The 230,686-nt window shown below is 45.1% G+C and carries 183 protein-coding genes and 1 other RNA gene (1 of these 184 only partly in view); 75 read left to right on the top strand and 109 right to left on the bottom strand.

Annotated elements, in window-relative coordinates; translation table 11 throughout:
- From AC0J2X_RS01690 to AC0J2X_RS01675, 4 genes are all read right to left on the bottom strand, one after another.
- Positions 1-122 carry the beginning of a hypothetical protein gene (locus AC0J2X_RS01690; protein WP_014950289.1) on the bottom strand. The gene continues 346 nt to the left of window position 1, outside the view, so the window shows 122 of its 468 coding nt (coding positions 1-122); its start codon is at positions 120-122; its stop codon lies beyond the left edge, outside the window.
- A gap of 228 nt (positions 123-350) precedes the next feature.
- Positions 351-2,276 (bottom strand): GGDEF domain-containing protein, encoded by a 1,926-nt coding sequence (locus tag AC0J2X_RS01685; protein ID WP_472995706.1) that lies wholly within the window; start codon positions 2,274-2,276, stop codon positions 351-353.
- A gap of 184 nt (positions 2,277-2,460) precedes the next feature.
- Positions 2,461-3,573: a hypothetical protein gene (locus AC0J2X_RS01680; protein ID WP_239300728.1), complete on the bottom strand. Its 1,113-nt coding sequence runs from the start codon at positions 3,571-3,573 to the stop codon at positions 2,461-2,463.
- 185 nt (positions 3,574-3,758) lie between these two features.
- The gene (locus tag AC0J2X_RS01675; RefSeq protein ID WP_039228509.1) at positions 3,759-4,559 is read right to left on the bottom strand and encodes a PaaX family transcriptional regulator; all 801 of its coding nucleotides are present in this window, start codon (positions 4,557-4,559) and stop codon (positions 3,759-3,761) included.
- Positions 4,560-4,808: 249 nt separating this feature from the next.
- Here AC0J2X_RS01675 and AC0J2X_RS01670 point away from each other — a divergent pair, with 249 nt between their 5' ends.
- The gene (locus tag AC0J2X_RS01670) at positions 4,809-6,485 is read left to right on the top strand and encodes an acyl-CoA dehydrogenase family protein (protein WP_377949023.1); all 1,677 of its coding nucleotides are present in this window, start codon (positions 4,809-4,811) and stop codon (positions 6,483-6,485) included.
- Between the two features lie 120 nt (positions 6,486-6,605).
- On the opposite strand, the gene AC0J2X_RS01665 is transcribed toward AC0J2X_RS01670, so the two are convergent.
- The 3 genes from AC0J2X_RS01665 to AC0J2X_RS01655 form a co-directional block, all read right to left on the bottom strand.
- Positions 6,606-7,943: a GGDEF domain-containing protein gene (locus tag AC0J2X_RS01665; RefSeq protein WP_472995705.1), complete on the bottom strand. Its 1,338-nt coding sequence runs from the start codon at positions 7,941-7,943 to the stop codon at positions 6,606-6,608.
- Positions 7,944-8,175: 232 nt separating this feature from the next.
- Positions 8,176-8,727: a DsrE family protein gene (locus AC0J2X_RS01660; protein ID WP_014977131.1), complete on the bottom strand. Its 552-nt coding sequence runs from the start codon at positions 8,725-8,727 to the stop codon at positions 8,176-8,178.
- Between the two features lie 17 nt (positions 8,728-8,744).
- Positions 8,745-9,806, bottom strand: a complete 1,062-nt coding sequence (locus tag AC0J2X_RS01655) for an L-dopachrome tautomerase-related protein (RefSeq protein WP_472995704.1) — start codon at positions 9,804-9,806, stop codon at positions 8,745-8,747.
- Between the two features lie 252 nt (positions 9,807-10,058).
- On the opposite strand from AC0J2X_RS01655, the gene AC0J2X_RS01650 reads away from it, so the two are divergent.
- From AC0J2X_RS01650 to AC0J2X_RS01620, 7 genes are all read left to right on the top strand, one after another.
- The gene (locus AC0J2X_RS01650; RefSeq protein WP_472995733.1) at positions 10,059-10,634 is read left to right on the top strand and encodes a DUF4136 domain-containing protein; all 576 of its coding nucleotides are present in this window, start codon (positions 10,059-10,061) and stop codon (positions 10,632-10,634) included.
- A gap of 175 nt (positions 10,635-10,809) precedes the next feature.
- A complete protein-coding gene (locus tag AC0J2X_RS01645; protein ID WP_472995703.1) occupies positions 10,810-11,469 on the top strand; it encodes a hypothetical protein in 660 nt (219 codons plus the stop codon).
- A 169-nt stretch (positions 11,470-11,638) separates the two neighbouring features.
- The gene (locus tag AC0J2X_RS01640; protein WP_014977135.1) at positions 11,639-13,624 is read left to right on the top strand and encodes a class I adenylate cyclase; all 1,986 of its coding nucleotides are present in this window, start codon (positions 11,639-11,641) and stop codon (positions 13,622-13,624) included.
- Between the two features lie 162 nt (positions 13,625-13,786).
- Positions 13,787-14,179 (top strand): BlaI/MecI/CopY family transcriptional regulator, encoded by a 393-nt coding sequence (locus tag AC0J2X_RS01635; RefSeq protein ID WP_014950296.1) that lies wholly within the window; start codon positions 13,787-13,789, stop codon positions 14,177-14,179.
- Positions 14,172-15,413: a M56 family metallopeptidase gene (locus AC0J2X_RS01630; protein WP_472995702.1), complete on the top strand. Its 1,242-nt coding sequence runs from the start codon at positions 14,172-14,174 to the stop codon at positions 15,411-15,413. The genes AC0J2X_RS01635 and AC0J2X_RS01630 overlap by 8 nt, the downstream gene beginning before the upstream one ends.
- A gap of 306 nt (positions 15,414-15,719) precedes the next feature.
- On the top strand, positions 15,720-16,310 hold the full coding sequence (locus AC0J2X_RS01625; protein ID WP_472995701.1) for a DUF2780 domain-containing protein: 591 nt from the start codon (positions 15,720-15,722) through the stop codon (positions 16,308-16,310).
- A gap of 145 nt (positions 16,311-16,455) precedes the next feature.
- On the top strand, positions 16,456-19,890 hold the full coding sequence (locus AC0J2X_RS01620) for a DUF748 domain-containing protein (protein ID WP_472995700.1): 3,435 nt from the start codon (positions 16,456-16,458) through the stop codon (positions 19,888-19,890).
- Positions 19,891-20,061: 171 nt separating this feature from the next.
- Here AC0J2X_RS01620 and gloA read toward each other — a convergent pair whose 3' ends face one another.
- Together gloA and AC0J2X_RS01610 are read right to left on the bottom strand one after the other, a co-directional pair.
- A complete protein-coding gene (gloA, locus tag AC0J2X_RS01615) occupies positions 20,062-20,610 on the bottom strand; it encodes a lactoylglutathione lyase (protein ID WP_014950300.1) in 549 nt (182 codons plus the stop codon).
- Positions 20,611-20,779: 169 nt separating this feature from the next.
- Positions 20,780-21,613 (bottom strand): YehS family protein, encoded by an 834-nt coding sequence (locus tag AC0J2X_RS01610; RefSeq protein ID WP_231513097.1) that lies wholly within the window; start codon positions 21,611-21,613, stop codon positions 20,780-20,782.
- Positions 21,614-21,673: 60 nt separating this feature from the next.
- Here AC0J2X_RS01610 and AC0J2X_RS01605 point away from each other — a divergent pair, with 60 nt between their 5' ends.
- From AC0J2X_RS01605 to AC0J2X_RS01595, 3 genes are read left to right on the top strand one after another with little or no spacing between them, the layout of a single operon-like run.
- Entirely contained in the window at positions 21,674-22,183 is a 510-nt protein-coding gene (locus AC0J2X_RS01605) for a (2Fe-2S)-binding protein (protein WP_039228167.1), read from the top strand.
- Positions 22,183-23,208, top strand: a complete 1,026-nt coding sequence (locus AC0J2X_RS01600; RefSeq protein WP_049587884.1) for an FAD binding domain-containing protein — start codon at positions 22,183-22,185, stop codon at positions 23,206-23,208. Before AC0J2X_RS01605 ends, AC0J2X_RS01600 begins: the two co-directional genes overlap by 1 nt.
- Positions 23,195-25,408 carry a xanthine dehydrogenase family protein molybdopterin-binding subunit gene (locus AC0J2X_RS01595; protein ID WP_069944688.1) on the top strand — a complete coding sequence of 738 codons (2,214 nt, stop codon included), beginning with the start codon at positions 23,195-23,197 and terminating at the stop codon, positions 25,406-25,408. Before AC0J2X_RS01600 ends, AC0J2X_RS01595 begins: the two co-directional genes overlap by 14 nt.
- A gap of 38 nt (positions 25,409-25,446) precedes the next feature.
- Here the strand turns inward: AC0J2X_RS01595 and AC0J2X_RS01590 are convergent, their stop codons facing one another.
- The 3 genes from AC0J2X_RS01590 to AC0J2X_RS01580 all read right to left on the bottom strand — a co-directional run bounded on the left by AC0J2X_RS01590 (position 25,447) and on the right by AC0J2X_RS01580 (position 29,677).
- A complete protein-coding gene (locus tag AC0J2X_RS01590; protein WP_069944689.1) occupies positions 25,447-26,376 on the bottom strand; it encodes a dienelactone hydrolase family protein in 930 nt (309 codons plus the stop codon).
- 123 nt (positions 26,377-26,499) lie between these two features.
- Positions 26,500-28,308: a DUF1223 domain-containing protein gene (locus tag AC0J2X_RS01585; RefSeq protein ID WP_069944690.1), complete on the bottom strand. Its 1,809-nt coding sequence runs from the start codon at positions 28,306-28,308 to the stop codon at positions 26,500-26,502.
- Between the two features lie 10 nt (positions 28,309-28,318).
- Complete coding sequence (locus AC0J2X_RS01580) at positions 28,319-29,677, bottom strand: radical SAM protein (RefSeq protein WP_069944691.1); 1,359 nt, start codon at positions 29,675-29,677, stop codon at positions 28,319-28,321.
- Here AC0J2X_RS01580 and AC0J2X_RS01575 point away from each other — a divergent pair.
- Both AC0J2X_RS01575 and AC0J2X_RS01570 read left to right on the top strand, forming a co-directional pair.
- The gene (locus tag AC0J2X_RS01575) at positions 29,676-30,719 is read left to right on the top strand and encodes a catalase family protein (RefSeq protein ID WP_069944692.1); all 1,044 of its coding nucleotides are present in this window, start codon (positions 29,676-29,678) and stop codon (positions 30,717-30,719) included. The genes AC0J2X_RS01580 and AC0J2X_RS01575 overlap by 2 nt on opposite strands.
- Positions 30,720-30,832: 113 nt before the next feature.
- Complete coding sequence (locus AC0J2X_RS01570) at positions 30,833-31,390, top strand: PepSY domain-containing protein (RefSeq protein WP_069944693.1); 558 nt, start codon at positions 30,833-30,835, stop codon at positions 31,388-31,390.
- Here the strand turns inward: AC0J2X_RS01570 and AC0J2X_RS01565 are convergent.
- Positions 31,385-33,400, bottom strand: a complete 2,016-nt coding sequence (locus tag AC0J2X_RS01565; RefSeq protein ID WP_240491599.1) for a TonB-dependent receptor — start codon at positions 33,398-33,400, stop codon at positions 31,385-31,387. The two genes, AC0J2X_RS01570 and AC0J2X_RS01565, sit on opposite strands and share 6 nt — an antisense overlap.
- A 159-nt stretch (positions 33,401-33,559) precedes the next feature.
- Positions 33,560-36,811 (bottom strand): VPS10 domain-containing protein, encoded by a 3,252-nt coding sequence (locus AC0J2X_RS01560; RefSeq protein ID WP_069944694.1) that lies wholly within the window; start codon positions 36,809-36,811, stop codon positions 33,560-33,562.
- A gap of 516 nt (positions 36,812-37,327) precedes the next feature.
- Between AC0J2X_RS01560 and AC0J2X_RS01555 the strand changes: the two genes are divergently transcribed.
- Genes AC0J2X_RS01555 through AC0J2X_RS01540 form a run of 4 tightly spaced genes read left to right on the top strand, consistent with a single transcriptional unit; the run spans position 37,328 to position 42,058 of the window.
- Positions 37,328-38,794: an ABC transporter substrate-binding protein gene (locus tag AC0J2X_RS01555; RefSeq protein ID WP_240491600.1), complete on the top strand. Its 1,467-nt coding sequence runs from the start codon at positions 37,328-37,330 to the stop codon at positions 38,792-38,794.
- Positions 38,795-38,796: 2 nt separating this feature from the next.
- On the top strand, positions 38,797-39,780 hold the full coding sequence (locus tag AC0J2X_RS01550) for an ABC transporter permease (protein ID WP_069944696.1): 984 nt from the start codon (positions 38,797-38,799) through the stop codon (positions 39,778-39,780).
- On the top strand, positions 39,777-40,646 hold the full coding sequence (locus AC0J2X_RS01545) for an ABC transporter permease (RefSeq protein ID WP_069944697.1): 870 nt from the start codon (positions 39,777-39,779) through the stop codon (positions 40,644-40,646). The genes AC0J2X_RS01550 and AC0J2X_RS01545 overlap by 4 nt, the downstream gene beginning before the upstream one ends.
- Complete coding sequence (locus AC0J2X_RS01540; protein WP_069944698.1) at positions 40,643-42,058, top strand: ABC transporter ATP-binding protein; 1,416 nt, start codon at positions 40,643-40,645, stop codon at positions 42,056-42,058. The genes AC0J2X_RS01545 and AC0J2X_RS01540 overlap by 4 nt, the downstream gene beginning before the upstream one ends.
- A gap of 67 nt (positions 42,059-42,125) precedes the next feature.
- On the opposite strand, the gene AC0J2X_RS01535 is transcribed toward AC0J2X_RS01540, so the two are convergent.
- From AC0J2X_RS01535 to AC0J2X_RS01525, 3 genes are all read right to left on the bottom strand, one after another.
- Positions 42,126-43,013 (bottom strand): SDR family NAD(P)-dependent oxidoreductase, encoded by an 888-nt coding sequence (locus AC0J2X_RS01535; protein ID WP_069944699.1) that lies wholly within the window; start codon positions 43,011-43,013, stop codon positions 42,126-42,128.
- A 272-nt stretch (positions 43,014-43,285) separates the two neighbouring features.
- A complete protein-coding gene (locus AC0J2X_RS01530) occupies positions 43,286-43,978 on the bottom strand; it encodes an SDR family oxidoreductase (protein ID WP_069944700.1) in 693 nt (230 codons plus the stop codon).
- A 14-nt stretch (positions 43,979-43,992) separates the two neighbouring features.
- Positions 43,993-44,547, bottom strand: coding sequence for a type 1 glutamine amidotransferase domain-containing protein (locus tag AC0J2X_RS01525; protein ID WP_061486339.1), 555 nt, complete (start codon positions 44,545-44,547; stop codon positions 43,993-43,995).
- A gap of 398 nt (positions 44,548-44,945) precedes the next feature.
- Between AC0J2X_RS01525 and AC0J2X_RS01520 the strand changes: the two genes are divergently transcribed.
- Both AC0J2X_RS01520 and AC0J2X_RS01515 read left to right on the top strand, forming a co-directional pair.
- Complete coding sequence (locus tag AC0J2X_RS01520) at positions 44,946-45,899, top strand: YihY/virulence factor BrkB family protein (RefSeq protein WP_342317687.1); 954 nt, start codon at positions 44,946-44,948, stop codon at positions 45,897-45,899.
- Between the two features lie 162 nt (positions 45,900-46,061).
- Entirely contained in the window at positions 46,062-47,222 is a 1,161-nt protein-coding gene (locus tag AC0J2X_RS01515) for an MFS transporter (RefSeq protein WP_069944703.1), read from the top strand.
- 28 nt (positions 47,223-47,250) lie between these two features.
- On the opposite strand, the gene AC0J2X_RS01510 is transcribed toward AC0J2X_RS01515, so the two are convergent.
- Positions 47,251-48,693 carry a serine hydrolase domain-containing protein gene (locus AC0J2X_RS01510; protein WP_069944704.1) on the bottom strand — a complete coding sequence of 481 codons (1,443 nt, stop codon included), beginning with the start codon at positions 48,691-48,693 and terminating at the stop codon, positions 47,251-47,253.
- A gap of 200 nt (positions 48,694-48,893) precedes the next feature.
- Between AC0J2X_RS01510 and AC0J2X_RS01505 the strand changes: the two genes are divergently transcribed.
- The 4 genes from AC0J2X_RS01505 to AC0J2X_RS01490 all read left to right on the top strand — a co-directional run bounded on the left by AC0J2X_RS01505 (position 48,894) and on the right by AC0J2X_RS01490 (position 54,444).
- On the top strand, positions 48,894-50,753 hold the full coding sequence (locus AC0J2X_RS01505) for a sensor histidine kinase (protein WP_069944705.1): 1,860 nt from the start codon (positions 48,894-48,896) through the stop codon (positions 50,751-50,753).
- A complete protein-coding gene (locus tag AC0J2X_RS01500) occupies positions 50,750-51,445 on the top strand; it encodes a LytR/AlgR family response regulator transcription factor (RefSeq protein WP_240491601.1) in 696 nt (231 codons plus the stop codon). The genes AC0J2X_RS01505 and AC0J2X_RS01500 overlap by 4 nt, the downstream gene beginning before the upstream one ends.
- 203 nt (positions 51,446-51,648) lie before the next feature.
- A complete protein-coding gene (locus tag AC0J2X_RS01495; protein WP_139125434.1) occupies positions 51,649-53,823 on the top strand; it encodes a marine proteobacterial sortase target protein in 2,175 nt (724 codons plus the stop codon).
- A 51-nt stretch (positions 53,824-53,874) separates the two neighbouring features.
- Positions 53,875-54,444: a class GN sortase gene (locus tag AC0J2X_RS01490; RefSeq protein WP_069944706.1), complete on the top strand. Its 570-nt coding sequence runs from the start codon at positions 53,875-53,877 to the stop codon at positions 54,442-54,444.
- Between the two features lie 85 nt (positions 54,445-54,529).
- On the opposite strand, the gene AC0J2X_RS01485 is transcribed toward AC0J2X_RS01490, so the two are convergent.
- Both AC0J2X_RS01485 and add read right to left on the bottom strand, forming a co-directional pair.
- Entirely contained in the window at positions 54,530-55,960 is a 1,431-nt protein-coding gene (locus AC0J2X_RS01485) for a glycoside hydrolase family 28 protein (RefSeq protein ID WP_069944707.1), read from the bottom strand.
- 141 nt (positions 55,961-56,101) lie between these two features.
- A complete protein-coding gene (gene add / locus AC0J2X_RS01480) occupies positions 56,102-57,097 on the bottom strand; it encodes an adenosine deaminase (protein WP_069944708.1) in 996 nt (331 codons plus the stop codon).
- A 304-nt stretch (positions 57,098-57,401) separates the two neighbouring features.
- Between add and AC0J2X_RS01475 the strand changes: the two genes are divergently transcribed.
- Entirely contained in the window at positions 57,402-58,310 is a 909-nt protein-coding gene (locus tag AC0J2X_RS01475; RefSeq protein WP_069944709.1) for a hypothetical protein, read from the top strand.
- A 185-nt stretch (positions 58,311-58,495) separates the two neighbouring features.
- On the opposite strand, the gene AC0J2X_RS01470 is transcribed toward AC0J2X_RS01475, so the two are convergent.
- Complete coding sequence (locus AC0J2X_RS01470) at positions 58,496-59,137, bottom strand: peroxiredoxin-like family protein (RefSeq protein WP_069944710.1); 642 nt, start codon at positions 59,135-59,137, stop codon at positions 58,496-58,498.
- 256 nt (positions 59,138-59,393) lie between these two features.
- On the opposite strand from AC0J2X_RS01470, the gene AC0J2X_RS01465 reads away from it, so the two are divergent.
- From AC0J2X_RS01465 to AC0J2X_RS01455, 3 genes are all read left to right on the top strand, one after another.
- On the top strand, positions 59,394-59,942 hold the full coding sequence (locus AC0J2X_RS01465) for a YaeQ family protein (RefSeq protein WP_014950332.1): 549 nt from the start codon (positions 59,394-59,396) through the stop codon (positions 59,940-59,942).
- Positions 59,942-60,250 carry a hypothetical protein gene (locus tag AC0J2X_RS01460; RefSeq protein ID WP_069944711.1) on the top strand — a complete coding sequence of 103 codons (309 nt, stop codon included), beginning with the start codon at positions 59,942-59,944 and terminating at the stop codon, positions 60,248-60,250. The genes AC0J2X_RS01465 and AC0J2X_RS01460 overlap by 1 nt, the downstream gene beginning before the upstream one ends.
- A 265-nt stretch (positions 60,251-60,515) precedes the next feature.
- On the top strand, positions 60,516-60,926 hold the full coding sequence (locus AC0J2X_RS01455; protein ID WP_039228102.1) for a late embryogenesis abundant protein: 411 nt from the start codon (positions 60,516-60,518) through the stop codon (positions 60,924-60,926).
- 91 nt (positions 60,927-61,017) lie between these two features.
- Here AC0J2X_RS01455 and AC0J2X_RS01450 read toward each other — a convergent pair whose 3' ends face one another.
- Positions 61,018-61,476, bottom strand: coding sequence for a retropepsin-like aspartic protease (locus AC0J2X_RS01450; protein ID WP_069944712.1), 459 nt, complete (start codon positions 61,474-61,476; stop codon positions 61,018-61,020).
- Positions 61,477-61,808: 332 nt separating this feature from the next.
- Here AC0J2X_RS01450 and AC0J2X_RS01445 point away from each other — a divergent pair, with 332 nt between their 5' ends.
- The 3 genes from AC0J2X_RS01445 to AC0J2X_RS01435 all read left to right on the top strand — a co-directional run bounded on the left by AC0J2X_RS01445 (position 61,809) and on the right by AC0J2X_RS01435 (position 64,409).
- Positions 61,809-62,177, top strand: a complete 369-nt coding sequence (locus AC0J2X_RS01445; protein WP_014977175.1) for a hypothetical protein — start codon at positions 61,809-61,811, stop codon at positions 62,175-62,177.
- Positions 62,178-62,371: 194 nt separating this feature from the next.
- Entirely contained in the window at positions 62,372-63,046 is a 675-nt protein-coding gene (locus AC0J2X_RS01440) for a nitroreductase family protein (protein ID WP_014950337.1), read from the top strand.
- 190 nt (positions 63,047-63,236) lie between these two features.
- Entirely contained in the window at positions 63,237-64,409 is a 1,173-nt protein-coding gene (locus AC0J2X_RS01435; RefSeq protein WP_069944713.1) for a sugar efflux transporter, read from the top strand.
- A 40-nt stretch (positions 64,410-64,449) separates the two neighbouring features.
- On the opposite strand, the gene AC0J2X_RS01430 is transcribed toward AC0J2X_RS01435, so the two are convergent.
- The 3 genes from AC0J2X_RS01430 to AC0J2X_RS01420 form a co-directional block, all read right to left on the bottom strand.
- Entirely contained in the window at positions 64,450-65,382 is a 933-nt protein-coding gene (locus AC0J2X_RS01430) for a helix-turn-helix domain-containing GNAT family N-acetyltransferase (RefSeq protein ID WP_069944714.1), read from the bottom strand.
- Between the two features lie 94 nt (positions 65,383-65,476).
- Positions 65,477-66,298: an endonuclease VIII gene (gene nei, locus AC0J2X_RS01425; RefSeq protein WP_069944715.1), complete on the bottom strand. Its 822-nt coding sequence runs from the start codon at positions 66,296-66,298 to the stop codon at positions 65,477-65,479.
- A gap of 199 nt (positions 66,299-66,497) precedes the next feature.
- Complete coding sequence (locus AC0J2X_RS01420; RefSeq protein ID WP_061486352.1) at positions 66,498-67,619, bottom strand: zinc-binding dehydrogenase; 1,122 nt, start codon at positions 67,617-67,619, stop codon at positions 66,498-66,500.
- A 337-nt stretch (positions 67,620-67,956) separates the two neighbouring features.
- On the opposite strand from AC0J2X_RS01420, the gene AC0J2X_RS01415 reads away from it, so the two are divergent.
- From AC0J2X_RS01415 to AC0J2X_RS01390, 6 genes are all read left to right on the top strand, one after another.
- The gene (locus tag AC0J2X_RS01415) at positions 67,957-68,550 is read left to right on the top strand and encodes a hypothetical protein (RefSeq protein WP_061486353.1); all 594 of its coding nucleotides are present in this window, start codon (positions 67,957-67,959) and stop codon (positions 68,548-68,550) included.
- A gap of 161 nt (positions 68,551-68,711) precedes the next feature.
- Positions 68,712-69,437 carry a transposase gene (locus AC0J2X_RS01410; RefSeq protein ID WP_014950346.1) on the top strand — a complete coding sequence of 242 codons (726 nt, stop codon included), beginning with the start codon at positions 68,712-68,714 and terminating at the stop codon, positions 69,435-69,437.
- A gap of 140 nt (positions 69,438-69,577) precedes the next feature.
- Entirely contained in the window at positions 69,578-71,569 is a 1,992-nt protein-coding gene (locus AC0J2X_RS01405; RefSeq protein WP_061486354.1) for a RecQ family ATP-dependent DNA helicase, read from the top strand.
- 70 nt (positions 71,570-71,639) lie between these two features.
- The gene (locus AC0J2X_RS01400; RefSeq protein ID WP_061486355.1) at positions 71,640-72,485 is read left to right on the top strand and encodes an SAM-dependent methyltransferase; all 846 of its coding nucleotides are present in this window, start codon (positions 71,640-71,642) and stop codon (positions 72,483-72,485) included.
- Positions 72,486-72,498: 13 nt separating this feature from the next.
- Positions 72,499-72,705 carry a hypothetical protein gene (locus AC0J2X_RS01395; RefSeq protein WP_014977183.1) on the top strand — a complete coding sequence of 69 codons (207 nt, stop codon included), beginning with the start codon at positions 72,499-72,501 and terminating at the stop codon, positions 72,703-72,705.
- A 77-nt stretch (positions 72,706-72,782) separates the two neighbouring features.
- A complete protein-coding gene (locus tag AC0J2X_RS01390; RefSeq protein ID WP_061486996.1) occupies positions 72,783-75,950 on the top strand; it encodes a response regulator in 3,168 nt (1,055 codons plus the stop codon).
- Between the two features lie 109 nt (positions 75,951-76,059).
- On the opposite strand, the gene AC0J2X_RS01385 is transcribed toward AC0J2X_RS01390, so the two are convergent.
- From AC0J2X_RS01385 to AC0J2X_RS01375, 3 genes are all read right to left on the bottom strand, one after another.
- A complete protein-coding gene (locus tag AC0J2X_RS01385; protein ID WP_061486356.1) occupies positions 76,060-76,509 on the bottom strand; it encodes a DUF3010 family protein in 450 nt (149 codons plus the stop codon).
- A 92-nt stretch (positions 76,510-76,601) separates the two neighbouring features.
- Positions 76,602-79,256 (bottom strand): ATP-binding protein, encoded by a 2,655-nt coding sequence (locus AC0J2X_RS01380; protein ID WP_014977185.1) that lies wholly within the window; start codon positions 79,254-79,256, stop codon positions 76,602-76,604.
- 188 nt (positions 79,257-79,444) lie between these two features.
- Entirely contained in the window at positions 79,445-80,641 is a 1,197-nt protein-coding gene (locus AC0J2X_RS01375) for a PQQ-dependent sugar dehydrogenase (RefSeq protein WP_278711828.1), read from the bottom strand.
- Between the two features lie 734 nt (positions 80,642-81,375).
- Between AC0J2X_RS01375 and AC0J2X_RS01370 the strand changes: the two genes are divergently transcribed.
- Positions 81,376-82,173 carry a hypothetical protein gene (locus AC0J2X_RS01370; RefSeq protein ID WP_278345927.1) on the top strand — a complete coding sequence of 266 codons (798 nt, stop codon included), beginning with the start codon at positions 81,376-81,378 and terminating at the stop codon, positions 82,171-82,173.
- Between the two features lie 85 nt (positions 82,174-82,258).
- On the opposite strand, the gene AC0J2X_RS01365 is transcribed toward AC0J2X_RS01370, so the two are convergent.
- Complete coding sequence (locus AC0J2X_RS01365) at positions 82,259-83,191, bottom strand: hypothetical protein (protein WP_278345926.1); 933 nt, start codon at positions 83,189-83,191, stop codon at positions 82,259-82,261.
- Positions 83,192-83,205: 14 nt separating this feature from the next.
- The gene (locus AC0J2X_RS01360) at positions 83,206-85,062 is read right to left on the bottom strand and encodes a hypothetical protein (protein ID WP_171337820.1); all 1,857 of its coding nucleotides are present in this window, start codon (positions 85,060-85,062) and stop codon (positions 83,206-83,208) included.
- A 320-nt stretch (positions 85,063-85,382) separates the two neighbouring features.
- Between AC0J2X_RS01360 and AC0J2X_RS01355 the strand changes: the two genes are divergently transcribed.
- The 3 genes from AC0J2X_RS01355 to AC0J2X_RS01345 all read left to right on the top strand — a co-directional run bounded on the left by AC0J2X_RS01355 (position 85,383) and on the right by AC0J2X_RS01345 (position 91,286).
- Complete coding sequence (locus tag AC0J2X_RS01355) at positions 85,383-86,561, top strand: alpha/beta hydrolase-fold protein (protein WP_472995699.1); 1,179 nt, start codon at positions 85,383-85,385, stop codon at positions 86,559-86,561.
- A gap of 92 nt (positions 86,562-86,653) precedes the next feature.
- A complete protein-coding gene (locus tag AC0J2X_RS01350; protein ID WP_472995698.1) occupies positions 86,654-88,165 on the top strand; it encodes a serine hydrolase in 1,512 nt (503 codons plus the stop codon).
- 238 nt (positions 88,166-88,403) lie between these two features.
- Complete coding sequence (locus AC0J2X_RS01345) at positions 88,404-91,286, top strand: TrlF family AAA-like ATPase (RefSeq protein WP_472995697.1); 2,883 nt, start codon at positions 88,404-88,406, stop codon at positions 91,284-91,286.
- Between the two features lie 243 nt (positions 91,287-91,529).
- Here the strand turns inward: AC0J2X_RS01345 and gcvP are convergent, their stop codons facing one another.
- The 9 genes from gcvP to AC0J2X_RS01300 all read right to left on the bottom strand — a co-directional run bounded on the left by gcvP (position 91,530) and on the right by AC0J2X_RS01300 (position 106,321).
- Positions 91,530-94,439 (bottom strand): aminomethyl-transferring glycine dehydrogenase, encoded by a 2,910-nt coding sequence (gene gcvP / locus AC0J2X_RS01340; protein ID WP_272965227.1) that lies wholly within the window; start codon positions 94,437-94,439, stop codon positions 91,530-91,532.
- A 121-nt stretch (positions 94,440-94,560) separates the two neighbouring features.
- Complete coding sequence (gene gcvH, locus AC0J2X_RS01335) at positions 94,561-94,950, bottom strand: glycine cleavage system protein GcvH (RefSeq protein ID WP_287148952.1); 390 nt, start codon at positions 94,948-94,950, stop codon at positions 94,561-94,563.
- 51 nt (positions 94,951-95,001) lie between these two features.
- Positions 95,002-96,081: a glycine cleavage system aminomethyltransferase GcvT gene (gene gcvT, locus AC0J2X_RS01330; protein WP_472995696.1), complete on the bottom strand. Its 1,080-nt coding sequence runs from the start codon at positions 96,079-96,081 to the stop codon at positions 95,002-95,004.
- Positions 96,082-96,414: 333 nt separating this feature from the next.
- The gene (locus AC0J2X_RS01325) at positions 96,415-97,767 is read right to left on the bottom strand and encodes a sugar MFS transporter (protein ID WP_014977193.1); all 1,353 of its coding nucleotides are present in this window, start codon (positions 97,765-97,767) and stop codon (positions 96,415-96,417) included.
- A 30-nt stretch (positions 97,768-97,797) separates the two neighbouring features.
- The gene (gene nagA, locus AC0J2X_RS01320) at positions 97,798-98,949 is read right to left on the bottom strand and encodes an N-acetylglucosamine-6-phosphate deacetylase (RefSeq protein WP_472995695.1); all 1,152 of its coding nucleotides are present in this window, start codon (positions 98,947-98,949) and stop codon (positions 97,798-97,800) included.
- Positions 98,946-99,944 carry a glucosamine-6-phosphate deaminase NagB-II gene (gene nagB-II / locus AC0J2X_RS01315; protein WP_472995694.1) on the bottom strand — a complete coding sequence of 333 codons (999 nt, stop codon included), beginning with the start codon at positions 99,942-99,944 and terminating at the stop codon, positions 98,946-98,948. Before nagB-II ends, nagA begins: the two co-directional genes overlap by 4 nt.
- On the bottom strand, positions 99,941-100,846 hold the full coding sequence (locus AC0J2X_RS01310; RefSeq protein WP_472995693.1) for a glucosamine kinase nucleotide-binding domain-containing protein: 906 nt from the start codon (positions 100,844-100,846) through the stop codon (positions 99,941-99,943). The genes nagB-II and AC0J2X_RS01310 overlap by 4 nt, the downstream gene beginning before the upstream one ends.
- Positions 100,847-100,931: 85 nt before the next feature.
- Positions 100,932-103,493, bottom strand: coding sequence for a family 20 glycosylhydrolase (locus AC0J2X_RS01305; protein ID WP_472995692.1), 2,562 nt, complete (start codon positions 103,491-103,493; stop codon positions 100,932-100,934).
- A 101-nt stretch (positions 103,494-103,594) separates the two neighbouring features.
- Positions 103,595-106,321 carry a TonB-dependent receptor gene (locus AC0J2X_RS01300; RefSeq protein ID WP_039232232.1) on the bottom strand — a complete coding sequence of 909 codons (2,727 nt, stop codon included), beginning with the start codon at positions 106,319-106,321 and terminating at the stop codon, positions 103,595-103,597.
- A gap of 219 nt (positions 106,322-106,540) precedes the next feature.
- On the opposite strand from AC0J2X_RS01300, the gene AC0J2X_RS01295 reads away from it, so the two are divergent.
- The 3 genes from AC0J2X_RS01295 (at position 106,541) to AC0J2X_RS01285 (ending at position 110,035) form a co-directional block, all read left to right on the top strand.
- Positions 106,541-107,566 (top strand): LacI family DNA-binding transcriptional regulator, encoded by a 1,026-nt coding sequence (locus tag AC0J2X_RS01295; RefSeq protein ID WP_081106107.1) that lies wholly within the window; start codon positions 106,541-106,543, stop codon positions 107,564-107,566.
- The gene (locus AC0J2X_RS01290; protein ID WP_472995691.1) at positions 107,566-109,086 is read left to right on the top strand and encodes a tryptophan halogenase family protein; all 1,521 of its coding nucleotides are present in this window, start codon (positions 107,566-107,568) and stop codon (positions 109,084-109,086) included. The genes AC0J2X_RS01295 and AC0J2X_RS01290 overlap by 1 nt, the downstream gene beginning before the upstream one ends.
- A gap of 100 nt (positions 109,087-109,186) precedes the next feature.
- Entirely contained in the window at positions 109,187-110,035 is an 849-nt protein-coding gene (locus tag AC0J2X_RS01285) for a LysR family transcriptional regulator (RefSeq protein WP_014950370.1), read from the top strand.
- A 52-nt stretch (positions 110,036-110,087) separates the two neighbouring features.
- Here the strand turns inward: AC0J2X_RS01285 and AC0J2X_RS01280 are convergent, their stop codons facing one another.
- The 8 genes from AC0J2X_RS01280 to AC0J2X_RS01245 form a co-directional block, all read right to left on the bottom strand.
- Positions 110,088-111,020 carry a DHH family phosphoesterase gene (locus AC0J2X_RS01280; RefSeq protein ID WP_472995690.1) on the bottom strand — a complete coding sequence of 311 codons (933 nt, stop codon included), beginning with the start codon at positions 111,018-111,020 and terminating at the stop codon, positions 110,088-110,090.
- 84 nt (positions 111,021-111,104) lie between these two features.
- Complete coding sequence (locus AC0J2X_RS01275; RefSeq protein WP_472995689.1) at positions 111,105-112,394, bottom strand: M24 family metallopeptidase; 1,290 nt, start codon at positions 112,392-112,394, stop codon at positions 111,105-111,107.
- A 110-nt stretch (positions 112,395-112,504) separates the two neighbouring features.
- Positions 112,505-113,380, bottom strand: a complete 876-nt coding sequence (locus AC0J2X_RS01270; protein ID WP_423088513.1) for an EamA family transporter — start codon at positions 113,378-113,380, stop codon at positions 112,505-112,507.
- A 47-nt stretch (positions 113,381-113,427) separates the two neighbouring features.
- A complete protein-coding gene (locus AC0J2X_RS01265) occupies positions 113,428-114,972 on the bottom strand; it encodes a M28 family metallopeptidase (RefSeq protein ID WP_472995732.1) in 1,545 nt (514 codons plus the stop codon).
- Between the two features lie 482 nt (positions 114,973-115,454).
- A complete protein-coding gene (locus tag AC0J2X_RS01260) occupies positions 115,455-116,627 on the bottom strand; it encodes an FAD-dependent monooxygenase (RefSeq protein ID WP_472995688.1) in 1,173 nt (390 codons plus the stop codon).
- Entirely contained in the window at positions 116,614-117,960 is a 1,347-nt protein-coding gene (locus tag AC0J2X_RS01255) for an FAD-dependent monooxygenase (RefSeq protein WP_472995687.1), read from the bottom strand. Before AC0J2X_RS01255 ends, AC0J2X_RS01260 begins: the two co-directional genes overlap by 14 nt.
- 193 nt (positions 117,961-118,153) lie before the next feature.
- Positions 118,154-119,473 carry a Xaa-Pro aminopeptidase gene (gene pepP, locus AC0J2X_RS01250; protein ID WP_101565554.1) on the bottom strand — a complete coding sequence of 440 codons (1,320 nt, stop codon included), beginning with the start codon at positions 119,471-119,473 and terminating at the stop codon, positions 118,154-118,156.
- A 76-nt stretch (positions 119,474-119,549) separates the two neighbouring features.
- Positions 119,550-120,116, bottom strand: a complete 567-nt coding sequence (locus AC0J2X_RS01245; RefSeq protein WP_171337992.1) for a UPF0149 family protein — start codon at positions 120,114-120,116, stop codon at positions 119,550-119,552.
- 594 nt (positions 120,117-120,710) lie between these two features.
- On the opposite strand from AC0J2X_RS01245, the gene ssrS reads away from it, so the two are divergent.
- The 7 genes from ssrS (at position 120,711) to serA (ending at position 127,702) form a co-directional block, all read left to right on the top strand.
- Positions 120,711-120,893: non-coding RNA, 6S RNA (gene ssrS, locus AC0J2X_RS01240), on the top strand.
- Between the two features lie 21 nt (positions 120,894-120,914).
- Positions 120,915-121,811, top strand: a complete 897-nt coding sequence (locus AC0J2X_RS01235; protein WP_171337991.1) for a ribokinase — start codon at positions 120,915-120,917, stop codon at positions 121,809-121,811.
- Between the two features lie 22 nt (positions 121,812-121,833).
- A complete protein-coding gene (locus tag AC0J2X_RS01230) occupies positions 121,834-122,775 on the top strand; it encodes a nucleoside hydrolase (protein ID WP_014977204.1) in 942 nt (313 codons plus the stop codon).
- Positions 122,776-122,841: 66 nt separating this feature from the next.
- Positions 122,842-124,470, top strand: a complete 1,629-nt coding sequence (locus AC0J2X_RS01225; RefSeq protein WP_171337990.1) for a hybrid sensor histidine kinase/response regulator — start codon at positions 122,842-122,844, stop codon at positions 124,468-124,470.
- Between the two features lie 286 nt (positions 124,471-124,756).
- Positions 124,757-125,377 carry a 5-formyltetrahydrofolate cyclo-ligase gene (locus AC0J2X_RS01220; RefSeq protein WP_014977207.1) on the top strand — a complete coding sequence of 207 codons (621 nt, stop codon included), beginning with the start codon at positions 124,757-124,759 and terminating at the stop codon, positions 125,375-125,377.
- Between the two features lie 90 nt (positions 125,378-125,467).
- The gene (gene rpiA, locus AC0J2X_RS01215; RefSeq protein WP_472995686.1) at positions 125,468-126,124 is read left to right on the top strand and encodes a ribose-5-phosphate isomerase RpiA; all 657 of its coding nucleotides are present in this window, start codon (positions 125,468-125,470) and stop codon (positions 126,122-126,124) included.
- 348 nt (positions 126,125-126,472) lie between these two features.
- Positions 126,473-127,702 (top strand): phosphoglycerate dehydrogenase, encoded by a 1,230-nt coding sequence (gene serA, locus AC0J2X_RS01210; protein WP_014980012.1) that lies wholly within the window; start codon positions 126,473-126,475, stop codon positions 127,700-127,702.
- Between the two features lie 127 nt (positions 127,703-127,829).
- Here serA and AC0J2X_RS01205 read toward each other — a convergent pair whose 3' ends face one another.
- From AC0J2X_RS01205 to AC0J2X_RS01175, 7 genes are all read right to left on the bottom strand, one after another.
- A complete protein-coding gene (locus tag AC0J2X_RS01205) occupies positions 127,830-128,588 on the bottom strand; it encodes a DUF481 domain-containing protein (protein WP_014950387.1) in 759 nt (252 codons plus the stop codon).
- 213 nt (positions 128,589-128,801) lie between these two features.
- Positions 128,802-129,605: a DUF481 domain-containing protein gene (locus tag AC0J2X_RS01200; RefSeq protein WP_014950388.1), complete on the bottom strand. Its 804-nt coding sequence runs from the start codon at positions 129,603-129,605 to the stop codon at positions 128,802-128,804.
- A 133-nt stretch (positions 129,606-129,738) separates the two neighbouring features.
- Positions 129,739-130,563: an HDOD domain-containing protein gene (locus tag AC0J2X_RS01195; protein WP_252118933.1), complete on the bottom strand. Its 825-nt coding sequence runs from the start codon at positions 130,561-130,563 to the stop codon at positions 129,739-129,741.
- Positions 130,564-130,603: 40 nt separating this feature from the next.
- On the bottom strand, positions 130,604-130,894 hold the full coding sequence (locus AC0J2X_RS01190) for a DUF1289 domain-containing protein (RefSeq protein WP_039228189.1): 291 nt from the start codon (positions 130,892-130,894) through the stop codon (positions 130,604-130,606).
- 271 nt (positions 130,895-131,165) lie between these two features.
- Positions 131,166-131,876 (bottom strand): SIMPL domain-containing protein, encoded by a 711-nt coding sequence (locus tag AC0J2X_RS01185; protein WP_014950391.1) that lies wholly within the window; start codon positions 131,874-131,876, stop codon positions 131,166-131,168.
- A gap of 163 nt (positions 131,877-132,039) precedes the next feature.
- The gene (locus tag AC0J2X_RS01180; RefSeq protein ID WP_014977213.1) at positions 132,040-135,162 is read right to left on the bottom strand and encodes an efflux RND transporter permease subunit; all 3,123 of its coding nucleotides are present in this window, start codon (positions 135,160-135,162) and stop codon (positions 132,040-132,042) included.
- Entirely contained in the window at positions 135,162-136,439 is a 1,278-nt protein-coding gene (locus AC0J2X_RS01175; RefSeq protein WP_061486389.1) for an efflux RND transporter periplasmic adaptor subunit, read from the bottom strand. Before AC0J2X_RS01175 ends, AC0J2X_RS01180 begins: the two co-directional genes overlap by 1 nt.
- A 404-nt stretch (positions 136,440-136,843) precedes the next feature.
- On the opposite strand from AC0J2X_RS01175, the gene AC0J2X_RS01170 reads away from it, so the two are divergent.
- The gene (locus AC0J2X_RS01170; protein WP_342317698.1) at positions 136,844-137,926 is read left to right on the top strand and encodes a LysR family transcriptional regulator; all 1,083 of its coding nucleotides are present in this window, start codon (positions 136,844-136,846) and stop codon (positions 137,924-137,926) included.
- Positions 137,927-138,083: 157 nt separating this feature from the next.
- Here the strand turns inward: AC0J2X_RS01170 and lpdA are convergent, their stop codons facing one another.
- The 6 genes from lpdA to ampD form a co-directional block, all read right to left on the bottom strand.
- Positions 138,084-139,505 (bottom strand): dihydrolipoyl dehydrogenase, encoded by a 1,422-nt coding sequence (gene lpdA, locus AC0J2X_RS01165; RefSeq protein ID WP_014950394.1) that lies wholly within the window; start codon positions 139,503-139,505, stop codon positions 138,084-138,086.
- A 132-nt stretch (positions 139,506-139,637) separates the two neighbouring features.
- On the bottom strand, positions 139,638-141,686 hold the full coding sequence (gene aceF / locus AC0J2X_RS01160; protein ID WP_342317699.1) for a pyruvate dehydrogenase complex dihydrolipoyllysine-residue acetyltransferase: 2,049 nt from the start codon (positions 141,684-141,686) through the stop codon (positions 139,638-139,640).
- A gap of 21 nt (positions 141,687-141,707) precedes the next feature.
- Positions 141,708-144,383 carry a pyruvate dehydrogenase (acetyl-transferring), homodimeric type gene (gene aceE, locus AC0J2X_RS01155; RefSeq protein WP_039228012.1) on the bottom strand — a complete coding sequence of 892 codons (2,676 nt, stop codon included), beginning with the start codon at positions 144,381-144,383 and terminating at the stop codon, positions 141,708-141,710.
- A 211-nt stretch (positions 144,384-144,594) separates the two neighbouring features.
- Positions 144,595-145,341, bottom strand: a complete 747-nt coding sequence (gene pdhR / locus AC0J2X_RS01150) for a pyruvate dehydrogenase complex transcriptional repressor PdhR (protein ID WP_014950397.1) — start codon at positions 145,339-145,341, stop codon at positions 144,595-144,597.
- A gap of 365 nt (positions 145,342-145,706) precedes the next feature.
- Positions 145,707-146,609, bottom strand: coding sequence for a beta-lactamase regulator AmpE (gene ampE / locus AC0J2X_RS01145; RefSeq protein WP_342317700.1), 903 nt, complete (start codon positions 146,607-146,609; stop codon positions 145,707-145,709).
- 42 nt (positions 146,610-146,651) lie between these two features.
- Positions 146,652-147,191, bottom strand: coding sequence for a 1,6-anhydro-N-acetylmuramyl-L-alanine amidase AmpD (gene ampD, locus AC0J2X_RS01140; RefSeq protein WP_342317701.1), 540 nt, complete (start codon positions 147,189-147,191; stop codon positions 146,652-146,654).
- A 183-nt stretch (positions 147,192-147,374) separates the two neighbouring features.
- On the opposite strand from ampD, the gene AC0J2X_RS01135 reads away from it, so the two are divergent.
- From AC0J2X_RS01135 to AC0J2X_RS01095, 9 genes are all read left to right on the top strand, one after another.
- Complete coding sequence (locus tag AC0J2X_RS01135) at positions 147,375-147,893, top strand: retropepsin-like aspartic protease family protein (protein WP_014977216.1); 519 nt, start codon at positions 147,375-147,377, stop codon at positions 147,891-147,893.
- Positions 147,894-147,925: 32 nt separating this feature from the next.
- Positions 147,926-148,780 carry a carboxylating nicotinate-nucleotide diphosphorylase gene (nadC, locus tag AC0J2X_RS01130; protein ID WP_014950401.1) on the top strand — a complete coding sequence of 285 codons (855 nt, stop codon included), beginning with the start codon at positions 147,926-147,928 and terminating at the stop codon, positions 148,778-148,780.
- Between the two features lie 569 nt (positions 148,781-149,349).
- Positions 149,350-149,793, top strand: coding sequence for a pilin (locus AC0J2X_RS01125; RefSeq protein ID WP_069944748.1), 444 nt, complete (start codon positions 149,350-149,352; stop codon positions 149,791-149,793).
- 68 nt (positions 149,794-149,861) lie between these two features.
- The gene (locus AC0J2X_RS01120) at positions 149,862-151,070 is read left to right on the top strand and encodes a type II secretion system F family protein (RefSeq protein WP_069944749.1); all 1,209 of its coding nucleotides are present in this window, start codon (positions 149,862-149,864) and stop codon (positions 151,068-151,070) included.
- 52 nt (positions 151,071-151,122) lie between these two features.
- Complete coding sequence (locus AC0J2X_RS01115) at positions 151,123-152,016, top strand: prepilin peptidase (protein ID WP_342317702.1); 894 nt, start codon at positions 151,123-151,125, stop codon at positions 152,014-152,016.
- Between the two features lie 18 nt (positions 152,017-152,034).
- Positions 152,035-152,646, top strand: coding sequence for a dephospho-CoA kinase (gene coaE, locus AC0J2X_RS01110; RefSeq protein WP_283622374.1), 612 nt, complete (start codon positions 152,035-152,037; stop codon positions 152,644-152,646).
- Between the two features lie 243 nt (positions 152,647-152,889).
- Complete coding sequence (zapD, locus tag AC0J2X_RS01105) at positions 152,890-153,642, top strand: cell division protein ZapD (RefSeq protein WP_342317703.1); 753 nt, start codon at positions 152,890-152,892, stop codon at positions 153,640-153,642.
- A gap of 133 nt (positions 153,643-153,775) precedes the next feature.
- Positions 153,776-154,003 (top strand): DNA gyrase inhibitor YacG, encoded by a 228-nt coding sequence (gene yacG / locus AC0J2X_RS01100; RefSeq protein ID WP_061486400.1) that lies wholly within the window; start codon positions 153,776-153,778, stop codon positions 154,001-154,003.
- A gap of 219 nt (positions 154,004-154,222) precedes the next feature.
- Positions 154,223-155,095: an aspartoacylase gene (locus AC0J2X_RS01095; RefSeq protein WP_283627300.1), complete on the top strand. Its 873-nt coding sequence runs from the start codon at positions 154,223-154,225 to the stop codon at positions 155,093-155,095.
- Positions 155,096-155,182: 87 nt separating this feature from the next.
- Here the strand turns inward: AC0J2X_RS01095 and AC0J2X_RS01090 are convergent, their stop codons facing one another.
- The 32 genes from AC0J2X_RS01090 to AC0J2X_RS00935 form a co-directional block, all read right to left on the bottom strand.
- On the bottom strand, positions 155,183-156,472 hold the full coding sequence (locus AC0J2X_RS01090; protein WP_039227980.1) for a methyl-accepting chemotaxis protein: 1,290 nt from the start codon (positions 156,470-156,472) through the stop codon (positions 155,183-155,185).
- Between the two features lie 9 nt (positions 156,473-156,481).
- Positions 156,482-156,850, bottom strand: a complete 369-nt coding sequence (locus AC0J2X_RS01085; protein ID WP_014950410.1) for a response regulator — start codon at positions 156,848-156,850, stop codon at positions 156,482-156,484.
- Between the two features lie 16 nt (positions 156,851-156,866).
- Entirely contained in the window at positions 156,867-157,601 is a 735-nt protein-coding gene (locus AC0J2X_RS01080; protein WP_101565582.1) for a ParA family protein, read from the bottom strand.
- Positions 157,598-157,855, bottom strand: a complete 258-nt coding sequence (locus tag AC0J2X_RS01075; RefSeq protein ID WP_272969209.1) for a hypothetical protein — start codon at positions 157,853-157,855, stop codon at positions 157,598-157,600. Before AC0J2X_RS01075 ends, AC0J2X_RS01080 begins: the two co-directional genes overlap by 4 nt.
- The gene (locus tag AC0J2X_RS01070; RefSeq protein WP_472995685.1) at positions 157,846-160,476 is read right to left on the bottom strand and encodes a chemotaxis protein CheA; all 2,631 of its coding nucleotides are present in this window, start codon (positions 160,474-160,476) and stop codon (positions 157,846-157,848) included. Before AC0J2X_RS01070 ends, AC0J2X_RS01075 begins: the two co-directional genes overlap by 10 nt.
- A 4-nt stretch (positions 160,477-160,480) precedes the next feature.
- A complete protein-coding gene (locus AC0J2X_RS01065) occupies positions 160,481-160,846 on the bottom strand; it encodes a response regulator (RefSeq protein WP_039227970.1) in 366 nt (121 codons plus the stop codon).
- A 1-nt stretch (position 160,847) separates the two neighbouring features.
- Positions 160,848-161,702: a CheR family methyltransferase gene (locus AC0J2X_RS01060; RefSeq protein WP_039227968.1), complete on the bottom strand. Its 855-nt coding sequence runs from the start codon at positions 161,700-161,702 to the stop codon at positions 160,848-160,850.
- Positions 161,695-162,336 carry a HEAT repeat domain-containing protein gene (locus tag AC0J2X_RS01055; RefSeq protein WP_069944757.1) on the bottom strand — a complete coding sequence of 214 codons (642 nt, stop codon included), beginning with the start codon at positions 162,334-162,336 and terminating at the stop codon, positions 161,695-161,697. The genes AC0J2X_RS01060 and AC0J2X_RS01055 overlap by 8 nt, the downstream gene beginning before the upstream one ends.
- A 14-nt stretch (positions 162,337-162,350) precedes the next feature.
- The gene (gene cheB, locus AC0J2X_RS01050; RefSeq protein WP_069944758.1) at positions 162,351-163,388 is read right to left on the bottom strand and encodes a chemotaxis-specific protein-glutamate methyltransferase CheB; all 1,038 of its coding nucleotides are present in this window, start codon (positions 163,386-163,388) and stop codon (positions 162,351-162,353) included.
- Between the two features lie 19 nt (positions 163,389-163,407).
- A complete protein-coding gene (locus tag AC0J2X_RS01045; RefSeq protein ID WP_069944759.1) occupies positions 163,408-164,955 on the bottom strand; it encodes a chemotaxis protein CheW in 1,548 nt (515 codons plus the stop codon).
- 36 nt (positions 164,956-164,991) lie between these two features.
- Positions 164,992-166,899: a methyl-accepting chemotaxis protein gene (locus tag AC0J2X_RS01040; protein ID WP_039227964.1), complete on the bottom strand. Its 1,908-nt coding sequence runs from the start codon at positions 166,897-166,899 to the stop codon at positions 164,992-164,994.
- Positions 166,900-167,273: 374 nt separating this feature from the next.
- Positions 167,274-167,654 carry an 8-oxo-dGTP diphosphatase MutT gene (gene mutT / locus AC0J2X_RS01035; RefSeq protein WP_101565594.1) on the bottom strand — a complete coding sequence of 127 codons (381 nt, stop codon included), beginning with the start codon at positions 167,652-167,654 and terminating at the stop codon, positions 167,274-167,276.
- Positions 167,654-170,362 (bottom strand): preprotein translocase subunit SecA, encoded by a 2,709-nt coding sequence (gene secA / locus AC0J2X_RS01030; protein WP_014980040.1) that lies wholly within the window; start codon positions 170,360-170,362, stop codon positions 167,654-167,656. The genes mutT and secA overlap by 1 nt, the downstream gene beginning before the upstream one ends.
- Before the next feature lie 181 nt (positions 170,363-170,543).
- Entirely contained in the window at positions 170,544-171,422 is an 879-nt protein-coding gene (locus AC0J2X_RS01025) for a M23 family metallopeptidase (protein WP_014950422.1), read from the bottom strand.
- 208 nt (positions 171,423-171,630) lie between these two features.
- Complete coding sequence (lpxC, locus tag AC0J2X_RS01020; protein ID WP_394221391.1) at positions 171,631-172,542, bottom strand: UDP-3-O-acyl-N-acetylglucosamine deacetylase; 912 nt, start codon at positions 172,540-172,542, stop codon at positions 171,631-171,633.
- Positions 172,543-172,756: 214 nt separating this feature from the next.
- Complete coding sequence (ftsZ, locus tag AC0J2X_RS01015) at positions 172,757-173,923, bottom strand: cell division protein FtsZ (protein WP_014980042.1); 1,167 nt, start codon at positions 173,921-173,923, stop codon at positions 172,757-172,759.
- Between the two features lie 108 nt (positions 173,924-174,031).
- A complete protein-coding gene (ftsA, locus tag AC0J2X_RS01010) occupies positions 174,032-175,261 on the bottom strand; it encodes a cell division protein FtsA (protein ID WP_014980043.1) in 1,230 nt (409 codons plus the stop codon).
- Between the two features lie 7 nt (positions 175,262-175,268).
- Positions 175,269-176,039, bottom strand: a complete 771-nt coding sequence (locus AC0J2X_RS01005; RefSeq protein WP_014977223.1) for a cell division protein FtsQ/DivIB — start codon at positions 176,037-176,039, stop codon at positions 175,269-175,271.
- A 2-nt stretch (positions 176,040-176,041) separates the two neighbouring features.
- Entirely contained in the window at positions 176,042-177,025 is a 984-nt protein-coding gene (locus tag AC0J2X_RS01000; RefSeq protein WP_014950427.1) for a D-alanine--D-alanine ligase, read from the bottom strand.
- A 1-nt stretch (position 177,026) separates the two neighbouring features.
- Complete coding sequence (gene murC, locus AC0J2X_RS00995) at positions 177,027-178,472, bottom strand: UDP-N-acetylmuramate--L-alanine ligase (RefSeq protein WP_014950428.1); 1,446 nt, start codon at positions 178,470-178,472, stop codon at positions 177,027-177,029.
- A complete protein-coding gene (murG, locus tag AC0J2X_RS00990; RefSeq protein WP_472995684.1) occupies positions 178,472-179,614 on the bottom strand; it encodes an undecaprenyldiphospho-muramoylpentapeptide beta-N-acetylglucosaminyltransferase in 1,143 nt (380 codons plus the stop codon). Before murG ends, murC begins: the two co-directional genes overlap by 1 nt.
- Positions 179,607-181,031 (bottom strand): cell division protein FtsW, encoded by a 1,425-nt coding sequence (gene ftsW / locus AC0J2X_RS00985; protein WP_472995683.1) that lies wholly within the window; start codon positions 181,029-181,031, stop codon positions 179,607-179,609. The genes murG and ftsW overlap by 8 nt, the downstream gene beginning before the upstream one ends.
- Entirely contained in the window at positions 181,028-182,557 is a 1,530-nt protein-coding gene (gene murD, locus AC0J2X_RS00980; RefSeq protein WP_472995682.1) for a UDP-N-acetylmuramoyl-L-alanine--D-glutamate ligase, read from the bottom strand. Before murD ends, ftsW begins: the two co-directional genes overlap by 4 nt.
- A gap of 21 nt (positions 182,558-182,578) precedes the next feature.
- A complete protein-coding gene (gene mraY / locus AC0J2X_RS00975; RefSeq protein ID WP_014950432.1) occupies positions 182,579-183,661 on the bottom strand; it encodes a phospho-N-acetylmuramoyl-pentapeptide-transferase in 1,083 nt (360 codons plus the stop codon).
- Entirely contained in the window at positions 183,655-185,064 is a 1,410-nt protein-coding gene (locus tag AC0J2X_RS00970) for a UDP-N-acetylmuramoyl-tripeptide--D-alanyl-D-alanine ligase (RefSeq protein ID WP_049586053.1), read from the bottom strand. The genes mraY and AC0J2X_RS00970 overlap by 7 nt, the downstream gene beginning before the upstream one ends.
- Positions 185,061-186,626: a UDP-N-acetylmuramoyl-L-alanyl-D-glutamate--2,6-diaminopimelate ligase gene (locus tag AC0J2X_RS00965; protein ID WP_472995681.1), complete on the bottom strand. Its 1,566-nt coding sequence runs from the start codon at positions 186,624-186,626 to the stop codon at positions 185,061-185,063. The genes AC0J2X_RS00970 and AC0J2X_RS00965 overlap by 4 nt, the downstream gene beginning before the upstream one ends.
- Positions 186,616-188,391, bottom strand: a complete 1,776-nt coding sequence (locus AC0J2X_RS00960; protein WP_014977227.1) for a peptidoglycan glycosyltransferase FtsI — start codon at positions 188,389-188,391, stop codon at positions 186,616-186,618. The genes AC0J2X_RS00965 and AC0J2X_RS00960 overlap by 11 nt, the downstream gene beginning before the upstream one ends.
- Positions 188,388-188,723, bottom strand: a complete 336-nt coding sequence (ftsL, locus tag AC0J2X_RS00955; RefSeq protein ID WP_069944769.1) for a cell division protein FtsL — start codon at positions 188,721-188,723, stop codon at positions 188,388-188,390. Before ftsL ends, AC0J2X_RS00960 begins: the two co-directional genes overlap by 4 nt.
- Positions 188,720-189,661: a 16S rRNA (cytosine(1402)-N(4))-methyltransferase RsmH gene (gene rsmH / locus AC0J2X_RS00950; protein ID WP_014950437.1), complete on the bottom strand. Its 942-nt coding sequence runs from the start codon at positions 189,659-189,661 to the stop codon at positions 188,720-188,722. Before rsmH ends, ftsL begins: the two co-directional genes overlap by 4 nt.
- Positions 189,658-190,116, bottom strand: coding sequence for a division/cell wall cluster transcriptional repressor MraZ (gene mraZ / locus AC0J2X_RS00945; protein WP_012519465.1), 459 nt, complete (start codon positions 190,114-190,116; stop codon positions 189,658-189,660). The genes rsmH and mraZ overlap by 4 nt, the downstream gene beginning before the upstream one ends.
- Positions 190,117-190,607: 491 nt before the next feature.
- A complete protein-coding gene (locus AC0J2X_RS00940) occupies positions 190,608-191,432 on the bottom strand; it encodes a putative porin (RefSeq protein ID WP_061486408.1) in 825 nt (274 codons plus the stop codon).
- Positions 191,433-191,590: 158 nt separating this feature from the next.
- Positions 191,591-192,361, bottom strand: a complete 771-nt coding sequence (locus tag AC0J2X_RS00935; RefSeq protein WP_014950439.1) for a SapC family protein — start codon at positions 192,359-192,361, stop codon at positions 191,591-191,593.
- 392 nt (positions 192,362-192,753) lie between these two features.
- On the opposite strand from AC0J2X_RS00935, the gene AC0J2X_RS00930 reads away from it, so the two are divergent.
- Positions 192,754-194,016 (top strand): dipeptidase, encoded by a 1,263-nt coding sequence (locus AC0J2X_RS00930; protein WP_278347173.1) that lies wholly within the window; start codon positions 192,754-192,756, stop codon positions 194,014-194,016.
- An 85-nt stretch (positions 194,017-194,101) separates the two neighbouring features.
- Here AC0J2X_RS00930 and AC0J2X_RS00925 read toward each other — a convergent pair whose 3' ends face one another.
- From AC0J2X_RS00925 to AC0J2X_RS00895, 7 genes are all read right to left on the bottom strand, one after another.
- A complete protein-coding gene (locus tag AC0J2X_RS00925) occupies positions 194,102-197,365 on the bottom strand; it encodes an efflux RND transporter permease subunit (protein ID WP_342341198.1) in 3,264 nt (1,087 codons plus the stop codon).
- Positions 197,358-199,133, bottom strand: a complete 1,776-nt coding sequence (locus tag AC0J2X_RS00920; protein ID WP_342341199.1) for an efflux RND transporter periplasmic adaptor subunit — start codon at positions 199,131-199,133, stop codon at positions 197,358-197,360. The genes AC0J2X_RS00925 and AC0J2X_RS00920 overlap by 8 nt, the downstream gene beginning before the upstream one ends.
- A 5-nt stretch (positions 199,134-199,138) precedes the next feature.
- Positions 199,139-199,933, bottom strand: a complete 795-nt coding sequence (locus AC0J2X_RS00915) for a TolC family protein (protein WP_342341200.1) — start codon at positions 199,931-199,933, stop codon at positions 199,139-199,141.
- A complete protein-coding gene (locus AC0J2X_RS00910) occupies positions 199,915-200,538 on the bottom strand; it encodes a TolC family protein (protein WP_342341201.1) in 624 nt (207 codons plus the stop codon). Before AC0J2X_RS00910 ends, AC0J2X_RS00915 begins: the two co-directional genes overlap by 19 nt.
- A 188-nt stretch (positions 200,539-200,726) precedes the next feature.
- Positions 200,727-201,197, bottom strand: coding sequence for a hypothetical protein (locus AC0J2X_RS00905; protein ID WP_230633791.1), 471 nt, complete (start codon positions 201,195-201,197; stop codon positions 200,727-200,729).
- Positions 201,198-201,423: 226 nt separating this feature from the next.
- The gene (locus tag AC0J2X_RS00900) at positions 201,424-202,512 is read right to left on the bottom strand and encodes an alpha/beta hydrolase (RefSeq protein ID WP_170826514.1); all 1,089 of its coding nucleotides are present in this window, start codon (positions 202,510-202,512) and stop codon (positions 201,424-201,426) included.
- 84 nt (positions 202,513-202,596) lie between these two features.
- A complete protein-coding gene (locus tag AC0J2X_RS00895; protein ID WP_069944774.1) occupies positions 202,597-203,337 on the bottom strand; it encodes a glutathione peroxidase in 741 nt (246 codons plus the stop codon).
- 225 nt (positions 203,338-203,562) lie between these two features.
- Between AC0J2X_RS00895 and AC0J2X_RS00890 the strand changes: the two genes are divergently transcribed.
- The 4 genes from AC0J2X_RS00890 to AC0J2X_RS00875 all read left to right on the top strand — a co-directional run bounded on the left by AC0J2X_RS00890 (position 203,563) and on the right by AC0J2X_RS00875 (position 207,138).
- Complete coding sequence (locus AC0J2X_RS00890; RefSeq protein ID WP_014950447.1) at positions 203,563-204,258, top strand: AAA family ATPase; 696 nt, start codon at positions 203,563-203,565, stop codon at positions 204,256-204,258.
- Positions 204,218-204,541 (top strand): hypothetical protein, encoded by a 324-nt coding sequence (locus AC0J2X_RS00885; protein WP_039227929.1) that lies wholly within the window; start codon positions 204,218-204,220, stop codon positions 204,539-204,541. Before AC0J2X_RS00890 ends, AC0J2X_RS00885 begins: the two co-directional genes overlap by 41 nt.
- A gap of 128 nt (positions 204,542-204,669) precedes the next feature.
- Positions 204,670-206,802 carry a diguanylate cyclase gene (locus tag AC0J2X_RS00880; protein WP_342341202.1) on the top strand — a complete coding sequence of 711 codons (2,133 nt, stop codon included), beginning with the start codon at positions 204,670-204,672 and terminating at the stop codon, positions 206,800-206,802.
- Positions 206,803-206,820: 18 nt separating this feature from the next.
- Complete coding sequence (locus AC0J2X_RS00875) at positions 206,821-207,138, top strand: GFA family protein (protein WP_014977236.1); 318 nt, start codon at positions 206,821-206,823, stop codon at positions 207,136-207,138.
- 93 nt (positions 207,139-207,231) lie between these two features.
- Here AC0J2X_RS00875 and prsR read toward each other — a convergent pair whose 3' ends face one another.
- The 4 genes from prsR to AC0J2X_RS00855 form a co-directional block, all read right to left on the bottom strand.
- On the bottom strand, positions 207,232-208,593 hold the full coding sequence (prsR, locus tag AC0J2X_RS00870; RefSeq protein WP_014950451.1) for a PEP-CTERM-box response regulator transcription factor: 1,362 nt from the start codon (positions 208,591-208,593) through the stop codon (positions 207,232-207,234).
- Positions 208,594-208,668: 75 nt separating this feature from the next.
- Positions 208,669-210,741: an XrtA/PEP-CTERM system histidine kinase PrsK gene (prsK, locus tag AC0J2X_RS00865; RefSeq protein ID WP_278346371.1), complete on the bottom strand. Its 2,073-nt coding sequence runs from the start codon at positions 210,739-210,741 to the stop codon at positions 208,669-208,671.
- 146 nt (positions 210,742-210,887) lie between these two features.
- On the bottom strand, positions 210,888-212,012 hold the full coding sequence (locus tag AC0J2X_RS00860; protein WP_472995680.1) for a beta-ketoacyl-ACP synthase III: 1,125 nt from the start codon (positions 212,010-212,012) through the stop codon (positions 210,888-210,890).
- 407 nt (positions 212,013-212,419) lie between these two features.
- Positions 212,420-214,222, bottom strand: a complete 1,803-nt coding sequence (locus tag AC0J2X_RS00855) for a choice-of-anchor I family protein (protein WP_472995679.1) — start codon at positions 214,220-214,222, stop codon at positions 212,420-212,422.
- A gap of 502 nt (positions 214,223-214,724) precedes the next feature.
- Between AC0J2X_RS00855 and AC0J2X_RS00850 the strand changes: the two genes are divergently transcribed.
- Positions 214,725-215,522, top strand: a complete 798-nt coding sequence (locus tag AC0J2X_RS00850) for a M48 family metallopeptidase (RefSeq protein ID WP_278712012.1) — start codon at positions 214,725-214,727, stop codon at positions 215,520-215,522.
- 144 nt (positions 215,523-215,666) lie between these two features.
- Here the strand turns inward: AC0J2X_RS00850 and AC0J2X_RS00845 are convergent, their stop codons facing one another.
- Positions 215,667-216,509, bottom strand: coding sequence for a mechanosensitive ion channel family protein (locus tag AC0J2X_RS00845; protein WP_014950457.1), 843 nt, complete (start codon positions 216,507-216,509; stop codon positions 215,667-215,669).
- Between the two features lie 908 nt (positions 216,510-217,417).
- On the opposite strand from AC0J2X_RS00845, the gene AC0J2X_RS00840 reads away from it, so the two are divergent.
- From AC0J2X_RS00840 to ruvX, 4 genes are all read left to right on the top strand, one after another.
- Complete coding sequence (locus tag AC0J2X_RS00840; RefSeq protein WP_014980069.1) at positions 217,418-218,146, top strand: 16S rRNA (uracil(1498)-N(3))-methyltransferase; 729 nt, start codon at positions 217,418-217,420, stop codon at positions 218,144-218,146.
- A 138-nt stretch (positions 218,147-218,284) separates the two neighbouring features.
- Entirely contained in the window at positions 218,285-219,238 is a 954-nt protein-coding gene (gshB, locus tag AC0J2X_RS00835) for a glutathione synthase (RefSeq protein ID WP_049586041.1), read from the top strand.
- Positions 219,239-219,366: 128 nt separating this feature from the next.
- Positions 219,367-219,933: a YqgE/AlgH family protein gene (locus tag AC0J2X_RS00830; protein WP_061095728.1), complete on the top strand. Its 567-nt coding sequence runs from the start codon at positions 219,367-219,369 to the stop codon at positions 219,931-219,933.
- Complete coding sequence (gene ruvX / locus AC0J2X_RS00825) at positions 219,926-220,357, top strand: Holliday junction resolvase RuvX (RefSeq protein WP_069944777.1); 432 nt, start codon at positions 219,926-219,928, stop codon at positions 220,355-220,357. The genes AC0J2X_RS00830 and ruvX overlap by 8 nt, the downstream gene beginning before the upstream one ends.
- A 46-nt stretch (positions 220,358-220,403) precedes the next feature.
- Here the strand turns inward: ruvX and AC0J2X_RS00820 are convergent, their stop codons facing one another.
- From AC0J2X_RS00820 to AC0J2X_RS00810, 3 genes are all read right to left on the bottom strand, one after another.
- A complete protein-coding gene (locus AC0J2X_RS00820; protein ID WP_039227917.1) occupies positions 220,404-220,721 on the bottom strand; it encodes a putative signal transducing protein in 318 nt (105 codons plus the stop codon).
- A gap of 140 nt (positions 220,722-220,861) precedes the next feature.
- Complete coding sequence (locus AC0J2X_RS00815; RefSeq protein WP_014977241.1) at positions 220,862-221,974, bottom strand: PilT/PilU family type 4a pilus ATPase; 1,113 nt, start codon at positions 221,972-221,974, stop codon at positions 220,862-220,864.
- An 8-nt stretch (positions 221,975-221,982) separates the two neighbouring features.
- On the bottom strand, positions 221,983-223,026 hold the full coding sequence (locus tag AC0J2X_RS00810) for a type IV pilus twitching motility protein PilT (protein ID WP_014950464.1): 1,044 nt from the start codon (positions 223,024-223,026) through the stop codon (positions 221,983-221,985).
- A gap of 27 nt (positions 223,027-223,053) precedes the next feature.
- On the opposite strand from AC0J2X_RS00810, the gene AC0J2X_RS00805 reads away from it, so the two are divergent.
- From AC0J2X_RS00805 to AC0J2X_RS00785, 5 genes are all read left to right on the top strand, one after another.
- Positions 223,054-223,740 carry a YggS family pyridoxal phosphate-dependent enzyme gene (locus AC0J2X_RS00805; RefSeq protein WP_014977242.1) on the top strand — a complete coding sequence of 229 codons (687 nt, stop codon included), beginning with the start codon at positions 223,054-223,056 and terminating at the stop codon, positions 223,738-223,740.
- A 70-nt stretch (positions 223,741-223,810) separates the two neighbouring features.
- Positions 223,811-224,632: a pyrroline-5-carboxylate reductase gene (gene proC, locus AC0J2X_RS00800; protein ID WP_014950466.1), complete on the top strand. Its 822-nt coding sequence runs from the start codon at positions 223,811-223,813 to the stop codon at positions 224,630-224,632.
- Between the two features lie 20 nt (positions 224,633-224,652).
- Complete coding sequence (locus AC0J2X_RS00795; RefSeq protein WP_014977243.1) at positions 224,653-225,189, top strand: YggT family protein; 537 nt, start codon at positions 224,653-224,655, stop codon at positions 225,187-225,189.
- A 96-nt stretch (positions 225,190-225,285) separates the two neighbouring features.
- Entirely contained in the window at positions 225,286-225,759 is a 474-nt protein-coding gene (locus AC0J2X_RS00790) for a DUF4426 domain-containing protein (protein WP_472995678.1), read from the top strand.
- A 331-nt stretch (positions 225,760-226,090) separates the two neighbouring features.
- Positions 226,091-228,169, top strand: coding sequence for an NADPH-dependent 2,4-dienoyl-CoA reductase (locus tag AC0J2X_RS00785; protein WP_156078756.1), 2,079 nt, complete (start codon positions 226,091-226,093; stop codon positions 228,167-228,169).
- Here the strand turns inward: AC0J2X_RS00785 and AC0J2X_RS00780 are convergent.
- Together AC0J2X_RS00780 and AC0J2X_RS00775 are read right to left on the bottom strand one after the other, a co-directional pair.
- Entirely contained in the window at positions 228,166-228,501 is a 336-nt protein-coding gene (locus AC0J2X_RS00780) for a VOC family protein (RefSeq protein ID WP_156078757.1), read from the bottom strand. The two genes, AC0J2X_RS00785 and AC0J2X_RS00780, sit on opposite strands and share 4 nt — an antisense overlap.
- A 209-nt stretch (positions 228,502-228,710) precedes the next feature.
- The gene (locus AC0J2X_RS00775) at positions 228,711-230,555 is read right to left on the bottom strand and encodes a DUF885 domain-containing protein (RefSeq protein WP_131138298.1); all 1,845 of its coding nucleotides are present in this window, start codon (positions 230,553-230,555) and stop codon (positions 228,711-228,713) included.
- Between the last annotated feature and the right edge of the window lie 131 nt (positions 230,556-230,686).

The raw sequence follows: 230,686 nt of genomic DNA, 5'->3' as shown, positions 1-230,686 counted from the left end.
GCAGTTAAACATGCTTGTGTTTCGATGTTGTCGTTAATTGGCTTTAGTACGACATCTTTTGCGAAAGATTGAGTGGCAGCAACAGATAGTGTTAGAGCAATTGCGAAAGTAGACAGTTTCATTTTTGAATTCCTATTTTGTAACTAAATTAGATATCACCTGAGTGATGAATACATTATGAACAATACTTTCAAAAAATAAAGCATTTTTCGTAATTTAATTACAGAAATAGCAAAATAAACAGACAGATCACGACAAAACTGAAATTTATTTACAAAAACCAACATGTTTTATATAAAATTTTACATATAAGTCTTTTTAGTTACAGATTTCCAAAAGGTCTACTAGGGTTAAACTTCCACTATTTGAGATGGTTCATTGAAGTTAGACCGAACGACTTGATCCCTTCCACTGCGTTTCGCCTCATAAAGAGCTTGGTCAGCATCATTTAACCATTCATTAAGAGACTTAAATCGATCATCAAATGCTGATACACCTATACTTACTGACACTTTTCTTTGTCCAAGCAAAGTACAGTCCTCTAGCTCTCTAACTTTAACTCTGATCCTCTCTGCTATATCCATGGCTTGCGCGGCATTTAGGTTATTAAGTATTACCGCAAATTCTTCACCACCGTAACGACCTGCATAATCTCGCTCTCTAATACAGTCCATCACTTGCCCAGAGACCATAGAAATAACTTTGTCACCCACTGTATGACCGAAGTTATCGTTAATAGATTTGAACATATCGATGTCAATAAAAAGCAGTACTGCCTCTTCGCTTCTACGACTCTTACTCAACATGGAGAAAGTTTGCTCCAGTTTCATTTGCAAGAATCGACGGTTGAGCATTCCCGTTAATAAGTCTGTTTTGTTTGCGATTTCAAGCTTTTCGTAGGCTTTTCTCTTGCTTACAATCATTTTGACTAAAAATATCGCCATCAATGAAATGGAAACGATACAGAAAACAAGGAGTTGATTAGTTTGTTCTAGCTGACGTGCTTTGTCTCTTGAATCAAATAGTGCCTTACGCTCCTGCTCTTTCGCATTCGTTAGCTCTTCCAAGTAATTCAAACGGTCCATTGTTACGTCAAAGCGGAATCGCCTAAACTCGGCTTGAATCTGCTTTAATGCACTCGCAACGTTACCTTGTGACGATGAAAGCAGTGTGTTGGCAATTTTGAATTCTGAAGGCTCGTCTAAGCCATTAGAATTAAGTACGTTACTTAAATACTCTGACAATTGATTTGCTCGCTCTAGTTGACCAAGGGAGGCGAGTAACTCAACTTTCAAAAACTTACCTTGTAACTTCCAGCGCTCGGGTACTGAATTGTGGCCATTTTCAGCCTGCTCCAACAGTACGAGAGCTTCTTTGTTTTTGCCTAATAAAAATAATTGTTCAACTTTCTTTAGTGAGGCAAAGTAAATCTCGTTTTGATCCTCAGATGCGGTCGCGTAGGCCAAATATCGATCGGTGTAAGTGCCTACAATATTGGGGTCACCTATTTGCTTTAGAAAGTAGCTAATAACGTTGTAAAAATGAATGAAGTATTTAACGGGTATATCATGAGCTTCACAGAAGTCTATATATCGATTTAAAAGCTCAATTTTGATAGAGGGAACGTTTTCTACTACATAGGCAGCGTGTAAACCCATCATCAAATCCCCCACTCCAGAGTTATTTTCAGATAAATAGTTTACTTCCGTGCCAAGAAGCATGGCCTCTCGACTACTCCTTTCAGATAGCGCGACAAAAACAATATAGTTGAACTTGAGTGCGTCTTTTACCTGTGAAGAGAGACCGGAATAGTACCTTTTTAAATCATCACTTCCAGCGCGCTTCCCTTTGACCCTGTCCAAACGGCTGAGAATAGCGATTTCGGATAGCTTCGCAAAAGCGAGTTGGCTTTTAGACTTCGTATTCAGAGCGTTTTGTTCAATTGCCTTTACTTGCTCTAGTGCGAGTGAATATTCGTCGTAAGATATATAGTAATACATCAACAATTTACTCAACTCGAACTTTGATTGAAGCGGCGAACTCAATGCACCGAGTTTATGGAGTTTATCTTGAGAAGATGCATCTAATTTATTGGCTAACCGCTCCAATAATTTTTCAGCGCTATCGGCATAAGTCCTATCAGCATTCAATTCAGAAAAATCATTGATATTAGCTAACGCCTGTAGACTGAAAAGACAGGTGATCAATAGATAATGTTTGAGGCGCATTTGAGTTGACTTCATTTGAAGGGAATATAAGGACTGAGAATGCTTCAAGACGTGCTCCCCTATTTTAGTTATAACTTAATGTATAGCACTAAAACTTCTTTAAGGAGCAAACGCTTACCTATACTTCAGCAAAAACGTCGAAAAAGAACCAACATTTTCATCCTAGCAAACTTTTAACTAGCCTCTAGGCTCGAAGCATCAGCAAACCCTTATATTACTCTAATTCGTCAACTTAAACAATTAAGTCATGCATCCAATTTAGTGAAGGCAACTGCTGCTCTGGTTGGTAAAAGAGTCGATTTAGTCTACCTAATAAATTAACCGAACGGCTGGGATCGTGCGCTTTAACCCTATGCTCACTTTCGGTTAGCATGAACTCCCAAGGCTGAAGATTGAGTTCGTCTACTTCTTCCTGCTTAACGCCCAGTGATTGCAATGTTGACAAAATTCGCTCCGTTTTACTTTCGGCAATAGGAATGATTTCGTTGCCGTATAAATCATCGAGCGGCGCATTGATAGCTTCTAACGTGTGATTTATTGCTGCCCACACTTCATCGTGGTCAAACGCCCAGCCTCGCGGAGCATAGTACCCCTCTATTTCCCACTCAAACTCTGCGTTGCTTACAGCAATAGAGCTTTCTGCTTCAGGAGAATAAGCTAGATCAGGTTTAGCGCCAATGTTGTAGGCGTCTACACTCATGGCGACGCAAATGATCAAATCACCACAATGTTGCTTGTTTGTGTAAAGCGCTTCAAATGCTGCCCGCTTAACCCCCATCCAACCGTGTACTCTCGAGGGTTGTTCAACAAAGTGTCTTACATCATCGGGTAAGTCTTCGCCATAGGCATTGATGAGCAGAGGAAGCGGATTTTGATCTGGCGCTTCGTCTGGCATCCACACTTCGTATTCTTGTCGGTTGTCAGCTTTTCCGCGACTTTTAATTCCGAACGACAAATTCACAGGGCGGCAAATACTTCTATCTTCATCCACTTTGTGAAAATACTCAGAACGCATACGTTTAATAAATGGCGCGTCTAGCCCAGCCAACGCTGCCGTTGGGTAGCGATAGCCTATTTCACTATGCTCAACCATATGTAACGTGGGAATAGCCTGTGTCAGCTTATTCTTCAAACCCGACAACGCATGAACTTTAGGCAGTACAATGCTTCTCTCTGGTTCGATGGTAAGCCGACTCCCATCTTCGGTTACGAACTTTGGCGTTTTATGAAATTCATACCCCGTAAACCCTAAGGTATCTACAGCGGCGTTTCGATACTGAGAAAGCTCATTGAAAAGCGCTGTATGATTGCGAATATGCTTAAATAACGGTCTTGATGCGGTCATCTTCTCTCCATTTACGCTACTTCCATTAGAGCTAATTACACTTAGCGTTCTATGCGGCCAAATAATTACTTACCGTCTCATCTTTCTGACTGTTCTCACACAATACATCTATATGTGAAATTTACGCTCAACTGTGTGTAACGTATCTGTAACCCTCTTTTTGAGCTGTTTGCCTTTAATCTCGCTTAGTTTTGATTTAAAAAGCGGTGCCAAATTTGTGCGCCGGCATCATCGTACCGTTTTACTAGATTACGATAGCGCTCACGCATTGCTACATCTGCAAGTGGCGATGGCAATAAGGGGTCAAACACCAAATGGTATAACGCCCTGTCTCCTATCACATAAGATTCTTTGGTTGCTTCTTCAAGGGGTAAAGACGTTAATCGAGCAAGAGATTCCTCTATTTCGATGCATCCGTCTTTATAAAGTGCCTCTAGGTTTAGGTGGCTCCATAATCCCATCGCCCTGCTGTGTGATTTAGTGTCAAAGTCGCTGGCACTAAACACGAGCGCCTTTCTCGATAGACCAAGTGTGTAAAGTTTGTCTCTTACTTCGCCTGCTCCGCCTGAGAAATTGTTCGGTCTGAGGTAAACGTCGTTTGTCAGCTTTCTCATCCCCAAAAGCTTCAGCGCTCGTTCATTATTTCTGAGCTGCTTTTTATCACTTTTAGGAAGCGTGCTGGTTTGAGCGACAACCCAATCGTTTTGCCAGGGTACAAGCCCATCCTCATCCTCTCGCCACTGATGAATTTCCTTTGCAAAACGAATGCCTTTGTCGCCCAGCTTGTAAAAACCGCGTTCAACTAAGGTAATAAGCTGTGCAGACTGTAAACGCGTGAGCGTTACCCGAATGTTATTTTCAGAAATACCAAACAGCGCCCCTACGCGAACAGCTGCGCTGGCATTCATTTGAATATTGTCACGGGAGCCCAATAGCTTTAGCAGTAGCTTTCTTGCATTGGGCTTTTTCTGTTTTTCTAATTGCAAACTCTATTTACTTCTTTGTCTCAGATAGGACGTAATTTTAATTAAAATATAAGTTGGCTTAAGGCCAAACATATACGCATTCATCATTATATAAACACGCGCCGCGCACAAACATTACATTAAATACCAATTTACAACTATTAATGTAATGTTTTAAGGTAGTACTTGGAGATAGTGCTTTAACGTAGCCCTTTAAAGTAAAAGCCCATTTCAAGGGTACACCTTGTATATTCACCAAGTGGAAATGCCATGACTTCATCAAATCGATTTGTTACGCACGTTGTAGAAAACCAACCCACCATTTCCACGCCCTATAATTTGTGGCGTGATGACACCTTACTGCGCGTGTTAGTCGATCAGCATTTGCCATCATCCCACCAGCATGACGAAGGGTTATTAGGCCAGTATGGTCAAATCGCGGGGGATGCACTTATGGCTCACGGAGAGCTTGCAAATAAGAATAAGCCAACTCTCCACACATTCGATCGCTATGGCCGCCGCATTGACGATGTTGAGTTTCATCCCAGCTATCACGCGCTTATGGAAAGTGCGATGCAGCACAATGTACACAACTATTCGTGGAAGCATGAAGGCATTGAAGGCGCACACACCTTCAGGGCAGCGCTAATGTATATGCATTATCAGGCTGAGTCTGGCACGTCTTGCCCGCTGACTATGACCCACGCAGCTATTCCGGCCATGCGGTATGGAAAACAGCTGCCACCCGTATACCTAGAGAAAACCATTAATGGTGTTTATGATCCTCGTTCCCTGCCAGCTAGTCAGAAACATGGACTGACTATTGGTATGGGGATGACTGAGAAACAAGGTGGGTCGGATGTTAGGCGTAATACCACTACAGCGGTTAAACAGGCTGATGGAAGTTACCATATCGTAGGGCATAAATTCTTTTTCTCAGCCCCCATGTGCGACGCTCATCTTATACTTGCGCAAGCCGAAGGCGGACTAAGCTGTTTTTTGCTACCAAGGTTGTTGGAAAATGGTGCACTCAATAACGTGCGAATTCAGCGTTTGAAAGACAAGCTGGGTGACTGGAGCAATGCATCGTCTGAAGTTGAATTTCAGGAAGCCACGGCATATTTGATTGGCGAAGAAGGCCGTGGTGTGCCGGTGATCATAGATATGGTGTCGCTTACGCGGTTAGACTGTATGATTGGCTCATCAGCACTTATGCGACAATCACTGATTCACGCCTTACACCACGTAAGTCATCGCGACGCATTCGGCAAGACATTAGTCAATCAGCCTTTAATGCAAAATGTGTTGGCAGACCTCACCATTGAATGTGCAGCTGCTACTGCACTCACTATGCGCGTTGCCAAAGCGGTTGATAGTGCATCGAGCGATAATCATGAAGCTGCACTGGCAAGGCTGGCCACCGCAATTGGAAAATACTGGGTTTGTAAACGCACGCCTATGTTTGTTAACGAAGCTCAAGAGTGTTTAGGCGGTATTGGTTACGTTGAAGAAAACCCCATGCCACGATTCTATCGCCAAGCGCCTCTGAACTCCATTTGGGAAGGAAGTGGAAACGTACAATGTTTAGATGTACTGCGCGCACTCGCCAAAGAGCCCAATGTTAAAGAGGCTTTGTTTAGTGAGCTTAAAACACAAGCAGGCAAAAACAAGCACTATGATATTCATCTTAGTAAGCTATTTAACGAGCTATCAAACACGCAGAATATGGAAACGCGCAGCCGATATTTAACAGAACAAATGGCGCTAGCGCTACAAGCATGTTCACTTCTTGCTACGTCACTTAATAACGACAACGCCCTTATCGACATTGCCCACACCTTCTGTGAATCAAGGCTTGGCAATGCATGTGGTTTTGCCTTAGGTACATTACCCGACACCACACCGTTTGAGAAAATCATTGCGTTTGGGCAGGTATCTAATGACTAAGCAACATCGTACGCTTTCTTTCAGCAAAGATGGCATTAAATAAGTAACTTTCGCTTATTTTGACTTTAAGTACCCCAGAATTGCAGGGTTAGAGCTTCATAGTACGTTAGATAGAAGTGCTCATGCGATATTAACGACGTAGTTTTTATCAGTGACAAAACAGTTTCTGCCATTTTCTTTAGCCGAATAAAGATGCTTATCTGCGCGTTTCAAAGAAACCTTGAATGATTCACCAACATTAACCACTGTGTAACCTATGCTTATTGTTACATTTTGTTCATTCCCTAAAAATGAAAATTTGAGAGTTTGAATCGATTTCCTCAGTCTGGAAGCAAGGTTATGCATACCCGACTTTTCTGCGCCAGATACGATGATGGCAAATTCTTCCCCACCTATTCTGCCAATGCAATCGTTTTCTCTAAGACAGTTTTTAAGAGCCTCTGCTGCCTTAATAAGCACCTCGTCTCCAGCTTCATGCCCATAAGTATCGTTGATTTTTTTGAAATAATCTAAGTCGAGCATCATTATACCAATATCGTAAGATAACCTCCGCGCCCTCTTAATCTCTCTTTCAGCCTGTTTGAAAAATGCTAAACGATTAGCAACAGAAGTCAGGCTGTCGGTGTATGCGAGATGTTCTAGCTCTGTCTTGGCCTCTTCCAACTCTTCAGTTCGGGTGATTAAGGCTTCTGTGCGCTGCTCCACGATTGATTCAAGCTCGATATTGTGTTTTCGAAGCGACTCCCCAACGCTGTTTACCCCATTTTTAAGTTCCTCAATTTCATCATGGAGTAATTTCTTGCGCCCAAACTCTACAGGCATAAACTCTTCATCAGGCGAGTAATTTAACAACCACTTATGTATGGATATGATCCGACTTACAATTAAACTGTAGAATACTGATAGTAAGAAAGCCGAGACAATTAAAGTCTTAAATGCTTGTGATACTAGAATTATAAATGCGTCGTTTTTGAGTTCATTAAGGAGTAAGGCGTCAGAGGTTACTAGTTTTACCTCTCCAACTTTGGCGTCATTATTATCAAATTTATAATTAAGGTCGAACGTGTGTTCTACAGAGAAACCACCAAAAAAACCTGATAGTTCAGGTGATAAAAATGCTAGTTCGCCGCCTTTTCTAATAGGGTGCCCAACTTCAATCTTATCTGTCGGCTTTTTACCTAGACCCGTAACAGAAACGTAGCTTATGAAATCATACGATTGAATACCTGTAGCTATGAGTTCAACACCACTTGCGTCTAATTCAAAAACAGCTCTTGAGATAGGTTGCCCATGAACCCTTTCAATATCACGAAGAAATTGTTCCATTTCTTGTTTTCTTTCTTCATAGGACAGAGCCAACTGAAAGCAAGTTAAAATGATAGTTAAACAACCACTCACCAAAAGTATTTTCTTGAGCAATAAGAGTGACAATGGGCTTTTCAAGATACTTTTATTCATTAGAAATACTCCCTTTTTCATTCGATTATCAAAGTATCCATAGTCTAATTTGTAGCTATATCATATTTTCAGTCCTCGCAAAACGTAAACTTCTGCCGCCTAAGTGCTAATACAAGCAAGGCATTTTTAGACGCAAAACAAGCCTGAGTTCTTTGTATCCTCCAACTCCCTCTCTTTGTGTTAAACAAGCTAATGTCATAGGCTAACCCATTCCTCGCAAATTATAACCAACCTAAAAAGGGTTAACCGAATACCCTTTTTGTGCCAGGCGCGCGTGGGCTGTCATGGCTGACAAATCCATTTTCACTCCGTCTATCAACGCATTTTTTTCAACGCCATGGGCAGCGGCAGACTGCCCACACACTATTACGTCTACACCTTTCTCCATCAACGCTACAAGTAGCCTTTCGTTTCCATTAGGTAAGCCCTTACGCTCTTTGAAGTTTGCAGTTTTAAGCACTTCTTCTGTGGCAGAGCCGTGAACGACAAGCGCAAGCGAAAGATTTTCCTGCTTAACTCCGTTGGCTACGTGCATATTGATAAACCGTGCCAGCGACTCAAACTTGCGGTTTACCTCACCAGGGCTTGCCGCTTTGGCTACGTCAAACGCAACCTTGAACGTCTGATTTTCAGGAAAACTTACGCCCTCAACATGAGCATGCTTGCCGAAAGTGTCAAACACAGGGCCATAATCAAAATCTGATTTAGCTGAAGCTTGCCCGGCTACTATGAGTGCTGCTGCAAACCCCAGTGACGCGCTGCCAATCCTTTTTGTGATGCTCATCGCTAATTCCTCGAACTTTAACGCGCAGGTAGCGCTGTCTTATACACTTCAAATGTCATGTCGCTAACATCACTACCCGCATCTTGTATTTTGCTATTGGTATAGTAAAGCGCATTGTTGTAGATACTAAAGGTATCAGCCCAATTCACCACATCACCTTTCACAAGGGTGCGAAGGTCTAGACTTGGCGTAAGGTACTGTACTTCATGCTTTTCCAGGTCAGCTAAATAAACATTACCTTGATGAAAAATCATGCCATCTGGTGCGCCTGTCGTCGCTACTTTTCGCACTTTTTCTGCCAACACGTCGTTTGACGATTTCTCGATGTCTGATGTGTTGATGGCATACAGCGAATAACCAGACAATGCGTGAAAATATAGTGTGTCGTTTAACGCATCTAGCGCGATCCCGTCAGACTGAACAGGCATAGTAAAGGGTTTGCCCTGAATACTTAACGCATCGACTTCAGCTTTAGTGGTTTTATGGTTATCTAAAATTCGATAGCTGGTATTGTCATTAAGGTTATATACCACTAAACCCGCGTGAGCCGAGTCGGTCATATAAATGCGATTCGTTTTTTCGTCTACTCGCAAGTCATTAATATACGAATCAGGATGGTAAGCGTCTTCGCTAAGTATCAAGGTCCCTTCTATCTCGTTTGAGGCTAAATCAACAACAAATAAGCGAGGTGCATCCACTACACCTTTAAACTTAGGATTTCGGGTGTCCAATACATACAGCTTATCCTTGTGCGCAACCACTGACTGCACCGCTAAAAAGCAGTCTTTTCTTACTTCACTTTGTGCCACACATTCATTTGTTTGGCTATTAGGGTAAGCGACAAATTCTCCGGTGTCGGTAACCTGAGCTACGGAAAAGCGAACGCCGTCACGCCAGTTAGGCGCATTCACAAATACACGACCATCATTACTTACCGTAACACCGGTAATTTGCGTGCCCTTTATGTCGCCCACTAATTCAACATTCGCGTCTGGTGAATGTTGCGCGATTGCATTTACAGAAAAAAGTGCGGCGACACTCGTGGCAAGTACCCCTTGTTTTATACGCTTTGTATTCATGTCCTTTTACCTTTAATTAGTGGCTTAGCTTGTCAGCACACACCACAAAGCGGTGCGCATTAACAAAACTGAATGGAATAAAGCATACGGTCTTATTGTGAATGTGGAACACCTTTTAGCGGCTTATCTATGCAGGCTGACGAAAATCAAGTGGTGAAACTAGCTTTACCACTTATGAGATCCAAAACACGGTATGCTCTCGTTTAAGTTAAGAGCTAACAAACTTTACTGAAAATTATGCACAGCAGTATGATGAAAAAACGTGAAACTGGTTTAATGCAAAAGGCAAAGTATTTGAAAACAGTGCTACTTTTAACAGCATGTATGGTCGTGGTTGCCGCATGCAGTAGCAGTAAGCCTCAGGTAAATATGGATGAAACACAAAACTTTGCCGATATTAAAACGTTCTATATTCAGCCTCCTTTAAACCCAATCAACGCGACGCTGGCCAATCATCTTTCCACAGCCATTACCCAGCGGCTCATTGAGAAAGGCCTCACCCCATCTTCGGAGGAGGACGCCGATATTGCGGTGGGATACCTACCTTCCACCACCACTAAAGAGGATGGCACCACCTTGAATCTAGGGCTGGGCACCGGAAGTTACGGTCGCTCTGGCGGCATTTCATTGGGCAGCATTTTTAGCATTCCGGTTGGAGAGCAAACCACGCTTCAACAAGGGCTTCAAATTGACATGGTTAAAGACGGTACATTTGTTTACAGCGCGTCGGGAGCGGTAGAGCTGGAGTCGAAAGACAGTATCAGCATTCAAAATAAACTTGATGAACTCGTCATCAGGCTCCTTGAGCAATATCCGTCTAACAGATAGCTCACACCTGGGTCAGCAATAAGAACCGACTTCTTCGCTAGGGGCTCGCAAGAGCCCCTACTCCATAAAAACTCTTCTTAACGATGAACTTGGCGCTGATTTTGCGTATGAATGCCTATATTAGGTCCCTCACTTTTATGCCTCACGCTATGAAGTGAGCTACACAGAGTCAGAAATGGATACCACATACAGCCACTTGTCGTCTTCACCTTCACTATTCAATTACTTGGGCGACACAGCAAATGCCCAAAGCGCACTTCAAGATGTTGTAGAAAAATCCAAGCAGGCCAATGCTCTCGGAGATGCGTTCAGTGCGTTTAATGGTGAACTACAGGGCAATCAAATTGACGCATATCTTGAAAAAATAGAAAGCGGCGAGGCCTCACTCAACGGCAACACAATTGCAAACTACCTCGATTTTAATCGGCAAAAGCTTGCCTCGGAATTAAGTGATTTAGCGGCAAAGCTTGGTATTTCAGACGATACAAAGCTAACGGTGAGTAAAGGCGAGCTGGTAATTGAAAGCAGTCAGGGCGAGCAAGAGCTTGATAAAACCACGTTGCGCCTACACCAGTACCTAGAAAAGGACACCAACCTTACGTCACTTATTCAACAAACATCTCGTCTGTCTCAGTTCAAAGAATGGGGAGATGCCACGTCATTTGCATCAACACTACAAGAGAAAGGCACTGACGAAGCGACTATCCAGTCATTTTTAAAAGAAGCCCGAACGTCAGTGACGTCTGACAATACGCTGATATTCAATAAAAACGGGTTCGGCTTTTCTTCCGATGGTAAAACTGATGCGCTAATTGATGCATTTGATAAGCAGTAAGGGCAATCTTACAAAGTGAATAAGTCTCTATTCATTACCTCCCTCTTACACGAGAGCAGATAAGTACCGAATATTACAAATTAAGAATCACTTTTTCTGTGCGAAATTAGAGGAAGTCGACGCGAAATAACGCTATGCTTGGCTGCATGATGAAGTGCAGATTGACATAATGGCAGCGCAACAGCCGCTTTCCGTTCAGCAAAACCTTACTATTAGGTTATTGCGCGTATTGCGATACAACAAAGCACGTATTGAGCGTGCACTTACGCTCATGCCTGAAAAGCACAGGCCGCTTTTTCATGTGCTTCCCTTTCTTGTACATGTTAACCACGAAGCCCTTCCAGGATATGTGGCCCCACTCACCTCGGGTGAAACCGTTCCATTTGGTATCAACAATTACTCGTTTAGACCTGATGTAGAACAAGCTTTGCAGCGCTGTTTTCCTGCACAGAGTCACTTGTTTTCAGACATTAAGCAAATTTGGCCAAGACAGCGGGCGGTTGATGCACTGGTTTTAATGGGTAGCGTGGGGACTATTGCTCAGACTGACGACTCAGACTTTGATTTTTGGGTGTGTATTGACGGTAAACGTTTTTCGACTACTGAGCTGACTTTACTTCAACAAAAGCTAACAGCCATTGAAAAATGGGCGGATAACACCTTTGGTATTGAAGTGCATTTCTTTTTATCTGAGATAGATAAAGTTAAGCAAAACGATTTTGGCGTCGCTGAAGGTGAAAGCGCGGGCTCGGCGCAAGCCCTGTTTCTAAAAGCTGAGTTTTACAACACCAATATAGTAGTAGCAGGCAAAGCGCCGTTTTGGTGGCTTACTCCAGAGAAAACAACAGAGAAGCAGTATCAGGCTATTTACAATAGTTTGGAAAAAGGCGGCTCACCAGACGTAGACTGGTTCATGGACTTGGGTCACCTAGAGCGACTAGACGCAAGCGAACTTTTTGGCGCCGCCATCTGGCAATTAGGCAAAGCCATGGACTCGCCATTCAAATCCGTATTAAAAATGGCAAAGCTTGAAGTATACCTTGCCAATATCTCTCACGGACAACCACTGTGCAACCTTTTGAAAAAGCATGTACACCGCGGTGCTGAAGCTCCAGGGCATGTTGCTGATATCGATCCCTACGCACTCATGTTTGACGAACTCATCGCTCACTACAAAGCCAATGGTCAGGCGGAAGATATTGCTGTATTGCAGCAGTGTTTATATTTGAAATGTGGGTGTACATTGAGCCACCCGCTTGTAGAAGGTGAGCAAGCGAATTTCAAACGCAAAATTATGGCCTCGTATGCAAAACAGTGGGGGTGGAGCCGCAAACTACTTGCCCACTTGGATAACCAACAAGATTGGACATTCAATGAACGTGTACAGCTGAGCCGTCGAATTCACCGCTTTTTATTAAAGTGTTATCGCCGCATCTCCAAAGAGATTAGTCACCATCAACAGGTGATGGATCAAAAAGACATGACCGTTCTGGGCCGCCGATTAAGTACCTATTACGCTAAAAAGCCGGATAAAATTGAGTTTTTGCGACGCGCTTTTGACGAAAGCCTTTACTGTGAAAAGATTACCATTGCTATGCGTCAGCTCAAAAATGGTGATGAAGTATGGTCAGCCTATGCTGGTGATTTACTGAGTAAATCGGGCATTATCGACGATTCGCAAAAAGTTACTCAAGCGGCTAGCGCCATTGCACTGATGGTCTGGCTTGTGTCGAGCAAAATAATAGATACAAACAGTAAGGTTTATCTCGATTATAATTACGGTGAAGTGAGCGAACTAGACTTGAACGATTTGCTTAAGCATTTGTGCAAGTATTTTCCTCCTGTCAAAGTGTCGTCACTACCGCGTAATGACTTGTTGGCGCCAGAACGCATAACCGCATGTTTTGCCATTGTGAACTTCCCCACCCTACGCCAAAAAGCCACGGTAGAGAATGTATCTATTCTTTATACGACGTCTTGGGGTGAAACCTTTTTGAGACACGGCAGCGACGTGCTGGATACACTGTGGTACGACTTACAAGAAGTAACCCCAAAGCCGCCGTGCTATGTAATGGTGCCACGTGGAAATCAACAAGCACGAATACTCGGCGAGTTCTTAGAAGCTAACGAGCTTAATTTCACCGTTTTATACTGATACACCCAACGTAACGCTTTCAAAGAAGCGCCAAGCGTAGTACTCCATCTCACACTATCTCTCCGTTTAAAAAATATGCAGAAAAAGCTTGCGCTTTAGAATTACAAGTGTAATCTAAAACCATGGACTACAAATGTAATCAAAATAACAGACGTCGTAATTATGAGTAAAATGTCAGACAAACCCGAAATTTCAAACGCTGAATTTGAAGTGCTGGACGTACTGTGGGACGACCATCCTGCCACGTCGAACGAGGTTATTGCGCGACTGAATGACAAAAAAGACTGGCACGAAAAAACCGTAAAAACCTTGTTAGGCCGCTTGGTAAAAAAAGAAGTGTTAGGGTTTGAAAAGCAGCAGCGCCAGTATCTTTATTATCCACTGATTGCTAAAGAAGACTATACAAAGAAAGAAACCACGAGTTTTGTTAGTCGACTGTTTAAAGGCAAGATCGCCCCTATGGTTGCTGGTTTTGCAAATCAAAACTCGTTATCTAAACAAGATGTGGACGAGCTCAAAGCGCTTATCAAGAAATGGGAAGAAAACAATGATTGATTGGATTATTGCTCAGCAGGGTATTTTGTCGCTAGCGCTTGTTTTACTCATGGTGTGCGAACACTTTTTCACTAATAAAATTGGGGCTTCGCTTACCTATAAGCTATGGGCGCTGATACCAGCTTGCCTCATAGTCAACAACCTTCCAATGTCGCTGGTTAACATTCCATCAAATAGCTTTGCTCGCTATGTGGTTGGCGTTAAGCCCACATTAAACACCGTTGAGTTTGAAACCTGGTTTACTGTATGGGCGATTGGCGTAAGCGCAATTACAGCCTATGTCTTAGCGCATCATCTTAAAATATGGGCATCGATAGGAAAGCGCCACGCTATCCACACCAATGCCTACTATTCCAGTAAAGCTACCACACCTATGCTATTTGGTTTTATCTTCCCAAAGGTGCTTATTCCCTTCTCATTTAAAAGTGCATTTTCGATTCAACAACAAGCACTGGTATTAGAGCACGAGAACGTACATCGCAAACATTACGATCACCTGTGGAACGCGTTAGCGCTGATTATCGCTATTGTATTTTGGTTCAACCCACTGATTTGGCTTGCGCTAAAATCCTTCAGAATTAATCAAGAACTGGCTTGTGATCACGCAGTACTGAAAGACAAGACAGACAACGAAAAACTTACCTATGCAAAAGCACTCGTGCAGTGTGCAGAGCATGGTTCAGACGCCCTGCACTTTACACGCGGGCTTTACCCAACCTTTGGAGAAAAAAGGACTATGATCAAACGTTTAAACGCGATAAAGCAACCTATACGTAACAATAAGGTACTAGCTGCAGGCGTACTTTCAATTGCCGCCATGCTCACCATCAACACGGCTTTAGCCAATGCGCCAATAGCAGAGACAATATCTGACGCTAAGATTAACCAGGCATCGCCGGTTAAACGCGTTCCACCAAGCTATCCAGAAAAAGCAGCGCAGCAAAATGTAGAAGGTTTCGTTGTACTCTCTTTCGATATTACTGAAACGGGCGCTACAGATAATGTAAAAGTAGTAAAATCGGTACCTGCTGGCGTGTTTGATAAAAGTGCAAAAGTTGCCCTGAAACAATGGGAATACAAGCCTCGTATTCAAGGTGGCAAAGGTGTAAGGCAGACCGGCCTTCTGGTGCAGCTAGACTATCAACTTGGTGCCTCTCTTGATACGGCGAGTGTTGAAAAGAATGCTTCCCCTGATGTAGAGCGTATAATCGTTCCACCCAAACAGAGCAAGTAAGCCCCAAAATTGTCAGAATACTAAAAGGAGCGTATCGCTCCTTTTAGTGTTTTGTCTAATTGACCTAGTTCCTGCCTGCTGCACACTACCACTCGATCACCCAAGTCTCTTATAAAATGTAAAGTGCCTTTACAATTTCTATAGAGAATTTACGACCTCACTACGTTAGAATGTGAGTATTCACACACCTGAAAACTTCTAATTTATGGAAGGTTTAAATAGTCGATAGCGCAATTGCTACGGTTATTTTCAATCATGTTACTCCAGATGGGCTTTCGCTGCTGGTGTACAAAAAGGAAATCTATAATGAATCGTATCGTTTTAGCACCTACAGTGCTTGCCCTTACTTTTTTTACTACTTGTGCTAATGCCAATATTGATCAGCTTAAAGGTCTGTTAGGCGGTAAGAAAGCGGAATCGACAGTAACTTCCAGTAGCCTAACTGAAATGGCAACCAGCGCAGCATCTAATATCGACTTGGCTAGCTTAGTGAGTTCAGTTGCAGGTAACCTTAACGTGTCTGAAAACCAATCAGAAGGTGGCATAGCGTCAATTATGAACTATGTACAAGGCAACCTTTCAGGCGCTGATTACGCCCAGTTGGCAAACAGCATTCCAGGTATTGATGCCCTGCTTGAAGATATTCCCTCTCTTAGTGGTAACTCAGCAGCAAGCTCAAGCTCTTCACTATCAGGCTTACTCAATAAGGCCTCTGAGTACAGCTCTACACTTAAATCGGTAAACGACTTAAAGCAACAATTTGAAGCGCTAGGCCTTTCAACCGATATGATTGCCAGCTTTGTCACTCAAATCAGCTCGTATCTAAATGTAAATGCAGATGAAGAAACACAGGCGTTGTTTAAATCTGGCCTAGATAATTTGCTAACCGCTCTGTAACCTGTCTAAGGCGTATTAATTCTCTTCTACAACCCAAATTAATACGCTTTAACTTTTTTGCAGGGGCTTTTAGCTTGGTGAAATAGCAACTCCTGTTTATCTTTTTACATTCAAATACACAGCCTAATCGCCTATGCAAAATGCAATGTCTCGGTTTTCTACGAAGCCCAAATGGTTTCGACTATCCACTTATCTTGTTCTCATCTACCTTACTTACGCGCTTCTTATCGGCGTAGTTACGCCTGCGGTGTTAAAGGCAAAGTTACCCAACATAGTAAAAGAAAACATTGGAAGAGATGCTGCTGTTGAAGATATTGCAATCAACCCTTTCTTGCTAAAGATAGAAGTGACTAATTTTGTTATCTATCCAAATATACACTCTTCAAATGAAAGCGAAGATAACGTCGTAATCCTGAACCAAGAAAATCATTTTTTTAGCGTAGGCAATGTTTCGCTGGACGTTGGATTCTGGCAATCACTTTTCACCTTCACTCCTGCCGTTGAATCGCTAACCATAGACGAACCTTTTGTTTCAATTGCACGTTTAAGCGAAAGTGAAGACACACAAATCTTCAACTTCTCTGACATTCTCACCCACATAGAAAAGCGCAATACGAATGTCCCCACCGAGCCTGAAGATGCTAGCGAAGGACAAATTCCCCGAATTACGTTACGTGACTTTGCGCTTAACGAAGGGCGAGTGGTTATTGAAGACAAGGTGACCAACACCCTGCTTGATTACCCAGAACTGAGCGTTGACTTGCAAGATTTGGATACTCACGCTTTGATCACTTCAAGTAGTGTTGGCAACAAAAACGCTAACCCTAAAAGCGATAAAAGTGAAAGTGATCAATCAAAAGGTAAGTTAGCGTTCAACCAATATCAATTTAACTTGCTCACCGCAGAGAAAGGTAACATCGCCATTGATGGCGAGTTTCAATTATCTCCACTAAAAGTTACGACAGACATCACGATAAACGATGTAGCGCTTACGCCGCTTTGGTCACTTTCGAAAGATTTGATAGAAGCAGATTTAGTAGACGGCAAGATTAACTTAAGCTTACATGCTGAAGTTTTTGAACAAGATACAGCCTTCCAGTTTATTCTAGAGCGTGGCGAATTTGGTGTTAACAACCTTGTGTTTAACGCTGATTCTTCGCCAGCCACAACAGGCACCGCCAAGAGTTCGCAAGAGATCATTGCCATACCCGCGTTTGCCATACACGATATAAACGTAAACGCATTAGAACAGCAAGTTAGCATTGCTGAAGTTGCTTTTGACAACGTTCGAGTGTCGGGTCTATTTGACAAGTCAGGGCTTGATTTACAGCGTCTGTTTACCCCAAAAAGCCCAGCGGCAGATGCTACATCAGCTAACGCTAACCCCAGCGCAGCGCAAAAGGGAAATAGTGAAACAGAAGATGAGGATGTTTCCAACGTAGCAACCGACAGCGCAAATGAACTAGCACATGAGACCTCGTGGTATGTTGAGCTTCACCAATTTGCATTTAATGACGGTAGCATTGATCTTTTAGAGCGTAGCGTAAGTGACGGGACCTACTACCGCATCAGCAACCTCAATATTAAAAGCGGAAAAGTCACTACTGACTTCTCTAAACCTATTTCATACACCACCAGTTTACATGTCTCTGCCGACCCACAGACGTTTAGCGACACATCCAAAGGTGCACTAAGCAGTAGCGGCAGCGTAGTTATTGCAGAACAAACTGTGCAGGGTAAAGCAGCGATTGAGCAACTGGTGCTAAGTCAGTTCCAGCAGTACGTTTCCCCCCACGCAAATGTGACCCTTGAAGAAGGGCTATTTAATTTAAACGTTGAGTTTGATGGGGCATTTATGAACGCCGCTGATAAAGAAAATATCGACTCACTAAACGTTAAGGCGAGTACTAGCATTAATAATTTAAGCGTACTGGATGACGCTAGCTCTCCCCTACTACAGTGGCAGTCCTTAAATGTAGACAACATCGAATTTGACCACGCATCGAACCAGCTACGCGTAGACAACATTCACCTACAAGCGCCATTTGCACGACTTATTATTGATGAAGCTAAACAGACCAATGTGAGTAAGCTGATTGTCGCTTCATCAGACAAGTCCGCTAACAGTGAAAGTGCCAGCGAAACTGGCAGCGCAACCACGTCGAAAGCATCAAACGCAAACGTGCCTGCGGGCACTACAGCTGAGCCTTCACAAGCCAACGAATTGGCCATTGCCGTTAACACCATATCAATAGAAAACGGCAAAGCGTACTTTGCTGACCATTCATTAACGCCCAAATTTGCATCTGCTATAGAAAGTTTAAATGGCAAAGTATTGGGAATTGACTCTCGCTCAACTTCCCCTGCCAATGTGGATATCACCGGAAAGATAGACAACTATGCTCCGGTCAAACTAGCAGGCACTATTCACCCATTAAAAGATGATATAGACCTTGATTTAGATTTTTCAGTCAAAGGCGCCGAACTGACTTCAGTTAACCCTTACTCAGGCACCTACATGGGCTATTACATTGACAAAGGCTTGCTGTCATTGGCTGTGCAATACAAACTAAACGGTAAGGCACTGGAAGGTAAAAATCATGTTGTTATTGACCAATTAACGTTGGGCAAGAAGTCGAACTCTGATCAGGCATTAAGCCTACCGCTTGGCCTTGCTATTGCGTTATTAGAAGACAGAAACGGCGTTATCGATTTGGGTTTGGATGTGTCTGGCGATATCGATAGTCCGGACTTCAGTTTCGGCTCCATTATCCTCAATGCTATTGGCAATATTATTACAAAAGCTGTTACTGCACCCTTTTCGCTACTTGCGAACCTGGTTGGCAGTGACGACGAACTCGACAACGTTGAGTTTGGGTTTGGAGAGCATTCGCTAAATGCGGACGCTCAAGAAAAACTGAATACCCTTGCCAAAGCACTTAAAAAACGTCCAGGACTTAGGGTTAATATCGAAGGTACTGTCAACGCCATGTCTGATGCAAGTGCCCTAGCCCAACGTCAGTTAAACACTACACTTTTAACAAGAAGCGGCGATGCTGATGCATCTGCTACTTCCGGCAACGCTAGTACTAACGAAAATTCTCTTGCTGGCGGTGAAAATGAAAGTTCCAACACCCCTGGCAGCGTACAGCGAGACTCAATAAGTGGCAGTAATATCCCACTGGAAGGCCCGTTAGCCGATGCGCTTTTATCCTACTATGTTGAGGTGTTTACACCTGACCTTAATCAAGAATATGACAACATGGTGGCGCAGCTTTACCCTGAACTCGCAAATTCAGACAATGAACAGAGCCAAAAGAGTGCTGATAACAATAAGGAAGTCATTAACGAAGAAAGTGTAAACCGAGCATTAAGCATTGCCCGATACAACAAACTACGTAACAACATTGATATCCCTGAAAGTGACTTAATCCTTCTGGCTGACGCGCGCAGTAAAGCGGTGAAAGGTTATTTGGCAAATGAAGCTGAGGTAGAAGCGAATCGCTTATTCTTGCTTAATACCCAGCACGACTTACATACCGAATTTAGCGGTGTGGAATTAACGTTAGAAGCGAAGTAATGAACGGGTTGGCTTGAAAATAAAACCCTATAATTTAGGGTTCCATAAGGTCACTAAACAAAAAAAGGGTAGCTTATTCAGTTAAGCTACCCTTTTTTGTAAACAGTGACTTCTGATACTACTTGCTACTTAAAACCCAGCTAGCAAATGGTACCGTAGTGCGTGCCTCGCCTACTTCTTCAAATGGGGCGCGCAAGTTGCGGATACGTTAGACGCGTTGAAAATTTCGATCCAATAGCCGTCTGGGTCTTTGATAAATGCGATCCCTTTCATAGAACCATCATTAAGCCCTTTCTGAAAAGGAACGTCTAGTGATGCAAATCGTGCACATGCAGCTTCAGCATCAGGCACATGAAAACCAATATGCCCAAAACCTTTTGGCTCTGTATTTCCGTTATGATAATCCACTGTTTCTGGTGTATCGCCCCAATTGTGGGTTAGCTCCAACATGGCCGGGCGACCAAAAGTTTGCTGAGTACGTTCGTCTACATCGTCAGAAATATCAGAGAAATCATCACCTGCCGCCAAAAAATAAAGGCTGAACTTCATTTCTTCAAAATCTAGACGCTTAATTAGCGTCATTCCCATAACTCGCGTATAGAAATCTAGCGAACGCTTGGGGTCGGCAATGCGCAGCATAGTTTGGTTGAACACAAAACCTTGTGTCGCGGCATCTTTCTCTTCATACAGGCCTTCGGCCTTATCGAAATGTCGGCTCATAATAGTCGTCCTTAGCGATATAGATAATTAAGGCAAGGCAATCTTGCTTTGCCTAAAAACGAGTGCATAGAAGTGAGGGGTAATTTTCTTTTCACAACAGCACTTAGTCTATCCTCTTACGCGCTTTACCTCAGATGCGTTTTATTCAACGCCTATTTTTACAGCGCTTTTATTTTTTAGGGAGCTTTCCCCAAACCGAACCTGCATCACTTTTTTTCACTGGCGACACTTTAGTATTGGTGTTTTTGCCAGCCGCTTCTTTTTGTTTGCTAGCGCCTTTATTAAATGAGCTTGGCTTAGTACCAGAAGTGCTTGAGCTATCTGATTTTTTATGCGAAGTTTGTCGCGTGGACTCCGGTCGATATTTTTTCACCATACCTTGCAACAAATTGCGAACCACTTGATCGCCAGCAGGTTTAAAGTTGCGATGGTCTGGCTTTCTAAAAAACGCCGACAGCTCACCTTTACTCATTCTAAAGTCTGCTAATTTAAGCACCGCTATCATATCGTCATCTTTATAACTCATCGCAATACGGATTTTGCGCAGTACTTCATTATTACTTAATCGCTCTTTTGGCCCCAGCTCTTGAGGCATTTGCCCTTCTTGACGACCACGATTTTTAATAATCAATCCATCTAGAAACAGCGCAATAATCTTATCGCGACACGGCAGATAGCCCTCTTCGCCTTCCCGCTTCATCACAGCATGTAAATAATCAATTTCCATGTCGTAGTTCACTAATTTAAAAATACTTATGGCGGCGGTATCGTTGATAGCTAATGCATAACGAAGGCGACGTAAAACATCGTTGTGGATCATGAAAATGGGCCTGAAAAGTGGAGTAGCCAATAATTGGTATGGATTACAGTGTAGCGCTACGTGCGCTTTCGCATATTTTACACTACTTGGCCATTTGCATCTATCGCTGGCTGTCGGGTGCGTAATTTCTACCAACACATAGTGAAACCAAATTAACGTACTTGGCGTAACGACATTGTACATCTGGTTTCGCTCATTTCATCGGCGTACCGAAATTGAGCTCATTGGTAGAAGGATACTTCCATGGCAACATTAAATCTCAACGGGAGAGACGTCAGTCTTCCCGATGATCCACGAACGACTTTGTTAGATTTTCTCCACCAGCATTTATCACTTTTTGGCACCAAAAAAGGTTGTGACCACGGACAATGTGGTGCTTGTACCGTTATCGCTGACGGCAAGCGTATTAATGCATGCTTAGTGTTTGCATTCCAGTTAGAAGGCGCTGAAGTCACAACTATTGAAGGCATCGGTGAAGGTGAGAGTCTTCATCCGCTGCAAAAAGCTTTTATCGAGCGTGACGCGTTTCAGTGTGGCTATTGCACATCTGGTCAAATATGTTCAGGCGTATCCCTACTTAGGGAAATGAAAAATGAAGACCCTAGCGCAGTTACTTATAGTCAAACTCGTCACAGTAAAGCTTCATTGAAAGAAGATATCAGCGAACGCATGAGCGGTAACCTATGCCGCTGCGGCGCCTACCCTAATATTGTGGATGCTATAACCGATGTCATTGCTTTGGAGAGACAATAATGCAGCCATTCACTCTTCATCATTATAACGGCGAAAAGCCGTTGAGTAGCCTGCCCCTGGACACAAGATCACGTTTTTTGGCCGGAGGTACAAACCTAATAGATTTAATGAAACTACAGGTAGAAACGCCTAAAACATTAGTAAGTCTTGCGAAATGGGATAAAGCTAACACTATCAGCGAAGATGACAATTACTATTATATTGGCGCCATGGTGACTAATTCTGACTTAGCGAAGTTCGCTCACACGCAGCCCAATGTGTCTTTACTTGCGCAAGCTTTATTAAGCGGTGCAACAGTTCAACTTAGAAATAGGGCAACCACTGCAGGCAATTTGCTACAACGCACCCGCTGTTATTATTTTTACGACACCACAAAAGCCTGTAATAAACGAGAGCCAGGCACTGGCTGTAGCGCATATAACAGCATGAATAGAATTCATGCCATATTTGGCACTAGCGAGAGCTGTATCGCCACACACCCTTCCGACATGGCCGTAGCCATGATTGCGCTTAACGCACAGGTACATACGCAGCAACCTGATGGCAACACGCGTCAAATCGCGCTACGAGATTTCTACCGTGAACCTGGCGACACGCCGCACATAGAAACCCAATTAGACGAAGATGAACTCATTACCCATGTCAGCATAAAGAAAAAAGCAAACGGTACTCAGTACTATCACAAAGTACGCGACCGTTCTTCCTATGCGTTTGCACTCGTTTCTGTTGCGGCTGGTTTGAAAATTGAAGATGGTCGTTTTAAAGACCTTTCTCTCGCCTTTGGTGGTGTGGGCACCAAGCCTTGGTATCCGCAAAAAGCAATCAGTTTTCTTGAAGGCGCGGAACCAACCCAAGAAGTCATATTGCAAGCCGCGGAAGCTGAGTTATCCAAAGCAAAAACGTTTGGCAGTAATGACTTTAAACCAGAACTATTGCGCAGGACGTTAACAAAAGTGCTTTTAGAGTTAGCAGAACATCAGGTAAAGCACCCAGGACATGAAGGAGCTTTATATGACAACGCATAATGCCAAAACTGTAGGGACGCCAGTTAATCGAGTTGATGGTTCAGCAAAGGTGTCAGGTCAAGCAAGGTACGCTGCGGAGCATATGAGCGATCGCACTCCTTTGATAGGCTGGGTTGTATCAAGTGATACTGCCGTAGGTAAAATCACATCCCTTAATACAGAGCAAGCGGAACAGGCCGAAGGCGTACATGCAGTTATCACGTATAAAAATGCAGGTACTCTTAAGCCATTTAGCAAGCCTGCAGATGAAAGCAGGTTTACTCAAAGTCGCGCCGTACTTAACGAACCTAACATTCGTCATTTCGGTGCGCCGGTCGCTCTAGTTATTGCTGATACGTTGGAGCAAGCACGCTATGCCGCAAGTCTAGTAACCTTCACCATAGACGGTGAAATACCAGATTTGCTGACAGAATTCGATGATGCAACGCAAAAACCAGCGTCGCTAGATGGTGGGTTTGAGGCAGATGCGTCTAGCGGTGATAAACCGCAGCAAAGTGATATCCAAGCAAGCATTAACGAAACTTATACTACACCCAGCCAAATCTCTGCTGCTATGGAGCCTCACGCCACGGTTGCCGACTTTAAAGATGGAAAGCTTGAGGTCTATTGTAGCGTTCAGATTATAGCGACGGCTGTTGAGGCGCTTGCGATTACGCTTGAAATGGATGAAGCAGACATCGTAGTGCAGAGCCCCTTTGTAGGTGGCGGGTTTGGCTCTAAGCTAGGTCTTCATTACGATGCAACGCTCGCTTGTATAGGGGCCAGGTATTTAGAGCGGGCTGTCAAAGTGGTGTTAAGCAGGCGTCAGGTCTTTTATAACACCCCTCATCGAGGGCACAGCATACAGAAAATCAGGCTTGCTTCTGGTGATGATCATGCACTGTTAAGCGTACAACACAAAAGCGCTATGCCAAAAGCCAAGGGCTATGAGTTTGCCGAAGCAACAGGGGCTGGCGCACGGGTTACCTATAAATCTCAGTTCATTGAAAGTACGCATAGGGTCAAAGACGTAGACCTGCCGCTTATCGACTCTACCCGTTCTCCCGGAGATGCCATTGGTTCCCTTGCTTTTGAATCGGCCATTGATGAACTTGCCCACGAAGCCGGTATCGACCCGCTTACGTTTCGCATAAAAAACCTGCCGGTAGTTCATCCTATGAAAGGCACGCGGTTTACCACCCACAACTTAGGTGAGTGCCTTCGTCAAGGCGCGCAAAACTTCAAGTGGCAGCATAAAACACAGCCCACACCGGGTAAACAAATCGGCCATGGCGTAGCGAGTGCTATGCGTATGAATGTGCTGGTGGAAAGTTCAGCTGAAGTGGAATTGAGTGCTACCGGTGAGGTAACGGTTCGCACTGATATGACAGATATTGGTACAGGCACCTACACTATTCTCACACAAATTGCCGCCGATACTTTAAATACGTCGGTAGACAATGTCACAGTAAAACTCGGTGATAGCCGCTACCCTGCTTCATGTGGTTCAGGTGGCTCATTTGGCGCAGCAAGCTCTGGTTCGGCGGTAAAAAAGGCTTGTGAAGCGCTTATTGCGAATATTAAAAGCTCACTTCCCCCAGCCCTTAGCCAAGCTGAAGTACAAATTTTAGATGGGCAAATAAAGTTAGTTTCGATTGCACAAGGTGATGATGAAGAAGTAAGTCGTCCGGTATTACTCGCCAACTTTATGTCCGACAGCGAATTCCCCATATCAGCAACCGGTAGCGTATCCGAAGATGACACCAGCGATGATGAGCAGTATTCATGTGGCGCTCATTTCGCGGAAGTAGAGGTAGATGAATACACGGGTGAAGTTAGGCTACTTCGCCAATACGGTATGTTCAGCGCGGGTCAAATCTTGAATATGAAAACAGCTGCATCTCAAATAAAAGGGGGAATGGTATGGGGTGCTGGATACGCACTTACTGAAGGGATCTATCACCATAGAGACACGGCAAGCTTTGTAAATCCAGATTTTGGTGAATATCATGTGGCAGTCAATCGGGACATTGCCGAAGTTAGCCTGGATTTCTTACAAGAGGCAGATTATGCCGCATCGCCAGTGGGCGCAAAAGGTATTGGTGAACTAGGCATTACTGGAGCAGGCGCCGCCATCGCTAACGCAATTTATGATGCATGCAAAGTGAGAGTACGAGACTTCCCCATTACCATGGATAAAATAATCGCTGGTAAAAACTAAGCAAAAAAAGCGGCCTAACAAGGCCGCTTCACATTTTACTATTTCAAATGGCTATCAAAAAAGTCTACCGTTCGACGCCACGCTAGTTCAGCATCTTTGGGACTATAACGACTTGTTGAATCGTTGTGAAAGCCATGCTGTGCTTTAGCGTAAGTAAAGGCCTCATACTCAGCAGCATTTTTTTCTAATACTACTTTGTATTCCTCCCATGTAGCATTCACTCGCTTATCGTTTTCAGCAAAGTGAATTAATAAAGGGCCTTTTACTTGGTCAACTAAGGGCTGTTTTGCTGGGGTCCCGTAGAAAGGAACAGCAGCGTCCACCTTGTCAGGTATGCTGGCTGCTAGAAAATTAGCAATATACCCACCAAAGCAAAAACCTACTACACCAAGCTTGCCTGTGGTTTTTTCGTGCTCTTTTAACCACAGTGCTGCCGCTACCATATCTTGTTCTATCTTGTCCTTATCAAGGCTCTTTTGCATAGCGCGGCCATCGTCATCATTTCCCGGGTAGCCACCTAACGGAAACAGCGCATCAGGTGCAAACGCTACATAGCCTTGCATAGCGATCCTTCTGGCTACGTCTTTTATATAAGGGTTTAACCCGCGATTTTCGTGTACCACTAAAACGCAAGGCGCAACGGCAGACTCCGGCAGACTAGTGGGCTGCACTAAATAACCGCCGCCTTCACCATGGCCTTTGGGCGAGGAAAAAACTTCGTAAGTCGCTTTAATTGCAGGGTCGTTAAACGAAACCTGTTCTGCTTTGGCATAGCCAGGGATCAGTGCTCCACCAATAGCGCTCACGGTCAAACCTGCAACTGAAAGCGAAGCAAGCCTGGTTAAAAACGTTCGACGGTCTATGTCCCCGTGGGCGTATTCATCGTACCAATCAAACGCTTCTTGAGGGATACTAAGTGATGCTTCTTGCGATAATTTTTGCGGTTTTGGGGTGTTGTTTCGCTTCATCTGTTTTAACCCTAATGTGGTAGCACAAACCCCGTGCTCCGAAAATTGTCGATAACATCTACTCTACGTGGGATAACTAAGAAAGCAAAGCGCAATTCATTTTTAAAACAATAACTATCTACGTCACATAGACTCAGTACCTTGTAACCACCAAGACGCGGCAACTTGAAGTGGCGAGGGGTCGTTGGTATCAGAGACCCAAACAACGAGGGCGTGTTTTTTGGCTTTTATATGAGTATTAGTGGGCAAAGGCAGACTAGCCACATTTTGCTGAGCATGAGCATTGCCGCCGCTGCCACTCAATAACGCGTTTTCATAATCGACTACTATAAAGTCGTGAGTGAGTTTACGCCCAGCGTTTTCTCCCCGCTTGACTGAGGTTTCTATGCCAAAGCCAAGTAACGCAGCGTGAACAACTAGCGTGTTCGATGTACTTCTGTTGATATTGTTGAAGGACACATCAATGATGTTGTTTTGAACCGAAGCATGAAGCTTACCAGCCAAAGGGGCGACTCGGTTAGGTAACGACTGCCCCTGAAACCATCCATTCCAAGCACGACCATTTAAAGCAAAACCTGGCGTGGCAATGGTGTTTGCTTTGCCTACACGCTTGTAGTCTCGCTGCCGTTTACTAAAAGTACTGTCAGCAAATGGATCCTTCCAGCCTAGATAATCCCAGTAGTCCACGTGAAAGTTAATGGGAACCAGTTCTGTCCATAATTTATCGCTCTCTACAAACCCTGAAATCCATTTTTCCGCAGGCGGGCAGCTGCTGCAACCCTGAGATGTATAAAGTTCTAAGACGGTTGTTTGGTTGGGCGTACTGGTAAGTATGAAAGGCGTGTTTGTTGATTCATTGGTTGCTATATTTGTTGCTACGTCTGTCGCTACATCTGTTGCTAGCAGCGGCGTAGATGACAGCGTAGTTAATAGCGCTGATTCTGACGCTAGTGCATGTGCTGAACCTGACGTTTTGCTCTCATTAGAATGCAGAGTAAGGGCAGCTTTAACTATGGGGTTCTTTGTGGCTTGACTTGAAGCATTATCAAGGTCGCTATTTGTAGATGTTGAAACCTTCGAGTGTTCCGGTTGCGCATTGATACGCCAGTCATAATCAATGAACCGCAGTTTATAATTCTTAGGAATAGGTTCGGCTAGATACTGGTTAATGTATTGAGGCAAGTCCTTTGCTTTACCTGAAGCGACAAAGTCTTCAGTATAAAAATCGAGGATTTCCGAAACGTACACGCGCTTGCGTTTGTCATCAAAGTAAAAGTGTTTCTTACTCCCAAAGAACTCACGAGTGGCTTGTTCAAGAGTGTCGTCTAAGGTTTCTGCATAAAACGGCGTTTGCGGTAGCCTTGGGCAATCTTTTACCATGCAGTTAAGCGCAAAGTGGGCTCTGGGCTCGTTAAGCGGTCTAATTACATCGTTTTCAAAATCATATAAATTTGTGACTTTACCGCCAATCACCACATCGCGAAACTTGAAAAAAGCTGCTCGTGAAAAGAAACTGGTAAAGCCATCGGGAATACCTTTTTCAATGACACCGTACATGGCTAACGCATTATAGCTATTGATGTAATAGGCCATTATGAATTGTGGTGAGTCAAACAATTCAGGCGTCATTTCAGGGCTAGCAAAACTAATAAAATTAATGACGTTTTCAAGGGGCACTATATCTTTAGATAACCCCTTGAAATCGGTTCGCCCCTGCTCATCTACATAGTGTTGGAGTACATATTCCCAGTCTTGCGATGCCTTTCGATAGGCTTGCTCAAGCTCTTTTATCGCTGCGGTTTCAACACTGTAATCAATTCTCTGCTTATCAGACGCCTGGCTACTGTTGGCAGCTGGTAAAATATACAACAGCAGCATGGACAAGATAATGGCTAACACATTCCCAAATTGAGGAAATCGGCGAGGCTTCATGATCTTCTCCTTACACGCTTTTGGCTGGATGGTGACGCTTGCCATTTGTACTAAGCGCATTTGCTGACAGCGAACTAGGTGTTGCTGTATCTGGGATTTCGCGAATGGGTATTACATTATTTTGTTTGTAGCGTTCTCCCAATAACTGGTACTGCTTTTTCTGCCCATGGCGGTCGGTATATGTCAGAGGCTTCAATATATGTTCATCGCGCTCGGCGTTGTGCTTGCACATAGAGATGGGACCATCTGCGGTCATAACCATGAATGAACACGCATCAATTCTGTCTTGCTGAAGGGCGTTGGCATCCATAAAGTTCTGAACAAAAAACGACAATTTGTGCACACGTCCTTTGCTTTTGAAAACGCTGCTACGCATTTCAAACAGTTTCAATGAGGTCTCTTTAGCCAGTGTCCAAATCCACTTTGGCCTAGCAAGCAGTGCTTTACTGTAATCCCATAAAATCTTTGCCATGCCGTGCTGTCGAGTTGTTTGTATGTGCTTAAAATCCTCAATGAACTGCGCAAATAAGTGTGCATCATCGACGACGGAATAAACCTGTTTATTAGCGACTAACGTTGGCATGTAGCTATGACAGTCGTTATGCCCAATACGTACTTTTTCCCACGGCAGCGCTTTGCTAATTGTTTTTTCTATAGCGGCTTTCACCGTTACGGGGTCAATTACATCAGCTCTTGCTCCCCATTCCCCTCGGCCTGTTTCTGCCTGTAGCTGAAATGAGGCGAAACTTACGGCGTCTGCATGCTGCACAAAAAAATCCACCAGCATGGGCAATTCTTTGAAATTATCGGTGTGCACGGTGGTGTTAAAAATAATCATAAGCCCCAAGCCTTTGGCCCGTTCTATGTATTCTTCGCGGATAGCATTTAGCGATGCTTCATCAGGGAAACCTTTACGTTCTTGGGTGGTATCAACGTGAAAAGCGACATCGTTTAAGCCAACTTTAGCTAAAGCTGTTAGCAGGTCACGGGAAGCCGCAATACCGTTGGTGAAAAGTGCGGTGTGCAAACCGAGCTTATTGGCATATTCGACAATTTCAATTAGCTCGCTGCGCTTTCTTAACGTAGGGTCACCACCGGTTATTTGTACACTGGTACCAGGACCATAGTGACGAAGGACATTGTCTAATCGCTTAAACACTTCTTGAATGGGAATGTCGCGAACCGCTTGCGAATGCTCAGATAAATAGCATAAGGTGCAATCAAGATTACACTTTTGCGTGATTTCAACAGCAACACAACCTATGGTGTGCGTGCGGCCCAGCAGCTGATTTGGGGTGAAATGTTCACCCATGCGTTTTTGGGTATGAAGAAGTTGTTGATTTCTAGTGATACCAGGGGAGCACGCCATGTCAATGCGCCTTTTTCGAACTACACAGTATCAACAAAGACCTATTACACATAAAAATACTTTCACGGCGTGCCGTTTTTTTGCACTAGTTTTATTGTCATGCAACGCACTCGCTTCTTCTGATACAACTGAAAAGCAATCGCTATTCACAACAACGTCGACTTCGTTCGAAGAAGTAAAAAGCCGTGTTTTTTCAGATCCCTATTCGGCGCTACCGCAATATGAAGTGTCGCGGAAACACTTCGATGCTGACGGTGAAAATCTGCTGCTAAGTCACGCTAAAAGAACCCTTTCTTCCAACGCAAATTTTATAGAATTAGGTACCAAGCATAAGCTACTTCAAGCTAATGGTATTTGCTTCGCTGGCACATGGAAAATTAATCACAGCAGCCCTTACTCCGGGCTTTTTCAAGCACGCACAAACGTGCCGGTTATTGTAAGAGCGTCAGTCAGCTTAAGCGGTACAAAGCAGCGAGATAAGCGTGCTTTTGGTATGGCAATCAAGCTTTTCCCCAATACCCAAAGTACGGTTACTGAAAACATATTTTTAATGCATTCGCTGGGTGGCACTAAAACCCAGCATGTAGCCAACTTACCTATGACCAACGAGCCCGCACTGGGCGAATTGCCGCCTTTCAGTCAATTGCTCACCGCTTATCGCTTGGAAAGCGATCTTGAAGAAGCAGATCAAGCGTTTAGCGGAAAAAATGCGAATGCGCGTTTCAGACCTGTTTCACATTTGGCAGAAGTACAGCTTCCCAACGACGAAAAAGCGAATAACGTAAGGCAAGGTCCTTACTGGCTAAAAGCGTCGTTAAAACCTGATACACCGCTAGTGAATAAAGATGACTTTAGGGATGAGTTGTCGTTGCAGCATTACCCAAATAAGACGCTATCTTGGGTTTTATCTGCTGCCATTTTTAACGATGCAGGGATAGATAAAGCACAATGGCAAGAGATAGGTGAAATGACATTGACTGAATCTGTGGCCTCCCTTACCTGCGACACGAAACTTCACTTTAGTCACCCTGCAATCAAATGACGCTAAGCAATTCCGTTTAAACGGGTAAACCTCGCGTTAGAGTGTTTTTACTGCCTATTGAGATTACCGTATAGTGAGCAATGTTTTCATTGTTTTAGTATTAGTGTTGTTTCATGTTCGGTTCCTTTCGCAAGAACAGTCGCAAATACAGCCGCAGTATTCACTTGTGGCTGTCTCTGGTTATTTTTATTCCTGTGATCATTGTTATTGCGAGCGGTTTATTATTGCAGGTTAAAAAAGAATTCGACTGGATCCAACCACCAACACAAAAAGTGCAGAATACCCAAACCAACGGGCCTACGATTTCCTTCGACGAAGTGCTACACGCTGTAAAACAAGTGCCTGAGGTTAGATTAAACAGCTGGGACGATATAGACCGATTAGACGTGCGCCCCACAAAAGGCATCATTAAAGTGCGAGGGAAGAACCATTGGGAAGTTCAACTGAATGCACAAAATGGTGATGTACTTCAGGTTGCGTACCGACGCACAGACACCATTGAAGCAATCCATGACGGTAGTTGGTTCTTTGAGGGCGCTAAGCTATGGCTGTTTTTGCCCGCTGCCCTATTGCTTTTTGTGCTGTGGGTAACTGGCCTTGTCATGCTGTACACCACCATGAAAAGTAAATATCGAAAGAACAAATTTCGTCAGCCCTTAAACAACTCATAACAGATAAGTTATCGCCAGTTGAACACTTTCGCCCTGCGCAAATGCCGCTTTGTCATCGGCACTGGTGTAATACTGTTGATTGGTTAAGTTGCGCCAGCTAGCTTGAAGCTGAATACGCTCGTTTAATTGCCAATCAGCGCCCATGTCCAGCGTAAATACCTCATCGAGCGCTCGCTCTCCGTCAGTAATATCCGTCTTGCTTGCACGATAGGCAAATACCGTAAAAAACCGCACAGCTTGCCATTGAACGCCTAAATCAAGCCTCTGACTATTTGCAGGTATGTCTGCAATGCTGTTACCCAAATCGTCTTCACCGCTAATCCACATTCCGCTAAGTCGAGCGTCTAATGCGTCATTGTGCGATTGCCAACTAAGTTGATAGCTCACCCCCTCTATCGTTGCACTGTCTAAATTAGAATATTGAAGCACATCTTCAGCAGCCATAATGCGTTCAATATAGTTATCAATTTTCTGATTAAACACCTCTATCGAGCCTTGCAATTGCTCACTGCTGTAAGCAACACTGGCTTGCATATTTAACGCTTGCTCTGTTTCAAGTTTGAGGCTGCCCAACACAGTACCGCGAGGCGTTTCGCCAGCGAAGAAACGTTCAGTTAAAGACGGATTTCGAAATGCGCTAGACACATACACACCGGCCGCCCAATGCTGAGAAAGCTGATAATTTGCGCCTAAATACCCGCTTAGATTAGTGTTAGTCTGAGCAGTGCTAGATTGGAGTGTATTGGCACCTGAATCATCAAACTGCCGCTGCCAGTCAACCCGTGCGCCAAGGGCGAGCGACAAGTTTTGCCACTGACGTGAGGCATCAGCAACCGCTGCGATAGTCATCTCGCTTGCATCGAGAGTTCGCACTTCATAGGCAAGCTCTGCTTCAAATGCATTTGTTATGAAACGGGGCGATGTGGTGTCAGGTAACGCGCTTTCCGCTGGTATTAATGTGAATTCTCTCTCATCTGCCACTACGCCGTCTCGACCAGTAACTTGCAGCTGCCAGTTCAAATCCCAGTCTTTCAGCTGCGTATCTGTGCTTATGTTAACCCCATAGTCAAACGCCTTGTTTTCGCTGTCGTTGATGCGGCTTTCTGGTCGCAACACCGAGGTGTCTAGGCTAGATTTATGCCACCAGACATTTCCAGTAAATAGATGACTTTCAAACGCTATTTTGCCAAGCCAGTGTGTGTTCTTTGGGTAGGTGGTTATTCTACTTTCTGGGAAGTCACTGCTCGACTTACCAATGTCGTTATTATCAGAATAAAGCGTCCACGCCTCTTTTATGACGCTATCTACCGGCCTGTGTCTAATAAATATCCCTGATTGTTCGAATTTATCAAACAGTGAGCCCCCGTTCGCATCTTCTCCATTGTCGGCGCTTCTGTATGAAATGTTCCAGTCTGTCTCGCTCTCTTCAGTTAGGCTGTTGCTATTGTCTGCACGGCGTATGCTGCCAGCATAACTCAGCGCCTTCATTTGTTGATTGCTGCTGTAGCCAACGCGTAGGTGAGGCTTTTGAATTTCCCCAAAATGCAAGTTCACCGCGCCACCTATCGCTCCCGAGCCTAGGTAAGTGGAAGCGGCGCCCGGTAATACAGATACTGTTGAAATAAAGTCAGGTGGAATAAAGCCTATGCTAGACCCTGCACGCCTGTCGCTCACAATCGGTACGCCGTCTAGCTGGGTTTGAATTCGCCACCGGGAATACCCTCGAATACTGATACTTTGTATTTGCCCGCCCTGCCCATTTAACGACACAGAAGGAGATTGAAGTAAGACATCATTGGTATGTAACGGCGCTACTAGGCCACTTTTATCAAACTCATATTGCGGAAAAATGCGCGAAAGCGTCTCGTCGTAATAGGGTCGTGCAGCCGTTACTGTATAACGCTCTACCTCCTTGAGCGGTGAACCTTGGGCAACGCTAAAAGATGATGTAAGCAGTAAAGGTAGTGCAGCAATAGATACCGATAAACCAGACGAGGATTTAGAAGACACTGAAAAACTTGAATCTAGCAAAAAAGAAAACAATGATGATCTCACTACGCGATACATACCTGTGAAAATAAGTGTGCACCGAAAAAGTTGGCAAAGAAAATGAAAAACGCGGCAGTAAAACTACCACCGCGTACTTAGCAAGGTGATGCTCAATTACCGCTATTTGGTGATTACAGGAAGACCCGTAGTCCACGGTCCACCAGCATTAACCACCGCTTGTTGAAGTGATGGTACAGCACGCTGCAATGTACCGATTCGTTTCACTACATCATCTAGACCATCATTGGCGTAACCGAGCTGGTCTTTATGCTGCTGCGTTGGTCCGTAAGAAGACCCTAATGCAGAACGGGCATAGCCCAATCGGCTCAACACATTTGCAGGCTTAATACCCATCTTATCGCGAGATGAAAGGCCAAACAGAACTTTGTTTACCTCGTTAATTTCATCTTGAATAGCAGCGTATTGCGCTTCAAGACTTTTCACATCACTTGGCGTGCGATCAATCGCGGTACGCAAAAGGCCCATGGTTTCTTTTAATTGCTTCAGTACAGTCGTCGATGATAATGCACGTTTTTGCGCATCGTTCACCGCATTACCATATGCTTCAATTTCAGCATACGTAGCACCTTTCAGCGCGCCGTCGTAGATAGATTCCAATACAAATGACGCTGGCTCAGAAAGCGCTGTTACCGTGGAGCCTTCTCGCTTAAATAACGTCGCGGTATAGCTGCCTGGTAGCGCCATGAGTCCATTGTTCTTGCTGTCTTTGTCAGTAAGCGGAATAGTGAGTGAATATTTCATATCCCAGGTAATACGGTGTAAGCCTTTCTTTGTGTTACCTTCTACACGCTTCACTAAGTCACCATCACTGTCGCGTACTTCGACATACACTGCTGGGGCAGCTTCTTGGTTTTCAGCTTCAACCGCTTCCCAGCTTGGATACTTAGGGTACTTTTTGTCTTCTATAAGTTTCTTTTCTGCTTCTTGGCGTTTTTCTTTTGCCGTTAGCAAACTGTCTTTCAAATAGTAGGTGAAAGTTGCACCGTGCTCGGGATTCTCGGCAACAAAGCGATCGTCACCATCAGAGTCTGTGTGATTATCATCTAACTGGAACCACTTAACCGGTCGACTTGGCGCAAACAAAATGGCGTCTTTTTGCATCGACTTCTCGGTTAATGAACGCAGCGGCGCATAATCATCAAGTATGTAAATACCGCGACCAAACGTACCTGCAACTAAGTCATTCTCGCGACGTTGAATTTTCACATCGCGGGTTGAGATGGTCGGCATACCACCGTCTAACTCAACCCAGTCTTTACCGCCATCTACCGAGAAAAACACACCGAATTCAGTACCGATAAACAATAAGTCCTTATTTACGTGGTCCTGTACAATACGCCACACTAAGTGTTTTTCAGGTAAATCATCAGCTAATGAAGTCCAGCTTTTCCCTAAGTTAGTCGACTTGATTAAATAAGGTTTGTAATCACCATATTTATGATTATCAAGGGCAACGTATACCGTATTGGGATCAAACAAGTCAGCGCGAATATCATTCACGTACGAATTGGCTGGAATCCCCTTAATGTCATCTAGCTCAATCTTTTTCCAAGATTTACCACCATTAGTGGTCACTTGGATAATACCGTCGTCGGTACCTGCCCACAGAATATTTTCATCTACCGGGCTCTCAGCAAAGTTGGCAATGGTATGAAACTCTGTCATGGCATACAGGTCCCAGCCGGCTTCTACTGACCACGTGCGCCCCATAAGTGGCGAATGCATGCGATTGCCGTTTTTAGTGAGATCACCCGACACTGCAGTCCAGCTGTCACCGCGATCATCACTTCGCCAAACCCGCTGTGAGGCAAAATAGATACGCGCAGGATCATGTGCAGACACATTAATCGGCGCATCCCAGTTAAACCGCTCTGCTGGGTCTCCTGGTAGTGGCTGAGGCTTAACATACACCCCTTCTCGGGTAGTCGTATCGACACGCACCAAATTTCCTTGCTGCCACTGCGAATACATAATGTCAGGGTTACCAGGCTCTACCGCTGGGCCGTGCCCATCACCGCCCAAGGTTAAGAACCAATCTTTGTTCTTTATCCCCTCTTCACGCATAGTGCGCGAAGGACCGCCTTGGGTGGAGTTATCCTGTGCGCCAGCGTAGATCTTATAAAATGGTTTAGAGTCATCTGGTGCTACTTTATAGAACTGGGTTAATGGAAGGTTCGCCATAAAGCGCCAATTCGCCATTCTGTCGTGAGACATATAAATACCACCATCGGATCCCATCAATACGAAATCTGGGTCGGTAGGATGGAACGCCATGGCGTGGTCGTCTACGTGCTTGCGTTTAGTGTTGATGGGCGTCCACGTTTTGCCGCCGTCATCCGACACTTTGCTGTAGTTACTGGCAATATAAACACGGTCAAATTGATGTTGGTCAGCGAATATTTCCTGATAGTAGTGAGGACCTGTGCCACCGCCTACTTCATCTGACATTTTAGTCCAGCTAGCACCTTGGTCGGCTGAACGGTAGAAGCCACCACCGCGATTATCGGTTTCAATGGTGGCATAAATCACATCTGGGTTCATGGGTGATATAGCCATACCAATTTTACCCATGTTGCCTTGTGGTAAACCTGTTTTAAGTTCAGTCCAGGTTTCGCCTCCGTCGCTGGAAGTATGGATACCTGCGCCTTCGTTCGTTCCCACATAGGCGCCAATTGAACGCTGACGCGCCCACGTTGCAGCATAAAGTTTGTCAGGGTTACGCGGGTCAATAAGTAGTGATGTTACCCCGGTCCATTCGTCAGCTGGCTTAAGCACTTGCTTCCACGTTTCACCGCCATCGGTCGTCTTATAAAGCCCACGCTCGCCGCCGCCACTCCACAATGGCCCTTGGGCAGATACCCATACAATATCTGGATTTGTAGGGTGAATAATAATGTCAGAAACGTGCTCTGACTTCTTCAGACCCATATTCTTCCAGGTTTGACCGCCATCTAACGATTTATATACACCGTCGCCAAAGCTAATGTGACGGCCACCATTATTTTCGCCCGTTCCCACCCAAATAATATTTGAGTTGCTTGGCGCAATGGTCACGTCACCAATGGAGTAAACTGGCTGGTCGTCGAAAATTGGCGTCCAGGTCGTGCCCGCGTTGGTAGTTTTCCACACGCCACCCGAACCCACCGCGGTGTACCATGTTGAGGGATTGTTCTGATCGACTGCGATATCAGCGATACGCCCAGACATGTACGCAGGCCCAATGTTTCTCAGCTCCATGGCTTTGAATGTTGAACTGCTGAAGACTTCATTCTTGTCGTTTTTGTCTGCAAAGGCGGGGGGGCACGCAAGTGCAACTGATACAGCAACTGCCGCTTTAAGAAGCTTTTTCATTATTGTTATCCAGTGTGTTTGATAGGGCTCAAAACCCTTTTTTAATTTGTAGTACTATCACTCTATAGCATTACTAATAAATGCTTAAAGTTACAATGTAACATACGACCAACTGCCCATTACAAAAGTTGAAAATATTGTGCACCGACTTAACATTACTTAATATCTTGATGGTCATTAGCCAGTGCATTTTTTCAAAAAGTAGTTTAGCCCTACCGACTCAATCTGTACATTTATTCAACAAATCGTATATTATCCAATCTGGATCTTTGTTTTACTCTTCAGGGCGTCAGCCTAAGAATACTGATACTGATTCACAGGATTCAAATAGACACGAAAAAGCTTAAAGGCTCGAAGGGAATACATAAAAATAATATGCGGATTAGACATCTAACAATTTTACTCGTCGTTGCCAGCGTTCTACTTAGTGCCTGCACACCTTCACAACCTACAAACAAAATTCTGATCAGTGGTCCTTTTGAACCAGTCAATAACGATCCGGCAAGTACCGGCTACATGTTTACACGAATGCAAATTCTGGAAACTCTCATAGACGTGGATAACCAAGGTCAGCTTATCCCAGGGCTTGCTAGCTCATGGTCAAATGATGAGGACTTTACTGTTTGGACATTTAATTTACGTCCTGATGTGTATTTTCATGACGGCACATTAATGACCGCCGACGCCGTCTACAAAAGCCTTTCGGTCGCGTTTGGTAAACCAACGCCATTTTCAAAAGATATGATCGCCAACATGGAGGTGGTATCAGAATATTCTATCAAGTTCACCTTGAACCAAAGTTACCGTCCTTTCCCTTCCCTGTTAAGTAATTATGCAACTGCGATCGTGGCACCTGCTACCTTCGGCAAGTTCAATCGAATTAAAACCTTAATAGGTACAGGCCCCTATCAGATTACGCACTTTGACCCCCCCCACAATATTACAACCACGCGCTTTGACAATTATTGGGGCGAGCCCGCTGTTATTGAAAACGTTGAGTACGTAACGGGTCACCGCTCTGAAACGCGGGCGCTTATGGTACGAACGGGGCAAGCAGATATTGTGTACAACCTCGACCCTGCCGCGGTAAGCATGTTGCGCACTGACTCTAACGTAAACGTGTTTAGCGACAGGATCCCTCGCACCACTTTAGTTAAGTTAAATAGCGGCCATCCTATCCTCTCAGATGTAAAAGTAAGGCAAGCGCTGAGTTTAGCGATTGACAGAAAAGGCATTGCATCTGGCGTAATGCGTATATCGAATATCTCTGCTGATCAGCTATTTGGCCCAAATATTCGAGACTGGCATATTCGTTCTACTACAGATAATGCTACCAATACTATTTCAATGAGTGACGCTGACAATAATCCAACAATAAATAATAGCGTTGAAAATGGCGACTTATTATTAAATAGGAAAAAAGCGGCACAGCTGCTAACCGACGCGGGATGGTTAGTGGGTGAGGATGGAGTGCGCTACAAAGATGGCTCACCTTTAACGCTGGATATGATTACCTATGCCAATCGGCCAGAACTCATTACCATTGCCACGGCAATTCAAGATCAGTGGGCTAGCATTGGAGTGAAGCTCTCTGTCCATATGGAAAATGTAAGTGCCATTCCTTCAGGGCATGCTGATGGTACATTGCAAACTGCACTTATGGCGCGTAACTTTGCTAACATCCCAGACCCTCTCGGTATAATGCTGGCTGACTTTTCTTCAAAAGAAGGCGGCGATTGGGGGCCAATGAACTGGCAAAATGAAAAAGTGTTTAGCGATTTAAAGACCTTGAGTCACACCACGGATGAACACGCTTACAAATCATTGATATCATCAATTATGCAAGAAGTTCAGCAAGACGTTCCTCTTATCCCCGTTTTGTACTATGTGCAGCAAACGGCGACATCTAGCCGACTAAGAAACTTCAGCTTCGACCCTTACGAGCGTTCTTTTCGCGTATCTCAAATGAGAATAGCCCCATAATAATGAGAAAAATCCTACTTCAACGGCTGCTTCAAGCTGTACTGATGGCGTGGAGTGTAGGCACACTCACATTTATTATAACCCGTTCACTACCTGGAGATATGGCTTACAAAATAGCGGCTGGCCGCTACGGTGACGATGCGGTAAGCACAAGTGCCGCTAACGCCGTAGCAGAAGAACTTGGTCTGCACAGAAGCGCTTTCGAACAGTACGTAAGCTGGATGACTGATTTAGCCTCACTGGAATTAGGCAATAGCTTGGTCACGGGGGCCCCCATTGTTGTTGAGCTACAAAATCAGCTTTCTTACACCCTTGTTCTCGCTGGACTCGCTATTCTGGTATCCGCATTAATTGCGTTTCCTCTGGGAATTTATAGCGGCATCAGATGCGCTCGAAAAAGTGAAAATACTCCTAAAAGCCGTGCTTCTCTTTTTGATAAAACAGCATTAGTGTTTTCCACGTTCGTGCGCTCTCAACCGGTCTTTTGCTTGGGGCTAATTCTCATCTTTATTTTTGCGCTAGAGCTCAACTGGCTACCGGTTGCGGGCTCTTCAGGCTTTGTCTATACCATATTACCTGTAATGACCTTAGGGTTAAGCCTGGCGGCTATATCAAACCGCGTAATTCGCAATAGCACTGTTAATGCGGTTCAATCGGGTTATTTCCATTTCGCCAAGATAAAAGGGTTAAGCGCTCTAGAAGCGTTTAGGTGCCATGCGCTACCTAACGTTGTAATACCTGCTCTAGCCTTCATGGGCATACAACTTATCGGGTTAATTGAAGGCGTAATTATGATTGAAAGCCTTTTTGCTTGGCCCGGCATAGGACACGGACTTTCCCATGCTGTCTTTGCCCGTGACATCACTATGTTACAAGGCACAGCTTTGCTGATGGGCACGTTATTCGTATTGGTCAACACACTAGTCGATTTAAGTCAGTATGCACTCGACCCAAGGGTGAGGGAAAATCTAGGACATAGCCAATGAAGACATTCGCTTTACCTGTTGAAAAAGTGATTGGCTTTTCACTTTTGATGCTGCTCTTATTACTTGCGTTGGGCGAGCCTGTTCTATTGGGAACAAACGGTAATCAACAAAATTTAAAGCAAGTGCTCGAAGCCCCAAGTGCGCAACATTGGTTAGGTACAGATCAGTTCGGACGCGACATGTTAGCCAGAATCTCAGAGGGTCTGCGCATATCACTCTCTCTCGCTGCACTGTGTGTACTAAGTTCATCAATCATTGGCATGCTAACGGGCGTAATTGCAGCGTGGTGTAGAGGTTGGGTAGATACGACGTTGAATTTCATTGCCAATACAATATTGGCGCTCCCCGGACTGGTACTTATTCTTCTTTTCGCGGCGCTAGTACCAGGCTCTTTCATTATGCTGTATTTAGCCATTTCCTTAGTACTGGCTGTCGAGTACTTCAGGCTGGTACGTGCTATCACTCTACCAGTAGTGACAGGCCCTGCACTGGAAAACTCTGCGCTAATGGGTTTTCCAAAACGTTATTTATTTAGTAAGCATATATGGCCCGCCATTCGACTAGACGTGTTATCACTTGCTGCTTTTGGTGCCTCATCCTCAATTATCGCCATGGCATCGGTGGGCTTCGTTTATGTTGGTTTAAAACCACCCAGCCCTGAGCTTGGGCTGATGATAGTTGAGCTTTTTCCATACTATCACGAAGCACCTTGGCTGCTCGCACAACCTATTTTCACCCTATTCGTTCTCGTACTGGGCTTTCACTTACTTTCTGCGAAGAGTGACAAAACACCTCGTTTAAATAAGTTCATTTTTGACAGCAGCAGTAGACTATCAAAGAGTAATGCATTGGAGCGCAAACTGTGAGCCAATACATTGCTATTGAACACTTATCAATTTACGCGCAAGACACCATTATTGTAGAGGATCTATCCCTTAACCTTGAACAAGGCGAGACACTGACTATATTGGGTGAAACCGGGGCAGGTAAAAGTCTGCTAGCGCAAGCAATTATGGGCGACTTACCGTCTGCACTGAAGGTTACGGGAAATGTTCTGGTAAACGGTGTTGATATGCTTCGTGCGAACCGACGTGAATGTGAACAATTGTGGGGGCGAGACATTGTTATGCTGCCGCAAGAGCCATGGCATTCTCTAAGCCCAATGATGAAAATTCGCCAGCAAGTCGCCGAAGTTTTTCGGTTTACATTAGGTAACGGTGCTCGCGAAGCACAAAAGAGTGCGAAGACACAGCTAGACAACCTGGCTCTTAAAGACGACAGTGATAAGGTCCCTTCTCAACTTTCCGGTGGAATGGCACAGCGTGTTGCTTTTGCCTGTGCATCAGCGACTAATGCACCTTTATTTCTAGCCGATGAACCCACAAAAGGGCTAGATCCCGGACGCAAACATCATATTATTGAGCAACTAAAGCAAAAAGCTAACGACGGTACGCTACTTACCATTACGCACGATGTTTCAGTGGCAGAGGCACTGGGTGGTAAATGTATGGTGCTCAAAAACGGGAAACTGGTTGAAACAGGTGATACCCGCAAGATACTGTCCTCCCCTTCATCAAATTATACCAAAGCCCTTATTGCGTCGGCTCCGCAACACTGGACGGCTACAACAAAGAAAACGCATAGGTTTGCACCGCTGGTATCGGTGAATGACCTCACAATTGTGAGAGGTAACCATACACTATTTACTGGCCTTAGTTTTTCTTTAGGGGAAGGCGAAATTGTCGGGCTTTGTGGTGATAGCGGCAGTGGAAAAACGTCTCTAGGTGATGCTCTACTTGGGCTTCTACCCTATCAAGGCAATATTGCGTTTCATACGCTTTTACACCGTTATCAAACCCTAAAGCTATATCAAGATCCCCCCAGTTCATTTGCCGATCACACTACGCTTAAATCATTGATTGATGACGTAATAAAGCTTCACAATGTGTCTAAAAAGCGTGCTGATTTGCTTTCAGCTCAACTAGGCCTTAACCAGCAATTGTTTGAGCGCAGCGCCTCTGAAGTAAGTGGAGGTGAGCTTCAACGCATTGCATTGCTGCGCGCGCTGCTACTAAGGCCCAAGCTACTTATAGCTGACGAGCCAACATCTAGGCTAGACCCCATTACAAGTAAGGCAATTACTCACTTACTTGTCGATCAATGCAGAGAAGAAAATTGCACGGTGCTCTTTATCAGCCACGACAGAACACAGCTAGAAAAAGTCTGTGACCGCGTCATTGACCTTCAGAGTCTCACAACATCAAAAGCCGTTATATAACGGCTTTTGGAAGACAAGATTCAGGGCACTTTCGTGTATTTATACGCAAACCGTAGCCGCGAATGAACTAAAAAGTCACGATTTCATCATCAATAAGATGACCTACAGACTGACTCTGCTCAGCATCGACAAATGCGCTATCAATCGCGCTAAAGCGCGCCGTAGTAACTTTTCGGTAATTCGGGTGTGTATAAATATAAGTTTGCTCTGACTGAAGCGCCTCTATCACGCGCTCAGCTAGCACAGAGGCATCGATTCCCGACTCTACAGCTTTAGTGGCTGCTTGAGCGCCTGCTTTGAGTTTCTCTTTATCAATGCGCTTTTCAGCTGCCACTGCGTACTTTTCCTGCCTGTTTCTGTAAGACTCATGGATACGGGTCTTCACAAATGCTGGACACAATACAGAAGTATGGATTCCAAAAGGTTTCAGTTCTGGTACCCAGCTTTCCGTCATAGAGACAACCGCAGCCTTTGATGCGCAATAGGCCGCCGCATATGGCATGCCCATCATTCCTGCCATCGACGCCACGTTTAGCACCCAACCTCCTTCGCCGTGCTCTTTAATAGCTGGCACGCATGCTTGTGCGCCATAGAGTACGCCCATAACGTTGACGTCCATTACCCAGCGCCAGGTCTCATGCTCCGAATCTTCAACTTTCCCCGGCGTACCGCCAACGCCAGCATTATTGATGACCATATGAACCTTGCCAAACTTCTCTTTGGCGTTAGCTACAATATCTTCCCACTGAGCGTAATCGGTAACATCAAGGGCGCAAGTCAATACATCGAAACCTTTCTCTCGTAAATCATTGCCCGACTCGTCTAATGCAGTATTATCAATATCGCCCATGACGATATTCATACCCTGCCTTGCCAATGCCTCTGCCAGCGCTAGCCCTATGCCGCCAGCGGCGCCAGAAATAATAGCGGTCTTACCCGTAAATTCGTTAGACATCTTACTCTCCTGTTATTGTTCTTGCGCCGCGGGCCCTTTGGGAAAGCCATTTCAATGAGGAGTTTGCAATCGCCTATCTCACTCAACTAGCGCTTATCTAAACACCTAGATTAGGGGTAACAGGATGGGGAAAATACTTTATTTGGCTAATTTGAATAGCTTCATGAAATTAATAAGGCAGGTTAAAAGTAAGGGCGGGGCAAACAAAAAAGGGCAGTGACTAACCCTGCCCTTTGCTTGAATAGACTATCTCTTGCCCGTGGTCAGTTCGTTTACTTCGCCGGCATAACATAAACCTCGCGAACGCAGGCTGACTCTTCTGCGCTTAGGGCAAACAATACCGATTTTGCGATATCCGCTGGCTGAAGCTTATCTTCCTTAGGTTCATCGAAAAATGGCGTATTCACCATACCAGGGCAGATAGTTGTACAGCGGCCACCCCACTCGCGCATTTCTTCTGCGAGGTTCTGACCGAAACCATAAGCAAACCACTTACTTGCCCCATATACAGAGCCTTTGAGAGCTATTCGACCGGCGACCGAAGACGTAATAATGAAGTGGCCTTGCGTATCGCGCAGGTACGGCAATCCGGCTTTTGCGGTATAAAGTAGTCCATTTACGTTTGCGCCCAGCATGCCAACCCAGTCATCTACGTCCCCCTTTTCAATGCCGGCGGCTTTCGCGCCGCGCCCTGCATTGGCGAAAATGCCGTCAATACGACCGAAATGTTCGCTTACCTGTTTAAACGCCTTATCTAACTCATTAAAGTCGCTAACGTCAGCTTTTACAGCGAACGCAACATCATTGCCAAGCTCTTCGACTAAGGCACGCAGTTTGTCCTCACTTCTTGCTAAAAGGGCAACGTTAAAACCGTTATTTACCAGTTGCTTTGCCGTTTCTTTGCCAATGCCGCTGGAAGCCCCCGTTATCGCGATAACCTTTTTATTTGTAGCTGCGGTGGACATACACTTCCTCCTTTTTACTGGGCAACCATTTCACTAATTTTGTTTACGAAAGCTGGAATATCATCTGGGTTTCTACTAGTGACTAGTTTTGAGTGGGTCACCACTTCCTCATCAACCCAGGTCGCACCAGCATTTTTGAGATCTGTTTGGATACTAGGAAACGAAGTGAGTGTTGCACCTTTCGCTAACCCAGACTCCACCAGCAACCATGGACCATGACAGATAGCACCTATAGCTTTAATACTTGCCGCGCTGTTTGCACTTTTGATGAAGGCAACAGCATCTTCATTGGTACGCAGCACATCGGGATTGATTTGACCGCCGGGTAGCACAAGGGCATCGTAATCTTCAGGGTTTACAGACGTAACTTGTTTATCAACGTTAATTTCTTTTCCCCAGTTGTCTTCGTCCCATGCTTTAATTGTTGTCTGATCATCAATAGATAGCACATCAACGTCAGCACCTTGCTCAATAAACTTGTCTCTTGGTTGAATCAACTCGCTTTGCTCAAAACCATTAGTTGCCAAAATAGCGATTTTTTTGCCTTTAAGGTTTTGGGTGTTGCTCATAATGTTCACTCCTTTTGAAAGACGAAATGTAAAACTAGTAAAAGCAGGGATCGCCACACGACGAGAATAACTGTCCGCCTACCACCTTTAGCAAATCCCATCAGGTGAACGCGTTAGTTTGTGCATGGCATAACCTAGCTCTTACTATCTAGCTAGGATGCTTTTGGAGGTGCAAATTACAAACCACCCAAACCAACAAACGTAAGCCATTGAATGAATTACAATAAATGAAAAAACAACATTTTCATCAACATTGATAGCCACGCACATATTCAGATTTTGTGAACGATTTACAGAGCTTCTTTCTCGCTCCTTTTTTAAGTCGATGTAAGCCGACAGCGAAGTTTTCATGTATCAAGCTTTAAGAGTTTTATCGTTTAGGCAAGGTATGAGGACACATGAGCAAGGAACGTTTCAACCACGCTAAATCTGCATTCGAGCTTTCTTTGAAAAGTTGGTGGAGTATTTCAAAGCGTATTTTCACTAGCCTGCAAAAAGACAACATTCCTCTTATCTCCGCTGGCGTTGCCTTTTACTGCTTGCTGGCTATCTTCCCCTTACTAGGGGCAACCATTGCCTTGTATGGCCTTGTTGTATCACCCGACGAACTACAACGCCACATGGCATTGCTGGTAAATGTAGTACCAAATGACAGTCGCTACATCATTGAAGAACAGCTTAAAAATTTAACCGAGAAGTCGAATACTGCATTAGGCTGGAGTTTTTTATTTACTCTGCTCTTATCACTGTGGAGCAGTAGCAAAGGCGCCAACGCACTGATAAAAGCATGCAACATTACCTATAGCGAGGCGGAAGGAAGAGGCTTTTTCAAAGGTATTCTAGCGCGCATTACGTGCACCATATTTATGATCCTTACCGTAATTGTGTCCCTCGCCTGCATCACCATTTTACCCGAAGCAATAAACTGGATGACGTCAAATGCCCTTAGTACCGAACAAGCCATGTGGGTGACTTGGCCAGTTATGCTGGCCCTATTTAATATTGCGCTTTCAGCCCTATATCGATATGCCCCTCACCGAAGAGAAGCCCAGTGGCGTTGGGTGACGCCGGGGTCAGTTTTTGCCACGTTATTATGGGTAGTAGCCTCATATGGCTTTTCGATATACCTCAATGAATTTGGAAGCTACAACAAAACCTACGGCTCCGTTGGGGGAATTATTATCCTGCTCATGTGGTTGTATTTAACCGCGTACATCATTCTAATTGGTGCAGAGGTGAATTCGTCGATAGAGCTCCAAACTACTGCAGACAGTACGGTGGGTGAAGACAGACCCATGGGCGAAAGAAACGCATTTGTGGCAGATCATACACCGGATGATTTAAGGCACTAATGCTTAAACTATCTGAGGCGCATGCACTATCTAGCAGCGCCTTCCTCACCATCAATTTTTAGCATCTTTACGAGCATTTCTTTTCATTTTACCTATATCAGAATTTGCCTCATATTCGCGCCGCGAAATTATCTTCTCTTTCCTCTGATGTAAGGCATTACCTTGGACAACACCTTAATTCCGCCAGCCAAAGCGCGAATCTCTGTTCCTGTTATTGCGCTGGGTATATACGCAGTTGCGTCTGGCTATTTGATGAGTCTGATCCCACTAATGCTCAGCCATTACAACCTAGACACGGCTATCGCTAGTTGGCTTGCCAGTAGCTTTTACGCAGGATTACTTGTAGGTGCCCTTAGCATTGAACCGCTGGTCACCCGCATTGGGTACAAGCACGGTTTTGCACTGTGTTTAGGCATCCTTGTACTTACTATCGCAGTAATGCCTTTGTTTGCTCACACCGCGGTTTGGCTTGTGGCTCGGTTAGTGGCTGGCGTTGCTGTAGCAGGTGTATTTGTTATCGTAGAGTCGTGGCTTTTACACGGCGACGAAGCTGATAGAGCCAAACGTTTAGGCTTATACATGGGCGCACTTTACGGGGGAAGTTCTTTAGGTCAGTTAGGTATTGGCGCTATTGGCGTAGGCGGCATGCTTCCTTTTGCTGCCATTTTCACCATGTTGATTTTAGCCATTGGTGTACTTTTGTTTGCAAAGAGCGAGCAGCCTGAAGCTTCCCACAGTACGCCACTGTCGCTAAAGCAAATATCGAAACTAAATCATGCCGCAATTATTGGTTGCATAGTGTCAGGCTTAACCCTAGGTGCCATTTACGGCTTAATGCCTCTTGAACTATTAAACCGGGGCATTGCTCATGACGATTTGGGTAGCTTAATGGCCTTAATTATTTTAGGTGCTATGGCAGTTCAACCTTTAATTCCTGCGCTATCCAAGTACTTAGGCCGCACGTTACTCATGGCACTATTTTGTTTACTAGGTGTCGCCGCCATAACATTAACCGCAGCGGTTAGCGGTATATACGCTTTGGGAGCGGGTCTGTTTCTATTAGGTATGGCAATATTTGCCCTATACCCAGTGGCAATAAATCTCGCCTGCGACAAACTCGATGCTAGCTTCATTGTATGCGCCACACAGGTCATGCTTTTCAGCTACAGCGTGGGTTCAGTAGTAGGCCCACTCATTGCCGATAACTTTTTAGTAGGCCCTCAAGGATTGATGGGCTACTTATTTGCGTGCTTACTTGCTACCAGTATTTATATGTTGATAGCCAGTGTTAAAACGAAAGGTCGTGCTATGGCAGGCGAGTAACACACTCGCCTTGTCCATCTTACTGCCCCTATTCTGGGGCAGATTCAAAATACGACACCTTATCGCTTCCCTTTCGCGACACTTTCAGCCGCTTTTTACCGCTTACTGTTTCAAGAGAAAGTCGGTTTGGATAACCTTCCACACCAAATTCTCCGTCACCAAGGTAAACAAGCTCCCCACTTTCGATATGACTCCACAGCAACAGTCTTCCTTGGTAGAAAAGCTGGTTATTCTGCTTGCTGATTTCGATGGTTTCTCCTAAGGCTGCAAGATATTTACCTTCAAAGTCATTTAACAGTTCAAGGGGAACCTGTTGCTTTACCACGGGCAAGCTTTTCTTCCAGTCGAGCTTTTCCACAACCGTTGCAATAACTGTTTCAATAACCGGAATTCGAGCAGGGTTGCCGCCGTTACCGAATATAGCGATACCTCTACCATCGCGCATTGTGCCCATGATTTGCCCTCCTGTTCCCGTGTTTGAACCACCATGAGAGAACCACTCTAGGTTGCCTTTAGCCTCAAGACGCATCCAGCCTAGTCCCCAACCACCTACAACATCAAGGGTTTCAATTTGAGTAGTATTGCGCGCCACTGCTTGCGAGATTACCTTTGTATCATCGCCATTTAGTGCTCTTTGCATTTCGATAATCAATGTTGCCATATCAAGAGCATTACTCCACATTCCCGAAGGCGCGATTTGCGGGCAAATTGGATATCCAGATTGGATCACGCTCAAATCGTCGTGATGAACGCTTGCCACATTTTGCAAAAATAGCGGGCTGTCAGGTTGATACATTGTGGTGTTAACCATGTTAAGCGGCTTAAATAGCATTTCTTCTGCTAATTCAGGCAATGTCTTTCCAGTTAGATCTTCCAGCGCAATTTGCACAATAACGTAGCCACCGCCGCTATACGACCAACTTTCACCAGGCTTAAATGCTAAGCTAATGGGCGAGTCATAACGAGGCACGTTTACTCCGTTTAGGCTATCGATAGCCGTTGGCACAGCATCTCCTTTATAAAAGTCAGCAAACCCACTTTGTGTGGTGCCCGCAGTGTGGCTGAGCAACCGACGAAAAGTAATTTCCTCTGGGTTGGGAAACTGCTCTTTTTGCAGTGTCCAACGGGTGAGATACTTAGCTACAGAGTCGTCTAAACTAAGCTTGCCTTGCTCTTCGAGCATAGCCGCTAGTAGCGCGGTAACCGGCTTGGAAATAGAAGCGGTAGAAAAGGCCGTTGACTGGTTAATAGAATCACCTGAACCGAACACCTTTTCCCCAGCTGTGGCGGAATAGACAACATTGAAGTCGTCGATTACCGCGACGCTTACGCCACTTAATTTGTATTCTTTTAAGAGCTCGTTGAGTTCTGCTTGAGACAACAGTTGGTTGTCATTTGCGTGGGCTATTTCAAGTGGCGCATACCACAATAGTAAAAGGGTAAAAGCTACTAGTTTATTAATGGGTGTCATACATTACTCTCCGTATAAATTTCAGCCAAATGTAGCGTCAATTATTCGGTTTACGGCAACCTATTTCCTGAACTGCATCAGGCATTCCCCAAGTGCATTACTTCGACTTCATTAACAGTTAAAAACTGTGTACTGTGTTAACAATAACAACACACAACACGCCCTAACTTCCCGTGCAAAAACTCAATTGGTTCTACTTAATGCTTATGACAATGCTCATTTGGGGCGTTGTACTTTTGCACGAACAGCCCACCCATTCACCGACATTTCCTTCTCAGGTCAGCATCCTCTATTCTGGGCAAGAGGAAGTACCAGCGGAGAACGACCCTCGATGGCGGGCTCATTCCCAGTCGGATATCGAACTGTCTAATGAAGTAAGGTGGCTCAAGTTCACACTTGCGTTCAACGCAACATCAAATGGGTCACAAGGTGTACAACAAACCGAGAGTGCGCCTAAAGGCTTGTTTGTTTCTATACTTGGCGCGTTTTCTGTTTATTTGAACGGCTATCACATTGGTGATAACGGCATGCCTGCAACAGCCGAGAGCAAAGAATTGCCAGGTGAGATAGACAGTATATTCATACTACCTTCACAGTACCTGAATACTGGTGATAACACGGTGATGGTAAGGCTGAGCAGCGAATTTCGTCCAGATACCGCGCAAAGTAGTGGATTTTGGGTATTTGCAGACGACTTCGAAACTCTTGCCGCCATTAATGAGTGGCGTATACGATTACCCTTAATGATGCTAAGTGGCTTGGTTCTTGTCGCCATGTATTCATTTGTGGTGTACTTTTCATCGCTCAAAGAGCCTGCATACCTGTGGTTTAGCTGCCTATGCACCATGCTGATTCTATTAATCTTGGCCGAGTCATGGCGAGGTCTATTCGGTTACAGCTACCAGTGGCACATCCTTAGAATGGAAATCGTCCTTGGCTTAACCCTTGTTATCAGCCTGGTGCTACCGCTCTTTTTCCTGTCTTTCTTCCGCTATTCAAAAACTTGGTTTATCAGTACCTTGCTTGTGTTGGTTATGGCTAGTTGTGGGGTACTGTTATATTTCGATGGTTACGATTACCGCAGCTTTTTGTTGTTCAGTGTGTCTTTGCTCATTAGCTTTATTTTTGGTGTGGCCAGTATTTATAAACGGAAGAAGTACGCGTGGTTAATGACCATGGGAATAGCGGTATTTGTTTCACCCGTTCTCATAAACCGATTTTCGTTTATGGACCAATATTTCTTTGTTTCGTTTAGTGGCTTAGCGCTTTTATTACTACTCGTGCTAAGCCAAACCCATGCTGAGAGACAGCGTGCACTTACTCAGTCAACGCTTACCACTCAGCGTCTGCAGCTTGAGCTTATAAAAAAACAGCTACAGCCTCACTTTATTCTCAATACCCTAACGGCAATTGAAGAGTGGATTGAAATCGCCCCTAAAGAAGCCATTGGGTTTATTCAGGCATTAGCATCGGAGTTTCGCCAAATGGCCAGCTTAAGCGATAGAGCCTTAATTGCTTTACAGCAGGAAGTCGCCCTTTGTGAAAGTCACCTTAAAATTATGGGATACCGCTTCGACGCCCACTTTTCACTGCAAAAGCCGGAGATGTCAGAATACAAAGGGCAGCAGCTTATTCCTCCCGGAGTATTACTCACCCTCATAGAAAATGCGTTTAGCCACAACAGATACGGCTCGGGAGAGTATCAATTTAGTCTTAGCTTTTCTGAACAGCAAGAGGATGAAGCACAGGGTGTGTCCGTAGAGAATGCCAAGCATGATAACAATAAAAGACCTTCAACTGCCTTGCTGTTTAAAGCTCAGCTTACTCAACACTATTCTTACCAGACGTCAGCATTAGAGAATAAAGAAGGAACCGGTGTTGGCACCAAGTACATTAAAGCCCGGCTCACAGAAGCGTTTGGTAATGACTGGAAGCTAGTGGAATTTATTGAAGATAAGTATTGGGTAACTAAGCTCACATTTCCAACAACGTTCGTTTCGGGTGAGCAAAGTAACGCGCACGCCGAGCAGACCGAACAAATCACCTTACAAACGCTATGATGAATATTACCCTAGTAGAAGATGAACCCATGGTTGCCAAACGACTTGCTCGTTTTATCGACCAGTGTACCGACGATAAAACCACTATTCATCGCTTTTCCAACCTCGATGATGCAGAAGAGCATTTGTCTAACCGCGACACAGACCTGCTTTTTCTAGATTTGAATTTGCATGGAAAAGACGGTTTTTCATTAATTCATCAACAGCTTGCCGCCCCTTATCACACCGTGGTGGTTTCAGCGAATACCGACAGGGCTTTAGAAGCGTTTGAGCTTGGCGTACTCGATTTTATTGGTAAGCCATTTACTCAAGAAAGAATAAGTAAAGCGATGGAACGTTTTTCTCTGCATCAATTCAAGGGCCAATGTCAGCGGTTGTCATATCGCAAAAACAATGTACTCTGTTTTCTTCAAGTTGATGATATTCAATTCATTCAAGCCGCTGGGCACTACAGTGAAATAACCACTAAAGACAATCAAACCATATTGCATGACAAGCACTTAGACAGGTTAATGCAAATTCTACCTCAAGGGTTTATGCGAGTTCATCGCTCTTATGCGTTACCTCTTGATGAAGTTAAACATATCGAACAACATTCAGGCGCGAAGTACATTGCACACCTGCACTCGGGCGCGAGTGTTCCAGTAGGAAGAACTAAATTCAATACGCTGGTTGATGCTCTGGGCCAGTAAAGCAAAAGTAAAAACTGCATACTTTTTTCGTTATTCCGATATCGCGGGACTTCAGCAACCACCTTGCTTCGACCAACAAATGACTTATTTCTAAAATCTGCTATTCGCCACCATTGCCCATGAGATTGCCATAATCTCTGTTCACAATTCGCCCTATTCAGGGTGTTAAATGTTAAGTATCGATACTAAAGCGAGCTTACCTGATGCTATTTTCCAAAACACCCAAACGGGATTACTTAACGCCTGCCAATACTCACAAACCTTTATTTAGGGAACGGCAACATGCAGCCAAGCCGCGTAATCACAGGTTGCTTATCCTTACTTCCTTCCTCTGCTTTTTGCTTGGCATAGTAGTTAGCCCGCTAAGTCGCGCTGAGTCTGGCGAATTGATGTTGCAAAGCGTGGACGGTGAGTCTTCCCCCGCTCTATTGCATTCAACTGACGTGGATTTACAGGTGAATGGCATGATTGCGCACGTTACCTATTCTCAAAAATTCACTAACACCAGTAATGAATGGAAGCATGCCGTTTACACCTTTCCGCTTAATGAAAACGCGGCGATTAACAGTATGGAAATGCTTATAGGAGACAGAATAATCCGAGGGAAAATTAAGCCGAAGGCAGAAGCGAAAGAAGCATTTGAAGCGGCCAAAAAAGCGGGAAAGAAAGCCAGTTTAACAGAGCAACAACGCCCAAATTTATTTACTCAGCAGGTCGCGAATATAGCGCCGGGTGAGGAAATAACGGTGACACTTCAGTATGTACAACAGGTAGACTACTGCGATGGTAAATTTACTTTTCACTTGCCTACTACGCTCACTCCTCGCTATTCGCCCGGCATTTCGCTAAATCAGTTTACCGAGAACATAGAGGCTGAAATATCAGGTAAAGGTTGGGGAGAACCCACAGATCAGGTACCCGATGCCAGAGCTATCACGCCTTATATGAGAGAAGGCAATGGAGGCCCGCAACTTACGTTCAACGCAACACTAAATACTGGTTTAACGCTTAATAGCGTCACTAGCAGAAATCACCGTGTGAATTGGTCAGAATCCACAGGTAATTATCTTGTCACCTTTAATCAAAGCAATATCAAAATGGACCGAGACATTTGGCTAGAGTGGCAGCCTTCGCCCTCTAGTGCACCACAAGCAGCTATTTTCACTGAATTGAAAGGTCAGCATGACTACGCCCTTGTTATGCTAATGCCGCCACAAGTTAAGAGCCAAGATTTACAGGATTTTGATCGCGATATCACCTTCGTTATCGACACGTCAGGCTCTATGGGAGGTCGGCCAATTGTCGACGCAAAAGAGAGTTTACAATTAGCGATAGACCGCTTGAGTGAGAAAGACCGATTTAATGTTGTAGCATTTAACAATGACACCACGCGTTTGTTTGAAACCTCGGTAGAGGGAACAACACGAAATAAGCAATATGCGAGGGACTTTGTAAAGGGGCTGAATGCAGGGGGCGGCACTGAAATGGCACCAGCCCTTAATGCCGCACTTAAACGCACGACAGCTGAAAACTTTATAAAACAAGTTGTCTTTATCACCGATGGAGCGGTAGGCAATGAAGCTGCATTGTTCTCGCAAATAAAGAACGAACTGGGTGATGCGCGCCTTTTTACAGTAGGCATAGGCAGCGCGCCTAATAGCTATTTTATGACCCGAGCCGCTCAATTTGGTCGCGGAAGCTATGTTTTTGTTAGCAATACTGCAGATATTAAACAGCAAATGGATAGCTTGCTTTATAAGTTAGAAAGCCCTGTGTTGAGTGATTTAAGCCTCACTCTTCCGGCTGGCTATGCACAGTCAGTAGAGATTTACCCTTCTAAGCTCCCTGATTTATACGCAGGTGTTCCTTTGCTTTTGAATGTGAAACTGCCTCATAACGCCGGTACAAGCGGAAAAATAACCCTTCAAGGCGCACTAGTAGACAAGCAGGGCACTACTCGCGAGTGGACCCGTTCGGTAGCTATATCGCCAACGTCGACAGGTTCTACTCAACACCTTGGCGTAGCGACTGCTTGGGCAAGAAAGAAAGTGGCGGCGTTAATGGATGAAAAAGCGTTAGGGCGAAATGTAGATGAAGTAAGACAGGATATACTTGCTGTAGCCCTGCCCCATAAACTGATAACAGAGTTCACCAGCTTCGTTGCTATTGAAGAAAAAATAGCAAATACACAGGGCATACCGTCTTCCACCGAAAACGTAAGAAACTTGATGCCACAGGGAACGCAATTCAGACAAATCAGTTACCCCCAAACCGCAGCGGGTGTATCTGAACATGTCGTATTAGGCATGATTGCCATGCTTTTATTGTCGCTTTTTCACAGCGTCGCCTTCTTGCGAAACAAAGGGGGACGAGGTTAGCACCTTAAGCTCATTTCTTTATTTTTTGGCTGAATATTGCTTGGACAAACAATGATTAAATACGCTTTTACCATCATCTTAGTCTTGATCGCCACAGCCAGCTTTGGCAAAGCTGGCTGGATATTATTGAAAGCTGAACTGGCGCAATATTTAATTCAATCTTCGTGGGAAGAAACGCTAGCCACTGGCGCTAACCAGAAGCCTTGGCGTTGGTCTGATACTTGGCCAGTGGGCAAGCTGGTTCATGCCAAAAGCGAAACACAGTTGTATGTACTAGAAGGCGCGCAGGGAAATGCCCTTGCATTTGGCCCTGGACACCACACCGACTCGCCCCCACTCGGACAGGGTGGTAGTGTGATTGGCGGGCATAGAGATACTCACTTCACGTTCTTAAAGAAGGTGAGAGCCAGAGATATTATGCAATTGCAGTTGCCGAACTCACAGTGGGTAACCTATCGGGTTGTATCGAAGACGATAGTCGATGCCGCCTCGGCAATGAAAGTAGATGTAAATGGGCAGCAGCTCTATTTAGTTACCTGCTACCCATTTAATGCGGTATCAACACAAAGTAATTTACGCCTTGTTGTTGAGCTGGTCGAAACTGAAAGCCAGCGAACCTAAATAGGTTCGCCCACATTTAATTAGCCGCTTGATTGGGCGAAAATAAAGGACCAATGCGAACAACCTATCGCGTTTAACCTGTTTTCTAGCGAGTAACAGATTCAATGTGCAGCGAAGAAAACGTGCCGTTCCAGATTTGCTCACCTATGGTGACATTTTCAAAGCTAATATCGTCGGCATTTTCTAGGATAAGAATTTCTTCTGCTTCCTTGATTTTAATGTCTTTAAACTTAACGTTATGCACAGGAGCTGCGTCTGGAGCGTGAATTTCCAAAACCGTTCCTACATTTTCTACCGTTAAATCTTCAATAATAATGTCGGTATAGGTAGCCGGAAAATTACCGTGTAAATTACTTGGGTAGTTTAGCTGGAACCAGAATAAGTGCTTAAACGAAGCCACTTTACTGCCTCTAATTCGAACCATTTCTACGCGCCCGCCTCTGTCTAAGTTGCTTTTAAAACGATATGCTGAGTCTCCCTCATGCAAGACATTGTTCTCGAAAAATACGCGCTTAATGCCGCCAGACATTTCCGAACCAAGACCAATGCCGTCTTCCCCGCCTAAATCATTGTTTCGTGCAACAATGTCTGTGCTAGGTATACCTATATTTCGACCGTCTGCGTCTCTGCCAGACTTAATAACGATACCGTCATCACCGGTTCTAAAGTGATTATCTTCAGCAAGCACAAACTGGCTCGACTCAATGTCTAACCCATCGTTGTTGTACAGGTGACTTTCTACCTTCACTCGTCTTACCGTAGCATGAGACGTATAAACCAGATGATTAACCCAAAACGGGGAATTCAGGGCCGTATAATCTTCAAGCAGCACTCGCTTGGCGTGGAAAAACTGAATAAGCGGAGGGCGCAAGTAATGCCCTTCGCCGAACTGACGCTTCTCTACTGGAACGCCATCAAACCCCATTTTACGAAGCGCATGCATATCTGTATTTTGTCTCTCATACCAGCCAATGAACGCCGATTGGGCATTTCCGTCGATAGTACCTTTACCTGTAATTGCCACATCTTCCACATTTAGCGCATAAATTAGCGGTGAATAGGTAAATACCTCAGTACCCTCCCAACGGGTTTTAACCACGGGCAAGTAGTGCGAAGGGTCGCCGGAAAACAGCAGAGTAGCGCCCTCCTCTAGGTGCAAGTTCACTTTGCTTTTAAGACGAATAGGACCGTCTACTTGCCATGTTCCTTTGGGCACAACAACAATACCGCCGCCGCTGGCAGAAGCCTTGTCAATTACACGTTGAATTGGCGCTCGCGCTGCGCTTAGTGAAGTATCACTCACATCAACCATAAATTTTTCATTTGGAATATTCGGCAGCTGAATCTGATTTACAATTTGCTCAGCAATTTTCCAGTCTTCGCCAGTAGATGCCGACGCATAGGAACAAGTTAGAAGGGTCACAATAAACGCCACCCATCCCAAAGCCCGGCGGTGTGTGAAACGGCTGGGGTAGCTACTCATAGAACGGTCAACATCAGGTATAAAGCGCAGCATAAAAGCTCCATTATTTAAGTCGTAACTGATTACGTTTAAGAAACAAAATATTCACATCACGATAATAATGCCACCGGTGGCATTATTAATCAAAATAATGTTACGGCCCGTTTAACCACGGCACGATTTTTATCTTTCGGATTAGTTTACTTTGCGCTTAAGTGCGGCTTTTTCGCTTTCACTTAAAAAAGCAATTGCCAGCGCATTCTCTTGCGCTTGTTTAATATGAGAAGGCATAAGGCCAGCTTGCTTAGCTGCAACGGAGAATTCGTCATCTAGCTCTACACCTTGAACTGCTGGGTCGTCGGTATTCAGGCAGGCGAGTATGCCGTGTTCCAAAAAGGTTATTAACGGGTGCTCAGTTAATGATGTGACCGTGTTCGTCAATACGTTGCTGGTTAAACAGCTTTCAATACCAATACAGTTGTCGCGCAAATAGTCCATTAGCTTAGCATCATTAACAGCATTAACGCCGTGTCCTATACGCACAGCACCTAAGTCGTTAATGGCTTGCCAAATACTCTGCGGGCCTACTGCTTCACCTGCATGAATTGTGATAGGCAGCCCTTCGCGGCGCACTTTTGTAAAGTGCTCTATGAACATGTTGCCAGGAAAGCCTTTTTCATCACCCGCCAAATCAATTGCAGTTATATGCGCTTTACAGGCCAAGATTGAATCTAGCTCATGCTGACATACTTTTGCGCCATAAGAACGTGACAAAATACCGATGAGATTAACTTTAACATCGTGATTTTTAGCTGCGCTTTTTACACCGTCTATCACGGCCTCAACCACACCTTGAGTTGGTAGCCCGTGACTTTCACCCATAAAATAAGGACTAAAACGCAGCTCTGTGTAGTCAATACCCTGCTTAGCTGCATCTTCTACATTCTCTATCGCCACCCGTTTGCAGGCGTCGAGACTGCCTAACACCTTAACGCCCCAAGTAAGCTTATCTAAAAATGACACCAAATCGGGGGCGATCTCCATTACTTGAACATGCGGTCGCAAGCCCTCTAACGAATAAGCAGGCAAACAAACGTTAAATTGCTGACCAAGCTCCAGAATGGTTTGCAGACGTACATTGCCATCTAAATGACGATGTAAATCAAGTAATGGAAAGTTTCTATTTATCATGGAAATACGATGAGTTAAGGCGTAAGCCCTACTATACCACTTGGCGCTGTAAACCTCGCACTCTTGCAGAAAATAACTTTTTTATAGTGGGACAAAACAGTGCTTTTTTTGAAGCAAAATTTGTTTTAAGTTCGCTCTTGGCATCTAACTTTACTCTATCGATGCTTTTCTTGATTACTTTTCATAATTTTTAGTAGCAACGAGCCAGTTGCTCGTTGGCGTGCGCCTTGTCAACAGGCTAAATACCACCAAAGAGCAACAGGCCTCTTCATTATCACCAAAAAATACTAACAGGAGCACAGTCATGTGCGGAAAATGTATAGAAGGCTGCTATTTAGCAGGCTGGCGTAATGGCGTGTATTCATTCGAACATATGCAAGAAGAACCCGATTTTATGGGGAAAGATGTAAAGGCAGCCCATGGCTTGGTGGAAGCGGTATGCTCATTAGGTTCTTCGCTCTATGAGCTCCACGCACTTGGATTAGCGGACTCGCCAATGATAGCTTGGGCAGGATGGATTTATTCGAGAAACGAATCGCACACCCAAATCGATTTAACACGGCATGACGACGTTCTCAAATATCAGAGGGCCTTACGTCATTCAAAAGAAAGTAAATGGGCTGAAATTAATGCCCTCTACCCGAGCATTGAGAAGTTTTTAAATAACTTAACGCTTCAAGACATTGCTAATACCCTCGATGAAACGCTTCTCGATGAAATTGAGACATGCCTTCTTGCTCTTCATGGTAACGGGTTTTACACCTTTGAATTCGTAGAGTCTATGTTCGCTGCCGAAGGGCTATTCCCCATTATTGAGCTAAGCGATACTGCGAAGCCGTCACTGTTTGTTGACCACGCACTTGAAATATTCTTACTAACCGAACATCTTTTACACTTTCGCCCATTGTCTTGGGCGCTTCGTGTGGCGTTAAGTGTTGACTTAACGTGCGATTTCGACAGCTTTCATATGGCGTGGCGTCGATACACCGCTAACCGCGTGTTAAACGCGCTTCTAATAAATCGCAATTTGAAAGGTGTGTACGCCTTAGCAAGTACACTTGAACTCAATACCGTTCACGCTATATGTCAGCGGAACGTAGCGAATAAACACTTACTTACTCAGCTATTGAGCGTCGTAAACAACTGTAAAGGCGACACTTATATTGAACCTAAACGTCTAGCCGAGCACATCACTTCATTGATCTCAGTGTAAATGCTTACTCCTTACAGTTTGAGATAAGGTGACTTGGTGAATGGTTAAGTACAGCTCGTTATAACAGTCAAATACGTGCGAATCTAACTTAATCATTATTAGACACGATGAAATGTAGTGCTCGATATCATAGAGTTCTTTTGGCATGCCTTACCAAGAACAACGCCTTGGTAAGGCTATTCGCATTACATTTCTTTTTTGAGGGTTTTCGCAACCGCTAACACTAGGTCTGCCGACGGGCGAACTTTGAAGTCTGGGTTAACATAGCTAAACAAAACCTGCCCTTTTTTATTGAGCATGAAGATGCTGGGTGCTGGCAAAACACTATTACCGCTTTCATCTTTTGTTAAGTTAATGCCATAGGTTTTGTACTTTAACTCAGTCACAGTATCTAGGTAGAATCCAACGCCGAACTCACGAATAGTGTCTAGTTTGTCGTCGGATAAAAGCGTAACCAAGAATTCTGTTTCAAGCTTTTGCTCTTGCAAGCGCGCTGGTGATTCTGGTGAAATGGCCAAAATCTGATAGCCCATATCCACCAAGTCTTTTTCAATATCTTTAAGCTGGGCAAGCTGCTCATTACAATACGGGCACCACCCGCCGCGATAAAAAAGTACAATGCTGGGCTTTTGCATGGTAAGCGCTTGTAAGCTTACCGGCGAGCCATCTGCCATTTTAAGCGTTGTTTTAGGCGCCACTTGACCATTAAGCAACGGCGTTACTGAATCTGCATCTTCTGCAATAGTGCCGCGCTCCAAAGCATACGCATTTGATGCGCCTGCTATACAGGCGAACATTAACATCGCCATAGCCACTAGTTTCTTCATTAACCCTCTCCGTTTTCATTTTTGTTTGTTTAGTTTTTGGTTATCCGCGCTTTGCGCGATGTCCAATATGACCGAGAAGCTTCACTAGAAATTTCGCGCACCAATAAATAAACCGACAAATACTTGTATTGGGCGCTACTCACCTACAGCGGAATTTGCTTTTTACTGCTACTATAGCGCCAAAACTTGCTATGCCACTTTTTTACATAGCACACGGGGTTAACTTCAAGCCTCCTAAGAACAAAGCAGGAACACCATGGCTCTTAAAGCGACCATTTTTAAAGCTGACATATCCATAACGGATATGGATCGCAATTACTATAACGACCACAACCTTACTATTGCCCGTCACCCTTCTGAAAATGACGAGCGAATGATGCTGCGCGTGGTTGCGTTTATTGTTAATGCTCATGAACGCCTACAGTTTACCAAAGGGCTGTCTGACGACGACGTTCCAGATTTATGGCAAAAGAGTTTTAGCGATGAAATAGAGCTGTGGATTGAGTTAGGCCAACCCTCTGAACAGCGCATCAAAAAGGGCTGCAATCAAAGCCAACAAATGATGATTTATTCCTACGCCGACAACAGCTTCGACGCGTGGTGGAAGAAAGAACATAACAAGCTACAAACCAAAAAGAACTTATCAGTTTTCACTTTGCCAGAGTCGCTTGCCGCTACTTTGGCCAATGCTGTTCATCGCTCTATGCAAATACAGGTTACTATTCAAGATGGGCAAATGTGGCTAACCATTGAAGGTGCAGATGTCACCGAGAGCGTTGAAGTGTCTATAGAGAAGCATTTGTAATGAAAAAACTCTCTGCCGTTCAACTCAAACAGCAAACACTGGTCTTTAGTGTAGCCGATAGCCTTGAAGCACAAGCGCTTGAAGAGTTAAATGGTATGCAACAATGTTGGTTTGACGTTCAGTATCACCAATTCCCGGGTTCCTTACTGCTTCGCTTTCAATTCGAAAATGAAGAAGCGGTGTCAAACGCTGAGCCCGAGCTAAAGAAGTGGCAGCGAAAATTAAGCGCAGCGCTGCTTAAAAAAGGCGTAGTGTTAAAAGATATGCGCCGGCACCTCGTGTTTACCACACAAGGCCCAGAAGCGTAGCCTTGTCCAAACTCGCTGTACAATATCTCAGCATTCCACATGCAGTTTTGCCAGGTAAATGTTTGGTTATAATCCTTTCATTTTTCGGTATAAAGTCTACTTACACTTTATCAGGTAAGTAGGCTAGACTGGTCTCGTCGAATATTCAGCTTGCCGAATATGACAATAAAACGGCAGGCATTTTGAACGTTTACAATGGATATTTGAACACACCATGTTGACCGGCTTTGAAACAAGCCACTATCCCAGCAAAAGGAGCTTCACAATGAAAACTAAAGCAATGGCGTTAGCACTGTTACTGTCTTTAATGGGCTGTACTGAGTCTAGCGAAGAGACGAAAAGCGAAGTAAAAAAAGAGATGGAAAAAGCGGGCGAAGCGACAGCAGACGCCTATGACAGCGCAAAAGAAAGTGCTGCAGATTCTTGGGATAAAACCAAAGACGCGAGCTCTGAAGCTTACGAAGAAGGTAAAGAAATGGCTTCTGATGCCTTTGATGACGGCAAAGAGATGGCTTCAGACGCATACGAAGATGGCAAGAAAATGGCCTCTGACGCATACGACGCAACGGCTGAGAAAGCAGGCGAATTTAAAGACGCCGCAGCGAAGAAAGCTTATGAAGCTTGCGTAAAAATGAAAGAGCAAATGGGCGGCGACGTTAGCGAGTGCGACGATTAATTTAATCTTCCAGCGAAAAACACATTTAAAAGCGAACCTTCGGGTTCGCTTTTTTATTGCTGTTTAATCAAACAAAAGTGAGTCATTCACGCTATTCACACCCGGCTAAAATCACAGCATCTGGTGTTATAGTTAAAGGTGCGACCCGCAGCAGCGTATTAATACCTAAAATATTGTTTCCTTTGGGAAGCACGGCCACTTCCACTGGGCCCACTTCGCACGTATTTCCTATACGAACCGAGTTTAATTGATACTGAGATATTTTAACGATCTTTCCATTTGCCATTCTGGCAGCAGAGGTTCTGGTGGTAAGAAGCTTTTGATCTTTTGTTAGCGCGTCGAACGTAGCTTGATTGAGGGTTAATAAGCTTGAACCCGTATCTAATAGAAACGAAGCCTTTATGTTCGATTCTAGGGTCGCTTCTAGGTACAGTGTTCCGCCTTTGCTTTGTGAAAGAGGAATATTTTGCTCTATCGCTGACACGGCAGATGTGCACGCTAACCAAAAAGTTAGCAGAAAAAATAAGGGGATTTTAAATTTTACACTCACCGCACATACACCCTTTGTCGACACTTTACATAGGTGTTGATTAACAGCAAGATAAAGACCAAAGGGTAAATGATTGATTTTACCGAAACTCTACAACACCAGACGGTGCCACAGCACCATAATAGTGCACAAAACCATTTACTCCGCACCAACGTTAAACACTCCGTTTTCAACGCAGTAGCTTCTCTTTCAACTGCTCTCCATTCTCTTGATTACTCAAATTCTTTATATCCAATCAGGTGATAGGAATCACCTATCACCAATCGTCATTGTTTAGAACTTTTTCGCTCATACAATGTAGAAAGGTAAGTATGTCAACGAGAGGACACGACATGAAATTACGCTATGTATTGGGTTCATTAATTACGGCTGTTTCACTTGGTTTTTCTGCAAACGCAGCGCAAGCTATGACATCATCAACTGATGAAACGGTTGATGTACAAGTAGTTGATTATTCAGGAAAGCCTCCATTTAAACGCAAGATCGTAAGCTTATCGGTAAACGATGTAGCGCAATTGGAATCAGTAGGGCAAGAAGCTATTGAATACGTAGAAGTGAAAGAAGTCATCATGCGCGGTAAGCCACCGTATCGCAGAGTGACAACCATGATGCCTGTGTATGACGTTGCCCAACTTGAAATGCTAGAAGAGCAAACTGACACGCAAAAACGCGGCACTCGCCCGCCGTTCAAACGCCACTAACAGCGTTTTCTACTACCAACGCATTGCACCAAAGCGATTCACTTTTGCCTGAGTGGGTCGCTTTTTTATTGTGCATACTTGTTTACGCCATTTTCTATTTCGATGTATATAACACGCCCTAGTTAGCGCGTTTTTATTTTAATAACCCGTCACTAACGATAGAGTAGTAAAAAAGCAGATAAACGAGATTATAAATGCAGCCTCACGACCATTCTCCGCTCAGTGATTTTATTGAGTACCCTGAAGAGCAAATGCTTTCCCGAAGCGAAGATTTTTTGAAAACCATGCAGCGCCGCCACAGTATTCGTCACTTTAGTGACAAGCACGTTGATAAAGCGGTAATTGAAAACTGTATTTTGACTGCTGGCACTGCACCTAGTGGAGCGAATCATCAGCCTTGGCATTTCGCCGCCATTCAGTCGCCCGAAGTAAAACAACAAATACGCGAACAGGCTGAAGCGCATGAGCGCGGTTTTTATAATGGGCGTGCGGGGCAACAGTGGCTAGATGACCTAAAACCGTTAGGCACTGACGCAAGTAAACCCTATCTGGAAACCGCGCCTTGGCTTATTGCCGTATTCAGTCAAAAGTTTGGAGAGACAGAAACGGGCGAAAAAAGCCAAAACTACTATGTGCACGAATCGGTGGGTATCGCAGTGGGTATGCTTATTACTTCACTCCACAACGCAGGTTTGGCAACCTTGACCCACACACCAAAGCCAATGAACTTTTTAACCGAAGTCTGTCAACGGCCTGATAACGAGCGTGCTTATATGCTTATTATAGCGGGCTATCCGGCGGATAACGCCACAATTCCTGCACACGCCATGCAAAAAAAGTCGCTTAGCGAAATTGCGAGCTTTCTTTAAATTTAAGAAGCGCTATTGGCCTGGGCGCATGAAGTAAACTAAGTATTTAAAACGGCATAACTAATAAAAGCTTTGTCATAGACATGAGATACGCAGCACTTATAATGCGCCCTCGTTATTAAGGGCTGCGACCTTTTCTTTACGAATTTCGGTCAACCACGTTTAACAGTTCCTCGGAGCTCGTATCCTCATGTCATCGCGTCACGCATTCTCTCCACAACTTCCTTTTTTACTGTTAAGTCTATTAACTGGCCTAACATCGTCGTTTGTTACGCCACTGATGAGCTATTTCCTCATTGATGAGATCAACGTTGAGCCTATTTATATAAGTATTTATATGGTGTCCGTTACGCTATCAGGGTTGGTGATCAGTCAGTACCTCGGGCACTTGGCAGACAAAGGTTTTAACGCAAATCGCCTTTACGGGCTAACCATGATTTGCGTGGGCATTGCCATGGTCGCCTTTATCTTTAGCAAACAGTTTTGGCACGTATTTCTCGCTGGCGTCTTGTTTATGTCGGTGGGCGCTGGAGCCGTGTCTCAAATGTTGACCGTTTCGGGATTATGGGCAAAAAACCAAGACATCGACTTAGCCGCATTTAACTCAAAAGTTCGCGCTGCCATTTCTCTCGCTTGGGTAGTAGGCCCGCCGCTAGCATTTACGCTGGTTGCCAATTTTGGCTTCGCAGCGTCCTTCTCGGTGGCCATTGCATGCGTGATTGTTGCAACGCTTTTTGTGGTGAACGTTGTGCCGCCTCAAAAAGCCAATCAACAGTCTCTCAATACAACGCTTAAAGGCTCGCTATCACTGCCGTTTTGGCTTGTGGGGTTAGCCATACTTGCCGGAATGGCAGGCAATGTCATGTATTTATCATCCATGCCTTTGTACGTAATGAATGAACTGGGGTTGCCGGAAAATTTGCCTGGGCTAATGATGGGGGTTGTGGCAGCACTTGAAATACCTACCATGCTGCTAGCAGCCAAATTAGCCCGACGGTTCCCACCTGCGGGTATCATGGCTGTGGCGTTTATTTTCGGCTGTTGCTTTTACGTTGGCGTGTACTTTTCTCAGTCAAGTTGGGAGTTATTGACCCTTCAAATATTGAACGCGCTGTTCTACGGTTTATATGCTGGTATTGGATTGACCTTACTGCAACAACAAGCGCCCGACTTAACTGGATTCACTTCTGCGTTTTATTCAAACGCCACTCGGGTGGGTATGATGCTAGGCACCATTGGCGCAGGCACCGTGGCTCAATTCTTTAGCTTCAGAGATGCCACTATTGGGTCGTTGTGCATTGCCATATTTGGCTTAAACGTGATGTTAGTGTTCATGTTTGTAAAGCACCGGGCAGATCGTTAGAATCCTGTCTTTTCATTACGCGTACTTTCGTACGCCCAGACTATTTTAACTGTAGCTCCATCTGCACATCACATCTCGCGTAAGGCGATGACGCCCCCTTAATATTCTTAAACCCTATCTTTTCGTACAAACTTACTGCGGGCTTAAGCACCGAGTTGCTCTCTAAATAAAGCCGCTTTAACCCCATAAGTTTCGCTCTTTCAACAATACTTTTACCTAACAGCAGCCCTACCCCTTTGCCTTGAGCTTTGGGAGACACCGCCATTTTGGCAAGTTCAAACGTATCGTCAGTTTGTTTAATAAGTGCACAGCAGCCTATGGGTTCGCCCTTATCTAACGCGATCAATATCACACCCGATTGATTCAAAATGTAGCCTTCAGGGTCGTCGAGCGCTTTAAAGTCGGGCTCTTCGAGCTCCCAATATTTGCTTATCCATTCAACATTGAGCGATTTAAATGCATCGCGATATTTTGGCGCATAATCAACTACCTTAATATCAGGCGAGTCACCGTCTACTCTGGCACTTATGGGGCGATATCGAAGATGCTTTTCAACTACGCTCACCGCTTCCCATAAATCGATACCCGTTTCTTCCTTTAGTTCACGCATGGCAGCGTCTATGGCATCGCACTGCTTTTCCATTTGGGGCACCATCGCTTTCGCTTTGCTGTTTAAAGCCACCAGTGTAACCCGCGAATCGTCGCTCGATTTATAACTTTCAATAAGGTCGCGTGCTTTCATTTCTTTTACGATTTTACTCACCGACACGTGAGAATGATTTATCTCTTTAGCGATATTCACGACAGAATCAGCACCTTTTGACGCGAGCACGTAAAATACTGGAAACCACTTTGGCTCTATCGCAAATCCAAATTTCGCATAAGTATTTTCCGCATCCTTTGACACCTGCGCGGCTAACTGACGTAAGGCAGTACCTAATGCAATATGCCCCAATTCATTAAATGACTTCACTTTACAAAACTCCGTAACCAGTTACGGATATAATTAATTGTAATTGGAAATAAGTCAAACAGATTATTTATTGATCATAAAAAATTGGGGTAGATTACTTCGCCTGGCACTGGCTACACCAATAAAGGCGCCGCCCGTTATACGTTTGGCGTTTTATTGTAGTGGCGCAGACTCTACAAGGCTGCTCTTCCCTGTCGAACACCATAAACCGCGTACCTTCAAAGTTAACGCCTTTTGCTTCAAGCACTTCGCGTAGTTCTGTGTACACGGTATAGCCACCGGTTTCATAGCTGCGTTTGCATATTGCTAAGGTGTGATGTGCCAAGCTGCGTAGCTGCTCATCATCTAACTGAGAGGGTTTAAGTGAGGGGTGAACACCTGCTGCAAACAATATTTCGCTGCGAAGATAGTTGCCCAGACCTGCCATAAAGCGTTGGTCCAGATATAAACCGCTTAGTGCGCGGTTATAAAAAGCTTTTGAACGTAAACGTTCTAATACCAACTCTTCTGTCACCGAATTGTTGAGTACATCGGGTCCAACTCTTTGTAAAAAAGGGTGCTCATGAATAGTTTGCGTTGGCCAAATGCTAATGTCAGACGCACTATATAAAATAGCACTGTGTGTTTCGGTATGAAGCCCTACCCTCAGCTGACGGGTAGTGTCCGGCATTTCGTTGCGTTTACAGGTATGCCACACACCATAAAGTTGGTTGTGCGAATACATAGAGAGACCATTGCTAAAATGGGTAATTAGTGCCTTGCCACGGGTTTCCATACGCAAGACTTTTTCGCCTTCTAACTGCTTAGCGTAGGGTTTAAGTTGAGCTAATCCAAACTCTACTTTTTCTAGGGGGATATCTTTTATCACCGCTTCGACTTTATCTGCAGCGCGACGAATCTCTGGGCCTTCAGGCATGTTGTCTCAAATACCTTTTATCTCGGTTACTGGTTACTTCGCATCATTTTCAGCTTCTTTGCAGCTGAATGATAATGAATACAAAAAAGGTCTGTAGCCCTTTGATGTACTTTAAACCGAAGTTTGTACATCAAAGATCAACAGACCCTATTATTAATCAAAGTTTAGCTGAAATTGCCGTATTTAAACGCTGCGCTGATTAGCCCTTGTTTGGCACAATCAGGTATTTTTCACCGGTCTTTTTAGCATTATAAAGCGCTACATTCTCAGGCTGTAATGCCTCCTCAAGACTCAGTTCTTTGGTGTAAGACGACGCAAAGGTAGTGTTAATTTCCGTAGCAACTTTTTGGTAAAGCTCGCCTACACGCTTCTTATCAAGCTTGCCTAAGAAACGCATTAATAGCCAACCACCAATGCTCCACGTCATGCCGTAAGCGCGATTCAAAATAGTAGGCGAGAAATCTAAGCCACCGTAGATATACACTTGTTTATTGCTGTCAGAGCCGTAAGTGTTGAAGCCTTTTGCATCTTTACTGCCCGACGCTTCCATCATAGTGAGGATATCGCTAACTAGCTCACCGCCGCCAATGGCGTCAAACGCTAGTGTTGCGCCCGTGCTGTCGATAGCTTGATAAAGTTCGGCTTTAAAATTCTCGCTACTTGAGTCGAGCACAATTTTCGCGCCGATCTCTTTAAGTATATCCACCTGCTTTTGGCTGCGAACAATATTTACAAGCTCTACGCCTTCCTCTAAACAAATTTTATTTAGCATTTGCCCAAGGTTTGATGCCGCTGCAGTGTGCACTAGCGCTTTGTGGCCTTCCATACGCATGGTTTCAACCATACCAAGAGCAGTAAGCGGGTTAACAAATGAAGACGCAGCTTGTTGCGGCGTGGTGCTATCTAGGTGAGGCAAGCATGCCTGCATAGGCACACAGGCATACTCAGTGTACGCTGCTCCGGTAAGAATAGACACAGTTTTTCCCATTAAAGCTTGTGCTTCTGGGCTGTCGCCCGCCTTAACAACCGTACCTGCACCTTCGTTTCCGATAGGCAGAGTCTGGTCTAAACGCGACTTAATACGATTTAACAAAGGCTTATGCACCGGCGCAACCAATGCTTTTTTGTCTGCGTCGAAGGTCGCTTTATCCAAGCTTGCCGGGCCAAACATCGGCCACATGTCTGAAGGGTTAATAGGAGATGCTTCCATACGCACAATCACTTCGTGCGGCTTCGGCTCTGGAACATCAACTTCTTTTAACGATACCTGAAGTTCACCTTCTGAGGTAATTAGCGTAAACAGTTGTTTTGATTTATTCATGTGATTATTTCGCCCTGAAAATTAAACGCTGAATGTAGTGCTAAGCTAACACGCCGCAACTATCAGCAATATTTATATTGCGAATACATATGCGTTTCGACCACTTATACACCCAAAAAAATGGGGTCAGAGTACATTTCTCGCACGCTGAAAAATGGGGTCAGAGTACATTTTTGCGAATTTTTCCGCGAAGCAACCTAACGGCTTCACCAAGTGATACCGCCTCTCTCCTAATCACACAACACGCCATGAGCTTTATCAATAAAGTACTCTGACCCCATTACTCAGATGGGTTACACTGCTAAGCCTGTATCAACTTGCTATGATGAATTAAGAAATGAAAAAGTATTGTGCGTATGTCTTACTTGGGCTTGCTGTAATAAGCAATGCTGCGCTTGCTAGAGAGGCACCGTTGGTCTCGATTCCTACTCACGATGCATTTTTTAATGCGATAAAGACCCACTGCGGTAAAGCATTTCAGGGCAAAGTTAGCAAAGACAATGTGGGTAATACGTTCGGTGATGCGAAGCTTGTTATGCACGTAAGAAAGTGCACAGACTCGGAAATTCAAATTCCTTTTCACGTAGGAGACGATGCATCCCGCACTTGGATTGTAACGAAAACTGGCGCGGGTCTTATGCTGAAGCACGATCATAGAAATGAAGATGGCAGCTTTCATTCTTCAACCATGTATGGCGGCCACACCGTAGATGAAGGGTTCCCCAAAGTGCAGTCGTTTCCTGCAGATGTATATTCAAAATCGTTATTTATAGAATCTGGAATTGCAGCATCAACGGATAACGTCTGGCAAATGATGATCTACCCAAGTCGCTTTAGCTATCGACTAATTCGCCCTGCCCGCGAAGTACAGGTAGATTTTGATCTCGAAAATCCCATAGCAACGCCAAGCGCCCCCTGGGGATACGAATAATGGGGTCAGAGTACATTTTCTAATTTAGGAGAGCCAAACAAGCCATTCATTTCATTCTTTCAGCTTGTCCATTAGACCAGTTTTGGTAGGTACAGGGTTGTAGCCTTTACTCAATTCACTCATTTTATTAGAGAGAATATAGAAAGGAATTTGGTGAAATTATGGCAAGGAAACCTCGTTTGGCTCCCGCAGGCTATCCTCAACACGTCATCCAAAGAGGTAACAATCGCTCAATATGCTTTAAGTGTGAAAACGACTACATCGCCTATATTAGCTGGCTTAAAAAGTTCTCTGCAAAATTTGATGTAGGCATACATGCTTGGGTATTGATGACCAATCATGTTCATTTACTTTGCACTCCTAAGCTTGATAACCTTGGCGTAAGCAAAATGATGCAAGCGCTTGGCCGCATGTATGTGAGGTACTTTAACCACAAATATGAGCGCTCTGGAACGTTGTGGGAAGGAAGGTTTCATTCCAGTCTGGTCTCTAACGACGAATATCTTCTCACGGTTTATAGATATATCGAGCTAAACCCTGTAAGAGCGAACATGGTCGAAAAGCCGGTTGAATATAAATGGTCAAGCTACAGAATAAATGCGTTAGGCACGTCTTCGTCACTGCACAGTCCTCATCCTGTATACCTAAATTTAGGAGCTTCAGAAAACCAACGTCTTGCCGCTTACCGCGCTCTGTTCGATGATGAACTGCCTCAAACTGACATTGATAAAATTCAAAGCGGTACTCGAAGAGGACTAGTGCTGGGAAGCGATACATTTAAACAGCAAATTGAAAGCCTGACTGGGCATCGCTTAAAACACGAAGCGTTGGGTAGGCCACCGCAAATCAGTGAGCAGTTAACCGCTGGTTGCTCGGAAATAGCTTAATGTACTCTGACCCCTTTATTTTTAAAAACATCGCGTTGGCTCAACTAGCTCAAACCTGCGAACACTTAACCACAAACTGTTTGGAAATAAGTTAATGTACTCTGACCCCATTTTTTATATCGCGACTTGGAAGCTTATTAATGTACTCTGACCCCAATATTTTGCAGCAGCTGTTTGGTTTTTCGGCGTTTCGCGAGGGACAGAAGGAGGCAGTGGAATCACTGCTTGGTGGAAATTCAACGCTAGCGATTTTTCCCACTGGCTCGGGCAAATCATTGTGCTATCAGTTTGTTGCTACGCAATTGCCACACTTGACCTTGGTTGTGTCGCCACTGTTAGCGCTGATGAAAGACCAGCTGGAGTTTCTTCATAGCAAAGGCATTGCAGCGGCCAGTATCGACTCCACGCTAACGCCCGAGCAAAACAAGCAAGTGATGAACGACGTGCGGTCAGGCCAGTGTAAAATTCTGATGGTGTCGGTGGAGCGCTTTAAGAACGAACGCTTTCGGCAGTTCATTGAGTCTGTTCAGGTAAGTATGCTAGTCGTCGATGAAGCACACTGTATCTCTGAGTGGGGCCACAACTTTCGCCCTGACTACTTAAAACTCCCCGCGTATCAGAAAGAGCTTAATATTCCGTTAGTACTTTTGCTCACAGCTACTGCCACTAAAAAAGTAAAAGAAGATATGGCAGCGCGCTTTGATATAGCGCCAGCTAATATTATCCAAACAGGGTTTTATCGACCCAACTTGAATTTGCATGTTCGCCCTGTACATGAACCATATAAAAACCAAGCCTTACTTGAAGAAATTCAAAAACAGCAAGGCGCGGGTATTGTTTATGTCACGCTTCAAAATAGCGCAGAAGAAGTAGCCAGGTTCTTACAGCAACAAGGGTTTGCTGCAAAGGCTTATCACGCTGGTCTCGACAGTAATGTAAGACAAGGTATCCAGCAAGATTTTATGCACAATAAGCTTCAAGTTGTTGTGGCTACCATTGCATTTGGCATGGGCATTGATAAGTCGGATATTCGCTTTGTTGTTCATTACGACTTACCAAAGTCTATTGAAAACTACAGCCAAGAAATTGGCCGGGGTGGACGAGACGGTAAAGCGGCAAACTGCACGGTTTTAGCTAACCTTGACGGGCTAGTCACCATAGAGAACTTCGTTTATGGCGATACACCAGATAAAAGCGCCATTCAACGCGTAATAGATGATATCAGCGCACAGGCCCCCGCTCAGATAAATTCGGCGGCGCACAATGATTCACCTACCAACGGCGAAAACAATGTTTACCAGTGGGAAACGCAAATTAATAGCTTATCGAGTGCCAGCAACATACGACAGCTTCCGCTTAAAACCCTGCTGGTACAGCTTGAACTCGCCAATGTTATTCGTCCTTTGTATGCCTATTTTGCTGAATATAAATTTCGCTTTATTTCAGAGAAAACCACCATACTCGGCCTTTTCTCAGAAGAACGGACTCGCTTTCTAGACGCCGTATTCACTCATTCAAATATGAAAAAGGTGTGGGGCATTGTAGATTTCGACAGTATTTATCAGCATTACGGCGCAGAGCGTGCCAGGGTGGTGGCCGCACTAGAGTATTTACATGAACACAATCATATTGAGCTTGCATCACGCTTAATAACTGACGTATACCGCGTGGACTACGAAAAACTGCAAAATGCCGACTTAGCTAATAATCTGGCTCACTATTTCGCTGAAAACGAGCGCAAAGAAATAGAACGTATCGCCGCGCTGGTAGGCTTCTTCGAACTTAATACTTGCTTAAGCTATAACTTATCGGCGTATTTTGACGATTCCCAAGCGCCCAATGAATGCGGGCACTGCAGTGTATGTCAGGGAAATGTGGCTAAGCTCAGCTATTCAAACCCAATTCCCACACCGAACCCAGACCAAATATCAGAGGCCATAGCAGCACTAAAAGCACATTTGAGCGGAAAATTTGATGGCCCAATCACATCATCTATTTGCTGTCGTTTTCTAACTGGCATGACCATGCCTTTGTTCACTCGATTTAAAGTGAGACAAGTAAAGGGCTTTGGTTCTTGTGAAAACTGCCGATACGCTGATGTGAAAGCAATGGTAGATGCTATAAATCAGTGAACGTAGCAAATACCCCAAATCTAATTTATAGTGTTGAGTGAATCACAATTAGCAAGTGGTAAAGGAAAATATGACGCTAATTCAGGGACAAGAACATACTCCTAAGGGATCGCTAGTTGTAGTTGGCACTGGAATCAGTGTTGCGGGTCAAATGACGATAGCGACCAAAAGCCACATCGAAAATGCTGACATTGTGTACATGGGGATCATGAACAAAATTGGTGAACACGTGGTCACCAATATAAACCCGAACAGTGTGTCTTTAGACGACCTTTATCAAGAAGGGAAATCTCGCGCTGTCACCTATGCCCAAATGGCCGACCGCATCGTGCAGTCAGTTGTTGAAGGTAAAAAAGTGTGCGTGGCTTTTTATGGTCACCCAGGCGTATTTGTTACGCCTTCTCATGAGGCTATTCGCAGAGTACGGGAACTTGGCCTAGATGCGCAAATGCTCCCCGGCGTGTCTGCAGAAGACTGCTTAATTGCGGATTTGGGAATAGATCCCTCTCGCTTTGGCTGTCAGTCTTATGAAGCAACTCAATTTTTGTTTCGCGATTACCGAATTGACCCTCACATGACGCAAATCATCTGGCAAATAGGTTTAGCCGGAGAAGCAACGCTAAGCGTGTTAGATGCTAATCACAGTGAATCTGGGCTTGCCATGCTGGCTGACATTCTAGCCGAGCACTACCCAGAAGATCACGAGCTGATTATTTACGAGGCAGCCACCCTGCCCCTTTGCGAGCCAAAAATACAAAAAGTGTTGCTTCGCGAATTACAGTTCGCCAAGCCAACATTAATTTCGACCCTAGTTGTACCCTCACTTGGCATGCCAGCATACCGTCAGGATCGTTTGGCAAAGCTAGGTTTAACTGAGCAGCAAGTTATTAACTTTAGATCTCCAAAAGTAAACTAAAAGGAAAAACGACATGGCAAAGAAAACAATTGTAGATTTCTTGGTTGAGCTGGACAGCAACAGCAAACTAATGGATGCGTATAAAAAGGACCCTGTGGGCACTGCAGAAAAGTACGGTTTATCTGGTGAAGATCTTCAGCTAATTAAAGACCAAGACTGGGACGAAGTAGCCAAACGCTTTGATGATACAAGCAAAGCTACCCGCGTAATTAGCTACTAGTCGTTATCTTTTTAAGCTAGCTGAAGTAGAAAGTGAAGCGCCGTTTGAAATGCATCTTCGCTATCGTTTGTTTTACGATGGCGCTTCCTACTTTTGCATTTTTAAAAGAACCACTTAACACCACATCATCAGTCACTACGCTAGACGAACTGAAGCAGCGTATTCAAAACAATGATGAGTCTGTAGAAACCACATTCACTGAGCTAGGCTACTTCTTCGACGCCCACCCGAACGCTTTTCAGCAAGCCCGTTTATTCAATCTAAGAGCTTATAAGCACATACTTGAGCAAGACCTTGTTGCGGGGTACGAAACTCTGTTGGAAGCCCGCAAGCTTGCGAAAAAAGGCGGCAACACCATGGCGCTGGCAGAATCTTTTCGCTTAGAAGGGCTAATTTTGGACTTGTCAGGAGAGCATGCTCGTGCACTCGAAGCGCTCAACAAATCCCTTGCTGCTTTCACTGAAGTAAATAGCGATAACGCCTTGCTTGTATATAGCGCTATGGGCAATGTGTACATGTCGCTGCAAAACTACGAAATGATGTTGCAGCTAGGTCAAAACTTCCTCGCCGCAGCCCAGCGTTTAAATGATAAAGAAAACAAAGCCATTGCTTACTTTTTCCAAGGTTACGCGCAAACGGAACTGGGGGACTATCAAGACGCTAAAATAAGCCTTCTGCTGGCAGAAGAATTGTTCAAAGAGGTGCACTACCCCTTTATTGGTATTGTTCATACCAAAATGGCTGAGCTACATATCGCCCAAGGCAATTTAACTGAAGCGCTAACCATGTTGAACCGCGCTGCGGAATCAGACCGCAAAGTTGGTTTTAAATACAACGAAGGGTCTAGACTACTGCGCTTGGTCGACATCTACATTAAACGCAATCAAATAGACTTGGCTATTAGCGAACTTGAAGGTGGATTAAAAAAAGACGCCATAAAAAACGACAAGTCAGTGGTGCTAAGCATGTTGGAAAAGCTCATTTCACTCCTTGAATCAACCAACAATTTTGAAGCCGCATTAGAATATTCAAAGCTATACACTAAGACTTATGAAGAGAGTTTTAATGAACAGCAATCAAGATTGTTAGCCCTTAACCGCGTGCGACTTTCTATTTCCGAAAAAGAAGAAACCATCAAGCTTCTAGAGAAAGACAACCAGCTAAAAGAGCAGCGTAACCTTATACAGAAAAAGCAAAACACGTTTCAGCTGTATTTCATCGGTTTCGTGATCCTTTCATTAGGCTTAGTCGTTGGCCTATGGCTTAGAACTCGCCAACAGCGTAAGGCGCTCGATGCACTTACTCAAGACCTTCAGAAAGCAACAAAAGCAAAATCTGACTTTCTTGCACGCATGAGTCACGAAATTCGCACGCCGCTTAACGCCATTATCGGCCTGACCAAGCTTTCGCAGCGGGCTGCAGAAGATAAAGATCAACAAACGAACCTTATTCAGATAGAAGGCGCGTCGCAAACCCTACTAAGTATAATTAACGACATACTCGACTTCTCGAAAATAGAAGCGGGCAAGCTTGATATTGAATCGACGCAATTCAATTTAGACGCGCTAGTAAACCAAACCATTAGACTGCATTTAGGGCGCGCTGAGGAAAAGCACATAGAGCTTATTCAGCATATATCACGTGACGTACCGTTAAACCTCATCGGCGACCCGTTACGCATACAGCAAATTCTAAGCAATTTAGTTAGCAACGCTCTTAAGTTTACCGAGGATGGACTGATTTCGGTTAGCGTTAGATGCACGCATAATGTAGAAGACATTCAGCTTGAATTTGAAGTTAAAGACACAGGGATTGGGCTAAACAGCACGCAAAAGGCATTGCTATTTCAACCATTTAACCAAGGTGATGAGTCTATATCTCGCCGATACGGCGGCACCGGCCTAGGCTTAGCAATATGTAAGCAGTTAGTCACATTAATGGGCGGAGAGATCTGGGTTGAGAGCCAGCTTGGAAAAGGCGCAAGCTTTCATTTTACCGTAACCGTTAAACAGGATGCTTCCCAACAAATTGTATCGCCGTCTAAGCAACTTTCGTTACTTAAGGTGCTTATTGCTGATGACATTGGCGTGTCGCGCGACGCTATTATCGAGTCGCTATCAGTGGCTAACATTAAAGCAGATGTTGCGACCGGCGGTAAAGAAGCCGTAGCCAAAATGCGTGCTGCTGTGGGAAACAGCGCGCCTTACGACGTACTTATTTTAGATTGGAATATGCCTGACATCGATGGATTGGAAGTCGCAGCCATCATGAAACAGGAATTTTCAATTAAGCCACCGAAGGTGATAATGCTGTATGCATTCGAGTCGCCTCATATGCGAGAGCAGGCGAACCAACTAGGTATTCGAACCTTCATTAAAAAGCCTTTTAGCACTAGTGAGCTTGTAGATAAGCTACAAGAGCTTTGCTTAAACGTGAACACAAGAACCCTACCAGCAGATGCTGCGCCTGTGCCTAATCTGCGCGGAACGAAGATCCTTTTCGCAGAAGACAATACGCTGAATCAAAAAGTAACCCTTGGTCTGTTAAACGACACCCACGCGAATATTGAAGTGGTTAGCAACGGCTTTGAAGCCATAAAAGCCTTACGTGAAGATAACAGCTATGACGTGGTATTGATGGATATTCAAATGCCCGTTATGGACGGGTTAACAGCAGCTAAAAAAATCAGAGATGAGCTGAAGTTAACGTTGCCGATTATTGCCATGACGGCTCACGCAATGCAGCAAGACATTGACAAGAGCCTGGCAGCGGGCATGGACGGACACATCAACAAACCGGTTGACCCAAACCGCTTCTTTGACGTGCTTGTTGAAGTGCTAAATAAGGGAAAGTCGACGGCGACCACTGAAGTAACCGGCGGGCCATCGGCAAACACAATACCGCTGAGCTTTATAGATAAATCTCAAGCCATGCAAGCAATGTTAAATGACGAGACTTTGTATAAAGAGTTACTTAATGACTTTGCAGCACTTAACAAAGAGCTAGATAACCTTCGAAAAGCCATTAATGAAAAAGACTATACTTCTATTGTTCGTATCGCGCATATCTACATAACTGCCCTTCGGTACATTGGCGCTTACGCCTTAGCTGAGCTAGCTGCAACGATTGAGCTAACGATAAAGCGTAATGAACATGAAAGTGTAGCTAGTTTTAGCGATCAGTTAGAAGCACTTTACACAGCATTGGTAGAGATGAATGCGAAAGTTGAGGGAATGGTGAAGTAAAGCCTTTCAGGCTGGGAGAAGGGAAATTAAGAAAAACAATGCCCGCACACTAAATGCAGGCACAATTAAATAAACTGAAAATAAACGTTGAGCCAACTGATCTCGATTATTACTCGTCTGACTCTTGCGAGGCATACTCATTTTTCATAAGCCACGCGTACGCCGTTGTAAAAGCGGTTTCTTGAAACTGTTTTAAACCTGTGTCAGAAAATGGCACTGCAAGCGGATTTCTACGTAGTGATTCTTTAATATCCGTTGGGCTAAATATTACAACTTGAAGCCCTTCAATCAATTCAATGGCAGCCTCTAGCTTGAAGCCAATTGCACTACCTGCAAATTTACCTTTGCTTTGACGCTGACGAATTATCACTGCATCAATTTTGTAGTCTTCTACAAGTTTAGCGAAGGTACTTTGGAAGCTCTTTAGCCCCTTCGCACTGGTATCGGCAAGCGTTAAACGGCGCGTACGGCAATCTGGCAAATGAAACAAGCCGTCTGCTAGCGACACCAAACTAACAATTGCTTCATTACCTTTTAAATCTACACCACAGACTTTCATATTAATTCCTAATTACGTTTGTCCGGCATTATAACGTGTTTAACAGCATTTGAGTCATTCAGTCGGTAAGCTTCAACCTCTTAACAGATGTTTTAGCTTAGTACCGACTGAATTGTGTCTTTTGACAAGGGCTTTACGAAATGCTGATCGAAGCCTGCCGCTTGGGAGTCCTCTACATATTTCTCTGAGCCCCACCCGCTTTGAGAATAAAACTTAACATTTTCTGATTCCGGCAAGGCTTTAAGCATTTTTACTAACTGATAGCCGTCTATGTCTGGCATGCCGATATCAAGAAATACAGAGTGAGGTTTAAAGGTTTTAAATGCATCAACAGCTTCTTTCGGAGAAGTAATGCCTAAAGCAGTCACACCCATAGACTCTGCCAGCAGACAATAAGCGTCAATGAGATCAGCATTGTCGTCAACGAACATGACTTTACTTCTGCTTTGTATAACAGGGTCCAGTTTTTGATTTTCAGATTGCTCGTAGGCTGTTTTAGAAATAGGCAATCTGACTTCAAAGGTACTTCCTCGATCAACACCTTCGCTCATCACAGACACTTCACCATGATGTAACGCAACAAGCTTACTCACTAAAGTTAACCCTATACCAAGACCGCCTTTAGTGTGAGTAGAGTGCGCTTCGATTTGGGTAAACATATTGAAAACATCTTTTAGCCTATCCTCGGGTATTCCCATGCCATTATCTTTAACAGCAACAACAATCATGACCCCGTCTTTTCTGATCTCTACGACTATCTTTCCTGATTCTTTCGTATACTTAGTTGCATTGTGAATGATATTAGAAAAGATTTGGCTTAAACGTGCTTTATCTCCGTATACTGTCACATCCTCTTCAAGACAGTTTACCGTTATATCATGCTTCTTCGCTTTTACTTGTTGCTCAACAATTTCAAGAGAGTCTGAAAGCACGTCTTGAATTTTCAATCTTTCAAATTCAAGTTTAACTTTCCCTCGCGTGATGCGAGACACATCCATCAAATCATTGATAAGTTTAGACATATATTCAGCTTGACGATTAATGATAGCTGTCACTCTTTTTCGCGTTTTTTCATCATCAACCGTTTCTAGAATACTTGCCCCAGACATAATAGGCCCTAACGGATTTCGAAGTTCATGGGCCAATGTAGCGAGAAATTCATTTCTGTAATTATCTTGTTTTTCAAGCTCTTGAATACTGATATGCATGCGCTCTTGCACATCAAGCGCGTAAACAAGAAACATTCTATTTAACCGGTTTGCGGTGTCGACGTCCGTCTTATCAAACGCTGTTGAGCGCCCTTTAATTGTACGGGTATGAATAGTGAAAGATGAACGGGGCTTAAGACGCTCTGCTTTTGGTGCATCTTCCGATTTCTCATCTTTAGCGCCTATCCACTTTTGATTTCGATGGGTTTCCTTCCTGAACCAAGCAGTAAAATACTGCTTCTTTTCAAACAGTGGGATGATCATAATACCCGCAATACCATGTTCTCTGGCTTCAGGGTAATCGTGATAAAGGGAATCGTTAGTGTAAGGAAAGCCGCCTTCACTACTTGCTTTAGAAAAAATGTCTTTGATGACTTCTACCGGTAAAGTAGAACCGAGGGTAATAGTCTCGTACTGTGAATAATAAACAAACCCTGAGCTATTAAGCGCGTCTAAAAAAGCGCGTTCACCGCTCTTGACTACACGGCTAATAGGATTTGCTGGACCGATTCTATCCAACATCGCATCAACCGCTTTATCAGTAACATGCTTTTTGCGTTTCGCAATTTCTTCTTCTTTCGCTAACAAATGCCAGCTGAACAGTTGACTTAAATTCTCACATTGCAGTCGTACATTTTGTGGAATATAACAAGCCTCGCGATGGTGGCAGGAAATAAGCCCATACAACTCTCCATCCGTTACTAACGAAATGGAAAATGAAGCACGTAAACCTTGATTTCTGATGTATTGAAGATGAATAGGTGAAAATGTGCGCAACAACGAACGAGTGAGGTCTAGTCGCTCTCTTTCCGATTCTTCGACAGACGGAATCAACCGAGATGCGGGTAACTCTGTGTCGGGAGTAAGCCTCACCCAATTCGTCTTATACAGCTCTCTGGCTTGTTTTGGTATATCCGACGCGGGAAAATACAAGTCTTGATAAGATTCCATGTCTTCAGACTTGGCTTCCGCTATTACCTTCCCTGAGTAGTCCTTATTAAATTTATAAAGCACTACCCTGTCCATGTTAGTCAGATACCTGATGGTTGATACCATCTCTTGAGCCATCTCTTTCAACGATGTCATCTCTTTGAAGCGTGGAGCGATAGACATTGAATAGAGCTTAACAAATTGCTCTGCACTGTAGGTGTCTCTAAATTCAGTTGCTGGCTCAAGCTCAACCACATAGTGACAACCTGAATCATAGACTACGGCTAAATAATCTATTGCCGCACCTTCCTTTAAAAGCGAAGCTTTAAGATGCAGTTTAATAGGCAGTCTTATCTTACTCTTAGAAACTCTATCAAACGTTTCTTCTAGGAAGGCGCGCTCGTCTGTATCAGAAGAGAGTATATCTAAAAAACCTTTACCTATGATCTCGTCGGCAAATATCGTGTTGCAGTTCTCACTAACAATCGAAACCTCTAAATCTTCGTAGTTGAACGCGATGAGAAAACCATAACTTTGGACACTTTCGGGAATATGTATAGGTTCATCTTCACAACGTTCAAAGTTAAAGTTCTGAGTCGATTGAGTCATAGAGTTCCTAAGGTTTGTATCAGTTAAGTCGCGCTGGCTATAATCCGCAACGTATCATATCGGTATATAGATTTGTAATGCTCGCTATGCGATTTGGGTTAATTTAATGTTCGCTTACCGGCAATTTTAGAACACAAAAAAAACCGTGTTCAAGCAACCACTGTTCCTCTTTACGCAGTTTTAAAACTCTACTCATCATTCAAAAAATCGAGCTTTATCAGCCTTCCGCCTTCTTTATCTTCAAGCACATAGATATTGCCCTTACTGTCTTGCTCAACCTCGCGTACTCGCTTGCCCCATTCATAGCGCTCTGCTTCTTCCACCTTCCAGTTGCCTTCATCGTCTTTATTAAATGCAACTCGAACCAGCGCTTTTGAAGACAAACCGCCTATAAAACCATTTCCCTTCCAGTCACTAAACTTATCGCCTTTGTAAATGATAAAACCGGCAGGACTAATGGCAGGCACCCATGCCAATTCAGGCGACTTAAAGATGGGGTAGTCTTCGTGGTTAGGAATTTTCACGCCTGAGTAATGGTCGCCCTGCGACACTGCTGGATAACCATAGTTGCGACCTCGTTCAATAATATTAAGTTCGTCGCCATGGCGCGGCCCCATTTCATGAGCCCATAAATTACCTTTCTCATCAAAATCGATGCCTAGCGGATTGCGGTGACCTAATGTCCAGATTTGTTCTGTTACGTTGCCTTGACCATAAAACGGATTATCTTCAGGCACGCTACCGTCGTCGTTTAAGCGCAGCACCTTACCTAAGTTCATCGCCATGTTTTGTGCTGGCGTGAATTTCTGGCGCTCGCCCGAGGTGATAAATAAATGGCCATCAGGTGAAAACGCCATGCGGTGAGAGTAATGCCCATTCCCCGTCACCTTCGGCGACTGACGCCAAATTAGCTCTCTATCAGTCAGCTTCGCGCCACTATCAGATAAGGTAAGCGTGGCTCGCTCTATCACCGCACCGCTAAACGCATCGTCTTTTTCATCTCGTTCAATGTACGAAATATAAATGGTGTTATTCGACGCAAAGTCAGGGTGAATAATGACATCACCTAAACCGCCTTGCCCGCGCGCAGTAACACTTGGCACATTACTAACAGCAAAACGCTTCTGCTGTTTTTCATCAAGCAGCCATAGAGTGCCAGTTTTTTCCGTTACCAAGCTGTGCCCGTCTGGCAAAAATGTCATGGCCCAGGGGTTATCGAAGGACGCCTGAACATTACCCGTTACAGTAGTGCCCTTACTGCCCTTCATTTCAATTTGTTCAGATGTGTTCGACTGAGCAAAGGTAAAAAAAGAGGTGGCAAAAAGCGCAACCAATAGTGCGGCTTTCCGACGCTTGCTGGTTTTGTGCGTGCTTGTTGTTTGCATTAAGTTCTAGCCTTTTTGAGGGTTTGCGTACTGCTGGTTGCACGTTAAGAAGTTAATTGCACGTAAACGGGCGGCGCAAAGGGTTTCAGTTAGCATTGGTTACGTAGATTTAATTAAACAGGTTTATATTATCGACTTGGTTTCGCTATTCGTGTTTGTGAGTCGTGCGCGCTTTTCCTAAACTTTCTTTAATGCAGCGACACTTTACTAAAATACCGCCTGTGTTATTTTCCAAAAAGTTTTAGCAACGAAGATAAGGAGGTGATCATATGTCTAGAGTTAAGGTATTTGAACAGGCAGCTATGAGTGAGGGTCGTTCTAGCTAACCCCTTTTACGCAATTGCTCTATAAGGCTGCCTAGTCAGCCCAGCTCGGAAAGCCGCATCACGTTGCTGATTGCGGCTTTTTTACTCCCTCTACAGAATCTAATTACACAAGGCTAAATTTCTCGTTAGTCGCGCGTCAAAACCTTTCTAATATTCATAAAAACACATTAAAAAGATGGTAAATTGATCAAATCGTAGAAGCCGCGCTTAAAAACTACGTAAATTAAACGCTGTTACCTTTCCTAATAGAGTCACAAAATAATAGTACGTTTAACACGAGACAAAGTGACGAGCGTTGAGGTTTTGCCAAGGAGTAAAAAGTTGTTCAGGGTTGGACTATTCATTTTAATAACATTAGTGAAATTTGCTCATGCAAGTTCGAGTGGCAGCAATGAGCAGAATAATGTTTTGGCGTTTCACGCAGACAATGCATTTCTTACTGAAAGGGTAAATCTGCAAGGCAATCCCTATTCTACTTCTGTCGATACGGTACAAATGCTAGTTGATGAAATAGGGTATACAGATCCCGTGCTTCATGTTCCACTTGTGCGTTCTTTTGCGTATATGCAGCATGGCGAAAACATTTGCGTACTTAATAAAATAAAAGCACCTGAACGCGAAAAAAATCACCTTTACTCATTACCGCTTAGCTTTTTCCAGACACAGCGTTTTTACCAACTGGCTTCACTGCCACCAATAGAAAAGGAATTTTTAGATGAAAAAGACCGAATACTGAGCATATCTCGCGTATTAGAAGCCTTTCCAGACTCTTTTATTGTGTTACCAGAAGAATACTCATTCGGTGAAAGGATAGACGACGATCTAAAGGAAGTTAATCGAGAGCAAATCCTTCGTATAGCAAATAATATTTATTACTCTCGCTTTATGGAAATGTTTTCAAAAGGAAAGTCTGATTTTGCACTCATTTTTCCAGCAACTTTATACAGAAGTTTTGGAGAGAACATGCCTATTAAAGTACGCAGTTACTCTATTGCAGATAACCCTGACTATGTATCAGGCCACGTTATCTGCCCCAATACTCCTCAGGGTGCAGAGCACATAAAGCGTATAAACGCTGCAATAAAACGCATCTATTTAACACCTGAGTTTATTAATGCTCATACGCGCTATTTGCCCGCTCAGGACAAACAAAACTTGCGAACTATCATCGAGCAATCTATTGAAAAGTTAATGCTTGCCAATTAATGACTTGGTTATTTTTATCAAGCTTGGGCTCCTAACACAGCTCAGATTTACTCAATGCTAGCGCCCTACCTTATTTATTGGTTATTTAGATTTCTTTAACAGTGACATCGACCGTTGTTAATTCTCCACTGTTACTCAATACAGTAACTTTAGCGTTACCGACGCTTTCTGCCTGCAACGTTATGGAATCTTTATTGGCGCTAGTACAGGTAACTGTTAGTACCGCAGGAGTAGACGAGCTGCATTTTGCTATTTCATCACCTTTATAAAGTATGATCTCACGCGAATAGAGTGTTTTGTTCGCATTAATAGATTTATTAGCCGCCAAATTCGCTTTAGGAACTTCTACTTCTATCTCTGACTCAGCCATAGCGAACTGCGCATATTTTCCCATGGCTTTCTCTAAATCTTCAACTTTAGGAATAGTGCCCAAAAGAGCGTCTCGCATAACTTTAAGAGATGCTACGGTACTGACAAACAGAACGGCGCCCTGAGGTGTTAAAGTTGAGCTAGGTATGAGTGCATTCGAACTACTTGTTGCTTGGGCTCTTGCTTGAATATACGCTGCATCTGCAGATTCTATCATTTCGAGAGTTTGGGCATAAGCTTTTGCTTTTTCACCAGCGCTGATGATGTCTGCAATATCAGGAGATAGAGCACTTAATCCTGCTAACGATGTGACAACATCAGGGTGAACACCTGTCGATGCTGAGAAGGCAGAAGCTAAAGCTGCTGTTACTACTTGAAATGTCGAGAAAGACTCTTCTCCAACTCGTCCCTGTTTTACTTTTTTCCTTAACGTATCCTTTAAATACTGAACATACCTGAACACTTTTTGATCATCGATGGTATATTTGACTTCAAACTTGTTGCTATCTAACTTGTCAATTGTTCCAATGTCAAAAGCCGGCACAGCATTAACCGAAAATATATGGCTTTCAGGCCCTTTATGAATTGTTGAACAACTGAATAAAGCTGTACTCGCAATCATGAAACAACACATTCTTGATAGTTTCATTTTCTCTTCCTTGATTAGTTAATAAATAAGACATCTGAATTTTTTTGAGTTTCACCTTCACTGGGTTTATATGGGCGCTCTATTAACGGTTCACATTTGAAGGTTTGATTAGCTGTTGGCTTTTCATAATTTGCATTTGTGATTGCCCACGTTGAGGGTAGCCAATAATCTAGGTCTCCGAAGTCACCGTGCATTACAGGAATATTGAACGATGTTTCAAGTGCTTCGATATCGTTAAATGATTTTAAAACCACGTTCCCCTTAACGCCATTGAAGGACTTAAGAATTGCAGGTAAAGAAGATCGCACATTTATTTCAGAGCCGAATGTTCGCTTCAAGTGATGCTCTGGTTCGTCGTGATACTTGTCTATCGATACCAATAGCGAGCCCGAAGGCGCAAAACCAAAAGCGTAAAACTCTGCAACTTCGGAAACTCTATTTAAAGTTAAGTTGAAGAAGTCAAATGAATTGTCAGATTTCATCAAGTCGGGAACAATAGAGAGAGTCTCTTCGGTACTAGCTGCAGCAGCCATGTAAACAACATTTTTTAAGACTCCTGATTCGGTCCAATCCGATTCATATTTTTCTAATAGATTGTTAATAGCAATTGTTCCCATGCTGTGGCCTACCAAATTTAACTGCAGGTTCAGCGTTGGATATCTTTGTTTAAGAGCGAAGAGGCTTTCAAAAAAAGAACCGAGCGAACTACCTATACCATCTTTAAACAACTCTAAATTTTCTTTTTGCAGGCGGTTATCTGCATCCCCTGTCGGGTCAAACATGTTTCTGGCTCTACGCTTCATTACTTTCCACGCGTTCCCAGCAATGGTTCCATTCCATGCGCTACCTAGAACGTACCTAAAAGGTGTAGCAGCTATGAACACGCCACTTTTCAACTTGTGCTGAAACGAGTTGCGATTGTATTCAGAGCGGTTTATCCGTATCACAGAGTCGCCTTTGAGAAAAATTTCTTTTACTGCAAACTCATTTGGCTGAGTTGTATCATTGCGATCGCATTGTAAGCTCGCAAACTGGTTATCAGACTCTATCCAAACATGTGATAATCCAATGCCACCTCTTGATGCAAGTCGATCTTTATCGTTTGTGAATTGATAGTAGACATTCATAGGGAATTCGCCCACTGAAGTAACAAGATCTTCTATCAAAATTATGGGAGAAGAAAAATATGACAAGCTGGGGGCAACTCTCCTTCCCTCTCTTAGTTCTAGCAAGTGCTCTTTGTAAGTATCCAAAGCTGAAGATGGCCAAGAAACAAAAACAGGGAATTGCCAATGCTCAGTGATAGGTAAGCTATTATCCCCGACCTTTTTATTTTGAAATTTAGTTTTTGGCAGTCCTTTCATAATCGAGCCAATCTGTGACTCCATCCTTTGGTCGGTGTGTTTATACTTGTTCAATCCCCCGTGAAAATACACTAGCAGTTTTATTGGGGTAGATTTCTCGACAAAAAATCTCTCAAAATTAGATGAGTTGATACTGTCACAGCCACCTGAGGGCTGCCCAACTGAGCAACGCGCTACCTCCTTCATAAACTGTCGAGCAGACTTTTTACACTCATTTTTTTGAGCATCAGATAACGAAACTCTGCCATTTTCGCATGCCAGCTCAAAAGCCCCTGTAAAAATATCGCTATATTTGTAAGCTGTTTCTTCAATAGTGAGATGCTTGCTAGCTGTATCTGCTAAACCGTTTTGAAGAGTGATTCCGTCTTCTATGAGGTAACCGTGGTTTGAAACCCGGAGAATGTGTTTTCTAGAATTATTTTTATATTTTTCTAGATCCTCTTTTGGCGTGTATGCACAGCCGCTGACCGCCAAAACCACAATAAAAAATAATAGTTGTCTTTTCATGTCAAAATCCCTTTCTGTACATTTTTTATACACAATAAAAATTAATTTGTACACTTTTTGTTCAATTTTAATTTATCGTGTAATCCCCGCCTTGGGTATAACCGCTAAAGTGTCCGCCACTGCAACGGCAACTAAATGAGTTGCAAAACCTCTATTTCTCGCACTCTACAAATTCATTAGGGTAAAAACCTTGGGTAATTTTTATCACGAATTGATGTAATTTTGACAACCTCTGATTTGTGTGACAGGTTTAATTTCTACTTTTTTAGTAACTTACAATTCAGTGATCCGCTCCGATTACAAAGAATAAGGAAATTCAAATGTATCAAAAGCTTGCCTGTGTTTTTATCGGCGCCTTACTTGCTTTTAGTCTTAGCTTTCACGTAAACGCAAAAGTACGTGGCGAGGCAGTGGTTACAACAATAAAGTCAGAAGTTTTGAATGAGTCGCGAGAACTGCTTATTCACCTACCTAATAACTATTCCCGCTACAAAGACACCACTTACCCAGTTTTATATTTGCTAGATGGACAGCGTAATTTTGCCCATACCGTAGGCACGCTTGATCTGCTCAATCAGTCTGGAATGGCTCAGGAAATGATTGTTATCGGTATTGCCAACACCGAGCGCACGCGAGACTTCACACCTACCTATGATGAAAGCTACAACCAGTGGGGAATATCTGGTGGTGCCGACAACTTTTTAGACTTTCTAGAAAAAGAACTAAAGCCTTACGTAGGGGCAAACTATCGCACCAATAACTACGCGATTGTTTCTGGGCATTCATTAAGCGCCCTTTTTACCTTATACGCACTGCAAGAGCGGCCTGAACTGTTTCAAGCTTACTTCGCATTTAGCCCAAGTTTGTGGTGGCACGAAGAAGTGATATTTTCAGAGGCAAAAGCGTTCTTTGCGTCAGATAGCGACCTTAACAAGTACCTTTATGTCAACATGGGTAACGAAGGTGGAAACATGCTAAGCGCATACGAACGTTACGTTGAACTACTAAATAGCAGCGAACGAAAAGGGTTTAACTTTGATACCGAGCTAGATACATCTGAAAGCCACAATACGACTGCTCTTGCAGGTATGAGCTTGGCGCTTCAAAAGCAGCTAAATTCGTTACGCCCAACAGGTGCGATAATACAAGAAGGTATTCCTGCGGTAGAGCAATACTATAAAGACCTTTCTGCAAAATACGCTTTTGAAGCAAAGCCAGAATATAAAGCCGTAAACCACGCGGGTTACGCTGCGTTGAACAAACAAGACTTTGACTCTGCCATTGCAATTTTTAAGAAAAATATAGCTCGCTTCCCCAACAAATCTGACGCTTACGACAGTCTGGCAGACGGTTATGAAGCTAACGGCGATTTAGCCATGGCACTTGAAATGCGAGAGAAAGCACTAGCAATGAGCTATAAAGAAAATGTTGAAAATGGTGCTTTTAAAACGCGGTTGGCATACTTGCGAAAGAAGATTGCGGAAGGTACAGGCGACTAGCTATCAAGTGCCTGAACTAGAAAATCGTCAGCATTGATCGAATAATAGTAGGAACGTACTCTGGTACGTTCACTCGTAATGGAATACACATAATGACATCAATCACGCTCTTCTCCTCTTTAACACTTTCGTTTTGTTTAGCGTCGTTATTGGGCTGTACAGAGCCAGAAACCTTGCCCGCCTCCCCTTCTGCTGCCGCAGAATCAAAAGAAGCCAACCTTTTAAAATCTGGGCTTACTGAACGCATTCGAATTGAAGGGCAAGAGGTTGATTACCAATCTTTAGAACAAAGACAAGCGCATTATGATGTACCTGGGGTATCTGTCGCGTTTATGAGAAATGGGCAAATAGCCTGGACCATGCAAAGCGGCGTAAAAGATTTAGCCACTGAATTGGCTATTGATGAAAACACAGTATTCCAAGCAGGCAGTATTTCTAAACCCGCATTTGCGGCAGTATTGATGAAGTACCGCGAAGATAACCCGCTAGATTTAGATGCAGATGTTAATACCTTACTCACCAGCTGGCAGTTGCCTGAACACGAATGGACTGGGCAAGACGTTGTTTCTTTACGCAGATTATTGAGTCACACGGCAGGTACCACAGTACATGGCTTTCCTGGTTACGCGGCGGGTGAACCAGTGCCTAACTTGCAGCAAGTGCTAGAAGGTGCAGTTCCCGCCAATACCGACGCTGTTGTTGTTGATATTCAACCTGGCACGCAAATGCGTTATTCCGGTGGCGGTACTACGCTTGCTCAGCTTACCTTGCAAGACGTAGCTAACGAGCCCTTGCCAACTATGTCACAACGGCTTTTGTTTAAACCTTTAGGCATGACGCGTTCTGGCTTCGAACAACCCATATCGACCAACTTATCAAACAATATGGCTACGCCGTATGACGGAGACGGTGCGCCAATTAAGGGTGGCCCGCATACTTACGCTACGCTTGCAGCAGCAGGCATGTGGAGTACACCATCAGACATGTTGAAACTGGCAAGCGGCGTGCGCAGCGCATATTTAGGGCAGAAAACCGACTGGATATCGCAAGCCACGGCACAAGAAATGTTAACCAACAATACGCCGAGTATTGAGCCACCCAATGTAGGAATAGGCTTCTTCATCAATATGGATGACAATGGGGAGACTCTAGGCTTTGGCCACGGCGGCGCAGATGCTGGGTTTATGTCGCAGCTATATATTGAACTAGATACGGGCAACGGCTACGCCATTATGACGAACGGCAATAACGGCAGGCAGTTAATAACTGAACTAGAAATACGGCTAAAAGAAAAGTTAAACGTAGGTTACTCGGAAGCTGAAGTTAGGAAGTTAGTACCCATAAGCCAAGAGGAACTAAGCCAATATGTTGGAACCTATGTGGTAACTAACCCCGTGAATGTTGATGTGGTGTTAGAAAAAACAGCCAATGGCTTTGTACTTAACGCGTTACCTTATATTGAGAATGAAGAATATTTTCATGAGGGCGGCGGCCGATTCTTTGCTAAAAATGGGAGTAGTGTGCGTTTTGAGGGTGACGACGAAAGCAGGCTGACTAAAGTGCTTGTTATGGATGGTGGTATTCGGGGTGTTAGAAAAGAATAGTTGATAGTGTGAGAACTGATACATGGGCCAAATCCTTTTTTGTGTTAGTTGCCGACGTTAATAAATTCGAAGGCAGACGGCTGCTAAGTACGTGTTGCGGACGTTGGTTCCTTCCCGCGAAAAGTAGGGAATATAGTTTTTCAGTACAAACGGATGTTGCTATGAAGTCTCAGTAATAAGCTGTTATATACCCAACTGAATACGTAGATATTTCAAGAATTTGATTTTAAGGAATGTGATGAATAGTAAAGGTTCGGAATGGAATAGATGGGACTTGCATTTTCATACTCCATCCTCGTATGACTATAAAGATAAGACAATTACCAATGTCGATATTGTCAACGAAATGAAGAGAAATTCAATAGCTGCTTTTGCTGTTACCGATCATCACGTGATTGATGTCGATAGATACAAACAGCTGAGAGAGTTGGGTGAAAAAGAAGGGATCACTGTTTTACCTGGCATAGAGTTTCTTTCAGATGCTAGAGGTAAGGACCCCGTACACTTTATCGGTATATTTCCCGAAGATTCAAATATAGAACATATTTGGGGGCAAATTAAGCACAGAACAGATATCAATAAGGTGGATTCAGAAGGCCTTAGGGAAAATCAAGTTTATTGTGATCTTAAAGACACAATAGAATTGGTAAAGGAATTAGGTGGGATTGTCACAATACATGCAGGTGAAAAGAGTGGCTCTGTAGAAAATATTACACATTCACTACCACATGGAACCGCTCAGAAAACAGAAATTGCGAAGGCCGTTGATATATATGAGCTCGGTAAGGAAAGTGACCAAGAAGGGTATAGGAAGTTTGTTTTTCCGAATATCGGTAAAACAATACCAATGATTATTTGTTCAGATAATCACAACATACGGAAATACCAAATAAAGCAGAAATTATGGCTCAAGGGTGAGCCTTCTTTCAAAGGGCTGAAGTATGCCCTGAATGAACCAGAAAGTCGGTTTTATATTGGCGATGAACCAGAAATTCTAAAGCGGGTGAGGGATAACCCTACTAAATATATCAAATCCATTAACATCAGGAGAACGGGTAAAGAAGATCCTAGTTCAATTTGGTTTGAAGACATTACCATACCAATGAATAGCGAACTGGCCACCGTTATCGGACACAAAGGAAGTGGCAAAAGCGCCCTTTCTGACATTCTTGCTATATGTTCGGATGCCGAACATTCTGATGATTATATATTTCTCCATAAGCAAAAGTTCAAAAAGAAAGGGCTTGCTGATCGGTTTACTGCTTTTATTGAGTTTGAGAGCGGAAAAAAATCCGAAGAACGATTGCTCACCCATATAATCGATGAAAGCCAAGAAAGACTTGTTAGATATTTGCCTCAGAGCTACTTTGAAAAAGTTTGTAATGAAATAGATAAAGTGGATGCTTTTCGTTCAGAGATAGAGAAGGTAGTTTTCCAGTATGTCCCTACAGAGAAAAAAATGGGACAAACTACGTTTGAAGAGCTTATTGACCTGAAGAAAAGATCTGCAGAAAAGGAAATTCACCATATCCACGAAGAGATACTCGAATTAAATGATGAAATCATAAAACTTGAAAACCAATTCGACCCAAGTTATAGAAAAAATCTACTTAGTAAAATTAAAGTTAAGGAAGACGAGCTTGCTGCTCATGACTCTTCAAAACCGAAAGCTGTAGAAGATCCGTCAAAAAATGAAGAGTCAGAAGATACAAAAGCGAAGAAAAAAACACTTGGAGAATTAGAAGCTTCGAAGTTAGAGATGGAAAAAGAGATTGAATCTATAACCAAGAAAATATCGGATAGGAATTATTTGATTGTTGAGGCGGAAAAATTAAATCGCGATTTGAAGAATAAATATAGCGAGCTTATTTCAGTTATATCTGAAGGTCACAATGTCGCTCGCAAGTGCGGATTCGATATTTCTAAAGCGATTAATATTGAGTTTGACGAAAGTGTGATTAGATCCAGAGTTCTTTTGCTGAAGGAAATAAATGAAGAAGACGCCAAACTTATCAAGGTGGATGAAGATTGGAGCCAAAAGAAATATGAATTACTTTCACCAGCTTCAAAACTCGAATATTTGAAATCTCAGATAAAAGGTATTCACTCTGAATTTACCGGTGAGCAAAAGGCATTCCAGGATTATTTAAGTGCTCTGGCAGAGTGGAAGGTAAGAAAAGGTGAAATTAAAGGGGATTCTGAAACTCCTGATAGTTTGACTTATATGAGAGAAAAGTTAGATTATCTAGACAAGAATCTTGTAACAGATATCAATGAAAAACGAGATTTAAGGATTAAGAAATCGATCGACATATTATCGAAAAAGAAAGAGATTCAAGAATTTTACGAAGAGATAAAAGAAGAAATTTCTAAAAAATTATCAAGATCTGATGTTTCCGGTCTGAGTATAGCCAGTTCTTTCTATTGCTCCAATGATTTCAAAAATACGATTCTACGAAATATAAAACAAAATAGAATTGGTTCTTTTTATGGTAGTGAAGATGGCTCAGCACTGCTTCAGGAAGACTTGGTTGCAGCAACCAACTGGAATGATGAAAAATCCGTGGAAAATTTTTTACGCCGGTTAGTTGAGTATTTAGAGTTTGATAAACGGGCTGGCTCTAAGAATGAAAAAACATTCATCGGGGAAATCACTAAAGATAGAAGAGAACTATATAGTTATGTTTTCGGGTTGAGCTTTATCGAACCATATTATGATTTGCGTCAAAAGGGTAAGAGCTTAGAACAGCTATCCCCGGGAGAAAAAGGTGCTCTTTTACTTGTCTTTTATTTAGTTCTTGACAAAGAAGATATTCCTTTGATTATCGATCAGCCAGAAGACAATTTAGATAACAATAGTGTTGCTAAAGTCCTTGTTCCCTATATAAAAGAAGCTAAAAAACTTCGTCAAATTATTATGGTTACTCACAACCCGAATTTAGCCGTAGTAGCTGATTCTGAGCAGGTAATAAAAGTTAGTATAGATAAGGAAAACGGTAACGAGTTCAGCTTTATATCAGGTGGTATAGAGCATCCAAGGATAAACGAGCAAATAGTAGAAGTTTTAGAAGGTACTATACCAGCGTTTTCCTTAAGAAAAGATAAGTACCAGATTGCGTGATGCATATAACAAGGTGTTGCACACAGATAAATTACTCGCTGGAGAGCTCCCAATTTACCGGTGAGCACGGCGTTAAACGTCCGCTCCTCGCCTTGAGCGGACGTCGAAAATTCAATTGTAGAAGTTGCACTCTGCTACATCAGCCGTTTAAATACTAAAATTGAAAAAACCAAAAAAGGCGAACCCCAAGGTTCGCCTTTCAAATCAATCAGTACCCAGCAGCAGCGCTGCTAAACCAGCACCCTACTCCTCAACATAGCTCTCAATGCTAGGGCAAGAACAGATCAGGTTTCGGTCGCCGTAAACGTCATCAATACGGTTAACTGTTGGCCAGAACTTGTTTCTGTGTACTTCTGGTGCTGGGTACGCCGCTAGCATGCGGTCGTAGCTGCGGTTCCAGTCGCTGTCACAGATGTCAGCTAGTGTGTGCGGTGCGTTGTGTAGCGGGTTGTCAGTGGCATCCCACTCGCCGCTTTCTACTTTCGCAATTTCTTGGCGAATGCTAACCATAGCGTTAATGAAACGGTCTAGTTCGTACTTCGCTTCCGACTCGGTTGGCTCAATCATAAGCGTACCCGCTACTGGGAAGCTCATGGTTGGCGCGTGGAAACCGTAGTCGTTCAGACGCTTCGCAATGTCTAGCTCGGTTACACCGCTTGCTTCTTTAAGCGGGCGAAGGTCAATAATACATTCGTGCGCTACGCGGTCGTTGTTGCCTTTGTAAAGCACTGGGAAGTGCCCTTCTAGCTTCTTAGCCACATAGTTAGCGTTAAGAATAGCGACTTCGGTTGCTTTACGTAAGCCTGCGCTACCCATCATTTTGATGTACATGTAGCTAATAGGCAGAATTGATGCACTGCCCCATGGCGCTGCCGATACCGCACCACAGTCTTTGCCCGCCGTTTCTACGTTAACAACCGTGTGGTTTGGTAGGAAAGGCGCAAGATGCGACTTAACACCAATTGGTCCCATACCTGGGCCGCCACCACCGTGTGGAATACAGAAGGTTTTGTGCAGGTTAAGGTGCGACACGTCTGAACCAATGAAGCCAGGTGATGTAATGCCCACCTGCGCGTTCATGTTCGCGCCGTCCATGTAAACCTGACCGCCGTATTGGTGAACAATGTCACAAATCTCGCGTACGGTTTCTTCATATACACCGTGGGTAGACGGGTATGTGATCATGGCGCACGATAGGTTCTCACCTACTTCTTCTGCTTTTTTGCGAAGGTCGTCAAGGTCTACGTTACCGTTAGCGTCACAAGCCACTACTACCACTTTAAGGCTAACCATTTGCGCTGATGCAGGGTTAGTACCGTGGGCCGAGCTTGGAATTAGGCACACGTTTCTGTGACCTTCGCCACGGCTTTCGTGGTAACGCTGAATAGCCAATAGGCCCGCATATTCACCTTGCGCACCTGAGTTAGGCTGCATAGAAAGCGCGTCGTAACCCGTTACGTTAATTAGCCACTCGGCTAGCTCGGCAATCATTTCTTGATAGCCTACTGCTTGGTCTAGTGGAGCAAACGGGTGAAGCTGACCGAATTCAGCCCATGTTACTGGGATCATTTCAGCCGTTGCGTTTAGCTTCATGGTGCACGAGCCCAATGAAATCATTGAGTGATTTAGTGCCAAGTCTTTGTTTTCAAGGCTCTTGATGTAACGAAGCATCTCTGTTTCAGAGTGATACTTGTTAAACACTTCGTGTGTCAGGAAGTCGCTGGTACGTACAAGACCGTCAGGGATAGACTTCACAGCTTGCGTGGTTACTTCTGCGTCTAAACCTTCTACCGTTAGGCCGTGATCTTCACCAAGCAGTACGTCGAATAGCGCAAGAATGTCTTCACGTGTCGTGGTTTCGTCTAGCGACACACCTACCGCACCTTCAAGGTCTGCACGCAGGTTCATGCCTTTTGCGTAGGCTTTCTCTAGTACGTCTTCTTTGTTGCTTACCATTACGGTTAGCGTGTCGAAGTACGTGCTATGTTTAAGAGCTACACCTTTTTCCGCACCTTTCTGGTTTAAACCAGTAGCAAGAATGTCAGCAAAGCGGTGAATGCGCTCCGCAATGGTTTTAAGGCCTTGTGGGCCGTGATATACCGCGTAGAAGCTTGCCATGTTGGCTAGCAGCACCTGCGCTGTACAAATGTTTGAGTTCGCTTTTTCACGGCGAATGTGTTGTTCACGGGTTTGTAGCGCCATGCGAAGTGCTGGGCGACCGCGGGTGTCTTTACTTACACCAATAATACGGCCAGGTAGTGAACGCTTGTAGCTGTCGCGTGTAGCAAAGAATGCCGCGTGCGGGCCACCGTAGCCCATAGGTACACCAAAGCGCTGTGCACTACCCAGTGCCACGTCTGCACCTAGCTCGCCTGGCGACTTAAGCATTACCAAGCTCATAAGGTCAGCGGCTACTGCCACAATCCCTTTTTTCGCTTGTACCGCAGAAATGATGTCGCTGATGTCTTTTACTTCGCCTGTAGAAGTTGGGTATTGAAGTAGCGCACCAAAAATATCGTGCTCAGCTGCTTCTTCTGCTTCACCTTTAATGATTTCAAAACCAAACATTTCAGCGCGGGTTTCAACCACGTCAACCGTTTGTGGGTGGACGTCGTTAGCAATAAAGAACGCATTCGCTTTCTTGTTCTTAGACACACGCTTAGCAAGGCCCATGGCTTCTGCTGCCGCTGTACCTTCATCAAGCAACGATGCCGATGCTAGCTCTAGGCCTGTTAGGTCAATGGTCACTTGTTGGAAGTTAAGAATAGCTTCCAAACGGCCTTGGGCAATTTCTGGCTGGTAAGGCGTGTATGCTGTGTACCAACCTGGGTTTTCTAGCACGTTACGAAGAATAACGTTGGGTACGTGGGTATCGTAGTAACCCATACCAATGAAAGAACGGTTAATTTTGTTCTTTTCTGCAACGGCTTTAAGTTCACTTAATGCTTCAACTTCTGTCGCCCCTTCACCACATTTTAGTGGCTCTGGTAGCGCAATACCTGCCGGTACAGTTTGCTCGATTAAATCGTCTAGTGAGCTTGCACCAATGGCAGACAGCATTTCTTCAATTTCGCCTTTACCCGGGCCAATGTGACGGCGGATAAATGTATCTTTTTGCTCTAGTTGAGCCAATGTAGGGGAAGTATTCGACATAACGTTGTTAAGCACTCGTAATGGTTGCCGCAAGGGCGCGTTAAATCTTTAAGTTAAAAAGGGGCTGAATTATCTTCATGCCCCTTTTCAAAATATGTTTCTTTTAAAACTGCGTAACGAATTACTCTTCGTCGATGCTGTTTTCGTAGCCTTCAGCGTCTAGTAGACCTTCTACTTCAGCCGCATCGTCAGCTTTAATTTTGAATAGCCAACCGTCGCCATATGGGTCAGAGTTAACTAGTTCTGGTGAATCTTCTAGGTCTTCGTTTACTTCAACCACTTCACCTGAGATTGGCGCATATACGTCAGATGCTGCTTTTACCGATTCAGCAACACATATGTCGTCACCAGTGCTTACTGTATCGCCAACATCTGGCAATTCAACGAAAACCATGTCGCCAAGTAAGCCTTGTGCGTGCTCAGAAATACCTACAGTGAAAACACCGTCACCTTCAGGGCGAACCCATTCGTGCGTAGCGGCATAGCGTAGATCAGTTGGGATGTTGCTCATAATCGTTCCTGTTATTCTCTGTTAACTTTCGGGGCCTTGAAGCTTTTGGCCTTATAAAACACTTTTTCCATTGCGAACAAAGGAGGGCTTAACCACTTTTACTGTAACCCACTTTTTGCGCATTTCCACTTCTACTGTTTCACCAACATCACTAGGTACTCGTGCCATGGCAATTGAGTGGCCTAGAGTTGGAGAGAACGTACCTGAAGTGATAACGCCTTCGCCGCTTTCTGTTTTCACTTTAAGACCATGACGCAGCACGCCTTTTTCAGTCATTACCAAGCCTACTAGCTTGTCGGTACCCGCTTCGCGCTGCGCTTCTAATGCTTTACGACCTACGAAGTCACGTTCTGCCGGTTCCCATGTAATTGTCCAGCCCATGTTGGCAGCTAGTGGTGATACAGTTTCATCCATATCTTGGCCGTATAGGTTCATGCCTGCTTCTAGGCGAAGGGTGTCGCGAGCACCCAGGCCGCATGGCTTAACGCCCGCGTCTAGTAGTGCTTGCCAAAAGTTTTCCGCTTGCTCAGCTGGCACCATAATTTCATAGCCTGCTTCACCGGTATAACCTGTGGTAGCAATGAATAAGTCTTCTGCTTGTACACCAAAGAATGGCTTCATGCCCGCTACTGCTTCTTTTTGCGCTGCGCTGAACAAGGTGGCGGCTTTTTCTTTTGCGTTAGGGCCTTGTACGGCAATCATGGCAAATTCAGGGCGCTCGGTGATGGTTACGTCAAAGCCTTCTGCTTTGCTCATTAACCAATTCATGTCTTTTTCGCGCGTTGCTGAGTTAACCACTAAACGATAGTTAGTCTCGTCGAAGTGATAAACGATAAGGTCGTCTACAACACCGCCTTCTTCGTTAAGCATGCCGCTGTATAGCGCTTTGCCTTTGTCTTTTAGTTTTGCCACGTCGTTGGCTAAAAGGTACTGGAGATACGCTTTGGCTTGTGTGCCTTTTACATCAACAATGGTCATGTGAGACACATCAAACATACCGGCGTCTTGACGCACAGCGTGATGCTCTTCAATTTGTGAACCATAGTTAATTGGCATATCCCAGCCGAAGAAATCGACCATTTTCGCACCGGCTTCTAGGTGCTTTGCGTGTAGGGCGGTGGTACTAGACATTCCACTTACTCTTTTTAATTTGAAAGGTAGAAAACGAAATTGAGTATAGTGAGCTAACGTTTATGCAACAAATTGGAAATTTTTATCAATACATTTAAAAAGCAAATGTATCAAACACTGAACATCAGAAATACAAATATTCAGTATAAGTTAAGAGTTGGTGAAGACTCGTCAAACTACTGCAGCTACTTGCCTTTTCTAATGTGGCAGCACCGACTTTAATGCGACAGCACCAGTTTTAATGCAGCAGCGCAGACCAACAAAAAGAAATGCGCTAAAAAGCGCATTTCTTTAAACAGTTGAACCGTGAGCCACACGGTAAAACACTGGCATTTACCAGCGTTGTTTTTTACAGCCCAATACGGCGTAGTAAGCAATAAAGCAGTAGCAAGGTAGCATGATCGCGTAGGCACTTTGACCACCAACTAGCTCACTAGCTCCGCCGTAAACCATGGGCAAAATAGCACCACCTGCAATCCCCATGATAAGCAGTGCCGAACCTTGTGCAGTGTATTTACCTAAATTATTTAGCGCCAGCGGCCAGATTGCAGGCCACACCATGGCATTTGCCAAGCCAAGAAGCGCAATACACGTCACGCTGTTAGGTAAGAAAGGAAGCGATTGCACGCCCGTCCATCCCCACAGCACTTCAGAGATCCCAGTATCAGTGTTTGAGCTCATTAGAATGCATGTGGTGAAAACTACGCCAAACACCGCAGAGCTTAGTAGCGCCGTTTGCTGAGAAATAAATCGAGGAATACAAATAAGGCCTACTGCGTACCCGATAACCATAGCAATCATGGTAAATGACGTAAGCGTGGTCGCGTTTTCTACGCCAATTGAAGAGCCATACAACCCAATGGTGTCGCCAGCAATAACTTCTACCCCAACGTAGAAAAACAGGCTTATTGCGCCCAATACTAAGTGTGGGAAATGCAGGATCTTTTTATCTTTATTTGAGGAAAGCGATGCTTCCACAGTTTCACCTTCAGCTTGCTCATCATTAATGGTCGGCAATGCAAGGCGCATAAATACCAGAGCCAGTACGCCCAATGCGATTGCCATTGCAACGTAAGGCTGAATAAGTGAGACAGACATATCATTAATTAGCGTGGCTTTTACGTCTTGTGGCATGGCGTTTAACGACTCTTGGTTTACGTCAGGCAAACCACTTAACACTAGACTAGTAAAAACAATAGGAGCCAGCACGCCAGCCGCTTTGTTAAGAAGGCCCATAAAGGCAATGCGAGCGGCAGCGCTTTCTTCGTTACCTAGGCGAACAATGAACGGGTTTGATGCTGTTTGAAGTATGGTCAAACCGCTACCTACCACAAATTGTGCCAGCAAAAACACGGGGAACATGGCGCTAAGTGCGGCAGGTACAAACAACAAACATCCCACGGCGATAATGCTAAGCCCTAGGCTCATGCCCTTCTGGTAGCCTGTTTTTTCGAGGATCTTTGCCATAGGTAGCGCCATGACGACATAAGCGATGTAAAAACAAAAGGCGATAAGCAACGCTTGCATTTCTGTTAGCTCGCACACCATTTGCAAAAACGGAATTAATGCCCCGTTTAACCATGTAATGAAGCCGAAAATGAAAAACAGTAAACCGATACTTAGAATAGGTACAAAGCGCCCCATTCCTGTTGCGTTGGGTACTTGCGACTGAGCTTGTGTTGTCATAGCAAAGATCTCTTATTTATTATTATGTTGTTAGTTAGCGCAAAGGCGTTTACTTCCGTTCTGCCACACTTCTAACAGAGTATTGTCGTTGTTTATCACTAAAAAGTTAGCGCGCTTTCCTACCTCTAGTTCACCTACCCTATCATGTATTTTGGTGAAGCGTGCTGGCGTTGCGCTTGCCATGGTACTGGCATGTTCTAATGCGATATTGATGTCGTTAATGCTGTTCGTTACTGCGCCGTGCATATCTAAACAGCTACCGGCTAACGTCCCGTCGGGCGTGGTTAACTTGTTACCTTGGCGCGTGATATGAGTATCGAAGAACGCGATGGTATCGTCGCTTGCGCCCACGTGGGCCATGGCGTCAGTCACTAGCATTAATTGATGCGGCCCTTTCACCTTATAAGCCAGCTCTACCGCTTTCGGGTGAATGTGATGATGGTCCACAATTATCCCGCACACGCTGTTGTTAAGTAGCGCCGCCCCCACCATTCCAGGCTCTCTGGAAGTCAGTGGCGACATGGCGTTATAAAGGTGGGTAAAGCCTGATGCCCCAGCGTCCAATGCATTCTGCACGGTTTCAAACGGTGCGTTTGAGTGCCCTAATGCAACAATAACTCCTTGCCCCACCAAATCTCGGATGATGTCGCAAGGCACGTTTTCAGGCGCAACGGTGATAAGAACTTGCCCAATATCTCTTCGGGTATAGGTTGCCAGTTCACAATCTGAAAGTGCGCGAATATAGCGTGGCAAGTGCACGCCTTTTTTCTCAACAGAAAGGTGCGGCCCTTCAAAATGAACCCCCTCAACGCTGGGATGCGCCTGTGCAATGGCCTCGCTTACTGCATCTGCCGCTTGCTCAATGGTGTCTATATCGTCGGTAATGAGCGTTGGAAACAATGTAGTAGTGCCGTATTTCAAGTGCGCTTCGGCCATCGCGTTTATGCTTTCAATCGTGGGAGTATGATTAAACATCGCGCCCCCACCACCATTTACCTGTGTGTCGATGTAGCCTGGAATAACTGCACCACGTATGCGCTCGTTGATAACTGACGTTGCGTCTTTCTTAAAATAAGAAAGAGGTGCAATGTCAACTATCACACCCTTTTCAATGCTCAGCACCTGATTATGCTGCCAGGCACCGTTCATCAGCACCTTTTCAGCCAGAATAATGGTCTTCATTGGGTTTTCGTTACCTTGTTTAATCCGGGTGGCGTATCTGGGTTCAAACCTAATTCAACGGCAATTTTCTCTATATCCAGATAGAAGCGTTGCATTAGTAAAAGTGCGTTCAGCCTTGGGTGTGAAGACGTTACTCCCCCTTGCAGATCTATGCACTCACCGCCACGGGATCTCACATCTTGCACCATGTTTTGATGAAAAGGTGCGCTCTCATCTTCTATGTTTAACGAAATAAGCTTCAGCTTTTTCTCAACTAACGTGACTGGGCCATGGATGAACTCTGCACTGCTAAACGCTTCGGCATGTATACCCAATACTTCTTTTAATTTAAGCGCTACTTCTCGCCCAACCGCATAGCCAAAGCCACGCCCTAAAACAATGGTGTTTCGCGTATTTTCTAAATGGGCTTTTGTTAGCTGAGACGGCGCATTGATCACTGCCTCTAGCTGCGAAGGCATGGCTTTTAGCGCATTAAATAGCGAGGTATTTTCGCTCCAACGGGCACACAAATGGAGAAGCGCCGACAGCGTTGCTAAAAAGCTCTTAGTAGCCGCAACCGCCTTTTCTTCCCCGGCAGATAAAGGAATAACGGCATCAGCCAGCTCGGCTAATGGCGACGTTTCATCATTCACGAAGGCAACCGTAAACGCCCCGCCGTTTTTGGCCGACTCGGTTTGCTTTAGTATGTCTGGGCTACGACCAGATTGAGAGATGATAAAAGCTACCGCCCCCTTCAAATTCAATTGGCGTTTAAATATGCCTGCAATTGAAAGGGCGGCACTGCACACTGGAATACCCATCTCGGTTTCAAATAGGTACTTTCCAAACACGCCGGCATGATCTGACGAACCGCGACCAATAATGTAAATTAAGTTAGGGTTTAATTGCTGTAACCTACCCGCTAACTGACTGATCGCTTCATCATTCTTATCTAACTGCTGCGTAATAACTGACGGAAACTCTCTGGCTTCTTTTGCCATTATAGATAAACTCATTTCTCACCTTCTTTGTGATTAAACGCGGCTTTTGCATGATAAATAGCACCTTGCTGCGGCGTTGCTTTGCAGGGTACTAAACGCGCTTTGATGGATTCTGAAAAATAGGCTGAATAAACATTGCTAAGCCCACCTATCATGGCTAAACAATGGTTGTGATTAGCAAGAAGTCGCTTTGCCATACGCTCAATGTACACGGCCCCCTCTTCAAAAAGTGCGGTAACCTTCTTTTGTTTTGTGTATAGCAAAGGCAGCATACGTTCTACCAAGGCGGCATAGTGATGGGTGTTAAATTCCGCACATTTCGCTACGATTTCTTGGGTGCATGATGATTGCAGGGCGTTACACACTTCTGCTGCAAGTTCATCCTTTTCTTCCAACTCATCTAAACACAATAGCGTGTGCTGAACGGCCTTTAAGCCTAGCCAAGCCCCACTGGCTTTGTCGCCAATAGGAAACCCGTGCCCACCAACATCTTGAAAAGATTCATCTTGCCACATAGTGCCCGATGAACCCGTACCAATAATTATCGCTGCTCCCGGGTTTCCATTGTGTGCTCCAACGCATGCGGCGTGTAAATCGCTTAACACGTGTAGCGAATGAAACGGGTGCTGCCATTGTTCAAACTGTTGCTTCGCAGACTCAATGTTTGCGCCAGCTAGACCGGCGCCTACCACGCACCGCGACAGCGAAACTTGCTCAGATGTGTTGGCGTTACCCGCATTCGAAATAGCGATATTAATCGCATCTACTATCGACGCTTTAGCTAAATCGCTATCGCGCATAATATTGGCAGGGCCACTTACGCCCTCACCTAAGACATTTCCGTCAACGTCTTCTAATCGTGCTCGGCACTTGGTGCCACCACCGTCTATGCCAATAAAAAATAAATCAGAGCTCATTTAAACATCTCAGTATAGATAAATGCATAGATGCACTTGGTAAAAACATGACAACGCTGTCATTTTAACCAATAAAAACAGGCGCTTACAGCTGCACCTGTCGACTCATTTGCTGTGTTCCCGCAATTCTAGCGCGAACAGTTACGTTCCCCTTCACTTCAACAGGAGCAGTAAAGGTTTCCCACTTATTATCTGAAGTTAAGTACTCCATCGTAAGACCAGACACTGGCTTCATATGTAACTTACCATTGTTAATTACCGCTGCTGGCGTAGGTACACGCACATTCACTCCCTGCAGCACTAGCGCGGGTGCATGGCGGTTAAATAACGCTAACTCAAACGCTTGCCAGTCGCTTACCTGCCGGTTTACTAAACCGCCTTTTTCATGAAGTGCTTTCGCGTTTTGTTGCCATGGTGCGTAGTGCCAAGCGCGTTCAGCCAAGGCCAATAGTCGGGGAAACACCATATATTCCACGGCATCTTGATTCACGGTGACTTCTGACCACAGCTGCCCCTGAATACCGATTACTGATGATGTGTCGGCCTCAGCAGAACTGCTGTAACTGTGGCCCATACGGTCGGTCCATAACTCGGCATGAAGCGGCAGCTGTTCGGGCATAAACGAAAATACTTTTTCGGTATCGGTTGCCCGTGAACCCCAGTAATAGCCAGGCTCATAAGGATTACTTTGGTAAGGAAAGTCGAAATAAAGCACGTCTGGAAACGAAAGTACTACCGGAATATTTTCCTTCGCAAAATGCGATACTGTTTTCTCTCCTCCCGCAGCAAGCAAATGCCAAACGTTGGTATACGCGCTGCTGTTATCCAGTGTATTTACGGCTTTTTCCATGCCATCGCTCCAGCCACCAATTGCTATATTGTGCTTTTGCGCAATTTTCTGCACTTCGGTAACAAAAGCCGGCAGTATTTCATCTGCCTTTTGGCCTTTCGCAGCGCATACAGGGGATTTCACCCAAGCACCGGCGGTTTCATCGGCGCCAACATGGAAGTGCGTCAACGGAACGTTGGCCTTTTCATGCAGTGATTTCACAGAAGTAAGTACGGTTTCGATAAAATGATAGCTGCTATCTAAACAGGGATTTATGGTGTTATCTGAATAGAATTGAACGCTTTCATATTGGGTTTTATCTTCTTTATCTACCAATAAGAATTCATGTGCAGCATCTGAGTTACCCTCTGCCATAAGCCGCTTGTAGCGCGCATTCATAGCAACAATTGCTGCGCGGGCATGGCCAGGCATATCAAGCGACGGAATAACTTCAATACCGCGCGCGTGCGCCATTGTTAAAATATCAATGTAATCTTGCTGCGTAAGAAAGCCGTTACCTGTAGCACTTTTAAAAGGCCCGCTTCCTAGCTGAGGCAGCAAGCACTGTGTTTCAGACAAATCGTGGCATCGAAACGCACCAATTTCGGTAAGTTCGGGCAAAGCATCGATAGATAATCTCCAGCCCTCGTCATCACTTAGGTGTAGGTGTAGCTTATTGAGCTTATAGGTGAACATTTGGCGAACAACAGATTCAATCGCTGCCTTTCCTGGAAAGTGGCGAGCAATATCTAAGTGCATTCCGCGAAATTCGAATCGTGGCGAGTCTGCGATTTCAGTTATAGGAAAGCGGCCATGCTGCGCATCAAATACTTGCATTAGCGTTAGCAAACCGTAGTTAGCACTAATGTTATCGTTGGCAATTATCGTAGCGCTTTGCTCTGTTATGCTAAGCGCATAGCCTTCTTTCGAGTTTATTGTTGCGGGTTCATTTGCAAGGGCGTTCGCATTGTTAGCGCTGCGAATAATAACCTTAAGTGGTAAGCCTGTTTTCTGGTTAGTGAGGCCAAAATAGGCCATTTGCTCAATGGCTGGAGCAAGCATGTCTTGATCAGACTTATCTATATTAATGCCAGCGGCTGCAACAAATTTATCCGAATCATCTCTTCGACCTACGTTGGGAATAACACGGTTCTGGACATCACCTAAAATTAGCGCTGAATCGCCCTTATTGTATAAATACGCGCTGTCCATAAGCGGTGTATTGTCGTTTTCAGTACGTTTGTACTGGGCTTGTTTGCTCCATAAGCCAGTGTGTTGATTGATTAGCAAATTACTTCCCGGCTCATTCACACGAGTTGTGGAGGCAACCACCACCGGTGATAAAGCAGGGTAAGTTAAGTAATAGTTCGGCATTGCGTCCGAGCGAGAGGCGTGCCAAAAGGGCGCAGATAGCGTTACCTTAACTTGCTCACTTGCGCTCACCTTATCTTCGAACGTTAGGCGGTGCAGGTCACCGTTTATATGCTCAATGCGAATTGCATTTTTTGAGTCATACCCGCGAATAGGCACAATATGACTAAAGTAAAGCGACGTAGAGGCTTCAATGGGAGTTGCCATGGTTGCTATCGTAAGCTCTGACGAAAAGCAGTCGCCTTTTGGAATATGTACCCGGCACAAACTATCGTCCACATTACTTAATACTTCGTAATGTATATCGAGGCTTTCTCCTAGCGTATTCAAGCTGGCTTGCTGTAGCGAAGGCGTTTCAGCCATTGCCGAAGCGCTACCCACTAGCAGTAACGATAAGCTCAAGCACGCTTTGACAAAATTCGTCGAATTGCGGATCACGTCGCACATCCTTAAATCACAATTTCAGAGTAAAACAAGGGTAAAGCAAACGCCCTACCCTATGCTAAGTGAAGATAGTGAACACACGAACTATCTTCACATACTAGCAACTAGAACTTCATGCTAGCGCCAATGAAGAAACGGCGTCCATTGGCACTTTGCGTTCCACCAAGTCGCTTACCGTCACTGCTTCGAACATAGTAGTTCTCCCAGATTTCGTCGGTAAGGTTAAGGGCTTCAGCTTTGAGTGTAATGGTTTCTGTCACGTTCCAGCTTACCTGCGCATCAAGCTGTGACTGTTCGTCGCGGTACTGATCGCCAATTTCAGCTTGGGCAATAAAGTACTCAGAGCGGTAGTTGTAGTTTAAGCGCGCGCTGTAAAGATCAGTTTCGTAGAACACACCTACGTTAAACGAGTCTTTTGACGTGTTCGGAAAGCTTACTGAGCGCGTTGCGATAGTAGCACCAATGATGTTGCCGTCATCGTCTGTAACGGCAACCGCTTCATCTACTTGTGCGTCGGCCACATCAGTGTAGGTGTAGTTAGCGTAGCCACCGAAACCGTTGTCGAACACATGCTGAATTTGCATTTCGATACCGTCGATAGAGGTTGAACCACCATTCTCTGGCGTTCTTAGCTGATTGATTTGCTGACCATCAATTTCACGAGATACGGTTTTGGTAAAGATAAAGTCGTTAATATCTTTCTTGAACACCGTTACCGCGGCTACCGATGATTCGCTAAAGTACCATTCTGCACCCACTTCAAATTGGTTAGCAGTTAGCGGGTTAAGCTGCGGGTTACCAGCAGAGCCAGAGCTAGTTTCAGGCGTTAAGTTTACCGCAGGTGCTAACTGAAACGGTGCTGGACGTGTAAGCACGCGTGCTGCCGCCATACGTAGTAACACATCTTCAGATAAGTCGTACGACAAGTTGATGCTTGGCAGCCATTCGTTGTAACCACCGTCAAACGCTACCGCTTCGCCTGTTGTTAGATCGTAACCGTTCGAAGTTGAATCGGTTTCAACGTAACGCATACCCACATTACCTCTGAAACCATCGCCACTAAATTTCGCCATGGCGTAAAGTGCAGTAATATCTTCTTCTATCTCAAATGAAGATTCATCTAAGAATTCATCGGTACGGCGGCAAAGTATAGTAGTGTCATCTGCACATTCGGCTACGCTATATAGCGCGTTGTACATGCTGTCTTTGTCAGGGAAGAAATAGCTGGCAGCCACACCGTTGGTGTTGTCGTGAGACACGTTAATCATGTCGCCATTCCAAAACGATGACGCTGGGCCAAGGCTACCTTCACCCACCGGCGCTAAGTTGGCCAAGTCAGTTCTGTAACGAGATTGCGCAAAGCTACGATCGCGACGCTTAATACCCGTTTTGATTTCGGTTACTGCACCCCAGTCTACTGAATGCTCGTAATCAAATTGGATATAGTTTTCTTTATCTTCCGTTGCATTTAGCTGGTCGAATATTCCTCCCAACCACATTTCATCCGTTGGGTTAGCTAGCCATGGGCTTGCCGTTGTAAAATCGATATACGGGTTGTCGCCACCTGGGTTGTAAAAATCGATGGCTGCACGCGGGTCGTTTGCGCTAGCCCAAAATTCAGTAAAGAAATCTCGGTTTTCGCCTTCACCCGTGGTTGTACCTAACTGGAAGTGCAACTTGCCATCACCCATAAGGTAGTGCCCCTCAATATCTACAATCTCGGTAGACATTTCAGAACCATCGCGGAAGATGTTGTCATACGCCATAAAGCGCGCCCACTCAGGGCGGTTATCTACGCCCATCATGCTAAGCGACTCTACTACGTTGTCGCTGCTCACCGTACCTGGGCTGGTGTCTGTACCTGTATACGCCACACCGCGAAACGGAATACCAATTAAGTTAGAGTTTACGTTGTCAGCTTTAAGCGTTGACGATAGATAGTGGACAGACACGTCGAAGTCGTCGGTAGGTGCCCATTGAGCAGTTACATCAAAACCAACGCGCTCACGGTCTTGCTTAAACAACGCTGAGCCCATTCCCCATGGAATAGCGCCTTTTTGTGAAGCGCCAACAGGTGCTTCAATAAGTGGGTCGATACGAGGAATGCTAGGGCCGAACCAGCCGAAGTCTTCGTTAGTTTCACGCTCTACCGTTCTTTCTTGATAAGAGCCTGAGAAAAGAATACCAAAGGTTTCGTCATCGTTTTTCCAGCTGTACAAACCAGATAGCGTTGGGTCGAGTGAATCGGCGATATCACCATACTGGCCTTCTACCGAGATTTGCCCAGAATTAGCGTCAAGGTCGAACGGCTTACGTGTTTTTAGAATTACCGTTCCGCCCAATGCGCCTTCATCAATGTCTGCCTGAGACGACTTGTACACTTCTAAACCCGCAATCATTTCCGACGCTAAAATTTCGAAGTTAAAGTTACGGGTTGCGTCTGATAATACAAACCACTGACCGGTTCCCACGGCTTGACCGTTCACTAGGGTCAAGTTTTGGTCTGGCTGAACACCGCGTATAGTTACGCCTTGCCCTTCACCAAAATCGCGGTCGATGGTAATACCCGGAACACGGGCAAGTGTTTCTGCCACGTTTTTGTCGGGGAACTTACCAATGTCTTCAGCAGTGATAGCGTCAACAATAGCGTTAGAAAAACGCTTGGCATTGATGTTGGCCTTTTGGCTTCCGCGGATCCCTGTGACTTCGATGATTTCAGTTTCACCTGCTTCCTGTGCTACCGCAATAGGTGCTGAAATACTTGTTAATGCGCCCATAGCTATGGCGAGGCGAACACTTCTTGTTAGTTTATGTTGTTGGTTTTTGAACATTGTATTTACCTTCTCTCAGCCAAAAATGACAACGCTGTCATTTATTGAAATAATAAAATGACAGGCGTTGTTGTGGGGTACAGCTTTTTGATGACAACGCTGTCATTGAATGTTAACTTACATGACACAATGTAAGGCTGCAATTAATTTTTTAACAAAAAAGTAATACGAGCTTCTTAATTGTTGAAAATTAAACCAATTTTTAGAGTGAGATAGAATTTGGCTGCTACCATCAAAAGTGTTGCCGAAATGGCGGGGGTTTCGATAAAGACCGTTTCGCGCGTAATTAACAAGGAAGGCACGGTAAAACCCGACACCTTGCAACGTGTTGAAGAGGCAATAAAGGCCTTAAAGTACACGCCGAACAAGGCAGCGCGAGACTTAGCGAGCAAAGGAGCATCGGTACTGGGTTACGTATACGACAACCCCAACGCCTACTACATAATCGATATGCAAAAAGGCATATTGGATGTGTGTCGCAAAAACAATTTCGAATTGTTAATTCACCCGTGCGATGCAAGCTCTAAAAACATAGCGAAAGAACTAGTGGACATGGTAGACACTGCTCAATTGGCTGGCCTTATCCTTTCGCCTCCGCTATCAGAAATGCCAGAGGTATTATCGGAACTTGATCAAAACCAAATAAGTTATGTGCGTATTTTATCTGGAGACGGCCTCTTTCCATCGCCCCTCCCCTACGTGTTGGTGAACGACTTCAAAGCGGCATACGATATAACTGAGCACCTTATTGGCCAGGGTCACAAAAACATTGCGTTTATTGCCGGTGAAGAAATTCACAAATCCACCATTGAGCGTTTGAACGGCTACAAAGCGGCGTTAGAAAAAGCGGGTATTGCAATTGATGAGTCGTTAATTATCAAAGGCACCTACTCATTTGAAACTGGGGTAAAAAGCTCCGAAACGCTGCTCGCCATGTCGCCGCCCCCTACCGCTGTGTTTGCGTGTAACGATGAGATTGCAGCGGGTACGTTGTTTGGTGCAAGAATGAAGGGGGTAGATGTTCCTCAAGAACTCGCAATTGCTGGGTTTGAGAACAGCCCCTTTTCCCGACAGACTTTTCCGCCGTTAACTACGGCATCTCAGCCAACTAATGAGATAGCGCAGCATGCTGCGGCGTCGTTAATTCAGTATTTACGAGCTAAGAAAGCCAAAGCTGCCCACGACAACCTTAACCATACTTTCATCCCGGAACTGGTAGTGCGCGCGTCAACCGAGAAACAGTAATGAACAAATTACCTCAAGAAATCGTGATTGTGGGTGGCGGAACAGCAGGCTGGATGACGGCGTGCTACTTGGCAAGAACCGCTGAGTTGATGGCCAATAACAGTAATGTACCTGCCCCCGCCCCTAAAATAACGCTTCTTGAATCTGCGGTTATCAGCACCGTTGGCGTAGGCGAAGGTTCAACGCCTTATCTGCGCCACTTTTTTGAGTTCCTCGAAATAAATGAAAGTGATTGGATGCTGAAATGCAGCGCCACGTATAAGATGGGCATTAGCTTTGAGCGTTGGACAACAACGGCTGGAACAGAAAAAACGGGCCCCGTGTTCACCGAATCTGACAGCTATTTTCACCCATTCTTCTCTTCTTTAGATATTCCCACCGCGGATATGTACTTCAGCGCGGTAAATGAATATAGAAAAGGCGCTTCGCACGACATTAACCCGTCGCACTACTTTACGGCAGCGCACTTGGTAGAAAAAGGCATTACACCCGACGCCATTTGTAGTTCTGCGAATATTGATTACGCCTATCATTTTGATGCAGGGCTGTTGGGAGATTTCTTAAAAGAATACGCGCTGAATAAAGGGGTTTCCCACCAAATTGGCACTGTGGCAAATGTAGAATGTCATGAGCACATTATTACCGCGCTAAAACTGGATGACGGAAATACATTAAGCGCAGACTTTTTTATTGATTGCTCGGGGTTTCGTGGGCTTCTTGGCAAACAAGCCCTGTCTAGAAGGTTTACAAGCTATGCCGACACCTTATTTAACGATGCTGCCGTAGCCATTGCCAGCGATGCAACAGCATCACCAGCAACGGCATTACAAACTCGCTCTATTGCGCTTAGATACGGTTGGCAGTGGCACATTCCCCTAACTAGTCGCACCGGCAACGGTTATGTATACAGTTCACAATTTTGCACTGAAGCCAAAGCAGAAGAAGAACTTAGACTTGCATTAGAACCAGACCAACCCCATCAGCAAGCCCGGCATTTGAAAATGACCGTAGGCAGACTAGAAGAACACTGGAAAGGTAATTGTTTATGCATAGGGTTGTCTCAGGGCTTTATTGAGCCATTGGAAGCCACCGCACTTATGCTGGTGCAGTACGCACTGCATCACTTTATCGATTGCTGGCAAAGTAACAATCCGCGAAGAGAGGTACGCTATAATTCTGAGATAAACCGAATGTTCGACGGCATTCGGGATTACATTGCTGCTCATTACTATTTAAACACGCGCGACGATTCTGCCTACTGGGTCGCCTGTCGCGAAGACTTAAAGGTGCCGGATACCCTTTCTTATTTGCTGAATGCGTGGGACAAAGGCGCCAGCTTTGAACAAGCGCTTAATGAAGTAGATAACAAACTGGTTTATTTGCGACCTTCTTGGTACTGCATTTTTGCGGGAATGAAGCGCTTTTCTAATAACTCAACGCCACTTGCACAGCCCAATATCCTTGCACTTCGCACTATGCAGCAATCGGTAGAGGGAGCGCATCGAGTAAGGCAACCCTAACTTGGTTAGAACGCACAAACATACAAAATTACGCCTTTCGCCCGCTTACATTTAAAAATATAATAAAAGCAGGCAAATTCATTAGAAAGTGTAATTAACTATGAAGCAGCTTTCCCTTGATACCTTACGCACCTTCGTTAGCGTTATTGAGCTTGGTGGCTACGCTAAAGCGGGCGATTTTTTGGGCCGTTCTCAACCGGCAATAAGCCTACAAATTAAAAAACTAGAGTCGCAGTTAGACCGCAAGCTGTTTACTAAAGTTGGGCAACGGCATGTGCCTAGCGCCGACGGCAATTGGCTGTACCCAAAAGCGAAAGAATTGCTAGAGCTTAACGATAACATCTTTCGCAGCTTAACCCCTGCCCCGCTAAGCGGTCGCTTGCGTCTTGGCATTCCCAATGAATTTGCTTCTACATTATTGCCGGGTCTAATTGGCGAATTTTCAAAGCGCTATCCCGATGTATCACTTGAAGTGACCTCGGCCTTAAGCCGTGATTTGCTTCACCCGTCGCAGCGCGATCATTTCGATTTGATTTTGGCGTTGGTGAATCCGGGCGAGCAGACAGAAGGCGAAGTAGTGTTAGAAGATGACGTAGTTTGGGTTGGCGACACGGCTCACCCGTTGGTTGGCAACAATATTCCTTTGGTGCTTGCTCCCGACGGTTGTATGTATCGAAGCCGCGTTATTGAACAGTTAAAGCAGCAAACCTTTGCATGGAAAATCAGCTATACCAATGCAGATTTAGGTGGATTGGTTGCCGCCATTCAACAGGGGCTAGGCGTGACAGCTCTAGCAAAATCAAGCTTACCGGCAAACCTTGTAGCGCTAAACCACCCGCACCTGCCCAAATTAGGCAAAGTGAATATTTGCCTGTTCAATCAAGATACACAACACCCCGTGATCAGTAAAACCCTGGCCGAATTCTTTAAAGTTAGGCTAACCCAATAAAAAAATGGGGTCAGAGTACTTTTTCTGCCCCACCGTTCCTATTCAATTAGCTTTAGCCATCACTCGTGATGGTTTCGATAAGCTCGCCGAGTACAGTTTCGGCTTTGCTGGTTTCAACCTGACATGTACCTGCGTTCATGTGACCACCGCCGCCATACTTCAAGCACAACTCTCCCACATTGGTTTTTGAGCTACGATTAGTAATGGATTTACCAATAGCAAATACCACGTTTTGCTTTTTCAGCCCCCACATCTTGTGAATAGAGATATTGCAGTCGGGGTACATGGCATAAATAACAAACCGGTTTGTCGCGTAAATGGTTTCTTGGTCGGTTAAATCAAGCACTACTAGGTTGTCGTATACAGTAGAACACTTGGCAATTTGCGCCTTCGCCATTTCATTGTGCTCGTGATACAAACTCACGCGCTCGGCCACGTCTTCCATTTGCAGTATTTCTTCAATGCTGTGGTCTTTGCACGCATCTATTAGCTTCATCATTAGCTGATAGTTAGAGATTTTGAAATCTCTGAAACGACCAAGCCCAGTTCGCGCATCCATAATGAAATTCATGAGCACCCAATCTGTGGGCTCAAGGATTTCTTCTTCGCTAAACTGTGCAGAGTCTCCTTTATCTACTGCATCCATCATATCTACTGAGATATTAGGAAATTTATCTGCACCACCGTAATAGTCGTAAACAACGCGCGCCGCCGACGGCGCTTTAGCGTCTATGATGTGATTATCAATATCGCCTGAGTTACGCACTGTTTCGCTTAAGTGATGGTCGAAGGCAATATGGCAACCCGCAACGTAAGGCAGGTTAGTAGTGATATCATTCTCGGTAATATCAATTTTACCGTCTTGCATGTCTTTTGGATGAACAAACAAAATATCGTCAATTAAGTCTAAATCTTTCAATAAAACCGCACATACCAGTCCATCGAAATCACTTCGCGTAACCAATCTAAATTTTCTTTCAGGCATAGTTTATCCATCATTCACTTAGGTAATAATTTTAAGTGTAACAGCTAATAAAAATTTTGAGAGACGGGTTTATTAACTTCTTATTTAGCTTTTTAAATTCAACAATTTACCCAGCGGCTTGGCCAAACTTTCTGGCGGTTCGGTAAAGTAAGCGGGGCCGGTTTCAGTCATATACAAACAGTCTTCTAAGCGCACACCAAATTCACCTGGAATATAGATACCCGGCTCATTAGAAAAGCACATGCCTTTTCTAAGTGGCGTATTTTCACCACGTACGAAGTTAACGCTCTCGTGTCCTTCCATGCCGATACCGTGACCTGTTCTGTGACTTAGCCCAGGCAATGCATAGTCTTTGCTGTACCCCTTGCTAGCATAGTATTGACGCACTGCGTCGTCCACTTTGCCTGCTGGCTCACCAATTTTAGCTGCGGCAAATGCTACGTTCTGCCCTTCCCTTACTGTATGCCATACGTCCTGAACTTTCTGAGACGCTTTGCCAAATACCAAAGTACGGCTTATGTCGCTTTGGTAACCGTGCACGCTGCAACCGCTGTCTAGCAAGATCACCGAACCTTCTTTGATAGTTTGTGCTGCATTTGTGCCATGAGGATAAGCACTTGCATCGTTAAACAATGCCAAACACCACGTACCGCTGCCGCCTAAGCGCTGCTGTGCGGTGTTCATCAAACTTTTTACATCCTGCTGACTCATGCCAAGCTTTAGGTTGCTAAAAACAAACTCGTAAGCACGTAAAGTAACTTCATTGGCCTTATGCATAAGTGCCAGTTCACCCGCAGTTTTATACATGCGACAACCCAGTGTAATTGGCTCGGCGGGAACGATATTAATGTTTGGCAGCGCTCGGCTGACTCCAGTAACTACAAAGTAGCGTACGCTGCTTTCAAAGCCAATATTGCCGCTTGTTATACCGCGCGATTTTAAAATATTGGCTACGACATCAAACGGGCTTTCATGCTCTTGCCACACTCTTACATCATCGCCTATAGCTAACGACTCAAGCACACTTGGCTTTTCGAAAAATGGCGTTACCACCGCCATGTCACCTTTTTGAGGGATAACCAGCGCGGTCAAGCGCTCACTACGCCACCATTTAATCCCCGAAAAATAATCCATAGCTGCGCCAGGCTCGACCAGAATCGCCGCAATGTCTTGGGCTTTCATAAGCGACTGCGCTTTTTCAATACGCGCTTTGCGTTCTTCTACGGTAATCGGCTTCGCATTTGCGGTGATATCACTTAGCCCGCTTAAACCGTTAATGTCTGTTGTATTGGTTTGATTAATTGCAGCCATAGAAGCCACAGGAGCAAGCGCAAAGCTAGCGCCCGCTAATTTCAAGAAATGTCGCTTATCCATGTTCCCTTCCTGTCGTTTTAATTAAGGTTGTTGAGCACTTTTTTGTTTTATGAAAATAACATTCAATTGATTTTGTACTAAAAATTTCAGTGTTTAATATTGTCAGTACTTTATGCCCACATAACGAAGATGGCGGCAAGCCCAATAAGAAGTAAGCCAGCAATTTCGCGTTTTGTGACTGCATTTTTTAGCCAGTAATGTGAGAGTACCAAGGTAAGTAACACCTCTAACTGCCCAAGCGTTTTTACTAGCGCCACATGTTGCAATGCCATAGCGGTGAACCAACAAATTGAGCCCAAACAGCTTACCGTGCTAATCGCTAGCACCTGCTTTTTAGCGTTAGTTAGCTGTCTGAACACGAAGGGTTTAGTTAGCGCAATATAACCACTTAAACTTATCGTTTGTACACATAGCACCCATAACAACACCCAAGCAGCAGCCACTGTATGCTGAACATTTAGCATATGGCTAGCCTCGCGCACCAACAGTGATGTCAGCGCAAAACAGGTACCGCAAGCAAGACCTATAACCATGGTTTTCACACTAATGCCATGGAGTCGATTGCCGCTGCTTAACACAAATACTGCTATTGCGCCTATTACTATGCCCGCCCACCCAAGGGGCGTTAAATAACTTCCGAAAAAGAGCATGCCTACAACGCCGGCCACCAAGGCCTCACTCTTCGCAAGGCCTGCGCCAATGGCAAAATTCTTCTGCTTGAACAAAATCACCATTAAAGAAGTGGCCGCTATTTGAAGTAGCGAAGCACACAGTACCACTGCAATAAAAGAGCCTGAGAACTCAGGCACTTGACTGGCGCTACTGCTGTAGAGAATGAGTAAATAAACAAGCGCTATTGGCGGAGCCAAAATAAAGCGAGATAGCGTCACCCCAGAGGTGCTAACTGCGCCGCTCAGCTTGCTCTGCAGTGCATTGCGCACGGTTTGCATAACTACCGCGCCCAACGTAAATAAAATCCAACTCATTAGCGTCGCTTTACCTTGTTATATCGCTACCTACAGTTAAGCGTGAATTACTTTGCCTCTTTCACTTCCATTGCCTGTGTGCGCTTGTCTTTAAAATCAGAGTCACGTTTCCAGTATGGCCACACATCGCCTTGGGCATAGTAGTTCAGCATCGAGCCAATTAATGACAAGTCTTGTTGCACGCCACCTAATGTCCAGCTTGGAAGGTAGTCATCATCTGCTTTATGGTAGCGTTTGGCGATAAAGCTAGGGTCGGTATCGCCTAAGCTCATGAACAAAATTGAAGGCACGCCCTGCTTAGCAAGCGCGAAGTGATCTGAGCGGAAGAACAGTCCATTTTGAGGTCGCGGATCCATTTTAACCGTTCGCCCTTGTAATGCGGCAGCTGTCGCTAAATCGTCTTCAATAGATAAATAACCTTCGCCGTACTGCAAAATGTAATCAACATCATCGTTTACATTCATGCCGTCGATGTTTAAAAAAGCCACCATGTTCGATGTTGGTACCGGCGGGTTATTTGCAAAATAATCGGCACCGAGTAGCCCTGTTTCCTCGGCGGTAAAAGCACTAAACATTAGTGTACGTGCAAAGCCCTCTTCGCGTTTTGAAAGCGCATCTGCTAACGTAAGCACACCTGCTACACCTGAAGCGTTATCTACCGCACCATTGTAAATAGTGGTTTGGCCGTTCTTCTCAACTTTGCCTAGGTGATCCCAGTGAGCGTGAAGCATTACCCATTCTTCTGGCTTATCTGTTCCTTCTAAAATGCCTGCAACATTTTGCGACTCGGCACGCTCAATAGTATTGGTGAAGCCCAATGATGCTTTTGTGTTTAGCGAGATGGGCATAAATCCGGGCTTTGAAGCTTTGTTTTTAAGCTCGCCATAGTCCAAACCCACTTTTTCAAATAGCTGTCTTGCGGCATTTAGGTGAAGCCAACCCATTACACCGACTTGTGAAGCATTATTGTTGTCGTCGACTAAACTGAATTTGGTATTGGAATTTGAGTTTTCGACTACGCCCCACCCGTAACCCGCTGGCATGGTTTCATGAATAATGAAAACCGCTTCTGCCCCCTGCCTGGCTGCTTCTTCGTACTTATATGTCCAACGACCGTAATAGGTCATTGCGTTGCCCTGAAAAAGCTCTGGATCTTTAGAAGCGAAACCTGGGTCGTTTACCAGCATTACAACGGTTTTTCCTTTTACATCCAGGCCTGCGTAATCATTCCAATTGTACTCTGGGGCATTAATGCCATAACCCACAAAAACTACATCACTATTAGCAAGTGAGTAGTCATTAACAATGCGCTGAGTACGGGCTGTAAACTCGCTGCCTGCGCTAAAATCAAGCCCGCCTATTTTTAACGATGAAATGTTCTTAGGCGTTATTTTGGCTAAAGGCACAGCTTGGGTGTAGCTATCGCCAAAGGCTGGCTTCAACCCTAGCTTTTTGTATTGGGTTACCAAGTAATCGACTGTTTTCTCTTCACCTTTCGACAAAGGCCCTCGCCCTTCAAACTCATCGCTTGCCAGTGTTTTAACGTGCTGACGATATACGTCCAAATCGATAGAGGCATTACTCAGCGTCATCTTTTTGCTTTTTGTTGTCGCCGACGATTCAACCGAAGCTAAGTTAGAAGCAGGTACTTCGGCATTCGCCGAAACAATAGATAAGGTAGAGGTGAGTACGGAAGCGGCGCATACAAAGGAAAAGGCGCGATAAGGTTTGCAAAGATAAGTAAACATAAGCCATTGGTACAAATAAAAAAGGATACCGAAGAGTATCCTGTACCGCTGACTATCTCAACGCCGAAACGACTAAACCACAAGAATGGGGTCAGAGTACATTTCTTTGCTTTTGGAGCGAGATAGATAATTAGAAAGCTCTGCCGCCTGTTTTCTATGATGTGTGAAAAATTACACTTCCAAGCTTCAATAATGGGGTCAGAGTACATTTATTCGGTTTTGTAATAGGGAAAGCCAATAATGTACTCTGACCCCACTATTCGGGGGTGGCGAAAAAGTACTCTGACCCCATTATTTAAAAGTACTCTGACCCCATTTTTTTGGATTTATAGGCCCATGGCGTGGCTGACGAAGGCGGTTTTAATGGTGCTGAGTTTGTCTGTGGCTGAAAGACCAATTCCTCTGACCAACTTTTTGAGGGGGTCGTCGCCGTCGAATAAGAATTTAAAGCCGTCCATTGCGGCAATCATTTTCGTGGCTTCTGTTTTACGGCTTCGCTCGTAGCTGCGTAAGTGCTTGTACAAACCTATGTCTTTACCCGACGCCTTTAAGCTGTTTAGGGTTTCAGCCAATGCGAGCGCATCTTGCATTCCCAAGTTAGCGCCCTGCCCTGCAAGCGGGTGAATGGTATGCGCTGCATCGCCTACCAGCACCACACCGTCTTTCGCCCACTGGCGTGCATAACGCATGGTCAACGGGAAAGCGGCGCGCTTGGTTTCAAGCGAAATAGTGCCAAGAACGCTATTACTAGCCGCAGTTAACGCATTACAGAACGCAGCGTCATCCAATGCCATTAATAAGTTCGCTTGCTCTGGCGTTTGCGACCATACAATAGAACATACATTTGGCTCAGACATAGGCAGTAGCGCGAGCGGTCCCGTGGGTGTGAACGCTTGTCTCGCCACATTACTATGCGGCTCTACCGTTTTGATATTAGCGACAATCGCCGTATGCTCGTAGTCTTTAAAAGTAATAGGCAAGCCAGCCTGCTTTCTCACAAACGAATTTGCGCCATCGGCGCCTACTAACAACCTGCAGCTTAGCACGTCATCATTATCAAGCATCAGCATGGTTTGGTTTGGGCCAGCTAATACTCTATCGATACCCGCGGTAATCATCTCCACGTTAGGCTGCGCTTCCACAGATTTAGTCAGTGCATTGACTAAAGCCTGATTCTCTACAATCACGCCAAGCGCATCACTGCCCATTTCATCGCATGAAAAGTGAATGTCGCCAAAACTGTCTTTGTCCCATACATGCATGTCGGTGTAAGGGTTGGCGCGATCTTGCTGCAAATGCGACCACACATCAAACTGTTGCAGCGCTTTAATATTGGCCTGGTTTATGGCACTCACTCTCGCCGTAGGCTTCTCATCCAGAGTCTGATAACACACCGCTTTATCGACTATTGCTATGCTCAATTCACTGTGTTTAAGCGCCGCTGCAAGGGTTAGCCCTACAATTCCGCCGCCCACTATCGCTATATCAACATGCTGCATTGTTATCTCTTTTTCTTAGTGGTGTTTCGCCATAGCCCGTCGTGTGTTTAACAAACGCTTTTTTCGCCTGGGGCATCATGCTTAATGCCAATAACGACACATTGCGCCCAATTACCGTTGGAAAATACTGGTTTGAAAAGGTGCGAACTAGCGTATCTGTCAGGGCTATCGTGTTATCCCTGTCATTCTTACGCGAATTGGCGTAATGCTGAGTAATACTAAAAGCACCTGCATCGAAATTAGCGGATGCGATTGTATCGTTTTTCTCTTCGTATGAATCCTGCTCGCCGCGCTTTTCCGCTGACGCTTGCAGCACAGACACTAAAGTACTTAAGTCGCGTAAGCCTAGATTGAAGCCTTGCCCTGCAATAGGATGTAGCGCCTGTGCCGCATTGCCTACCACCACTGTGCGATGACTAGCAACTTGCTGGGCTTTAGTAAGCGCTAACGGGTAACTTGCCAACTCACTGACTCTCAGTACTTTGCCCTGTCGATAGCCAAATGCTTCCTGTAGGGCCTTGATAAATGCGCGTTGATTTAATGCCATTAACGACTTTGCGGCGTTAGTATCTACAGTCCATACAACTGAAAAGCCGTTTCCACTAGCCTTGATATCATCGATTTCACTGTCGAAAGGCAGGAACGCTAACGGGCCATTTTGGGTGAAACGCTCGTAAGCTCTATTTTCATGAGGGAGCTGAGTGTGAACGTTAAAGACAATGGCCGTTTGATGATAATCATTGACTGTTTTTGAAATGCCAACCTGGTCAGCTAATCCTGAGCGACCGCCATCGGCCAGTACCAGCAACTTTGTGGTAAGCGATTGCCCATTATCTAGCTGCACCTCTACAAAATTGCACTGCTGCTTTACGTTCGTTACCTTGGCAGGTGCGATATATTGGTAGCTTGAGGCTGCACCTGCCGCCAATCGCGTTAGTGCGCTTAAGCTCACCACCTGGCCAAACGCGTCAATGTGGTAGTCACTGCTTTGAAGGTTTAATAGCCCCAAGTGCCCTTTGTCGCTAACCTCAATATGCTTAATTTGAGGAGGTAACTCACCGTTGTGCTGCTTAGCTACATCATCAAGGTTTAGCCCCATGTGAGACAGTTCTTCAACAGTACGTCTTGCCAAGGCAATCACTCGGGTGTCGGTAAAAGGGTTAAAGTCGACTAAGCTTTTACTGGTTTGCTCTGGGTCAGCCGCATCAATTAGGGTGACAGATAAGCCAGAGCTGTTTGCAGGAAATACTTTCTCTGCGAGTGCTTTGGCTAATACAGTACCGACAATACCACCACCAATAATTACTACATCAACCGCTGCTGCCGATTCCACTGTTTTTATATTCCTGTCGTCCAGAGGCTCTAATTATTAAAAGCGTTAATTCTGAGATTTTTTTCTTTATATTAAAGGCTAGTTTTTAGCGTAATTAAAACTGGTAGTTTAAACCGGTAACTTGAACCAAAGTTCCGTATTTCACACTTATCGCAGTTTTTCAAACCTTGGTAAACCTAGCAAATTTTGACAACTAGTCTTTGCTTTCAGCCATAAGTGCTTCAATCTCATCAATGTCTTTTGGCACATCTGCGGTAAGAATATCGACACCCGTCGCAGTAATCACCACATCATCTTCAATTCTTACACCAATGCCTTTGTATTTTTCCGGCACGTTGCTGTCTTGACTAATGTAAATGCCGGGCTCAACAGTGATCACCATGCCAGGCTTTAACGGACGGTCTTCACCGTCAATTTTGTAGTTGCCTACATCATGCACATCTAGACCTAAATAGTGCCCTAAACCATGCATGTAAAACTGACGCCACGTTTCATTTTCAAGGTTTTCTGCCACACTACCTTCAAGAACGCCAAGGTCAACTAAACCTTGAGTAATAATTTCTACGCTATGTAACATGGCTTGTGACAGGGTAACGCCGGGCGCTAACATATCTAGCACGCTTTTTTGCGCTTTTAATACAACGGTGTAAATTTCGCGCTGAGCATGCGTGAACTTTCCATTTGCAGGAAACGTTCGCGTGATATCCGCAGCATAACCTTGATATTCAGCACCTGCATCGATCAAGATCAAGTCACCGTCATTTACCTGCGCGTTATTTTGCGTGTAATGCAAAATACACGCATTGTCGCCGCTTCCAACAATAGTGCTATAAGCAGGTGAACGGGCTCCCGCCATCGCAAATTCATGGTGAATTTCAGCTTCTAGCTGGTACTCGTAACAACCAGGCGCGGCGAACTGCATAGCTCGCTTGTGCGCACGTGCGCTTATCTCACCCGCCGCTTTCATCATGGCCACTTCACATGCTGACTTGAATAAACGCATTTCGTGTAAAATAGGCTGTAAGTCGTGAATCGCCCTTGGCGCCAGTGATTCTTTAGGCGCATCGCGCAAGGTGTTTAGCGCTTCAGAAAATAACAGGTCATTGTCTTTCTTGTGACCCAACGAAAAGTACACATTGTCTTGACCTTGAATTGACGCTAACAGCGCTTCTTCAAGTTCTTGCAACTCAAACGCTTCATCTAGACTAAATCGGGCAAGTGCAGCTTCGGCTCCTAACCGTTTGCCGTGCCAAATTTCTGCACTCTTATCTTTCTCTTGTACCACCATTGCACGATAACTTTCACCGTAACGAGGGTGGTTAGACAATATCAACCAAGCATTAGGCTCTTCAAATCCTGTCAGATACCAAAAGTCGCTATCTTGCCTGAACGTATATTCGGTATCGCGACTTCGGGTTACCATACCTGCTGCTGGCACAATACACACACTATTCGGCTCGCACTGTGCAAGCAGTCGGTCCTGCCTGGCGATAAACTCTTGCGCACTAATCATAAAAGAGAAAACCCTAAAAAAATCTCGTTAAAACAAGTGGCGACTTACGGCCACTTTTAATATCTTCAGTTAATTACTAGTGTACGGATGGCGTGTCTTGTTGATCATCTAGAAGTGATTGGCCAAGTTCGCTGAAGCATAAAATTGCTGAAATTTTCACGTATTCTTCAACCTCTAACAGCGCCTTCTCAGACTCTTCGTCCGCGTCCATTGGCTCTTCCATACGTGAAATATCTGAAAAGTCTTCAAGTGCTTCTTTTACGTCTTCAGAACATTGCATAAGGTCTTGTTGGTGAAGACCAAACCCAAGCATGAAACCTTGCACCCAGTTTATTAGTGCAGCCCCGCGATCGTTGATAGGCGCTTGATCATCAGGAAGTAACAAATTGAGCGCGAATTCAGGCTCAAGAAGCTGCTGACAGGTTTGATTGAAAAGGCTATTTAAAAGGTGCTGGGTAGGGTCGCTAAACGCATCACCCTGATTAATGGTTTCACTTAACGCTTCTAGCCATTTTTGGTCGGTAAGCGACATGCCTCCGCAAAGCATACCGCACAGGATGCCATGCACTTCTGCAGCATCAACAATTACGCCTTGCTGAGACAATTTATTAGTTACGCTATCGTAATCGAGCTGTTTTTCCACGAATTGTTCTCTTTTGTTTTGAATAGTTTGAGATACAGGCGCCACTTTTATTTAGCGATTAATTACCGTCTATTTTGGCGGCGACTTACGTCACTGTCATCTCTTGATGGAGTTAATACTAGCAAAAATCAATGTGTAACGCCTCCTTTTGCCCTGCCACTGCTCTAACTTTGAACAAACAGCAAAAGTACATTCAAGGTCTAATAACACTGTGTCGTACACACTTTACACAACGGTACTTAAACGTTGTTTACTCACTGTTCAAACGATGTTTAATTTGCGGCTATTTCGCTAAATTCGTTGCCGGACGGCTAGCAACATCGTCAGAATTCATCTAAGATCGCTGGTGTTGGATACGGAATTCCTTTAGCAACAGCGTGACAACGTTCATTAGCCTTTAATGCCTGAATAGCTGATTGGTTATTATTGAGCTTCTCTTATATGCGTGTATAATTGCTGACCAATTGGTCAAGAAAAGTAATATTTTTTTACCGCTTTTATAATCACCACGCAAAATAGTTATAAAGCGCTTTAGGTGATCCTCTTCACTGGATCTCGCGTTTGTTATACCCTGTTGCGTTAATACAACAACAATGTTTCCTGGGATGTTTGCTAGTTCATTCATGTCCCTGGCCGATGCTTTAAACCAAGGAAGTTGAAACAGCTGCTATTGTGCAAGCTCGACGCGTATCGAGAAGCCTACGGCAATTGTGATACTTCCGCCCTGAACTTTTCGGTTCACGGGCGAAACATGGACAGCGGCATTCTGGGAAGCGCCCTCTTTCGACGGAAGAAGAAATGGCAATAATAAATTTTGGCTCTATAAATATTGACCACGTTTATCAGGTAGATCATTTTGTACAACCTGGTGAGACGTTGGCCTCTACCCATTATCAAACCTTATTAGGTGGTAAGGGTGCAAACCAGTCTATTGCTTTAGCGCAAGCAGGTGCAGACGTAAGACACGTCGGTAGCATTCACGAAAACGACGCCTCATTTAAACAAGCTCTTATTAAGAAGGGTGTTGATTGTCGTGGCGTAAAGTGCTCAGAAGTTCCTTCAGGTCACGCGATTATCCAAGTCACTCCTAGCGGTGAAAACGCCATTGTATTATTTGGTGGTGCTAACCAAACCATTACCGCAAAAACCGTAATGCAAGCGTTAGACGATACGCGTCCTTCAGATTGGGTACTAACCCAAAATGAAACAAGCAGCATTGAAGAAGTACTTCGCCAAGCGAAAGAAAAGCAGCTTAAAGTAGCCTTTAACCCAGCGCCTATGAGCGAGTCGGTTAAGCAGCTTCCATTAGATTGTGTAGATTTACTTATTGTAAATGAAACCGAAGCTGCTGCGATTACCGGTAAAGAAGAACTTGAAGATATTGTGACAGTGTTCAAAGAGCAATGGTCACACAGCGAAGTTATTATTACACTGGGTAAAGCGGGTGTAATGATGCTGCGCAAAAACGATGTTGTAGAAGTAAAAGCATTCTCTGTAGACGCGGTAGATACCACCGCAGCCGGTGACACCTTTATCGGTTATTTCCTGTCTGCATACAGCAACCACACCGATGCTAAACAAGCATTGCGTTGCGGGTGTGCAGCTTCAGCCATTGCGGTAACACGCGAGGGCGCAGCGCAGAGTATTCCAACACAAAAAGAAGTGGATCGTTTCTTAGCGAAACACGCCAACTAGCAAGACGCACTGAGATAAATTGATGGCACATAAGATCATATTAGATACGGATCCGGGGATTGATGATGCAATGGCGATCTTTTTCGCCTTTCAGTCTCCAGACATTGAAGTACTTGGCTTAACGACCGTTTACGGTAACGTTCCAGTAACAATGGCAGCGCAAAACGCACTAACACTTTGTGAAATTGCAGGTAAAGATATCCCTGTAACTAAAGGTGTTGGCATGCCATGGGTTGGCCCAGAGTCAACGTACGCACACTTCGTACACGGTGAGCACGGCTTCGGTCATATTAAACCTGAAGCGCCTAAAACCGAGCTTGACCCACGCAGCTCTGCGCAGTTTATCGTTGATATGGCACGTAAGTACCCTGGCGAAGTTACTATTGTTGCTATTGGCCCACTAGGTAACTTGGCCCTTGCACTTCGTCTTGAGCCAGAACTTCCTAAGTTGGTAAAAGGCGTTAGCATTATGGGCGGTGCAGCGTTTGTACCAGGTAACGTAACGCCGGTAGCTGAAGCGAACATTTGGAACGATGCACATGCAGCAGAAATCGTTTTCGCAGCAGACTGGGAGCTGACCATGTTTGGTTTGGACGTGACAAACTTCACGCCGTTCTCGCCAGCCTTTGTTGAAAAGCTTGAAGAGAAAAACAATACCCTTGGTGGATTTGTGAAAGAAAGCGCCCAGTTCTACATGGATTTCTACTCGCAAAACCGTGAAGATCGCGTGTGTTTCTTCCACGATGCATTCCCGATTGCCCACCTTCGCCACCCTGAACTATTTGAACTGACTGAAGGTCACGTGCGCGTTGGAACAGGGACACTAGATAGAGGGCAAACTGTAGTTGCGCCTAAAGGTACAACACCGAGTCCACTATGGAATGAAGCAAATACCATAAAGGTAGCGACTAAAGTTGACCACAAAAAGCTGGAACAACTATTCATAGACACCTACGCTCTATGATATGTTTAAGGGATTGTTAATACACAATCCCTTTTTTATTTACAGCTAGGTTTAAACTCAACGGTTATGAAAGCGGCGCCCCTCCCTCAAAATGAAGATGAACGTCTTGCCGAACTGCTCAGCTACGATGTACTTGATACTGAAGCTGAACAACTCTTTGATGACCTTACAGCCCTGGCCTCTCAAATTTGTGAAACCCCTATTGCGCTTATCAGCCTCATTGATCCAAACCGCCAATGGTTTAAATCAAGAGTAGGTTTAGACGCAGAAGAAACATCACGAGACATCGCGTTTTGCTCACATGCTATTTTGCAAAGCGATGTGTTTGAAATACCTAACGCTACGTTAGACCCCCGGTTTCACGATAACCCGCTGGTGACTGGCGCGCCTGATATTCGGTTTTACGCCGGCGCACCATTAATTACCCCGTCTGGCCATGCAATTGGCACGCTTTGCGCCATTGATAGCAAACCACGCAAGCTAACCGAAACACAAAAAGCCTCGCTCCAAACCTTAAGTAAATCGGTAGTAGCACATTTAGAGTTAAAGCGGAAAAACCGAGAGCTTGAGCGCACCAGTCAATTCAAGTCTGACTTTCTTTCTTACGTAAGCCACGAAATTAGAACACCGCTTAATGCCATAAATACGTTTAGTCAGTTGCTTGAAGGCGAAGCCCAAAAGTTAAATTTACCCCCGTCATTTACCACCCCGCTTTCTCATGTAAGCCAAAGCGGTGAAAGGCTTTTAGAAATAGTAAATTCTGTTTTAGATATAAAGCAGATAGAAGCGGGGAAAATGCGTGTGATGCCACGCGCGGTGAATACCAAAGACTTTTTCACCCACTTATTTTCGCTTACTAAGATCCGCGCTGAAGACAGCGGTATCGTATTTAGCACCAGTATTGATGACGCTGTGCCCGACTCGTTGTTTTTCGATGACACCAAATTTGGTCAAGTTGCGCTTAATTTGCTGTCGAATGCGATTAAGTTCACTAATCACGGCAAGTCAGTAAAAGCGCAGGTAAAATACAAAAGCGGCAAGGTAATATTTAATGTCATTGATCAAGGCATTGGTATGAGCGATGACGATCAAAAGCGGCTTTTTACACCTTTCGAGCGAATGGAAAACGCCCGTCAGATAAGTGGAACCGGCTTAGGCTTGAATATATCGAAGCGCCTTGTCGAGCTCATGGACGGGTCTATTAAAGTTAGTAGTAAGTTGAATCACGGTACCCGAATAAGTGTGACCTTGCCTGCCGACGCCCTAAGCGCAAACCAGTTCGTTGAGGCACAACCGCGTAGCTTTGTCGCCCAAGTAAACATAGATAACTCAGTAAATGTATTGGTAGTTGAAGACCACTATATAAACCAAGTTGTTATTCAAACCTTGTTTGAAAAACTGGGCGTGTCGCTTTCTGTGGTAAGCACTGGCGAGGAAGGCGTTGAATACGCCAAGTCTAATCCAGTCGACTTAGTTCTTATGGATCTTAATTTGCCAGGTATTCAAGGCGATGAAGCAACAGCGAAAATAAAGGGGTTTAAGCCAAACTTGCCCATTGTTGCATTGACGGCCGATGTCATTACCCAGCCTGAATATTTGCGAGAACAAGGTCTTGATGACGTACTCACTAAACCCATAGATAGTAGCGAATTGGTGCGTGTGCTCAATCACTATTTAGGGCATGCAGACCAATGAATCTATTCGTTTTATTTAAGTAGTTTTACCACAGTGATTTTACCTGAGTCATCTTTACCTAGCCCAACAAACCTTTTTAACAGCCGTGGTAGTATAAGCTAACTCAATTGTAAGACAGGAGAACTCCTCTACCATGTCCCCCTCATCTTCAGGAAGCGGTACTTCTAGATCGTTGGCGTCTAACAAGATTAATTCAACGGAAACGGCTTCAGCACCAGCTTTAGCAATGAAACCAACGCTGATTGCGCCGTCGCAAACCATACAAACAAGCGTTTCTAATGAAGACATGCAGGCCCGCGCTCAGCTTAGAAAAAAGCTTCGCGAGGCACGCCGAGGGTTAACTAACCAGCAACATACGGACGCCGCTAAGCGCATTGCTTCACGACTACGTACACTGCCCTTTCTTGATAACAGCACGACCATAGCCGGATATTTGGTTAACGATGGCGAGGTCAATTTAACCTATTTTATCGAGTCTATTTGGCAGTCTTCACATGATAAAAAATTCGCTCTACCTGTATTACACCCCGTATGTAAAGGACATTTGTTATTTTTGTCTTATACCCAGCACTCTCAATTGGTGAAGAATAAGTACAACATTGAAGAGCCAGTATTGTCGTGTGAAAACGTCGTTCCTGTTAGGCAATGCGACGTTATTCTTATGCCGCTTGTAGGGTTTGATGTAAACGGCAATCGCCTGGGTATGGGGGGCGGCTACTACGACCGAACTTTGAGTTTTACCCAACGCGCGCCAGATTCACATTCATTTTCGGTTAGTAAAACGCCTAAGTTAGTGGGTATTGCCCACGACATTCAAGAAGTAGATGCTCTGCCCGTTGCACCATGGGATGTCCCCCTTGATGCCATCGTGACGCCCTCGCGCACACTGCAATTCACTAAACCGTGATAGTCATTATAACAAATTGAACATACGAACTTGTGGGTTCACGTGCGCTTATAAGTTACACTTGCGAACACAATAAGTCGGAGAATGACAATGGATCAGAACGCAAAAAAACAAGCCGTAGCCAAAGCAGCCATCGAATATGTTGAAGCAGACAGCATTGTCGGTGTGGGTACAGGTTCTACCGTAAATTTCTTTATTGAAGAACTCGGTAAAATTAAACACAAAATTGAAGGTGCAGTATCAAGTTCAGAAGCCTCTACCGAGCGTTTAAAAGCCTTAGGCATTGAGGTATTCGAGTTAAACGAAGTCAGCAATCTATCGGTTTATATCGACGGTGCCGATGAAGTGACCGAACACAAGCATATGATTAAAGGCGGAGGCGCAGCACTCACTCGCGAGAAAATTGTAGCCGGTGCGGCGACCACGTTTGTGTGTATTGTTGATGAAAGCAAGCGCGTTCCTGTGTTGGGCTCGTTCCCCCTTCCCGTTGAAGTTATTCCCATGGCTCGCTCTTTCGTAGCACGAGAGCTAATAAAGCTTGGTGGCGATCCTGAATATAGACAAGGTGTTGTCACCGATAACGGCAACGTTATTTTAGATGTTCACAACCTTGAGATTCTGAATCCTCGTGAGCTAGAACAAAAAATAAATAATATTCCTGGCGTGGTCACGAACGGCATTTTCGCACTACGAGGCGCGGACATAGTGCTAAGTGCTACAGATAGTGGTGTTGAAACCTTTAAGTGATAACTGAGTAAGACGTATAGTGCGGTGAAAAGCTATACAAAATACTACTTTCAACTTAACGCGTTTTCTGTTAGTTTCCGTTTAGACGTCTAGATGTCCTTAAAAGAAGTTCACTAAGCGTCTCAACTTTTACGTTAGTTAAGGCCAATTCCTTAACAACGAAAGCAATCAACGTGATTATAAAAGCTTGGTAGCAATAACGCCCAAGCAAGGCTTTCAGAGCTGCAAAGCGATGTCGTTGTAGCCCAGGTTACACACAGCTTTGTGTTTAATACTGGCAGGTTTCTGAGAGTCTTGGATTGGCGGTGCAAGCAAACCAAAATTACATCAGTGAGAGATAGCGAGTTCATGAGCAAAGTTTCATTAGAGAAGGATAAGATCCGAATTTTGTTGTTGGAAGGTGTTCACCAAAGTGCTTTGGAGACACTAAAAAGCAATGGGTATAGCAACATTGAATTTCTCAAAACCTCTCTTCCTGAAGACGAGTTAATTGAGAAAATTAAAGACGCCCACTTTGTTGGTATTCGCTCGCGTACTCAAATTACAGAGAAGGTAGTTGAAGCAGCACAAAAGCTTGTGGCTATCGGTTGTTTCTGTATTGGCACCAACCAAGTTGATCTTGAAGCCACCCAACGCCGCGGCATTCCCGTGTTTAACGCGCCATTTTCTAACACTCGTTCGGTTGCAGAACTTGTACTTGGCCAAATTATCCTTTTACTTCGCCAGGTGCCGAGTAAAAATGCCAAGGCTCACCGCGGTGAGTGGGAAAAAACGGCAGTCGGCTCATATGAAGCCCGTGGTAAGACACTTGGTATCATTGGTTATGGTCATATAGGCACACAGCTGAGTATTCTTGCTGAACACCTAGGTATGCGCGTTCAATTTTTCGATATCGAAGACAAGCTTGTGCTAGGTAATTCTGCCCAAGTAAAATCGCTTGAAAAGCTGCTTAATACCTCTGACGTTGTTTCACTTCACGTTCCTGAAACACCACAAACTCAAGATATGATTGGTGAAAAAGAGCTGTCTCAAATGAAGAAAGGCAGCATTTTGATTAACGCGTCTCGCGGTACTGTGGTAGATATCGATGCGCTTGCGAAGGCATTGGAAAGCGGCCAACTAAACGGCGCTGCTATTGATGTATTCCCGGTTGAGCCTAAATCTAATACTGAAGAATTCGAGTCGCCGCTTCGCGCGTTCGATAATGTCATTCTGACCCCGCATGTGGGCGGCAGCACGCAAGAAGCGCAAGAAAATATTGGTATTGAAGTGGCGGGTAAACTCGCGAAGTACAGCGACAACGGTTCAACGCTGTCAGCCGTTAACTTCCCTGAAGTGTCACTGCCAGAACATACTGGTCGTTCACGCCTACTTCACGTACACAAAAACCAGCCAGGTATTCTTACTCAGATTAACCAAGCGTTTGCAGAAAAAGGCATCAACATCGAAGCCCAGTACCTACAAACTAACGCAGAAATTGGTTATGTAGTAGTTGATGTTAAAGAAGACCGTGGTTATGAGGCACTTGCAGAGCTTCAGCAAATTGATGGCACAATTAAGACACGTATTCTTCACTAAGAAGAGTTGTTTTAAGACTAAATAAAAAACGCTGCACAATGTGCAGCGTTTTTTTATGCCTGTGATTTTACTTCAATGCGTTGAAGTGCCCAGCCCTACTTCGGTGCGCTGAGCATATAAGGTTAGCTTAGAAGAAGTTGTAAACTAAGCTAACTGCAGTTTCTGTGTCTAGTTTTTCAACGTCGTCGTCAACATTGGTGTTGTGATCAAGTTTGAAAGAAAGACGCATTGAAAGGTTACCGCTGATTGTAGCTGTAAGTGCAGACTCAGCACGAGATTTCGTGTTGTCAGAACCCACTTCGGTACTCACTGTTTGCGTAAATTTAGCCGTATCAGAAATTTTCCAAGAATAAGCTGATGACGCACGAACGATTACGCTGTCAAGATCTTCGCCATCCTGAGTTTCGATGAATGAGTAACCAGGACCGATTGAATATTCAAGGGTGTGGCGCTTGTTCTCAAGTACTTTTTGGTTCCAACCCGCCGCAATAGTTGATTGGTAATTAAAGTTACTAAAGCGGTCGTCTTCATATGAAGCGAAGCCGAATAAACGGTTATCAGGATTTTCTAGTTTGTAGTTACCCTGGGCTGAACCAAAGAACTTCTGTGCAGAAGTAAACTCGATATCTTCTTGCTCGCCTGCATCATTTTCTTGTTGAACAGTTTCCTGTTTGTACAGACCTTTTAAAACGTAGTCGTTACTCCATTTTTCAAGCTCTTGGTGAGCCTGTATACCCGCACTGATTGACGTGGTTTCAGTGTTACCTGAAGTCGAAATAAAACCTAGTTCGCCTTCCATTGTAAAAGGCTTAACTTCATCGTCTTGAGCGAAAGCGGCTGGAGAAAGAGAAATTGCAACTAAAGATGCAAGCACTTGCTTTTTCATTGAACAATCCTATTGATTATCGGTCCATTCGTTGTACTCGATACCTTTTGAACTGCAAGGCGGTACAACACGAGTTTTAAAAGAGATCTGCTAGACAGTGCCGCGAGGCGGCAAGCACTACAAACAATGGTGCGCAGTGTACATTTTCAAAGCTCTCAGTCAATGCGAACACGGTAAAAAGCCAAAGATAACCCGTTAATTTACACTAATTGACTAAAAAAACTGATAGACCAGCGCCACGGAGGTCTCTGTGCTTAAGGCTGCAACATCTTCGGCGGTGTCTGTTTCATGGTTTAGTATGAAGGATAACTTCATCGCCAGTGAACCGAATACGTTGGCTGAAAGCGAAGTTTCTGACCGCGATTTCATATTTTCTTCACCCGCCTCAGTGCTAACAAACTGCCTTAACTTGGCGCCTGAGCTCCAGTGGTATTTGTATTCGGCGGACGCTCTTACAATGATGCCATCGTTGACTACGCTTTCATTATCTTCTTCAGCTTCAATAAAACTGTAGCCAGGACCAATGCTATAGCGAAACTCACTGTCTTCACTGCGCCAGAGGCGCTGAGACCAGCCCGCTGCCAGCGAAGCACGGTGATCGTAACCGGTAAATTGATCGTCTTCGTAATCACCGTACATAAAAAGACGGCGACCAGGCGTCATTAGTTTATAGTCGAACTGCGCGCTAGTGAAAAAGCGCTGGGCGCTGATGTCCCGCTCTGTTGTTGGCGTACCGCTTTCTTTATAGAGCAACTCTGCGAAGTAGATACTGCTCCAATTTTCTGTTTCATGGTCCGCATTGACCGCGGCTTTCACACTAGCAGCTGAGGTGTTTCCGGTGTTTACAAGTACACCTAGTTCACCGTCTAGCGTAAAGCGAGGAATTTCGTCATCGGTGTCGGGCGTGAAGTCTGCGTGATAGAGGGTTTGTATAAGATCCCTCGCACTTGCGTGCACACACACGCAGCAACAAACAATGCCAACAACAATGCTTGGCCGGAAGATTTTTTTGAACATAATCTGATTTACGTTGAGCTTTATAGTTTTTAGATTACGTCTTAGTACGACGCTTGTTATACCAATCCTCTGGATGAGCTTTACTACATTTTGCTAATTATCAGTAAAGTAACGGAGTTGTTGCACCGAAAGCTCAGTGAATAAGCGACACAATTTTTGCCGTTTCTTGTTCGGCGTATTCAATTGAATTACTTATCACTTCCATGTTGAGACTTACTGTATTGGCTATCTCAGGGGTAAAAAGTTCAATGTCAGCGTAACTTTCTTTATTTAACTGACTTACCGTAATTCGATTTGCTAAACACAGGACGCAGATATCTACATCAGATTTATGTTTAGCTTCATCATTCATGAACGTTACCGGATAGTACAACCCAATAGGTAAGCACCAATTTTCTAGTATGATACCGCTGCATTGAGCAAACGTAAAACCGAAATGCTCCAACTGATTAACGTGAGGCAACACGTTCGTCTCAGCATTCAGGTATGACTGGTAGCGTTTAGTTTCTTTCTTGGCCACGACCAGCTCACTTAAGTTTTGCAATATACCCATTACAAAGAAGCGTTCTGCTCCGCGCACGTTAAGTCTCATCGCAAGACTTTTGGCCACCATGCCGCAATACACTGATGCATACCAATGTTTGTCTAAATTTATTAACTTAGTATCAAAGCGTTTAAATGCTGTGCTGGCAGTTTCTGCAATTACCAAGTTATACAGGGCTTCGCCTCCAATCACACTGATTGCTTTGGCAACAGATTCTACTTGAGAAGGAAACCGAAACAGCGAGCTATTTGCCAGCCTTAGTACCTTCGCGGTAAGAGAGGGATCAGCACTAATAAGCTCGCCAATATCCTCGGCGCTGGAACGGGGATCGTCTAATGTTGAACGCAGGCGCACGCATATATCCGGTAACGTAAATGATTTCGCGGCATACGAAACATACTTATCTAACGACATCTAGAAACTCTCAGTCTACTTTTTACAAACTCAAGGCCGCTTATTCTGAACTTGGCGGATCATCAAACAGCGTGAACTGCCCAATTGATTCCCCCAGCTCTTTTTGCTGTTGCTTGCGAGCGCGCGTCAGCACCGCTTTTTTGCGCCGAGCACAGGCGCTGATTATTTTACGTTTAGTTGCATCATCAACCTTAAGCCAGTACAGGCGCTCGTCGCGACTTCGATAGCACCCTTTACAGAAACCCCTTGGACCTGACTCACACACACCAATGCATGGGCTTGGAATTTCAAAAAACTCCAGCTGTTGGGATTGTGATTTTTGTTCCGTCATGTCAGTGGCATAACCTTCAAAAGGTGAAACGAATACCACTTGGGCTGCATTTTCAAGCAAGCAACAGTGGCCACGCTTTAGCTTTATCAATATAAATTAAAACGCATACTCCAACATCTAGCCACTAGACATTAGCAGTAAGGCATTCCAATCATCTAAGCCACGCTGCTTTAAAACTAAGCAATTCGACTCGCAGGCCTTTTCGATATGACAAAGCATAGCACGAAATACGGCCTGTTGACTGCTACACCATGTTCGAAAGCCTGATGCGCTAGTCGATAAGTGTGTATTCGATAGTAGAAACCACGCGCACTTTCTTTATATGTGGATGATGACTATCGCGACTAGAAATACTGAACTGCCCTTGATTAGCGCGCTTAATTTTGCCCAACGTACTTTTTGAATCTTTGGCAAATTTTTCCGCAACCTCTCTCGCATTGAGCGTAGCTTCTTCAATCATTTCCGGCTTTACTTCGTTTAAGCGGGTAAATACATAGTCGGGCTGAGCGCGGTAGCTTTGGTCTGATAATACAATACCAGTTTTAATTAACTCCCCAATTTGCTGCATAAGCGCTCGCACCTTTTCAACATCATTTGAAAAGACAGTAACGGTTTGAATGGCACTGTAGCGAAATGGCGCTTTTTCACTACTTCCATATTGTTGTGCCAATTTGTCATTTATTTCTGGCTTTCCAATAGTAATGCTTTCTGCTGAAATGCCCTTCTCTTCTAAAAAGTTAGCTACCTGAAGGCTATTCTTTTCAATATGTTCATACAGTTGAGGTAAGTCATTGCCCGCGTCGACAAATTGAATAGGCCAAATAACCTGATCAGCAATGTATTCTCGCTCTGACAATCCTTTTACGGTTACTACTCTATCCCACGTTTGCATATCGTTCATGGCAGAAGACACCTGAACACCAAGCAAAGACACAGCAACCACCATGCCCATCGCCATTACTATCGCCGCACCTATTTTCATTCGAATCTCCATTCTGTCTGTTTTCAACAGGATACAAGCGAATATAAGCTTTTCGGTTTCACAAAACGAGATAAAAGCTGACCAATGGTGGCAAAAAAAAGGCCACTCAAATGAGTGGCCTAAAGAGCCCCTTAAGAGGGCAACGCTTGGGTAGACGGGAGAGTTAACCTTTACGCTGTATCAGGTAATAAAATACCGGAGTTAAGATAAGTCCAAATACGGTAACACCAATCATGCCTGAGAATACTGCCACACCCATGGCCTGACGCATTTCAGAGCCGGCACCGGTTGATACCGCCATTGGCAGCACACCCATGATGAAAGCAATGGATGTCATTAGTATTGGACGAAGACGTAATCGACTTGCTTCTTTAATGGCTGAAAGCGCGTCCATCCCCTTGTCTTGTAGCTCTTTTGCAAACTCGACAATAAGAATGGCGTTCTTCGTTGCAAGGCCAACCAGTACAATCAAACCTATTTGGGTAAAAATATTGTTGTCGCCGCCATAAACTTGCACACCAATAAGCGCGCTCAGCAAGGTCATGGGAACAATCAATATGATTGCCAGTGGCAAACGCAGGCTTTCGTATTGTGCAGCCAGTACTAAGAACACCAAAAGCACAACTAATGGGAATACAAACGCTGATGCATTACCCGCTAATATTTGCTGATAGGTGATCTCAGTCCACTCGTAAGTCATGCCAAGTGGTAACGTTTCAGCCAGTATTTCTTCAATTGCTGCCTTCGCTTGGTCAGACGAATAGCCTGGCGCTGCTGCACCGTTTATTTCAGCGGTGACGTATCCGTTATAGTGCATAACACGGTCAGGGCCTGCACTGTGCTCAATGTTCAAGAATGAGCCAAGCGGGATCATCTCACCTTGTGCATTACGTACTTTAAACTGCGTAATGTTCTCAATATCCTGACGGTATTGGGCATCAGCTTGTACATTTACTTGGTAAGTTCTACCGAACAAGTTGAAGTCGTTCACGTATAACGAACCTAAGTAGCCCTGCATGGTGGTAAACAAGGTATCGATGTTTACACCTTGGCTTACCGCTTTTTCACGGTCTACATCCACATCGAGCTGAGGTACAGCAACAGTGAAGCTAGTGAATGCATCGGTAAGCGCTGGGTGTGCCCACGCTTTGCCAATCACTTCTTGCGTTACGCGCTCAAGTTCTTCAAAGCCTAGGTTTCCTCTGTCTTCAACCTGTAAACGGAAACCACCAATCGTGCCTAACCCCATTACTGGTGGCGGCGGGAATATTGCCACAAAGGCACCTTTTATAGACCCAAAGTTCTGGTTAAGCTGGGCAGCAATAGCGCCACCAGATAGATCAGGCGTCGTTCTTTTATCAAAGTCAGTCAGCGTTGCAAACAACACGCCTGAGCTTGGACTATTGGTAAACCCGTTAATATTCAAGCCAGGGAATGCAATTGCATCTTCAACACCAGGGTGTTCCATAGCAATACGAGACATTTCACGGATCACTTCTTCAGTTCTGTCTAAGCTTGCTGCATTTGGCAGTTGAGCAAAGGCGACCAAATACTGCTTATCTTGCGGCGGAACATAGCCTGTTGGTGTATTGGCAAACTGGAAGTAAGTGAGCCCTAACAGACCCGCGTAAAGCACCATGATGATACTGCTCTTACGGATAAGCCCACCCACAGCACCAGTGTAGCGCTTTGAATTACGGTCAAAGAAACGGTTAAACGGTGAAAATACAAAGCGGCCAAACACTTTATCCATTAAACGGGTTAACCAGTCATTCGCTTTACCGTGAGGTTTCAACAGCAATGCAGATAACGCAGGGCTAAGCGTTAACGAGTTAATTGCAGAAATTACCGTAGAGATAGTAATTGTTAGCGCAAACTGTTTATAGAACTGTCCAGTAAGACCGCTCATGAAAGCAGTAGGTACGAATACCGCAGCAAGTACCAGTGTTGTGGCAATGATAGGACCGGTTACTTCTTTCATTGCCTGTACGGTGGCTTCAAACGGCGCTTTGCCTTCAGAGATATTACGCTCTACGTTTTCGACAACAACGATGGCGTCGTCCACAACAATACCAATTGCCAACACTAAACCAAACAGCGACAGTGCATTCAGCGAGAAGCCCATTAGCTGCATAAAGGCGAACGTTCCCACAAGTGAAATAGGCACTGCAACGAGTGGGATAATAGACGCACGCCATGTTTGTAAGAACAGTACAACAACAAGTACAACTAACAATACAGCTTCAAGAAGTGTACTAATTACCGCTTCAATCGAACCGCGAACAAATACGGTAGGGTCGTAGGCAATTTCGTATTCAAGGCCTTCAGGGAACGCCTTAGACAGTTCCGCCATTCGAGCGCGAACGTCATCTGAAATTTGGATTGCATTAGAGCCTGGTGCTTGGAAAACCGGCACCGCTGCCGCAGGGTTATTGTTAATAAGTGAACGCAGTGCATAAAACTCTGAACCTAGTTCAATACGCGCAACGTCTTTAAGACGGGTTATTTCGCCATTCTCACCCGACTTAACAATAATATTTTCAAATTCGGCTTCATCTTTTAAACGGCCGCGCACATTGATAAGCAGCTGAAATTCGCTGGTACCCGTAGGCTGTGCGCCTAGGCTACCTGCCGCCGCTTGCTGGTTTTGGTCGGCAATAGCTGCTGCCACATCGCCAGGGTTTAACTGGAGCGCAGCCAGTTTGTTAGGGTCTAACCATACTCGCATGCTGAATTCACCAGCACCGAACAGACGCACTTGCCCAACGCCATTGATTCGCGCTAGCTCGTCTTTAACAAACTGATCAGCATAGTTTGAAAGATAAAGCATGTCATAACGATTATCAGGCGACGTCAGGTGCACTACCATGGTTAAATCTGGTGAAGATTTTTCAGTTACCACACCTAAACGCTGTACTTCTTGAGGTAAACGCGGTGTCGCGCGATTTACTCGGTTTTGTACCAGCGTTGTGGCTTCATCTGGATCCGTACCAATGGCAAACGTAATTGTTAGCGTCATACGGCCATCACTGGTTGCCTGTGATGACATATACAGCATGTTTTCAACACCGTTAATTTCTTGCTCTAGCGGCGTTGCAACTGTTTCCGCGATAACCTCTGGGTTTGCACCGGGATAATTCGCAGTTACCACCACGGTAGGCGGCACTACTTCTGGGTATTCAGTGATAGGTAGTTGCCAGACAGCAATTGCACCACCTATAAAAATAAGTAGGGAAAGCACGCCCGCAAAAATCGGGCGGCTAATGAAAAACTGCGAAATGTTCATTACTTAAGACCTGCTGTTGCTGTACCTGTGGCAAATGAACCACCAGATAAAACATCCTCATACTGCGCCATGTTTTGGGTTACTTGTGTTGCATTATCAACACGTGACTGCCAGCTAGATAAGTTTGCCAAAGCATCTTCATCACCCATAGGCACTTCGTTAGCGGCAACTTGGGCACCAGGGCGAACGCGCTGTAAGCCATCAACCACAATGGTGTCGTTTTCATTCAAGCCGCTTGTGATGATGCGCATGCTGCCCACTTTGTCGCCTAGCTTAACCGCACGGTATTCCACTTTACTTTCGTCGTTTACAACCAGTACAAACTTATTATTAAGATCTGTGCCGATAGCTTTTTCTTTAATAAGAATGCCCTGTTCATCGGTGTCACCTGCCAATTTTAAGTGTGCAAATAATCCCGGAATTAAGCGACCTTCTTCATTATTGAATACGGCGCGAACGCGAAGTGTGCCGGTGCTACCGTTAACCTGGTTGTCGATAAAATCAATTTGACCCCAGTGGTTATAATCAGACTCGTTAGCAAGGCGCATCGCTACTGGCTGCTCGCTCACTGCTGTTGAAGCCGCTGATTTATCAGTTAGATAGTTTAGGTAGGTCTGCTCATCAATATCGAAATACGCATATAAACGGTCGGTTGATACGATGCGAGTCAACTCTGTTTGTCCTGCGGTAACAAAGTTACCTTCAGTGATGTTTGCTCGAGAAATACGTCCAGAAATAGGTGCTTCAACACGAGCAAAGCCGCGATTTAGGCGCGCTACTTCAAGTGCTGCTTGCGTTTGGTTTAAGCTCGCAAGCGCTTGGTTTTTCTCAGCTAAACGGGCATCAAGAACTTCTTCAGAAACCGCTTGGGTTTTACGAAGTTTAAAAGCACGGCCATAGTTTTGCTCAGCCAACTGAACACGACTTTTGGCTTCTTCAAGCTGTGCAGTCAATCGATCAACTTCTGCTTTAAACGTGCGGTTATCAATCAAGAATAGAGTTTGCCCTTGTTCGACATATTCGCCTTCATCAAATGCAACAAAGTCAATATAGCCCGACACGCGAGGGCGAAGCGCAACAATTTGCGGAGACTCTAAACGACCTGTAAAATTATCCCACTCGGTTAAACGCTGAGACACAACCGTTGCCACATCAACAGGAACACCAGCATTTGCGCCAGCGCTCATAGATTGACTTGGATCCTGCTCGTCACCACCGCATGCAGCGACAAGCGCAGTTAGGCTTACTATTGCCAATAAACGGGTAAAAGTTTTCATTGCAAGATTCTCTTAAAAATTAAACTAAAGTTTGATGCTGTGCATTATGCATCGCCACCAACAATAAAAATAATTATCTTTTTATATGCAACACATCACATGATGTTATATATTGAAGATCGGGCTGACAGAGATAACTGCTTTTAAAAATTTAGAAGAATGGTTTCGCAGAGAAAATGAGAATAACCGTATAAAAAGCGAGAGCTTAGGGAAATCAACGGTTACAGCGATATAGTGTACCAGTGTCGCTCGTCGCATTCATTTGGAAAATAAATGCTTTTAGCTATAACCTATAACTAAACTATGTCAGTTAAATTACATAGCCAAAAACGAAGTAAACGGCAGCTTTTTTCATCGTTCGATAGATGAAAGTAGATTGTCCGCAATAGACACCGGAGACAACCATGCGTCCACATGATTTAAATTTATTGATGATTTTTGATGCCATCATGACCGAGGGTGCAATTACCCGCGCAGCTGACAGGCTGTCGATGACGCAACCTGCGGTATCTAACGCACTTTCTCGAATGCGCACAGCTTGGAAAGATGAACTGTTCGTTAAAGACGGCCGCGGTATTCAACCTACCTCATTTGCTAAAAATTTATGGAGTCAGATTCAGGGCCCTTTAGGCGAGCTTGAAGTCGCCGTTAACCCAACTAACTTTAACCCTGCAACGGCTAAGCGTACCTTTCGTATAGCTGCAACTGACAGCATCGTTTCTATGGTGTGGGGGCCGCTACGCAAAGTTATTGAGAATGAAGCGCCTGGTATTAACATCCATGCCATTCCTAATTACGACATGGAAACCGATAAAATACTCAAAGATGCTGAAGCAGAGCTCACTTTCTCTAAGTATCAGGAGCCTGGCTCTGTTATTCGTGCCGAACATGTTCTCGACCCAAGCTGGGTTGTGGTTATGCGCCCCGATCATCCATTAGCAAAATCTCAATTGACTTTAGAAGACTTTGTTGCGGCTGACCACCTTCTAGTTTCTGTTACGGGTGATGTGACTGGCCCTACAGATCAGGTGCTGGCGAATTTAGGCCTTAAACGCCGCGTGGCAATGTCAGTAAACCAGTTTTATAACGCTACACCGTTATTAAAAGAGAGCAACCTTATTTGTGTAGCACCGTCTTTGGTAATGGAAAAAGAAATTTTCTCAGGGGAATTGGCGGTATTTGAAACGCCAATAGAAATTGTCAGCTCTCCGCTGTCTGTAATGTGGCACAAACGTCAGGATCAAGACGCGGGTTTACAGTGGCTTAGAGGACTCGTAGTTAGATTTATTCGCGAGCGTGTACAACGTCATGAAATGCTGCTCTCTCAATGCTGTAGAAAAGCCTATTGCGCCGAAACGGTTAAGCGCTTTATGGACCAGCGCAATATGGATTGTGAAGAGTTTACGCCTGCGCATTTGAAAACGCCCAGCAATGATGAAATGGACAAAAGACTCGACACCGTAGCGGTTGGAAAAGAAACGGCTTAATACTAGCCTGCTTAGATAACTACCCACTCGGCGAGACTTAACATGTTCGTCATCGCGTTGTGTTATCGCAGGTAAAGTGGTTCTAAAACATTCAAAGCCCTAATAAAAAAAACCGCTCAATGAGCGGTTTTTTCATAGTTCGAACAAAGAAGCTAATTTACTTCTTTTTCTTCGCTTTCGGGTTTGGCAGGTCAGTAATACTTCCTTCGAAGATTTCAGACGCAAGACCAATTGATTCGTTAAGCGTTGGGTGAGCATGGATAGTCAATGCTACGTCTTCAGCATCAGCACCCATCTCAATAGCTAGGCCGATTTCGCCAAGCATTTCGCCCGCGTTGGTACCTACCATAGCACCACCGATTACGCGGCCCGTTTCTTTTTCGAAAATCATCTTAGTCATACCGTTAGTTGCATCAGATGCAATTGCACGGCCTGAAGCAGCCCATGGGAACGTTGCTGTTTCATAGCTTACGCCCTGCTCTTTCGCTTCTTTTTCAGTTAGACCAACCCAAGCAACTTCTGGCTCAGTGTACGCTACTGAAGGAATAGCACGTGGGTCGAAGTAATGCTTCTGTCCAGCAATAACTTCTGCTGCAACGTGACCTTCGTGAACCGCTTTGTGCGCAAGCATTGGCTGACCTACAAGGTCACCAATTGCGAAGATGTGGTCAACGTTAGTACGCATTTGCTTATCAACGTTGATGAAGCCACGCTCGTCAACGTTTACGCCAGCTGCATCTGCGCCAACTAGCTTACCGTTTGGCTTACGACCAACAGCAACAAGTACTTTGTCGTAGCGCACTGGCTCAGCAGGTGCGTTCTTACCTTCAAATGTTACGTACAAGCCATCGTCTTTTGCTTCAACCGCAGTCACTTTGGTTTCAAGCATGATGTTAAACTTGTCTTTGTAGTCTTTCATGAACACTTTCATGATGTCTTTGTCAGCTGCTGGAATTAGCTGATCTAAGAATTCAACTACATCAATGTTCGAGCCAAGTGCTTCGTACACAGTACCCATTTCTAGACCGATGATACCACCGCCTAGTACTAGCATTTTCTCTGGAATGTCTTTCATTTCCAGTGCGCCAGTTGAGTCAATTACACGATCATCTTCTGGGATGAACGGTAGGCTTACTGGCTCAGAACCCGCAGCGATAATCGCTTTCTCGAAAGTAATAGTAGTAACGTCGTCACCATTTTTTACTTCTAGGGTGTTTGCGCCTGTAAATTTACCGAAGCCTTGTACATGCTTGGTTTTACGCATTTTAGACATACCGCTAAGACCATTCGTTAATTGCTTAACAACGCCGTCTTTGTATTCGCGGATTTTATCTAAATCGATGGTAGGCTCGCCAAACGATACACCGTGGCTAGCAAGGTGCTTCGCTTCTTTCATTACTTTAGCAACGTGAAGAAGGGCTTTTGAAGGGATACAGCCAACGTTAAGACAAACACCACCAAGCGTGTCGCGTGAGTCTACGATAACTGTTTCAATACCTAAGTCAGCCGCACGGAATGCTGCTGAATAACCGCCAGGGCCGCCGCCCAGTACCACCAATTGCGTTTTAATTTCGCTCATTGTGAACCTCAATCCTGTTCTTGTAGGGTCATGCTATTACTTTTGTGTAATAGCATAACCTAAATGCCACCAAATGGGCTTATAAAATCGTCGAAAATGTTACTGATATTGTAAACTTTTTCGACCTTTTATTTAAAGTATGATTCTGCGTAAGTCAGTTAGGTTTGCAGCAACCTCAGTAGAGAATCTTGCACCTACCGCACCATCGATGACTCGGTGGTCGTATGACAGGCTTAGCGGCACCATTAAGCGCGGCTCAAACTCTTTACCATTCCACTTAGGCTTCATCTCAGACTTAGACACACCTAATATGGCGACTTCTGGTGCATTTACAATAGGCGTAAACGCCGTGCCACCAATACCACCTAGACTAGAGATGGTAAACGTTCCACCCTGCATGTCGGCCGCTTTAAGCTTGCCTTCACGGGCTTTCTTAGATGTTTCAATAAGCTCTTGAGACAGCTCCTCAATACCTTTCTTATTCACGTCACGAATAACAGGTACAACAAGGCCTCCCGGTGTTTCAACCGCAATACCAATGTTGATAAACTTCTTAATGATTAAGCTCTCGCCGTCGTCAGACAGTGATGAGTTGAATACTTCGTATTTCTCAAGCGCTTTCGCTACCGCTTTCATAACGAATACTAGTGGCGTGATCTTAAGACCAGACTTAATTTTCGCGTGGTAAGCGTTTTGCTCTTTACGGAATTCTTCAACTTCAGTGATATCTGCTTCGTCGAACTGCGTAACGTGCGGGATAGTCGCCCAGTTACGGTGTAAGAACGGTCCAGAGATCTTTTGAATTCGAGAAAGCTTTTGTTCTTCAATCTCACCAAACTTGCTGTGATCAACAGGCTTAACTGGCACGATTTGAAGTACGTTGTCGCCCACAGGCGCACTGCCTGAAGCTGCTGCTGTGCGAGGTTTCGCAAGCTCAGCTTTCACGTAGGCTTGAACGTCTTCTTTCAAGATACGGTTTTTCGGGCCAGAGCCGTTAACTTGAGTCAGGTCTACACCAAACTCACGAGCAATACGGCGAACCGAAGGAGAAGCATGTGCTTTACCTGTATTCTTGGCTTCTGGCGCTGGAGGCACAGGAGAGCGACCTTGCGAGGCTTCCTGCTGTGACGCTTGTTGAGCCTCGTCTTGCTGTGAGTCTTGTTTAGTCTCTTCTTGCTTAGGCGCTTCAGCAGGCTTTTCAGCTGCACTTGAAGACGAACCACCGCTGGTCTCAAGCTTAACAACCAAGGTGCCTTGCTTAACTTTGTCGCCCGCTTTGATAAAGACTTCTTTAATCGTACCTGCATGTGTTGAAGGCACATCCATGGTCGCTTTATCAGTTTCTAGCGTAATTAGGCCGTCTTCTTTTTCAACGGTGTCGCCAGCTGATACAAGTACATCGATAACGTCAACTTCACCGTCTTCACCAATGTCTGGTACAGCAACTTCAATGGTTTCGTTACTTGCAGACGCCGCAGGCGCTGATTCTTGCTTTGAACTTTCCTGCGCAGCCGGTGCAGATGCTTCAGAAGAAGCATCGCTAGACGCCGATTCACTTGAAGACGAGCCTGAACCCGCTACTTCAAGCTTAATAACAACCGTACCTTCTTTCACTTTATCGCCAGTACTGATGAATACTTCTTTCACCGTACCTGCGTGTGTTGAAGGAACGTCCATGGTTGCTTTATCGGTTTCAAGGGTAATTAGCCCATCTTCTTTTTCAATGGTGTCGCCCACTGAAACCAATACGTCGATTACGTCTACTTCGTCGTCAGAACCGATATCCGGTACTGCAACTTCAATTACTTCGCTGCTGCCAGACGCAGCTGGCGCTGCTTCTGACTTGCTTTCGTCTTTTGGTGCTTCTTGCTTAGGTGCATCTTCTTTAGAAGATTCATCTGAAGCGTTTTCTTCAGACGCGCCTTCATCGGCACTGTCACCATTGGCAACTTTCATTTCACCAATCACATCGCCTTCTTTGATTTTATCGCCTACTGATACAGACAGGCTAACAATCTCACCTTCAAACGGTGCTGGGATGTCCATTGACGCCTTGTCACTTTCAACAGTAACAACGCCTTCATCAGCCTCAATGTTGTCGCCTACGGCAACACATAGCTCGATAACTTCAACTTCGTCACCGCCTACGTCGGGTACGATAATCTTTTGAATATCTGACATATGTAAAATACCTTATCTGGCTTACGCGTAAAGTGGGTTAAGTTTTTCAGCGTTAATTTCAAAACGCTTAATGGCTTCTGCTACCACTTTCTTCTCAACGTCACCGCGCTGAGCCAATTCGTAAAGTGATGCCACCACAATGTATGACGCATTAACTTCAAAGTGAGTACGCAAGTTTTCACGGCTATCGCTTCGACCGAAACCGTCTGTACCTAGGCAGCGGTATTCAGTTTCGATGAACGCACGTACTTGGTCTGAGTAGTTCTTCACATAGTCAGTGGCAGAAATCGCAGGACCTGCGTCTTTCGTAATTACCTGACCAATGTAAGGTACTTTTTGCTCAGCTTCTGGGTTTAGCATGTTCCAGCGTGCTACGTCTTGACCTTCACGCGCTAGCTCGTTGAACGAGGTCACTGAGTAAACGTCAGAAGATACGTTGTAGTCGTCACAAAGAATCTGTGCCGCTTTACGCACTTCGTTCAAGATAGTGCCTGAGCCCATCAACTGAACATTCAGCTTAGACTTGTCATTTTCAACACGCTCAAGCTTGTAGATACCTTTAATGATCTGTTCAGCAACATCATCACCTTCTGGCATTGCAGGATGCTGATAGTTCTCGTTCATCAATGTTAGGTAATAGAAGATATTCTCGTTATTACCGTACATGCGACGTAGACCGTCTTGAACGATAACTGCTACTTCGTAACCATACGTTGGGTCGTAAGTAATACAGTTAGGAATTAGGTTCGCTTGAACATGTGAGTGTCCGTCTTGGTGCTGTAGACCTTCACCGTTAAGTGTGGTTCTACCTGCTGTTGCGCCTAATAGGAAACCACGCGCTTGGCTATCGCCTGCCGCCCATGCCAAGTCACCAACACGTTGGAAACCAAACATTGAGTAGTAAATGTAGAACGGAATAGTGGTAGCGTTACACGTTGAGTAAGACGTACCCGACGCAACCCACGATGCCATTGCACCTAGCTCGTTAATACCTTCTTGTAATACCTGACCTTTCTTATCTTCGCGATAGTAAGCGACTTGGTCGGCATCTTGCGGTACGTATTTCTGGCCTTCATTGGCGTAAATACCTACCTGACGGAACAAGCCTTCCATACCAAATGTACGGGCTTCATCAGGAATAATTGGAACAATACGCTTACCAATTTTCTTATCTTTCAATAGCGCGTTAAGTACACGCACAAACGTCATGGTTGACGATACTTGACGGTCACCTGAACCTTTTAAGATGGCGTCGAATGCACTTAGCTCAGGAATTTCAAGCTGTTCTTCAGCCTGTTCACGGCGAGAAGGCAAGTAACCGCCTAGAGCTTCACGACGCTCGCGAAGGTACTTCATTTCTTCGCTGTCTTCGTCGAACTTGAAGTAAGGCAGGTCAGCAATTTTTTCGTCTGCTACTGGAATATTGAAACGGTCGCGGAACGCTTTAATTGAATCAACGTCCATTTTCTTAACGTTGTGCGCTACGTTTTGTGCTTCGCCTGATGCACCTAAACCGAAACCTTTAACCGTTTTAGCAAGGATTACCGTTGGACGACCTTTAGTATCAATCGCTTTTTGGTAAGCCGCGAATACTTTAACTGGGTCGTGACCACCACGGTTCAAGCGCCAGATGTCGTCGTCAGACATGTTCGCTACAAGTGCCGCTGTTTCAGGATACTTGTTGAAGAAGTTTTCACGGGTGTACTTGCCGCCTTTGGCTTTACAGTTCTGGTATTCACCGTCTACCGTTTCGCCCATAAGCTGAATTAGCTTGCCAGATTTATCACGAGCTAATAGCTCATCCCAGTAGCTACCCCAAATAACTTTCACTACTTCCCAGCCAGCGCCGCGGAACGTACCTTCAAGTTCTTGGATAATTTTGCCGTTACCACGTACCGGGCCGTCTAGGCGCTGAAGGTTACAGTTGATAACAAACGTTAGGTTGTCTAGGCCTTCACGAGAAGCAAGACCAATTGCACCCAAGCTCTCTGGTTCATCACACTCACCGTCACCCATGTAGCAGTAAACGCGCTGACCTGAACAGTCTTTGATACCACGGTTAGTTAGGTACTTAAGGAAGCGCGCTGTGTAGATAGCTTGAAGTGGACCAAGACCCATAGATACGGTTGGGAATTGCCAGTAGTCTTTCATTAAGTGAGGGTGTGGGTATGACGACAGACCATCGCCAGCACACTCTTGACGGAAGTTGTTTAACTGCTCTTCAGTTAAGTTGCCTTCCATATATGAGCGCGCATAAATACCTGGAGAAATATGGCCCTGAGCGAAAATAAAGTCGCCGCCTTGATTTTCGTTAGGCGCTTTGAAGAAGTGGTTAAAGCCAACATCGTAAAGCATAGCCGATGATGCGAAGCTACCAATGTGGCCACCAAGCTCTAGGTCTTTTTTAGATGCACGCAATACAATCATCAATGCGTTCCAACGAATCGCCGCACGGATGCGCGCTTCGATGGTCAAGTCGCCAGGCATTTTTGGCTCTTGCGCTGCTGGGATAGTATTGATGTAGGCAGTAGTTGCGTCATACGGTAGATGCGCTCCGCTGCGACGTGCTTTATCAATAAGTTTTTCGAGTAAATAATGGGCGCGTTCTACGCCTTCCTCTTCTAAAACCGACTCAAGCGCATCAATCCACTCTTTAGTTTCTTGAGGATCTACATCTTGGTGCATCATATCAGACATGGTGCCATCCTATTTTTTGCTTATATAGAAAATCCTCCCTTAGCATTGCCTTTACTCTTAAAGGCGCTAAAAGAAGGAAAACTAAATTACGTTGTACTCACAGTGACCCAATCTGGCTCACCTGCTTTTGCAGTGGCACAGGAAAAACCTGACCGGCCTCTGCGAATGAATAGCTATCTAGCCCTTATCTTATAAAAAGTCAGACTAGTAACTAAATCTCTAATCGTCGCAATGCGCGCTGTACGCGGGTATCGCGTTGATTAATGGTTAATAGCGTTTTTTCAATAAACGCCAAATGCGTATTACATGCCTGACGCGCAGCTTCAGGGTCGCGAGAAGCAATGGCTTCTACAATTTCACGACGCTGCTTAGCAATGTCTTCCACCGCTTCAGGGTGCGCTGCCAGCATGTCAAAGTTTCGTTCAATATTGTCCACCAGCATGCTTTGCATGGTGCTCATTACGTGCAACAACACCATATTGTGTGATGCTCTTGCCATAATGATATAAAACTGTCCTAGCGCCTCAGCTTGGGCACGCTTGCTTTCGTGCGCTTTAGGCGTAGGTACGTCGTTCAGCGCTTGCTTCAATGCGTTGTAATCTTCAGGTTGACCACGAAGTGCTGCATAGTACGCCGCCATCCCTTCAAGCGCATGACGAAATTCAAGCAAATCAAATTGAGTTTCAGGACGCTGGCTAACTAAGTCCATTAGGGGGTCTGTCATGGCAGAATTAAGGTTGCGATTAACAAACGTACCGCCGCCTTGCTTACGTTCTACCAACCCACGTGCCTGTAAATTACCAATGGCTTCCCTAAGCGAAGGTCGCGATACATCAAATTCAAGCGCAAGCTCTCTCTCTGGCGGTAATTTCTGACCAGCCAATAACGTACCGTCGAGTATCATTGACTCGAGTTGCTCGGTAATCACATCAGAGAGTTTTTTTCGCTGCTGCCGCATGCGCTCTACGTATCCTTTTATTTAAACCGTGCTCTATAACAATAGCGACGTTATAAGAGCGGTGAATGTAAAAAATAATCGTGGAATATTTAATCACAAACACAATTGGTAATACCATTTTACCTATCTAGTTTAAGGCAGATCGATTTCGAGGTAAATACTCACAAGCATAGCAAAGCATTTACCTTTTGCTGGGTGTTAAGCTTTATTGTTGAATTTGTTAAGAAAAATCAGTAACCGCAAACTGGTCTGATGAGGAAGGGAGAATGCAGTAATAGGGGCAAAGCGCCTGATCTACATACAATTAATAGATAGACCAAACGCCCTTCTAAGCCAAGTAGGCTAGTAAATTTTAAAAATAATGACTATGCAAGACTACCTACAAGCGTGAGCGCTGATGTTATTACAAGAAGAAAAATAACATTACGTTTTGCTAACTTTACAAGCACCTTCGGTTCTATTGCTGCATTTTCAGCCTGCAACTGCTGTTCATCAGGCGTTAGAATCTCAGCTTTCGAAGAAATTTGTGTAAGCACATCGTATGCAGATACATCGAACTGAAGTGCATACTTAATCCACTCAGGCAACGCTCGTGAGAAATGTCCCATCATCAGCATGCCAAAAGCGGTAACGCGAACAGGAATATAATCAAGCGCAAACATTAATCTGCCAGCAGCGGCTTTTAAAGGGTGATTTGCATCACACAATGCCTCGGTTGTGCTTCGACTCAAGCTATAAAACAGCGCGCCAGGTGCACCAAAAGCAATAAACCACAGCATCACAGCGGCATAGTGTTGATAGTTAAGCCAGGTAAGGTGTTGGCCAAAAGTTTTGCCTTCTGTACCTGCACTTCCGTCACTGTCTGTTTGACTTGCACAATGCCCTAATTGGTCAGTGTACATACTGCACGCCTGAAGGTCACCTCGGTCAGCAGCATTCAAAAAGCTCTTGTAGACGGCTCGCAATGCGGGGCAGCCAATACAGATGAACAAAATTATGCTTTGCTCTATAAAAGTAAGAAATGCGCCAAGTACCCAGTATTCAATTGCTCCCAGCACTACTGTGGGAAGTAAAAGATAGAAATAAAGTGCTATGGATGAGACCTTTTTACTCCCCTCCTCACCTTCATTTCCTTCTTGAAACTTAATCAACCCTTTATCTTGAAGAAAAGCACGATATTGAGCGGCATACTTTTCAATATGCCAATTAGGTGTTTTGGTTATCAACCGCTCGAGGCTGAGAACCAATAGCAAGCTCATTAACATCATAGGTATTGAGTTTCCTTTTTTCTGCAGTGCGGATTAATTAAATTATTTAAACCCAGCAACGCGTATTCTATATCTTGCCCAATCGAAAGCTGCACCAGGGTCAGTTTTTCGCCCTGGTGCTATATCATTATGGCCTACGATACGCCCTAAAGTGATCCGAGGATAGTATCTCGTAATAAAATCAGTGAGTTCGCCAAGGGCTTGGTACTGTGCATCGGTGTAAGGCAACGTATCAGTGCCTTCAAGTTCAATACCTATGGCATAGTCGTTACAGCGGCTGCGGCCTTGAAATGAAGACAGGCCCGCGTGCCATGCCCGCTGATCAAAAGGTACAAATTGTTCTATTTCACCCGTTCGATAAATTACACAATGAGCAGAGACCCGTAGCCCAGCAATTTCTCTATAAAAAGGATGTTCATCAGGATTGAGGGTTCCGGTAAACAATTGGCGAATGCCCGGCGTACCAAACTGTGAAGGAGGTAGTGAAATATTGTGAATCACTAACAGGCAAACGTCTGTGCTGTCAGGACGAGCATCATAATGCGGACTTGCTGTGTACTTTGCTTCGTTGTAAAGCACCATAGTATTTGCTTCGATAATTGATTTTCTGCGTTATAGCCTACATTGTATATGGATATAAGTGTATAGGGCTATACATTGCATTCTAACAAGCTAATCAGCACGTTAGTCCTTTGCTTAAGAGATTACGCCGAGTATTTAGCGATACGAAAAGCGGTGCACCACTATTATAAGAAAGGTAGAAGCATGAATGAACAACAAGACCCGACAGCGTCAACGGGTAAATGGATGGTTGCGCTTGCTTGGATTTGCGGTTTTGGTCTACTGGTTTTTATTTTCTCAGATCTTCTAGAAAAACAAATTAACCCAAATAGCGAACCAACATCAGAGCGTATTGGTTCACAAACCGAAGTCCGACTTAAGCAAAATCGCCAAGGTCACTATGTGACAACAGGTTATATTAATGGTGAGGAAGTCGTATTTCTTGTTGATACGGGTGCCACTGATGTGGCCGTTCCCGCCCATTTGGCTAACAAGCTTCAACTCAAAGCGGGTCGAGAAGGGTTAGCCAGCACAGCTAACGGCGTTGTAAGAGTCGCCGAATCGACCATTGAAACTTTGCGCATTGGTGAAATTGTGGTGCGCGATGTAAAAGCAAACTTAAACCCCGGTATGCAAGATGACCATATATTGCTGGGAATGAGTGTTCTTCGCCAATTAGAGTTTACTCAGCGCGGAGAATGGTTAATATTGCGTACCCTTTAAATACACAGATAGCATAGATCATAGCGATGAAGATGACATCACCAGACATGCAAGCGATTCGAGAGCAAGTATCGAACGCGCTTATTGAAGATCTTGGCGGCGAATTAAATGCTGCAAACGACATTACGGCGAACCTGATAGATGAAAGCGTTAATGCAAAAGCCACTATTATTACGCGAGAGCCTTGCGTGGTTTGTGGAATCGCATGGGCAAACCAAGCATTTGCACTAATCGACGAGTCGGTGTCGCTAACGTGGCATGTAAAAGATGGTGACAAAGTTGATGCCAACACCGTACTGGTTAGTTTGGAAGGCTCTGCTCGCGCGATATTGACGGCAGAACGTACGGCGCTTAACTTCCTACAAACCCTGTCGGCAACCGCCACTGTTACTGCCTTTTACGCTAAGTATTTAGATGGCTCCAACACTAAAATTCTCGATACCCGCAAAACGTTGCCAGGTTTGCGGCACGCACAGAAATACGCGGTGCGTTGTGGTGGTGGTCAAAACCATCGTGTGGGTTTGTTCGATGCATTCTTAATTAAGGAAAACCACATATTTTCTTGCGGAAACATCGAAAAAGCCGTAAGCCGAGCGAAAACAATGATGCCGGGCAAGCCCGTTGAAGTAGAGGTAGAGAATTTAACCGAGCTTGAACAAGCCCTTGGTGCAGGTGCCGACATTGTCATGCTGGATAATTTTTCTAACGAACAGATCCAACAGGCAGTAGCGCTCAACAAAGGTCAATGTAAACTGGAAGTATCAGGAAACATTACTGATGAACGACTGGCGTCTCTCGCTAAGCTAGGCGTAGATTACATTTCATCTGGAGCTTTAACCAAGCACGTTCAGGCCATTGATTTGTCGCTGCGCATTAATTTGTCATAGCAGAGCAAGAAAGATAAAGAGCCAAATTATAAGCTGTAAAGGTGGATTTAACATTAGGTAAGCGAATGTGTTGCTTATCCCCTTGTACTTCCACTTTTATAACGCGGCTTCTTTGTTGCACGTGTTTTATTATAAAGCTAAAGTGTTTCAGTGAAATTTACGTTATCGCAATTATCACTTCCCTATACTGTGGCTTTAATTACTGAGACCTTAATGGTTGAAGTTGCACAGTGATTTTAAATCACCGAGTAGATGTATAATTTACAATACGATTACTCGTCATTCTTTTCGGTCATTTCTCGATAATGCTTTTTGTGTATAGATAGACATACGCACTTAAGTCATTAACTTTTATACGAAAGTTCAAGTGATAAAGCCTGCCAAGGCGCGGCGAACCGTGTCATACTGAAAAAGCTAGACATAGGTATATTTGCCTATACTTGTCAGTAACAAATAAAATTCTATACTGAGTATCAAGTACCAGGGGCGTTAAATGGACGACTCGGGTATAAACGTCAATTTGAATTAGATTTAAACTTTACGTGTTATACACGTCCCGGAGAAAAACCATGATGAACATGAATACTAAAAACCAAAAAGGTTTCACCCTAATCGAACTAATGATTGTTGTTGCAATCATCGGTATCCTTGCAGCAATCGCACTTCCTGCTTACCAAAACTACACGCAAAAAGCGCGTTTTACTGAAGTATCTAATGCTACAGCAGCGGCCAAAACTGCGATTGAGGTATGTTATGCTTCGACAGCTGATCTAACGCAGTGTACTTCTGGTAACAACGGTGTTCCAGCTACAACTACAGCAGCAGACGCTACTGCAACAACTCCAGCAATCGTTGGCGTAAACACTGGCACAGCAGGTACAATTACAGCTACAGCTTACCCTGACATGAATATCCAAGGCGGCACTGGTGATGGTACATACACTTTGACAGCAACAGAAGAAACTGGACGTCTACTTTGGACTGTTAGCTGTGACCCAGCAGACCTTTGCTAATAGAAGCTGATTAAATTAATAATAAGCCCAGTGATAACTGGGCTTACTAGTTTTTAAAGGTGTAAAAAATGGCTAAAGCGGCAACTACATTTATATGGCAAGGGAAAGACCGCCACGGCCAAGCTCGTAAGGGCGAAATTTCGGCAACATCACTCTCAGAAGCCAAAAACCTTCTCCGTCGACAAGGGATCTCTGCCAACAAAGTAAAGAAACTAGCTAAACCACTTTTCGGTGGTGGACAAAAAATAACCCCAGCAGACATTTCTGTCATATCGCGTCAAATCGCCACCATGCTTGCCGCGGGCGTTACCCTTATCCAATCTTTAGAAATGATTGCACAAGGTCACGCCAAGCAATCCATGCGGAAACTTTTAGGCGAAATTACCGATGAGGTTAAATCTGGTAACCCGCTCTCGTCGGCGCTTAGAAAACACCCCCTATATTTTGACGATTTGTATTGCGACTTGGTTTACACCGGTGAGCAGTCGGGCGCACTTGAAACGATTTATGACCGCATCGCGACCTACAAAGAAAAGGCCGAAGCTCTAAAATCAAAAATCAAAAAAGCGATGTTTTACCCTATCGCGGTTTTGGTTGTTGCCTTTATTGTTACGACCATCCTTCTTATATTTGTTGTGCCGCAGTTTGAAGAGATTTTCAGCAGCTTTGGCGCAGAACTCCCTGCCTTCACCCAGTTCGTATTGGCTATTTCACGGTTCGTCCAAGACTACGGTATTTTTATCGCCATAGGTATTGGCGGTGCTGGGTTTATGTTTATGCGCACCTATAAGCGAAGCCAGAAGCTACGTGACACGGTAGACCGCAACATTTTAAAAATTCCCGTTATTGGCGAAATACTAAAGAAAGCAAGTATTGCGCGCTTTACCCGAACCCTAGCCACGACCTTTGCAGCAGGTGTGCCGCTTATTGGCGCACTTGAATCCGCCGCAGGTGCATCGGGCAACGCAGTATACCGCGAAGCCATTTTATACATGCGTAAAGAAGTGGCGGGCGGTATGCCAATGCATGTTGCGATGCGCGCTACACAAGTATTCCCTGACATGGTGACGCAGATGATTGCCATTGGTGAAGAGTCGGGCGCGGTTGATGAAATGCTCAGCAAAATTGCCACCATATATGAAGCTGAAGTCGATGATATGGTAGACGGTTTAACTAGCCTACTTGAACCTATGATCATGGCCGTACTTGGCGTGGTAATCGGCGGCTTGATTGTGGCTATGTACCTCCCTATATTCCAGATGGGTAACGTGGTATAACGTGGCTCAGCACCAAAAGAACGAAAATCAACAATCATAAGAACCACATACCATGGACGCGATAATTACGCTTAGTCAGCTTTACCCTGCTGTATTCTATTCCCTAGTCTTTTTTGTAAGCTTAATGGTTGGCAGTTTCTTGAACGTGGTGATTTACCGCTTGCCTATTATGATGGAACGCAGCTGGCAGCAAGAGTACCAAAGCTATTTTAGCGAGGGTGAGCCGACACCTCACAATAAAAACTCATCAGCGTCAGAAGAAGTATTTAACCTTGTAAAACCAAACAGCACATGCCCTAGCTGCGGCCACAAGATTCGCGCATGGGAAAATGTTCCTGTTATTAGCTACCTGTTCCTTAAAGGTAAATGCGCTAAATGCAAAGTTGGAATATCAGTTCGATACCCGCTGGTTGAATTGTTTACTGCTTTAGCCTGTACTTTTGCGGCCTATCAATTTGGTGTCACATCGCAAGCACTATGGGCCGTATTGTTTACTTACATACTCGTTGCTCTGCTGTTTATTGACTTAGATAAGATGCTATTACCTGACCAGTTGACACTGCCTCTACTGTGGTTGGGGTTACTGTTGAGCACGCAACACATTTTTGTAGGCACCACCGACGCTATTATTGGCGCAGCGGCGGGTTACTTAAGTTTATGGTCTGTTTATTGGCTATTTAAACTTGCCACTGGCAAAGAAGGCATGGGCTATGGCGATTTCAAGCTGCTCGCCGCACTTGGCGCTTATACGGGCTGGCAAGGTTTGCCCATTATTATTTTGCTCTCTTCGTTTGTTGGTGCAATTGCAGGCATACTCATAATGGTGATTCAAAACAAAGGTAAGTCGCTGGCAATTCCTTTTGGTCCCTATCTCGCAGTGGCGGGTTGGCTGACACTGCTTTTTAAAGATGCCATTATTACCACCTATCTTGATTACGTACTTTAGTTAGAAGGTGCCGGCATTATGAATAAGCAGACTCCCTTTGTAGTAGGCCTTACTGGCGGGATAGGTAGCGGTAAATCTGCTGCCACTGATATTTTTGCGTCGTTAGGCATAGACATCGTGGATGCCGACGAGGTCGCAAGAGATGTAGTTGCCGTGGGCTCACAAGGGTTACTTCAAATAGCTGAGCATTTTGGCGAGCATATTTTGCTTGAAGACGGTAGCCTTGATCGCGCCGCACTTCGAGAGAAGGTTTTTGCTAACCCAGATGAAAAAACCTGGCTGAACGGCCTTCTCCACCCGCTTATTCGTTCTCGCATGCAACAGCTAATCATGGAATCGACTTCCCCCTATTGCATCTTGTCTGTTCCACTATTGGTTGAAAACAAGCTTACTGAAATGTGTAACCACGTAGTAGTGGTTGACTGCCCTGAAGTGCTTCAGCTTGAACGCGCCTTAAAGCGAGATGGTAGCTCTGAAGCAACGATTAAAAGTATTATGGCGTCACAAGCTAGCCGTAAAGAACGGCTGAGCGCTGCAGACCATGTATTAGACAATAGCACCAGCCTAAACGCCCTCTCTTCGCAAGTTTCGGCCTTGCATGAACACTTACTTTTGCTATCTAAAGCGTGAAGTTGATAGACGAAGTTAACGCAAAAACACTTCCCTAATAACTAAATTCACTATCTAAAAGCAGGGCGTTACAGCCTTACGGATTGATTTTTGAAACTTTTTTGACCAATTAACGTCAAAGTAAAGATTTGGCGAACAAGTATACTTGGCTTAAACGCTTTGATGCTTTAGGCTTGTTGCCTTTCACTGTTCAGCTAAATTTTTAGCGACATTTCTCTAAGTCTATGTGTTTTAAGGGGTTCCATGGGTCACGCTGTTTTCGAATTTCCACTAAAGGAAAAAGTACGTAACTATTTACGTGTTGAGCAGCTGCTTGGACAACTTAAAATTACGGCTAAATCAGAACATACTCATCTGCAGCTGGTGTTTTTTGAACAGCTTTTCGAATTACTTGATCTCATTGAAAGACTGGATCTTCGCTCCGATCTTACCAAAGACCTCGAAGCCCATGAAAAGAACTTGGTTTATTGGTCTAAACACCCGAAAATTGACAGCACCGCCTTAGAGCAAGCGCTAAAAACCGTGCTTACCCTAAAACAAAAGCTAAAAACAGACCGCCGTTTTGGTAGTGCTTTGAAAGAAGATAAACTGCTAAGCGCAATCAGGCAGCGCTTTGCCATTCCAGGTGGCGCGTGCAGCTTCGATTTGCCCAATCTTCATTTTTGGTTACAACAACCCCTTGAACAACGCCTCGCTGAAATAGCGCAATGGCTTGAAACGTTAGCCTTACTCGATGATGCGATTGCTGTTAGCCTGTCGTTTATTCGCGAACGAGGTCAATTTGTCAATGTAGTTGCTGACAACGGTTTTTACCAAGGCGCTGCAGAAGATAAAAACGAGTTAATTCGCGTTAAATGTAGCGTTGATGAAGGGTATTACCCTACGCTTAGCGGCAACAAATACCGTTACGCACTCCGCTTCATGCTATTTTCTCCTCTAGAGGGCCAATCTGGCGCAGTGGAAAGCAGTATTCAGTTTCGTTTAGCGGCCTGTTAAACTTAAGACCTGCTGACGTGTGATGTACCGCAAAGATCAGCAGGCCAGAGTCTTTAATTTATTATTTACCGTCTGCGGTAGTATAAGCAAATCGCAAACTTCGCCGTTTAGACGTATTTCACTGGAGTAAATAATGGAAGTGAAATGTCCTATTTGTGCCAAGCAGGTTGTTTGGGCACCAACAAGCGAATATCGCCCTTTTTGCAGTAAAAAATGCCAACTTATCGATTTAGGTGAATGGGCCGCTGAAGACAGAAAAATAACCGGCAAGCCTGCAGAAGACGCAACGCCCAAGCATATCGATGTTGAAGAGATAGAGGCGATGCTAGCACAGCAATCAGATGACTTCTTTAAGCACTAATACGCGCTGTCTTTCCCCACAATTTGGCAAACATCAGTATTTAGGTAAATTCTACTAAGACGTATTCTCGTACAAAGCGCAGTGGTGTAGTATCGGTTTACTTGCTCTCCAAGTCGTGGGTAGATGCGCAGACAGCGAACGTATTAATTCATCACAATATTACTCAATAGCTCGCTGCGCAGCCTTCCTCATCTTCAACCTATACAAAAAGGAACATGAATGTTTAATTCTATCGCGCTTGTTGGTGGTACTCATGGAAATGAAACCAGTGGTATTCAGCTTATTCGAAACTGGCAACAGTTTGGGCTACCTTCGCGATTTAATGAGCTAAATGTTTCGTTAAGCATCGCCAATGAAGCGGCCATTGCGGCAAACGTTCGTTTCGTAGACGAAGACTTAAACCGTCAGTTTACCTTTGAACGTTTATCGAATAACAATTCTGCGAAAGAAGCTGAGCTTGCTAAGGCTCTTAACCAACAGTTAGGGCCTAAGGGTGATTCGAACACAGATTTTGTGATTGATATTCACAACACCACCAGCGAAATGGGTGCTACGCTTATCATTTTGGAAGCGGATGAATTTCATATTCAGCTAGCGCGATACGTAAAGCAACAAATGCCAGAAGCCAACATTTTGGTAGAAGACGAAAAGCCCTACCTTGAACATGGTTACTTGTGCACCACTGGTAAGAAAGGCGTAATGATAGAAGTGGGTGGGCAGCCACAGAGCGTATTAAGAGAAGATGTTTACCTTCTAACACAAACCATGGCTGAAGCAATATTGGATTTTTGTGCCGCGTATAATAAAGGGCAAATCAGTACTGACGCTTTGCCTGCCTGTGAAGCTTTTCGTTTAGGCGATAATGTGTCTTTTCCGTTAGATGCTAATGGAAAACGTACTGCCATGATCCATCATTCACTGCAAGATAACGATTTCAAACCTCTCATACCTGGGGCACCTGTATTTCGGACGTTTGACGGCAAAGATATCGTGTGGGAAAACGAAACTGAAACCTACCCGCACTTTATTAATGAAGCCGCTTATTTCAAACTGGATGTGGCATTTGCCACCGCTGAACGAATAATGCTTTAAGCGTAAGTTATCTTGTTATTTGAATTACCAGCAAAAGAATAACAAAAGCACAGTCAGAAAGGCTATTGGGCCCTGATGGGCCCTCAGCTAAAAGAGTTCTATTTTTGGCTCTCGCGCCTCTTCAAACTCATTTTTCTCTTCTGGTGAAGATTCATTGATGTCAAAATGGATTTTACGCTGATCTTCCATAACGTATTTTTCAAACATTTCTTTCGTGCTTAAATTAAAAGACTCGTCAAAATGTTCGCGATTATTGATGTAAGACGAGAATTGTCCGAACAGGCTAACAATGGCATCTTGCTCTAACTTCACGTGTTCGGTGCGCTGGCGAATAATATCTTGGAATTGAATCTTGGCTATTGCACCACTCACTTTAGACGCCACTTCTGTCGCGCTTTGTGAAAAGCATGCCAGCATTTTGGGATTGAGTTCTTCTAATACCCGATAGTGGCTCGTAATGTTTTCTAACGATTCAGAAAACCCCGTTAATAGTTCACACGTATCGTTAGCACGCGTTGAATTAAGCATTTTCTCTCCCTGATGATGCGCGGCATCAAGAGCGGACTTTATACCGGATTCTATTTTTTCAGCCGCTTCTGAAGACTGGGAAGACAATATACGTACCTGTTCTGCTACTACCGCAAATCCCCTTCCGTATTCTCCGGCTCTAGCTGCTTCGATAGCCGCATTTAGCGCTAACAAGTTGGTTTGTGAAGCAATATTTTTAACCAGTTCCGTCAGCTCTTTAAGGTTCTCAACTTCACGCATTACCCCTTGAATCGCTTCTGTATCTGCGATTTGCTGTTCCCGCTGGGTGCTTATCATGGCTTTAATACTCGATAAGCGCTTTGCAGCCAGCTCAAACTCATCGGCGCTTTTTTCTTTGCAGCTAAGCGCGTTCTTCTGCCCTAACTCAACGTTATCTATACTGTCTTGAATGCTACTTTCAATTTCGTACAGCGCCTTCATCAGTTCCATCGATGCATCTTCTGTGATAGCGCTTATGCCGTCCATTTGGCCTTTGAGGATGGCTACATATTCACTGACTTGAGCATGTGTTTCGTTGAGTTGCTCAGACGTTTCTTGTAAATAACTCTCCTGTTTATTAAGACTGGCTTTGAATACGCTTGTTTGCCTATGCGAATACCATGTAATAAAACTCAAGAAACCCAGAATTGTGGCAACGGTACCTGCTTGCCCATTTAATAGCTGTGGCGATATGTTCAACGAAATTGCCATACTCAATATAGACACACCAACCAAACCACTCCAAAGTAAAAGTGAGTCCTGAACTTTATTCGTCTTATCCTTAAGCACTTTAAACTTCTCAGCGAGTACCAACTCATAATACTGCTTTGTTTTTTCAAGTACTTTCATAACCTAACCTTATGCAGTTGGCACCAACTGCTTTACTACACCTAATAATTGCTCTGGCTCAACAGGCTTAACAAGCCAACCTGTCGCGCCCGCCGCTTTCGCTTCTTCGCGACGACTCTGTTGTGATTCAGTGGTTAACATCAACATAGGGGTGAACCTGAACTTAGACTGCTGTTTCAACGTTTTAATAAGCTCTATGCCGTTCATACCTGGCATGTTTAAGTCTGTGATAATTAGTTTAGGACTGATTGATTCAAGGGCTGTCATAGCCGCTTCCGCACTCTCTGATTTTGTGACCGTATAGCCCGCTCGTTTTAATAACATTTCCATGCTCATTAACATGGTGGCCGAGTCATCTACTAAGTGTATTGCGCTCATTGCATTACCTCTCGTGTTAGCCAATTAATTGTTTACATAATTCAGTATAGTCATGTGCGCCACGACTGTTAGGAGCATAGGCAAATACAGGCTTATTCTCTGCAAATGCCTCGGCGAGTTTGATGCTCTTTCTAATGGGATTAAGCACTTTGCTTCGTCCATAGCGCCCGTACCAGTTACTTAACTCCTGTCTGTGCAGCTTTAGATTTTGTTCTACCATGACAGGTAAAATAGTGAGTTTGGTTGCTCTAAACTTTCGCTCTGCCATTGCATTTCTGCAGGCATTGAGCAGTTTCTGAACACCGTCACTTGCCAGTGGAAGGGGTGTTGCTGGAATAATAATGTCGGTCGCTGCCGATAGCGCAGCCATAAGCTGCGGGCTCAATGTTGGCGGTGTATCAATAAGAACAATATCGAAATGTTTCGTTACCGCTTCCGAGTCGCACCAGTTACGCAATACATCTAGCGTGATTTCTTCATTTGTATTCGCATTACAAGTATCAACATCGGTGGCATATATGTTGTCAGCGCACTTCACAATAGAGGTAAAGAAGGTGTTGAGAGGCAGTTCAGTTATATCGCTTTGTTGAACGCACCCTAGTGCTTTTAAGCCATGCATAACATGGCCTTGATTATCAAGATCCAACACAATGACCCGTTTATTCGCTTGTGCGAAGCCATAAGCGAGATTTACCACCGTGGTGGTTTTCGCCGTACCGCCTTTGCGATTAGCTACCGTGATCACTCTCATTCGAACCACACTTTACTCTGCTTGTTTTGCATCATTTCAGTCAGCCAATATAGTGCATCAGCTTCAGGCCACACGCTCACTTTTGGCGTCTTCGCTAGCAATACCTGATACACAGCGGTATGTGCGCTACCTAAGGCTTTTAAATTAACTTGTCGGGAAGTCTCTTCATTCAACCAAGCAAAGAGCGCTTCAGCTTCTTCTATTTCACAGTGCCCGGTCATGACCGCGACTTTCTTTTTGTAAGCTATAGGCATTTTGCTAAAACCTCTTGAACGTTGATAATCAATAACACACGCCCGTCGCCAAGCAGCGCCGTTCCCGAGAAGTGAGCGTATCCGGCCAACACGCCTTCAAGGGGTTTTTGAATAACGTCAATCCCTTCGTGAAATTTATCAATGATTAATCCAAACTCTCCTTGAGGCGTTGATACCACAAGAATTGAATGCTCTTCCCTTTCTTCGGCTGCTTCGAAACCTAACGCTTCACGCAAGTCACAAAGAGGTATGAGCTTTTCGCGGATAACCAGTACGTGTTCGTTGCGAATACGCTGGATATCGGCAGTAGGCACTTTGACAGTCTCAACAACGGCATCCATTCCAACACCAAACATTTGATCATTCACTTCGAACATCATTACTCGGTTCACTGACATAGTTTGGGGCAGCAAGAGTTTGAAAGTACTTCCTACTCCCACTTCGCTTTGCATTTCGATTGTGCCGCCGGCCTGACTAACCATCGTTTTTACCGCATCCATTCCAACGCCGCGTCCAGATAAATCTGACACTTGCTCAGACGTTGAAAAACCAGCGGCAAAGATTAACTGTAGCGCTTCATTATCATCCAAGTTTTCAATCTGCGTTTCGCTGATAACCCCTTTTTGAAATGCCAAAAGCTTTATTTTTTGAGGGTCAATGCCTTTACCATCATCGCGAATCTCTATGATTACGCTATCATCAAGCGGCGTTGCAATGAGGTCGATACGACCTACTTCAGGTTTTCCTGCTGCAAGTCGCTCTGCAGGAGACTCTATGCCGTGATCTATGCTATTTCTTAGCAAGTGAATAAGCGGTTCAGATAAGGACTCAATTAAATTTTTGTCAAACTCGGTATCTTCCCCCTGCATACACAACTCGATTTTTTTATCGAGCTTTCTGGCTAAATCCCGCACTAAGCGAGGGTAGCGTTGAAATACGTGGGAAACAGGGACCATACGAATCTGAAGCACTGCACTTTGGAGCGATTCTGTTAATCGGTTAACAATGGAAAAATGGGCTTTGATTTGCTTACTGAGCTTTCTACTGCCTCCCTCTTCTTCTGCCTGCTTTGCAAGATAAGGCAGAGAATTTTTGGCAACGGTTAGCTCGCCAACAATGTCCATTAAGTAATCTATTTTTGACTGGTCGACCTTGAGCATTTTCACCGCTTGGCGTTCAGCTTTTACAGGAGCAGCTGTGTCTTCTGTCGTTTCTAGTGCGTTAGCTGGCTGTGTATTAGCTGGCTGTGTAGCCTCAGCTGTCACGTTATTCGACGTTTGTTGCGCTTGCTCGTCATTTACTTGCGCTTGAATTGTTTCCTCATCTAACGCGTTACTAATGGCAACCGCCAGCGCGTCCTCATTTTCAAACTCAGCGCCCAGAATATTACCCACCAGCCCTGCGATAGAAGGAAACATGAACTCAGATTTATAGTTATCCGAATTTAGTAGCGTGAGCTGTTGTGTCAGCATTGCTCGTTCATGCAACGCTAAGTTTTTTGGCTTAGGCGCTTCTCTCTTCGAGTCGCCTGATTCGCTTGCCGAACTATTACTGACTTCAGGAGACGCATTCGTACTGGTATCTTTACCTGAGCATCCATCCTCTCGAATCTCGTTATTAAGAAAACTCAAATCGTCGATTGAAGATAGCAGGCTCAGCACAGCCCTATTAGCGCTATCATCTTCGCTGTCGTCAAAGTTCAGTGAGGCAAGCAGTAGTCCAGCGCTAGCATGCACTTGCTCTATATCTGTGTCATTCAGGGCACTGTTTAAGGTTTCGTCGTCGATAGTCTCGACGCACTTTTGAATTTTACCGGTGCATGCAGCTTTTAAGGCTTGAGTGGAAAAACTAACGCAAGAGTACTGCCCCTCGTAATACGCCATATGCTGTTTAATTTCATCTTCGCTGGCAACGCCAAGCGCTTTGATTGAAGTGAAACAGTTATAGATATCTGCATCTTCGCCTAATTCGGGCATTTCAATATTAAACGCCTTTATTCCAGGTAAGGCTACGGTGACATTTATTGGGTCTTCTCCGCGAAAGAAGCAGCCTTCGTCGGGCGTGTACTGAATGAAATAGCAGTCTGGGCCAGTCGCTTTACAAAGTAGGTTTAAGTCAGCGTTTCTACCAAAATTGGCGATCAGTGCTATGTGCTCTTCGCTTAGCGTTTGCGGGTCAGCTATTGGGCTTTCGTTGTTAACGGTGGCGCTGCTTTCATCGACTTCACTCGATGCTGTCGGGTCGATAAAGTGTCTTAATTGAGCACTGAGCTGTGTCGATATTGGTTTCCATTGCTCAACGTTCTGGGAACCTACTTCGAGCTCGTCGAACCATATTGAAATTTGGTCTAAGGCTTCAAGCAACAAATCGCCTATATCATCGCTGTAGGTGACCTCGTTAGACCTTACACTATCAAGCAAATCTTCTGCTGCGTGAGCCAAGCGAGTCAAAGGTTTAATATCAAATAAATCAGAAGAACCTTTAATGGTGTGCAGGTCGCGAAAAATTTTGTCTACACGCTCAGAAGCTGGGCCCGACGATTGAATTTCTAAAAGCTCTTGGCTCGCCGACTCTAAATTCTCGCGGGACTCGCCAATAAACACATCAAGTAATTCACTCATTGGCTTACCCCCCAATCACTGCACTTACTACTGACTTCAACGTGTCTGCATCCACAGGCTTCGTCATGTAATAGTTTGCCCCACATTGATAGGCTCGTTCGGCATCTTGATTAGCCGACTCGGTGCTTATCATGATAATGGGGACCGCACGTAGTGCCTCATTGAGCCGTATTTCCTTACATAGCCTATAACCGTCCATCTTTGGCATGTTCACATCAACAAGAAACAAGTCCACATTTGTACCTATAGCTTTCTCAAGCGCTTCTACACCATTCTCCGCCTCTTCGATAATTCTGTCTGGCGAAGTCACCAGCATTTTGTGGAACATTCTTACCGTAGAGGCATCATCAACAATCATTACTGTTTTCATGTTATGCCCCTCCTGTAAGTGGCTTCTGGTAAGCAATCACATCACCGAATTTGCGTACTTTAAACATAGACGAAATACGGCTCATAGATTCGCTGTGCCCTAAAAAAATGTATCCACCTGGTTTCATCGCATCAAAGAGTACCTGCGCCGCCTTCTTACGCGATTCATCATCAAAATAAATGAGCAAGTTTCGGCAAAAAATGAGGTCAAAATGCCTAAACTGCTTCATATTATTTGCGGATAAAATATTCGCGAGCGTAAAGGATACGGACTCACGTATGTCATCACTAAGCTGGAATTGCCCATTGATTTCTTTGAAATATTTCTTCACCAGTGGGAGCGGAATGTTCTGAACAGAGCGCTTGGAATAAAGCCCTTTTTTTGCTGATGCCAGCACGTTGCTGTCAATATCAGAAGAGATGAGCTCTACATCTCTGTGCGCCAACCCTTTCCAATACTCGATAAGATATATCGCTATTGAGTAAGGCTCTTCGCCCGTACTCGAGGGTACTGACCAAATGCGCAAATCTTCTCCGGCAGGACGATAACCGTCTAACTCATCCATTATTTCTCTTGTCATCGCTTCAAATTGATATTCTTCGCGAAAGAAATACGTTTCATTGACAGTCATTGAATTCACAAGGTTTTGAAATTCTTCACCTGACGCTTGGAATCGCATGTAAGTGAAGTAACCTTTAAAGCTCGTATGACCTGTAGCCTTCATGCGTTCATGAAGACGTTTGTCTACAAAATAGCGCTTCGAGTCTTCGAAATGGATCCCGGTTTTTCGGTAAAACATAGAGCGGAACCGTTCGAAATCGGCAGCACCTATTTTGTCTAGTGCTACACTATTCATCGGCGTTTCTCGCTTGATTACGAATTAGTGAAATAACAAACTGAATGTAGCTATGATTCGGAAATCGGCTTTCAACAGTTTGCAAAATATCCAAAGTAGACACATCAGCAATTTCAGCCAGTTTGTCCAGTGCAGTACCCACAACGTTTTCATTGTCGTCATTTAGAGCGAATTGGTGCAGCCAGTTCACTGCATCTATGTGAGCAACCGCACCTATAATGTCTACGCAAAAAATACGGGTGTCAGGATCCTCGTCGTGCATGAGTAAATTGACATTCGCAGCAAAAATATCAGGGTTTTGCTGCATAAGCTCAATAGCCCCATTTCGTAATTGCACGTGTTCGCTTTTAAGCATGGTAATAACCTGCGAGGCATGACTTTGAGTCATATCATGCTCGAGCGCGCTAAATAAGGCCTCGATCACTGTTGGGTCATCTTCTTGTGGCAATCGATATATAAAGGCGTCGTGCGCATCTTTTTGGCCACTCAAATCTCTTACTGCCCACCGGCGCACATCACTGTCGCTCGAGTTTAGGTCGCTAATGAGTTGCTCTTTCGTTCGAGGGTGTTCGCGCTTTTCCTCAAAGTCATCGGAAACATCGGCAATAGGTTCTACTTTCTTCTTGAGACCCATAATTACTTCTCCTCTTAACGACAAAGCGCATTCAATTTAGATGCGACTTTGGGACTATCTAGTACGAAGCTGGCGCAACCCGCTTCAATAAGCTCTTTTGGCATACCGAAGACAACTGAGGTCGCCTCACTCTCTGCGATCGTTGTCGCACCTTCTTTAAACGCTTTGCTCATAGCGGCAACACCATCACACCCCATTCCGGTCAGCTGTACGCACAGCATAGAAAGTGGCTTGTAGCAGTTAAGTGCGCTGTCTACCATACGATCCACACTTGGATGCCACAGAAAACTTGGGCTTGATGGCACAGGGCGCGCTGAGACTTCACCGCCGATTTTTGAGAAGGCAAGATCAGCATCCCCTTTTGCAAGATAAACATTGCCAGCCTTTATGGGCATCTTCGCATTCACCTCAACCACGTTGAGCGGACTGATTCCGTCCAAGCGCTTAGCCAACGCACTGGTGAAAGAGGCTGGCATGTGCTGTGAAATAACGATAGGAACCGGAAATGCGGGGCTTAAGTTAGCTACCAGGTGTTCAAGCTTTTTGGGACCACCAGTGGAAACGCCTACCAGAACGACTTCAAAGGGTATGCTCGTTTTGTGGCGAACAACTTTTTGTGTCACGACTGGGGGCGGTTTAATTGTAGGACGCTGTGGTTTGCCAGTTTTGGCTAGGGCGTGAATTTTGTTTATTAAAGGCGCCTCTAAATCTGAAATATCCCGCGAAACAGTGCCCCCTGTTTTTAACACAAAGTCACTTGCGCCAAGCGCGAGTGCCTCTAGGGTAATGGTGGCCCCCTTTTGCGTGAGCGAAGACACCATGATAATAGGACAAGAATAAAGTTTCTTGAGCATCGCCAGACACGTCATGCCATCCATTACCGGCATATTAATGTCCAGTGTTATACAGTCTGGCTCGAACTCTACAGCTTTAGTTAGCGCTTCTTCGCCGTTACGTGCTACTTGTACAATAAAACCCTCTTTCTCGAAGAGTTGCGTGAACAGCTTTCGCATTAACGCGGAATCGTCGACGATAAGTACTTTTACTGTCATAAATAACCTCGAATATTAGCTAGCATTGCTCTTGAGCTTTAGATACCGCATTGTCATCGAGCAAAACTTTGGGCTCGATAATTTGAATAATGCGTTTTTCATCATTCAGCTTAATCAGGCGGTTTAAGAACTCAGATTGCATCTCAGAAAGTGAAGGCGCTTCTTCAATAGTCTGTCTAACGACAGTCTTCACTTCGGCAACACCATCAACGATGAACCCGGTACGCTGTTTATCCTTGGTAAGAACAACGATGCGCTGACGTTCTGACGTTTCGCTGCACGGCATGCCTAAGCGGCTGCGCAAATCGATAACCGGCAACACCGTACCGCGCAGGTTAACAATGCCTTTCAGGTAATCTGGCGTACTCGGCACACTTTCAAGCTTTTCAGGTACTCGCGTAATCTCTTGCGTATCGTCAATGCTTACACCGTATTCTTGCCCATTAATCCAAAAGATGACGTATTGCTCGCAGTCATCTTCATCAATTGCTAAATCGTTGCCATCATTCATTTGGGACTCCTGCTGAATATCGGCATCAAGACTGGTTAAAACGCTCATCAGCGCACGGCTGTAGATGTTAGAAAGGTTGATAATAGACACCAGGCGTTTGCCGCCATCGCTGCGGTAGACCGCTTCAAGCAGCCCCGATTCCGCGCCGTCATTACATACCGAAGGAACAGATTCCAGTTCAGCTTCAGAAATAGATACCACATTACTGACTTTTGCTACCACAAAGCCAACGCTACCAAACTCACTGTTTTGCGTTACTACAATGCGCGATGCTTCGTTAATTTCAGTGCGCATCATGCCAATGGAGTTCGACAAGTCGACAATGGGAATGATGCGGCCGCGCAGATTGACCAGCCCCAAAACAGAAGGTGCACTGTCCGGAAGTTGCGATATCTCAGCGGGAACACGCACAATTTCTTCTACATCTTGAAGGTGAAATGCGAACTCTTGTTCCTCTAGCGAGAAGCACACTAACTGCTGTAAATTCTCATCCTCTTGAGAATCTTCAGGCGCATCGTTATCAACATGCTGCATTCCCGACAGCTGCATAGTATTGCCATCTTGCTTGATGACTGCCTGTGCTTTTGCAAGCGCAGAAACATCAAGGATTTGCTCTACAGGCTGGTCGCCTTGTTTAATGATGCCCTGCATATAGTCGTAGGCGATAGAATCCGTCATTGAGGTTTTATCGATAACAGCATCGCTGCTAACACTGTAGACGCGCAGTACTCTGTCTACCAGAAATCCTACGCTACCAAGCTCAGACTCCACTACAACTACGCGGGTTACGTCACTCTCTTGTGACTTCGCTCCAAGTAAGATTGTGCTTAAGTCATACACGGGCAATACGTTCCCACGTAAGTTTGCTAAGCCAATCATTTGTGCGGGACCAAGGGGGACAGACACCATAGTCGGTACGCGAATGATTTCGCCCACCGCAAGCATAGGAAAAGTGAAACGCTCCTCGTTGACCATGAAGGACACGAACTGTTGTTCACCACCTGACATTGGCTCAGTTTCGTTTGCGGTCTCGTTATTCGTATTTTCGTTACTCATGAGGCAAGCTCCTCTATTAGACACAAGCGCTATGGATTAGCCGTTTTGCATTTCGTCAGCCACTGAAGCAATTTCTTCAATGGACTTGGCCAACACTTCCATGCCTTTACTTTGCTGGTCTGCTGCGTTAAGTGCCTGCTGACAGTTACTGCTCGCTTGCTCATTTGCCGTCGCAATTTGCTCTAGTCCCCGCTGGGCCTGTGTAACACCCGCGGCAATTTCTTCACCCCGCTCTTTCATTGCCTGGTTATATTGCACAACTTCGTCGATATCAGTCGCAATTTGCTCGACATCTTGCGTAGTTTGCTTCGCTTTCATGACCTCTCTAGATGCACTTTCAGCAACATTAGTTAAGTCTGTTTTTACGCTCATTGTCTGGTCTTGAATGGCTTTGATGAGGTCTTTTATCTGCTCTACATTTTCAGCAGCTTCATCTGCTAGGCTTTGAATATCTGCAGACACGACCGCAAAACCTTTGCCATACTCACCTGCTCGCGCCGCTTCTACTGCGCCGTTTACTGCCAACATGCTGGTTTTCACTGATACCGTGGTAATAGTGTCGATAACCTTGTCTATTTGGCGCGTCATGACTTCCATCTCACTGATAGCACTCACATTTTCTTTGCTAGTTTCAAGCGCCAGATTTATGCCGCTAACCATTCCCTCAATCAGCGCACGGTTTTCTTTAAGTAATCCAGTAATAGCATTGCCTTTCTCTAACGCTACATCACACTGCGCTGAGGCTTTATCAACACCTTCTCTTAACAGGTCGATATTTCCCACGGCTTGGTCGACAGAGCTTGCTGCCTGCTGCGAACCGTTATTCACTTGAGTCAACGCCGTCATTATTTCACTTGATGAGCGATTGATTTCTTCGAGGGTTGCTGACAGCTCTTCAGCTGACGATGCCACCTCTTCTGCGCTCTTGTTAATGTCTGTGCTGTTTTTAAGCTCTTCGGTAATTATTTCTAGTGACTGTGCAGCCTGTTCAGCTTGAGACAAAGCAACACTCTGCTCAGAGACATTAGATGACACTTCCTGGGCAGCGGTTGACTGCTCGTCGGCCGCGCACGAGATTGCTTCTGAACCAGTTTGAATTTCTTTAGCCGCTGCATCCATCGATTTGACTTGTGCCTGCAGTTCACCCGCACCGTCAGCAATGCTCTGCATGTCTGATTTTATGGTGATAAGTTGCTCGGTAACCGCTTGGCCTTTGGTCACTTCCTCAAGCGCCGCTTGCGATGATGATTTAACGGCATCAGAGACACTGTTAGATTGCTGTTGAATACGCTCTATCTGCTTAGCTATATCTGCAGCGCTTTTGTCTGACACTTCTGCGAGCGCGCGAACTGTATCGGCGACTACAGCAAATCCCTTTCCGTGCTTACCAGCCCGTCCCGCTTCAATAGCAGCGTTAAGCGCTAGCAAGTTCGTCTGATCGGCAATGCGGGTCACTTGTTTGACAGCTTCGCCGATGTTTGATGCTTGTTGCTCTAACTCGCTCATCATTACTACAGAGCGTGATTGATGCTCAGACGCAGTTTTAACGCTGGTCATCATGGTGCTTAAATCGCCAACCACACGCTCAAGGTACGTTTGAAGCTCGTTGGTTTTGTCCATTGTCGAGCCTGCCAATTCAAGCTGTGCAACAAGGCCACCTGAAATCTGAGTGATAGCCGCTAAGCTTTCTTGGCTTGCACTGCTCGATTCCTCGGCGCCTGCTGCAATTTCGTTAACTGCAGTGGATAACTGATCGGTTGCGCTTGAGGCCTGATTTATACCACTTGCTAATTCAGTCGTGGCGGAAGCAACGCGCTCTGCGGCTTGCTGCTGCCTCGCGAGTGTTCTTGCTTTGCGGCGCTCCTCTTCCGCTTCTTTACGCATCTTTGCATCAACTCGCACTGCTGGTGCGACTGTTTGTTCGGTAGATTTTTTGAGCGCCATAAGTAACCTCGATATGTGAATGGCTGTAAAAACACTATTCAAATATCGTTGAGAACCGGGCGCATTAATGTATTAAACGAAATACGTTTGTATGGAGAGGGGTACGTTGTTTCCGTAGAAACATAATTCAACGGCAAAATGACGCAAATGTCATAAATGACACTTTTTTACATATCAATATAAAATCAAAAACTTATATACGTGTGTTCTAGAAAGATGATGCTAGCGACTTTGTCAAAGTACAATAGTCTAATGCGCTTCTGAGGATTGAGATTAATTTTCAAAAAAATTACCGAGGAATTAGCAACTTATACTTAGGTATAAGAAAAAAGCGGCTGAACGCCGCTTCACTTTGTACGGTGGATAACGCAGAACTATTGTAAAGCGTTAATTATGGGAACGTTTGCTTCAGGAAAGTCAGAGGCGTTTAGTGACGTTACCTTGACCCACCGCGACTGTTGGCCTTCTTTGCCGTGCGGCTCGCCGGTAAAATCACACACGCGATGAACATCTAGTTTAACTTGCTTGTCGCCGTAATCATGGGTGATCACAATCACAGGCTCGCTGCGGTTCACAATAATCCCAACTTCTTCAGCAAGCTCTCGCTTCAGCGCCTGTAGAACAGTCTCACCGTCTTCTACTTTGCCGCCGGGAAATTCCCATTTTCCGCCCTGATGAACATTGTCAGGGCGAAGAGTAATGAATATTTCATCGCCGCGGGCGATAACGCCCACAGCAACATGTACTACTTTCATTACTTGAGCTTGCCGTGACACTGCTTATATTTTTTACCAGAGCCACAAGGACATGGGTCATTACGGCCCACTTTCGCACCTTCGCGAACTTGCGTACGTACTTTGTCACTTGCCTCTTCTGGCGTTGCGTTCGCTTCTTCGTGCTCGAAGTTCTTTGGCACATCGTCAGCTTGACGACGTTGTTCTTCTACTTTTTGCACGTCTTCTTCAGCTTGTACTTTTACACGCGCAAGAATAGTGATCACTTCAACTTTAAGCGCTTCTAACATTTGTGAGAACAAAGCAAACGACTCACGCTTGTATTCTTGCTTAGGATTTTTCTGCGCATAGCCGCGTAAATGAATACCTTGGCGCAGGTGATCCATTGCCGCCAAATGCTCTTTCCAATGGCTGTCTAGGTTTTGAAGCATTACCGCTTTTTCAAACTGGCGCAGTACCTGCTCGCCCACTACCGCTTCTTTCTGCTTATAAGCGTCAACGACTTCGCCAAGAATGCGCTCGCGAAGCTTCTCTTCGTAAAGTTTGTCGTCATTTTCAAGCCAGGTCTTGATTGGCAAGTCTACGGCGAAATCGGCACGCATGCGCTCTTCAAGTCCGCTTACGTCCCACATTTCTTCAAGAGACTGTGGCGGAATGTACTCATCGACAACACTTGAAATAACGTCTTCACGAATAGCCGCGATAGTCTCGCTAATATCGCCTTCATCAAGAAGCTCATTGCGCTGCTCGTAGATGACTTTACGCTGGTCGTTGGCCACATCATCGTATTCAAGCAACTGCTTACGAATGTCGAAGTTACGACCTTCTACTTTGCGCTGTGCATTCTCGATGGCGCGAGTTACCCACGGATGCTCAATGGCTTCACCACGCTCCATACCTAAACGCTTCATCATGTTGCCCATTTTTTCAGAGGCAAAGATACGCATAAGTGCGTCGTCTAATGAAAGGTAGAAACGGCTTGAACCCGGGTCCCCCTGACGGCCCGAACGACCGCGAAGCTGGTTATCAATACGGCGAGACTCGTGACGCTCTGTACCAATAATATGTAAACCACCTGAGGCAAGCACAGCGTCATGGCTTTCTTTCCATTCAGCTTTGATCTTCTCGATTTGCGCTTCAGTTGGATTTTCAATCTTCTCTACTTCTGCCTGCCAGTTACCACCTAACACGATATCGGTACCACGACCTGCCATGTTAGTCGCAATCGTAACCGCGCCTGGCTTACCAGCCTGAGCAACGATATCTGCTTCGTGTTCGTGGAACTTAGCGTTAAGCACTTTATGAGGAATTTTCGACTTCTTAAGAATGCGAGAAATGAGTTCTGAATTCTCGATAGACACAGTACCCACAAGCGTAGGTTGACCGCGTTTAACGCACTCTTTAATGTCTTCAACAATGGCTTCGTATTTTTCTTCTGCCGTTAGGTAGATGAGGTCAGCCATATCTTTACGCTGCATAGGACGGTTTGTCGGAATAACTACCGTTTCTAAGCCGTAAATATGGTTAAATTCGAAGGCTTCTGTATCTGCTGTACCTGTCATACCCGCAAGCTTGTTATACAAGCGGAAGTAATTCTGGAAGGTAATTGACGCAAGGGTTTGGTTTTCGTTTTGAATACGAACCCCTTCTTTCGCTTCTACAGCTTGGTGCAGACCTTCAGACCAGCGACGGCCTTCCATCGTACGACCCGTATGCTCGTCAACAATAACGATTTGGTCTTCTTTAACGATGTAGTCTACGTCTTTAGCAAACAACTTGTGTGCACGAAGCGCAGCGTTAATATGATGAAGCAGTGAAATATTACCTGCAGCAAACAGCGACTCGCCTTCAGGTAGCATGCCCTCTTGTTGAAGAATTTCCTCAACGTGAATTTGACCGCGCTCGGTAAGATGAATTTGTTTTGCCTTAAGGTCAATCGTGTAGTCACCATCGCCCTCTTGACCTTCTTCATCTTCTTTTTCTTGCTGAACAAGTTTAGGAATAATGGTGTTGATGCGGCGATACAGCTCTGAGCTATCTTCGGCCTGACCAGAAATAATAAGTGGTGTACGGGCTTCGTCGATAAGAATTGAGTCAACTTCATCCACTACCGCATAGTTAAGCGGGCGCTGTACGCGGTCTTGTGGGCTAAATGCCATATTGTCACGAAGGTAGTCAAAACCAAATTCGTTGTTCGTCCCATAGGTTACGTCAGCTTGATAAGCTTCACGCTTTTGCTGCGGCGACATACCAGGTACGTTACAGCCCACACGCATACCTAGGTAAGTAAATAACTGGTTACTCCACTCAGCATCACGACGAGCAAGGTAATCGTTCACAGTAACAACGTGAACCCCTTTGCCAGACAAAGCATTAAGGTAAGTTGGCAAGGTAGCAGTAAGCGTCTTACCTTCACCCGTGCGCATTTCTGAAATTTTACCTTGGTGAAGTACTTGACCGCCTAGCATCTGAACGTCGAAGTGACGCATGCCGTATACGCGTTTACTTGCTTCACGCACCGTAGCGAAGGCCTCTACAAGAATATCGTCAAGGGTTTCACCCTTTTCAATGCGCGCTTTAAATTCGTCTGTCTTAGCCTTTAGCGCCTCATCGGAAAGCTTTTCAAATTCTGCTTCCAGTGCATTGATGGCATCTACGTTTTTGCGTAATTTTTTTAATAGTCGGTCGTTTCTACTACCGAATACTTTTCGAAGGATGCTTGAAAACATTAGCTTTATTATTCCACTACTTGTCGAGGCGCCGCACAATGTGCACAGCTAAATTAAACGTATAAAACACAACGGTAACCACGTTGTGTTTTGCGATGTTCTAAAATTATGCTTCTTCGTTTTAGATGACTTTTAATAAGTAAAGGCACCGTCTACGAGAATTACCTGGCTGCTACCTACGCTACTTTTTGTAGACAAAAGGCAGAGGATCGACTTGTTTTCCGTTTCTTATTACTTCGTAGTGAACATGAACGCCAGTTGAGCGCCCAGTATTGCCCATTTTAGCGATAGGTTCCCCTTTGGTTACCACGTCGCCTATTGAGACAGTAAGGGTGTCGTTATGCCCATAGCGGGTAACAAAACCATCACCGTGATCAATTTCTACAAGTTGGCCATAGCCGTAGCGATCACCAGCCCAGGTCACAATACCTGCGGCAGTTGCCACTACGTTTTCCCCTGCCTTACCAGCGAAATCTAGCCCTTTGTGCATAGTTGGTTCGCCAGTAAACGGGTCGGCCCGCATACCATAATAAGAAGACAACCACCCTGACTCTATCGGACGACCAGATAATTGGCTCTGTTCGTGGATATGGTGACCCCTGACCAAACTTTCAAGCATAGACAACTGTTGAGACTTCAAATCGAGTGATTGCTCTAGTTTGGCTATTTCGTGAAGGATGGGATCGTCTTGAAGGTTATCCGGTATCGATACCGGTACGAAAGCGTCCAGGTCAGCCGCTGACATACCTAATTCTGTTGCGATTTGCTTACCTTTCTCGTCCAGCAGGGTAGCCTGCGCAGATAACTCTGCGACGTGAGAAAGCAAAGCTTGTAATTTGACCGTTGTTTGCTGTTTTAACGCTTCAACGTCTTTTTGTCGTTCGTTGACTTCAGTCTGTGCCAAACGAACTCGTGCAATATCTTCTGATACCGATTCTGTTGAACGGCTCGACACTAGCATAAAAATAGACGAGAGCACGGTTGCGCTCACAAGCGTACGGACACTAATACTGTGCCTATAGCGTTTATTTTTACCAGCGAGTGTAATTGTTAGTTTCATACCACGAAGAAAATTGCTGTTTCACGCCACTCTTTTCATACCACTTCATACAACGATGAATGTGTTTTTAGCCAAAGGCGATAACCTTCAACCTATAGTTTTTATGTCACATGGGTGAAATTTATATTAATTATTCGGCTACTGTATCATTTATTTCAGTAAATGCCATACGAAAAAAAGCCGCCCGTAAGGCGGCTTTTTAAAATTCTTACGCTAATGCGGGCTGAGCATAACGAATTGGTGCTGTTTCCTGCGAGTCGTAGGTCACGAACTCCCAACACTCTTTTTGCGCAAGTACTGCATTTAATAGCTTGTTATTCAGACCATGGCCTGTTTTGTACGCACGCAATTCACCAATTAGACTATGGCCACCAAGGTATAAGTCACCGATAGCATCCAAAATCTTATGCTTTAAGAACTCATCGTCGTAGCGCAATCCTTCAGGGTTGAGTACGCGGAATTCGTCCAACGCCACTGCGTTTTCCATGCTGCCACCCAACGCTAGGTTGTTAGCATTCATGTACTCTAAGTCGCGCATAAAACCAAAAGTTCGTGCACGGCTAACTTCGCTTACATATGAGCATGAATCAAAATCCATCACCATATGCTGACGAGTTTGACTGATCACTGGGTGCTCGAAGTCAATTTGGAAATCAACGCGGAAACCGTCGTAAGGCACTAATTCGGCCCACTTATCGCCATCTTCTACACGAACTGGCTTTTTAATACGAATAAATTGCTTAGGCGCGTTTAGCTCTTCGATACCGGCAGATTGAAGCAAGAATACGAACGGGCTAGCACTTCCGTCCATAATTGGCAGCTCGTTACTGTCTACTTCAACAATAATATTGTCGATACCTAAACCTGCAAGCGCAGACGCTAAGTGTTCTACCGTTTGGATAGTCACACCGTCTTCGTTGTTCAGGCACGTACACAGCATGGTATTACCTACCGCGTTCGCACGCGAAGGTATGTCAACATGTGGTTCAAGGTCAACACGCCTAAACACGATACCCGTGTTTGCTGGCGCAGGTCGGAGAGTCATTGTGACCTTTTCCCCTTTATGAAGCCCAATTCCGGTCTCTTGGACCGATTGCTTGATTGTACGTTGTCTAATCATCTGCTTAAGCTTTTACCTATTAAAAAAAAGCGGGCGCGAATTATAGTGAGTTATTACTCACATGTCAAAAAACACCCGATCTGACGGATTTTACTCTGTCAGATTACGTATTTTGTTAATCCATTCACGCGAATCTTTCACGTCGTGTATGTACACCTTACTAAGTAAGACATCACAAACGCGAAATAATTCCCTTCCGTTTCAGGCAGCTAAATTAGTCTGCCTGCTTACGAAGAAATGCAGGAATATCTAAATATTCCAAATCATTTTCTGGCTGTGCACTGTCGTCGGCCTTCAGCGCCTGATTGCCCTCTGTACCGCCTACTGCAGAACGTGGTTCACTTGATTGCGTGTTACCGTATTCTTTTGCAGGCTGTGTTAGACGAGAGCCTTCAGAGCTTACTAGCGAAATGTCAGGCTTGCGCTCTGCGCCAATACCGGTTGCAACAACCGTTACGCGAAGCTCGTCTGTCATTTCCATATCGATTACTGTACCCACAACCACCGTGGCGTTCTCTGAAGCAAACGCTTTAACGGCGTTACCAACAGTCTCAAACTCGTCGATGGCGAAATCTGGACCCGCAGTGATATTCACAAGAATACCGCGCGCGCCTGACAAATCGATATCTTCAAGAAGCGGGCTGGCAATCGCGGCTTCAGCAGCTTCTTCAGCACGGTCTGGACCGCTTGCAGCGCCACTACCCATCATCGCTTTACCCATCTCAGACATAACGGTACGTACGTCTGCGAAGTCAACGTTGATTAGACCAGGACGGGTAATCAGTTCGGCAATACCTTGAACTGCACCGCGTAATACGTCATTTGCAGCGCTAAACGCTTGAAGAAGCGGCGTGCCTGGACCCATTACTTTTAACAACTTTTCATTAGGAATGGTAATTAGCGAGTCAACGTTGTTAGACAACTCAACAATGCCCTGTTCCGCAAACGAGGTGCGTTTTTTACCTTCAAATGGGAATGGCTTAGTAACTACCGCTACCGTAAGGATGCCCATTTCGCGAGCAATCTTTGCCACTTCTGGCGCTGCGCCCGTTCCTGTACCACCGCCCATACCGGCAGTGATGAAAACCATATCAGCACCGTCTAGCGCCTGACGAATGGTTTCTCTGTCTTCTTGTGCTGCTTCTCGACCAATGTTCGGATCAGCACCCGCACCTAACCCTTTTGTTACACTTGAGCCAATTTGAAGTGTAACGTCTGCACTTGAGCTGCGAAGCACCTGTGCATCGGTGTTAACTGCAATAAATTCTACGCCTTCAATGCTTTGAGACACCATGTGCTCAACGGCATTGCCGCCGCCGCCACCGACACCGATGACTTTGATTACGGCTTCTTCGCCGTGACTATCCATTAATTCGAACATACTTACTCTCCGGTTGTACGTCTTTTAAACACTACGCCAGGTCATTCCCTTAGGCTAATTGCTTCCTGCTAGCCTTGATGCCGTAGCTATAGCGCCCCCAAAATAAAATTAAAATTCACCTTTAAACCAGCTTTGCACTCGATGAAATAAGCTTTCACCGGTCTTCTGCGTACTGGACTTCTTATTGTCAGATTGTACTTTGCCATATTGCAGCAGTCCTACGACTGTCGCAAATCCAGCGTCATCAACATATTCGGACAAGCCTTTTACGTTGATGGGTTTGCCCACGCGCACGGGCATCTGGAAAAGTTCTTCGGCAAATTCCACGGCACCTTCCATCTTAGCGGTACCGCCTGTAAGCACAAGGCCTGCAGCGATTTGCTCTTCCAGACCGCTGGCACGAATTTCATCATGTACCAGCTCAAAAAGCTCTTGATAGCGAGGTTCAATCACCTCAGCTAACGTATGGCGAGACATCACTCTAGCTGGGCGTCCGCCCACACTAGGCACTTCAATGCTGTCTTCCATACTCACCATATCCTTCAATGCACAGGCGTAATTCACCTTAATTTCTTCTGCATTGCTAATAGGCGTTCTAAATATTTTAGCAATGTCGCTGGTAATTTGATTACCCGCAACCGGTATTACCGCCGTGTGGCGAATAGCGCCATCGGTGTAGATAACCATATCCATAGTACCACCGCCGATATCAACCACACACACGCCAAGCTCGCGCTCGTCGTCAGTCAGTACCGCATAACTTGATGCCAACGCTGAAAAGATCAGCTGATCGGCATTAAGTTCACAACGCTCAACACATTTCACCATGTTTTTCGCCATATCGTCGGCACAGGTAATAATGTGAGCATCCGCTTCCATTCTTACTCCCGACATGCCAATAGGGTTCTTAATCCCTTCCTGCACATCAATAGTAAATTCTTGTGGTAACACGTGTAGTAGACGACGTTCCGCTGCAATTGGCACACTGCGCGCTGCATGAATAACGTTATCTACATCTTCTTGTGTTACTTCCTGATTGTTAATCGGTACCATGCCATTTTCATTTTGGCACTTAACGTGTCGTCCCGAGATAGACATAAAAACTGAAGACACACGGCAATCTGCCATTAACTCCATCTCGTTTACTGCACGCTGGACCGATTTCACCACTAGGTTCAAATCGTTAACGCCGCCCTTATCCATGCCTTTCGATGCATGGGTGCCCACGCCAACAATACTGATTTGATCATCTTCTAGTAATTCACCCACAACAGCTTTTACTTGGCTGGTGCCGATATCTAGTCCTACAATCAAATTGCGTTCAGCAGGTTTTGACATGGTTTCCTTAACTCTCTTCATCTGTGGCGCTGTCGTCTTTCCATCCGACTGCTACGCCCGTGTCATAGCGAAGGTCGACGTATTTCACCGCCTTCTCTTGTTGCGCCAAAAGTGGATAAACATCAATAAAGCGTTGTAGCCTATCGATAAACTCCTGACGTCCTAAATTCAATTTAATGCCGTTTTTCAACTGCACTTGCCATGCAAATCGCTCGCTTAAGGATAGCTCGTCTAACGTCATATCCGTCGTCGCAATCAACGCGTGCATGGCGTTGTAGCCTTCAAGGGCGGTTTTTTCGCTGCCACCCGGGCCGTAAAGGCGCGGTAAGTCTAACTTCACGCCTTCGTCGTTAAACGTATCGCCATAAGGGTTTAACAACAAATCTTCATTCCATTGCGCAACTGGCTGCTGCTCAACCAAATAGATTTTTAACGTATTTGGCCACTTCTTTCTTACTGACGCGCGATAAACCCAAGGCTGCGCTTCAACAAGCTCAAATACTTCGTTGACGTCAAGCGCGAAAAAGCTTCCAGGCTGCGCCTTGCGTATTAACCGCTCTAGCTTGGTAATATCGATGTGCTGATAATCACCAGAAAAATCGATAACCTGTACCGGCATTTGCTGTTCATCCTGCAAATACTGATTTGCTTTAAGCCCACCAAACACTAATCCTGCAATAACAAACAGTAAGAAAGCGACGCCGCCCCACACTGCCGTTTTACTTTTGCCGCTCTTTGCAGAAGCGGGCTTACCTTGATTAGTATTGGTATCTGCCACGTTTACGCCTTGTTTGCAACGTCATCAAAACTGGTAGAAAGAATACTTAATACCAGTTCATCAAAAGTTAATCCTGCAACTTTGGCTGCCTTAGGCACCAAACTTTTTTCTGTCATGCCAGGCACTGTGTTCGCCTCTAGCAAATAAAACTGCCTTTGGTTGTCCTGCATAACGTCAATTCTACCCCAGCCGCTGCCAGAAATAGCATCAAAAGCACGGGATGCTAGTTTTGCTAGCTGTGCTTCTTGCTCTTCAGACAAGCCGCTTGGGCAATAGTATTCTGTTGTATTATCCTGATATTTCGCAGCATAATCATAGAATGTATGTGGAGTAGACATGCGAATAGACGGCAACGCCTGTCCCTGCAATACAGAAACAGTGAATTCGGGGCCATCTATATACTGCTCTAACAGGACTTGATTATCGTATTTAAAGGCGTCCTGAATGGCAGTTTCGAGCTGTTTAGCGCTTGTCACTCTCGCCATGCCAATACTCGACCCTTCTCTGGCCGGTTTTACCATGACTTCATTCCCCAATTTATCCATTATAGCGCTGCACTTACCAGCTTCAAAGTGCCTTTTATCAGCAATTTCATATTTTGCAGTGGGTAAGCCTAAACTTTGCCACACTTGCTTAGTATGAATTTTGTCCATTGCCAGCGCAGAACCTAAAACTCGGCTTCCCGTGTAGGGGATTTTTAGGAATTGAAGGGCTCCTTGCATAGAGCCATCTTCACCACCGCGACCGTGCAGCATAATGAGCGCTCTATCGACGTTAAGGTCGATAAGGTCGGTCAGAGGTCGCTCTGCTGGGTCAAACGCAAACGCATCTACGCCTTGTCGTAACAATGCATTTAACACCGCATTGCCCGAATTAAGTGATACTTCCCGTTCAGCAGAGTCACCGCCGAGCAGCACAGCTACTTTGCCATACTCGTTCGGCGAGTGGGTTTTCTGTGAGTGAATACTTACTGAAGGTGTAAACATCTTATTCCCCTTCCTTTGCAAGTGTGATCGGCTCTAGCGCGTGACGAGCTAAGAGCTTAGCAATTTGTCCGATGTTGCCCGCCCCTTGGGTCATAACGATGTCGCCATCTTGCATGATATTCGCCAAAATAGCTGGTAAGGCGTCTTTGTCACCTACGTACACAGGCTCTATTTGACCGCGCTGACGAATGGAACGGCATAGCGCTTTACTGTCAGCACCTTCAATAGGTTGTTCACTGGCAGCATATACATCAAGAAGCAACAGTGCATCAACGCTCGACAGTACCTCAACAAAGTCTTCGTAAAGGTCGCGGGTGCGCGTAAAGCGATGTGGCTGGTAAACCATAACCAAGCGCTTATCAGGCCAGTTTGCACGAGCCGCAGCGATAGTCGCCCTTACTTCGGTTGGGTGGTGACCATAGTCATCGACTAAACACACCTCGCCCTTACTGGTAGTAAACGTACCTAGCTGCTCGAAACGACGACCTATGCCGCCAAAACTAGCTAGTGCGCGAATGATAGCGTCGTCATCTACACCTTCATCCGTTGCTACAGCGATAGCAGCAAGCGCATTAAGCACATTGTGGTTACCGGTGAGGTTCAGCGTTATATCTAACGGTTCGCGTTCTGGGCGAATAACCGTAAAATTCGCTTTACCGAATGACAGTGAAACATTTTCTGCGCGATAGTCATTGTGAGATTCAAAACCGTAGGTCAGAATACTTCGGCCTATACGAGGGCGAATCTCTTGAATATTTGCATCGTCACCGCACACGATGGCCTGCCCGTAAAAGGGTAGGTTCGACAAGAAATCAACAAAGGTATCTTTCACCTTTGAGAAATCGCCACCATAAGTATCCATATGGTCGGCTTCAATATTGGTCACCACGGAAACCATCGGCTGCAAGTGAAGGAAGGACGCATCGCTCTCGTCAGCCTCTGCTATAAGATAACGGCTTTTACCCAAACGCGCATTTGTACCAGCACTGTTAAGCAAACCGCCGATAACAAACGTAGGGTCATACTCCGCTTCTGCGAAAATCGTTGAAATTAAACTGGTTGTGGTAGTTTTGCCGTGGGTACCCGCCACCGCAATACCGTGGCGGAATCGCATCAATTCTGCCAGCATTTCTGCACGGCGAATAATCGGAATGCGCTTTTCACGAGCCACGATAATCTCTGGGTTTTGCTCGTTGATGGCGCTAGACACCACAATAACGTCCATGCCTTCAACATTTTCCGCACGGTGGCCTATTTTCACATCAGCACCTAATTCGCTTAGCCGCTGTGTCATTGGCCCTTCTTGAATGTCAGAGCCAGCAATAGCATAACCTTCGTTTAATAATACTTCGGCAATACCACCCATACCGGCACCGCCGATACCAATAAAGAATATATTTTTAACCCTGCGCATTTGCGGGCTTTCAAATGGGGTTTTAAAAACCATTAGTCCCCTACTCCTACCACGCTTTTAACGTGGCTTACTACATTTTCCGTGGCATGAGTGCTTGCACATGTTTTCGCAACAGCACCCATCTTTAAGCAGCCTTCAGGGTGTTGTAACCACTGACGCACCGCCTGCCCTAAATTTTCTTTTAATACAGATTGAGCAATCATCAGTGCCGCATTTTGCTTAACTAACGACTGCGCATTTTTTGTTTGGTGATCGTCAACCGCAAAAGGTAGCGGTACGAAAATCGCTGCGCGTCCGGCAGCTGCAACTTCACTTACCGTAAGCGCACCGGCTCTACAGACAACAAAGTCTGCCCATTCATAAGCTGCGGCCATGTCATCAATAAAGTCACTGACATCGATTTTCGACATATCTGCGCCCACCGACATATATGCCTGCGAAACACCTTCACTGTTACCTTTTCCGCACTGGTGCTTTATCGATAAGCTTTCCAATACACCGCATGTTTCAGGCACAGTTTCATTCAGTATTTGAGCGCCTAAACTTCCGCCAACCACAAGCATATTTAAACCTTTCTTGTACCCACTGGTGTTTCCAAGAGGGTTTTCAAGATTGTTAGTATTAGCGTCTGCGTCAATGTCTACAGATTTGGGCTTCACCTGCCAAATTTCATCACGAACAGGATTGCCCACAGTATGCACCTTAGTAGCGCCACCTGAAAATTGTTCTTTGGCATCGTCAAAGCCCAGAAGCACGCGACTTGCGAATTTACTAAGAAGCTTATTGGTCATGCCTGCCGCTGCATTTTGTTCATGCACAATAACGGGAATACCTAAGCTTTTTGCAGCAACCCCACCAGGGCCGCTAGCGTAACCGCCAAACCCAACAACGATATCAGGTTGAAGGCGCTTTATAATTCGCCTTGCAGAAAATAAGCTTTTAACTAACGCAACAGCACCTTCGAAGCGTGCTGCTATTCCTTTACCACGAAGCCCTTTTACCGGAATAAAGTGAATAGGTATGTCGTGCTTAGGCACAACTTGCGCTTCCATCCGCTCGGCGGTGCCTAGCCAATGAATGTCCCAACCTTCCTTTCGAAGCGCGTTTGCCACTGCAAGGCCTGGGAAAACATGCCCGCCCGTACCGCCAGCCATAATTAAGCAACGCTTAGCCATTATCAGCCTCCTGCGCTACCCGCGCGAGTATAGCTTTAATGCCAGCTTTTCCTTCATCTTCTGCACTTGATGTTTTGGCGCTAGGTTTAGCTTCAACCGTCGCTGTAGAAAAATCCGCTTCATCGGCTCCGCTCTCTACACTTGCCTCACCTTCAACTTGTGACGCTTTAGTTTGCGACGTGCTTGTAGGAATAGGCTTTTTACGGCGGGCCTTGCTCTTACCGGATTTACTGTCGCCCCGGCCAATCGCCTGTACGCCATCAACCCGTAATTCAAAATCGATACGAAGTAATATGGCTACTGCTACTGACATGATGATAAGTGACGAGCCGCCGTAACTAACTAACGGCAGTGTTAACCCTTTGGTTGGCAGGATACCCGCGCTTGCACCAATATTTACCGCAGTTTGGAAACTGAACCAGATGCCTATGCTGTAAGCCATGTAACCATCAAACGCTCGCCCTTTTTCAAGTGCCTTATTTCCAATGCTCAGCGCACGCAACACCATCCACAAAATTAGGCCGAGTACGGCAAGCACACCAACAAAGCCTAACTCTTCCGCTAAGATGGCCATAACAAAGTCAGTGTGTGCTTCGGGTAAGAATTCCAGTTTTTGCAAACTATTGCCTAGGCCTTGCCCAAACCAGTTACCGCGGCCATAGGCCATCAAAGACTGGGTTAGCTGATAACCAGCGCCAAACGGATCAGCCCAAGGGTCTAAAAAGGAGGTAACCCGTTTCATTCGGTATTCTTCAAACACGATAAGCGCTACAACCGCCAATATGCCTGCAAACACCAGTGCGAAGAACTGCCAAAGTCGTGCACCCGCTAAAAACAGCAAGCCAATCGTGGTTGCAAACATCACAACGACGGTACCTAAGTCTGGCTGTAGCAGTAATAGCATCGCTAACGCAAAGAACACGACAAGGGGTTTAATAAATCCTTTTAGATTTTCGGTCACTTCTTCGTAGCGGCGAACCAGATAACCCGCCAAATAGGCAAAGAAAAAGAGCTTAGCAGGCTCGGCAGCTTGAATGGTTATAGGCCCAATCGCCAACCAACGGGTACTCCCGTTTACAGTTCTTCCCACTACCAGAACTGCTAACAATAGCGCGATGGCCGCGAGCAGAAGATAGGGATTGGTCATGCGCCAAAACTGCATGGGCAAATTCAGCACTACCATAGCGGCAACGATCGCCCCAACAATGTAAATACCGTGGCGAATAGCAAAATAGAAGGGGTTGTCGTGCAGCCTATCGGCCACCGGCATCGACGCCGAGGTGACGATAATAATGCCAATACTCATTAGCGCGAGCGCAATTAAGATAAGCGTCACGTCATAGGGGTGCGTTGCCGAAGGTTGTCCGTCGTGCTTCGCGGCAAATAACGCGCTAAGTTTGGTAGAGGCAGCAATCATGATGTGGCCTCCACAGCGTCGTCGTTCTTACTGTGTAGATTAAGTAGGTCGTGTACATCTTGTTTAAACACATCACCGCGATGCATATAGTTCTTAAACATATCTAAACTTGCACACGCAGGCGAAAGCAGCACAACGTCACCAGGGGCAGCAAGTCTTGTTGCTGCTTTTACGGCGTCTTTCATGGTTGCCACACGAGTAGTATGCGCAAAACTCTTTTCAAACAAGTGTGCATCTTTGCCCAATGCAAACACGTGCGAGACATATTTAGTCAGATAAGGCGAGAGGCTGGCTATATCAGCACCTTTAGCGTCACCACCTGCAATAAGAATCAGCTTTCCTTGTATAGTCGGAGCTAACCCTTCAAGGGCCGCGACGGTGGCGCCAATGTTGGTTGCTTTAGAATCGTCGATATAGCGGATGTCGTTTACACGAGCTATTTCCACACAGCGATGTGGTGCAGATTTAAAACTGTACAAGTGTTTAACCGCGAGCGCTGGCGAAACACCTATCTGAAGGCAAATACCCAATGCAGCCATGATGTTTAGTACGTTATGCATGCCCGCCAAATGAATATCGCTAAGGGCAATAAGCTTTTCGCCATTAAACGTGATGTATAGACTTTGTTCATCGCCAAGCGTACTACCTTCACCGCCAAAAGACGCAATCGCAAATCCTGTGGTCGATTCTCCCAGTCCATATTCAACGATACTTTTTGACGCTAGCGATTCATTAGATATGGCATTAGATACGCCATCAGATTCTGCATTTAATGCAGCATTACCCTTAGCGTCAGCAATAATCTGCTCGTCTGGCGCTACAAACTCACCGTCTCGCCATACAATCGCAGATTTCGCGTTATCAAAAATGCGATGCTTGGCATCGATATAGGCTTCAAGGGTACCGTGACGGTCAAGGTGATCATCGGAAATATTAAGGACAGTAGCAGCTTCGAGCACCAAGCTAGACGTTGTTTCAAGTTGAAAACTTGATAACTCCATCACCACTACGTCTGCATCACTTTGAAGCGCTTCAAGCACAGGGCGACCTACGTTACCCGCTTCAATACTTTTTACGCCGCAGCTTTTGAGCAGATGGTTCACTAATAAAGTAACCGTGGTTTTACCGTTAGAGCCGGTTATACCTACTACGCGCTTAGCTGGCGTAGCATCACTCGTGGAGGCATTTAATCGGGCAAACAATTCCACGTCGCCGATCACCTCAACACCACACTTTTGCGCTAAAACCACTTGTTCAATATTCAGAGCAAGCCCCGGGCTTAACACCAAGGTGTCTACACCATCAAAGTAATCTTCGCTTAGAGCAGTGCAAGTGACCTTCTCCGCCATAAACGCTTGCATGTCAGTATCAATATCAGAATCAGGGTCGGTAACTAGAGTAAAATTAGCACGGGTATCAAATGCTTTAACCGTTGCCTGCTTTTGCAACAAAAAGCGCACGCAAGCCTGACCTGTAACACCTAGGCCACCGACTACATAACTATGCTCACGTACGTTATACGACATTACGATTTATCTCTTTACCGCTTATCTAAGTTTGAGGGTAGCAAGACCCACCAACACCAAAATGATTGAAATGATCCAAAAACGCACTATTACGCGCGGCTCTGGCCAGCCCTTCAATTCATAGTGATGGTGAATAGGCGCCATACGAAAAATACGCTGGCCACGCAATTTGTAAGAACCTACCTGAAGGATGACCGACAGGGTTTCCATAACAAAAACACCACCCATGATGATTAACACGAGTTCTTGGCGCACTAATACAGCTAACACACCTAGTGTGCCGCCTAGCGCTAGTGAGCCAACGTCACCCATAAATACTTGTGCCGGATACGTGTTAAACCATAAAAAGCCTAAGCCTGCACCGACCATGGCGGTACACACAATCACCAGTTCGCTGGTAAGCGGAATATGAGGAATATTCAGGTATTCAGCAAAGTTCGCATTACCTGTCACATAGGCGAAAATGGCAAATGCGCCTGCCACCAATATAGTGGGCACAATGGCAAGCCCATCCAATCCATCGGTAAGGTTTACCGCGTTACTTGTGCCTACAATGGCAAAGTAGGTAATAATGATGAAGAACGCACCTAACTGCGGGAACACTTCTTTGAAGAAAGGCACCAGTAGTGAGGTTTCAGCGCTTATTGTTGCACTGCTGTATAGATAGAATGCGACGCCTAACGCAACCACAGATTGCCAGAAATATTTCCAACGGGCGATAAGCCCCTTCGAATCTTTGCGGATCACTTTTCTGTAGTCGTCAACAAACCCAATAATACCGTAGGCCACAACCACGGTAAGGGTTACCAAAACATAACGGTTAGTCAGGTCAGCCCAAAGCAGGCCGCTTACTACAATTGCTGCGAGTATAAGTAACCCGCCCATAGTGGGTGTGCCTGATTTTGACAAATGGCTTTGCGGGCCATCGTCACGTACGGTTTGACCAATTTGCATACGCTGTAAATAACGAATCATCTTAGGGCCAATAAGAATGGCAATAAGCAATGCGGTCAGCGTGCTTAAAATTGCACGAAGGGTAAGGTATGAAAATACGTTAAACCCTGAATCGAATTGTGTCAGCCAGTCGGCTAGCCAAATTAACATGCTATTCGCTCCCGACGGCTATCGTGCTTTCCCAGCGCAGAGGCCTCTACCGCCTCTACCACACGTTCCATTCTGGAACTGCGTGAACCTTTAACTAAAATTGAAATATCGCGCTGCTGCACTAACAAATCACTCTCCATTGCGGCCAACAAACTTTCAACATCGCTGAAATGGCCACCATTTTCATTAAACACAGCACTGGCTGATTGACTCAAAACACCCATGGTATACAGGTAATTAATTCCTTTTTGTTTAGCGTATTCCCCCACCTGCTCGTGGTAAAAACGCGCCTTTTCACCCAACTCTTTCATGTCGCCTAGAACAAGAACGCGAATGCCTGAAAAGCTACTTAGCGTATCAATTGCCGCATTTACAGACGCCACGTTGGCGTTGTAGGTGTCATCTAACAGGCGAACCTGTTCGGTGAGTTGTTTTACATTCAAGCGCCCGCTGACCTGCTTCATGGCAAGTAAGCCGTCGCGTACGTTTTCTAATGTTGCGCCAACTTGCAGCGTTAATGCCGCAGCGACAAGGGCATTCCCCACGTTGTGAACGCCAGGAATAGTAAGCTGAATAGACATATCTCCTCGCGGGCAAACCAAGTGGAATGCGGCGCACCCATCTAGCCCAATGGTGATATCTTCTGCTCTAAAGTCAGCATCGTTTTTCTGCTGGGGCGAAAACGTTAGCGTTTTGGTCTGTTTAAGTTTGCCCTGCCAAAATTCAGCAAACTGACTATCAACATTGACTACCGCCACACCGTCACTGCCCAAGCCTTTAAAAATTTCACTTTTGGCGCGCGCCACGCCTAGCAAACTGCCAAAGCCTTCTAAGTGAGAAGCGGCGGCGTTTACGATAGTCGCGACGTCCGGCTTAACAAGGTTCGTGGTATAGGCGATTTCACCAATGTGATTTGCGCCTAACTCCATCACTGCATATTCATGCTGAGGCTCCAGGCGTAGAAGGGTTAGCGGCACACCGATATCATTATTGAAGTTACCGTTTGTGGCTAATACATTGCCTCTTCGCTCCAAAATAGCGGCACACATTTCCTTCACGGTGGTTTTGCCACTGCTTCCGGTAATCGCAATGGTTTTTGGCGCCACATAAGCTTTTACTGCCGCACCTAATAGACCAAGTGCTTCTTTGGTATCTTCAACCATGATGACAGGTAACGAGGTTGCTACGTCTTCACTGGCAATAACCGCACTTGCTCCCGCTTTCTCTGCCGTTGAAATAAAATCATGGCCGTTAAAATTCGGACCTTTCAAGGCCAAGTAAACTGCGCCATCTTCTAGGGTGCGGGTATCGGTACTTACTGCAGACACTTCAACGTCAGCAGCGCCTTTTAATAATTTCCCATTAACCTTTTCGGCTATCCATGACAGCGTTGTTGTTATCATTTGCTGTACTCCTGTTGCAGTCGCGCCACAACTACACGTTCGTTATAGTTAGTCTTTTTGTCACCGATAATTTGGTAATCTTCATGGCCTTTTCCGGCCACGATGATGATGTCGCTTTCATGCGCATGCTCAAGGCAATGACGAATAGCTTGCTCGCGATCGGGAATAGACACTGCCAGCTCACGGTTTTTCAAACCCGCCATGATATCCTCGGCGATAGATTCAGGGCTTTCACTGCGACTGTTATCTGTGGTGATCACAATAGCGTCAGCACCAACCTCGGCAGCCTGCCCCATTAACGGTCGCTTGCCTTTGTCTCTGTCCCCGCCACAGCCAAACACACACCACACTTTGCCCGTTGTATGAAATTTGGCGCTTAACAGCACTTTCTCCAGAGCGTCTGGTGTATGCGCGTAGTCCACCACCAAGTTAGCGGCACCCGTTACAGAGAAAATTTCCATTCGCCCGGGTACAGGCGTGATCGCATTTACCGCGTTAACAACGTCATCAAAACGCTCACCTTCAGCGAGTAACGTACCTATAGCACTCAATACATTACTGATATTGAACTTTCCGAATAGTGGCAGCGAAATAGCAGCGCTTCCCCACGAACTCACCAGTTCAAAGCTACATCCACCTGCATGATAAGAAGCATTTGTGGCGAAACAATGGCGACTTTGAGGATTGTTATGCTCTCGCAAGCACTCACTTTCACCGCTTCCATCCAGACCACTTTCGTCTATACCTGTCCAGATGCGTGTAATCGACTTATCTGCTGCACCATCCCACTTCTTACTTTCATCATCATTAGCGTTTAATACAACAGCCTTTAAACCTGGCTGCTGAAGCAGCAAGCGCTTGGCTTTGCCGTACTCTTCCATGGTGCCGTGGTAATCGAGATGATCTCGAGTAAGGTTGGTGAAAACAGCGATATCGGTTTTTACTGTACCAAGCCGACCTTGAACCAATGCGTGAGAACTTGCTTCGAAGGCCGTATGGCGCACTTCACTTTGCACAAAGTCTGCCAACAAATACTGCATACGTATGGCATCGGGCGTAGTGTTTGCTGCCGGCGTGTTCGACCACTGGGTTTCATCGCCTTCAAACACACTGCTCCCTAGAGTTCCGATGCTTGCACTACGTGTACCTAACGCATCCTTAAGCTGGGTAAGCAATTGAACTGTAGAGGTTTTTCCGTTTGTCCCTGTCACTGCTACCGTCGTCATTTTCTGAGCAGGGTAGTCGTAAAATGCAGCAGCTAATGCAGAGAGCATTTGTGGTAATTCATACAGCGAGATAATGACGCTGTGGTCACGCATTTCCATCTGACCATGGGCACTACTGTCTTCAGTTTGCGCCAGAATTACACGGGCCCCTAAACTTATTGCCTGGGGTATAAAATCTCGACCATCGCGTTCGTGGCCCTTAATTGCCAAGAACGCTAAGCGTGTATTCACTTCTCGGCTGTCTAGCGTTAAACCTTCAATGCGGATATCTGGGGCGTCTACACCAAATTTCGCCAATAAAGCTTTTATACTTTGAATAAAGGCACTAACTACCACTTTGACCTCCTTTCAATAAGCGGCTAGATGTAACCTGCTTGTCATCGGGCGTAACGTTTAACATGTGCAGTGCGCCACCCATAATTGATGAAAAGACAGGTGCAGCGGTATCCCCCGCGTGATACAAATCACCGCCAGGTTCGTTGATCAATACAATAGTTACTAGCCTGGGGTCAGACACAGGTGCGATACCGGCGAAAATGTTGACGTACTCTTCGCCGTACCCGCCAGCCACCGCTTTTCGGCTTGTTCCTGTTTTCCCAGCAACGCGATAACCTGGTACCGACGCTTTTGTTGCTGTGCCGCCACGCTGGGTTACGCTTTCCATCATTTGAACAATAGCGTTAGCGTTTTCTTCGCTGATCACCCGCTCAGATTGAGCCTGCCATGAAGGTTGCTCTGGCGACTTGATGACATTAAGCGGTGTTTTAATACCGCCGTTCGCCAACGTTGCGTAAAGACGCCCCAACTGTGCAGTGGTAACCGAAATGCCGTATCCAAATGACAGCGTGGCTAGCTCAAATTCAGACCAGCGGCTGCGCTCATGAAAGATACCGCTACTCTCACCCGCCATATTAAGCCCGGTATCGCTCATTAAGCCCATATTGTAATAGGTATCCAGCAGGAACTGTTTAGGCACAGAAAGCGCCAGCTTCGACGTCCCCATATTTGAGGAATGCTGAATAATTTCTTCTAGCGTTAGTTCGCCGTAGTTGCGCGAATCTTTTACTAGGCTGCCGCCTAATCGCATCCATCCTGGATGAGTGTTTACTGAGTCTTCGGGCTCCACTTCACCGAACTCTAATGCAGTAAGGACGGCCAGCGGTTTTAGCGCCGAGCCTGGTTCGAACGCATCGGTAATAACCCTGTTACGCATTCTGTGCGCAGAAATATCGCTTCTGTCATTCGGATTGAATGACGGTGCATTCACCATGGCTAACACATCACCGCTTTTTACATCGATGACAATGGCGGAAGCCGAGCTTGATTGGTAATAAATCATGGCTTCTTTAATTTCTTTATAAGCAAGTGCCTGAATACGCTGATCAATAGTCAGCTGCAGGTCGCCGGCTTTTTCGCCTGATTTTGTTTCTAAGATCTCTACCTGACGGCCTTTCGCATCGCGGCGTATTTTACGAGAACCCGGCGTGCCCGTTAGCCACTCGTTATACATGCGTTCCAAGCCTTCAACGCCCGTGTCGTCAACATCGGTTACGCCGATTAACTGCGCTGAAACTTCACCTGTAGGATAGTAGCGGCGGCTTTCACGGCGAAGATAAATGCCTGGAATGTCCAGTTTATCAACGTACTCTGCCATGGCAGGCGACACCTGACGCTGCAAGTAAACAAAGCGGCGTTTGGGGTTTGCCACTTTTTCTTTGAGTTCATTGACGTCTTGGCGCAGTACATCTGCCAGCGCTTCCCAACGGCGCTCTTCCTCGAAGCCGTTGTTTTCATGGATAACCTTAGGGTCTGCGTAGATGGCCCGAACAGGCACACTCACCGCCAGCTCAACACCATTTCTATCGGTAATGAGCCCGCGATAGGTTGGCATGTCACGGGTTCTTAGTGTGCGGTTGTCGCCCTGTTGAATTAGCTCGTCTGGCTCAATAACTTGAATATAGGCTGCACGGGCGGCTAGCACGCTGAAAACTAGCATAATAACAACAAGCACAACGACAAAGCGCCAGTGCACTAGGCTTGGCGTTACATTTTGTTTTGCACCGGTTTTTTTACGTTGGCGAGAAAGTGCTGTTGTACTCATTTTAACTTCACCACTACTTCATCGTCTGCGGTTGGACGGTACATTTCTAACTGTTTTTCAACTAGGTTTTCTATGCGGTTATGCTCGGTCAACGCGCGTTGCTCAAGCACGAGGTTACGCCACTCGACATCAAGCTCATCTTTCTCTTGCATAAGGTCTTCAAGGGCAATGACCTGCTGTCTGTTGTGATGACTGCTTAGTGTCACTGCCATGGCACTTGTGATAACCATTAAATACAACAAAACCCGCAACTTGTTGCGGGTCAAATCTGAAACAATTATTAGCAGTAATTTAAAATTAGTGCTGGCCTTGTCTGGCGCGACTTTGGTCATAACTTTTCTGCCACACGTAATACCGAACTGCGAGAGCGAACGTTGTTCGCAATCTCCTGTTCTGAAGGTTTTATCGCTTTGCCCAAGGCTTTTAACACTTTATCTGCATCTATTTCAGCCTGAGTAATCGGTAAGTTGTGCGGTACTGATTTCCCTTTACTTTGATCCTTAATGAAGCGTTTTACTAAACGGTCTTCAAGAGAGTGAAACGAAATAACGGCAAGACGTCCTTCTTTCGCCAACACCTGTGTCGCGGCTTTAAGGCCAACACGAAGTTGCTCAAGTTCCGCATTGATATAAATGCGAATACCTTGGAATGCACGGGTTGCCGGATGTTTAAACTTATCCTTTACAGGAACCGCTTCGTCGATAATTTTGGCTAGCTGAGCTGTGCGCGTAATGGGTGTTTCTTTGCGCGTGTTTACAATGGCATGGGCTATGCGTTTGCCGAACTTCTCTTCGCCAAACTCTTTAATAACCTGCGTAATGTCTTGTTCTTCGGCGTTAGCCAACCAGTCTGCAGCACTTTGTCCACGTGAGGTGTCCATACGCATATCCAGCGGGCCGTCACGAAGGAAGCTAAAACCACGCTCGGCATCATCTAGCTGAGGTGAAGATACCCCCAAATCCATAAGCACACCGTCAATCTTACCGGTTAGTCCCAGCGCTTCGATTTCTTCTGCCATATCACCAAATGGTGAGTGGATAATGCTAAAACGCTTATCATCGGCGAAACGTTCTGCCGCTTTGATTGCTTGCGGATCACGGTCAAAGGCGATGAGACGCCCGTGTTCGCCCAATGCATCCAAAATATGTGCTGAGTGCCCCCCACGGCCGAAAGTGGCGTCAATGTAGATACCGTTCGGTTTAATCGCTAGGGCTTCAATGCATTCATCAAGCAATACTGAAATATGTTTAAATTCGCTAGGCTGCGTCATAGAGAAAAGTCCTGTAATCGTTCGGTAAGTTCAAATTCGCCTTTGCGTTCGGTGTCTATATCAGCTTCAACTTGTTGTGCCCAAATATCGGCATCCCAAATTTCGAATTTGTTTAACTGACCAACTAACATGACTTCTTTTGAGAGTTTTGCGAAACTTCGCAGTGGAGTAGGAACAAGAATGCGCCCGCTTTTATCCATCTCACCTTCAGAAGCATAACCTAGTAGCAATCGCTGCAAGCGACGCTCGGCTGGGATCATGCTTGAAAGTTTAGAGAGTTTAAGCTCAATCTCTTCCCATTCGGGAAGTGGGTAAAGTAGCAAACAACTTTGTTGTGTATCGACTGTGCAGACCAGTTGTCCCTGACAATCATCCAGCAGCGACTGACGATACTTCGTCGGTATAGCCAGTCTGCCTTTTGTATCCAGATTGATTGCGTTAGCGCCGCGGAACATTCCCCTAGCCTTTTATTATTTGCTCTTGGTTTTCTTGTTTTTTGAGTACTAATCTGCAAAGTGATGATGATTTGATCCACAATTCGCCACATTTACCCACTGAGATACAGTTTAGGTATCAATGATCCCCACTGTCAAGTAGAAAAAAGGCGTGAAGGCCGCATAAACACTGGGTTTAAACTGGTTGGATATACAGTGTTTTTAGGAAGTGTATGATTAGGCGTGTAAAAAAGATTAAAAAATATTCAGGTGAGAAAAAATAAAGGTGTAATTAATCGATGAACTGCTGTTTTTGACTGTAAATAAGCGGCGAGATCTCACGATTATGTTTAACGCTGTTTTCAGCGGTATTGCGCGTATGCTTAGTCGTAATTCAAACAGCTGCGCCACATCAGCACGTTAAAAAACGAGTGAGTTAACACGACTAGTGCTAACTCACTGCATTTACATCAACGCGTGCTAACGCATAGCAATAATCAGGGAGTTCTTACTTAGAAACGATAGGATGCTGAAAGTGAAGCAACGTCACTACTTTCTTCCCCATCAATATCCGTTTCATAGCTTGCTGATATTGAAAACTGTTCATTAACCCAATAATCGAGTGCTACTCCAACAGCCTTCTCATTTACAAAGCCGTCTGGCGCATCTGAATAGGTGAACAAGCCAGCAACACTAAAACCTTTATTGAAAAAGTAACGAGCTGAGCCATAAAAAACGTCATTACTTTCAGCTATATACTCGGCCATAAAGTCCCAGCCTTTACCCTCCTTTCCAACAGTTGTGTAACGAGTAAAAATTAATGCAGAAGATTCGTTACCGCTAGCTTCAAACACGTCATCTTCGAAGGCATATTCAGTGCTGAAGTGCTGATAAGTCAAACCTGCGCCAACTTGCCACTCACGTGATAAGTTGTAACCCAGCTTAGCATTTATGTCGGTGCTATCAGATTCGCCATAGCCATTGTTCCATTTCCTATGAACCCCTTCGATTGCTAACATTAAGTTTTCATCGATGTAAAACGTCGCTCCAAGATTAAAAAAGTCGGCACCATCTAAATTGGCGTAACCACCAGATAAACTCGATACACGCTGAAGATAAGGGTTTATAAGGTAAGCGCCGCTGTTTCCGCTAACTTCTTCCAGGTAGCGCACATACCTTGCACCGTAGAGGTTGTCATCGAATCCTTCAGGATCGACAGCGGTAAACTGTACTTCGTTTTGTGTAGCTGCATGTGCTGCTGAGACTGTAAATACTGAAGCTGTGATAAGTGATAGTGCAGTTAGCGTAGTTTTTAGCTTATTAGTGTTAGTGTTCATGTCTTTTGTCCTTAAAAAATGTGTTGGGAACGAGGTGTAAGATAAGACATTAAAACTTAACGGTTTCTGAACGAAACATGACGAAGTCTGAACGTGAATTTTAGGTACAAAAAAACCCGCAACTTTGCGGGCTTTTAAACTTCAAAATGAGGGAGCGATCACGCGTTTGGCGCCGCTTCGGGTGCTGCTTCTTCTGCTTTAACCGCAGAAAGCTGCATGCTGCGAATTGGGTTTTCTGTGTCGTTAGAAAGCTCAACAAGGCGGTTTAGCTGACCAACAGACATCATTACTGCGTAGATAGCACCTAGGAAGCCTTGCTTGTGTAGCTCAAGCACCTGCTCTTCTGGCAGCTCAAGAAGCTTCTTCTCGTTGATGCTCATCATGCCGGTAACATTGCGCTGTTTACCATCTTGGTAAGTAAGGCGAATTTGAATTGGATCAAGAAGGTCCAGTTCAACGACTTTCGCAACAAAACGCTGAGTTAGCATTTCGCTATTCGCAAGGTCTGCTAGGAATTTCTGACGGTTATCTAGGAACTCGCTTGCTTCACCAGCTTCAGTAAATAGCGCTTGGCCTTCGTCAGAAATAAGGTCAGAGTTTTCATCAATGTAAACGCCAAGCTTGTCGCCGTCTGGACGCACGTCGAATGGATAGCGAAGGATGTTCATTGGAACGTGAGGGCCTTTCCAGCTGTCGCCAGTTAGAAAAAGGTTTTGACCTTGTTCCATACCAAGCATAGTCACAACGTGGTGACGCTTTGATGTAGTGTCTTCAATGAACACTAGCGGCATTGTCGCAGCTAGTTGTGCAAATTCACGGATCGTTGCTGCTGCAAGGTGTGTATTTTTCGCAAAGCTGAAAGATGTATTTACCGCAACCTTTAGGTCTTTATGCTTTTCTTTATCTAGCGGTACAAAATTAATAGCCATATTTATTTCTCATACTTGTTAGCTGTGGCCCCGGCTTGATTATGTGAGAAGAGCGGGTGCCACTAAAAAATTACGTCGGCCGCGCTGATGCATAGTAGTCATCGATAATTGGCGGAGCGCTTGGAAGTATCCCGTATTCGCGCAATGAAGTCACGCAGTCTTCACCATAACAAGTTTTAAATTTTTATTGCAATGTAAACTTGAAGTAAACAAGCACAAGCGCTCTAAAAATGAGCAATATCGACTAATTTAGGGCTTAGTGAGTGCGATCTGAGGTAAATGCATAGCAAGTAAAAGCCTATTGTCGCAGTGCGCATTATCCTTTAGTCTCGTATTGCTATTAAGTTAGCGGTTGTTGACCTAAGCGATAAAAAACAAAATAAGGATTTTCTATGAAGGGGCGCTTCCCACTCTCATCTTGCGCATTACTTATCTCTGCGCTTTTTGCTTCACACTCTGTACTTGCTGAGACCTCTACTTATTCAGCATCTGAAAAAGCTATCAAGATCGCACAAGAAACTATTATTGTTGATGGACACATTGATGTTCCTTATCGCGTAAAGGAAAAGTGGGTTGATGTCACTAAAGCCACGCAGGACGGCGACTTCGACTACCCTCGTGCAGTATCTGGTGGTTTGAACGCCCCTTTTATGAGTATTTACGTGCCTGCTAGTTTAGACAACTCTCCAGAATCTACGCAGCTTGCCCATGAGCTCATCGATTCAGTAGAAGCCATTGTTGCCCGTGCACCTGATAAATTTGCCATTGCTAAAAGCCCTTCTGACGTAAAAGCCCAATTTGAAAAAGGGTTAATTTCACTGCCAATGGGCATGGAAAATGGTTCTCCTATTCAAGGTGACTTGGCGAATCTAACGGCTTTTTACGAGCGCGGGATTCGCTACATCACCCTTGCTCATAGTCAAGCTAACCACATTTCTGACTCTTCGTATGACCTGCGCAGAAAATGGAAAGGCCTTAGCCCGTTTGGCAAAACCTTAGTGGGCGAAATGAACAACATTGGTATTATGCTGGATATTTCCCATGTGTCTGACGACGCCTTTTACCAAGTTATTGAGTTAACAAAGGTGCCAGTTATAGCGTCACATTCTTCACTGCGCCGCTTTACCCCCGGTTTTGAGCGCAACATGGACGACGAGATGATCAAAAAACTCGGCGAAAATGGCGGTGTTATTATGATTAACTTTGGTTCTAGTTTTGTATCTAAAGAAGCTGGAAAGTGGCGTAGTGGCCTTACTGCAGCGCGCAAAGCCTTGGTTGAAAAAGAAGGCGAAGACAGCCCTAAGCTAGAGAACTTTGAAGAGAATTATCGCAAAGAAGTGCCATACCCTTATTCAACCCTAGACGAAGTGCTTGACCATATCGATCACGTGGTAAAACTGATTGGTGTTGATCACGTGGGTATTGGTTCAGACTATGACGGTGTAGGTGACTCACTCCCCATTGGGCTTAAAGACGTGGCGAGTTTTCCAAACCTAGTACAAGGATTGCTGGATAGAGGTTATAGCCGTACCGACATTGAAAAGATATTGAGCGGAAACCTTTTGCGCGTTTGGCAACAAGTTGAGGAATATGCGGAAGAGCATGCGGAAGATCACGCGGAAGGTTATGAGAAAGATCACGCGGCAGCGCACTGATCGCACAATGCTTTAAAAATAAAGCGCAGGGAAGCGTGTTATCGCTTCCCCATGCTTTATCTACTCTACTGCACTTTCAACTCTATTATTTTTTGCGTGACACAATTAAGTAAAACGCGCTTGGCAATACCAACAGTGTTAATACCAGTGCACTCGCCATACCGCCTACCATAGGCGCCGCAATGCGCTGCATCACTTCACTACCAGTTCCAGTGGCATAAAGCACAGGCAACAAGCCAACAATAATAGAAAGCGATGTCATCATAACTGGGCGAAGTCTTGCCGAGGCGGCATGGACAATAGCCTTTTTCACAAGCGCATCTTTTTTAGTGTTGCCATTTTCTGTTTCGTGGCTAGTGAGTGCATCTGATACATATTGGTTTAGATAGACCAGCATGATAACGCCTATTTCTACCGCTACACCTGCTAAGGCAATAAACCCAACACCTACCGCCACCGACAGATTGAAGTTAAGAAGGTAAAGCAACCATACACTGCCCACCAGCGCCAACGGTAAGGTCGCGAGTATGAGTGCCACATCGCGAAGGCGTTTAAATGCCAGATAAAGCAAAAGGCAGATAATGGCTAACGTTAGCGGTATAACCACCGACAGTTTTGCTTTCGCGCGCTCAAGGTAAGCAAACTGCCCCGCCCACGTAATGGAGTATCCAGTGGGTAAATCAAGTTGCTCTGACAAATGACGTTTTGCGCTATCTACATAACCCCCTAAGTCAATACCCGTGGCTGAGTCTGACGAGATATCAATGTATACCCATCCGTTTAATCGGGCATTTTCACTTTTAATCCCAGCCGGCCCGTCGTCAATACGCACGGTCGCCACATCGCCAAGGGTAATGTGAACACCGCTTGGTGTGACGAAAGGCATGGATGCTAAAGATTCAGGCGTATCGCGGTAGTGCTGTAAAAAGCGCATGGCAATAGGAAAACGCTCACGCCCTTCCACTGATTGTGTAACCACTTTACCGCCCACTGCCGAGCCTACAATACTGTGAACATCGTCTATCATCATGCCGTAGCGCGCCGCCAACTGCCTGTCGATATCGATATAAACGTAACGGCCACCCACCACACGCTCAGCGTATACTGATGCTGTATTGGGCAGGTCTTTAAGCAGTATCTCAATATCCTTTCCGATGGCTTCAATGCCTGCAAGGTCAGGCCCCGCAATCTTGATCCCAACAGGGGTTTTTATCCCGGTTGCCAACATGTCGATTCGGGTTTTAATTGGCATTACCCACGCATTGGTCAGCCCAGGAAATTGCACCAGAGCGTTAAGCTCTTCTTTGAGCTTTTCAGTGGTCATGCCCTCCCTCCACTGCGCTTTCGGTTTAAGCTGAATGAAGGTTTCAATCATCGTCAATGGTGCAGGGTCTGTGGCCGTATCTGCGCGTCCAATTTTCCCGAATACCGTTTCAACCTCGGGCAAGGTTGCAATAAGCTTGTCCGTCTGCTGTAAAAGCTCTCTGGCTTTACCCACTGAAATACCCGGGTAGGTTGTAGGCATATACATCAAATCGCCTTCGTCCAGTTCGGGCATAAATTCACTACCTAGTTGGCTTAACGGCCAGTACATGGAAAGCAACAAGCAAAATGCCCCCGCCAAAGTGAGCAGTGGGTAGTTAAGCAGCCGCGTCAGCAATGGTTGATATACGCGCTCTAAAGCTCTATTTACCGGGTTCTGGGCTTCAGATCGTATTTTTCCGCGTACAAAATAACCCGCCAGCACAGGAACTAAAGTAATTGCCAGCGCCGCAGCTGCTGCCATGGCATAGGTTTTGGTAAAAGCAAGAGGCGCAAAAAGACGCCCTTCTTGCGCTTCCAATGCAAAAAAAGGAATAAAGGATACGGTTATAATTAGGAGCGCAAAGAATAAAGCTGGACCAACTTCGGTGGTCGACTTAATCACCAGTTCCCAACGTTTGGCTGCCGAAAGCTTTGCAGAGGTTGGTATAGATGTTTGCGACTGGGCACTCCCTGACCCAACCTGACTTGCTGAATCCCTTTGACTCGCTGAATCCCTTTGACTCGCTGAGTCTCCCTGACTTGATGAAACAGCATGCTGATGAATGTGCTTGTGTAAATTTTCAACCACAACAATAGCGCCATCCACCATTGCACCAATAGCGATAGCAATGCCACCTAAAGACATGATGTTGGCATTAAGTCCCTGCAGCTTCATTACGATAAACGCGGCGAGAATACCAATAGGCAAACTGATTAGCGCAACCATAGATGAACGTAAGTGAAACAAGAAGATAGCGCATACCAAACCAACGACAAGCAATTCCTCCACCAACTTATTGGTGAGGGTATCGACGGACTTATCAATAAGGGTGGAGCGATCGTACACGGGAACGATATTCACCCCTTCCGGCAAGCTCGCTTTTAATGAATCCAGCTTAGCTTTAACCGCATCGATAGTGGCTTTTGCGTTTTCGCCATAGCGCATCACTATAATGCCACCCACGGTTTCGCCATTCCCGTTTAGTTCTGCAATACCTCGGCGCATCAACGGGCTTTCTACCACTTGTGCTACATCGTTAATCGTTATGCTAACGCCGTCCTTAATAACACCTGTGGGCAACGCCAGTATGTCATCAATGCCCTGAATGTAGCTTTGCGCACTAACCATGTACTCTGCCTCGGCCATTTCAATAACCGAAGCGCCTGACGCGCGGTTACCCCGTTTAAGGGCAATGTCTATCATGGATGGCTGAATGTTGTAGGCACGTAATTTTTCAGGGTCGACAATAACTTGGTATTGTTTAACCATCCCTCCAACAGACGCAACTTCAGAAACGCCTTCAACTGACTGAAGCTCAAACTTCAAGAACCAGTCTTGCAACGCCCTTAACTCACCAGCATCTAGCGCATTTGGCTGACTAGCATCGTTCTCCAACGCATAAATGTAAACCCAACCTACCCCTGTCGCATCTGGACCTAACTGAGGTGTCACGCCTTCTGGAAGTTGCGAAGACGCTTGGCTTAAGTATTCCAGAACACGGCTTCGAGCCCAGTACATGTCTGTATCATCATCAAAGATTATATATACGTAGGCATCGCCGAAGAATGAATACCCTCGCACCGCCTGTGCGCCAGGCACTGACATTAGCGCAGAGGTGAGAGGAAACGTCACCTGATCTTCCACCACTTGCGGCGACTGACCGGGATAGCTTACTTTCACTATGACTTGGACATCAGATAAATCAGGGATAGCATCAACGGGGGTATTTTTCACCGCCCAGACACCCGCAATACTGAGCATAATAGCGCTCAGCAATACCAGTATTCTATTGTTTACCGACCAGCGAATTACCGATTCAATCATGGTGCATATGCTCCTTATGATTTATCGATTTTTGTTCTGCCGACTTGTGAACCATCGACTTGTGAGCATCGCTTTGCTCTCCATTACTCTTCAGGTTACCTGCATCATGTTTATGATTGCTGTGACCTGAGTCATGCACCATGCCCTTGTCCACCGCATTTTCACTACGCTTTCGCATATCAATAACCGTGAATTCTTCGCCAGTCACAAAGGTGAACATGATGTTGTCACCTTCACTAAACTGAGATAAGTCAATATGCTTTGATACCGCAAATGACATTGTCGCAGGTCCCCGCCCCCATTTTTCAATCGGCCCGCGAGCGATTACTAACGTTGCGTTATTCGAAGCGCCATTCGTTTCGGTGTCAGCTGGCAATTCAATTGCCTCAATTGTACCTGTTGTCGTGGCCTGGTGATCGGGCGCTTTCATTCGCTCAAAGTCACTGCTTTTCGACGACTCTGAATCAATCAAAAATTGTGCTGATACCACAACATCATCCTCGGGGAGCAAGCCTTCAACTACTTCAAAATGTGTACTATCGCTTTGCCCCAGTGTTACGCGTACCGACTTAAAATTGCCATCGCCATCACTGAGTACCACTTTTGCGCCCTCTGCCGTGCGAATAACGGCACTGCGAGGAACCAGTAACGCCGCCTTGCGTTGAGTAGGCTTTATTCCAACGTGGGCAAACATATTGGGCTTTAACATGTGGTTGTTATTGTTCAGCGGTATGCGCACTTTCAAGGTTCGCGTTGTTTCCGACAAAGACGGATAAATATACTCTACGTGGCTTTCCCATTTAGCATCGGACCCATGGTCCATTTCGTCGAGGGTAACCACAGCGCTATTATGAGGCGCTATGATTTGCGCGTATTTTTCAGGTACCTCAGCAATCACCCACACCGTATCTAGCTGTGCGATGCTCATCAAGGTTGTCCCGGGCTGAACGTAAAACCCCTCCCGAATATTCAGCGCTTCTACTACACCGCTTTGCGGCGCGTTAAATGTGACGGTTTGTGCTACCCGTCTACTTTTTTGCAATGCTTCGATAACGCCCTTTGATAGCCCTAGAGTTTTTAGGCGCTCGGCTGCACCCTCAATTAAACGTGAATCTCCTCGCTTAAGAGCTAAAACGTATTCTTCTTGTGCGCTAACTAATTCTGGCGAATACAGGGTATAAAGTGCCTGTCCTTTTTCTACTTGCTCACCTTGAGATTTAATGAAAAGCCTGTCGACCCAACCTGATACTCTAGGGTGGATGTGCACAATGCTATCTTCATCGTAAGCAACGTTGCCCACCGCCGTTACGGTCTGTTGAAGTGCTCCAATGGTAACGGGCGCGACTTTAACACCTATATTGTGCTGTACATTTGGCGGAATCACTACGGTACCTGGCGTACGCTCATTACTTTTCGCAGATGTTGCGTCGTCATTGGCGTATACAGGCACCAAGTCCATTCCCATCGGTGACTTTCCCGGTTTGTCACGGCGATAGCTGTCATCCATAGGCGCTACCCAATATAAAGGGGCTTTATTATCGCTGTGGGCACTTTTATCGCTGTGGGTGTTTACTCCGCTGTGGGCATTTTTATCGCTGTGGGTGTTTACTCCGCTGTGGGCACTTTCACCATTTCCGTGTTTTGATGAGTCAGACAACAATAGTGAGGCCAAGCCGAACGCTATCAGGCCGCCAAATAGCAGACCTACTAGCAAACCTTTTATTAGCGTGCTCTTTGTATCTGGCGCAGGGTGAGTTGAAGATGTCATATTAACTACTCTTTATTCGAAAAATGGGCGTGAGTGGGCAGGTACAAATAAGCAAGTGACGCCAGTGTTCTGGCGCGCTCGATGTCGATTTTGAGTAAATCATCCTGCACTTGTACTTGCTTGAGGTTGGCATTGACAACATCACCGATATCACCTGTGTCTGTGGTGTAAGCTGTTAGCTCAGCTTCAGAAAGTTGCTGTGTTTCATCAATTAACGCCGTTTCATAAAGCGCTTTGCGCTCACTTAGCGCTGACAAGCGTGATTTAAGCACCTCTGCATTCGCGGCAAGCTCGTTCACTTTCAAGCGAAAATCCGTTTCAGACGCACTCATTTTGGAAGCCGCAGCGGCTATTGAAGCGTCTTGACGAGACTTATTGAAAAACGGAAGGTCTACTTGAACACCAAGTGACACAAAGTCAGCCCGGCTTGCGCCATTTTGCGCGTCTTGTCTGTATCCATAGCTTGCTTCAAATGCCCACTGAGACTTAGTTTGTTCTCGCGCTATATTTAGATTTTGCGCCTCTATCTGGGTTTGAATCTTAAGTAATGTTGCCTCGGGGTGATGCTGTAGTATTGAAAAAGGCTCACTGCTATCAATAACCGTTAAGAACGAAGAAAGGCTTAGGTTGCTGTCATTTAAAATGGCATCGACTTCAATGGCGTCTTGCGTTGATTGAGCCAGCGGTGCGCTTACAGAGTCATCTAGCGGCGCACCAAACCATTTTGAAAGTGCCGATCTCGCTTCATTTTTTTGCTGGTAGGCCTGCACATATTTGTCGTCTAGTGACAACAATGCCAAGCGCACTTGCAGTATGTCTTGCTGCGCCGCTGCACCAACGCCTGGCTGTATCTGGATTCAGTAAAATCGAGCAGCTGTGTAAGCAATAGCTTCTCTTTGTCTAATAAGCCAAGGCGACGTGCTGCGTAAACCCAGTTTAACCAGGTAAGCGTGACTTCACGCTTAAGCCACGCCTTTCTCGCTTGGCTCTCTACCGACATTTGATCAGCCATAACTTGATACTTTTGCTGGCTGTAAAGGTTTTCATCGCCTCGCGGTAACTGCTGCTTCAAACCAACTTTAAATTGCGTCATAGGCTCTTGGTCAAATGCGAAGCCGTCTGTAGGCAAGTTTTGCACAGACGCTGAAACCTGAGGGTTTGCCCAATATGATGACGCTTCTGCTTCTGCATTAAAGCGATCCTTTCGATGCGCATTCCCTTTAAGCAAAGGGTCGTATTGAATAGCTAACTGCAGCGCTTGTTCCAGGCTTAGGGTCTGCGCGACAACGGGCTTATTAGCCATCAAAAAAGAAGAAAGCACAAAAATTAAGGCGAACAAGGCGCTTACTTTACAAGGTCTGTTAGCGCTTTCGTTCACTTTTTTGGGTACCGAATAGTTGCTCATGTATAACATCACTTTTCAGGTGTAAGGCGTGTTGACGTTGCCCCGCTCTTCGCTAAATTCGACAAAGGGGATTAGCAAAAAGGCTTACCACGCGTTACATAGATAAAAGATTAGAGACATCTCAAAACGACAAGACGACGTCGTGACATAAAAACGTCTCTGCTGCGAAATAAATCCGCGAGATAGATCTATGCTGTGAAAAGTGACTTAGGTGGGCGAAACTGCCCGAAGTGAGGAGATGAGCGCTGCCCCAGTATAGGTGCAGTGGCAGCCATTCTGGCTACCGATATTTCGGTTTCAACGGTAGGCTGAATAAGCGCACTCGCGCTAAGATTAAAACAGTGATCGGCTGGGCAATTACATTCATCCTTGCAGCAAGACATGTCACTCATCTGCGATGCTTTCACGCTATTCACGCCTGCATCGCTAACTTGTACGCCGTCGAACTGAGCGGGTTTGCTCTTGCTGTTTTTAACACTTAAATCCGCATGTTGTGATGACAATTCTTGGTGCTGACAATGTGTATTAGCAGACTCAGGCATTCGAACCTGATGGTTAGCATGAGCAGCATCCGACTGCGGTGTCATCACCGACATTGAATGGGCATGTTCGTATGAATGTTCGATAGATACAGCGCTACCTGACGACACGAGGGCCATCATTAAGAACAGTGTAAGGATAAACGAACTTGCATTCGCCGACCTATACCGTTTGCGCGTTAAACCAATCCGAAACTTTCTCAAATACTGTACTCAAAATATTGCTGTCTATTGTGCAACGAAATAATAGCGTGATGTAACCAAGCAGTAAAGCTAGCCGTTAATGTCGCTAAGCTAGGGCCTGTTGACCTTTGTTGTACACCAGAGGTCAACAGGCCCCAGTAACTTATTCAAACTGAGACAGGTAATCTCGCAACATAAGGCCCATGGTTGAAAATAGCGGGTTTGCTTTAGGTACCGCACACTCTTCTTGCTGATTAACCATGCTTGCGTTGAAATTCATTTTATTGAGCAAGCTTGTATTCACAACTAAATCTGCATGGCACAACCCGTACGATTCATCGATAACGAAAAAGGTATTCGGACCTTTACTTGCGTCCATTAACTGCTCTATGCCGCGAATTGGCGTGGTTACATCAGCTTGAGAATGAGCGGCAAATAGCGGCACTTCAATTTGCTGTCCTTCCTCGACTTTGTCCCGAATGATGTTTATTAAATCCATCAATTCCAACCCTGCTAAACCTGCCACATTTGGATACTTATAAGGGTTGGGGCCATGAGTTTGATAGGTTCCATCAATAATTCTGGCTAAAAGTTTAATGCCCCAAATTCGAGACATACTTTCAGCATTATCAGACAGCGCCAGCGCGCCAGAAAATAGCATAAGACCATCAATATTATTTACTTCGTTTCCTGCACTATCCAGATAATGTTCAACCGCCAGCGCACCACCTGTAGAGAAGCCACCTACAAGCAAAGTATCACCCATGCTATCAGCCAATTTAATGACTTCATCAACATGCTCCTGCCAGCGCTCAGCTAAATCCCAGTCAGACATGTCATCATCGGCATCTCGTTTACCATGCCCAGGCAAAAGCGGCACGACCACAGTAAAACCCTGTTCAAATAAGATGTTGGCGATTTCACGCATGAAGAAAGGTGAGTCGCTTAAGCCGTGGATAAGCACTGCCACCTTGCTGCTTGATTTGTTGGTCAGCATGAAAGGCGAATTGCCTTCATTGCGCAATACGTTGCTGCATACCGAAAAACGATTGAGTGCCGTTTCTCTACACGGCTGGGTTTGGCCCCACTCTTTTTCGTAAAATGCTTTGAACTGATTTTGAAGGTCTGAAAAACTTCTGCTTTTCATTTCGCTCGTATCGGGTATAGATAAATTTGCGGCTATAGCCATATTTACACCTAAAAGCGCAACAATACCTATGAGCATTTTTACAAAAAACTTCGATGACACTATTATTCTCCGCTACGGATAATTAATAAAAAACGGGAGCAGTTTACCATGCTCCCGTTTCTTGTGACGATTAATACGTATATTACGTTAGCTAAAGTAAACCTCTAGATCGTCAGAACCACCGATATGTTTACCACCGATAAAGACCTGCGGCACAGTTTCTCGACCGCTAATCGCCGTTAAGCTGGTTAGTGATGCATCTTTGCCCAACACGATTTCTTCGTACTCGTAGCCTTTTTCATCAAGCAGTTTTTTCGCTTTAGCACAGAAAGGACAACCCGGTTTTGTGATAATAGAAACAGGTGCGTTAGTTTGCTCCTCTGGCGCAATGTAAGCCAGCATGGTATCTGCATCCGACACCTCAAACGGGTCGCCAGCTACATCAGGTTCAATAAACATTTTGTCTACCACGCCATCTTTCACTAGCATTGAGTAACGCCAACTTCTTTTGCCGAAACCCAAATCCGCTTTATCGACTAGCATACCCATGCCATCGGTAAATTCTCCGTTACCGTCGGGAATAACGGTTATGTTAGCGGCTTCTTGATCTGCGGCCCATGCATTCATAACAAAAGTATCGTTTACCGATACACAAACAATCTCATCAACGCCGTGTTTCGCAAACTTTTTCGCTAAAGCGTTATAGCGAGGCAAGTGGGTAGAAGAACAGGTTGGTGTAAAAGCACCTGGAAGTGAGAACACCACGACATTTTTGCCAGAAAATAATTCATCTGTCGTTTTCGTTACCCACGTCTCACCTTCTCTGCACGGAAATGAAACGCTAGGTACTTTTTGGCCTTCTTTGGAAGTGAAGCGACTTTCTGACATAACAACCTCTTATCGGTAATCTCAATTATAAAGTAAGAAGACTAGAATGAGTTTTTGCACAAATCAATAGGTATTGCCTTACATTCGTTAATATCGATTTTGATGCTGAACCTAGCTGATAGCCTGCCTATGCTTTGAGTGGAGGTTAGGTACGGTCGTGACACCATTCACGACCCACCGTAACGCTCAGTATTTTAACATAAGCGATATTCGAGGGTTATCACCATGATTATTTTGGTTGGTGGAGAAAAAGGCGGTAGCGGAAAGAGCTGCCTGGCGCAAAACATTGCAGTGTATCTTCGCACTGAAAAAGGTGCCAAGGTGTTAATGGTCGACTGTGACCCGCAGCGAACGACCTCAGACTGGATCCAAGAGCGTAAAGCTAACCCTCGTCTCGCTGAAATTAACTGTGTTCAGTTATACGGTAAAATACGTAACGAATTACTTAGCCTGCGTCAGTATTACGATTACGTTGTAATAGACTGTGGTGGACAAGATAACCTAGCGCTTCGCTCGTCAATGGCGGTTGCTGACCATATACTGATTCCACTTAGACCCAAACGTCGCGATCTCAAAACGGTACCTCACATGGAAGATATTTTATCTACCTGTAAAATGGTTAACCCGAAAATGAACGCCGCGTTCGTTATCACACAGTGCCCTTCTCTACCTAGCCTGGCAAACCGTATTCTAGAGGCAAAAGAAGTGTGTCGCTCATTTGGTATTCCCGTCCTAAACTCTGTTACTTTTAGTAGAAACATGTATGACGATTCAGAAGAGTCAGGGCAGTCAGTTATTGAGAGTGAACCAGAAGGTAAAGCGGCCACAGAAATAAGAACCTTGTTTGAAGAGCTACTAGCTGGCAAAGTGGAGGATGCTTATGAGTTTACTCAACCTCAAAAAGTCGAAGCCGTTAGCTAAGCCCAATCTACGAACTGTAGAAGATTTTATCGACGATGCGCTGCTTTATGCCCAAGGTAAAGTGGATAAAAAGCAACCATCGGCGGCAAAAAACGATTTAAAAGACGTTCGTACAGAGCGCGTTGTGCCGATAAGAAAGCCTGTAAAATCAGAAGGTATGCGACATGCTACCTTCACGTTAACACCGCAATGTATTGAAAAACTTGCAAACATTGCCCAAAAGACAGGTAAAGCCAAGTCTGCACTGATTCGAGAGTGGATTGAAGATAACAGCATAAATTAGACTAAAGTATAAATCCAAATACGTATTTCATTCGTTTTATCCTTCACAATAATAATGTTGCCTTGGCGTTAGCCTACTGGGATACTCACCGACAGCATGTTCTGACAGCGTATAGGAGATACAATCGAATGGGCCGTGAAGGATTTAGCACAGTGCGCGTGCTGGTGTGTGCCCTGCTAATTGCTGTGCATGGCGCACAGGTAAAAACGGTAGAAGCGTTCGAGCTTTTCAATACCGAAATTGCTGATGTCGAAAACCTTTTAAATGCCAAGCAATATGCTGACGCCGATAGCAAGGCACTGTTGCTTTTAGAGCAAGCGCTACAACAGCAACAAATGTCTGCTGATACATTTTCTGCCCTCGGACTCTTACTTCAAAACGCATCGCGTTTTGAGGTGTCAAAAGCCATTTTTAATGCCGCCTTAGAGCGCTACACCACAGATGGTGAATTAAACAAAATGGCGTCAACGCTATTACAACTAGCCACCTCAGAAAGACACCTCTCAAATTATGCCATTGCACTGACTTATGTGCGTCGCGCTATGTCTATTGCTCAAATTGAGCGTAATGAATTACTTAAGGCTCAATTGAACCTTGAGCTAGGCATAATTCAACAAGAACAAGGCGAAATTGAAACCGCTTTGGAACCGTTAAAGCAAGCGCTACGTTACTTTCGTGAAAATAACATGGCCAGTGAAATGAGTGTTACGTTGCTGCGCATCGGTGAGATATACAGTTTGCTCAACCAAGCTACGTTGGCTCATACCTACTACCAAGACGCTTTCGACAGTATCGAGGAAACACAGGAGACCCGATTACTTGGTGTGATCAAAACTCGTATTGGTGCCCTGTCTCTCAAAACAGGCTCTGTAGACCAAGCGATAAGAGCAATTAACGAAGGTCTTGAACTCCTGCTATCCACCTCTGATGTAGGGGCCATAGCCGAAGCAAAAATGCTATTGGGAAGAGCACTGGTTGAAAACGGCGATACAGCTAAAGGGCGAGAGTTATTGCAAGAAGCCATGCAATTTGCCGATTCATCGGGTCAGGCAAAATTGGTCAAAGAAGGCAGACTCGCTTTAGCGCAAGCCTATATGAAAGAGCAGAGTTTCGAATTAGCCTTAGAAGAGGCCCGCACGGGTACCATTGACGCGAGAAAAAATAGAGACCTTAGAGGACAGCTTAGTTTTCTTTCGTTACAGCTAAGCGCCTTTGTATCACTAGGCGAATTCAAAAAAGCCCTAGATATTCAATCTGTTATGCAGCAGCTGCGTGAGGTACTACTTGATTCAGAAAACAAGTCTGCCATTGAAGGTCTGCAGGCTGAGATTGAGCTTGTGAGGCAATCTAGGACGTTGGAGAAACTGGAAGAGTCCAAGCAGCTGGCGTTAGCGCAAGCTGAGCGAGAAAACCTGCAGACGACTCTTTTTTGGAGCATATCATTAGCAGCGTTACTCTTGACGTTTTTAGTGTGGAGCCGCTACAAACAACGTCAGCAAACGATTATTTTGCGCCGAGAAGTACGCCAGCAAACACTCAATCTTCAAGAAAAAAATCAAGAACTGGAAAGAGCCTATAAAACGCTAGAAGAGGTAAGCCTGCGCGATCCGTTAACGGGTTTGTACAATAGGCACTACCTCGAATCGCAGCTTCCCGGTGAAATAAGGCGCAGCCAGTTCTCGGCAAAACAAAGCCCCAGTACAGGAAAGACGAAACAAGACTTACTTTGCTTACTTATTGATATCGACCACTTCAAGCGCATCAACGACGACTATGGGCATATTGCCGGCGATAAAGTGCTATCAGCGTTTGCCAATGTCCTCAAAGAGGTGTTCAGACAAACGGATTTAATTATTCGATGGGGAGGCGAGGAGTTTCTTGTGGTTTGTCGCCAATCCACTCGTGAAGAGCTCCCTGAGGTTGCCGAGCGCTGCCGAGAAATGGTCGCAAGCACCCCTTTTGATATCGGCTTAGAAAAACCAATCAATATTACTTGTAGCATTGGCTTTTCGCTGCTTCCTCCAGATAGAGAGGAAGACTTTGATACCGCGTGGAAACGTACATTCGCCGTTATCGATTACGCGCTGTATGCCACTAAGTTATCAGGGAGAAATGGATGGGTTGGCGTAATCGAAACGCTTAAAACTCCAAGGGAATACCCCACTCCACTAGATACGAAGTTTAATTTTCCTGGTTCGAGAATTGCCACATCGTTCAACAACGTGGCAAGTATCAAATGGCCGGAGACCCTCGAGAAATAGCAGTAGAGGAATAGAGATATGTACAGAGGAAGCTGCAGCTGCCAAGCAATTCAATATGAAATTGATCATATCGGAGAGCTTGACGCCGATGACGAAACGCTAAGCCATTCAGATACCAGTGAACTGCGCGTTACAGTTGAAAAAGAGCAGCTGGTTATTGACTGTGCACCGTCAGCGCTAGCGGAACTACACGAGGCTAATGACGAAACCCACCACGTGTGTAACATTTGTGGGAGCGTTATCTTTGTTGAGCGTGGCTCTAACCAAGTGTCGGTTGAGGTGACCTTCAGCGGTCATGACGTCTTAGCAGAGTCTCACTGCCAGTTTGTCTTTTAGGTGGGTACACAAGGATAAAGGCGAACTGCGAGTTCGCCCAGATACCAACAGGTGAGGAGTACATTTCTCTCCTGTTTGGTAGTCATGTCTACCCTAGTCGCTATTTTTGATGTCTTCCATATGGTATTTATCAATGAGCGAATACAACGTGGGACGAGTGACGCCAAGTAATTCTGCCGTTTTCGACATATTCTTATCTGCTTTTTGATAGGCCCTGCGAATAGCTCGACTTTCAGCAATTTCTCGCACTTCACGCAGATTCAACGTTTCAGGCTCATCATGAGCATCTACAGGCATCAAGCCTAAATCGTCAGGTTGAATTACCGTACCTTCAGCCATAATAACCGCCGACTTTAGCTTGTTTTGCATTTCTCGAATGTTGCCCGGCCACTTATGGGCTAGCATGGCGTTAACTGCAGTTTCTGAAAAGCTCTTCGCTTTAGCTTTGAATTCTTCGCGATAAATATTCAAGAACGTACGTGCAAGTAAAATAATGTCTTGGTCTCGTTCACGTAAAGGAGGGATCATGATCGGCATTTCCCCCACACGGTAATATAAATCTTCCCTGAACGTTTCTTGCGCCACCATAGCCTGTAAATCGCGGTGCGTTGCACAAATTACGCGTATATCAACGGGAATTTCATTGCGTCCACCAACGCGCTCGATCACGCGCTCCTGCAAAAACCGAAGCATCTTAGCTTGCAGACCAATGGGCATATCACCAATCTCATCTAAAAACAGTGTTCCGCCTTGTGCTGTTTCTATCTTGCCGACGGTGGTTTTGTTCGCGCCAGTAAACGCCCCTTTTTCGTAACCGAACAACTCACTTTCTAGTAAGTTCTCTGGGATAGACGCACAGTTAATAGCAACAAAAGGTTTGTCTTTTCTAGGGCTGTGTTCGTGAATACTGCGCGCGAAAACTTCTTTACCTGTGCCACTTTCACCAAGTAACAGAGTGCTTATGTCGGTATTGGCAATTTTCTCAGCGCGACGTACCACTTTTTGAATAGCTTCGCTGTTACCCACTATTCTGGACATGCCAGAACGGGTGCGGGCAAGAATGCTATTCTCATGCTCTAACTTAGACAGGTTAAGCGCACGGTGCACCAATAATTTGATGGTATCTGAATCGATAGGCTTCTGATAAAAATCGTATGCCCCAAAATCGATTGCTTTTAATGCGTGTTGTTTATCGTTATTACCTGTAACAACGATAACTTTGGTTCTAGGCGCTAGCGCAATGATGTCGTGAAGAATACGCAAACCTTCCGACGCATTCGCTGGATCTGGCGGAAGCCCTAAATCTAGGGTAACAACCTTAGGTTCAAAACGACGGAGCTGGGCTATGGCAGATGTGTGATCGTCCGCAAAAACAACGTTGTAATCGGTAAGACTCCATTTAAGTTGCTTTTGGATACCTAAATCATCATCTACTACCAAAATGGTATCGGTCATTTCATCATCCTATTATTCTACTTCATCCATCGAAAGGGAGTGGATTTGATAATATCCACTTTTTAGTTATACACCCTATCCTATCGGAAAATACAGCGTAAAACAGCTACCGCGTCCAGGTTCACTTTGAACAGTTAGTTTGCCACCGATAGACTCGATATATGTTTTTGCATCATATGCACCAATCCCCATACCAGCATTGCCTTTCGTGGTATCAAATGGCTTGAATAGTCGCTCTTCAATAAACGCTTTATCCATACCTGACCCTGTATCTTCTATCAAAACAAGCTGCGATTTGTTGTCAGAATTTCCAGTAATCACCACGTCGACTTCTCCGTCATCTGCGGTTGCCTGCTGAGCGTTGCTGATTAGGTGATAAAGCACGTTTGCCACCTTATCCTTATCAACCGTCACGGCCGTTTCTTTTAGCACATGAACTGTTGGTAGCGGACGTAAACCTGAACAGCGGTTGTTGACCACATCTTTGGCCAGCTCCGAAATCAAAAATTCTGAGTTTACACCTTCTTCAACGGCCTTCTTATCAGTCAGCTGCTTGAGCATTTTTTCCATTCTTGCCTTAGTATGCTCCAAGGTTTCGAAGGTGTCTTCGATAAATTCAGGGTTATGTTTATGCTGTTGAGCATTGGCAAGAATAAGGTCGACTTGAGCTAGTACATTTTTTAAGTCATGTAAAACGAACGCAGACATTCGATTGAATGCCGCAAACTGGGCGTTTTCTGCCACCACTTGAGCGGCCTCGTGGTGCTGCATGTACGTGCCTACTTGCTCAGATACGGCGGTTAGATAGTCTTTCACTTCCCAATTTAAAGTGATTTTTTCATTGTCTCCTGACGCGAGAACAGCAAATCCCCACAGTTTACCCTCTTTTAAGAAAGGCACGAAGAGTTGGTAGCCCCATGCTTTTAGTGCATCTCTATCTAGCTTTAACCCCTCGTAATCGAATGGTTTGACGAGGTAGGCGTCCGTATCAATGATCCAGCCATTTTTGTCGCTGTAACTTGCAAGCGTTTCCAACGTTGTACAGGTAGCGTTGTTTTCTTTCGAATCAGTTGACGATTCATTGTTATCTGTTGACGCAGTGTTTGTAATAGGTGACGCCTTAGCCACGCATTCATAGCCATTCTGCGTTACTTTAAACAGCAGACCTGACTCATATTGAATGGCGTTAAGCATTCCTGTTAGGCCAGCGTGGTAAACATCTGATGAGGTATCCCCTGCACGTGTTAACCACTGCGTTAATTTCACCCATTCAACGCGGTAGTCGAACTGATTCGCAAAGAAATGTTTAGTGATAAATACTTTTATCTTAGTGCGAAAGCCGTTGGACAAGAATACCGTGGCGAGCAATGCGAATGACATCACAACCAATATGATTTGAACCGTCGCTCCCCAGTTGCCTCCCATATAATTTATGGCGTAGCCGACAACAGCCATCACAAAAAGATAACCGCCCGCCACTAAGAGTAGAGAGCTGTGCAACACTACGTCCCGCGAGATAAAGATATCAATGCCCCAGTGATGAATTCGTCGAATCGATATGACGAGTAAGGGCATTAACAAGAAGTAAATATAGCCTCGTGCCGCTATGTAGCCAATTTCCACCTGGTTTACCATGGTAGCGTTTGCATAGGTAACGAACTCAAACAGGTTGGTTGCTCCCAGATAAATAATAATGGGTTTAAACGCCCACTGCTCACGCCCCGCCTGTCGATACACAACTTCCAGAAGAACAAGCACTTCTAATGACAGCACGATCAGTACAAGAAAGCTCCACGCGGGATTTACTACCAATAGATAAGGGGCGAGCAATGCTGCTAGTGCGGGGGCAATAATAATTAACGTTACTGGTCGTTTTAGAACGTCGAAGATATTACTAAAGCTGGTCTGTATACAGCCAGCCAAAAAGAGTAGCCATGCGAGCTGCTTAAGCACGTCAGCGCTGAGTAACCAGCTTAGCGAGATAGGTCCAAATAGCGAAGTGATTAAGGTTGTAGACCATAAAAAGGTGGCTGCGGTCGCCAATACCAATAAATGCTTGGCTACGCCGGGTTTGCGTACCGTTAACAACAGCAATAAAAGGGCTAAGTGCGCCAGACTATTTAACCCATAGCCTACATCTGAAATCATCCTTTTATCTCACCTTTATTATCATTATTTAGGAGATGAAATACAGGGAGGCGCATTGATGCAACGTCCCTGAAACCTTCGATATACAGCACATAACGTTTTCAGCTAGGTACGGTGCGCAGGCATCGCCCGCGCTATGATAAAAACTATCGTTTACGGATCACTAGTGAGCCAATTGAATACCCTGCACCGAAAGAGCAAAGTACTCCCACGTCACCGGCAACCAGGTCTTCATGGTTTAAACCAAACGCAATCACAGAACCCGCAGAAGCCGTGTTGGCATACTCGTCCAACACAATTGGCGCTTCGGTACGGTCAGCATCGCGACCTAACAGGCGTTTGCAAATCAAGGTGTTCATATTGATATTAGCTTGGTGAAGCCACCAACGCTTGACGCCTTCTGGCGTAATGCCGTGACTCGCTAAATGCGCTTCAATATGCGCTGCTGCCAATGGACACACTTCCTTGAAAACTTTGCGACCCGCTTGATGGAACAGCTTATCAGGTCCATACGGATCAACGTCTTCGGCACGTGTCATGTAGCCAAAATTTGAACGAATATTGTTTGAGAATTTCGTCAATGCTTTGGTGCTTAGCACGTCGTACACGTGCTCACTTTTGGCGGTTTCAGCAAGCTCAAGCACCGTCGCCGTAGCCACATCGCCAAAAATAAAGTGACTGTCGCGATCAGCGTAGTTAATTTGCGGTGAGACCAACTCAGGGTTAATAACCAACACGCGAGTCGCATTTTTCGCGCTCAGCATTTCATAGGCGCGATGCATACCGAACGTTGCTGCAGAACAAGCAACTAGCATATCGAAACCAAACCCTTCAATATTAAGAGCTTCTTGTACTTCAATTGCAATCGCAGGATAAGCACGCTGGGTGTATGCACACGACACAATCACAGCATCAATTTCATCGGCCGTAACATTGGCGGATGCCAGAGCTAACTTGGCTGCTTCGACGGCAATTTCGGCTTGGTGAGAAAGTTCGTCATCTGCTCGAGGGGCAATCTTAGGCTTCATTCGAGTGATGTCTAGCGCACCCTCTTTTTGATAGATGTAGCGACTTTTAATTCCTGATGCTTTTTCGATGAACTCTGCACTTGAATAAGGCATTGCTGCTACATCACCTGATTCGATTTGCGCTTTATTTTCTTCGTTAAACGCATCTACGTAAGCATTGTAGCTATCTACTAGCTCTTCGTTAGTTATACTGTCTTTAGGGTGCCATACACCCACACCACTAATCACAACTTGCTGAGACATAGGCATTCTCTATTATTTGATAGCACTACGGTGGTATTGAGCATTGCGTTACTCTGTGTCCTAAACGCATCTATACCAGTGCAATTGAGCCTAATCGTATTTACCTTTAAAAATACGACTGCGTTTTATGGGTTATAGCTTACCTTAATCCTTAAACGGTGTAACCATAGTGAACGCAAGGAAAGTTCTATTCCTCCGTTTAATACCAGCCCGCATAGATAATTACCCACTCAGCGAGACTTAAAATGTTCGTAACCGTGGCGTGTTTTCGCAGGTATAGTGGCTCTACATCAAGGTGACACAACAAAGAGTAAGGACACGTTAAACTCGGCCTTCGGGAAGGTCTGGCAAGCTACCAATAAAAAACCCCGCTTCAAAGCGGGGTTTCATGTAATCAATGCGGGAGCTTACAGCTGGTTGATTTGCCACACCGTTACTGTGCCGCTAACTTCGTTGCCTACTACAAGAAGAGGCACACCACTTGGGCTGTCTTCAGCGCTAACAAAAACCAGGCTTTCTGGCGCTAAGTCACCAATGACATCGTCGCTTGTCAAACCTTCGGTTAGGTCACGGTTAATTACATATTCTGCAAATTGAACGTCATAAGGGTTAGTAACGTCGTATACGAAAATACCGCCCATGCGCTCTGTGCCGATAAACGCGTAAGTGCGATCGCCAACTTGACCCACGGTTAACGCTTCTGGCTCTGGACCTTTATTCTCTGAGCGCGAGTCGCTTGCATTTTCATCGTCACCATTGTTGAACTGCGCCCCATGAACCGACGCTGTAATACGTTCAAAATCATCACCCGAGTCATAAACCACTAAACCGTTTTGATCCCAGATTGTGAATGAACGTGCACCGTAAGCGTACGCTGCATCGTACTCGCCGTTTCCGTCAGCATCACCCATAGCTGAAGTTACACGTAAGTCGTCCGCTTCACCTGTCGCCTGTAGCATAGCTAATTCAGAGTTGGCGGCAGCGGTAAGATCTTCTACTTTAACTTCGTCTGTATAAGCTAGACAGCCAGCATCTTCGTCAAAATCAACACCACCTGCAGCAGTACATGCCGCCTCATCAGCAGCGTCAAAGAAGTACTCACGGGCATCGCCTTCGTTAGCGGTAAGAATGAAAGTCGCATCCTTCCACGTAAAATTAGCAATGGTATCAGGCTGGTATACACCATAAATACCTGTGTACTGACCAAAACTCACCGCATCATTTTCTTGGATATCAATATTAAGTCCAGCCCAAGACTTAGTTCCTAGGCCGACGACATCTACCGTTAACTCTTCCAAGTCAATAATCGCAAGGCCATTGTTTTCCTGAAGACTAACGTATGCAACGTCGTTAGTAGCGGTGATGTATTCTGGTTCCAGATCTTTCGCTACCGTTGAGGTAATAGCTGTGCCGTTAATCGTGCGTCCTGCTGGGTTAGGAAACATCATTCCCTGCGCCATCAAATCTGCTTCAGTACCGTTTAGAGCAGTAAAGCCAACGGTCGTCCCCGTTTCTTCTGGCTCACCACTTGCAAGAATATTAATGACGCTAACAGAACCTTCAGGGTCAATGGTGTAGTCATCAGAAGGCTCACCCTCGTTCGCTACCAACACTTTGCCACCATCTGGCGTAAAAGTGACCATATCCGGTAGTGCGCCAACCTCGACAGAATCCAAAAAGGCTGGAGCAGAACTGTCTAGCCCGTTGTAGAACAACACATAACCGTTATCAGTTTTAACGTCTGTAGGTACAGCTACAGCCATAAGGTCACCGCTAACCGCAATACTTGTTAAGCTACCTAAAGTCACACCATTTATATCGGCAGGCAGTGCGATAGTGGTAAGCGTTAGCGTAGTGGTGTTTATCGGATCAGCCATAGTGGCCGTGCTTACGCTAGAGGCATCAATAACTGCTATTGTATTCGTCTCGCCGTTTGTCGCGTAAATCGTATTGGTCTCAGCGTGGTATTGAACAATTTCTGCGGCCGTTTGATTGCCTAAGAAAGCACGACCAACGATATCCATTGCAATGCCGATTGACGCATCGGTACCATCACTTCCGTCTGTCCCTGGGTCACCTTGATCACCCTGAGGTCCTTGAGCTCCTGTTTCGCCCTGCGCACCGTCGTCACCATCAAGGCCACATCCCGTGAGCGCCGCTGATACTAAAAATGCAAGTAACCCGTATTTAAACTTATTACGCACTGCCATTTGATTTCCTTTTTATTTGTATTTTTGTCGTACGTTATGAGGCTCGAGAAACCCAAGGATTTTTCCACCTTGTTCTCGCAAAGCGAAGGAAGAAAACAGGGATCCCTAACCTTAGTACACCAGAAATTTTATGTAACTTCTATGTATAAATTAGAATCAGTTTATGACACAAATATTAAATAGGCAAAAGCGCGTAACTTTTCTATAACAATAGATGGCACACACGCCGCTTTAAATATGGACAGCACGGAGCAGTAGGCTCAAAGTAATCACACTTCGTTCATGCAATTGTAAGCATATATTTCAAATATCCTAATGCGTGTAAGGAAAAACGGTTTAGCTTAACAGCGGAACACGCTTCGCTTTTTCAAAGGTATAGTTTTATTTATAAGCACTATCTGATACTAATATTGCCAAATAGACGTATAAACTGAATGGGATTGTGCTTTAGCGCGCAAAAGTGAGCGAAGCGAGAACATTCAGTGATAAAAAAGGATTAACCATGAAATTGAAATTCACAGCTTCGGCAGTTATTGCCGCAGCGCTTACTTTAACAGCCTGTGCAACATCTCCTACGGGTAGAAATCAAGTGTTGCTCTATTCTGAAACTCAGCTCGCGCAAATGGGTGATCAGGCATTCACGGGCATGAAAGAAGAATTAAAAATTTCGAATAAAGCGGTTCAAAATTCTTACGTAGAATGCGTTGCAAATGCCATCACTGCTCAAGTACCAGCCACGGTATTCAATGGTCAATGGGAAGTCGTTGTATTCGACGATGAACAAGTTAACGCATTTGCGCTACCCGGTGGAAAAATTGGTGTCTATACAGGCTTGCTCAACGTTGCAGAAAACCAGCATCAACTTGCTGCTGTCATTGGCCATGAAGTAGGTCATGTTATTGCAGAGCATGGTAATGAGAGAATGTCGCAGTCAACATTGATAAATATGGGCAGTCAGGCGGTAGGCCAAGTTTTAGCCGCGAATGAAGTGCCTCAGTCGGGTCCCATCATGGCTGCGATCGGATTAGGTGTTCAAGTCGGTGTCCAACTTCCTTTTAGCCGAACTCATGAATCTGAAGCCGATGTCATTGGTCTTCAGCTAATGGCGAAGTCTGGGTTTGACCCAAGACAATCTGTAAACTTGTGGCAAAACATGGACTCAGCAAGCGGCGGCAACCGCCCAATGGAACTTTTGTCGACTCACCCAGCACCTCAAACCAGAATTGATAATTTACAAGCGAACATGCCTAACGCCTATGCAGACTATCAAGCTACTGCTTACCGCCCGAACTGTCGCTAAAAGTAAGTAATACCATTTCGTATAGGTCATTACCCGCTCATCGAGAGTTAAAATGTTCGTAATCGCGGCGTGTTACGTCGCACTTAATCTTAGGATAAAAAAAACGCTGCGAAATGCAGCGTTTTTTGTCTGATACCAACGAAATTATTCGCTGTCTGCTTTGTGAAGATGTACATCCATTTGTGGGAATGGAATTGAAATACCTTCTTCATCAAAACGCAGTTTAACGTTTTCAGTGAAGTCGAATTTAACACCCCAGAAATCGGCAGAATTCACCCATGGACGAACAATAAAGTTCACGCTGCTGTCGGCCAGTTCAGATACTGCAATTTTAGGCGCTGGCTCTGCAAGAATACGCTCATCAGCCGCCACCATTTCTTCAAGAATTCTTTTCGCTTTAAGAAGGTCAGCGTCGTAACCAATACCAACAACCATGTCTACACGACGCGTGTCTCTTGCTGAATAGTTAGTGATGTTGCCACCGTAGATGTTGCCATTAGGAACAATAATTTCTTTATTGTCTGGTGTGTTCATTGTTGTGGTGAAAATACCAATCTTAACAATCGAACCAGCAGTACCTGCAGCTTCGACAAAATCACCCGCTTTAAATGGTTTGAAAACCAGAAGCATTACGCCAGCTGCAAAGTTCTTAAGCGAGTCTTGCAATGACAAACCAATAGCTAAACCAGCAGCACCTAATATAGCAACTAATGACGTTGTATCTACGCCTAGCTGATCAAGCGAAGCGACAATAACAAACAGCATTAGAATGGCGCTAAGGATAGCTTCCAGGAAGTCCACTAGCATGTTGTCGTATTTAGACTTGGCCATTAGGCGTCTAAATACAGATAAAATGAATCCAACTACGATCCTACCTATTACATAAATCGCGATTGCCATCAGAATGTTAATCCCCCACGGGATGGCGTAATCGTTTATGTACCTTTCAACATCGCTTGCAGAAAAAAGCGAAAGTTTTTCTTCCATAATATGGTCCTTGTCATGGTTAGTTGATAATTGCTCAAATACGGTAGCAGCTATTTGATTTAAGACCAATATAATATGGGCTCAAACACAGTAAATTTGCTCTAAAGTCTAAGCTACATAGGTGTTTAAAAGCGTTAGCATTATACAAAAGTAGAGGAAATTCATTTGTTTTACTTTAGGATCTACTGTCCTTTTCTGTACATTTTTGCCGCGGTTTGTTGGCCATCTAGGCAAGACGGATGTTTGACGGTGTAGTGGCTCTAAATCGACAAGTTTCTATGCCGTATAGGTGGCACACAGTCGCTAGAATGAAAAAACAAAAAATGAACACTTTTTATTCGCTTGTCACACGCTTGTCACTCAACAAGCGCATCCTTCATCACGAAGCTTAAATGCGCTTTGTGTTTCTTTTCCATTTTTTGGAAGTTACCGAGTTATAAGACATTTTTTTTGATGATTTTTTAGCCTCAAAGTTTTAGACTAAAGTCTCATGAAAGTTGACTGTTCACTACGCCTCATCAGTGTGTGTTGAGCAACTTCATGAAGGAGCTTTAGCAAACTATGTCACGTAAAGGATTAACGCATGTTGCTTCTCATAACCCTGTTTTCGGTGGTTTTGTGTTTATTTTTATATTCACTGCGCACCGATAAAGGAAAACATACTAAGTACGCAAGAGCGGACTACCGCCCAGCAGCCCAATCGAAGTCTTCATCCAACGTGTTGAAATCTACTTCGAGAAACTCTTCGCCTTCCGCGGCCTAGAGAGTGAGTCATGTGATTCTTAAATAGGCAGCATGCTGTCGTTTGCGTAAGTTTTTGCATATTTACTTACGCGATGTTGTCGACAGCATTGCAACCTGTATCCACACACGTATTATACGCGTTAAAACTACACATCTGATTTGCTATGCGTATACCAAGAGTTTATTACCCCAATCCAATCCCGTTAGAACAAGAGTTTGAGTTAACTGAAGACGCCGGTCATCACATCGCGACGGTACTGCGCATAAAGCCCAATCGCCCTATTGTACTTTTTAATGGCGACGGCAATGAATACAGTGCGCAAATTATTAGCGTTCAAAGAAAAAAAGTGACGGTTGAAGCCGACGCTTGTTTATCGCTAGCGAAAGAGTCCCCGCTTCATTTGCACTTAGGTCAAGGGGTATCTAAAGGCGATAGAATGGATACCGTGCTACAAAAAAGCGTGGAACTTGGCGTATCAGAAATAACGCCCGTGATCACTGAACGCTGTACGGTTAAACTCGACGAGTCGCGCTGGGAAAAGAAAATTCAGCAATGGCAGAAGATCATTATTGGCGCCTGTGAACAAAGCGGTCGCAACATTATTCCCGCGCTCAACGCCCCGGTTAGTCTTAATCAATGGTTGTCGTCTTCAACCAATACCACAAGATTAGTTCTCGCACCGGGCGCTGAACAAAGTTTGGCAAGACAACCTTATAATGCTCAAGGCTTTCGTTTGCTTATTGGCCCTGAAGGTGGGTTATCTGAAACAGAAATTCATCAGGCAAACGAAAACGGCTATCAGTCGGTAAGTTTGGGCCCACGTATTTTGCGCACCGAGACAGCAGCGATTACAAGCCTAAGTATTCTTCAAGCTCAGCACGGCGACTTCTAAGTCAGTATTTTAGGCAGCTATATAGCAAGCATAGTGCTAGCTCAGTAACTTGAAGAATTCAGGTGTGCCCCCATATAAGTTTACAATCAGCTAGGCCATCTGAGCCGGCATTTTATCAACATTCAAGGTGAAAACATTATGCAATATACCGTTGGCGTAATTATGGACCCCATCGCGAGCATTAAGCCACATAAAGATACAAGCTTTGCGATGATGCTTGAAGCTCAGCGCCGCGGTGCAAAGGTTGTATATTTTGAATTAAAAGACCTGTATTTAGACAATGGTAAGCCTATGGGTTTAGGTAAAACCGTATCGGTCAAGGATCAAGCTACAGATTTCTACACCATTGAAGACGAGTCTACGTTGTATTTAGGCGACGTTGATGTGTTACTCATGCGCAAAGATCCTCCTTTTGACAGCGAGTTTTTGTATGCGACTCAGGTGCTGTCGCTTGCGCAGGACGCGGGAGCGCTAGTTGTAAATAACCCTCAAGCGCTTCGCGACTACAACGAGAAGCTGTTTACGTCGTACTTCCCAGAACACATTCCCAATACCTTAGTCACGAACAACCAAGCGCTTATCCGTGAGTTTCACGCCAAGCACCAAGACATTATTTGCAAACCCTTAGACGGTATGGGTGGCGCGTCTATCTTTAGAGTGAAGCCTGATGGCAATAACTTAGGCGTTATTATTGAAACCCTAACCAAGTTAGGCACGCGCTACATGATGGTACAAGAGTACCTTCCAGAGATTAAAGACGGCGACAAGCGCGTACTCATCGTTGACGGTGAAGTCATGCCGTATTGCTTAGCGCGACTGCCTACAAAAGGGGAAACCAGAGGTAACCTAGCCGCTGGCGGTACAGGACGCCCTCAGCCAATCTCAGATTCTGACCGCGCCCTAGCCGAAGCCATCGCGCCAACGCTCAAGGAAAATAACATTTTATTTGTAGGACTTGATGTTATTGGCAGCAAAATTACTGAAATAAACATTACTAGCCCAACTTGCGTAAGAGAAATAGAAGCAGCTTACGATGTTAATATAATGGGTGCGCTGTTTGACGCCATTGAAAAGCGCTTAGCCAGTAAATAGAGTAAGGTTGTATTGGTAACACAGTGCAGTTCGTATCGTAAAAAGCAAATATGAGTGGATAGAGCGCCTTTAGCTTCAATAGTGTAAAGGCCCTCACAGAGCAAAAGATAGTAGATAAAAGACAAACTATGACGGAATTAAAAAGCCTACAAAATCATTTTCTGGTCGCGATGCCTAGTTTGGACGATCCGTATTTTTCTCGCTCACTCATTTATATTTGTGAACACAACGCTGAAGGTGCTATGGGTATTGTAGTAAATCAACCCTCTACCATGAACGTGAAGCAGCTTCTTGAACAGACTGATAAAGAACTCACTGTGTCTGACGACAAAGCAGAGCAAATCGTGCTGGCTGGCGGTCCTGTAAGCCAAGAGCGAGGATTTGTGCTGCACTCGTCGCAAAGAGAGTGGGCATCTAGCTTAAAGCTTGCGCCAGGGGTTATGGTGACCACCTCCAAGGACATTTTGACTGCTATTGCCAATGATGAAGGCCCTGAAGACGTTTTGATTGCTTTGGGGTACGCGGGCTGGACAGCCGGTCAGCTTGAGAGGGAAATGCAGGAAAACGCATGGCTCACCATCGAAGCTGACGAAGAAATTCTGTTTAACACGCCTATGCACAAGAAATGGCAAGCAACAGTAAATAAACTCGGTGTGGATGTATGGCAGCTAGCACCGGGAGCGGGGCATGCCTGATATAGGAAATCGTACGGTACTTGCGTTTGATTTTGGTACCAAAAGCATTGGCGTGGCGGTAGGTCAGGAAATTACCGGTACGGCTTCCCCTCTTGCAGCGCTGAAGGCACGAGACGGTATTCCTGACTGGACGTTAATAGAAAAGCTTTACGAAGAATGGCAACCGCATATCGTGGTGGTGGGTTTACCGCTTAATATGGATGGTACTGAGCAGGAGATAACTCAACGCGCCCGCAAATTTGCAAACCGTCTACATGGGCGTTTTAAAGTGGCCGTTGACACCTGTGATGAGCGACTGACTACCACAGACGCTAAAGCCATGCTGTTTGAGTTAGGTGGCTATAAGAAACTGACTAAAGATAAGGTTGATAGTGTGTCGGCATGCGTAATATTCGCTAGCTGGAGCGAGAGTCAGTACGAATAATTGTTAGGGCCTGTTGACCTTTGTATGCTGCTGGCTCTTGCTGTTATTACTTTTCTGCCCCACACTGCCAGCAGACATCAAAAGCAGCCCCGTTTTGTTCACTGCACTCACCACAAATCCAATCTTCACTAGATACTGCCTTATCGTTTGATTTCTGAATGAAGAGCTCAATAACTTTCGACGCTCTTGCATACCAGCTATCGTCAACAAGCCACACTTCTTGCTGAGAATCTTGCCAAGGCAGCTCTCCGATTGCGCCACTGGCAAACTCATTTTTTACCATATAAGGAATAGATAAAGCATCAAGCTCGCTGCGAACCGCTTGAAGTTCAAAAGCGTCTTGTGAAGTGAAGAGTTTTTTCAATGGCTACCCTCTTGTTAAACACAAAAGCAGCCCGTGGGCTGCTCATCATGCGAGAAAAACGTGTCTCTCTACTGCTTTATTTCAGTAAGCGTTTCAAATGCAGCTCCCCCTAAAGGGATTTCAGCATAAAGCGAAAGCAATTAGTCATCCATATCAATAGATACATTTGACAGTGTACCTAAGCTAGAACCGTCGCTGGTATCAAGCTTGATCATTAAGCGCAGGTCATTAGGCGAGTCGGCGTGGTGCAGCGCTTGGTCCATATCAATCTTACCCGCTTTGTACAAATCATACAGCGCCATATCAAAGCTCTGCATGCCCTGCTCTTTGCCTTTTTTCATTGCTTCTTTTAACGCGCCTATTTCATTGCGCTGTATTAGGTCGCGCACTAGCGGCGAGTTTAGCAATATTTCTATTGCCGCAACCCTACCCTTGCCGTCTGGCGTAGGTACTAGTTGCTGCGCAACAATGGCGCGGATGTTTAAGCTTAAGTCAAAGCGCAACTTATCGTGCTGATCTTTCGGCGCTAAATGCATAATACGTTCAATAGCTTGGTTCGCGTTGTTAGCGTGCAGCGTAGCCACACACAAATGCCCTGTATCAGCAAACGACATGGCATATTCCATGGTTTCCATTGAACGAATTTCACCAATAAGAATGACATCAGGTGCCTGACGTAGCGAACTTTTAAGGGCGTCGTCGAAAGACTGAGTATCTATGCCCACCTCGCGCTGGGTAATAACACAGTTTTTATGCTCGTGCACAAATTCAATGGGGTCTTCAATAGTCAGTATATGCCCGTGCGAATTTTCATTTCTATGCCCAATAAGCGCAGCCAATGACGTGGACTTACCCGTGCCTGTTCCACCTACAAATAGAACAAGACCGCGTTTAGCCATAATAATTTCTTTTAATACTCGCGGCAGACCCAAATCATCAGCTTTCGGAATTTGAGTAACGATGCGGCGAATCACCATGCCCGCTTGGTCACGCTGCCAAAATGCAGAGCAGCGGAAACGACCAATGCCTTCTCGTACTATGGCGAAATTACATTCTTTGGTCGTGTGAAACTCATTCTGCTGTTTTTCAGTCATCGCTTCGTGAACCAGCGCCAGCGATGCCTCTTCCGAGGTCGCGCTTTCCGTCACTGGCGTAAGCTTGCCGTTAATTTTGGCACTTACCGGAAACCCCGCCGTTACGAATAAATCCGATGCGTTGGTATCGACCATTTTTTGTAGTAGTGAATCTAACATATTGGCCTCTAGAAACTGTTCATCGACTGTTTATCAACTGACTTTGCTGCGGCGTCTTGTTTGGTGATAACCCCCATCGCCACTAAGCGCTGAAGACACTGATCCATAGTTTGCATACCGTGAGCCTGGCCCGTTTGAATAACCGAGTACATTTGCGGCACTTTATCTTCTCGAATAAGGTTACGAATAGCGGGGATCCCCACCATGATTTCATGAGCCGCAACTCGGCCCCCACCTACTTTCTTAAGCAGTGTCTGTGAAATAACCGCACGCAATGATTCCGACAACATAGAACGCACCATGGCTTTTTCTTCTGCCGGGAAAACATCGATAATACGGTCAATGGTTTTTGGTGCGGAGTTGGTGTGAAGAGTGCCGAATACTAAATGGCCGGTTTCGGCAGCTGAAATGGCAAGGCGTATGGTTTCTAAGTCACGTAGCTCACCGACTAGAATTACGTCTGGGTCTTCACGAAGCGCCGAGCGCAGTGCGTTATTAAACGAGTGCGTATCGCGGTGTACTTCCCGCTGGTTTACCAAGCTAAGCTTGTTGTCGTGCACGAATTCGATAGGGTCTTCAATGGTGAGAATATGTTCACGCTTGTGGGTGTTGATATGGTCGACCATGGCCGCAAGCGTGGTACTTTTACCCGAGCCGGTGGCACCTGTCACAAGTACAATGCCGGTAGGCTGATTTATAATTTCCTTGAAAATTTCAGGCGCGCCAAGGTCGTCTAAGGTTAATACTTTACTGGGGATAGTACGTAATACTGCCGCGGCGCCTCGGTTTTGCACAAACGCGTTAACACGAAAGCGCGACAAGCCATTCACTTCGAAAGAAAAATCGGTTTCCAGGTTTTCTTCGTATTCTTTGCGCTGCATGTCATTCATAATCTCATAAACGAGACCATGTACTTGCTTGTGATCGAGGGCTGGCACATTCAGTTTACGCATTTCGCCATCTACACGAATTATTGGTGGTAGGCCCGCTGATAAGTGTAAATCTGAGGCGTTATTCTTAACACTGAAAGCCAAAAGTTCGGTAATATCCACAACCACTTCTCCAAAACAAGGTGAATAATGCAAACAATAGCAGAAAGACTAGATTCCGCACGAAAAGGAATAGACCAAGCCGCTACCAGTGCACATCGTCCACCAAATTCCGTTAAATTGCTAGCGGTTAGCAAAACAAAACCCGTATCAGATATCATGGAAGCGTATGAAGCCGGACAACGTATGTTCGGCGAAAATTACGTGCAGGAAGGTGTTGAAAAGGTTCAGGAACTTTCTCACTTAAGCGATATAGAGTGGCACATGATTGGTCCAATCCAATCGAATAAAACCAAAGTAGTCGCCGAACACTTTGATTGGGTTCAGTCTGTAGATAGAGAAAAAATTGCTCGTCGCTTAAACGAACAGCGACCTGACTCAATGCCGCCGTTAAACGTGTGCATTCAGGTTAATATTGATGACGAAGAGAGTAAGTCAGGGGTAGCCCTAAGTGAATTAGATGCGCTAGTGGAGTTTATTAACTCTCAAAAGCACCTGACCTTGCGTGGGCTAATGACCATTCCTAAAGCAGATCCTAGTGAAGAACAACAGCGCGCCACACTGTCTAAGCTAAAAGAATTATTCGACCACTACCATACATCATTGAGCAATTTTGATACCCTATCCGTAGGAATGAGTAGTGATATGACAGAAGCGATTCAACACGGGTCGACTATGGTGCGCATCGGTACCGCTATTTTCGGTAAGCGAAACTAGCGCGCTAACCCAACGGATAGCGCTTCGCCTCGCTACACAGACTTAAACGCAACCAACAAATAGGATTTACATGCAACAGAAAAAATTAGCATTTATTGGCGCGGGTAACATGAGCCGCAGCATCATCAGTGGTCTTATCAAATCTGGGTACGCGAAAGAAAACATCCTTGCGGCAAACCCTTCCACACCAAAGTTAGACGGCCTGAAGGCCGAGTTTGGTATTCACACCACACAATCTAATGATGAAGCCTGCCAATTCGCTGATGCCATAGTCCTTGCGGTAAAACCACAAATAATGGGCGATATGTGCGGCGAGCTTCAGAAAAACAATGACCTTTCGGGCAAGTTGTTTATGAGCATTGCAGCTGGGCTGCCGGTAGCCAGATTGCAAGAAATGCTAGGTGGTGAATACCCTGTTGTTCGTATTATGCCAAACACCCCGAGCTTGTTAGGCAAAGGCATGTCTGGGATGTATGCCGACGACACGGTTTCTGAGTCAGACAGGCAATACGTTGACGATGTAATGAACAGCGTTGGCGAAACCGTTTGGGTAGATAAAGAAGAGGGTATTAACGGTGTTATCGCCGCAGCGGGCAGCAGCCCAGCTTATTTCTTCTTGTTCTTACAAAATATGCAGGAAGAAGCCATGAACATGGGCTTTGACAAAGCGCAATCTCGCTTAATGGTCCAACAAGCGATGTTAGGCGCAGCCGAAATGGTTTGTAACAACCCAGACCTTGAATTAAGCGAGCTTCGTGCCCAAGTTACGTCTAAGGGCGGCACTACCGCAGAAGCCGTTAACACTTTCATTAATGAAGGTTTAAAAGATATTGTCAGCAAGTCGATGCGCGCCGCCGTAGCACGTGCTGAAGAAATGGCAAAACAGCTATAACGTTTTAGGAAAAACACAACATGAACGCAACGGTATTTTTGGTTGATACCTTATTTAGCCTTTATTTGATGGTGGTTATTCTGCGCCTTTGGTTACAAATGGTTCAGGCAGATTTTTATAATCCACTCAGTCAATTTGTAGTAAAAGCAACCCACCCTATCGTGGGGCCGTTGCGCCGTATTATTCCGTCAATCGGCAGGTTCGACACCGCTACTTTTGTGTTAGCGGTAGCGGTATGCGCGCTCAAGCTAATAACCCTAGGGTTAATGTTTGGCGGTAGTCTAAACCCAGTCGGCATTGCGATTTTGTCAGTAATTGGTGTGATAAAAGAAGCCCTGTCGTTAATGTTCTGGGTGTTACTACTACGCGCTATTTTGAGCTGGGTGTCACAAGGTCAGTCTCCGGTTGACTATGTTCTGTATCAGCTAACCGAGCCGTTTTTAGCGCCAATACGCAAAGTCATTCCACCATTGGGCGGTTTGGACTTATCAGTGCTTATTGCCATCATTGCATTACAGTTTTTACAGCTTCTGATCCAAGACACTTTCCCTATGTAACTAATGTCAGTTCAAGACACTGTTAGGGAAAGTATTGGTCTTGCAGTTTGGTTCATAGAGCAAAACAAGCTGTAATGGGTAAGAATTAAAAACAAGATGAAGGCAGAGGTAGTTTCTATCATGGGTAGAATAAAACATATCAAAAAAGCTTACGTAGCACTTCTTGTGATGGCTATGTCATGCTTAAGCTTTTCCGCATTTGCCGAGCAGAAGCAAACGCTTGGTGAATGGGATGTTCACTATATGGTGGTGAGTACGCCATTTCTCACACCTGAAGTGGCGGCTAGCTACGGCATTGTGAGAAGTAAGTTTAATGCGCTGGTTAACATTTCGGTGTTAGACAAAGTCTCCGGTGAAGCGCAACGGGCAGATGTCACAGGTACGGCTAAGAATCTGTTGGGCAACTCGCGTAAGCTGACTTTCAAAAAGGTGGAAGAAGGTGATGCTATCTATTACCTTGCCGTGCTGCCATTTCGCGATCAGGAAACCTTTAGGTTTGAGATTGACGTTCAAAAAGGTAGCAGCAAACAAACGCTGAAGTTTCAGCAAAAAATGTACGTTGACGAGTAATTTATAAGGCGAGCACTGCTTTAATAATGCCAACATCATAAGTAAGCGCTCACCTGTAACGCACTCATGCTTGTGATGAAAAGCACTGATTAACGAAGCGAGATATCCGTTAGCCCGGTATCTCGCTTTTTTATTATGTTAAAAATAGGGTAACTGCACTTTACCAATTGAATGTGGTGGTAAATAATCAAAGCAACTGGTCGGGCAAGTTAGTGTGGTCGGATTATGTGTAACCATTAGCACTTAAGTCATGAAAGACAGATGAGCACTGCGCCGCAGCAAAGAGCGACATGCACTAACTGCCTTCATAGCAAATAAAAAGAGAACAATTATGAATACGCCCTCGTCTCAGACAGCTACACCACAGTCTGCCCACAATTCAGAACAACTCTCACCTTACTTCCCTAACTTATTATCTCCGTTGGATTTGGGATTTACTCAACTTCGCAACCGTACCCTAATGGGTTCAATGCATTTAGGTTTGGAAGAAGAGAAAGGCGGATTTGACAAACTTGCTGCGTTTTACGCTGAGCGAGCAAAAGGTGGTGTGGGGCTAATCGTAACAGGTGGTATTAGCCCTAATATTTTAGGTTGGGTAGCGCCCTTTGCTGGCAGAATGACCCGCTCTCGCCACGCGAAAAAGCACCGTGTTATTACCGACGCTGTGCATAAGGAAGACGGCAAAATTTGCATGCAAATATTGCATTCAGGCCGTTACGGTTATCACCCACTTGCTGTTTCGGCTTCACCTATGAAGTCGCCTATTACCCCTTTTAAGCCTCGCGAATTGTCCTCACGTGGCGTAAGAAGCACAATAAAAGACTACGTAAAATGTGCAGCCCTTGCCCAGCAAGCAGGCTATGACGGCGTGGAAATTATGGGTTCTGAAGGCTACCTCATAAATCAGTTTTTCTGTGAGCGCACCAATCATAGAAATGATGAATGGGGTGGCAGCCTAGAAAATCGGGCTCGTCTGGCAATAGAAATAGTAAAAGGTGTACGCGAGAAAGTGGGCACTAACTTCATTATTATTTATCGCCTGTCTATGCTGGACTTAGTCGAAGGCGGCGCTAAGTGGGACGAGGTTGTATATTTAGCCAAAGAAATCGAAAAAGCAGGCGCTACGCTAATTAATACCGGCATTGGATGGCACGAAGCGCGGGTACCTACTATTTCCACATCCGTACCTCGCGCGGCGTTTACCTGGATAACCGAACGCATGAAAAAAGAGGTGTCTATCCCTCTTATTACCACTAACCGTATCAATACGCCTGAAGTTGCAGAATCGGTACTCGCACAAGGCCATGCTGATATGGTATCGATGGCGCGACCTTTCTTGGCTGACGCTCACTTTGTAGCGAAGGCTATGCGCAATGAGTCTAAGCTAATCAACACGTGTATTGCCTGTAACCAGGCTTGCCTAGACCATGCATTCGAACAAAAGCGTGCAAGTTGCTTGGTAAACCCACAAGCGTGCTACGAGACCGAACTTACCTTTCCCCCTACTCACAATAAGAAAAAACTAGCGGTAGTAGGTGCAGGGCCTGCGGGTTTGGCGTTTTCCATGTATGCCGCAGAGCGCGGTCACGAGGTACATCTATTTGATAAAGCCAGTGAAATTGGCGGTCAATTTAATTACGCCAAGCAAGTGCCGGGTAAAGAAGAGTTTTACGAAACCCTACGCTACTTTGACAATCAGCTAGCTCGCCTGGGCGTTACGGTTCACCTTAACACCGAGATTAACGCAGAAAGACTTGCCGATGAGAAGTTTGATGAAGTGGTGCTAGCCACCGGTATTAATCCTCGTACGCTTACAATTGAAGGGCACGACCACCCTAAAGTGATGAGTTATTTAGACGTATTGCGCGACCACAAGCCAGTAGGCAAGAAAGTGGCTATTGTTGGCGCTGGCGGCATTGGTTTTGATGTAGCGGAATTCCTGGTAGAACACGAAAATCTAGCCAAAGATAAAGAAAAGTGGCTAGCGCACTGGGGTATAGATAAAGATTATTCTGCTCCTGGCGCACTAAAAGAAAAAGCCATAGAGCCTTCTGAGCGGGAAGTGTATCTGCTACAACGTAAAACGTCTAAAGTAGGTAAAGGGCTGGGCAAAACTACGGGCTGGATCCATAGGCAATCGTTGAAACACCACAATGTTCAAATGATGAATGGCGTGAGCTACGAGAAAGTGGACGATGAAGGTCTACACGTGCTGATTAACGACACGCCTAAAATACTGCCGGTCGATAACGTCATTGTATGTGCTGGTCAGGAGCCGTTTAAGCCTCTGCAACAACCTCTAGAAGAGGCAGGATTTACCGTGCACATTATCGGCGGTGCTGACGTAGCGGCTGAACTTGATGCTAAACGCGCTATCCGTCAAGGCGCTGAACTGGCAGCGCGAATTTAAAACTGATCGAACATGATAGCGTTGCCGTCCGGGTCTTTAACAATTAGATGCCCGGGGCCGCTATCGCCTTTCACAGGCACGTCTAAAGCGATGCCTTGTTCAACTAGATTTGCCTGAAGTGCCCTAACATCACTTGGGTTGAAGGTCATAATGTTATCTTCAAACATCCCTTCGAATAACCCAATCATGGTGGTGCCATTTTTCATCATTAACCATTTATCTTCCACCGAGCCGCATGAAGGCATGGCTTCAAAGCCCAAGGCCTCATAAAACGTCTTCGACTTGTTGATGTCTTTAACCGTTAAACTTAACGAAAATAGCCCTAACTCCACTTTATTCTCCCTTAAATTTCGTAACCATTGTTCACTTATACCAATTAATACTCTAGTGAAGCTTTTGAACAATATCACTGCCATTAGTCGCAAAAAGAAAAAAGCCAGTAATACAGAATATTACTGGCTTTACGTCAAATATCGGCTTTTTACTGTTCTTAACCTAACGCTGATTGCGCTGTAAAAAGTTTAAATAAAAATATTATTCCTTAACTTTTTTGACTAGCGATCCAGCGATCAATTTTCTGCTCAAGAATAGCAAGTGGAATGCCGCCCGTGTTTAACACTTGTGCGTGGAACTCACGGATATCGAAATCATCACCTAATGCCTTCTCCGCGCGCGCGCGCAATTCTTGAATTTTAAGCGCGCCCACTTTGTAAGATAGCGCTTGCGACGGGATCGCAATATAACGCTCTACCTCGGCAACAACTTCTGTGCGGGTCATGCCTGAGTTATCAAGCATAAAGTCGATGGCTTGTTCGCGGGTCCAACCTTTCGCGTGAATACCTGTGTCTACCACCAAACGCATGGCGCGCAACTGCTCATCTTGAAGCGTTCCATAACGATTCCATGGATCGTCAAAGAACCCCATTTCATACCCTAGCGTTTCAGAATACAGCGCCCAACCTTCACCGAAGGCTGGTAGGAAGCTAAAGCGCATGAATGAAGGTAGCGCTTCATTTTCTTGCGCTAGACTCACTTGGAAATGGTGACCTGGAGCGCCTTCGTGTAGATACAAGGTAACGTTGCCGGTGGTTAAGCGGCTAGGCAAATCGTAGGCATTAAAGTAGAAAGTACCTGGACGAGAGCCGTCTGGCGTGCCCGGCTGATATGATCCACCCGCACTGAATTGCTCGATAGCAGGGTCGTAGGGTTTGATTTCTAGCTCAGACTTCGGCAACAGTGAAAAATACTGATCAATTTTCTCATCAACTTCACGGCCAATATCGTAATAGCTCTGTGTTAGCGCTTCACGGCTTTCAGGCTTGAACTTAGGATCGGTACGTACATAGTCGAAGAATTCGTTTAATGTCCCTTCAAACTTCACTTCGTCCTTAATTTCAAGCATGTCATTTTTGATACGCTTAACTTCTTTTAAACCAAGGTTATGCAGTTCATCAGGCGTCATTGGTAGTGTCGTTGAACCTTCCACCATCAATTGATAAAGCTTTGCACCACCTTTCATATCGCTAAGGCCAATGCTTTCACGTGCAATAGGCAAATACTCATCGCGAAGGAAGTCGCGCATACGCGTGGTTGCATCGTAAATCTCTTGCGTCGCTTTCTCGTAGTCAGCGGTTAAACGGGCTTTTTCTTCGTCAGAGAAACTTTCTGGGAACATAGTAATTGGCCCCCAAAACTGTGACTCTTTAATTGGGATAGCCAGCTGAGTATCGAACTGCTTGATCACGCGATCGATTGTCAGCTTAGTTTCAAGAACACCGCTTTCCATGCCCTCGCGGAACTTTCCGATAGCGCGGTCAGAAATAGCAATGTAATCCTTATGGCGAGATAAGTTATTTTCGTAATCTTCTACTGTTTTAAATGGCGCTGCGCCCTTTCCGCTCGCGAAGGTCGGGTAGAAGGTGTGGAACCCACTGAAGTGATTAACAGGACGCACTTCCGTTAGCGCTTCAATCTCGTCGGTAGACATTTTTAGCGAGCGCTCTTCGTTGTATTTAAATACGTCGTAGGCGAGTTTATCGGTGTCGCTTAACTTACTGCGGTCAATTTGTTTAAGCTCTGACAAATTCAGCAATGTCGCTGTCTTTCCCGCTAAAGCGTGAGAGTCTGTTAAGAAGTCGCCCATTCTGTCTGCGTAACGCATGTCGCCGCGAAAAATGGCCATGATTGGGTTTAGCTCAATATCACGCTGGTCAGCGGCTGCAAATAACGCAAAAAGTTTTTCGTGCTCAGACGCTTCTTTTGACACTGAAGTACTTTTTGATGAACTCTGCACATTTGCGTTGCCGTGTTCATGTGCCACTGCTGAGCTAAGGCCCAGTGCCATGGTTACTGCACTACTTACAAGTAGTGTTTTGAATGCTTTCATTTTTTGTTCCCTTGTTATTTCTTCGCTGTTTTTGCGTATATTTCGCAAAAAAAAGCGCTGTCGTTATGTGTTTTCTTGATTCTATATACCGCGTGACAAGCGCATTTAAACCTAATAATGCGTACCTGACG

The organism is Alteromonas sp. R7 (assembly GCF_055755235.1).
This window is presented reverse-complemented; position numbering and strand designations above follow the sequence as displayed.

What these genes read in the sequence shown, in the direction of transcription:
- AC0J2X_RS01680 (WP_239300728.1), bottom strand. Translation starts at nt 3,573, where the DNA reads ATGACCGCATCAAGACCGTTATTTAAGCATATTCGCAATCATACAGCG.
- AC0J2X_RS01670 (WP_377949023.1), top strand. Translation starts at nt 4,809, where the DNA reads ATGACTTCATCAAATCGATTTGTTACGCACGTTGTAGAAAACCAACCC.
- AC0J2X_RS01665 (WP_472995705.1), bottom strand. Translation starts at nt 7,943, where the DNA reads ATGAATAAAAGTATCTTGAAAAGCCCATTGTCACTCTTATTGCTCAAG.
- AC0J2X_RS01660 (WP_014977131.1), bottom strand. Translation starts at nt 8,727, where the DNA reads ATGAGCATCACAAAAAGGATTGGCAGCGCGTCACTGGGGTTTGCAGCA.
- AC0J2X_RS01655 (WP_472995704.1), bottom strand. Translation starts at nt 9,806, where the DNA reads ATGAATACAAAGCGTATAAAACAAGGGGTACTTGCCACGAGTGTCGCC.
- AC0J2X_RS01650 (WP_472995733.1), top strand. Translation starts at nt 10,059, where the DNA reads ATGAAAAAACGTGAAACTGGTTTAATGCAAAAGGCAAAGTATTTGAAA.
- AC0J2X_RS01645 (WP_472995703.1), top strand. Translation starts at nt 10,810, where the DNA reads ATGGATACCACATACAGCCACTTGTCGTCTTCACCTTCACTATTCAAT.
- AC0J2X_RS01640 (WP_014977135.1), top strand. Translation starts at nt 11,639, where the DNA reads ATGGCAGCGCAACAGCCGCTTTCCGTTCAGCAAAACCTTACTATTAGG.
- AC0J2X_RS01635 (WP_014950296.1), top strand. Translation starts at nt 13,787, where the DNA reads ATGAGTAAAATGTCAGACAAACCCGAAATTTCAAACGCTGAATTTGAA.
- AC0J2X_RS01630 (WP_472995702.1), top strand. Translation starts at nt 14,172, where the DNA reads ATGATTGATTGGATTATTGCTCAGCAGGGTATTTTGTCGCTAGCGCTT.
- AC0J2X_RS01625 (WP_472995701.1), top strand. Translation starts at nt 15,720, where the DNA reads ATGAATCGTATCGTTTTAGCACCTACAGTGCTTGCCCTTACTTTTTTT.
- AC0J2X_RS01620 (WP_472995700.1), top strand. Translation starts at nt 16,456, where the DNA reads ATGTCTCGGTTTTCTACGAAGCCCAAATGGTTTCGACTATCCACTTAT.
- gloA (WP_014950300.1), bottom strand. Translation starts at nt 20,610, where the DNA reads ATGAGCCGACATTTCGATAAGGCCGAAGGCCTGTATGAAGAGAAAGAT.
- AC0J2X_RS01610 (WP_231513097.1), bottom strand. Translation starts at nt 21,613, where the DNA reads ATGTACAATGTCGTTACGCCAAGTACGTTAATTTGGTTTCACTATGTG.
- AC0J2X_RS01605 (WP_039228167.1), top strand. Translation starts at nt 21,674, where the DNA reads ATGGCAACATTAAATCTCAACGGGAGAGACGTCAGTCTTCCCGATGAT.
- AC0J2X_RS01600 (WP_049587884.1), top strand. Translation starts at nt 22,183, where the DNA reads ATGCAGCCATTCACTCTTCATCATTATAACGGCGAAAAGCCGTTGAGT.
- AC0J2X_RS01595 (WP_069944688.1), top strand. Translation starts at nt 23,195, where the DNA reads ATGACAACGCATAATGCCAAAACTGTAGGGACGCCAGTTAATCGAGTT.
- AC0J2X_RS01590 (WP_069944689.1), bottom strand. Translation starts at nt 26,376, where the DNA reads ATGAAGCGAAACAACACCCCAAAACCGCAAAAATTATCGCAAGAAGCA.
- AC0J2X_RS01585 (WP_069944690.1), bottom strand. Translation starts at nt 28,308, where the DNA reads ATGAAGCCTCGCCGATTTCCTCAATTTGGGAATGTGTTAGCCATTATC.
- AC0J2X_RS01575 (WP_069944692.1), top strand. Translation starts at nt 29,676, where the DNA reads ATGTCAATGCGCCTTTTTCGAACTACACAGTATCAACAAAGACCTATT.
- AC0J2X_RS01580 (WP_069944691.1), bottom strand. Translation starts at nt 29,677, where the DNA reads ATGGCGTGCTCCCCTGGTATCACTAGAAATCAACAACTTCTTCATACC.
- AC0J2X_RS01570 (WP_069944693.1), top strand. Translation starts at nt 30,833, where the DNA reads ATGTTCGGTTCCTTTCGCAAGAACAGTCGCAAATACAGCCGCAGTATT.
- AC0J2X_RS01560 (WP_069944694.1), bottom strand. Translation starts at nt 36,811, where the DNA reads ATGAAAAAGCTTCTTAAAGCGGCAGTTGCTGTATCAGTTGCACTTGCG.
- AC0J2X_RS01555 (WP_240491600.1), top strand. Translation starts at nt 37,328, where the DNA reads ATGTTTACACGAATGCAAATTCTGGAAACTCTCATAGACGTGGATAAC.
- AC0J2X_RS01550 (WP_069944696.1), top strand. Translation starts at nt 38,797, where the DNA reads ATGAGAAAAATCCTACTTCAACGGCTGCTTCAAGCTGTACTGATGGCG.
- AC0J2X_RS01545 (WP_069944697.1), top strand. Translation starts at nt 39,777, where the DNA reads ATGAAGACATTCGCTTTACCTGTTGAAAAAGTGATTGGCTTTTCACTT.
- AC0J2X_RS01535 (WP_069944699.1), bottom strand. Translation starts at nt 43,013, where the DNA reads ATGTCTAACGAATTTACGGGTAAGACCGCTATTATTTCTGGCGCCGCT.
- AC0J2X_RS01530 (WP_069944700.1), bottom strand. Translation starts at nt 43,978, where the DNA reads ATGTCCACCGCAGCTACAAATAAAAAGGTTATCGCGATAACGGGGGCT.
- AC0J2X_RS01525 (WP_061486339.1), bottom strand. Translation starts at nt 44,547, where the DNA reads ATGAGCAACACCCAAAACCTTAAAGGCAAAAAAATCGCTATTTTGGCA.
- AC0J2X_RS01520 (WP_342317687.1), top strand. Translation starts at nt 44,946, where the DNA reads ATGAGCAAGGAACGTTTCAACCACGCTAAATCTGCATTCGAGCTTTCT.
- AC0J2X_RS01510 (WP_069944704.1), bottom strand. Translation starts at nt 48,693, where the DNA reads ATGACACCCATTAATAAACTAGTAGCTTTTACCCTTTTACTATTGTGG.
- AC0J2X_RS01505 (WP_069944705.1), top strand. Translation starts at nt 48,894, where the DNA reads ATGCTTATGACAATGCTCATTTGGGGCGTTGTACTTTTGCACGAACAG.
- AC0J2X_RS01500 (WP_240491601.1), top strand. Translation starts at nt 50,750, where the DNA reads ATGATGAATATTACCCTAGTAGAAGATGAACCCATGGTTGCCAAACGA.
- AC0J2X_RS01495 (WP_139125434.1), top strand. Translation starts at nt 51,649, where the DNA reads ATGCTATTTTCCAAAACACCCAAACGGGATTACTTAACGCCTGCCAAT.
- AC0J2X_RS01490 (WP_069944706.1), top strand. Translation starts at nt 53,875, where the DNA reads ATGATTAAATACGCTTTTACCATCATCTTAGTCTTGATCGCCACAGCC.
- AC0J2X_RS01485 (WP_069944707.1), bottom strand. Translation starts at nt 55,960, where the DNA reads ATGCTGCGCTTTATACCTGATGTTGACCGTTCTATGAGTAGCTACCCC.
- add (WP_069944708.1), bottom strand. Translation starts at nt 57,097, where the DNA reads ATGATAAATAGAAACTTTCCATTACTTGATTTACATCGTCATTTAGAT.
- AC0J2X_RS01475 (WP_069944709.1), top strand. Translation starts at nt 57,402, where the DNA reads ATGTGCGGAAAATGTATAGAAGGCTGCTATTTAGCAGGCTGGCGTAAT.
- AC0J2X_RS01470 (WP_069944710.1), bottom strand. Translation starts at nt 59,137, where the DNA reads ATGAAGAAACTAGTGGCTATGGCGATGTTAATGTTCGCCTGTATAGCA.
- AC0J2X_RS01465 (WP_014950332.1), top strand. Translation starts at nt 59,394, where the DNA reads ATGGCTCTTAAAGCGACCATTTTTAAAGCTGACATATCCATAACGGAT.
- AC0J2X_RS01460 (WP_069944711.1), top strand. Translation starts at nt 59,942, where the DNA reads ATGAAAAAACTCTCTGCCGTTCAACTCAAACAGCAAACACTGGTCTTT.
- AC0J2X_RS01455 (WP_039228102.1), top strand. Translation starts at nt 60,516, where the DNA reads ATGAAAACTAAAGCAATGGCGTTAGCACTGTTACTGTCTTTAATGGGC.
- AC0J2X_RS01445 (WP_014977175.1), top strand. Translation starts at nt 61,809, where the DNA reads ATGAAATTACGCTATGTATTGGGTTCATTAATTACGGCTGTTTCACTT.
- AC0J2X_RS01440 (WP_014950337.1), top strand. Translation starts at nt 62,372, where the DNA reads ATGCAGCCTCACGACCATTCTCCGCTCAGTGATTTTATTGAGTACCCT.
- AC0J2X_RS01435 (WP_069944713.1), top strand. Translation starts at nt 63,237, where the DNA reads ATGTCATCGCGTCACGCATTCTCTCCACAACTTCCTTTTTTACTGTTA.
- nei (WP_069944715.1), bottom strand. Translation starts at nt 66,298, where the DNA reads ATGCCTGAAGGCCCAGAGATTCGTCGCGCTGCAGATAAAGTCGAAGCG.
- AC0J2X_RS01420 (WP_061486352.1), bottom strand. Translation starts at nt 67,619, where the DNA reads ATGAATAAATCAAAACAACTGTTTACGCTAATTACCTCAGAAGGTGAA.
- AC0J2X_RS01415 (WP_061486353.1), top strand. Translation starts at nt 67,957, where the DNA reads ATGAAAAAGTATTGTGCGTATGTCTTACTTGGGCTTGCTGTAATAAGC.
- AC0J2X_RS01410 (WP_014950346.1), top strand. Translation starts at nt 68,712, where the DNA reads ATGGCAAGGAAACCTCGTTTGGCTCCCGCAGGCTATCCTCAACACGTC.
- AC0J2X_RS01405 (WP_061486354.1), top strand. Translation starts at nt 69,578, where the DNA reads ATGTACTCTGACCCCAATATTTTGCAGCAGCTGTTTGGTTTTTCGGCG.
- AC0J2X_RS01400 (WP_061486355.1), top strand. Translation starts at nt 71,640, where the DNA reads ATGACGCTAATTCAGGGACAAGAACATACTCCTAAGGGATCGCTAGTT.
- AC0J2X_RS01395 (WP_014977183.1), top strand. Translation starts at nt 72,499, where the DNA reads ATGGCAAAGAAAACAATTGTAGATTTCTTGGTTGAGCTGGACAGCAAC.
- AC0J2X_RS01390 (WP_061486996.1), top strand. Translation starts at nt 72,783, where the DNA reads ATGGCGCTTCCTACTTTTGCATTTTTAAAAGAACCACTTAACACCACA.
- AC0J2X_RS01385 (WP_061486356.1), bottom strand. Translation starts at nt 76,509, where the DNA reads ATGAAAGTCTGTGGTGTAGATTTAAAAGGTAATGAAGCAATTGTTAGT.
- AC0J2X_RS01380 (WP_014977185.1), bottom strand. Translation starts at nt 79,256, where the DNA reads ATGACTCAATCGACTCAGAACTTTAACTTTGAACGTTGTGAAGATGAA.
- AC0J2X_RS01375 (WP_278711828.1), bottom strand. Translation starts at nt 80,641, where the DNA reads ATGCAAACAACAAGCACGCACAAAACCAGCAAGCGTCGGAAAGCCGCA.
- AC0J2X_RS01365 (WP_278345926.1), bottom strand. Translation starts at nt 83,191, where the DNA reads ATGAAACTATCAAGAATGTGTTGTTTCATGATTGCGAGTACAGCTTTA.
- AC0J2X_RS01360 (WP_171337820.1), bottom strand. Translation starts at nt 85,062, where the DNA reads ATGAAAAGACAACTATTATTTTTTATTGTGGTTTTGGCGGTCAGCGGC.
- AC0J2X_RS01355 (WP_472995699.1), top strand. Translation starts at nt 85,383, where the DNA reads ATGTATCAAAAGCTTGCCTGTGTTTTTATCGGCGCCTTACTTGCTTTT.
- AC0J2X_RS01350 (WP_472995698.1), top strand. Translation starts at nt 86,654, where the DNA reads ATGACATCAATCACGCTCTTCTCCTCTTTAACACTTTCGTTTTGTTTA.
- AC0J2X_RS01345 (WP_472995697.1), top strand. Translation starts at nt 88,404, where the DNA reads ATGAATAGTAAAGGTTCGGAATGGAATAGATGGGACTTGCATTTTCAT.
- gcvP (WP_272965227.1), bottom strand. Translation starts at nt 94,439, where the DNA reads ATGTCGAATACTTCCCCTACATTGGCTCAACTAGAGCAAAAAGATACA.
- gcvH (WP_287148952.1), bottom strand. Translation starts at nt 94,950, where the DNA reads ATGAGCAACATCCCAACTGATCTACGCTATGCCGCTACGCACGAATGG.
- gcvT (WP_472995696.1), bottom strand. Translation starts at nt 96,081, where the DNA reads ATGTCTAGTACCACCGCCCTACACGCAAAGCACCTAGAAGCCGGTGCG.
- AC0J2X_RS01325 (WP_014977193.1), bottom strand. Translation starts at nt 97,767, where the DNA reads ATGACAACACAAGCTCAGTCGCAAGTACCCAACGCAACAGGAATGGGG.
- nagA (WP_472995695.1), bottom strand. Translation starts at nt 98,949, where the DNA reads ATGAAGACCATTATTCTGGCTGAAAAGGTGCTGATGAACGGTGCCTGG.
- nagB-II (WP_472995694.1), bottom strand. Translation starts at nt 99,944, where the DNA reads ATGAGTTTATCTATAATGGCAAAAGAAGCCAGAGAGTTTCCGTCAGTT.
- AC0J2X_RS01310 (WP_472995693.1), bottom strand. Translation starts at nt 100,846, where the DNA reads ATGAGCTCTGATTTATTTTTTATTGGCATAGACGGTGGTGGCACCAAG.
- AC0J2X_RS01305 (WP_472995692.1), bottom strand. Translation starts at nt 103,493, where the DNA reads ATGTGCGACGTGATCCGCAATTCGACGAATTTTGTCAAAGCGTGCTTG.
- AC0J2X_RS01300 (WP_039232232.1), bottom strand. Translation starts at nt 106,321, where the DNA reads ATGTTCAAAAACCAACAACATAAACTAACAAGAAGTGTTCGCCTCGCC.
- AC0J2X_RS01290 (WP_472995691.1), top strand. Translation starts at nt 107,566, where the DNA reads ATGAACAAATTACCTCAAGAAATCGTGATTGTGGGTGGCGGAACAGCA.
- AC0J2X_RS01285 (WP_014950370.1), top strand. Translation starts at nt 109,187, where the DNA reads ATGAAGCAGCTTTCCCTTGATACCTTACGCACCTTCGTTAGCGTTATT.
- AC0J2X_RS01280 (WP_472995690.1), bottom strand. Translation starts at nt 111,020, where the DNA reads ATGCCTGAAAGAAAATTTAGATTGGTTACGCGAAGTGATTTCGATGGA.
- AC0J2X_RS01275 (WP_472995689.1), bottom strand. Translation starts at nt 112,394, where the DNA reads ATGGATAAGCGACATTTCTTGAAATTAGCGGGCGCTAGCTTTGCGCTT.
- AC0J2X_RS01270 (WP_423088513.1), bottom strand. Translation starts at nt 113,380, where the DNA reads ATGAGTTGGATTTTATTTACGTTGGGCGCGGTAGTTATGCAAACCGTG.
- AC0J2X_RS01265 (WP_472995732.1), bottom strand. Translation starts at nt 114,972, where the DNA reads ATGACGCTGAGTAATGCCTCTATCGATTTGGACGTATATCGTCAGCAC.
- AC0J2X_RS01260 (WP_472995688.1), bottom strand. Translation starts at nt 116,627, where the DNA reads ATGCAGCATGTTGATATAGCGATAGTGGGCGGCGGAATTGTAGGGCTA.
- pepP (WP_101565554.1), bottom strand. Translation starts at nt 119,473, where the DNA reads ATGATTAGTGCGCAAGAGTTTATCGCCAGGCAGGACCGACTGCTTGCA.
- AC0J2X_RS01235 (WP_171337991.1), top strand. Translation starts at nt 120,915, where the DNA reads ATGGCAATAATAAATTTTGGCTCTATAAATATTGACCACGTTTATCAG.
- AC0J2X_RS01230 (WP_014977204.1), top strand. Translation starts at nt 121,834, where the DNA reads ATGGCACATAAGATCATATTAGATACGGATCCGGGGATTGATGATGCA.
- AC0J2X_RS01225 (WP_171337990.1), top strand. Translation starts at nt 122,842, where the DNA reads ATGAAAGCGGCGCCCCTCCCTCAAAATGAAGATGAACGTCTTGCCGAA.
- AC0J2X_RS01220 (WP_014977207.1), top strand. Translation starts at nt 124,757, where the DNA reads ATGCAGGCCCGCGCTCAGCTTAGAAAAAAGCTTCGCGAGGCACGCCGA.
- rpiA (WP_472995686.1), top strand. Translation starts at nt 125,468, where the DNA reads ATGGATCAGAACGCAAAAAAACAAGCCGTAGCCAAAGCAGCCATCGAA.
- serA (WP_014980012.1), top strand. Translation starts at nt 126,473, where the DNA reads ATGAGCAAAGTTTCATTAGAGAAGGATAAGATCCGAATTTTGTTGTTG.
- AC0J2X_RS01205 (WP_014950387.1), bottom strand. Translation starts at nt 128,588, where the DNA reads ATGAAAAAGCAAGTGCTTGCATCTTTAGTTGCAATTTCTCTTTCTCCA.
- AC0J2X_RS01200 (WP_014950388.1), bottom strand. Translation starts at nt 129,605, where the DNA reads ATGTTCAAAAAAATCTTCCGGCCAAGCATTGTTGTTGGCATTGTTTGT.
- AC0J2X_RS01195 (WP_252118933.1), bottom strand. Translation starts at nt 130,563, where the DNA reads ATGTCGTTAGATAAGTATGTTTCGTATGCCGCGAAATCATTTACGTTA.
- AC0J2X_RS01190 (WP_039228189.1), bottom strand. Translation starts at nt 130,894, where the DNA reads ATGACGGAACAAAAATCACAATCCCAACAGCTGGAGTTTTTTGAAATT.
- AC0J2X_RS01185 (WP_014950391.1), bottom strand. Translation starts at nt 131,876, where the DNA reads ATGAAAATAGGTGCGGCGATAGTAATGGCGATGGGCATGGTGGTTGCT.
- AC0J2X_RS01180 (WP_014977213.1), bottom strand. Translation starts at nt 135,162, where the DNA reads ATGAACATTTCGCAGTTTTTCATTAGCCGCCCGATTTTTGCGGGCGTG.
- AC0J2X_RS01175 (WP_061486389.1), bottom strand. Translation starts at nt 136,439, where the DNA reads ATGAAAACTTTTACCCGTTTATTGGCAATAGTAAGCCTAACTGCGCTT.
- AC0J2X_RS01170 (WP_342317698.1), top strand. Translation starts at nt 136,844, where the DNA reads ATGCGTCCACATGATTTAAATTTATTGATGATTTTTGATGCCATCATG.
- lpdA (WP_014950394.1), bottom strand. Translation starts at nt 139,505, where the DNA reads ATGAGCGAAATTAAAACGCAATTGGTGGTACTGGGCGGCGGCCCTGGC.
- aceF (WP_342317699.1), bottom strand. Translation starts at nt 141,686, where the DNA reads ATGTCAGATATTCAAAAGATTATCGTACCCGACGTAGGCGGTGACGAA.
- aceE (WP_039228012.1), bottom strand. Translation starts at nt 144,383, where the DNA reads ATGTCTGATATGATGCACCAAGATGTAGATCCTCAAGAAACTAAAGAG.
- pdhR (WP_014950397.1), bottom strand. Translation starts at nt 145,341, where the DNA reads ATGCGGCAGCAGCGAAAAAAACTCTCTGATGTGATTACCGAGCAACTC.
- ampE (WP_342317700.1), bottom strand. Translation starts at nt 146,609, where the DNA reads ATGATGTTAATGAGCTTGCTATTGGTTCTCAGCCTCGAGCGGTTGATA.
- ampD (WP_342317701.1), bottom strand. Translation starts at nt 147,191, where the DNA reads ATGGTGCTTTACAACGAAGCAAAGTACACAGCAAGTCCGCATTATGAT.
- AC0J2X_RS01135 (WP_014977216.1), top strand. Translation starts at nt 147,375, where the DNA reads ATGAATGAACAACAAGACCCGACAGCGTCAACGGGTAAATGGATGGTT.
- nadC (WP_014950401.1), top strand. Translation starts at nt 147,926, where the DNA reads ATGACATCACCAGACATGCAAGCGATTCGAGAGCAAGTATCGAACGCG.
- AC0J2X_RS01125 (WP_069944748.1), top strand. Translation starts at nt 149,350, where the DNA reads ATGATGAACATGAATACTAAAAACCAAAAAGGTTTCACCCTAATCGAA.
- AC0J2X_RS01120 (WP_069944749.1), top strand. Translation starts at nt 149,862, where the DNA reads ATGGCTAAAGCGGCAACTACATTTATATGGCAAGGGAAAGACCGCCAC.
- AC0J2X_RS01115 (WP_342317702.1), top strand. Translation starts at nt 151,123, where the DNA reads ATGGACGCGATAATTACGCTTAGTCAGCTTTACCCTGCTGTATTCTAT.
- coaE (WP_283622374.1), top strand. Translation starts at nt 152,035, where the DNA reads ATGAATAAGCAGACTCCCTTTGTAGTAGGCCTTACTGGCGGGATAGGT.
- zapD (WP_342317703.1), top strand. Translation starts at nt 152,890, where the DNA reads ATGGGTCACGCTGTTTTCGAATTTCCACTAAAGGAAAAAGTACGTAAC.
- yacG (WP_061486400.1), top strand. Translation starts at nt 153,776, where the DNA reads ATGGAAGTGAAATGTCCTATTTGTGCCAAGCAGGTTGTTTGGGCACCA.
- AC0J2X_RS01095 (WP_283627300.1), top strand. Translation starts at nt 154,223, where the DNA reads ATGTTTAATTCTATCGCGCTTGTTGGTGGTACTCATGGAAATGAAACC.
- AC0J2X_RS01090 (WP_039227980.1), bottom strand. Translation starts at nt 156,472, where the DNA reads ATGAAAGTACTTGAAAAAACAAAGCAGTATTATGAGTTGGTACTCGCT.
- AC0J2X_RS01085 (WP_014950410.1), bottom strand. Translation starts at nt 156,850, where the DNA reads ATGAGCGCAATACACTTAGTAGATGACTCGGCCACCATGTTAATGAGC.
- AC0J2X_RS01080 (WP_101565582.1), bottom strand. Translation starts at nt 157,601, where the DNA reads ATGAGAGTGATCACGGTAGCTAATCGCAAAGGCGGTACGGCGAAAACC.
- AC0J2X_RS01075 (WP_272969209.1), bottom strand. Translation starts at nt 157,855, where the DNA reads ATGCCTATAGCTTACAAAAAGAAAGTCGCGGTCATGACCGGGCACTGT.
- AC0J2X_RS01070 (WP_472995685.1), bottom strand. Translation starts at nt 160,476, where the DNA reads ATGAGTGAATTACTTGATGTGTTTATTGGCGAGTCCCGCGAGAATTTA.
- AC0J2X_RS01065 (WP_039227970.1), bottom strand. Translation starts at nt 160,846, where the DNA reads ATGAAAACAGTAATGATTGTTGATGATGCCTCTACGGTAAGAATGTTC.
- AC0J2X_RS01060 (WP_039227968.1), bottom strand. Translation starts at nt 161,702, where the DNA reads ATGAATAGTGTAGCACTAGACAAAATAGGTGCTGCCGATTTCGAACGG.
- AC0J2X_RS01055 (WP_069944757.1), bottom strand. Translation starts at nt 162,336, where the DNA reads ATGGGTCTCAAGAAGAAAGTAGAACCTATTGCCGATGTTTCCGATGAC.
- cheB (WP_069944758.1), bottom strand. Translation starts at nt 163,388, where the DNA reads ATGACAGTAAAAGTACTTATCGTCGACGATTCCGCGTTAATGCGAAAG.
- AC0J2X_RS01045 (WP_069944759.1), bottom strand. Translation starts at nt 164,955, where the DNA reads ATGAGTAACGAAAATACGAATAACGAGACCGCAAACGAAACTGAGCCA.
- AC0J2X_RS01040 (WP_039227964.1), bottom strand. Translation starts at nt 166,899, where the DNA reads ATGGCGCTCAAAAAATCTACCGAACAAACAGTCGCACCAGCAGTGCGA.
- mutT (WP_101565594.1), bottom strand. Translation starts at nt 167,654, where the DNA reads ATGAAAGTAGTACATGTTGCTGTGGGCGTTATCGCCCGCGGCGATGAA.
- secA (WP_014980040.1), bottom strand. Translation starts at nt 170,362, where the DNA reads ATGTTTTCAAGCATCCTTCGAAAAGTATTCGGTAGTAGAAACGACCGA.
- AC0J2X_RS01025 (WP_014950422.1), bottom strand. Translation starts at nt 171,422, where the DNA reads ATGAAACTAACAATTACACTCGCTGGTAAAAATAAACGCTATAGGCAC.
- lpxC (WP_394221391.1), bottom strand. Translation starts at nt 172,542, where the DNA reads ATGATTAGACAACGTACAATCAAGCAATCGGTCCAAGAGACCGGAATT.
- ftsZ (WP_014980042.1), bottom strand. Translation starts at nt 173,923, where the DNA reads ATGTTCGAATTAATGGATAGTCACGGCGAAGAAGCCGTAATCAAAGTC.
- ftsA (WP_014980043.1), bottom strand. Translation starts at nt 175,261, where the DNA reads ATGTCAAAACCTGCTGAACGCAATTTGATTGTAGGACTAGATATCGGC.
- AC0J2X_RS01000 (WP_014950427.1), bottom strand. Translation starts at nt 177,025, where the DNA reads ATGTTTACACCTTCAGTAAGTATTCACTCACAGAAAACCCACTCGCCG.
- murC (WP_014950428.1), bottom strand. Translation starts at nt 178,472, where the DNA reads ATGGTTTTTAAAACCCCATTTGAAAGCCCGCAAATGCGCAGGGTTAAA.
- murG (WP_472995684.1), bottom strand. Translation starts at nt 179,614, where the DNA reads ATGGCTAAGCGTTGCTTAATTATGGCTGGCGGTACGGGCGGGCATGTT.
- ftsW (WP_472995683.1), bottom strand. Translation starts at nt 181,031, where the DNA reads ATGATTGCTGCCTCTACCAAACTTAGCGCGTTATTTGCCGCGAAGCAC.
- murD (WP_472995682.1), bottom strand. Translation starts at nt 182,557, where the DNA reads ATGTCGTATAACGTACGTGAGCATAGTTATGTAGTCGGTGGCCTAGGT.
- mraY (WP_014950432.1), bottom strand. Translation starts at nt 183,661, where the DNA reads ATGTTAATTTGGCTAGCCGACTGGCTGACACAATTCGATTCAGGGTTT.
- AC0J2X_RS00970 (WP_049586053.1), bottom strand. Translation starts at nt 185,064, where the DNA reads ATGATAACAACAACGCTGTCATGGATAGCCGAAAAGGTTAATGGGAAA.
- AC0J2X_RS00960 (WP_014977227.1), bottom strand. Translation starts at nt 188,391, where the DNA reads ATGAGTACAACAGCACTTTCTCGCCAACGTAAAAAAACCGGTGCAAAA.
- ftsL (WP_069944769.1), bottom strand. Translation starts at nt 188,723, where the DNA reads ATGACCAAAGTCGCGCCAGACAAGGCCAGCACTAATTTTAAATTACTG.
- rsmH (WP_014950437.1), bottom strand. Translation starts at nt 189,661, where the DNA reads ATGACGCAGCCTAGCGAATTTAAACATATTTCAGTATTGCTTGATGAA.
- mraZ (WP_012519465.1), bottom strand. Translation starts at nt 190,116, where the DNA reads ATGTTCCGCGGCGCTAACGCAATCAATCTGGATACAAAAGGCAGACTG.
- AC0J2X_RS00940 (WP_061486408.1), bottom strand. Translation starts at nt 191,432, where the DNA reads ATGAACACTAACACTAATAAGCTAAAAACTACGCTAACTGCACTATCA.
- AC0J2X_RS00935 (WP_014950439.1), bottom strand. Translation starts at nt 192,361, where the DNA reads ATGGCTATTAATTTTGTACCGCTAGATAAAGAAAAGCATAAAGACCTA.
- AC0J2X_RS00930 (WP_278347173.1), top strand. Translation starts at nt 192,754, where the DNA reads ATGAAGGGGCGCTTCCCACTCTCATCTTGCGCATTACTTATCTCTGCG.
- AC0J2X_RS00925 (WP_342341198.1), bottom strand. Translation starts at nt 197,365, where the DNA reads ATGATTGAATCGGTAATTCGCTGGTCGGTAAACAATAGAATACTGGTA.
- AC0J2X_RS00920 (WP_342341199.1), bottom strand. Translation starts at nt 199,133, where the DNA reads ATGACATCTTCAACTCACCCTGCGCCAGATACAAAGAGCACGCTAATA.
- AC0J2X_RS00910 (WP_342341201.1), bottom strand. Translation starts at nt 200,538, where the DNA reads ATGAGCAACTATTCGGTACCCAAAAAAGTGAACGAAAGCGCTAACAGA.
- AC0J2X_RS00905 (WP_230633791.1), bottom strand. Translation starts at nt 201,197, where the DNA reads ATGGCCCTCGTGTCGTCAGGTAGCGCTGTATCTATCGAACATTCATAC.
- AC0J2X_RS00895 (WP_069944774.1), bottom strand. Translation starts at nt 203,337, where the DNA reads ATGTCAGAAAGTCGCTTCACTTCCAAAGAAGGCCAAAAAGTACCTAGC.
- AC0J2X_RS00890 (WP_014950447.1), top strand. Translation starts at nt 203,563, where the DNA reads ATGATTATTTTGGTTGGTGGAGAAAAAGGCGGTAGCGGAAAGAGCTGC.
- AC0J2X_RS00885 (WP_039227929.1), top strand. Translation starts at nt 204,218, where the DNA reads ATGAGTTTACTCAACCTCAAAAAGTCGAAGCCGTTAGCTAAGCCCAAT.
- AC0J2X_RS00880 (WP_342341202.1), top strand. Translation starts at nt 204,670, where the DNA reads ATGGGCCGTGAAGGATTTAGCACAGTGCGCGTGCTGGTGTGTGCCCTG.
- AC0J2X_RS00875 (WP_014977236.1), top strand. Translation starts at nt 206,821, where the DNA reads ATGTACAGAGGAAGCTGCAGCTGCCAAGCAATTCAATATGAAATTGAT.
- prsR (WP_014950451.1), bottom strand. Translation starts at nt 208,593, where the DNA reads ATGACCGATACCATTTTGGTAGTAGATGATGATTTAGGTATCCAAAAG.
- prsK (WP_278346371.1), bottom strand. Translation starts at nt 210,741, where the DNA reads ATGATTTCAGATGTAGGCTATGGGTTAAATAGTCTGGCGCACTTAGCC.
- AC0J2X_RS00860 (WP_472995680.1), bottom strand. Translation starts at nt 212,012, where the DNA reads ATGTCTCAGCAAGTTGTGATTAGTGGTGTGGGTGTATGGCACCCTAAA.
- AC0J2X_RS00855 (WP_472995679.1), bottom strand. Translation starts at nt 214,222, where the DNA reads ATGGCAGTGCGTAATAAGTTTAAATACGGGTTACTTGCATTTTTAGTA.
- AC0J2X_RS00850 (WP_278712012.1), top strand. Translation starts at nt 214,725, where the DNA reads ATGAAATTGAAATTCACAGCTTCGGCAGTTATTGCCGCAGCGCTTACT.
- AC0J2X_RS00845 (WP_014950457.1), bottom strand. Translation starts at nt 216,509, where the DNA reads ATGGAAGAAAAACTTTCGCTTTTTTCTGCAAGCGATGTTGAAAGGTAC.
- AC0J2X_RS00840 (WP_014980069.1), top strand. Translation starts at nt 217,418, where the DNA reads ATGCGTATACCAAGAGTTTATTACCCCAATCCAATCCCGTTAGAACAA.
- gshB (WP_049586041.1), top strand. Translation starts at nt 218,285, where the DNA reads ATGCAATATACCGTTGGCGTAATTATGGACCCCATCGCGAGCATTAAG.
- AC0J2X_RS00830 (WP_061095728.1), top strand. Translation starts at nt 219,367, where the DNA reads ATGACGGAATTAAAAAGCCTACAAAATCATTTTCTGGTCGCGATGCCT.
- ruvX (WP_069944777.1), top strand. Translation starts at nt 219,926, where the DNA reads ATGCCTGATATAGGAAATCGTACGGTACTTGCGTTTGATTTTGGTACC.
- AC0J2X_RS00815 (WP_014977241.1), bottom strand. Translation starts at nt 221,974, where the DNA reads ATGTTAGATTCACTACTACAAAAAATGGTCGATACCAACGCATCGGAT.
- AC0J2X_RS00805 (WP_014977242.1), top strand. Translation starts at nt 223,054, where the DNA reads ATGCAAACAATAGCAGAAAGACTAGATTCCGCACGAAAAGGAATAGAC.
- proC (WP_014950466.1), top strand. Translation starts at nt 223,811, where the DNA reads ATGCAACAGAAAAAATTAGCATTTATTGGCGCGGGTAACATGAGCCGC.
- AC0J2X_RS00795 (WP_014977243.1), top strand. Translation starts at nt 224,653, where the DNA reads ATGAACGCAACGGTATTTTTGGTTGATACCTTATTTAGCCTTTATTTG.
- AC0J2X_RS00790 (WP_472995678.1), top strand. Translation starts at nt 225,286, where the DNA reads ATGAAGGCAGAGGTAGTTTCTATCATGGGTAGAATAAAACATATCAAA.
- AC0J2X_RS00785 (WP_156078756.1), top strand. Translation starts at nt 226,091, where the DNA reads ATGAATACGCCCTCGTCTCAGACAGCTACACCACAGTCTGCCCACAAT.
- AC0J2X_RS00775 (WP_131138298.1), bottom strand. Translation starts at nt 230,555, where the DNA reads ATGAAAGCATTCAAAACACTACTTGTAAGTAGTGCAGTAACCATGGCA.